Origin of the sequence: Rhodanobacter soli (genome assembly GCF_039523495.1) — a bacterium.
Taxonomy (GTDB): Bacteria; Pseudomonadota; Gammaproteobacteria; order Xanthomonadales; family Rhodanobacteraceae; genus Rhodanobacter; species Rhodanobacter soli.
Genome location: NZ_BAAAFK010000001.1, coordinates 862,313 through 1,027,698 on the forward strand (window position 1 = coordinate 862,313; position 165,386 = coordinate 1,027,698).

General features: G+C 66.1%; 159 protein-coding genes, 1 tRNA gene and 1 riboswitch. Of the genes, 92 read left to right on the forward strand and 68 right to left on the reverse strand.

What is annotated here, in order from left to right; translation table 11 throughout:
- The first annotated feature begins 94 nt into the window (after positions 1-94).
- The 3 genes from def (at position 95) to ABD024_RS03735 (ending at position 2,261) form a co-directional block, all read left to right on the forward strand.
- Entirely contained in the window at positions 95-631 is a 537-nt protein-coding gene (def, locus tag ABD024_RS03725; RefSeq protein ID WP_343849820.1) for a peptide deformylase, read from the forward strand.
- Positions 632-716: 85 nt separating this feature from the next.
- Entirely contained in the window at positions 717-1,895 is a 1,179-nt protein-coding gene (locus ABD024_RS03730; protein ID WP_343849822.1) for an acyltransferase family protein, read from the forward strand.
- Between the two features lie 132 nt (positions 1,896-2,027).
- Entirely contained in the window at positions 2,028-2,261 is a 234-nt protein-coding gene (locus tag ABD024_RS03735) for a hypothetical protein (protein WP_343854484.1), read from the forward strand.
- A gap of 32 nt (positions 2,262-2,293) precedes the next feature.
- On the opposite strand, the gene pyrF is transcribed toward ABD024_RS03735, so the two are convergent.
- Both pyrF and ettA read right to left on the reverse strand, forming a co-directional pair.
- Positions 2,294-3,112 carry an orotidine-5'-phosphate decarboxylase gene (pyrF, locus tag ABD024_RS03740; RefSeq protein ID WP_343849824.1) on the reverse strand — a complete coding sequence of 273 codons (819 nt, stop codon included), beginning with the start codon at positions 3,110-3,112 and terminating at the stop codon, positions 2,294-2,296.
- Between the two features lie 80 nt (positions 3,113-3,192).
- The gene (ettA, locus tag ABD024_RS03745) at positions 3,193-4,860 is read right to left on the reverse strand and encodes an energy-dependent translational throttle protein EttA (RefSeq protein WP_343849826.1); all 1,668 of its coding nucleotides are present in this window, start codon (positions 4,858-4,860) and stop codon (positions 3,193-3,195) included.
- A gap of 190 nt (positions 4,861-5,050) precedes the next feature.
- Between ettA and glyA the strand changes: the two genes are divergently transcribed.
- The 12 genes from glyA (at position 5,051) to ABD024_RS03805 (ending at position 14,794) form a co-directional block, all read left to right on the forward strand.
- Positions 5,051-6,304, forward strand: a complete 1,254-nt coding sequence (gene glyA / locus ABD024_RS03750; protein WP_343849828.1) for a serine hydroxymethyltransferase — start codon at positions 5,051-5,053, stop codon at positions 6,302-6,304.
- Between the two features lie 37 nt (positions 6,305-6,341).
- Positions 6,342-6,764 (forward strand): four helix bundle protein, encoded by a 423-nt coding sequence (locus ABD024_RS03755; RefSeq protein WP_343849830.1) that lies wholly within the window; start codon positions 6,342-6,344, stop codon positions 6,762-6,764.
- Positions 6,764-7,276: a transcriptional regulator NrdR gene (nrdR, locus tag ABD024_RS03760; RefSeq protein WP_343849832.1), complete on the forward strand. Its 513-nt coding sequence runs from the start codon at positions 6,764-6,766 to the stop codon at positions 7,274-7,276. Before ABD024_RS03755 ends, nrdR begins: the two co-directional genes overlap by 1 nt.
- Positions 7,277-7,404: 128 nt before the next feature.
- On the forward strand, positions 7,405-8,466 hold the full coding sequence (ribD, locus tag ABD024_RS03765; protein WP_343849834.1) for a bifunctional diaminohydroxyphosphoribosylaminopyrimidine deaminase/5-amino-6-(5-phosphoribosylamino)uracil reductase RibD: 1,062 nt from the start codon (positions 7,405-7,407) through the stop codon (positions 8,464-8,466).
- Positions 8,467-8,573: 107 nt separating this feature from the next.
- Positions 8,574-8,754: riboswitch (FMN riboswitch) on the forward strand.
- 128 nt (positions 8,755-8,882) lie between these two features.
- Positions 8,883-9,524 (forward strand): riboflavin synthase, encoded by a 642-nt coding sequence (locus tag ABD024_RS03770; protein WP_343849836.1) that lies wholly within the window; start codon positions 8,883-8,885, stop codon positions 9,522-9,524.
- A 76-nt stretch (positions 9,525-9,600) separates the two neighbouring features.
- On the forward strand, positions 9,601-10,692 hold the full coding sequence (gene ribBA / locus ABD024_RS03775) for a bifunctional 3,4-dihydroxy-2-butanone-4-phosphate synthase/GTP cyclohydrolase II (RefSeq protein ID WP_343849838.1): 1,092 nt from the start codon (positions 9,601-9,603) through the stop codon (positions 10,690-10,692).
- A 96-nt stretch (positions 10,693-10,788) separates the two neighbouring features.
- Positions 10,789-11,715, forward strand: a complete 927-nt coding sequence (gene ldcA, locus ABD024_RS03780) for a muramoyltetrapeptide carboxypeptidase (protein WP_343849840.1) — start codon at positions 10,789-10,791, stop codon at positions 11,713-11,715.
- A gap of 110 nt (positions 11,716-11,825) precedes the next feature.
- Positions 11,826-12,290, forward strand: a complete 465-nt coding sequence (gene ribH / locus ABD024_RS03785; RefSeq protein WP_343849842.1) for a 6,7-dimethyl-8-ribityllumazine synthase — start codon at positions 11,826-11,828, stop codon at positions 12,288-12,290.
- Positions 12,287-12,733, forward strand: a complete 447-nt coding sequence (gene nusB, locus ABD024_RS03790) for a transcription antitermination factor NusB (RefSeq protein WP_343849844.1) — start codon at positions 12,287-12,289, stop codon at positions 12,731-12,733. The genes ribH and nusB overlap by 4 nt, the downstream gene beginning before the upstream one ends.
- Complete coding sequence (locus tag ABD024_RS03795; RefSeq protein ID WP_343849846.1) at positions 12,733-13,278, forward strand: GNAT family N-acetyltransferase; 546 nt, start codon at positions 12,733-12,735, stop codon at positions 13,276-13,278. The genes nusB and ABD024_RS03795 overlap by 1 nt, the downstream gene beginning before the upstream one ends.
- A gap of 41 nt (positions 13,279-13,319) precedes the next feature.
- The gene (thiL, locus tag ABD024_RS03800) at positions 13,320-14,288 is read left to right on the forward strand and encodes a thiamine-phosphate kinase (protein WP_343849849.1); all 969 of its coding nucleotides are present in this window, start codon (positions 13,320-13,322) and stop codon (positions 14,286-14,288) included.
- Positions 14,285-14,794, forward strand: a complete 510-nt coding sequence (locus ABD024_RS03805; protein WP_343849851.1) for a phosphatidylglycerophosphatase A family protein — start codon at positions 14,285-14,287, stop codon at positions 14,792-14,794. Before thiL ends, ABD024_RS03805 begins: the two co-directional genes overlap by 4 nt.
- A gap of 3 nt (positions 14,795-14,797) precedes the next feature.
- Here ABD024_RS03805 and ahr read toward each other — a convergent pair whose 3' ends face one another.
- Positions 14,798-15,811, reverse strand: a complete 1,014-nt coding sequence (gene ahr, locus ABD024_RS03810; RefSeq protein WP_343849853.1) for an NADPH-dependent aldehyde reductase Ahr — start codon at positions 15,809-15,811, stop codon at positions 14,798-14,800.
- A gap of 97 nt (positions 15,812-15,908) precedes the next feature.
- Between ahr and ABD024_RS03815 the strand changes: the two genes are divergently transcribed.
- The 17 genes from ABD024_RS03815 to ABD024_RS03895 all read left to right on the forward strand — a co-directional run bounded on the left by ABD024_RS03815 (position 15,909) and on the right by ABD024_RS03895 (position 35,905).
- A complete protein-coding gene (locus ABD024_RS03815; RefSeq protein ID WP_343849855.1) occupies positions 15,909-16,883 on the forward strand; it encodes a potassium channel beta subunit family protein in 975 nt (324 codons plus the stop codon).
- Positions 16,884-17,165: 282 nt separating this feature from the next.
- Positions 17,166-18,437 (forward strand): efflux RND transporter periplasmic adaptor subunit, encoded by a 1,272-nt coding sequence (locus tag ABD024_RS03820; protein WP_343849857.1) that lies wholly within the window; start codon positions 17,166-17,168, stop codon positions 18,435-18,437.
- Positions 18,438-18,607: 170 nt separating this feature from the next.
- Entirely contained in the window at positions 18,608-19,324 is a 717-nt protein-coding gene (locus ABD024_RS03825; RefSeq protein WP_343849859.1) for an ABC transporter ATP-binding protein, read from the forward strand.
- Between the two features lie 119 nt (positions 19,325-19,443).
- On the forward strand, positions 19,444-20,754 hold the full coding sequence (locus ABD024_RS03830; protein WP_343849861.1) for an ABC transporter permease: 1,311 nt from the start codon (positions 19,444-19,446) through the stop codon (positions 20,752-20,754).
- A gap of 11 nt (positions 20,755-20,765) precedes the next feature.
- The gene (locus ABD024_RS03835) at positions 20,766-22,004 is read left to right on the forward strand and encodes an ABC transporter permease (RefSeq protein WP_343849863.1); all 1,239 of its coding nucleotides are present in this window, start codon (positions 20,766-20,768) and stop codon (positions 22,002-22,004) included.
- A 47-nt stretch (positions 22,005-22,051) separates the two neighbouring features.
- Positions 22,052-23,365 carry an ABC transporter permease gene (locus ABD024_RS03840; protein WP_343849865.1) on the forward strand — a complete coding sequence of 438 codons (1,314 nt, stop codon included), beginning with the start codon at positions 22,052-22,054 and terminating at the stop codon, positions 23,363-23,365.
- 11 nt (positions 23,366-23,376) lie between these two features.
- Complete coding sequence (locus ABD024_RS03845; RefSeq protein WP_343849867.1) at positions 23,377-24,633, forward strand: ABC transporter permease; 1,257 nt, start codon at positions 23,377-23,379, stop codon at positions 24,631-24,633.
- 65 nt (positions 24,634-24,698) lie between these two features.
- Positions 24,699-26,006, forward strand: coding sequence for an ABC transporter permease (locus tag ABD024_RS03850; RefSeq protein ID WP_343849869.1), 1,308 nt, complete (start codon positions 24,699-24,701; stop codon positions 26,004-26,006).
- Positions 26,007-26,013: 7 nt separating this feature from the next.
- Entirely contained in the window at positions 26,014-27,246 is a 1,233-nt protein-coding gene (locus ABD024_RS03855; protein WP_343849871.1) for an ABC transporter permease, read from the forward strand.
- A gap of 156 nt (positions 27,247-27,402) precedes the next feature.
- The gene (locus tag ABD024_RS03860; RefSeq protein WP_343849873.1) at positions 27,403-28,692 is read left to right on the forward strand and encodes an ABC transporter permease; all 1,290 of its coding nucleotides are present in this window, start codon (positions 27,403-27,405) and stop codon (positions 28,690-28,692) included.
- Positions 28,693-28,703: 11 nt separating this feature from the next.
- A complete protein-coding gene (locus tag ABD024_RS03865) occupies positions 28,704-29,915 on the forward strand; it encodes an ABC transporter permease (protein ID WP_343849875.1) in 1,212 nt (403 codons plus the stop codon).
- Positions 29,916-30,003: 88 nt separating this feature from the next.
- Positions 30,004-31,344, forward strand: a complete 1,341-nt coding sequence (locus ABD024_RS03870; protein ID WP_343849877.1) for a sigma-54-dependent transcriptional regulator — start codon at positions 30,004-30,006, stop codon at positions 31,342-31,344.
- A gap of 79 nt (positions 31,345-31,423) precedes the next feature.
- Complete coding sequence (locus ABD024_RS03875) at positions 31,424-31,750, forward strand: hypothetical protein (protein ID WP_343849879.1); 327 nt, start codon at positions 31,424-31,426, stop codon at positions 31,748-31,750.
- Between the two features lie 31 nt (positions 31,751-31,781).
- On the forward strand, positions 31,782-33,167 hold the full coding sequence (locus tag ABD024_RS03880) for a sensor histidine kinase (protein ID WP_343849881.1): 1,386 nt from the start codon (positions 31,782-31,784) through the stop codon (positions 33,165-33,167).
- A gap of 59 nt (positions 33,168-33,226) precedes the next feature.
- Entirely contained in the window at positions 33,227-34,171 is a 945-nt protein-coding gene (locus ABD024_RS03885) for an SPFH domain-containing protein (RefSeq protein WP_343849883.1), read from the forward strand.
- A 10-nt stretch (positions 34,172-34,181) separates the two neighbouring features.
- Complete coding sequence (locus ABD024_RS03890) at positions 34,182-34,628, forward strand: NfeD family protein (protein WP_343849885.1); 447 nt, start codon at positions 34,182-34,184, stop codon at positions 34,626-34,628.
- Positions 34,625-35,905: a threonine/serine exporter family protein gene (locus tag ABD024_RS03895; protein ID WP_343849887.1), complete on the forward strand. Its 1,281-nt coding sequence runs from the start codon at positions 34,625-34,627 to the stop codon at positions 35,903-35,905. The genes ABD024_RS03890 and ABD024_RS03895 overlap by 4 nt, the downstream gene beginning before the upstream one ends.
- A 162-nt stretch (positions 35,906-36,067) precedes the next feature.
- Here ABD024_RS03895 and ABD024_RS03900 read toward each other — a convergent pair whose 3' ends face one another.
- The 3 genes from ABD024_RS03900 to ABD024_RS03910 all read right to left on the reverse strand — a co-directional run bounded on the left by ABD024_RS03900 (position 36,068) and on the right by ABD024_RS03910 (position 38,908).
- Entirely contained in the window at positions 36,068-36,391 is a 324-nt protein-coding gene (locus ABD024_RS03900; RefSeq protein ID WP_343849889.1) for an H-NS histone family protein, read from the reverse strand.
- A 278-nt stretch (positions 36,392-36,669) separates the two neighbouring features.
- Positions 36,670-38,367: a proline--tRNA ligase gene (locus tag ABD024_RS03905; RefSeq protein ID WP_343849891.1), complete on the reverse strand. Its 1,698-nt coding sequence runs from the start codon at positions 38,365-38,367 to the stop codon at positions 36,670-36,672.
- A 118-nt stretch (positions 38,368-38,485) separates the two neighbouring features.
- Positions 38,486-38,908: a DUF4124 domain-containing protein gene (locus ABD024_RS03910; protein WP_343849893.1), complete on the reverse strand. Its 423-nt coding sequence runs from the start codon at positions 38,906-38,908 to the stop codon at positions 38,486-38,488.
- Between the two features lie 111 nt (positions 38,909-39,019).
- Here ABD024_RS03910 and ABD024_RS03915 point away from each other — a divergent pair, with 111 nt between their 5' ends.
- Genes ABD024_RS03915 through rimI form a run of 3 tightly spaced genes read left to right on the forward strand, consistent with a single transcriptional unit; the run spans position 39,020 to position 40,775 of the window.
- Positions 39,020-39,802 (forward strand): CDP-alcohol phosphatidyltransferase family protein, encoded by a 783-nt coding sequence (locus tag ABD024_RS03915; RefSeq protein ID WP_343849895.1) that lies wholly within the window; start codon positions 39,020-39,022, stop codon positions 39,800-39,802.
- Complete coding sequence (locus ABD024_RS03920; RefSeq protein ID WP_343849897.1) at positions 39,799-40,275, forward strand: hypothetical protein; 477 nt, start codon at positions 39,799-39,801, stop codon at positions 40,273-40,275. Before ABD024_RS03915 ends, ABD024_RS03920 begins: the two co-directional genes overlap by 4 nt.
- A 5-nt stretch (positions 40,276-40,280) precedes the next feature.
- Complete coding sequence (rimI, locus tag ABD024_RS03925) at positions 40,281-40,775, forward strand: ribosomal protein S18-alanine N-acetyltransferase (protein ID WP_343849899.1); 495 nt, start codon at positions 40,281-40,283, stop codon at positions 40,773-40,775.
- A gap of 76 nt (positions 40,776-40,851) precedes the next feature.
- On the opposite strand, the gene ABD024_RS03930 is transcribed toward rimI, so the two are convergent.
- From ABD024_RS03930 to ABD024_RS03955, 6 genes are all read right to left on the reverse strand, one after another.
- Positions 40,852-43,707, reverse strand: coding sequence for a valine--tRNA ligase (locus tag ABD024_RS03930; RefSeq protein WP_343849901.1), 2,856 nt, complete (start codon positions 43,705-43,707; stop codon positions 40,852-40,854).
- Between the two features lie 403 nt (positions 43,708-44,110).
- Entirely contained in the window at positions 44,111-44,461 is a 351-nt protein-coding gene (locus ABD024_RS03935; RefSeq protein ID WP_343849903.1) for a DUF3147 family protein, read from the reverse strand.
- Positions 44,462-44,484: 23 nt separating this feature from the next.
- Positions 44,485-45,555, reverse strand: a complete 1,071-nt coding sequence (gene hemE / locus ABD024_RS03940; RefSeq protein ID WP_343849905.1) for a uroporphyrinogen decarboxylase — start codon at positions 45,553-45,555, stop codon at positions 44,485-44,487.
- Positions 45,556-45,560: 5 nt separating this feature from the next.
- A complete protein-coding gene (locus ABD024_RS03945; protein ID WP_149363947.1) occupies positions 45,561-45,821 on the reverse strand; it encodes a WGR domain-containing protein in 261 nt (86 codons plus the stop codon).
- A gap of 109 nt (positions 45,822-45,930) precedes the next feature.
- A complete protein-coding gene (gene aroB, locus ABD024_RS03950; protein ID WP_343849910.1) occupies positions 45,931-47,022 on the reverse strand; it encodes a 3-dehydroquinate synthase in 1,092 nt (363 codons plus the stop codon).
- Positions 47,019-47,573, reverse strand: coding sequence for a shikimate kinase (locus tag ABD024_RS03955; RefSeq protein WP_343849912.1), 555 nt, complete (start codon positions 47,571-47,573; stop codon positions 47,019-47,021). Before ABD024_RS03955 ends, aroB begins: the two co-directional genes overlap by 4 nt.
- 53 nt (positions 47,574-47,626) lie before the next feature.
- Here ABD024_RS03955 and ABD024_RS03960 point away from each other — a divergent pair, with 53 nt between their 5' ends.
- From ABD024_RS03960 to ABD024_RS03970, 3 genes are all read left to right on the forward strand, one after another.
- On the forward strand, positions 47,627-48,460 hold the full coding sequence (locus ABD024_RS03960) for an NAD-dependent epimerase/dehydratase family protein (protein ID WP_343849914.1): 834 nt from the start codon (positions 47,627-47,629) through the stop codon (positions 48,458-48,460).
- A gap of 23 nt (positions 48,461-48,483) precedes the next feature.
- Positions 48,484-48,828 (forward strand): YbjQ family protein, encoded by a 345-nt coding sequence (locus ABD024_RS03965; protein ID WP_343849916.1) that lies wholly within the window; start codon positions 48,484-48,486, stop codon positions 48,826-48,828.
- Positions 48,829-48,938: 110 nt separating this feature from the next.
- Positions 48,939-49,142: a dodecin family protein gene (locus ABD024_RS03970; RefSeq protein ID WP_343849918.1), complete on the forward strand. Its 204-nt coding sequence runs from the start codon at positions 48,939-48,941 to the stop codon at positions 49,140-49,142.
- Between the two features lie 57 nt (positions 49,143-49,199).
- Here the strand turns inward: ABD024_RS03970 and ABD024_RS03975 are convergent, their stop codons facing one another.
- The gene (locus tag ABD024_RS03975) at positions 49,200-50,030 is read right to left on the reverse strand and encodes a kinase (protein ID WP_343849920.1); all 831 of its coding nucleotides are present in this window, start codon (positions 50,028-50,030) and stop codon (positions 49,200-49,202) included.
- A gap of 233 nt (positions 50,031-50,263) precedes the next feature.
- Between ABD024_RS03975 and pdxH the strand changes: the two genes are divergently transcribed.
- The 3 genes from pdxH to ABD024_RS03990 are packed head-to-tail and all read left to right on the forward strand — an operon-like array spanning position 50,264 to position 52,117.
- Complete coding sequence (gene pdxH / locus ABD024_RS03980) at positions 50,264-50,851, forward strand: pyridoxamine 5'-phosphate oxidase (RefSeq protein ID WP_343849922.1); 588 nt, start codon at positions 50,264-50,266, stop codon at positions 50,849-50,851.
- Positions 50,848-51,288, forward strand: a complete 441-nt coding sequence (locus ABD024_RS03985) for a secondary thiamine-phosphate synthase enzyme YjbQ (RefSeq protein WP_343849924.1) — start codon at positions 50,848-50,850, stop codon at positions 51,286-51,288. Before pdxH ends, ABD024_RS03985 begins: the two co-directional genes overlap by 4 nt.
- 4 nt (positions 51,289-51,292) lie before the next feature.
- Entirely contained in the window at positions 51,293-52,117 is an 825-nt protein-coding gene (locus ABD024_RS03990; RefSeq protein ID WP_343849926.1) for a cobalamin-binding protein, read from the forward strand.
- A gap of 753 nt (positions 52,118-52,870) precedes the next feature.
- On the opposite strand, the gene ABD024_RS03995 is transcribed toward ABD024_RS03990, so the two are convergent.
- Together ABD024_RS03995 and proC are read right to left on the reverse strand one after the other, a co-directional pair.
- Positions 52,871-53,446 carry a YggT family protein gene (locus tag ABD024_RS03995; protein ID WP_343849928.1) on the reverse strand — a complete coding sequence of 192 codons (576 nt, stop codon included), beginning with the start codon at positions 53,444-53,446 and terminating at the stop codon, positions 52,871-52,873.
- A complete protein-coding gene (gene proC, locus ABD024_RS04000) occupies positions 53,443-54,267 on the reverse strand; it encodes a pyrroline-5-carboxylate reductase (RefSeq protein WP_343849930.1) in 825 nt (274 codons plus the stop codon). Before proC ends, ABD024_RS03995 begins: the two co-directional genes overlap by 4 nt.
- Before the next feature lie 343 nt (positions 54,268-54,610).
- On the opposite strand from proC, the gene ABD024_RS04005 reads away from it, so the two are divergent.
- Complete coding sequence (locus ABD024_RS04005; protein ID WP_343849932.1) at positions 54,611-55,648, forward strand: type IV pilus twitching motility protein PilT; 1,038 nt, start codon at positions 54,611-54,613, stop codon at positions 55,646-55,648.
- 110 nt (positions 55,649-55,758) lie between these two features.
- A complete protein-coding gene (locus ABD024_RS04010) occupies positions 55,759-56,928 on the forward strand; it encodes a PilT/PilU family type 4a pilus ATPase (RefSeq protein ID WP_343849934.1) in 1,170 nt (389 codons plus the stop codon).
- Positions 56,929-56,997: 69 nt separating this feature from the next.
- On the opposite strand, the gene ABD024_RS04015 is transcribed toward ABD024_RS04010, so the two are convergent.
- The 7 genes from ABD024_RS04015 to gshB all read right to left on the reverse strand — a co-directional run bounded on the left by ABD024_RS04015 (position 56,998) and on the right by gshB (position 63,390).
- Entirely contained in the window at positions 56,998-57,375 is a 378-nt protein-coding gene (locus ABD024_RS04015) for a BON domain-containing protein (protein WP_343849936.1), read from the reverse strand.
- A gap of 233 nt (positions 57,376-57,608) precedes the next feature.
- Positions 57,609-59,390: a hypothetical protein gene (locus tag ABD024_RS04020; protein WP_343849938.1), complete on the reverse strand. Its 1,782-nt coding sequence runs from the start codon at positions 59,388-59,390 to the stop codon at positions 57,609-57,611.
- A gap of 121 nt (positions 59,391-59,511) precedes the next feature.
- Complete coding sequence (locus ABD024_RS04025) at positions 59,512-60,438, reverse strand: aspartate carbamoyltransferase catalytic subunit (protein ID WP_343849940.1); 927 nt, start codon at positions 60,436-60,438, stop codon at positions 59,512-59,514.
- Positions 60,439-60,475: 37 nt separating this feature from the next.
- Positions 60,476-60,928, reverse strand: a complete 453-nt coding sequence (gene ruvX, locus ABD024_RS04030) for a Holliday junction resolvase RuvX (RefSeq protein ID WP_343849942.1) — start codon at positions 60,926-60,928, stop codon at positions 60,476-60,478.
- A complete protein-coding gene (locus ABD024_RS04035) occupies positions 60,925-61,494 on the reverse strand; it encodes a YqgE/AlgH family protein (RefSeq protein WP_343849944.1) in 570 nt (189 codons plus the stop codon). The genes ruvX and ABD024_RS04035 overlap by 4 nt, the downstream gene beginning before the upstream one ends.
- A 52-nt stretch (positions 61,495-61,546) precedes the next feature.
- Entirely contained in the window at positions 61,547-62,416 is an 870-nt protein-coding gene (locus tag ABD024_RS04040) for an energy transducer TonB (protein ID WP_343849946.1), read from the reverse strand.
- Positions 62,413-63,390: a glutathione synthase gene (gshB, locus tag ABD024_RS04045; RefSeq protein WP_343854488.1), complete on the reverse strand. Its 978-nt coding sequence runs from the start codon at positions 63,388-63,390 to the stop codon at positions 62,413-62,415. Before gshB ends, ABD024_RS04040 begins: the two co-directional genes overlap by 4 nt.
- Positions 63,391-63,757: 367 nt before the next feature.
- Between gshB and pilG the strand changes: the two genes are divergently transcribed.
- The 7 genes from pilG (at position 63,758) to ABD024_RS04080 (ending at position 75,543) form a co-directional block, all read left to right on the forward strand.
- Positions 63,758-64,156 carry a twitching motility response regulator PilG gene (pilG, locus tag ABD024_RS04050; RefSeq protein WP_056389115.1) on the forward strand — a complete coding sequence of 133 codons (399 nt, stop codon included), beginning with the start codon at positions 63,758-63,760 and terminating at the stop codon, positions 64,154-64,156.
- 22 nt (positions 64,157-64,178) lie between these two features.
- The gene (locus ABD024_RS04055) at positions 64,179-64,550 is read left to right on the forward strand and encodes a response regulator (RefSeq protein ID WP_343849950.1); all 372 of its coding nucleotides are present in this window, start codon (positions 64,179-64,181) and stop codon (positions 64,548-64,550) included.
- Positions 64,547-65,086, forward strand: a complete 540-nt coding sequence (locus ABD024_RS04060; protein ID WP_343849952.1) for a chemotaxis protein CheW — start codon at positions 64,547-64,549, stop codon at positions 65,084-65,086. Before ABD024_RS04055 ends, ABD024_RS04060 begins: the two co-directional genes overlap by 4 nt.
- A 130-nt stretch (positions 65,087-65,216) precedes the next feature.
- Positions 65,217-67,247, forward strand: a complete 2,031-nt coding sequence (locus ABD024_RS04065) for a methyl-accepting chemotaxis protein (RefSeq protein WP_343849954.1) — start codon at positions 65,217-65,219, stop codon at positions 67,245-67,247.
- Positions 67,248-67,350: 103 nt separating this feature from the next.
- Positions 67,351-73,332: an Hpt domain-containing protein gene (locus ABD024_RS04070; RefSeq protein WP_343849957.1), complete on the forward strand. Its 5,982-nt coding sequence runs from the start codon at positions 67,351-67,353 to the stop codon at positions 73,330-73,332.
- Positions 73,325-75,037: a chemotaxis protein CheB gene (locus ABD024_RS04075; RefSeq protein ID WP_343849959.1), complete on the forward strand. Its 1,713-nt coding sequence runs from the start codon at positions 73,325-73,327 to the stop codon at positions 75,035-75,037. Before ABD024_RS04070 ends, ABD024_RS04075 begins: the two co-directional genes overlap by 8 nt.
- Complete coding sequence (locus tag ABD024_RS04080) at positions 75,034-75,543, forward strand: chemotaxis protein CheW (RefSeq protein ID WP_343849961.1); 510 nt, start codon at positions 75,034-75,036, stop codon at positions 75,541-75,543. Before ABD024_RS04075 ends, ABD024_RS04080 begins: the two co-directional genes overlap by 4 nt.
- A 25-nt stretch (positions 75,544-75,568) precedes the next feature.
- Here ABD024_RS04080 and ABD024_RS04085 read toward each other — a convergent pair whose 3' ends face one another.
- Positions 75,569-76,303, reverse strand: coding sequence for a 16S rRNA (uracil(1498)-N(3))-methyltransferase (locus ABD024_RS04085; RefSeq protein WP_343849963.1), 735 nt, complete (start codon positions 76,301-76,303; stop codon positions 75,569-75,571).
- Positions 76,304-76,473: 170 nt separating this feature from the next.
- Between ABD024_RS04085 and ABD024_RS04090 the strand changes: the two genes are divergently transcribed.
- On the forward strand, positions 76,474-76,788 hold the full coding sequence (locus tag ABD024_RS04090; protein ID WP_343849965.1) for a hypothetical protein: 315 nt from the start codon (positions 76,474-76,476) through the stop codon (positions 76,786-76,788).
- A gap of 12 nt (positions 76,789-76,800) precedes the next feature.
- On the opposite strand, the gene ABD024_RS04095 is transcribed toward ABD024_RS04090, so the two are convergent.
- Positions 76,801-78,213: an adenosylmethionine--8-amino-7-oxononanoate transaminase gene (locus ABD024_RS04095; RefSeq protein ID WP_343849967.1), complete on the reverse strand. Its 1,413-nt coding sequence runs from the start codon at positions 78,211-78,213 to the stop codon at positions 76,801-76,803.
- A 67-nt stretch (positions 78,214-78,280) separates the two neighbouring features.
- Between ABD024_RS04095 and ABD024_RS04100 the strand changes: the two genes are divergently transcribed.
- From ABD024_RS04100 to mazG, 5 genes are read left to right on the forward strand one after another with little or no spacing between them, the layout of a single operon-like run.
- A complete protein-coding gene (locus ABD024_RS04100; protein ID WP_343849969.1) occupies positions 78,281-79,066 on the forward strand; it encodes a type II secretion system protein N in 786 nt (261 codons plus the stop codon).
- Between the two features lie 16 nt (positions 79,067-79,082).
- The gene (locus ABD024_RS04105) at positions 79,083-79,859 is read left to right on the forward strand and encodes an inositol monophosphatase family protein (RefSeq protein WP_343849971.1); all 777 of its coding nucleotides are present in this window, start codon (positions 79,083-79,085) and stop codon (positions 79,857-79,859) included.
- Between the two features lie 23 nt (positions 79,860-79,882).
- A complete protein-coding gene (gene nudE / locus ABD024_RS04110; protein ID WP_343849973.1) occupies positions 79,883-80,440 on the forward strand; it encodes an ADP compounds hydrolase NudE in 558 nt (185 codons plus the stop codon).
- Positions 80,437-81,258 carry a 3'(2'),5'-bisphosphate nucleotidase CysQ gene (cysQ, locus tag ABD024_RS04115; RefSeq protein WP_343849975.1) on the forward strand — a complete coding sequence of 274 codons (822 nt, stop codon included), beginning with the start codon at positions 80,437-80,439 and terminating at the stop codon, positions 81,256-81,258. The genes nudE and cysQ overlap by 4 nt, the downstream gene beginning before the upstream one ends.
- Positions 81,255-82,067 (forward strand): nucleoside triphosphate pyrophosphohydrolase, encoded by an 813-nt coding sequence (gene mazG, locus ABD024_RS04120; protein ID WP_343849977.1) that lies wholly within the window; start codon positions 81,255-81,257, stop codon positions 82,065-82,067. The genes cysQ and mazG overlap by 4 nt, the downstream gene beginning before the upstream one ends.
- A gap of 55 nt (positions 82,068-82,122) precedes the next feature.
- On the opposite strand, the gene ABD024_RS04125 is transcribed toward mazG, so the two are convergent.
- Positions 82,123-82,626, reverse strand: a complete 504-nt coding sequence (locus ABD024_RS04125) for a YfgM family protein (RefSeq protein WP_343849979.1) — start codon at positions 82,624-82,626, stop codon at positions 82,123-82,125.
- A 153-nt stretch (positions 82,627-82,779) separates the two neighbouring features.
- Between ABD024_RS04125 and ABD024_RS04130 the strand changes: the two genes are divergently transcribed.
- Positions 82,780-83,556 (forward strand): DUF4097 family beta strand repeat-containing protein, encoded by a 777-nt coding sequence (locus ABD024_RS04130; protein WP_343849981.1) that lies wholly within the window; start codon positions 82,780-82,782, stop codon positions 83,554-83,556.
- A 2-nt stretch (positions 83,557-83,558) separates the two neighbouring features.
- Here ABD024_RS04130 and ABD024_RS04135 read toward each other — a convergent pair whose 3' ends face one another.
- From ABD024_RS04135 to ABD024_RS04145, 3 genes are read right to left on the reverse strand one after another with little or no spacing between them, the layout of a single operon-like run.
- Entirely contained in the window at positions 83,559-84,677 is a 1,119-nt protein-coding gene (locus ABD024_RS04135) for an SLC13 family permease (protein ID WP_343849983.1), read from the reverse strand.
- Between the two features lie 55 nt (positions 84,678-84,732).
- The gene (locus tag ABD024_RS04140; RefSeq protein WP_343849985.1) at positions 84,733-87,216 is read right to left on the reverse strand and encodes an ABC transporter permease; all 2,484 of its coding nucleotides are present in this window, start codon (positions 87,214-87,216) and stop codon (positions 84,733-84,735) included.
- Positions 87,213-87,914 carry an ABC transporter ATP-binding protein gene (locus ABD024_RS04145; RefSeq protein ID WP_343849987.1) on the reverse strand — a complete coding sequence of 234 codons (702 nt, stop codon included), beginning with the start codon at positions 87,912-87,914 and terminating at the stop codon, positions 87,213-87,215. Before ABD024_RS04145 ends, ABD024_RS04140 begins: the two co-directional genes overlap by 4 nt.
- Between ABD024_RS04145 and ABD024_RS04150 the strand changes: the two genes are divergently transcribed.
- The 3 genes from ABD024_RS04150 to ABD024_RS04160 all read left to right on the forward strand — a co-directional run bounded on the left by ABD024_RS04150 (position 87,913) and on the right by ABD024_RS04160 (position 90,448).
- Positions 87,913-88,524, forward strand: a complete 612-nt coding sequence (locus ABD024_RS04150; RefSeq protein ID WP_343849989.1) for an arylesterase — start codon at positions 87,913-87,915, stop codon at positions 88,522-88,524. The two genes, ABD024_RS04145 and ABD024_RS04150, sit on opposite strands and share 2 nt — an antisense overlap.
- Positions 88,525-88,634: 110 nt before the next feature.
- Positions 88,635-89,366 (forward strand): response regulator transcription factor, encoded by a 732-nt coding sequence (locus ABD024_RS04155; RefSeq protein WP_343849991.1) that lies wholly within the window; start codon positions 88,635-88,637, stop codon positions 89,364-89,366.
- A 38-nt stretch (positions 89,367-89,404) separates the two neighbouring features.
- A complete protein-coding gene (locus tag ABD024_RS04160; RefSeq protein ID WP_343849993.1) occupies positions 89,405-90,448 on the forward strand; it encodes a sensor histidine kinase in 1,044 nt (347 codons plus the stop codon).
- Positions 90,449-90,499: 51 nt separating this feature from the next.
- On the opposite strand, the gene ABD024_RS04165 is transcribed toward ABD024_RS04160, so the two are convergent.
- Positions 90,500-91,861 carry a 3-oxoacid CoA-transferase subunit B gene (locus tag ABD024_RS04165; RefSeq protein ID WP_343849995.1) on the reverse strand — a complete coding sequence of 454 codons (1,362 nt, stop codon included), beginning with the start codon at positions 91,859-91,861 and terminating at the stop codon, positions 90,500-90,502.
- Between the two features lie 224 nt (positions 91,862-92,085).
- Between ABD024_RS04165 and ABD024_RS04170 the strand changes: the two genes are divergently transcribed.
- Positions 92,086-93,081, forward strand: coding sequence for an isoaspartyl peptidase/L-asparaginase family protein (locus ABD024_RS04170; RefSeq protein WP_343849997.1), 996 nt, complete (start codon positions 92,086-92,088; stop codon positions 93,079-93,081).
- 6 nt (positions 93,082-93,087) lie between these two features.
- On the opposite strand, the gene ABD024_RS04175 is transcribed toward ABD024_RS04170, so the two are convergent.
- The 6 genes from ABD024_RS04175 to ABD024_RS04200 form a co-directional block, all read right to left on the reverse strand.
- A complete protein-coding gene (locus tag ABD024_RS04175; RefSeq protein ID WP_343849999.1) occupies positions 93,088-93,549 on the reverse strand; it encodes a hypothetical protein in 462 nt (153 codons plus the stop codon).
- Positions 93,546-94,715 carry a sialidase family protein gene (locus ABD024_RS04180; RefSeq protein WP_343850001.1) on the reverse strand — a complete coding sequence of 390 codons (1,170 nt, stop codon included), beginning with the start codon at positions 94,713-94,715 and terminating at the stop codon, positions 93,546-93,548. The genes ABD024_RS04175 and ABD024_RS04180 overlap by 4 nt, the downstream gene beginning before the upstream one ends.
- Before the next feature lie 9 nt (positions 94,716-94,724).
- Positions 94,725-96,983 (reverse strand): TonB-dependent receptor, encoded by a 2,259-nt coding sequence (locus ABD024_RS04185; protein WP_343850003.1) that lies wholly within the window; start codon positions 96,981-96,983, stop codon positions 94,725-94,727.
- A 174-nt stretch (positions 96,984-97,157) separates the two neighbouring features.
- Complete coding sequence (locus ABD024_RS04190) at positions 97,158-97,742, reverse strand: response regulator transcription factor (protein WP_343850005.1); 585 nt, start codon at positions 97,740-97,742, stop codon at positions 97,158-97,160.
- A 72-nt stretch (positions 97,743-97,814) separates the two neighbouring features.
- Positions 97,815-99,089, reverse strand: a complete 1,275-nt coding sequence (locus ABD024_RS04195; RefSeq protein WP_343850008.1) for an ATP-binding protein — start codon at positions 99,087-99,089, stop codon at positions 97,815-97,817.
- Between the two features lie 66 nt (positions 99,090-99,155).
- Complete coding sequence (locus tag ABD024_RS04200) at positions 99,156-100,706, reverse strand: peptide MFS transporter (RefSeq protein WP_343850010.1); 1,551 nt, start codon at positions 100,704-100,706, stop codon at positions 99,156-99,158.
- Between the two features lie 343 nt (positions 100,707-101,049).
- Between ABD024_RS04200 and ABD024_RS04205 the strand changes: the two genes are divergently transcribed.
- The 4 genes from ABD024_RS04205 (at position 101,050) to ABD024_RS04220 (ending at position 103,507) form a co-directional block, all read left to right on the forward strand.
- Positions 101,050-101,424, forward strand: a complete 375-nt coding sequence (locus ABD024_RS04205; RefSeq protein WP_343850012.1) for a diacylglycerol kinase — start codon at positions 101,050-101,052, stop codon at positions 101,422-101,424.
- 84 nt (positions 101,425-101,508) lie between these two features.
- Positions 101,509-102,126: a LemA family protein gene (locus ABD024_RS04210; RefSeq protein ID WP_343850014.1), complete on the forward strand. Its 618-nt coding sequence runs from the start codon at positions 101,509-101,511 to the stop codon at positions 102,124-102,126.
- On the forward strand, positions 102,126-103,004 hold the full coding sequence (locus ABD024_RS04215; RefSeq protein WP_343850017.1) for a TPM domain-containing protein: 879 nt from the start codon (positions 102,126-102,128) through the stop codon (positions 103,002-103,004). Before ABD024_RS04210 ends, ABD024_RS04215 begins: the two co-directional genes overlap by 1 nt.
- Positions 103,004-103,507 (forward strand): TPM domain-containing protein, encoded by a 504-nt coding sequence (locus tag ABD024_RS04220; protein ID WP_343850019.1) that lies wholly within the window; start codon positions 103,004-103,006, stop codon positions 103,505-103,507. Before ABD024_RS04215 ends, ABD024_RS04220 begins: the two co-directional genes overlap by 1 nt.
- Positions 103,508-103,619: 112 nt before the next feature.
- Here ABD024_RS04220 and ABD024_RS04225 read toward each other — a convergent pair whose 3' ends face one another.
- Positions 103,620-105,581, reverse strand: coding sequence for an alpha/beta hydrolase family protein (locus tag ABD024_RS04225; RefSeq protein ID WP_343850021.1), 1,962 nt, complete (start codon positions 105,579-105,581; stop codon positions 103,620-103,622).
- A 232-nt stretch (positions 105,582-105,813) separates the two neighbouring features.
- Between ABD024_RS04225 and lgt the strand changes: the two genes are divergently transcribed.
- On the forward strand, positions 105,814-106,632 hold the full coding sequence (lgt, locus tag ABD024_RS04230) for a prolipoprotein diacylglyceryl transferase (protein WP_343850023.1): 819 nt from the start codon (positions 105,814-105,816) through the stop codon (positions 106,630-106,632).
- Between the two features lie 90 nt (positions 106,633-106,722).
- Here lgt and ABD024_RS04235 read toward each other — a convergent pair whose 3' ends face one another.
- A complete protein-coding gene (locus tag ABD024_RS04235) occupies positions 106,723-107,736 on the reverse strand; it encodes a TIGR00266 family protein (protein ID WP_343850025.1) in 1,014 nt (337 codons plus the stop codon).
- 92 nt (positions 107,737-107,828) lie between these two features.
- Here ABD024_RS04235 and ABD024_RS04240 point away from each other — a divergent pair, with 92 nt between their 5' ends.
- The 3 genes from ABD024_RS04240 (at position 107,829) to ABD024_RS04250 (ending at position 109,669) form a co-directional block, all read left to right on the forward strand.
- Positions 107,829-108,623, forward strand: coding sequence for a thymidylate synthase (locus ABD024_RS04240; protein ID WP_343850027.1), 795 nt, complete (start codon positions 107,829-107,831; stop codon positions 108,621-108,623).
- 123 nt (positions 108,624-108,746) lie between these two features.
- On the forward strand, positions 108,747-109,235 hold the full coding sequence (locus ABD024_RS04245) for a dihydrofolate reductase (protein ID WP_343850029.1): 489 nt from the start codon (positions 108,747-108,749) through the stop codon (positions 109,233-109,235).
- A gap of 26 nt (positions 109,236-109,261) precedes the next feature.
- A complete protein-coding gene (locus ABD024_RS04250; RefSeq protein WP_343850031.1) occupies positions 109,262-109,669 on the forward strand; it encodes an NUDIX domain-containing protein in 408 nt (135 codons plus the stop codon).
- 92 nt (positions 109,670-109,761) lie between these two features.
- On the opposite strand, the gene coaE is transcribed toward ABD024_RS04250, so the two are convergent.
- The 4 genes from coaE to pilB form a co-directional block, all read right to left on the reverse strand.
- Positions 109,762-110,382 carry a dephospho-CoA kinase gene (gene coaE, locus ABD024_RS04255; RefSeq protein ID WP_343850033.1) on the reverse strand — a complete coding sequence of 207 codons (621 nt, stop codon included), beginning with the start codon at positions 110,380-110,382 and terminating at the stop codon, positions 109,762-109,764.
- Positions 110,379-111,236, reverse strand: a complete 858-nt coding sequence (locus ABD024_RS04260; protein WP_343850035.1) for a prepilin peptidase — start codon at positions 111,234-111,236, stop codon at positions 110,379-110,381. Before ABD024_RS04260 ends, coaE begins: the two co-directional genes overlap by 4 nt.
- A gap of 189 nt (positions 111,237-111,425) precedes the next feature.
- Positions 111,426-112,697, reverse strand: coding sequence for a type II secretion system F family protein (locus tag ABD024_RS04265; RefSeq protein ID WP_343850037.1), 1,272 nt, complete (start codon positions 112,695-112,697; stop codon positions 111,426-111,428).
- Between the two features lie 144 nt (positions 112,698-112,841).
- A complete protein-coding gene (gene pilB, locus ABD024_RS04270) occupies positions 112,842-114,563 on the reverse strand; it encodes a type IV-A pilus assembly ATPase PilB (protein ID WP_343850039.1) in 1,722 nt (573 codons plus the stop codon).
- A gap of 593 nt (positions 114,564-115,156) precedes the next feature.
- Here pilB and ABD024_RS04275 point away from each other — a divergent pair.
- The 4 genes from ABD024_RS04275 (at position 115,157) to ABD024_RS04290 (ending at position 119,180) form a co-directional block, all read left to right on the forward strand.
- Positions 115,157-116,011, forward strand: coding sequence for a glycosyltransferase family 2 protein (locus tag ABD024_RS04275; protein WP_343850041.1), 855 nt, complete (start codon positions 115,157-115,159; stop codon positions 116,009-116,011).
- Between the two features lie 173 nt (positions 116,012-116,184).
- Entirely contained in the window at positions 116,185-117,234 is a 1,050-nt protein-coding gene (locus ABD024_RS04280; RefSeq protein WP_343850043.1) for a glycosyltransferase family 4 protein, read from the forward strand.
- On the forward strand, positions 117,235-118,161 hold the full coding sequence (locus ABD024_RS04285) for an NAD-dependent epimerase/dehydratase family protein (RefSeq protein WP_343850045.1): 927 nt from the start codon (positions 117,235-117,237) through the stop codon (positions 118,159-118,161).
- Positions 118,131-119,180, forward strand: coding sequence for a glycosyltransferase family 2 protein (locus ABD024_RS04290; protein WP_343850047.1), 1,050 nt, complete (start codon positions 118,131-118,133; stop codon positions 119,178-119,180). Before ABD024_RS04285 ends, ABD024_RS04290 begins: the two co-directional genes overlap by 31 nt.
- A gap of 141 nt (positions 119,181-119,321) precedes the next feature.
- Here ABD024_RS04290 and ABD024_RS04295 read toward each other — a convergent pair whose 3' ends face one another.
- The 13 genes from ABD024_RS04295 to ABD024_RS04355 all read right to left on the reverse strand — a co-directional run bounded on the left by ABD024_RS04295 (position 119,322) and on the right by ABD024_RS04355 (position 134,000).
- Positions 119,322-120,530, reverse strand: coding sequence for a glycosyltransferase family 2 protein (locus ABD024_RS04295; protein WP_343850049.1), 1,209 nt, complete (start codon positions 120,528-120,530; stop codon positions 119,322-119,324).
- 303 nt (positions 120,531-120,833) lie between these two features.
- A complete protein-coding gene (locus ABD024_RS04300) occupies positions 120,834-122,348 on the reverse strand; it encodes a lipopolysaccharide biosynthesis protein (protein WP_343850052.1) in 1,515 nt (504 codons plus the stop codon).
- 10 nt (positions 122,349-122,358) lie between these two features.
- Complete coding sequence (locus ABD024_RS04305) at positions 122,359-123,171, reverse strand: cephalosporin hydroxylase family protein (RefSeq protein WP_343850054.1); 813 nt, start codon at positions 123,169-123,171, stop codon at positions 122,359-122,361.
- A gap of 52 nt (positions 123,172-123,223) precedes the next feature.
- The gene (locus ABD024_RS04310; RefSeq protein WP_343850056.1) at positions 123,224-123,859 is read right to left on the reverse strand and encodes an acetyltransferase; all 636 of its coding nucleotides are present in this window, start codon (positions 123,857-123,859) and stop codon (positions 123,224-123,226) included.
- Entirely contained in the window at positions 123,856-124,980 is a 1,125-nt protein-coding gene (locus ABD024_RS04315; RefSeq protein ID WP_343850058.1) for a DegT/DnrJ/EryC1/StrS family aminotransferase, read from the reverse strand. Before ABD024_RS04315 ends, ABD024_RS04310 begins: the two co-directional genes overlap by 4 nt.
- Positions 124,977-126,200, reverse strand: coding sequence for a methyltransferase domain-containing protein (locus tag ABD024_RS04320; protein ID WP_343850060.1), 1,224 nt, complete (start codon positions 126,198-126,200; stop codon positions 124,977-124,979). The genes ABD024_RS04315 and ABD024_RS04320 overlap by 4 nt, the downstream gene beginning before the upstream one ends.
- Positions 126,197-126,751, reverse strand: a complete 555-nt coding sequence (gene rfbC, locus ABD024_RS04325) for a dTDP-4-dehydrorhamnose 3,5-epimerase (RefSeq protein ID WP_343850063.1) — start codon at positions 126,749-126,751, stop codon at positions 126,197-126,199. Before rfbC ends, ABD024_RS04320 begins: the two co-directional genes overlap by 4 nt.
- Positions 126,748-127,824, reverse strand: a complete 1,077-nt coding sequence (gene rfbG / locus ABD024_RS04330) for a CDP-glucose 4,6-dehydratase (RefSeq protein WP_343850065.1) — start codon at positions 127,822-127,824, stop codon at positions 126,748-126,750. The genes rfbC and rfbG overlap by 4 nt, the downstream gene beginning before the upstream one ends.
- Complete coding sequence (rfbF, locus tag ABD024_RS04335) at positions 127,821-128,591, reverse strand: glucose-1-phosphate cytidylyltransferase (protein ID WP_343850067.1); 771 nt, start codon at positions 128,589-128,591, stop codon at positions 127,821-127,823. The genes rfbG and rfbF overlap by 4 nt, the downstream gene beginning before the upstream one ends.
- Before the next feature lie 97 nt (positions 128,592-128,688).
- Positions 128,689-130,704, reverse strand: coding sequence for a hypothetical protein (locus ABD024_RS04340; protein WP_343850069.1), 2,016 nt, complete (start codon positions 130,702-130,704; stop codon positions 128,689-128,691).
- The gene (locus ABD024_RS04345) at positions 130,704-132,704 is read right to left on the reverse strand and encodes a tetratricopeptide repeat protein (RefSeq protein WP_343850071.1); all 2,001 of its coding nucleotides are present in this window, start codon (positions 132,702-132,704) and stop codon (positions 130,704-130,706) included. The genes ABD024_RS04340 and ABD024_RS04345 overlap by 1 nt, the downstream gene beginning before the upstream one ends.
- Before the next feature lie 80 nt (positions 132,705-132,784).
- Positions 132,785-133,216 carry a pilin gene (locus ABD024_RS04350; RefSeq protein ID WP_343850073.1) on the reverse strand — a complete coding sequence of 144 codons (432 nt, stop codon included), beginning with the start codon at positions 133,214-133,216 and terminating at the stop codon, positions 132,785-132,787.
- Positions 133,217-133,559: 343 nt separating this feature from the next.
- A complete protein-coding gene (locus ABD024_RS04355) occupies positions 133,560-134,000 on the reverse strand; it encodes a pilin (RefSeq protein ID WP_343850075.1) in 441 nt (146 codons plus the stop codon).
- Between the two features lie 329 nt (positions 134,001-134,329).
- Between ABD024_RS04355 and ABD024_RS04360 the strand changes: the two genes are divergently transcribed.
- Both ABD024_RS04360 and ABD024_RS04365 read left to right on the forward strand, forming a co-directional pair.
- Positions 134,330-135,094: a polysaccharide deacetylase family protein gene (locus tag ABD024_RS04360; RefSeq protein ID WP_343850077.1), complete on the forward strand. Its 765-nt coding sequence runs from the start codon at positions 134,330-134,332 to the stop codon at positions 135,092-135,094.
- A gap of 164 nt (positions 135,095-135,258) precedes the next feature.
- Entirely contained in the window at positions 135,259-137,388 is a 2,130-nt protein-coding gene (locus ABD024_RS04365; protein WP_343850079.1) for a dipeptidyl-peptidase 5, read from the forward strand.
- 227 nt (positions 137,389-137,615) lie between these two features.
- Here ABD024_RS04365 and ABD024_RS04370 read toward each other — a convergent pair whose 3' ends face one another.
- The 3 genes from ABD024_RS04370 to cdd form a co-directional block, all read right to left on the reverse strand.
- Positions 137,616-138,530, reverse strand: a complete 915-nt coding sequence (locus tag ABD024_RS04370; RefSeq protein WP_343854492.1) for a 5'-3' exonuclease — start codon at positions 138,528-138,530, stop codon at positions 137,616-137,618.
- Positions 138,518-139,087 (reverse strand): nitroreductase family protein, encoded by a 570-nt coding sequence (locus ABD024_RS04375; protein WP_343850082.1) that lies wholly within the window; start codon positions 139,085-139,087, stop codon positions 138,518-138,520. Before ABD024_RS04375 ends, ABD024_RS04370 begins: the two co-directional genes overlap by 13 nt.
- Positions 139,088-139,149: 62 nt before the next feature.
- Positions 139,150-139,566 (reverse strand): cytidine deaminase, encoded by a 417-nt coding sequence (gene cdd, locus ABD024_RS04380; RefSeq protein WP_343850084.1) that lies wholly within the window; start codon positions 139,564-139,566, stop codon positions 139,150-139,152.
- A gap of 135 nt (positions 139,567-139,701) precedes the next feature.
- On the opposite strand from cdd, the gene ABD024_RS04385 reads away from it, so the two are divergent.
- Entirely contained in the window at positions 139,702-140,805 is a 1,104-nt protein-coding gene (locus ABD024_RS04385; protein WP_343850086.1) for an NAD(P) transhydrogenase subunit alpha, read from the forward strand.
- 159 nt (positions 140,806-140,964) lie between these two features.
- On the opposite strand, the gene ABD024_RS04390 is transcribed toward ABD024_RS04385, so the two are convergent.
- From ABD024_RS04390 to ABD024_RS04400, 3 genes are read right to left on the reverse strand one after another with little or no spacing between them, the layout of a single operon-like run.
- On the reverse strand, positions 140,965-141,516 hold the full coding sequence (locus ABD024_RS04390; RefSeq protein WP_343850088.1) for a DUF3106 domain-containing protein: 552 nt from the start codon (positions 141,514-141,516) through the stop codon (positions 140,965-140,967).
- 3 nt (positions 141,517-141,519) lie between these two features.
- The gene (locus ABD024_RS04395) at positions 141,520-141,900 is read right to left on the reverse strand and encodes a hypothetical protein (RefSeq protein WP_343850090.1); all 381 of its coding nucleotides are present in this window, start codon (positions 141,898-141,900) and stop codon (positions 141,520-141,522) included.
- A complete protein-coding gene (locus ABD024_RS04400; RefSeq protein WP_343850092.1) occupies positions 141,897-142,481 on the reverse strand; it encodes an RNA polymerase sigma factor in 585 nt (194 codons plus the stop codon). Before ABD024_RS04400 ends, ABD024_RS04395 begins: the two co-directional genes overlap by 4 nt.
- 150 nt (positions 142,482-142,631) lie before the next feature.
- Between ABD024_RS04400 and ABD024_RS04405 the strand changes: the two genes are divergently transcribed.
- Positions 142,632-142,937, forward strand: a complete 306-nt coding sequence (locus ABD024_RS04405; RefSeq protein WP_343850094.1) for an NAD(P) transhydrogenase subunit alpha part 2 — start codon at positions 142,632-142,634, stop codon at positions 142,935-142,937.
- Positions 142,937-144,394, forward strand: coding sequence for an NAD(P)(+) transhydrogenase (Re/Si-specific) subunit beta (locus ABD024_RS04410; RefSeq protein WP_343850096.1), 1,458 nt, complete (start codon positions 142,937-142,939; stop codon positions 144,392-144,394). The genes ABD024_RS04405 and ABD024_RS04410 overlap by 1 nt, the downstream gene beginning before the upstream one ends.
- 16 nt (positions 144,395-144,410) lie before the next feature.
- Here ABD024_RS04410 and ABD024_RS04415 read toward each other — a convergent pair whose 3' ends face one another.
- The gene (locus ABD024_RS04415; RefSeq protein WP_343850098.1) at positions 144,411-144,839 is read right to left on the reverse strand and encodes a hypothetical protein; all 429 of its coding nucleotides are present in this window, start codon (positions 144,837-144,839) and stop codon (positions 144,411-144,413) included.
- Positions 144,840-145,042: 203 nt separating this feature from the next.
- Here ABD024_RS04415 and sufT point away from each other — a divergent pair, with 203 nt between their 5' ends.
- Together sufT and ABD024_RS04425 are read left to right on the forward strand one after the other, a co-directional pair.
- Positions 145,043-145,600, forward strand: coding sequence for a putative Fe-S cluster assembly protein SufT (sufT, locus tag ABD024_RS04420; RefSeq protein WP_343850100.1), 558 nt, complete (start codon positions 145,043-145,045; stop codon positions 145,598-145,600).
- Positions 145,601-146,229: 629 nt separating this feature from the next.
- On the forward strand, positions 146,230-148,374 hold the full coding sequence (locus tag ABD024_RS04425; RefSeq protein WP_343850102.1) for a M4 family metallopeptidase: 2,145 nt from the start codon (positions 146,230-146,232) through the stop codon (positions 148,372-148,374).
- Positions 148,375-148,476: 102 nt separating this feature from the next.
- On the opposite strand, the gene ABD024_RS04430 is transcribed toward ABD024_RS04425, so the two are convergent.
- Both ABD024_RS04430 and ABD024_RS04435 read right to left on the reverse strand, forming a co-directional pair.
- A complete protein-coding gene (locus ABD024_RS04430) occupies positions 148,477-148,968 on the reverse strand; it encodes an asparaginase domain-containing protein (RefSeq protein WP_343850103.1) in 492 nt (163 codons plus the stop codon).
- 140 nt (positions 148,969-149,108) lie between these two features.
- Entirely contained in the window at positions 149,109-150,752 is a 1,644-nt protein-coding gene (locus ABD024_RS04435) for an acyl-CoA dehydrogenase family protein (RefSeq protein WP_343850104.1), read from the reverse strand.
- Positions 150,753-150,853: 101 nt separating this feature from the next.
- On the opposite strand from ABD024_RS04435, the gene ABD024_RS04440 reads away from it, so the two are divergent.
- From ABD024_RS04440 to ABD024_RS04450, 3 genes are all read left to right on the forward strand, one after another.
- Positions 150,854-151,639, forward strand: a complete 786-nt coding sequence (locus ABD024_RS04440) for an acyl-CoA thioesterase (RefSeq protein ID WP_343850106.1) — start codon at positions 150,854-150,856, stop codon at positions 151,637-151,639.
- 223 nt (positions 151,640-151,862) lie between these two features.
- Positions 151,863-152,390 carry a hypothetical protein gene (locus tag ABD024_RS04445; protein WP_343850108.1) on the forward strand — a complete coding sequence of 176 codons (528 nt, stop codon included), beginning with the start codon at positions 151,863-151,865 and terminating at the stop codon, positions 152,388-152,390.
- A gap of 291 nt (positions 152,391-152,681) precedes the next feature.
- Entirely contained in the window at positions 152,682-153,095 is a 414-nt protein-coding gene (locus ABD024_RS04450) for a hypothetical protein (protein WP_343850110.1), read from the forward strand.
- Positions 153,096-153,149: 54 nt separating this feature from the next.
- On the opposite strand, the gene ABD024_RS04455 is transcribed toward ABD024_RS04450, so the two are convergent.
- Positions 153,150-153,527, reverse strand: a complete 378-nt coding sequence (locus ABD024_RS04455) for a DUF2069 domain-containing protein (protein WP_343850112.1) — start codon at positions 153,525-153,527, stop codon at positions 153,150-153,152.
- Positions 153,524-154,126, reverse strand: coding sequence for an NAD(P)H:quinone oxidoreductase (wrbA, locus tag ABD024_RS04460; RefSeq protein WP_343850114.1), 603 nt, complete (start codon positions 154,124-154,126; stop codon positions 153,524-153,526). Before wrbA ends, ABD024_RS04455 begins: the two co-directional genes overlap by 4 nt.
- Positions 154,127-154,232: 106 nt before the next feature.
- On the opposite strand from wrbA, the gene ABD024_RS04465 reads away from it, so the two are divergent.
- From ABD024_RS04465 to ABD024_RS04475, 3 genes are read left to right on the forward strand one after another with little or no spacing between them, the layout of a single operon-like run.
- Positions 154,233-155,510 (forward strand): YihY family inner membrane protein, encoded by a 1,278-nt coding sequence (locus ABD024_RS04465; protein WP_343850116.1) that lies wholly within the window; start codon positions 154,233-154,235, stop codon positions 155,508-155,510.
- Positions 155,507-155,992 carry a TlpA family protein disulfide reductase gene (locus tag ABD024_RS04470; protein WP_343850118.1) on the forward strand — a complete coding sequence of 162 codons (486 nt, stop codon included), beginning with the start codon at positions 155,507-155,509 and terminating at the stop codon, positions 155,990-155,992. The genes ABD024_RS04465 and ABD024_RS04470 overlap by 4 nt, the downstream gene beginning before the upstream one ends.
- Complete coding sequence (locus ABD024_RS04475; RefSeq protein WP_343850120.1) at positions 155,992-156,258, forward strand: acylphosphatase; 267 nt, start codon at positions 155,992-155,994, stop codon at positions 156,256-156,258. The genes ABD024_RS04470 and ABD024_RS04475 overlap by 1 nt, the downstream gene beginning before the upstream one ends.
- Here the strand turns inward: ABD024_RS04475 and ppk2 are convergent.
- The 3 genes from ppk2 to hemA form a co-directional block, all read right to left on the reverse strand.
- Positions 156,255-157,019, reverse strand: coding sequence for a polyphosphate kinase 2 (gene ppk2 / locus ABD024_RS04480; RefSeq protein ID WP_343850121.1), 765 nt, complete (start codon positions 157,017-157,019; stop codon positions 156,255-156,257). The two genes, ABD024_RS04475 and ppk2, sit on opposite strands and share 4 nt — an antisense overlap.
- Before the next feature lie 192 nt (positions 157,020-157,211).
- The gene (prfA, locus tag ABD024_RS04485) at positions 157,212-158,291 is read right to left on the reverse strand and encodes a peptide chain release factor 1 (protein ID WP_343850122.1); all 1,080 of its coding nucleotides are present in this window, start codon (positions 158,289-158,291) and stop codon (positions 157,212-157,214) included.
- Positions 158,292-158,357: 66 nt separating this feature from the next.
- Positions 158,358-159,629: a glutamyl-tRNA reductase gene (hemA, locus tag ABD024_RS04490; RefSeq protein WP_343850124.1), complete on the reverse strand. Its 1,272-nt coding sequence runs from the start codon at positions 159,627-159,629 to the stop codon at positions 158,358-158,360.
- A gap of 90 nt (positions 159,630-159,719) precedes the next feature.
- Here hemA and ABD024_RS04495 point away from each other — a divergent pair, with 90 nt between their 5' ends.
- The 6 genes from ABD024_RS04495 to ABD024_RS04520 form a co-directional block, all read left to right on the forward strand.
- Positions 159,720-161,477 (forward strand): tetratricopeptide repeat protein, encoded by a 1,758-nt coding sequence (locus tag ABD024_RS04495; protein ID WP_343850126.1) that lies wholly within the window; start codon positions 159,720-159,722, stop codon positions 161,475-161,477.
- Positions 161,474-162,082: a lipoprotein insertase outer membrane protein LolB gene (gene lolB / locus ABD024_RS04500; protein WP_343850128.1), complete on the forward strand. Its 609-nt coding sequence runs from the start codon at positions 161,474-161,476 to the stop codon at positions 162,080-162,082. Before ABD024_RS04495 ends, lolB begins: the two co-directional genes overlap by 4 nt.
- Before the next feature lie 50 nt (positions 162,083-162,132).
- Complete coding sequence (ispE, locus tag ABD024_RS04505; RefSeq protein WP_343850130.1) at positions 162,133-163,515, forward strand: 4-(cytidine 5'-diphospho)-2-C-methyl-D-erythritol kinase; 1,383 nt, start codon at positions 162,133-162,135, stop codon at positions 163,513-163,515.
- Positions 163,516-163,563: 48 nt separating this feature from the next.
- Positions 163,564-163,640 (forward strand) — tRNA-Gln (locus ABD024_RS04510).
- 51 nt (positions 163,641-163,691) lie between these two features.
- Positions 163,692-164,633 (forward strand): ribose-phosphate diphosphokinase, encoded by a 942-nt coding sequence (locus ABD024_RS04515; protein ID WP_200935675.1) that lies wholly within the window; start codon positions 163,692-163,694, stop codon positions 164,631-164,633.
- A 114-nt stretch (positions 164,634-164,747) separates the two neighbouring features.
- Positions 164,748-165,386 (forward strand): 50S ribosomal protein L25/general stress protein Ctc (locus ABD024_RS04520; RefSeq protein ID WP_343850132.1); only part of this gene is annotated, 639 nt, incomplete at its 3' end.

Here is a 165,386-nt window from a genome sequence, read left to right on the forward strand (position 1 = left end):
GCTTTTTGCTGTTGAAGCATGGGGCATCGCCGCTTGTACCGGCATCGCATCGACCACAGATCATCCGGTAACAGTGTTCAAGGCGAGGCTCCGCATGATCCGCGAAATCCTGAAAATGGGCGACCCGCGCCTGCTGCGCATCGCGCCGCTGGTGCCCCCCGCGATGCTGGGCAGCGCGGAGCTCGATGCGCTGATCGCCGACATGTTCGAGACCATGCAGGCCGCCGATGGGGTTGGTTTGGCCGCACCGCAGATCGGCGTCGACCTGCAGCTGGTGATCTTCGGCTTCGAGCATTCCGAGCGTTACCCCGACGCCCCCGATGTGCCGCGCACGATCCTGCTCAACCCGGTGATCACGCCGCTGTCGCAGGACATGGAAGAGGGCTGGGAAGGCTGCCTGTCCGTGCCTGGCCTGCGCGGCGCAGTGAACCGCTACACGCTGATCCGCTACGAAGGCATTGACCCGCAGGGCACGCGCATCGAACGCACCGCCGAGGGCTTCCATGCCCGTGTGGTGCAGCACGAGTGCGACCACCTGATCGGCCGGTTGTATCCGTCGCGCATCACCGACTTCAGCAAGTTCGGCTATACCGACGTGCTGTTTCCGGGAATCGATGTAAAGGACGAGTGATGCATGCCGTATGGCAAGACCGGCAGGTTGCCCGTTGCGCGATACATCACGGATGATGCAGCACCCCAGCACGAGTGACCGAAGGATGCTGCCAGCGGAATCGACCCGGCCGGGTGCGCGTCATGACGCTCTTGCTCGCAATCCCGGCATCGACCTGCTGCGTGGGTTGGCGATCGTGCTGGTGGTGTTCAACCATCTCGGCCTGCGCATTCCGCTGAGGAAAACCGCGCTGGCCGACGTGCTGCCGACGTGGCTGCTGAGCCGGCTGAACTACAACGGCTACGAGGCGGTGTTCGTGTTTTTCGTGATCTCGGGATTCCTGATCGCGGGCAACGCGTTGCGCCGCTGGGGCAGCCTGGAACGGATCGACTTGCGCGCGTTCTACGCGCGGCGCTTCGCCCGCATCGTGCCGTGCCTGCTGGCGCTGGTGGCGGTGCTGAGCGTGCTGCACTTGGCCGGCGTGCGCGATTACACGATCGTCCACGCCAATCATTCGCTGCCGCGCGCGATCCTCGCCGCGCTCGGCCTGCACCTGAACTGGTACGAAGGACAGACTGGCTACCTGCCGGGCAGCTGGGACGTGCTGTGGTCGCTGTCGATCGAGGAGGTGTTCTACATCGGCTTTCCGCTGGTGTGCCTGCTGACGCGGCGGCGCTGGATCCTGCTGCCGGCGCTGGTGCTGCTTGCGTTGTCGCTGCCGTTCACGCGAGCCATGCTGGACGGCAACGAGATCTGGCAGGAGAAGGCTTACCTGCCGGGCATGGCGGCGATCGCTACCGGGGTGATCGGCGCGCTGCTGGCGGCGCGTTGGCCGACCCCGTCCGCAGGGCAGGTCGGGGCCCTCTACGCGTTCGGCGTGGTCGGCCTGCTGGCCTCGACGCTGGGCGGGCGCTGGCTGTGGCCGCTGCTGCACGACGGCGTGATGCTGTTGCTGACGGTGTCCGCGATGTCGTTGCTGCTCGCCTGCCAGGCGAGCCCGCCACGCCCGTGGCGTGGCTTCGGCTGGCTGCACTCGTGGGGGCGGCTGAGTTACGAGATCTACCTCAGCCATATGTTCGTGGTGTTTCCGCTGGTATGGCTGTATCGCGCCAGCGGCGGCGACGTGACCCTCGGCTTCCTGTGGTATCCGCCGGCGCTGCTGCTGTGCTGGGGACTCGGTGCACTGGTGGCGCACGGGTTGTCGCAACCGTGCGAACGCTGGTTGAGGCGGCGTCTGTCCAGGCCATCCGCGGTCGAGGCGACCGCCATCTGTCCGGCCGGCTGATGCTGCGTGCGCGCAGTCATGGCGGGTCCCTGCCGACGCCGGCAACAACCGTTGAACTCCCCGTAGCGTAAGCTGTGAGAGGGCGGCTGTCCGCCCGGGAGAAGTTCGGTGAAGAAAGAAGATGAAACGCACATGCAGATCGTTTCTGCGGATATCAGCTCGGAATCGCTCACCGGCATGGTGATTTTTCGGCCGCACTGCGTGTCGCGGTCGGGGCGCAACGTGGGTGAGACGAGCAAGACCGGAAACTGGTATGCCCTGCGCCCGGCCGAGGTACGCAGTTTTGCGCGTGCACTGCTGGACGCAGCCGACACGCTGGATCTGAAAGTGAAGACGCTGCAAGCATCGAAGGTGGCGGCCGGGTGACATGGCCGATGCCGCATCGTTGCGGCATGCGCTCAGTCGCGCCGGTACCGGTTGATCGTGTCGCGCAATTCGCTGGTCGCGGTGCGAGCGGCCGCGGCGAAGTCCTCGCCGTGACCCGCATACAGGATCGCGCGTGAGGAACTGACCAGCAACCCGGTGCCGTCGGCTGAGCGGCCGTGGTGCAGCACTGCTTTCACGTCGCCGCCCTGGGCACCGATACCCGGCACCAGCAACGGCATGTTCCCGACCACTGCACGCACTTTGCCCAGTTCCTCCGGCCAGGTGGCACCGGTGACCAGGGCGCAGTTGCCATGGCCGTTCCAGTCGCGGGCAATGGTCTCGGCCACGCGCAGATACAGCGGCTGGCCGCCGCAATCCAGCGCCTGGAAATCCGCGCCGCCAGGGTTGGAAGTGCGGCAGAGCAGGATCACGCCCTTGTCGGCACGATCGAGGAACGGCTGGATCGAGTCGCGGCCGAGGTACGGGTTCAGCGTCACCGCATCGGCCTGATAGCGCTCGAACGCCTCGCTGGCGTAGTGCTGCGCCGTGCTGCCGATGTCGCCACGCTTGGCGTCGAGGATCACCGGCACGCCGGGATGCTTCGCGTGGATGTGCGCGATCAGCCGCTCCAGCGCGTCTTCGGCGCGCAGTGCGGCGAAGTGCGCGATCTGCGGCTTGAACGCGCAGACCAGGCCGGCGGTGGCGTCGACGATGGCGGCGCAAAAGTCGAATACCGCGTCGGGCGTGCCGCGCAGGTGGGCGGGGAATTTCGCCGGCTCCGGGTCGAGCCCGACGCAGACCAGGGAGTCGTTGCGGGTCCAGGTCTGCTGCAGTGACTGCATGAAGTGCATCGAAAGTCTCCGTGCGTGCACCTCCCCCCTGCGCGTCCCCAAGGGACTTCCTTCGGTCGCAGGGGGAGGCTGGTAAAGCGTTACGCGAGCTTCTTGTATTTCACGCGGTGCGGCCGTGCGCCTTCCTCGCCGAGGCGGCGCTTCTTGTCGGCCTCGTACTCGTTGTAGTTGCCGGGGAAGAACTCCACGTGCGAGTCGCCCTCGAACGCGATGATGTGGGTGGCGATGCGGTCGAGGAACCAGCGGTCATGCGAGATCACGATCGCCGAGCCGGGGAATTCCAGCAGCGCATCTTCCAGCGCGCGCAGGGTTTCCACGTCCAGGTCGTTGGACGGTTCGTCAAGCAGCAGCACGTTGCCGCCCTGCAGCAGGGTCTTGGCCATGTGCAGGCGGCCACGCTCGCCGCCGGACAGGTTGCCGACGATCTTCTGCTGGTCGGTGCCCTTGAAGTTGAAGCGGCCGATGTAGGCGCGCGACTGGATCTCGAAGTTGCCGATGGTGATGATGTCCGAACCGCCGGAGACTTCCTGCCACACGTTGTTCTTCGGATCGAGCGCATCGCGCGACTGGTCGACATATGCCAGCTTGGTGGTGAGGCCGAGCTTCACCTCGCCCGAGTCCGGCGTTTCCTTGCCCATGATCATCTTCATCATGGTGGACTTGCCGGCGCCGTTCGGGCCGATCACGCCGATGATCGCGCCCGGCGGCACCTTGAACGACAGGTCATCGATCAGCACGCGGTCGCCGAACGACTTGGTGACGTTCTTGAACTCGATCACCTCTTGGCCCAGCCGCTCGCCCGGCGGGATGAAGATCTCATTGGTCTCGTTGCGGCGCTGGTAGTCGACCGAGTTCAGTTCCTCGAAGCGGGCCAGGCGGGCCTTGCCCTTGGACTGGCGGCCCTTGGCGGCCGAACGCACCCATTCCAGCTCCTTCGCGATCGCCTTCTGGCGCGACTTCTCCTGGTTCGCTTCCTGCTTCAGGCGGGCGTCCTTCTGCTCCAGCCATTCGGTGTAGTTGCCCTTCCACGGAATGCCGCGGCCGCGGTCGAGTTCGAGGATCCACTCGGCGGCGTTGTCGAGGAAGTAGCGGTCATGCGTGACCGCCACCACGGTGCCGGGATAGTCATGCAGGAATTTTTCCAGCCAATCCACCGACTCGGCATCCAGATGGTTGGTCGGCTCGTCCAGCAGCAGCATGTCCGGCTTGGACAGCAGTAGGCGGCACAGCGCCACGCGGCGCTTCTCACCACCGGACAGCGGGCCGATGATCGCGTCCCATGCCGGCAGGCGCAGCGCGTCGGCGGCTACCTCGAGTTGGCGTTCCAGCGCATGCGCATCGTTGGCGGCCAGCAGGTTCTCGAGCTTTTCCTGCTCCTTGGCGAGCTTGTCGAAATCGGCGCCGTCCTCGGCGTAGGCGGTGTAGACCTCTTCCAGCCGTTTCTGCGCGTCGAGGATTTCCGACACGCCTTCCTCGACCACTTCGCGTACGGTCTTTGCCGGATTCAGGTCGGGCTCCTGCGCCAGGTAGCCGATCTTGGTGCCCGGCTGCGCGCGCGCCTCGCCCTGGAAGTCCTTGTCGACGCCGGCCATGATGCGCAGCACGGTGGACTTGCCCGCGCCGTTGACGCCGAGCAGGCCGATCTTGGCGCCGGGGAAAAAGCTGAGCGAGATGTCCTTGATGATCTGGCGCTTCGGCGGGACGGTCTTGCTGACCCCGTTCATGGTGAAGATGTACTGCGAGCTCATGCAACCTCCGAAGGCGTGCGCCGCGCCGCCTGCTTAGGTCGGCACGGAAAGGGAATTCATCAAACCGCTTATTATAGCGGTTCGTGGCGTCGCACCGTCGCCGCCGCCCGGATCCGCCCGGCGGTGGCCGTAAACGCCCGGCAGCGCTACACTTTCCGGCTAAACCCGCTCCCTACCTGTTGAGGTCAGAATGTTCCCCAAGGACTGCACGATTGCCGGTTATGACGATGAACTGGCCAAGTCAATTGCTGAAGAAGGCCAGCGTCAGGAGGACCACGTCGAGCTGATCGCCTCGGAGAACTACGCCAGCCCGCGGGTGATGGAAGCGCAAGGTTCCAAGCTCACCAACAAGTACGCCGAGGGTTACCCGGGCAAGCGCTACTACGGCGGTTGCGAGTACGTGGACGTCGCCGAAAAGCTGGCGATCGAGCGGTTGAAGCAATTGTTCGACTGCGACTATGCCAACGTGCAGCCGCACTCCGGCTCGCAGGCGAACCAGGCGGTGTATCTGGCGCTGCTGCAGCCGGGCGACACCATCCTGGGCATGAGTCTCGCGCACGGCGGCCATCTCACCCACGGCGCCAAGGTCAACATCAGCGGCAAGCTGTTCAACGCGGTGCAGTACGGCGTCGACGAGAACGGCCTGATCGACTACGACGAGCTGCAGCGCCTGGCCACCGAGCACCAGCCGAAGATGCTGGTCGGCGGTTTCAGCGCCTACTCGCAGGTGGTCGACTGGGCGCGCATGCGCCAGATCGCCGATTCGGTCGGCGCGCTGTTCTTCGTCGACATGGCCCACGTCGCCGGCCTGGTGGCCGCGGGCGTGTACCCGAGCCCGCTGCCGCACGCGCACGTGGTCACCTCCACCACCCACAAGACCCTGCGCGGCCCGCGCGGCGGCATCATCGTCGCCAAGGGTGCGGGCGAAGAGATCGAGAAGAAGCTGCAGTCGATCGTGTTCCCCGGCATCCAGGGCGGCCCGCTGATGCACGTGATCGCGGCCAAGGCGGTGGCGTTCAAGGAGGCGCTGGAGCCTGCCTTCACCGTCTACCAGACCCAGGTGGTGAAGAACGCCAAGGCGATGGCGAAGACTTTCATGGCACGCGGCTACAAGATCGTTTCTGGCGGCACCGAGAACCACCTGATGCTGGTCGACATGATCGGCCGCGACGTCACCGGCAAGGCCGCAGAAGAGGCGCTCGGCAAGGCGCACATCACGGTGAACAAGAACGCCGTGCCGAACGACCCGCGCAAGCCCTTCGTCACCTCCGGCCTGCGCATCGGCACCCCGGCCGTCACCACCCGCGGCTACATGGAAGCGGACGTGACCGAACTGGCCAGCTGGATCTGCGACGTGCTGGATGCACCCGCCGACGAGGCGGTGATCGCCCGCGTGCGCGGGAACGTCACGGCACAATGCAAGAAGTTTCCGGTCTACGGTTGACGCGGGAACGGGGAACAGGGAACAGGGAACAGGGAACATGGAGGTTCCGGTGGCTCAGGATTTTCGGGAGTTGCGGGTTTGGCAGGATGCGATGGCGCTGGCTGAGGCGGTCCATACGGTGACGCGGAAGTTTCCTTCCGAAGAGCGGTTTGGATTGACGAGTCAGTTGCTTCGGGCTTCGGTTTCTATCGCGTCATGCATTGCCGAAGGCAATGCCCGCAGTTCCACACGTGACTATTTGAGGTTTTTGTCCATGTCTTGCGGCTCAGTTGCTGAAGTCGAAACACAGTTGCTGCTTGCGCAGCGCTTCGGCTATTTGTCTGACACCGACGTGTCCTCGCTGTTGACACCGCTGCACGGACTTGCAAGGCAGCTTCAAGCGCTGAAAAAGGCGCTGTCGTCCAGACTGGCTGCCAGCCATGCGTTCCCCGTTTCCCGTTTCCCGTTCCCCGCCCGCTGATGCACTGCCCCTTCTGCCAGCACGAAGACACCCGCGTGATCGACTCACGGCTCACCGAAGACGGCGCCAGCGTGCGTCGTCGGCGCGAGTGCGAGCAGTGCGGCGAGCGCTTCAATACGTACGAGACGGCCGAACTGAAGTTGCCGACGATCGTGAAGAGCGGCGAGCGGCGCGAGGTGTTCGACGAGCGCAAGCTGCGGGTGAGTTTCGAGCGCGCCTTGCAGAAGCGGCCGGTGGCCAGCAGTGACGTGGACAGCGCCGTGCGCACCATCATCAACGACCTGCGCCGCAGCGGCGAGCGCGAGGTGCCGTCGCGGCAGCTCGGCGAACTGGTGATGCGCGAGCTGAAGAACCTCGACCAGGTCGCCTACGTGCGTTTCGCCTCGGTCTACCGCAAGTTCGAGGACGTGCACGCGTTCCGCGAGGAGATCGAGAAGCTGGAGCGCGACCTGCCCGGACTGGCCGACTTGCAGTTGCCCTTGCTCGGCGGCGGCAAGCGTGAAGGCAAGTGACCTCACCGTAGGGGCGCACGCTGTGCGCGAAAAGCCCGCGTTGCGGTGACATCATTCGCGCACAAGGTGCGCTCCTACAAAGGCGCGGCGTCGTGACCGACTTTTTTTCGGCTTTTGATCACACTCACATGGCGCACGCTTTGCGCCTGGCCGAACGCGGTCTGTGCACCACCCAGCCGAATCCGCGCGTGGGTTGCGTGATCGTGCATGGCGACGAGGTGGTCGGCACGGGTTTCCACCAACGTGCCGGCGAGCCGCATGCCGAGGTATACGCGCTGCGCGAAGCCGGCGAACGGGCGCGTGGCGCCACCGCCTATGTGACGCTGGAGCCCTGCGCGCACCACGGCCGCACGCCGCCTTGCGCCGATGCGCTGGTTGCCGCCGGGGTGAAGCGGGTGGTGATCGCCGCCGAGGATCCGTTCCCGCAGGTTGCCGGCCGCGGCATCGGCACGTTGCGCGACGCCGGGGTCAGGGTCGATGTCGGCCTGATGCGCGAGGCGGCGCGTGAACTCAACGTCGGCTTCTTCAGCCGGATCGAGCGCGGCCGTCCGTGGGTGCGGGTAAAACTGGCGATGAGTCTGGACGGCCGCACCGCATTGGCCAACGGCGAGTCGAAGTGGATCACCGGCGAGGCCGCGCGTGCCGACGTGCAACGCTGGCGCGCGCGCAGCTCGGCGATCCTCAGCGGCAGCGGCACCGTGCTGGCCGACGACCCGCGGCTCACCGTGCGCCTGCCCGAAGGCGAGGCGTTCGCGCCGCCGTTGCGCGTGATCCTCGACCGCCAGCTGCGCACGCCGGCCGGTAGCCATGTGCTGGACGGATCGGTGCCCACCCTGCTGCTGCACGGCGCGGCGGCATCCGGCGCGGACGAGCGCTTCGCGCGGGTCGAGCGGATCGCGCTGCCCGCGCCTGGCGATGCCCTGGACCTGCGCGCCATGCTCGCCCTGCTGGCCGGCCGCGGTTGCAACGAGGTACATGTCGAGGCCGGCCCGACCCTGTGCGGCGCGCTGTTCGCCGCGGGCCTGGCCGACGAATTGCTGCTCTACGTCGCGCCCCTGCTGCTGGGCGATGCCGCGCGCCCGCTGCTGCAGCTGCCCTCGCTTGACGACATGGCCCGGCGCTGGCGGTTGCAGGTGATCGACCAGCGCATGCTGGGTGCAGACTGGCGGTTGCAGCTGCGCCCCGTCTGATCCGCGCGTGGCGCGCGCGGGCGAACGCTGCATTCGCCGCAGCGGCACCCGAGCCGGCGCGCGGCAGTGCTAGACTGCGCCGGCCGGTCATGCCGGTAAACATCACATAGCGTCTTCAGGGCGGGGTGAGATTCCCCACCGGCGGTAGGTTGAAGGGCCAGTCCCGACAACAAGCCCGCGAGCGCTCACGGCAACCGCCGTGAGGTCAGCAGATCCGGTCGAATGCCGGAGCCGACGGTTGGAAGCGGGTGACCGTTTCCTCACAGTCCGGATAAAGAGAAGACGGCAGGGCGGACGCTTCGCGGCGTGTGCCTGGCCTCATGCCTTGGGGCGTACTCGCTCGGATTCATGCGGATACGTTTCATGAAAGCCATCGCCATCATGCAGTCCATCGCCCTCCCGCCGGAGGTGCGTTGATGTTCACCGGCATCATCCAGTCCGTGGGCCGCATCGCGCGGCTCGAACCGCGTGGCGGCGACGTGCGGCTGGCCGTCGATACCGCCGACCTCGATCTCGCCGACGTGCAGCTGGGCGATTCGATCGCCGTGTCCGGCGTGTGCCTCACCGCGATCACGCTGGAACCACGCGGCTTCAGCGCCGATGTCTCCAACGAGACGCTGTCGCTGACTTCGCTGGGCCAGTTGAAGGCCGGCGACCCGGTGAACCTGGAAAAGGCGCTGCGCCTGGCCGACCGGCTGGGCGGGCACCTGGTCTCCGGCCATGTCGACGGTCTCGGCAAGGTGGTTTCGATCACCCCGGATGGGCGCTCGCAGCGCTGGACGTTCGAGGTGCCGGCGGCGATCTCGCGCTACATCGCGGCGAAAGGCTCGGTGTGCATCGATGGCACCAGCCTCACCGTCAACGAAGTCGCCGGGCATCGCTTCGGCGTCAATCTCATTCCGCACACGGTCGAACACACCGCGTTCCACGCGCGCCGCGTGGGCGACGCGGTGAACATCGAAGCGGACGTGGTGGCGCGCTACATCGAGCGGCTGCTGTCCAGCGGCGAGACGCCGCGGCTGGACGAGGCGTTCCTGAAACAGCACGGCTTCGCATAAACGCTCTCCATCTTTGCCGTCATTCCAGCGCAAGCCGGGATGACGATTCCTTCAGCTCCCCAGGGCAAGACTCATCATGGCTTTCAACACCATTCCCGAAATCCTCGAAGACATCCGCGCCGGCCGCATGGTCGTCATCCTCGACGACGAGGACCGCGAGAACGAGGGCGACCTGATCATGGCGGCGCAGATGGTGCGGCCGGAGGACGTCAACTTCATGGTGCGCGAGGCGCGCGGCCTGTTGTGCCTCACGCTCACCGAGCAGCGCACGCGCCAGCTCGGCCTGCGCCCGATGGTCAGCGACAACACTTCGGCCTACCACACCAACTTCACCGTCTCGATCGAAGCGGCCGAAGGCGTCACCACCGGCATCTCGGCGCACGACCGCGCGCGCACGATCCAGGTGGCGGTGAAGTCCGACGCAAAGCCGCAAGACCTGTCGCAGCCGGGCCATATCTTCCCGCTCACCGCGCAACCCGGCGGCGTGCTGACCCGCGCCGGTCACACCGAGGCCGGTTGCGACCTGGCCGCGCTGGCCGGACTGGAGCCTTCGGCGGTGCTGATCGAGATCCTGCACGAGGACGGCTCGATGGCGCGGCGGCCGGAGCTGGAGATCTTCGCGCAGAAGCACGGCCTGAAGATCGGCACCATCGCCGATTTGATCCGCTACCGCCTGGAGACCGAGAAGACCGTGCAGCGCGTGCACGAGGAAGACGTGGACACCGAGTTCGGCCCGTTCCGCCTGGTCGCCTACCGCGACGCGATCCGCCGTGGCCTGCATTACGCACTGGTACGCGGCAAGGTCGGCGACGGCGCGCCGGTGCTGACCCGCGTGCACGTGCGCAATACGCTGTCCGACGTGCTGCACCTGAAACGCGATGACCTCGGCCTCACCGTGACCTCGGCGCTGCGCCGCATCGCCGACGAAGATCGCGGCGTGCTGCTGGTGCTGTCCGGCGAGGACACCCCGGAGGCGTTGCTGGCCCGACTCAACCGCCAGCCCAGCAAGCAGGCGCCGCAAGAGGCGCAGCAGCAGGAGTGGCGCCAGCTCGGCCTGGGCGCACAGATCCTGGTCGACCTCGGCGTGCACCGCCTGCGCGTGCTGGGCACGCCGCGCAAGATGGTGGGGCTGGGCGGTTTCAGTCTGGAAGTCGTCGAGTACGTGTAGGAGCAGGGTGCGCTCCTGCACGGAATGCGCCTTGTTTTGCCATGCGGTTGCTGCTCCGTCGCCGCATAATCCGACTTTCCTCCACCGACCCGACCCATGCCCGACACCCGTATCCGCCTGATTGCCCCCTCCGGTTACCCGCACGATCGCGCCGCGATGGCGCGCGGCGTGGCACGGCTGCGCGAGGCCGGTTGCGAACTGGACGGGCTGGAGGTGCTCGATCGCAGCGAGCAGCGCTACGCCGGCAGCGACGCGGAGCGTGCGGCCGACCTCAATGCGCTGGCCACGCGGGACGAGTTGCCGGATGTCGTGCTGGCGATCCGCGGCGGCTACGGCGCCACGCGCCTGCTGACGCAACTGCATTACGACGCCTTGCGCGAACGGCTGGGTGGCAGCAGCACCGTGCTGGTCGGCCACAGCGATTTCACTGCCTTGCAGCTGGCGCTGCATGCGAAGAGCGGCCTGTGCACGTTCAGCGGGCCGATGCTGGGTGCCGACTTCGGCGCCGAAGCGCTCAGCGAATTCACCTGGCGGCATTTCTGGGACACCGTGCGCGCGCCGTCTGCGCAGGTCGCGTGGGCCACCACGTCCGAGCTCGAACTCGATGTCGAGGGACCGCTGTGGGGCGGCAACTTGGCCGTGCTGTGCAGCCTGGTCGGTACCCCGTATTTTCCGGCGATCGAGGGTGGCATCCTGTTCGTCGAGGACGTCGGCGAGCCGCCGTTCCGGATCGAGCGGCTGCTGTACCAGCTGCATCTGTCCGGCGTGCTGGGACGCCAGCGCGCACTGCTGCTGGGCAATTTCAGCCAGTGCCGACCCAGCGGCTACGACAACGGCTACGACCTGGGCGACAGTTTCGCGCAGATCCGTCGCGCCAGCGCGATGCCGGTGATCGACGGCCTGCCGATCGGCCACGAGCCGGACAAGTTCACCCTGCCATTCGGCGCGCCGGCACGGCTGCGGGTCGCGGGCGGCACGGCACAGCTGTCTTTCAGCGATTATCCGCATTTGCCGCCGCCCTGACGCCCCGCTCCCTCGGCGAGCCGGGGAGGGTGCCAAGCGAGCAGGCTGGCCGGCAAACCCGTAAAATGGCCGATCTGCATGGGCCGCGCGTCCAACCAAGGAAATCCGCAATGAAGATCATCGAAGGCGATTTCGCCACGCCGAAAGGCCGTTTTGCCATCGTCGCCGGCCGTTTCAACGGCTTCGTCGTGGAACCCCTCGTGGCCGGTGCGCGCGACGTGCTGGTGCGTCATGGCGTGAAGGACGACGCGATCGACCTGATCCGCGTGCCGGGTGCGTGGGAGATCGCGCTGGCCGCGCACAAGCTGGCCAACTCCGGCAAGTACGCCGCGGTGATCGCGCTGGGCGCGGTGATCCGCGGCGCCACCCCGCACTTCGACTACGTCGCCGGCGAATGCGCCAAGGGTCTGGCCCAGGCCGCCTACAGCTCCGGCGTGCCGGTGGCGTTCGGCGTGCTGACCACCGACAGCATCGAGCAAGCGATCGAGCGCGCCGGCACCAAGGCCGGCAACAAGGGTGCCGACGCCGCGGTCGCCGCGCTGGAAATGGTCAACCTGTACGGCAAACTGGCATGAGCCAGCATCCGCAGGGCCTCGACATGCAGGCGCGCTCGCGTGCCCGCCGCCGCGCACTGCAGGCGCTGTACGCGTGGCAGTTGAGCGGCAGCCACATGAATGCGGTGATCGAGCAGTTCCGCCACGAGCAGGACATGGAAGTGGCCGACCTCGAATATTTCGAGGACCTGCTGCACGGCGTGGAGAAGAACGTCGAGGCACTCGACGAAGCCCTGCGTCCGCACATCGACCGCGAAGTGGCGCAGATCGATCCGATCGAGCGCGCCGCGTTGCGGCTGGCCGCGTACGAGCTGAAGTTCCGTCCGGACGTGCCGTACCGCGTGGTCATCAACGAGGCGATCGAAGTCACCAAGCGCTTCGGCGCCGACCACGGCCACAGCTACGTCAACGGCGTGCTGGACAAGCTGGCCGGCGAGTTGCGCGCCATCGAAAAACGCGGCTGATGGAACGCGCCAGGGAAGCGCGGTACGAAGGCGCGGTGCCGGTGCTGGAAACGGCGCGGCTACGGCTACGCGCGCACCGGATCGAGGATCATGCTGCCCGCACGGCCATCTTGTCCGATCTGGAGGTCACCCGTTATCTCGGTGGCCGTCCGCTCACCGGCGAGGAAGTGTGGCGTCGCCTGCTGCAGTTCATCGGTCTGTGGAATCTGCTGGGCTACGGCTATTGGGCGGTCGAGGAAAAAGACACTGGCCTTTACGTCGGTGACATCGGTTTTGCCGACTTCCATCGCGACATGCAGCCCTCGCTGGTAGGCATGCTGGAGTTCGGCTGGGTGCTTGCGGCTCACTCGCACGGCAAGGGCTATGCGAGTGAAGCGGTTGCCGCCGCCACGGCCTGGGGCGCGCAGCATTTCGGCGCGCTGCGTGTGGTGTGCATTATCTCCCCGGAAAACCTGGCTTCGATTCGCGTGGCGGAGAAGGCCGGCTTCAGGCTGTGGCAGGAAACCACCTATCACGACGCTCCCACCCTGGTCTTCAGCCGTTAGTTTCACCGGCTGGGCCTTCTTGCCCGCGCAGGTCGTACGCCATGGAATTCCGCCTGATCGACCGTATCCGCGAACTCACCGCGCAAGCGCGTGACGACGTGCGCATCGGCATCGGCGACGACGCCGCGGTGCTGGCGCCGCCGCCGGGGAAAGAACTTGTGGTGGCGATCGACACCCTGGTCGAGGGCGTGCATTTCCCGCCCGGCACGGCGGCAGCCGACATCGGCTGGAAGGCGCTGGCGGTGAATTTGTCCGACCTTGCGGCGATGGGTGCGAGCCCGGCCTGGGCATTGCTGGCGTTGACCTTGCCCAGCGCGGACGCGGCCTTCGTCGAGGGTTTTGCCGAAGGCTTCGCGAAGCTGGCGCAGCCGCATCGGCTGGCCCTGGTCGGCGGCGACACTACCCGCGGGCCGCTGACGGTCAGCGTGGCCGTGCACGGCTTCGTGCCGCCGGGCCAGGCGCTCACCCGTGCCGGCGCACGGGTCGGCGACGCGGTGCTGGTGACCGGCACGCTGGGCGATGCGGCCGCCGGCCTGCATGCCTTGCAGCATCCGCCGCGCGACGACGACGGCCGCACTGGTCTGCGTGGCTTCCTGGTCGAGCGGCTCAACCGGCCGACGCCGCGACTGGCGGTCGGTACGGCGCTGCGCGGGCAGGCCACGGCCTGCGTCGACGTTTCCGACGGCCTGCTCGCCGATCTCGGCCACATCTGCGCCGCCAGCGGCGTCGCCGCGGAGATCGAGGCCACCTTGCTGCCGCGCTCGTCGGCGCTGCTCGAGTTGTACGACGACACCACCGCGCTGCACTTCGCGCTGAGCGGCGGCGACGACTACGAACTGTGCTTCACCGTGCCGGCCGCTCGCGTGGCCGAACTGCAGGCCGGCCTGGCCCGGCTTGGCTGTGGCGCCACGAAGATCGGCCGCATCGTGGAAGGCGACGGCGTGCGCGTGCGTGCGGCCGATGGCGCATGGCTGGCGACGGATCGACCGGGTTGGGAGCATTTCGCGTGAGCGCAAAGAAGACCCTCAGCGCAGAACAGCGGCATGCCCTGCTGGCCACGCCGGCCGGCTGGCTGGCCTGTGGTTTCGGCTCGGGCCTGGCGCCGGTGGCACAGGGCACGTTCGGTTCGCTGGCCGCGCTGCTGCCGTGGCTGCTGCTGCGCGAGTTGCCGCTGCCGATCTATCTGGCGGCGTTGCTGCTCGGTTTTGGCGCGGGCGTGTGGGCGTGCAACGTGGCCAGCCGCGCGCTGGGCGTGGCCGACCACCGCAGTCTCGTGTGGGACGAATTCATCGGCCAGTGGATCGCCCTGCTGCCGCTGCTGGTGCTGCCCGCGCCGTGGTGGACGATAGTCGTCGACTTCGCACTGTTCCGCCTGTTCGACGTGTGGAAGCCGTGGCCGATCCGCTGGCTGGACCGGCGCGTCAAGGGTGGCATGGGCGTGATGATCGACGACGTGGTCGCCGGTGTCTTCGCCGCGGTCGTGCTGACGCTGGGGCTGTGCTTCCTACCGGTGTGATCCTCAGCTGCCCGCCTGTAGCACGATGCGATAACGCGCCTTGCCGTCGGCGAGGTGCTGCAGCGCCTCGTTGACCTTCGCCATCGGGAACATCTCCACCTGTGGGCGGATGTCGTGGCGGGCAGCGAAGTCCAGCATGCAGGCAATGTCGACCGGCGAGCCGGTGGGCGAGCCGGAGACGTCGCGCTGCTTGCCGATCAGGCTGAACGCCGGCACCGGGATCGGTTCCAGCACCGCGCCGACCACGTGCATGCGACCCTTCGGTGCGAGGGTGTTGAGCAATGCATTCCAGTCCATCGTCACATTGACGGTGACCAGCAGCAGGTCGAGCGAGCCGGCGATCGCCTTGATCGCGGCGCTGTCGCGGCTGGCGACCACGTGATGCGCGCCGAAGCTGCGCGCCTCGTCCGCCTTGGCCGCCGTCGAGGTGAACGCGGTGACCTCGCAGCCCCACGCTGCGGCGAATTTCACCGCCATGTGGCCGAGCCCGCCGATGCCGACCACGCCGACGCGCGCGGTGGGCTTGATGTCGTATTCGAGGAACGGCTTCAGCACGGTGATGCCGCCGCACAGCAGCGGGCCGGCGCTGGCTAGGTCGATGCCTTCGGGCAGCGGGATCGTCCATGCCCAGTGCGCGCGCAGCTTGTCGGCGAAGCCGCCGTGATGGCCGCCGATGGTCGCCACCGATTGCGCGCACATGTTGTGGTCGCCGGACAGGCACTGGCGGCAGTGCATGCAGCTTTCGGCGGTCCAGCCGATGCCGACGCGCTGGTCCACGCTGAGTCCCTTGGCTTGCGCGCCCAGCGCGGTGACCCGGCCGATCACCTCGTGGCCGGGGATGAACGGGTAGCGCGCATTGCTCCATTCGTTGTTGATCATCGACAGGTCGGAGTGGCAGATGCCGCAGTAGTCGACCGCCACCTCGACTTCCTCGGGCCCCAATTCGCCCACGTCGAACGTGGCCAGCTTCAGCGGTTGACCGGCCGCGCTGGCGGCCCAGCCCGTGATCGAGGACATGGCGAACTCCTGTGGTGGGGAAAACACAAGATTACGCCGTTGTGTCGCGCGCGTGGATTGGACATGCTGGCGATCTTTCCATCACAGGAGCGTCCCCATGCTTTACCGTCGCCTCGGCACCTCCGGCCTGCAACTTTCCGCGCTGTCGTTCGGCGCCTGGGTCACCTTCGGCAGGCAGGTGGGGCGCGCGCAGGCGCGCGACATGCTGGCGTTGGCACACGACCGCGGGGTGAACTATTTCGACAACGCCGAGACCTACAACAACGGCGTCGCCGAGCAGGTGATGGGCGACGTGCTGGCGGACCTGCGTTTTCCGCGCGACAGCTACTGCGTCTCCAGCAAGGTGTTCTTCGGCGCGGTCGACGAACCGCTGCCGACCCAGCGCGGACTGTCGCGCAAGCACGTGATGGAAGCCTGTCACCAGGCGTTGCAGCGCCTGCGCGTGGATTACCTGGACCTGTACTTCTGCCATCGCCCCGACCCGGATACGCCGATCGCCGAAACCGTGGCGGCGATGGATACATTGGTGCGCCAGGGCAAGGTGCTGTATTGGGGCACCAGCGAATGGCCGGCCGAGGCGATCCACGAAACGCACAAGATCGCCCGCGAGAATCATCTGTACGCGCCAGTGATGGAGCAGCCGCAGTACAACCTGCTGCACCGCGAGCGCGTGGAGCTGGAGTACGCGCCGCTGTACGAGGCCTATGGCATGGGCACCACGATCTGGTCGCCGCTGGCGTCGGGTTTGCTGAGCGGCAAATACAACGACGGTGTGCCGGCCGATTCGCGGCTGGCCCAGCCCGGCTACGGGTGGCTGCGCGAGAGCGTGCTGGGCCACGGTGACGAACGCCTGGGCAAGGTGCGCGCGCTGCAGCCGATCGCCGATGAGCTGGGTACCAGCCTGGCGCAGCTGGCGATCGCCTGGTGTCTGCTCAATCCGCACGTCTCCACGGTGATGCTCGGCGCCAGCCGGGTGGAGCAGCTGGAGCAGAACCTGGACGCCCTGGAACTGCTGCCGCGGCTGGACGCGGCGATCGCGCAGCGGATCCGGCAGGTCGTCGAGACGGGCTGAGGAGGAGGGGCGTCGAAGCCACTGCCGTGGCATCACCGCTGAGCCCCGGCAGCCGGCCGGATTGCGCGTGTCGAGGCGGTGCCGTTCTAGCCAATGGGCGGCGGTTGAAGGCGTGTCCGCCGTTCGTCCGGTTGTCCGTGCAGTGTCCGCGGACACCGCGCTGGCCGAATACGGGCGCCTCAAGCCCTTGAAAGGCATGTGATTACCAAGTCGTTCCCAAGTGGCACATGGATTGCAATGACCCTTGTGCAACCGCGCTGTACGCGGTCAGGAACGGCATCGATGATCCGCGACACTTCCGCACAAGACCGCCTGGTCGAGGTCAAACCCAACCGCAAGCGCCAGCTGATCCTGCTTGGCGTCGGCGTGCTCGTGCTGGCGCTGCTGGCCTGGCTGGCGCCGGGCATCGGTCGGCTGTTTTCGGCGTCCGAGTCGGTCAGCAGTTCGCGGCTGGCCTTCGCCACCGTCGAGCGCGGCCCGTTCGTGCGCGACATCGCCGCCGAGGGCAAGGTGGTGGCGGCGGTCAGCCCGACCCTGTACGCCACTTCCGGTGGCGCGGTGACGCTGAAGGTGCATGCCGGCGACACGGTGAAGATCGGCCAGGTGCTGGCCACCATCGTCAGCCCGGAGCTGACCAACAAGCTGGCGCAGGAACAGAGCAACGCCGACGCGATGGAAGTGGAATACCGGCGTGCGCAGATCGACGCGCGCAAGCAGCGTTCCGCACTGCAGGAAACCTACGACAACGCCACCATCGACCAGACCACCGCCGAGCGCAACCTCGACCGTTACCAGAAGGCGTATGCCAAGGGCGCGGTGTCCAACATGGACGTGGACAAGGCCAAGGACGCGCTGGACAAGGCGAAAATCGCCACCACGCATGCCAAGGCCAACCTCGGCCTCGACAACGACAGCCTCAACTTCGACATCCAGTCGAAGAAGCTCGCGCACGAGCGCCAGCTGCTGCTGGTGAAGGACCTGCAGCGCCAGGTCGATGACCTCAACGTGAAGTCGCCGGTGGACGGCCAGGTCGGCCAGCTGTTCATCGCCGAGCGCGCCACCGTGGCCAAGGACGCGCAGCTGCTCAGCGTGATCGACCTGTCCGCGCTGCAGGTTGAGATGCAGGTGCCGGAAAGCTTCGCCCGCGACCTCGGCATCGGCATGGCCGGCGAAATCAGCGGCAACGGCCACACCTGGAAGGGCCTGGTCAGCGCGATCTCGCCGGAAGTGGTCAACGGCCAGGTTGCCGCACGGCTGCGCTTCGAGGGCGAGACGCCGAAGCAGTTGCGGCAGAACCAGCGCCTGTCGGTGCGCGTGCTGCTGGACAAGCGCGACAACGTGCTGACCGTGCAGCGCGGCTCGTTCGTCGACGAATCCGGTGGCAGCTATGCCTACCTGGCGCGCGACGGCATCGCCAAGAAAACCCCGATCCGCGTCGGCGCCTCCAGCATCGACAAGGTGGAGATCCTCGATGGCCTGAAGGAAGGCGACCGCATCGTGATCTCCGGCACCGACAGCTTCAAGGGCGCGGCCACGGTCGCGATCAGCAATTGATGAGGGCGGGGAACGGGGAACGGGGAATAGGGAACATGGAGGGTGAAGTGGTTTGGCAGGGCTCGAACCATGGCAGTGCCACAGCGCTCATCCCCTGGAAAACCTGACGGTCTCTGTTCCCCGTTCTTCGTTCCCGCCACTCCAAATCCAACCACCACCGAGGAAGCACCATGCTCAAGATGACCCACCTGTCCAAGGTCTACCGCACCGAAGTGGTGGAGACCTATGCGCTGCGCGATTTCAACATCGACGTGAAAGAGGGCGAGTTCGTCGCCGTCACCGGCCCGTCCGGTTCCGGCAAGACCACTTTCCTGACCATCGCCGGCCTACTGGAAACCTTCAGCGGCGGCGAGTACCACCTGGACGGCATCGAGGTGAGCAACCTCAACGACAACGCCCGCTCGAAGATCCGCAACGAGAAGATCGGCTTCATCTTCCAGGCGTTCAACCTGATTCCCGACCTCAACGTGTTCGACAACATCGAGGTGCCGCTGCGCTATCGCGGCATGAAGGCGGCCGAGCGCAAGCAGCGCATCATGGACTCGCTGGAGCGCGTTGGCCTGGCCTCGCGCGCCAAGCACTACCCCGCCGAACTCTCCGGCGGCCAGCAGCAGCGTGTGGCAATCGCCCGTGCACTGGCCGGCTCGCCGCGCCTGCTGCTGGCGGACGAACCGACCGGTAACCTGGACACCCAGATGGCGCGCAGCGTGCTCGAGTTGCTCGAGGACATCCATCGCGAAGGCGCCACCATCGTGATGGTCACGCATGACCCGGAACTGGCCGCGCGCGCCCAGCGCAACGTGCACATCATCGACGGCCAGGTGGTGGATCTGTCGGAAGACCCGCGCTTCCACACCGTGCATGTCGCTGACGAAGCCCTCGGCTGAGCCCATGCAGGAGCGCACCGTGTGCGCGATAGCTTTCGCCCCGGCCGAAATCAGAGCATCGCGCACAGGGTGCGCTCCTACACGGTCAGCACGGTTGCGCCACGCATTAGGAACCACGCATGTTCGCCTATTACTTCCAACTCGGTCTTCGCAGCCTGCGCCGCAATCCGGCGCTGACGGCGTTGATGGTGATGGCGATCGGTTTTGGCGTGGCCGCGTCGATGATCACCTGGTCGGTGTTCCGCGCGGTGTCGGGTAACCCGATCCCGGACAAGTCGGCGCAACTGTTCACGCCGCAGGTCGACAGCTGGGGGCCGCAGCAGAACCTGAAGGGCGAGCCGGTGGAAGCGCTGGGCTACGTGGACGCGATGGCGCTGCTGCATGCCAGCGAGGCGAAGCGCCAGACCATGCTGTACCCGGTGCAGCTTGCGGTGATGCCCGATGGCAGCCGCGACCTGCCATTGAATGCGGGTGGCTACGCCGTGGGCAGCGACTTCTTCCCGATGTTCGAGGTGCTGTTCCGCTACGGCAATGGCTGGAGCGCGCAAGACGATGAGGCGCGCGCCGCCGCCGTGGTCATCGGCAGCGAACTCAACCAGAAGCTGTTTGGCGGCGCGAACAGCGTGGGCCGCACGGTCAATCTCGGCGGTCACGACTACCGCGTGGTGGGCGTCACCAGCCACTGGAACCCGCGTCCGCGTTTCTACGACCTGTTCAGCACCAGTGGCTTCGCCGACGAGCCGGACTTCTACCTGCCGTTCACCCGCGCCCTGGATCTGAAGATGTACACCGGTGGTCGCAACAGTTGCCGTGGCCAGCTCAGTTTCACCAACTGGGCGGACTACGTGCAGAGCAACTGCGTGTGGATCACGCCCTGGGTGGAGTTGGACAGCCCGGCCGAAGTTGCGCGCTACCGCCGTTTCCTCACCAACTACGCCGTCGAGCAGCAACGCGCAGGCCGCTTCAACTGGGCACCCAACGTGCGCCTGCGCGACGTGGCGCAATGGCTGGATTGCCAGCGCGTGGTGCCGCCGGAAAGCCGCATCTCGCTCATCGTGGCGCTGGGGTTCTTCCTGATCTGCCTGGTCAACACCATCGGCCTGCTGCTGGCCAAGTTCATGCGCCGCGCCGGCGAGATCGGCGTGCGCCGCGCCTTGGGCGCAACGCGTGGCGCGATCTACGCGCAATACCTGATCGAAGCCGGCACGGCGGGCCTTGCCGGCGGGGTGCTGGGCCTGTTGTTCACCGCGCTGGGCGTGGCCGGCGTGGGCGTGCTGTTCCCGCCGCAGATCGCGAAGCTCGCGCAACTGGATCTCTCGCTGGTGGGGCTCACCCTGATCGTGGCCATCGTCGCCACCGTGCTCGCGGCCTTTTACCCGGCGTGGCGCGCGGCGCACGTGCAGCCGGCCTGGCAGCTGAAGTCGAACTGAGGAGAGGAGCCATGCATATCCAGATCAGGCCCATCTTCGTCGCGCTGCGCCGGCACAAGGCAGGTACCGTGCTGATCGCGGTGCAGATCGCGTTGACCCTGGCCATCGTGTGCAACGCGTTGTTCATCATCCACTCGCGGCTGGCCAACCTGTCCGAGGTCAGCGGCGTGGACGAGTCCAGCGTGTTCGTGATCCGCAACCAGTGGGCCGCCGACCGGCCGACGCCGCAGGTCGATGCGCAGGTGCAAGCCGACCTTCTGGCGTTGCGGCAGTTGCCCGCCGTGCGCGATGCCACGCCCGCCAGCGGTTACCCGCTGGCGGGTCGCGGCTGGGACAACTTCATCACGCTGACGCCCGACCAGATCAGGCCGGTCACCGATTCCGCGGTGTATACGGGCGACGAGCATTTCATCGACACGCTGGGATTGAAGCTGATTGCCGGGCGCGACTTCCGCCCCGATGACGTGCTCGTGATGGGCACCCAGCAGGTAGTTACCCCACCGACGGTGATCGTGACCAAAGTATTGGCCGACCGGCTATTCCCCGGCGGCGACGCGCTGGGCAAGAGCTTCTACGCGATGAGCACCACGCCCAGCACCATCATCGGCATCGTCGATCCGCTGCACCGGCAGGGCACGGACCAGTGGAACCGGTCCTATGCCGGACAGGCGCTGATCTGGCCGATGCGGGCATCCGATTCGCGCGGCATCTTCTACATTGTGCGCGCCAGGCCCGGCCAGCTCGCCGACGCGATGCGCGAAGCGCCGAAAGCGCTGTACGCACAGAGCCGCCTGCGCATCATCGATGCGAAGGACGGCATCCAGGATTACGCCGAGATCCGCCGCCGCGCGTACGACAGCGACCGCGGCATGGCGATCCTCATGGGCATCATCTGCACCGTGCTGCTGGCCATCACCGCCGCGGGCATCGTGGGTCTCACCAGTTTCTGGGTGGGCCAGCGTCGCAAGCAGATCGGCGTGCGCCGTGCGCTGGGTGCGCGGAAGCACGACATCCTCGCGTACTTCCTCACCGAAAACTTCCTTATCAGCGCGGCGGGCGTGGCGCTGGGCACCGTGCTGGCGATCGCCTTCAACCTGTGGACGGTGACCCGCTTCGAGATGGATCGCATGTCGATGGCCTATGTGGGCATCGGCGTGGTGGTGTTGCTCTTGCTTGGCCAGGGCGCGGTGCTCGCGCCGGCGCTGCGTGCTTCACGCGTGTCGCCGGTGGAGGCGACACGCTCGGTGTGACAAATACCGCCTTTCCCGCCGGGGAAAGGCCAACTCTGGAGATGCGCATGTTCAGCTACTACCTCGAATTGGCGTTGCGCAGCCTCAGGCGCAGTCCTGGCCTGACCGCGCTGATGGTGCTGGCGATCGGCTTCGGCGTGGCCGCGTCGATGACCACCTGGTCGGTGTTCCGCGCGGTGTCGGGCGACCCGATCCCGTGGAAGTCGTCGCAGCTGTTCGTGCCGCAGATCGACAACTGGGGTCCGAACGGCCGCAGCGACGACGGCGAGCCGCCGAACGCAATGGGTTACACCGATGCGATGGCGCTGATGCGCGACCATCGCGCGAAACGGCAGTCGGCGATGTACCAGATCTCGCCATCGGTGGTGCCGGCGGAGGCCGGCAAGCACCCGTTCAACGTCAGCGGCCATGCGGTATACGGCGAGTTTTTCCCGATGCTGGATGTGCCGTTCAAGTACGGCAGCGGCTGGAGCGCAAGCGATGACACCAATCGCGCGACGGTGGCGGTGATCAGCGGCAAGCTCAACCAGAAGCTGTTCGGCGGCGCCAGCAGCGTGGGCAAGACCGTCAACATCGAGGGCAAGGATTACCGCGTGGTCGGCGTGCTCGATGACTGGAACCCGCAGCCGCGCTTCTATGACGTGGTCAACACCGGCGGTTTCTCCACCACCGGCGACGACGTGTTCCTGCCGTTCCTCACCGCCATCCAGGCGGCCATGCCGAACGACGGCAACACGAATTGCAACGCGGTGCCCGAGGAATCGGGTTTCGTCGGCCTGCAGCATTCCGAGTGCGTGTGGATCGCCTACATGGCCGAGCTGGACAGTGCGGCGGCGACTGCCTACCGCAATTACCTCAACGACTATGCGCGCGAACAGCAGCAGGCGGGGCGTTTCCGCTGGACGCCGAACAGCCGCCTGCGCAACCTGCCAGAGTGGCTGGACAACCAGCATGTAGTGCCCAGCGATACCAAGGTGTCGCTGCTGGTGGCGCTGGGGTTGCTGCTGGTGTGCCTGGTGAACACGGTGGGCCTGCTGCTGGCGAAGTTCCTGCGCCGTAGCGGCGAGATCGGCGTGCGCCGCGCACTGGGCGCGCAGCGTGCCTCGATCTACGCGCAGTTCCTCACCGAGGCCGGCATCGTCGGCCTGGCCGGTGGTGTACTGGGCCTGTTGCTCACTGGCGCGGGCGTGGCCAGCGTGGGCTGGGTGCTGCCCAAGGACATCGCCGCGCTGGCGCGGGTGGACGTGTCGCTGCTGCTGCTCACCTTGCTGGTGGCCGTGGTCGCCACGCTGCTGGCCGGTCTGTATCCCACGTTCCGTGCCTCGCGGGTACAGCCCGCATGGCAATTGAAGAGCAATTGAGGAGCATGAGCATGAATCTGCATCCCATCCTCGCGGCACTGCGCAAGCACAAGGCCGGCACCGTACTGATCGCGCTGCAGATCGCGCTGACACTGGCGATCGTATGCAATGCGGTCTTCATCATCGGCCAGCGCATCGACCGGGTGAACCGGGTCACCGGTCTGGACGAGAGCAACCTGTTTCTGGTCAGCCAGCAGTGGGTGGGCGCACCCAACGCCGACAGCGCCGATGGCGTGGAAAAGCTGGACGCCATGCAGCGCGAGGATCTCGCTGCACTGCGCCAGCTGCCGGACGTGGCTTCGGTGGCGCCGATCAACTCGCTGCCGCTGCTCAACTCTTCCTGGACCGGTTCGGTTTCGCGCAAACCGGGCGCCCAGTTGGGCGGCAAGGGCAATACCCGGACGGCGTACTACTTCACCGACGAGCAGATGCTGTCCACGCTGGGGGTACGCCTGGTGGCCGGCCGCGCCTTCAATGCCGGCGACGTGCAGCATCAGGGTTCCCGCGACCAGCGCGATCGTCCGATCGCGATCGTCACCCAGCAACTGGCGGACAAGCTGTTCCCGCAGGGCAATGCGGTCGGCAAGGTGATGTACACCGACGGCAGCAACGCACCCACCACCATCGTCGGCGTGGTGGCGCGCCTGCAGATCCCCGCCACCGGCAGCTGGGGCAACGACTTTGCGTGGTACTCGACGCTGATACCGACCCGGCTGGACGCGAACTTCGCACGCTACGCCGTGCGCGCCAAGCCTGGCCGGCTGGACGCCGCGATGCGCGCGGTGGCGCTCACGCTGTACAAGGTGAACCCGATGCGCGTGCTCGACGACGACAGCGTCAAGCCGTTCTCCGAGATCCGCGCCAGGGCCTATCGGGCCGATGTGGGCATGGCGATCCTGATGGGCGTGATCTGCCTGATCCTGCTCTGCGTCACCGCCGCCGGCATCGTCGGCCTGACCAGCTTCTGGGTCGGCCAGCGCCATCGGCAGATCGGCGTGCGGCGTGCGCTGGGCGCCCGCAAGGTCGACATCCTGCGCTACTTCCAGATCGAGAACCTGCTGATCGCCGGCGTCGGCGTGGTGGTCGGGGTGTTGCTGGCGCTGGGCCTGAACCTGTGGCTGATGAGCCATTACGAGATGACCCGCATCCCGTTGCCGTACGTGCTGATCGGCGTGCTGGCGATGCTGGCGATCGGCCAGGCCGCGGTATTCGCGCCGGCGCGGCGCGCGTCCAACGTACCGCCGGTCGTGGCGACGCGGGCGGTGTGATGGCTTGAAGCCCTTTCCCTCGGCTCGGCCGGGGGGAGGGGTTTGGCACCTCTTGGAGCGATGCGATGTTCGGCTACTACCTCGACCTGGCGCTACGCAGTCTCCGGCGCAACAAGGCGCTCACCGCGCTGATGGTGCTGGCAATCGCGCTGGGCATCGGCGCCAGCATGACCACGCTGACGGTGCTGCACGTGCTGTCGGGCGACCCACTGCCTGGCAAGAGTGGGCAGCTGTACTACCCGCAAATCGATCCGCAGGACATCAGGGGCATGTACCCAAGCAAGGAGCCGCCGGAGCAGGTCACTCTGATCGACGGTCTGAATCTGCTGCGGGCTGGACGCGCGGATCATCAGGCGCTGATGACCGGTGGCTCGGTGCCGGTCCAGCCCGAGCAGTCTTCGCTCGATCCGTTCTATGTGGAGGCGCGTTACACCACGGCGGATTTTTTCGCGATGTTCGACGCGCCGTTCCTGTACGGGCGAGGCTGGCATGCGGTCGACGACGAGGCCAAGGCGCGTGAGGTGGTGATCGCGCGGTCGCTCAACGACAAGCTGTTTGCCGGGGCCAACAGCATGGGCCGCACGCTGCGCATGGCTGGCACTTCCTTCCGCATTGTGGGCGTGCTGGACAGCTGGCAGCCGAACCCGCATTTCTATGATCTCAACACGGGCTCCTACGCCTATGGCGAGCAGGTGTTCCTGCCGCTGCAGACCATGCTGGAGCTGCGGCTGGATCGCAACGGATCGTCCGATTGCTGGGGCAATGGCGGTGGCGGCGTCGGCAACATCTTGCCTTCGGACGATTGCGTGTGGCTGCAGTTCTGGGTGCAACTGGACAGCCCTGCGAAAGCAGCCGCGTACAAGGAGTTCCTGGTGCACTACTCGCAGGAGCAGAAGGCGCTGGGCCGCTTCCAGCGTGCGCCGAACGTACGCCTGCGCAACGTGATGCAGTGGCTCGACTACCAGATGGTGGTGCCCGGCGACGTGCGCTTGCAGACCGGATTGGCGTTCGGGTTTCTGCTGGTCTGCCTGGTCAACACGGTAGGGCTGATGCTGGCCAAGTTCATGCGTCGCGCCGCCGAGCTCGGCGTACGCCGTGCGCTGGGTGCGTCGCGTCGCGCGCTGTTCGCGCAGTTGTTGATCGAATCCGGCGTGATCGGTCTGGTCGGCGGCATCGGTGGCCTGCTGCTGGCGCTGTTCGGACTATGGCTGGTGCGACAGCGGCCTTCGGACTATGCCGCGCTGGCCCACCTGGACCTGAGCATGCTGTTCACCACTTTCGTGCTGGCGTTGTGCGCCACTCTGCTGGCCGGCCTGCTGCCCGCCTGGCGCGCCTGCCAGATCGCGCCGGCCTTGCAACTGAAGAGCAACTGAGGCGAGCATGGACATTCTGCCGATCCTTTCCACGCTGCGCCGGCACAAGCTCACGTCTTGGTTGCTGATCCTGGAAATCGCGCTGACCTGCGCGATCGTCTGCAACGCCGTGTTCCTGATCGGCCAGCGCCTGCAGCGCATGGACATGCCCAGCGGCGTGGCCGAGCACGAGCTGCTGCAGATCCAGGTGGCCGACGTGATGCCGCCGTCCAATCCGTATGCCCGCCTCGCGGAGGATCTCGCGGTGCTCAGGCAGGTGCCTGGCGTGCTCTCGGTGGCTTCCTCCAACCAGGTGCCGTTTGGCGGTTCGTCGTCGAACGGCAACATCATGCTCGACCCGACGCAGCGCGAACGCACGCTCAACGCCGGCACCTACTTCGGCGAAAACCTGCCGCAGACGCTGGGCACGCGGCTGGTGTCCGGGCGTGATCTGCAATCCGATGACTTCGTCGACGCGGATACGGCGATGAAAGCGCTCGGCACCGGCGACATCAAGAGCCTGCCACACGTGATGCTGATCACCCAAACCCTGGCCGAACGCCTGTGGCCGGGGCAGAACCCGCTGGGCCGCAGCATCTACCTCACGCCCGAAGTAGGCCTGCGCGTGGTCGGCGTGCTGGACAGCCTGGCGCGGGCGAATGCCTACGACGCGGCCAAAGCGCAATACACCGTGGTGGTGCCGCTGCGCATGGGCGCGAACAAGGATCAGAGCTACCTGATCCGCACCCGGCCGGAAGACCGCACGAGCGTCATGGCCGCCGCGCTGGCTGCACTGAAGAAGGCCGACCCGCAACGTGTGGTAACCACCCAGCGAAGCTTCGACGAAGTGCGCCGGAAGTTTTTCCAGGACGACCGTGCGATGGCCGGCATGCTGCTCGGCGTGATCGTCGCGCTGCTCGTCGTCACAGCGCTCGGCATCGTCGGCCTGGCCAGCTTCTGGGTTGCGCAGCGGCGCCGTACCATCGGCGTGCGCCGCGCGCTCGGCGCGACCCGCCGCAACATCCTCAACTACTTCCAGACCGAGAACTTCCTGCTTGCCACGATCGGCATCGCGCTGGGCATGGTGCTGGCCTACGGCATCAACCTGTTCCTGATGTTGCATTACGAGTTGCCGAGACTTCCGGCCGTCTATTTCCCGGTCGGCGCAATCGTGCTGTGGCTGATCGGGCAGGTCGCCGTGCTCGGTCCGGCGTTGCGCGCCGCGGCGGTACCGCCGGTCGTGGCGACGCGGAGCGTGTGATGGGGAGTGAAGCCATGAGGCTCCATTCGGCCGCAGGAGCCCGCTCGCGGGCGATGCTTTTGATTTGATCCGCATTGTGCATTGGAGCAGGAGCATCGCCCGCGAGCGGGCTCCTACGAGAAGCGCGGCGATTCCCGGGGCTGCAGGAGACACTTGATGTTCGCGTACTACCTCGATCTGGCCCTGCGCAGTCTGAAGCGCAACAAGGTGCTTACCGCGTTGATGGTGCTGGCCATCGCGGTGGGCATCGGCGCCAGCATGACCACGTTGACGGTGATGCACCTGCTCTCCGGCGACCCGCTGCCGGGGCGCAGCGGGCAGATTTTCTTTCCGCAGGTGAATCCGGATCCCACCAGGCCGCACGCCAAGGAACCATCGGTCGTGATGGACTACCACTCGGCCGTCGATCTGTGGAGTTCGCATCGCGCCGATCGGCAAGCTCTGATCGTGGACAGCATGATCAAGGTGGTTGCGCCGGATGCCGCTCTGCCGCCGCTGCGGCTGGACATGCTCTCGACCACCGCCGACTTCTTCTCGATGTTCCAGGTGCCATTTCGCTACGGCAGCAGTTGGAGCGCGGACGACGATGTAAAGCACTCGCGGGTGGCGGTTATCTCCGACGACCTCAACGACAAGTTGTTTGGCGGCACGGACAGCGTGGGGCGCACGTTGCGGCTGGGCGGCAGCGACGTGCGCATCGTCGGCGTGCTCAAGCCGTGGCGACCCGTACCGCTGTTCTACGAAGTCTGGGGCGCCTATACCAAACCGCAGGACGTGATGACACCGTTTTCCACCGGGTTGGAGATCAACGACGGTCATTTCCAGCAATACAATTGCTGGCATATTCCGGATACACCGGGTCACTTGCAGGATGCGCCCTGCAATTGGGTCACGTTGTGGGTGCAGCTCGACGATGCGGCCAAGGCGGATGCGTATCGACGTTTCGTCGCCGACTACGCCGCGCAACAAAAAGCGGCTGGCCGTTTCACCAGCACCGTCACGCGCTTGCGTGATCTGATGCAGTGGCTGGACTACGTGGGCGTGGTGCCGAGCGACGTGCGCTTGCAAATGTGGCTGGCCTTCGCCTTTCTCGCCATCTGCCTGTTCAACACCGTGGGCCTGCTGCTGGCGAAGTTCCTGCGCCGTAGCGGCGAGCTTGGCGTGCGTCGTGCACTGGGCGCCACGCGCGGCGCGGTGTTTGCGCAGTGCCTGGTGGAAGCTGGCTTGGTCGGCCTGCTCGGTGGCATCGGGGGCTGGCTTTTGACGCTTGCTGGCCTGTGGCTGATGCGCCGGCAGCCTACGGACTATGCCGACATCATCCATCTCGATCTGCCGATGTTCCTGACCACCTTCGTTCTTGCGATCGCCACCAGTCTGCTGGCCGGGCTGCTGCCGGCGGTGCGTGCAAGTCGCGTAGTGCCGGCGTTGCAGCTGAAAGTGCTTTGAGGAAACCCGCCATGCAAATGCGCCCGATACTTTCCGCGTTGCGCCACCATCGCCTCGCCACCCTGCTGATTGCGCTGGAGATCGCGCTGGCCTGCGCGGTACTGTGCAACGCCAGCTTCCTGATTGCTGCACGCGTGAGCGCGATGGACATCCACAGCGGAGTGGACGAAAAAGTGCTCGCGCAGATCAAGCTGGACTGCGGCGGCTGCAATGCGAGCGACCTCAATGCGCGCGTGTTGTCCGGTCTGGGAAAGCTGCCCGGCGTACAGTCGGTCAGCGTGATCAACGCGGTGCCGTTCGGCGATCACGCCGGCACGGCCGGCATCACGCTGGATGCGGCTGGCCAGCACCCCGGCGGGGTGGTGGACTTCTATGCCGCTGGGCCAGGTGCCTTCCAGGCGCTGGGCCTTCACCTGCTGGCCGGTCCGCCGCCCAAGCAGGATGATTTCCAGCCGATAGCCAACTTTCTTCCCGCGGATGCGTCGGTATGGGTGACGCAAGCGCTGGCCGAGCATCTATGGCCTGACGCCAATCCGCTGGGCAAGGAATTCTGGATGGACAAGTTCCACTTTCGCGTGGCGGGCGTGCTGGAGCATCTTGCGCGACCGGGCGGCGGCGAGGGCGGACCGCTTACCCGCGAATGGTCGGTCTACGTGCCGACGCAGCCGGGAGCGCAATTGTTCGGCAACTACTTGTTGCGTGCGGAGTCTGCGCAGTTGCAGCAGGTGTTGCGTGACGTACCGGCGGCACTCGCAAAAATTGCGCCGGATGCCGTTTTCGACAAGACGGCCAGCCGGAGCATCGATGAGCTGCGCGATGGCTACTTTCAGGCGGATCGCGCGATGGCCGGCATCCTGGTCGGCGTGATCTTGGCGCTGTTGCTGGTCACCGCGCTCGGCATCGTCGGCCTGGCCAGCTTCTGGGTGCAGCAGCGCCGCCGGCAGATCGGCATCCGCCGCGCGCTGGGTGCCACCCGCGGCGACATCCTGCGCTACTTCCAGACGGAGAATTTCCTGATCGTCAGTGGCGGCATCGCGCTGGGCACGGCGCTGGCGTTCGCGCTGAACCTGTTGCTGATGCAGCACTACGAACTGCCGCGTCTGCCGCTGTACTACCTGCCGATCGGCGCACTGGCGCTGTGGGGGCTTGGGCAGCTTGCCGTGCTGGGCCCCGCGCTGCGCGCGGCGGCGGTGCCGCCGGTGGTGGCGACGAGGTCGGTGTGAAAAGTGGACCTGCGGGTATACGCGTGACCATAGTCATGGCAACCTTTCAGGCCGGAGCGGCATCCATGTCCGCATGTGCAGAAGAAAGATGCGTACGGTCCTGATCATCGACGACAACCCGGCCGTGGGCGAGGCGCTGTCGCTGGCGCTGTCGCTCCACGAGATCCGCCCGCTCGCCGCGCTGACGCCGGACGAGGGGCTGGCGCTGCTGCAGCGCGAGGCGGTCGACGTGGTGATCCAGGACATGAATTTCACCGCCGACACCACCTCGGGCGAGGAGGGCGTGGCGCTGTTCCGGGCGATCCGCGAACGTCACCCGGACCTGCCGGTCATCCTGCTCACCGCGTGGACGCACCTGGAGACCGCGGTGGAACTGGTCAAAGCCGGGGCCGCCGATTACCTGGCGAAGCCGTGGGACGACAACAAGCTGCTGGCCACGGTGGAGAACCTGCTGGAACTGTCCGAATCCACCCGCGAGATCGCCCGCAACCGGCGCGAGCGGCGCCAGCGCCGCGAGTTGTTGCAGAGTAAATACGATCTGGACGGGCTGGTGTTCGCTTCCGAAGCGATGGGGCGCACGCTCAATCTGGCCTGCCAGATCGCCCGCTCGGAGGTGCCGGTGCTGATCACCGGCCCGAACGGCACCGGCAAGGAGCGCATCGCGGCGATCGTGCACGCAAACTCTGCCGTGAAGCGCGGCCCGTTCGTCGCAGTGAATTGCGGTGCGCTGCCGGGCGAGCTGATCGAGGCCGAGCTGTTTGGTGCCGAGGCCGGCGCCTACACCGGTGCGAACAAGGCGCGCGAAGGCCGCTTCGAGCTGGCAGACGGCGGCACGCTGTTTCTCGACGAGATCGGCAACCTGCCGCTGCCCGGCCAGATGAAACTGTTGCGGGTGCTGGAGACCGGCCAGTTCGAGCGGCTGGGCTCGGGCAAGACACGCCAGGCGAAGGTGCGCGTGCTGTCGGCGACGAATGCCGACCTCAAGGCGATGATCCAGGCCGGCACGTTCCGCGAGGATCTGTACTACCGGCTCAATGTGATCGAGGTAAACCTGCCGCCGCTGGCCGAGCGCATCGACGACATCATGCCGCTGGCCGAGTTCTTTCTGGACGGTCGTGCCGAACTGGGTGACGCGGCGCGCGAGGCCTTGCTGGGTTACCCGTGGCCGGGCAATGTGCGCGAGTTGAAGAATGCGATCGAGCGCGCCGCGCTGCTGGCCGGCGGCAATCCGATCACACCCGAGCTGCTCAACCTGCCGCAGCATGTTGCGGCGGCCGCGCGCAACCTCGACGAGCCCAGCCGCGAGACGGTGGAAGCTGCCCTGCACAAGGCCGGCGGCGTGGTCAGTCGTGCGGCGCAGAATCTGGGCCTGTCGCGCCAGGCGCTGTATCGGCGGATGGAACGCTACGGCCTGGCGACCACGGCTTGATCGATATGTGACGGCGATGCTTGTCCTTGACCCTGAAGGCGTAGAAAGATGACGGCATGTATCCAGCAGGGGAGGCGTCATGCGATATCGCCGGATCATGCTTGTTGCCGCCTGGCTGACGGCCGGTGCAGCCCTGGCACGGGGGCCATCGGGTTTCCACGAAGACTGGGCCTTGCGGCCCGCCGCCGCCAGCCCGATCGAGTATCGGCTCGGTTCGCCGACGATCCTCGCGGAGTCGAAGAAAAGCCCGTTCAGGTTCAGCGATGGCCGCGAGGGCGGCGTGCTGAACAAGCCGCCGCCGCGCCCGATGGACCGCGCCGCGGTGCTGGGTACCGAGCGTGCCTGGGTGGGCGGGCGGCCGCCGCTCGACTGCGCGATGACCCCGATGGACGCCAGGTGCCATTGAGTCGGCTTTCCCCCGTCGAGGAGAACAGCCGATGTGGCGTCGCCTGAATTCGCTGCAGGGGCGGCTGACCCTGCTGCTGGCCGTGGCTGGCCTGGCCGGTGCGCTGATCTACGCCGGCGTCACCCAGTGGCCGCTGCCGCAATTGCTGGTGTGGCTGCGCAAGGACTTGGCGCTGTCGATACGTACGCCAATGCAGCTGGGCATCTACGGCGGCCTGCTGGCCAGCGTGATCGTGCTGCTGCCGCTGTCGTTCTGGCTGGCCGGCCGGGTGATGGCGCCGGTGAGCCGGCTGCTGCGCGCGCTGGAAGGCGCAGTGGCCAGTTATCGCGACGGCGATTTCAGCTTCTCGATCGCGGTCGACCGGCGCGACGAGCTGGGCGAGCTGATCCGCATGCACAACGCGCTGGGGCACACCTTGCGCGAACAGCGCCAGCATCTGGTGCAGCGCGAGCTACTGCTGGACACGGTGGTGCAGAACACCCCGGTGGCGCTGGTGCTGACCGATGCGGTCGGCCGGGTCGCCTACGCGAACATCGCCTCGCGGCATTTGTTCAACGAAGGCCGCAGCCTGGTCGGGCTGGACTTCGCCGAGTTGCTGGCCGATGCGCCCGAGGCGCTGCGCAAGGCGGTGGACAGCGGCGAGGATGCCCTGCTCAGCGTGGAGATGGAGGGCAGCGAGGAAACCTTCCACCTGTCGCAGCGCGCGTTCCGCCTGCAGGGCCGGCCGCATCGGCTGCACCTGTTCCGGCGCATGACGCGCGAGCTGTCGCGGCAGGAGGTGGCGACCTGGAAGCGGGTGATCCGGGTGATCAGCCACGAGCTCAACAATTCGCTGGCGCCGATCACCTCGCTGGCGCACTCCGGCGCGGAGCTGGCCCGCCGCGGCCAGATCGAGCGGCTGCCCGGCGTGTTCGCCACCATCGGCGAACGCGCGCTGCATCTGCATCGCTTCATCGCCGGCTACGCCAGCTTCGCCAAGCTGCCCACGCCGCAGCCGGTGGACATCGAGTGGAAGCCGTTCCTCGACGGACTGGCACTGCATTGCCAGTACCGCCTGGCGGCACCGGTGCCGGCGCGGCCGGGGCGTTTCGATGCGGTGCAGATCGAGCAGGTGCTGATCAACCTGATCAAGAACGCGCACGAGTCGGGCGGGCCGGACGACGAAGTCACGCTGTCGATCCTGGATGTCGGCAACGAACTGCGCATCGAGGTGGCCGATCGCGGCCCCGGCATGAGCGAGACGGTGCTGGCCCAGGCGCTGCTGCCGTTCTATTCGACCAAGCGTTCCGGCACCGGGCTGGGCCTGGCACTGGCGCGCGAGATCACCGAGGCACACGGCGGCCGCGTGCTGCTGGCCAACCGCGAGGGCGGCGGCCTGCGGGTGAGCCTGCGCCTGCCGCAGGCAGCTGCCCGATAGCGCTCGAAGCGGCACCGCCTCGCCTATACTCGAGTCTTCTTCAGGACATGGGGTGGGCAATGGGACAGCTACTTGCGTTGGTTATCGTGTTCGTCGTCATCATCGGCGTGGCCAAGCTGGTGCGCATCGTGCCGCAGGGCTTCGAATGGACGGTGGAGACGTTCGGCAAGTACACCCGCACGCTGAGTCCGGGGCTGCATTTCCTGATCCCGATCTACCAGGCGGTGGGTCGCAAGATCAACATGATGGAGCAGGTGCTGGACGTGCCCAGCCAGGACGTGATCACCAAGGACAACGCGGTGGTGCGCGTCGACGGCGTGGTGTTCTACCAGGTGCTGGACGCGTCCAAGGCGGCGTATGAGGTGTCCAACCTGGAGCAGGCGTCGCTGGCGCTGATCATGACCAATATCCGCACCGTGCTCGGCTCGATGGATCTGGACGAGTCGTTGAGTCAGCGCGATGCGATCAACGCCAAGCTGCTCAAGGTGGTGGACGAGGCGACCCATCCATGGGGCGTCAAGGTCAACCGCATCGAGATCAAGGACATCGCGCCGCCGCGCGACCTGGTCGACGCAATGGCGCGGCAGATGAAGGCCGAGCGCGAGAAGCGCGCGAACATCCTCGACGCCGAGGGCTTCCGCCAGGCGGCGATTCTCAAGGCCGAGGGCGAGAAGCAGTCGGTGATCCTGGCCGCCGAAGGCGAGAAGGAGGCTGCGTTCCGCACGGCCGAGGCGCGCGAGCGTTCGGCCGAGGCCGAAGCGAAGGCGACCACGATGGTGTCCGACGCGATCGCCAACGGCAACGTCAACGCGCTGAACTACTTCGTCGCCAACAACTACGTCGAGGCGCTGAAGGAAATGGCCAAGTCGCCGAACCAGAAGATGCTGCTGCTGCCGATCGAGGCCACCGGCATTCTCGGCTCGCTGGCCGGCATCGCCGAACTGGCGAAGGAGTCGCTCGGCCAGCAGCAGAAGCCGGCCGCCATCCAGCCGCCGCTGCGCTGAGGGCACGACGATGTGGGAGCTCTCGACGCATTACCTGTGGTGGATCCTGGCGCTGCTGCTGATCGCCGGCGAGTTGCTGCTGCCCGGCTATTTCCTGCTGTGGATCGGCCTGGCCGCCGCTGCGATGGGCGTGGTGCTGTGGGTCGATCCGACGCTGGGCCTGCTGGTGCAGGCGGTGCTGTTCGGCCTGCTCGCGTTCGCCTTCTGCGTGAGCTACGCACGCTGGCTGCGGCCCCGGCTGGAGCGCCGCGCGCCCGGCGGTGAGCGGCTGAACCGCCGCGCCGAGCAGTTGATCGGCCAGCGCTACGAGCTGATCGAGCCGATCGTCAACGGTCGTGGCAAGGCCCGCGTGGGCGACGGCCAGTGGCTGGTCAGCGGGCCGGACCTGCCGCTGGGCACCACGGTGGAGGTGGTGGCCGTCGAGGGCACCACGTTGCAGGTCCGCGCGGCGGCATGAGCGCGGGCGAGACCATCACCCAGCAACAGTTCGCCACCACGGCGCTGAACACGCGCATCGCGTTCCTGCTGGAACTGGCGCGGCGGCTGCACCAGTACGGCACCTCGGCGCCGCGGCTGGAGATGGCGGTCGCCGGTGCGGCGCTGCGGCTGGGGCTGTCCGCCGACGTCTGGTCCAGCCCTACCGCGATCATCATTTCCTTCGCCGACACGGCCCAGGGCGAGGAAGGCGTGGCGCAGACCACCCAGGTGATGCGGCTGGCGCCGGGCGAGGTGAACCTGGAGCGGTTGTGCCAGGCCGACGACATCGCCGACCGCGCGATCGCGGGCGAACTCGGTCTGCGCGAGGGCTTCCGTCGGCTGCGCGAACTGGGCCGACCGGACACGCGGCGCGAGAAGATCGGCTCGATCGCCAGTTACGGTTTGTCCGCCGCCAGCATCGCGGCGTTATTCCTGCACAGCTCCTGGGTGGACCTGGTGGTGGCCGGCGCGATCGGTGCGATCATCGGTTGCATCACCCTGCTCGCAGCCAGCCGGCCGCGGCTGGCGGTGGCCAGCGATGCGATCTGCGCGCTGGTGGCGACCACGGTGACGATCGTGGTGAGCGCGTTCGTGGTGCCGCTGGCGATCAAGTCGGTGGTGCTGGCCAGCCTGATCATCCTGGTGCCCGGCATGTCGCTGACCAACGCCGTGCGCGAAATTTCCAGCCAGCACCTGGTTTCCGGCATGGCGCGCATGGGCGGCGCGATGTCGACCCTGCTCAAGCTCACTTTCGGCACCATTGCGGCGACCCAGCTGTGTGCCGCGGTGGGCATCACGGCCCGCGACTTCGCGCTGCCGGCACTGCCGACCTGGACCGATTACCCGGCCCTGCTGGTCGCGGCGATCGCGTTCGCGATCCTGTTCCGCGCGGCCCGGCGCGACTGGCCGGTGGTCATCGTGGCGGTGATGGTGGGCTACCTGGCCACGCGCTGGGGCGGGGCGATCTCCGGCTCGCTGCCGGGCGCGCCGGTGGGCGTGTTCCTGGGCGGGCTGCTGCTGGGCGCACTGGCGAACGTGTATGCGCGCTTCGCGCACCGCCCGGGTGCGGTCATCCGTGAGCCGGGCATCCTGCTGCTGGTGCCGGGCAGCGTGGGCTTTCGCAGCGTGTCGTTCCTGCTCGAACGCGATACCACGCTGAGTCTGGATACCGGCCTGCTGCTGATAACCCTGCTGGTTTCGCTGGTGGCGGGGTTGATGTTCGGCGACCTGCTGGTTTCCCCACGCCGCTCTCTGTAAAACAAAAGTAGGCGGAGACATATTCTTCCTGTCGCCTTGCCGTCAAGACGACGAACTCGCTGGGCACGTTTGCCCGCTCAAGCGAATTTGGCATTACCTTGGAATCAACATGAAAACGCCGGCACAAGGCCGGCGTTTTCATTGCAGCCGTGGAACGGGCGATCAGATCGCCAGATCCTTTTCCTTCTTGCCGGCTTTCAACGCATCGTTGAACCAGTGCGGACGCTTGCCGCGGCCGGACCAGGTTTGTGCGGGATTGGCCGGGTTGCGGTATTTCGGCGCGACGGTACCGGTGGTGCGCTTGGCCTTGCCGCGCACGCTGCCGAAGATGTCCTCGAAGGAATAGCCCTCGGCCTTGATCAACGCATGCACTTTTTCACGCAGCTTGACCACCTTTTCCTTGCGCAATTCGTTCTGGCGAACCTGTGCCTTGCTGATCAGGTCATTGAGCTGGTTGTGATTGAGGTTCTTGATATCGACGGCCATGATGGACTCCCGGGTGAGTATCGACAATCAGAGGGTCTGGCTATGGTCTGGCCATTATTGGGACAAAGCCGGACGCACTGGCATCTGTTGCAGAGCTGATTCTCGCTGATTTCCAGAATCCTTGTAAAGCGCAATGCACCGTGTGAAATGTATATTCACATTGAGATTGATTAATAATGTGACCGATTTTGAATTAACCAAGTTCGCCGATCTCGTCATGGCAAATGAAAAACGGCCGCACCGGGCGGCCGTTTCGGTTAATGCGGCGACTGACCGGGTCAGTCAAGCAAGGCAAACAATTCGTCTTCGCCGAGTGGCCGGCTTTCGCTGTCTTCGCGGGCGCGATATTCCAAGGTGCCCGCGGCCAGCCCGCGTTCGCTGACCACGACGCGGTGCGGAATGCCGATCAGTTCCATGTCGGCGAACATGCTGCCGGCACGTACGCCGCGATCGTCCAGCAAGGCCTCGATGCCGCGCTGGCCCAGCGCCTGGTACAGCGCCTCGGCCGCCGCACTGACGGCGGGCGAGTGCTTCGGATTGATCACGCACACCACCACCCGCCACGGTGCCATCGCTTCCGGCCAGAGGATGCCGGCTTCGTCGTGACGCTGCTCGATGGCGGCGGCGACGATGCGACTGACGCCGATGCCGTAGCAGCCCATGGTCATCACCTGCGGCTTGCCGGTTTCGTCCACCACGGTGGCGTCGAGCGCCTCGGCGTACTTGGTGCCCAGCTGGAACACGTGGCCGACCTCGATGCCGCGGGCGAGGTGCAGCACGCCGTTGCCGTCGGGGGAAAGGTCGCCCTCGACCACGTTGCGCAGGTCGGCAATGCGGGTGATGCGCGCATCACGGTCCCAGTTCGCGCCGGTGCAGTGCGTGCGATCGACGTTGCCGCCGCAGACGAAGTCGGCGAGCACCGCAGCGTCGCGGTCGACGATCACCGGGATCGACGCCGGCAGGCCGACCGGGCCGATGAAGCCGGGACGCGTGCCGGTGGCGGCGAGGATTTCCTCTTCGCTGGCGAGCACCGATTCGTCCGGCAGTTCGGCCAGCTTGCCGGCTTTGACCGCGTTGATCTCGTGGTCGCCGCGCAGGCACAGCGCGACCAGGCCGTCGCGACCACGTACCAGCAGGGTCTTCACGCACTGCTGCGGGCTGACCTGGAGGAAGCTGGCGATGTCGTCGATGGTCCTTTGGGTGGGCGTGTCGACCCGCTGCAAGGCGGCAGCAGGGGCAGGGCGTCCGGCGGCCGGCGCCAGCGCCTCGGCCTTTTCGATATTCGCGGCGTAATCGGAGCCGTCGGAAAACACGATGGCATCCTCACCGGAATCGGCCAGCACCTGGAATTCGTGGCTGGCATTGCCGCCAATGGCGCCGGTATCGGCCTGCACGGCGCGGAAGGTCAGGCCGAGCCGGGTGAAAATGCGCGAATAAGCCTGGTACATCACCGCGTAGGTCTCGGCCAGCGATTCCTGGGTCAGGTGAAATGAATAAGCGTCCTTCATCAGGAATTCGCGTGCACGCATCACGCCGAAGCGCGGGCGGATCTCGTCACGGAACTTGGTCTGGATCTGGTAGAAGTTGACTGGCAGCTGCTTGTAGCTTTTCAGCTCGTTGCGGGCAAAGTCGGTAACCACTTCTTCATGGGTCGGGCCATAGCAGAATTCCTGGCCCTTGCGATCCTTGATTTTCAGCAGCTGGCCACCGAATTTCTCCCAGCGGCCGGTTTCTTCCCACAGTTCCTTCGGCTGCACCGACGGCATCAGCATTTCGATCGCCCCGGCGCGGTCCATTTCCTCGCGCACGATGTTTTCCACCTTGCGCAGCACGCGCAGGCCCAGCGGGCTCCAGGTGTACAGGCCGGAGGCCAGCTTGCGGATCATGCCGGCGCGCAGCATCAGCCGATGGCTGGCGATTTCGGCGTCGGCAGGGACTTCCTTGACGGTGGCCAGGTGGAATTGGCTGAGGCGCATGCGGGCGGTTCCGGCGTGAATGAAGACGCCCATTGTAGCGGGCTGCCGTCACCGTCGCAGACCATGCTGCGGCACCGGCCGACCCGATGCCGCCGGGTGCTGCAGCATGGGTGATGACTTAGCGGGCCTGCAGGCAGAACTGATCGTATTGCGCCTGCGCCGAGGCGATCTGCTGCTTGCGCTGGGCGTCGTCGAGCGCGACGGTCTTGCCGTCCTGCTGCATCACCACCGGACCGCCGCCCTGCAGTGCGGTGAGGTTGGACTTCAGCGATGCGCACATCTTGCTGCGGTTTTCCGGCGTGTCGGCCACCGGTTTGGCGGGCTCGGCCGGGGCTTCCCTGCTTTCCGCCGCTTCGCTGGACGCCGGTGCGGCCAGCGGTTCCACCGTGCCGGTGGTGGTCACCTTCTCATACTTCGTGCCCTGTGCCGGCGGCGCTTCCGAGTAGTGCACGGTGCCGCTGGTGTCCGTCCATTTGTAGACCTGGGCAACAGCCAGCGGGGCCAGCAACAGCAGCGCCACGGCAATCAGCGAACGATGCATGGTGTTCTCCATGTTTGCGTGAAATATCAGGTTCACCTTGTTATCACTCCGGCGTGCCGGACTCAAGCAGCCGATGGTTTACACTGCGCGCATCCTGTCACGGATTGATTCATGAGCGAGCCATTGCCTGTCCGTCCGCCCCGTCATCGGGGGATCTACCTGCTGCCGAACCTGTTCACCACGGGGGCGATGTTTGCGGGTTTCTACGCGATCATCGCCAGCATCGGCGGCCGCTACACCGAGGCGGCGGTGGCGGTATTCATCGCGGCGGTGCTGGACGGCATGGACGGTCGGGTGGCACGGATGACCGGCACCCAGACTGAGTTCGGCGTGCAATACGACTCGCTGTCCGACCTGGTCAGTTTCGGGCTGGCGCCGGCGCTGGTGATGTATACGTGGTCGTTGTCGACGCTGCGCGATTTCGGCCCGCTGTGGGGCAAGCTGGGCTGGGCCGCCGCGTTTATCTACGCCGCCTGCGCCGCGTTGCGGTTGGCGCGCTTCAATACCCAGGTCGGCGTGGCCGACAAGCGTTATTTCCAGGGGCTGGCCAGCCCGGCTGCGGCGGCGGTGTGCATGTCGTTCGTGTGGAGCGTGGACAAGTTCGGCCTGGCCGGCAGCGATTTCTGCTTCATCACGCCGGTGATCGCGATCGTGGTCGGTCTGCTGATGGTCAGCCGTTTCCGCTATTTCAGTTTCAAGTCGCTGCCGATGGGCGATCGCCAACGGGTGCCGTTCGTGTGGATGGTGGTCGCGGTGCTGCTGCTGGCCTTGCTGATCCTGGACACGCCGCGCGTGCTGTTCGCCGGCTTCACGCTTTATCTGTTGTCCGGCCCGGTATGGACCATCTGGAGCCTGGCCACGCATCGGCGCCGGGCACGGCGCAGCGCGGCATGAGCGCCCTGCCGCGCCAGCGCGTCAGCGCCGACCGTCGCGCCCGCGTATTGCGTGCGCTGGGCGTGACGCCATGGCAACGGCGTGTGGCGCCTGCCGTTGTTGCGGCGGCCGCGTCGGAGATGGCGGCCAACGTCGCCTGCGTGGTGGTGTTGCCGCAGGATTGCGGCACGCGCGAACTCGACCTGGTCGGCCGTGCGCTAAATGCGTGCGGCGCCGCCCTGGCGCGCGCCGCACGAGTCACGGTGAGCGGCGGCCAGCTGGCCGCGGACGTGCCCGAGGCGCGAGCCTACCTGGTGTTCGGCGAAGCGCAGGCGCACGCGCTGGGTCGCGCGCTGCCGGCGGCGGTGATGCATCAGGCGCAGATCGTGCTGGCCGATGAGCCGGCGCTGGTGCTGAGCAGTGCCGGGGCCAAGCGACGGCTGTGGAACGCGCTGCGCAGTGTGCGCCGCGCGCTGGCCGTTGCGGATAGCTAAACGCCATGGTCGCCGTGATCAAGCCGGTGATCCAGGTGCGCGGCATGCGGGCCGAAGACCTGGATACGGTCAGCGCGCTGGAGAATGCCTCCTATGAATTCCCCTGGTCGGCGGGCATCTTCAGTGATTGCGTGAAGGCCGGGCACCCGTGCTGGGTGCTGTGCGTGGACGAGGCGATCGCCGGCTACGGCATCCTGTCGATGGGCGCCGGCGAAGCGCACGTGCTGAACTTGTGTATCGGACCGGACTGGCGCGGCCGCGGCCTGGGCCGGCACCTGCTGGGTCGCCTGCTCGACATCGCACGCTGGAACGGCGCCGAGCGGGTATTCCTCGAGGTGCGCCCGTCGAACCCGCTGGCGAAGACGCTGTACGAGTCGGTGGGGTTCCATGAGATCGGCCGCCGGCCGCGTTATTACCCGGCGCGCCATGGGCGCGAGGATGCGATCGTCATGGTGCTCGAGATTGCCGGCGATATGGCCGGGGGCCATATCGCGAAATAGGCGAGGGTGCTTTTGTCTGAAGCGCAAGGGGCGCAGTAGATCCCCTCGCCCAGCCTCTCTTCCAAGGGGGCGGCGCTTATCCGTTCAATTTCGCCGCCTGCTCGCGCAATGCGCCCAGCGTGGTATTCCAGTCGGCGATGCGCTGGCGCTCCTGGGTGACCACGTCGGCGGGTGCGTTGGCGACGAAGCTGGCATTGCCAAGCTTGCCTTCGCACCTTCTGATCTCGACTTCGATGCGGCCGATTTCCTTGGCCAGACGCGTCTTTTCGGCGCCGAGGTCGATCAGCCCGGCGAGCGGGATCAGCACGCGCAGCGTGCCGACCATGGCCGCGGCCGCGGCCGGCTCGTCGGCGCTGCTGTCGATCCACTGCGGCGCTTCGGTGCGGGCGAGGAAGGCGATCTGGGCGGCGAACTTCGCCACGCGGGCGCGATCGTTGGCATCACCATCGGCGAGCAGCAGCGGGATGGCCTTGGCGGGGGAGATGTTCATCTCGGAACGGATCTTGCGGACGCCGCTGAGCACGTTCTTGAACCACTCGATCTCGGCCGTCGCCGCGTCATCGGCAACGATGTCTTCGGCGCGCGGCCAAGGTCGCTGCATCAGGCTGTCTTCGGTCAGGCCAAGCTTCGGTGCCACCGACTGCCAGATTTCCTCGGTGATGAACGGAATCACCGGATGCAGCGCGCGCAGCACGCTTTCCAGCACGACCAGCAAGGTGTGCCGGGTCGATGCGGCAGCGACGGCGTCCTCACCGTTCAACGCCGGCCCTTCGGCCTTGCTCAGGGCAGGCTTGGCCAGTTCGAGGAACCAGTCGCACAGTTCGTTCCAGGTGAACTCGTACAGCGCCTGCGCGAGGTGATCGAAGCGATAGCTGGTGAAGTGCTGTTCGACGTCGCCCAGCGTCTGCTTGAGGCGGGTGAGGATCCAGCGCTCGGCCTCGGTCACTGGCGCGCCAGCGGGTGCAGCGATCTCGCCCTCCGGCAGATTCATCAACACGAATCGCGCCGCGTTCCACAGCTTGTTGCAGAACGCCTTGTAGCCTTCGGCGCGCTTGATGTCGAAGTTGATCGTACGGCTGTAGCTGGCCAGCGCGGCGAAGGTGAAGCGCAGCGCGTCGGTGCCGATCGCGGGGATGCCGTCGGGGTAATCCTTGCGGATGCGCTTCTCGACCTTGGCACGCACCTGCGGGATCAGCAGCGACTTGGTGGATTTCGCCACCAGCGGTTCCAGCGCGATGCCGTCGATCAGGTCCAGCGGGTCGAGCGTGTTGCCCTTGGACTTGGACATCTTCTGGCCTTCCGCATCACGCACGATGGCGTTGATGTAGACCTCGCGGAACGGGATCCGACCGGTGAAGTACTTGGTCGCCATCACCATGCGGGCGACCCAGAAGAAGATGATGTCGAAGCCGGTGACCAGCACCGCGCTGGGCAGGAAAATTTTGTCCTGCTCCCAGTTCGCGACGATCTCGCCGCGCTCGTTCTTCACCGGTCCGTTGGCGGGCCAGCCCAGCGTGGAGAAGGGCCACAACGCCGAACTGAACCAGGTATCGAGTACATCGTCGTCCTGGCGCAGCGTGCCGACCGGTTGGGTAGTGGCGTTGGCGCGCGCGTCGGCTTCGTCCTCGCCCACGAAGATGTTGCCGTTCTCGTCGTACCACGCCGGGATGCGATGGCCCCACCACAGCTGGCGGCTGATGCACCAGTCCTGGATGTTGTCCAGCCACTGGGTGTACGTGTTCGCCCAGTTCTCCGGCACGAACTTGATCTCGCCCGAACGCACCGCGTCCAGTGCCGGCTGGGTGATTGCCTCGCGCCCGCCCGGACGTCCGTCCTTCTGGACGTCCGAGGTCAGGTCGACGAACCACTGATCGGTCAGCATTGGCTCGATTACCGCATCCGAACGCTGGCTCACCGGCACCTGCAGCTTGTGCGGCTTGGTCTCGACCAGCAGATCGGCAGCGTCGAGCTCGGCGAGGATGAGTTTGCGCGCGTCGTAGCGGTCCATGCCGCGATATTTTTCCGGTGCGTTGTCGTTGACCTTCGCATCCAGCGTGAAGATGGTGATGGGAGCCAGCTTGTGGCGTTGCCCGATGGCGTAGTCGTTGAAATCGTGTGCCGGGGTGATCTTCACGCAACCGGTACCGAAATCACGGTCCACGTAGTCGTCTGCGATGACCGGGATCTGCCGGCCGGTCAGCGGCAGGGTCAGCATCTTGCCAACGAGGTGCGAGTAGCGCTCATCCTCCGGATGCACGGCCACGGCGACGTCGCCCAGCATCGTTTCCGGCCGGGTCGTGGCAACCACCAGGCTGTCATCGCTGCCGGTGACGGTATAGCGGATCGACCACATGTGGCCGTCGCGCTCGACGTTGTTCACTTCCAGATCGGACACCGCGGTACCCAGCACCGGGTCCCAGTTCACCAGCCGGTTGCCGCGATAGATCAGCCCCGCGCGATACCAGTCGATGAACACCTTGCGCACTGCGGCCGACAGACCTTCGTCCATGGTGAAGCGCTCGCGCGACCAGTCGGCGGCGGCACCGATGCGGCGCATCTGGTTGGTGATGGTGGAGCCGGACTCCTCCTTCCACTTCCACACCCGCTCGATAAATGCATCGCGGCCCAGGTCGTGCCGGCTCTTCTCCTCGACCGCGAGCTGGTTCTCCACGATCTTCTGCGTGGCGATGCCCGCATGGTCGGTACCGACCTGCCACAGCGTGTTCATGCCGCGCATGCGCTGGTAGCGCACCAGCATGTCCATCACCGTCTGCTGGAACGCATGCCCCATGTGCAGCGTGCCGGTGACGTTCGGCGGCGGCAGCAGGATGCAGTACGGCTCGCCCTTGCCCGACGGCTGGAACGCGCCGCTGGCTTCCCAGCGCTCGTACCACTTCGACTCGATCTGGGCGGGCTCGAAACTCTTTTCCATGGGGACTCGCGATGGCGCGCCGTCGGCGCGCGCGGTGGTTGGGGCGTGAAGGGGGAATTGTACGGGGCGGGGCCGCGTGGCCCAAGCGGCACGCGGCCTGCCGCACGGAAAGCCCCGTTCGCCGCGCAAAAAGACCCGATCGCGGGGCTTGGGTGTGCCAGGCGCCGCTCTTTTCGAGCCACGCTCGGGTCGAGCAGTCCCGGGCGTGGGTCTTTTTGCACGACGCGTGGGTCAGATAGTCCCGAGTGCGGGACTTTTTCGCTCGCGTTCGGGACTCCAGGGAGCCATGCGCGGGTCCTTCTGGCCGAAGCGTGGGTCCTTTGGGTCGGCGGCCGGGTCTTTTTGTTCCACGGTCGGGGCGCCGCGGGTGGATCGTGCGGTCATCCGCCTGCCGTGGTTCGGGCTAGAGCAGCTCGATGCCGAACCGCCGCACCAGCAGTGCAAACAGCCAGAAGCACGCCACGGTGATTACCACGCAAGCCAGCAAGGTCGGCCAGAAGCCGAGGCGCGGCAGCAGCAGGGGAAAGGCCAGGAACATCGGCAGCGTCGGCACCACGTACCAGAACGTGTACCAGGCATGGTTGGCGATCTTCACCTGCGGCTGGCGCTCGACGTATAGCCAGATCAGCGCCAGCACGGTGACCAGCGGCAGCGCGGCGAGCAGGCCGCCGAGGCGGTCGCTGCGTTTGGCGACTTCGGAGACGAGCACGACGACGGCTGCGGTGATCAGGTACTTGGTGACGAGCCATCCCATCGGTCGACTCCCTGGAACATTGCTCAGTTGCCGCGCAGGATGCGCCCGTAGGCGTGCACTTCGTCCACCAGCACTTTCACGTGTTCCGGATTCACTTCCGGGGTGATGCCGTGGCCGAGGTTGAAGACGTGGCCGGGGTGGTTGGCGTAGCTGTCCAGCACGGCGCGGGCCTCGCGGCGGATCACCTCGGGGCTGGCACGCATCACGGCGGGATCGAGGTTGCCTTGCAGCGCAACCTTGCCGGCGACGGCGCGGCGGGCGTCAGCCAGGTCCATGGTCCAGTCGACGCCGAGGGCGGCGCAGCCGGTGTCGGCCATCTCGGCCAGGTGCGCGCCGGCACCCTTGGAGAACAGGATCACCGGCAGTTCGCGCGCGTGGGTGTCGGCCTTCAGTGCGGCGACGATCTGCGCCATGTAGCGCAGCGAGAATTCGCGGAACGGGGCAGGGCCGAGCAGGCCGCCCCAGGTGTCGAAGATCATCAGCGCCTGGGCGCCGGCGGTGGCCTGGGCGATCAGGTAGGCGGCGACGGACTGCGCCAGCGTGTCGAGCAACTGGTGGGCGAGTTTCGGCTCGTTCCAGCACATCGTCTTCAAGGTGGCGAAGTCGCGTGAACCGGCGCCCTCGACCATGTAGCAGGCCAGCGTCCACGGACTGCCGGCGAAGCCGATCAGCGGCACGCGGCCGTGCAGTTCCTGACGGATCAGCCGCACGGCGTCCATCACGTAGCGCAGCTCGCCGTCCATGTCGGGCACGGCGAGTTTCGCGACGTCGGCGGCATTGCGCACGGGGCGCGCGAACTGCGGGCCTTCGCCGTGGGCGAACGACAGGCCCAGGCCCATCGCGTCGGGGATAGTGAGGATGTCGGAGAACAGGATCGCGGCGTCAAGCTCGAAGCGCTCGAGCGGCTGCAGGGTGACTTCGCAGGCGAACTCGGGATTCTGCGCCAGGCCCATGAAGCTGCCGGCGCGCGCGCGGGTGGCGCGGTATTCGGGCAGGTAGCGGCCGGCCTGGCGCATCACCCAGACCGGCGTGGTGTCGGTGGGTTCGCGGCGCAGTGCGCGCAGGAAGCGGTCGTTCTTCAACACGTCAGTCATTTCAGTCAACGTCCGTACGGGCCTTCCAGCCCTTGGGCAAACATCAGGCGAAAGCCGCGCTTGAGCTGAGCGTCGCGCGCTTTTTCGAAGGCGGCAACGGCCTCGTCGCGCTCCAGGAACTGCTCGCGCTTCATCGTGGCGCGGCCGCCCTGGGTACCGGATTCGCGGTACAGCGTCCAGCCGCCGAGCAGGTCCTGCTCCAGCGTGATCTGGACGTAGCGGGGTGCCTCGGTACTGCCGGGCACGGTTTGCAGATAGAGGCGCATGGGTTCCAGGGATGCAGCACGAACGGGCGCGTAGCCGGACGACACAGTTTATAGGATTTGCGCAGGTACACCCGCGGCCCGGCCCGGCCACGTCGTCACACCCGGCCGTTCATCCCGCAGCCTGCAGCACGGCCAGCACGCCGGCCTCGTCCACGTCGGCGACGATCTCGGCGCGGCCGATGCCGCGCCAGAGGATCAGCCGCAGCGTGCCGGCGGTGTTCTTCTTGTCCAGCCGCATCAGCGCCAGCAGCTGCTGCGCGTCCATGCCGGGCGGGATCGCCACGGGCAGGCCGAGGGTTTCCAGCAGGCGCTGCAGGCGCGCGGTGGCGGCCGGTTCGCTCATGCCGAGGCGCTCGGACAGCCGCGCGGCGAGCAGCATGCCGATCGCCACGCCTTCGCCATGCAGCAATGTGGTGTAGTGGCCGGCGGTCTCCAGCGCATGGCCGAACGTGTGGCCGAAGTTGAGCAGGGCGCGTTCGCCCTGCTCGGTTTCGTCGCGGGCAACCACGCCGGCCTTGTACCGAACCTTGCGCGCGATCGCCTCCAGTACGGTGGCGGGGTCGCGCACGGCGAGCGCGTCGGCGTGCTGTTCCAGCCAGGCGAAGAACGGCTCATCGCCGATCGCCGCGCCCTTGATCACCTCGGCCAGGCCGGCGCGGTATTCGCGCTCGGGCAGGGTGGCCAGGGTGTCGATGTCGGCGAGCACCGCGCGCGGCTGATGGAAGGCGCCGGCGAGGTTCTTGCCGACCGGCAGGTTGACCCCGGTCTTGCCGCCGACCGAAGAGTCGACCATCGCCAGCAAGGTGGTCGGCATCTGGATGAAGTCGATGCCGCGCATCCAGCACGCCGCGCTGAAACCGGCCAGGTCGCCGACCACGCCGCCGCCCAACGCGATCACGCAGGCGTCGCGGGTGGCGCCGAGCTGGCCCAGCGCTTCCAGTGCGCGGCCGACGTTGGCAAACGTCTTGTGTGCCTCGCCGTCGTCGAGCAGGAACGACGACCAGTGCAGCCCGGCCAACCCCGTCTCGATGCGCGGCAGGTACAGCGGCGCCACCGTGGTGTTGCTGACCACCAGCGCATGCCGGCCACGCAGCATCGCGCGCCAGCGCGCGTGATCGCCGAGCAGGCCGGCGCCGATCCAGACCGGATAGCTGCGCTGGCCGAGGGCAACGGTAATCGTCTGGATTGCGGGGTGGTTCATGCGGTCTGCCTGGGCGATGCGTCGGGGCGCTGCCAATGATGGTCGATCAGCGCGATGCAGCGTTCGCTGGCGGCGGCGACGCTGCCGTGTTCGCCGGGCACCGCAAGATCGGCGAGTTCGCGGTAGATCGGCTCGCGCACCTGTGCCATCGACTGCAGCCGTTCGTGGCGGTTGGGCACCGCCAGCAGCGGGCGTCGCTGGTCGCGTTCCAGCCGCTCCAGTTGCTGTTCGATCGTGGTCTGCAGCCATACCACGTAACCGCGTTCGCGCAAATGCTGGCGGTTGTGCGGCGCGAGCACCACGCCGGCGCCGGTGGCCAGCAGCACGCCGGGGCGGCGGCTGCATTCGTCCAACAGCGCGCTTTCGCGCTGGCGGAAACCGGCCTCGCCCTCGATCTCGAACACCGTGTTCACGTCCACGCCGCAATGACGCTCGATCTCCTGGTCGAGATCGACGAACGTCAGGCCATAATGCGCGGCAAGCCGTCGCCCGATCGAGGTCTTGCCGGCACCGGTGGGGCCGATGAGAAACAGGTTGTGCGACGGGTTCATGGGCAGATGCTAACAGGGCAGATGAACCTGGGCAGATCGACAGGAGGGTGGTGGTGAGCGAACGTATCCTGCTGGCCGGATGCGGCGATCTTGGCGAACGCGTGGCACAACGCCTGCACGCGCGCGGCGACGAGGTATGGGCGCTGCGGCGCCAGCCGCCGGCACGCGGCGGGCACGGCGTCCATTGGCTGCGCGGCGACCTGACCGATCCGGCCAGCCTGCACGAGCTGCCGGCCGGAATCACCCGGCTGGTCTACCTGCCGGCCCCGGCGACGCGCGACAAGGCGGCGTACCGCGCGATCTTCGTGGATGGCCTGCGCCACCTGCTCGACGCGCTCGATCGCCGCAAGCTGGCACGGGTGCTGTTCGTCTCGTCCAGCGCCGTGTACGGCGAGCACGACGGCGACTGGGTCGACGAGGCCACCCCGACCGGCCCGCCGGGATTCAACGGCGCGGTGCTGCTCGAGGCCGAGCAGTGGCTGGCGGAGCAATCGCTGCCGTCGACCGTGCTGCGGCTGGCCGGCTTGTACGGGCCGGGCCGGTTGCAGTTGATCGAACGCCTGCGGGCGGGGCAGTTGCGCGTGCCGCGCGAGACACCGCACTGGGCCAACCGGATCCACGTCGACGATGCCGCGGCGGCGGTCGCGCATCTGCTGCAGCTGAAGTCGCCGCAACCGCTGTACCTCGGCGTGGACGACACGCCGATGCCGCTCGACGAGCTGTACGATTTCCTGGCCGCCCTGATCGATGCGCCTTTGCCGGCCGAGGGCGCGGCGCCGGCCGGTGTGGGCAGCAAGCGGCTGCGCAATGCGCGGCTGCGCGCCAGCGGCTGGGCACCGCGATGGCTGGACGCGCGCGAAGGCTATGCCGCGCTGCTCGACGGCTGAACCATCCACCACGGAGAACCGCCATGACCAACAGCGTTCCGCAGCACCAGGTCAGCACCGCCAACGAGATTCCCGGCTGCCGCATCGTGCGTTCGTTCGGCATCGTGCGCGGCATCACCGTGCGTTCGCGCAGCGTGGTCGGCAATCTCGGCGCGGCGCTGCAGACCATCGTTGGCGGCAACATCTCGATCTACACCGAGCTGTGCGAGAAGGCGCGCGAGGAGGCGTTCGAACTGATGCTGCGGCACGCCGCCGCGATGGGTGCGAACGGCGTGGTGGCGATGCGTTACGACGCGAACGAAGTGGCCCAGGGCGTCACCGAAGTGTTGGCTTACGGCACGGCCGTGCAGGTCGAAGCGTCAACGTGAGGTGATTTTGCGGTGCGGCTTGTCCTTGCGCACGGCAGCGGGTCAGACTCGGACTTCAGGCGGGGGAAACGCAGCGTGCCGTTTGCACGATTCCACCGGAGAATATCGCCATGTCGGTAGCCAAGGTCATCGAGATCAATGCGTCGTCCAGCAAGAGCGTGGAAGATGCCGTGCAGCACGGATTGAAGAAGGCGGGGGAGTCGGTGAAGAACATCAAGGGCGCCTGGGTCAACGAGATCAAGGTCGTCACCAAGGACGACGGCACCATCACCGAGTGGCGCGTCAACCTGAAGATCAATTTCGTCGTCGACTGATCGACCAAGGTCGGAGAGCAGGATCGGGGTGGCGCCATGCTTCCCCGTTCCCCCGCTTCAGCCGTGGCTGAGCCCGGTCACGTGACGGTCGTCGTCATACTCCACGCAGGTGTCGGCCAGGGCCGGCAAGGTGGCCAGCGCGTGCCGGCTGAGCCGTTCGAAATGCGCCAGGAACCGCCCCATCGCGGTAGCGTCCATTGCCAGCGGAGCATGCCGCGCCAGCAGATCCTGTTCCTGCTCGCCGCGCCAGCGGCGCACGATCTCCCAGCTCGGCGCCTGCAGCACGATCAGCGCATCGAACTTGCGCCATAGCGGCTGATAGCCGCGCAACTGCTTGTTGACCCAGTGGCGCCAACTGCCGTCGGGGTCTTCAGTGCGCTCCAGTTCGTTGACCGGTCTGGCCAGCGCGACCTGCAACTGCGGCCGGATGCCCAGCGCCCAACCTTCCACGATCACCAGTCGCGGCGGGCGCGTGGTACGCGGCCAGCGCGACGGCGGGAAGCGGGTATCGCGGCCCTTGTCAAAGCGCGGGTGCGACACCGGCAGCTTGTCCGAGGCGTGCGGCAGGGCGGCCAGCACCGACATCATCAACTCGATCTCGTGCGTGCCCGGCACGCCGCGGGTGCGCAGCAGCGGGTGCACGTCGCGCGCCAGCGCCTCGCGGTCGCTGCGGGCGTAGTAGAAGTCGTCCAGCGCGAGCACCTCGGTGGGCCAGCCGCGCGCTTCGGCCTGTGCCTTCATCACCCGCGCCAGAGTGCTCTTGCCGCTGCCCTGCAGGCCGGACAGGCCGAGGATGTACGGGCGGCGCGAGCGGGCGATGCGCCCGGCGTACTGGTCGAGCAGGTGGCCGGCGAGGGCCTCGTTCTGCAGGTCGGCGTGGGACGTCATCCGCGGGACACCATGGTTCCAGGAGGGATTTCCGCCACCGGCAGGCAGCGGTGGCGGAGCATTCCGCAAACGGGCGTGTCGCTGCCGCCTTCACATTCCATGAGGGAAAATGGGGTCGCCATCCGGGGCGCCGTGGTACTGGATGAAGGGGGCATTGCACTATTATCGGTCAGGTTCATCCGCGCCATGATGGCGCGTGTCGGCCACGATGCAAAAGGAAAGTTTCAGACATCATGCTCAAATCCGAGATTCTCGACACCTTCCTGCGCCTGCTGGACGAAGCCAAGGCCAGTGGCGACCGCGAGCCGACGGCGATGAACCTGGCCACCGTGGACGGTTCCGGCCGGGTCGCCTCGCGCATCGTGCTGCTCAAGGGCGCCGACGAGCGCGGCTTCCGCTTCCACACCAATTACCAGAGCGACAAGGGCAGCCAGCTCGAAGCGCATCCGCAGGTGGCGTTGTGTTTCCACTGGAAGCAGCTGCGCGAGGGCGTGCAGGTGCGCGTGGAAGGTGCGGCGCGCAAGCTGCAGGCGGAGGAGTCGGACGCCTACTTCGCCAGCCGCCCGCGTGGCAGCCAGATCGGCGCGTGGGCCTCGCTGCAGTCGCAGACCCTGCCGGATCGCGACGCGTTCGAGCAGCGCGTGGCGCGCTACGAGCAGCAGTTCGAAGGCCGCGAGGTGACCCGGCCGCCGCACTGGGGCGGCTTCGTGGTCGAGCCGGACATGCTGGAGTTCTGGTACGGCGCCGAGTTCCGTCTGCACGAACGGGTGCGCTGGGATCGCCACGGCCAGACCTGGACCAGCCGGATGCTGTACCCATGACCCGCGCGCTGCCCGCGGAGCATGTGGCGCAGGGTGGCTTTGCCGTGCACACACGCGGCCGCGGTTTCAGCGAGATCACCGCACAGGTCGGCGACGCGGTGGCGGCCAGCCACGTGCAGACGGGCATCGCACAGGTGTTCACCGCGCATACCAGCTGTTCGCTGCTGATCAGCGAGAACGCGGACCCCGCCGTGCGCAACGATCTGGAGCGCTGGTTCGCGCGTGCCGTGCCGGATGGCGATGCAATCTTCCAGCACGATGCGGAGGGCCCGGACGACATGCCGGCGCACGTCCGTTCGATCCTTACCGGGGTCAGCCTCAGCGTGCCGGTACACGGCGGCAAGCTGATGCTGGGTACCTGGCAGGGCATCTATCTGTGGGAACACCGCATCGATCCGCACCAGCGCAAGGTCGTGGTGACCGTGCTGGGGAATTGAGCGCATGCATCACGCCGCAGCGGATTCCGGCTTGCCGGACCACTTCCCGCAACGCATCGTCTGCCTCACCGAGGAGCCGACCGAGGTGCTGTACGCGCTCGGCGAGGAGCGCCGCATCGTCGGCATTTCCGGCTTCACCGTGCGACCGCCGCGCGCACGCAAGGAGAAGCCGAAGGTCTCCGCGTTCACCAGCGCGAAGATCGGCGAGATCCTGAAACTGGAACCGGACCTGGCGATCGGCTTTTCCGACATCCAGGCCGACATCGCCCGCGAGCTGATCAAGGCCGGCGTCGAGGTGTGGATCAGCAACCACCGCAGCGTCGACGGCATCCTCGCCTACATCCGCCGGCTCGGCGCGATGATCGGCGCGCACGAAAAAGCCGAAGCCTACGCGCAGCGCGCCGAGCGGCATATCGCCGATATCCGCGCCGCCGTCGCCAAGCTGCCACGGCGGCCGAAGGTGTATTTCGAGGAGTGGGACGAGCCGATCATCACCGGCATCCGCTGGGTCGCCGAGATCATCGGCATCGCCGGCGGCGACGACTGCTTCCCCGAACTCGCCCGCGAACCGCTGGCGAAGCAGCGCATCCTGCCGAACGGCGACGAAGTGGTGCGGCGCGCACCGGACATCATCCTGGGCTCATGGTGCGGCAAGCGTTTTCGCCCTGAGAAAGTGGTGGCACGGCCGGGCTGGGACACTATCCCCGCCGTGCGTCACGGCGACCTGTACGAGATCAAGTCGCCGATCATCCTGCAGCCGGGGCCGGCGGCGTTGTTCGACGGGCTGGACGAGATCCATCGAATCATCGCGGAGTGGGCGCTGCGCTGAGCTTTCCGGCTTCCTCGCCGTCGTAGGAGCGCACCTTGTGCGCGATGCTCTTGCTCCATTCAAAGCCAAGAGCTTCAGGGCCAAGAGCTTTCGTGCGCCGTTGGCGCCCGAGTTACTTTCTCTTTGTGTGACCAAAGAGAAAGTAACCAAAGAGAAAGGCCACCCCGCTTGGCGCTTGCCGGGCATCGTGCCCGGCAAGTCCGTGAGCCGGGGCCGGGCTTTTCGAGCGGGCTCCTGCCCGCGCGAAAAGGAACCGACATCCCTGTCGGTTCCCGCTGCGCGGCCTGTCGACCCCGACTCACCGCCGCGCAAGGGACCCCGGGTAGAGCAGCGGGCCATCCTGGCCCGCACTCGGTGATGAAGCTGAAAAGCAACAGCCACAGCAAAGCGGCGCTTTACTATGGCTTCGCTCCTGCTCCTGATCTAGCTCTTCTGAAGAGTGCGCGCAGGATGCGCGCTGCTCTACCCGGGTCCCCTCTGAAGCGGCGGGCGGGTGGAGGAAAAGCCCGCAGGGTGGTTCGCATGGATGCGAGCCAGTTTGGCGTCAGGGCAGGATGCCCTGTCGACAAACCCCGTAACGCGACCGCGGACCTTGCGGGCAGGATGCCCGCAAGGCGCGTAAGCGGGGTGTCGTTTTCTCTTGGTTACTTCTCTTTTGGACAAGCAAAAGAGAAGTAACTCGGCCTCCGCAGGAGGGCGAAAGCCCTTGCTCCAAATAAGCAGCGGTTGTGGCCGCTATTGGCAAGAGAAAACTCAGCCAGCCATAGCCAGTTGGGCACCGAGGTCGAGCAGTGGTGCGGCGATCAGCAGGCGGGCGAGCAGCAGCACGAGCATCACCACCATCGGGGCGAAGTCGATCTGGCCGGCGATCAGCTTGCCGTGCAGCGGGCGTAGCAGCGGGGCGACGATGCTGCCGGCCAGTTGCAGCAGCGGTTGGCGGCGGTCCACCGAGAACATGCTCAGCAGTGACCAGCCGAAAATCAGGACCAGGTAGAACAGCAGCACGAAATCGAGCAGTTCGGCCAGCGACAGCACGACCAGTCCGAGCGGGTGCGGCATCACGCCGAGCATGGCGAACAGCAGCAGGCGCTTGACCAGCATGGCCAGCCACGCCAGCAGCAAGGCGGCCAGGTTGATCCGGTGCCAGTTCGGCAGCACGCGGCGGATCGGTGCCAGCGCCGGGTTGGTATAGCGGTAGACGAACTGGCTCAGCGGATTGTGGAAGTCCGCGCGGCAGGCCTCGGCGGCCACGCGCAGCAGCAGCAGGACGACGACGGCGTCGAACGCCAGATCGAGCAGCAGGGCCAGTGCATTCAGCAGATAGCTCACGGCAGTTTGTCCAGTTCGGCGGCGAGTTCCACGCCACGCCGGGTAGCGGCGGCGACGGCGCGGGCGACGATATGCGGCAGGCCGTCGGCGCTGAAGCTTTCCAGCGCGGCCTGGGTGGTGCCATGCGGCGAGGTGACGCGCCGGCGCAGCACGGCGGGGTCTTCGCCGCCGTCGGCCAGCATGCGACCGGCACCCAGGCAGGTCTGTGCGGCGAGCGCGCGTGCGGTGTCGCGGGGCAGGCCTTGCGTCACGGCGGCGGCTTCCAGTGCTTCGACCATGGCGAAGAAATACGCCGGGCCGGAACCGGACAGTGCGGTGACGGTGTCCATCAGCGCTTCGTCGTCGATCCAGCGGGTGATCCCGGCGGCGTCGAGGATGTGTTGTGCCTGCGCCTTCTGCGCCGGGCTGACCCGGCTGTTCGCGCACAGGCCGGTGGCGCCGGCGCCGATCAGCGCCGGTGTGTTCGGCATGCAGCGCACGATCGGCAGGGTGGTTCCGAACCAGCGTTCCAGCTGATCCAGCCGCACGCCGGCCGCGATCGAGATCAGCAACGGCCGGTTGCGCTGCAGAACGTCGCGCAGTTCAGTATGGATCGCCGGCATCACCTGCGGCTTGACCGCCAGCACGATGACTTCGGCTTCCGCCACGGCCAGCCGGTTCTCGGCATAGCAGGCAATGCCGAACTCGCGGCCGAGCGTCTGGCGCGATTCGGCCAGTGGCTCGGCCACGCTGAGCGTGGCTGGCGCCACGCCGGTTTTCAGCAGGCCGCCGATCAGGCTGCGCGCCATGTTGCCGCCGCCGATGAAGGCAAGTCGTGTCATGCGGGTTCCTCGGATTCGTTCAGACCGCGTACCTTACCCGAGCCGGCACGGCCGCGAAGACTTTTGCCCCCGACGTCGCTGCGTCAGGTCGGGCAAGCTTTTTTCGACAGGGTGCGCAAACCGGACGAACAGTTTGCGCCAAGCTACTGGAAAGACTGGCCGCCCAGCCGCTTGCGCGAGTAGTATCGACGCGGCTACAGGGGGATTCGGGTAGTTCATCAGGCGGTTCCGTGGCGCCAGCTCCATGCGCTGCGGTGCACCACGCCTGCGGACAGCATCCGGTCCTTGCGACATGGCACACGAATTCATGCCATCCAGACGATCGGTTGAGGGGAAACGACAGATGGACATTGCCGAACTGCTTGCTTTCTCGGTGAAGAACAAGGCCTCGGACTTGCACTTGTCCGCCGGATTGCCGCCGATGATCCGCGTTGACGGTGACGTTCGCCGGATCAACATTCCCGCGCTCGAGCACAAGCAGGTGCATTCGCTGATCTACGACATCATGTCGGACAAGCAGCGGCGCGATTACGAAGAGTTCTACGAAACCGACTTCTCGTTCGAGATTCCCGGGCTGGCGCGTTTCCGCGTCAACGCGTTCAACCAGAATCGCGGCGCCGGCGCGGTGTTCCGCACCATTCCGTCCGAGGTGCTGACGCTGGAAGACCTCGGCGCGCCGCGCATCTTCAAGGAACTGATCGAGCAGCCGCAGGGCCTGATCCTGGTGACCGGCCCGACCGGCTCGGGCAAGTCGACCACGCTGGCGGCGATGGTCGACCACATCAACAAGAACGAATACGGGCACATGCTCACGATCGAGGACCCGATCGAGTTCGTGCACACCTCGCAGAAGTGCCTGGTCAACCAGCGCGAGATCCACCGCGACACGCTGGGCTTCAACGAGGCACTGCGTTCGGCGCTGCGCGAGGATCCGGACTACATCCTGGTCGGCGAGTTGCGCGACCTGGAAACCATCCGCCTCGCGCTGACCGCGGCGGAAACCGGCCACCTGGTGTTCGCCACCGTGCATACCAGCTCGGCGGCGAAGACGATCGACCGCATCATCGACGTGTTCCCCGCCGGAGAGAAGCCGATGGTGCGCTCGATGCTGTCCGAATCGCTGCGCGCGGTGGTTTCGCAGTCTCTGCTGAAGAAGGTCGGCGGCGGGCGCATCGCGGCGCACGAGATCATGGTCGGCATTCCGGCGATCCGCAACCTGATCCGCGAGGACAAGGTGGCGCAGATGTATTCGTCGATCCAGACCGGTACGCAGTTCGGCATGCAGACACTGGACCAGTGCCTGCAGGATCTGGTCAAGCGCGGCCTGGTGACGCGCCAGCAGGCGTCCGCCTATGCCAAGAACAAGGACAGTTTCAAGTGAGACCGGGATTCGGGAATCCGGAGTCGGGATTGGCGAGCGCCAAGGCCCAGACTCCGGTGTCAGCGTTGACGAATCCCCAATTCCGAATCCCAAATCCCTGAGGTACCGCCATGAGCGACTTTGATTTCACCTCATTCCTGAAACTGATGGTGCACAAGAAGGCCTCCGACCTGTTCATCACGGCGGGCGTCGCCCCTTCGATGAAAGTGCAGGGCCGGATCGTGCCGATCACGCAGAGCCCGCTCAGCGTGCAGCAGTCGCGCGACATGGTGCTCAACGTGATGACGCCGGGTCAGCGCGAGGAATTCGAGAAGACCCACGAGTGCCAGTTCGCGATCTCCGCGCAGGGTGTCGGCCGCTTCCGCGTGTCGTGCTTCTACCAGCGCAACTGCGTCGGCATGGTGCTGCGCCGGATCGAGTCGAAGATCCCCACGATCGAGGAACTGACCCTGCCGCCGGTGATCAAGCAGCTGGCGATGACCAAGCGCGGCATCATCATCTTTGTGGGCGGTACCGGTACCGGCAAGTCCACCTCGCTGGCCTCGATGATCGGCTACCGCAACGCGAACTCGACCGGCCACATCATCACCATCGAGGACCCGATCGAGTACGTGCACAAGCACGAGGGCTGCATCATCACCCAGCGCGAGCTGGGCATCGACACCGACAGCTGGGACAACGCGCTGAAGAACACTCTGCGCCAGGCGCCGGACGTGATCATGATCGGCGAGGTGCGCACGCGCGAGACGATGGAGCACGCGATCAACTTCTCCGAGACCGGCCACCTGTGCCTGTGCACGCTGCATGCGAACAACGCGAACCAGGCGATGGACCGCATCCTGCACTTCTTCCCGGAAGATCGCCGCCAGCAACTGCTGATGGATCTGTCGCTGAACCTGAAGGGCATCGTGGCGCAGATGCTGATCCCCACCCCCGATGGCAAGGCGCGTCGGGTGGCGGTGGAAGTCTTGCTGGGCACGCCACTGGTACAGGACTACATCCGCCAGGGCGAGATCCACAAGCTGAAGGAAGTGATGAAGGAATCCACCCTGCTCGGCATGAAGACCTTCGATCAGAGCCTGGTCGAGCTGTACCACGCCGGCGAGATCAGCTACGAGGACGCGCTGCGCCACGCCGACAGCTCCAACGAGGTGCGCCTGCGCATCAAGCTGGCGCAGGGCGGCGACGCACACACCTTGTCGCAGGGCCTGGACGGCGTCGAGCTGGAAGAGACCCGCGACGCGCAGAACCTTGGTGGCGCCAACTTTCTCAATCGTTGAAGAGTTCCTGTCGCGACAAACAAAAAGGCGCCCGCGGGCGCCTTTTTGTTTGCCCGGCGTCCTCCGGGCCTACTTATCCGCCGGCGGTGTGCCGCTGACCGTCAGGGCGCTGCTGTCGACGCTCTTCACGCCCTTGACGCTCTGGGCCAGGCGTTCGGCACGGGCCTTCTCGGCTTGCGTGGCGACCGTGCCGCTCAAAGTGACCACCCCATCGCTGGTCGACACGGAAATGTCGGTGGCCGAGACGCCCTTGGTGGTGCCGAATTCGGATTTCACCTTGGTGGTGATCCAGGCATCGGCTGCCTTGTCCGGCACGGTCTGGTTCTCGGACGACTGCTGCATCCGGGCGCCGGCGTCCTGAGCCATAACCTGGCCGAACGGGATGGCCGCGAAGGCGAGCATCAAGGTGGTGGCGTACAAGCTGTTGCGGATCGTGGAATGGCGCATGGCGATCTCCTTTGGGGAATGAAGACGTCTGCAGGGAGGCAAGCGAGGCGTCGATCGCCATGGCAACAGCCACGTCGTGAATGTCGCGTGGCGGTGACCGATGCCGATTCAGCGGGGGATTACGGATGCGAAGAGCGGGTCACAGCGATGTTGGAATCGCGTTGTGTACCGTGCGTGGCGCATGAAAAAGCCGGGACGCCGCAGCGCCCCGGCTTTTCGTCGAGCGTTGACGCCTACTTCAGCACGGTCTGGCTGGTGATCACCATGCCGCCGTTGTCGACGTGCATCTCCGCATCGATGCTGTCCACGCGTTCGGCCTGGGACTTCATCGCGGCGAACTGGGCCTTGGAACGGGCCAGGTCGGCGGCGGCTTCGGTCGCATCGTCGCTGTCGTCGATCGACGGTTCGTCGCTTTTGCCGATCGTCGCGGTGGCGGCGGCCAGGCTGTCGATCTTCTGTTCCATCAGTTGCAGCCAGCTCAAGTACATCGCGCCGCTGATGTGCATGCGGCCCATTTGGCCGGCGTCGCCGACCGCGTCCTTCAAGGTGTCGCCGAGGCGGGCATCCGCGCCGGCACCGACGCCGAGCGCGAGCGCCTTCTCGCCCATGGCAACCCACGCCGGCTGACCCAGCATGCTGACCATGTCCTTCGGCAGCGGCAACGGCTTGCCGTCACGGGCGGGCTTCAGCTGGGCCAGTGCCGGCACCATCATCTGGCCCATCGCGAGCAGGCCTTCGGGATTGTTGGTACCCAGCACGAGACGCCCGCTGAATGTGGGCAGGCCGGCGTCCTTGCCCGGCGCCAGCGAGTCCAGCGCGATGCGCACGCCAAGCATGTCGCCGAACGGCGGGATCGCCGCCTTCTGCATGGCCGGGCCGAGCTTGGCGAAGCTGTCGTTGAGATCGGTCAGCGACGGGCAGCTGAACGGCTTGGCGGCCACGGCGTCGGCCTGGGCCAGCCAGAACGTGCGCATGTTGGAAACCGGCAGCGCCACGCTGACGTCGAACGGCGCGGTGCCGGCGCTGCCCAGGCCGGGCAGCGCTACCTTGAGGCCGGCAAACGCCTTGCTGATGTCATCGGCCAGCGCCACGTCGAAACGCGCGTCCTGGTGCTTCGCGTCCAGTTTGGTGTAGCCGAAGCTCACTGCCGGCATGCGCGCGGCGATGCGCGCGGCATCGGTGCTGCAACTCGGCGAAGTCTGCAACTGGGTGGCGACCGGCTCGCCGGTCTTGGCCGCGATGGCCTCGGCATGCGCTTTCTGGATCGCGCTGACCAGCGGGTCCTTGCCGCTGACCGCCAGCGGCAGCGCGCGGGTCAGGTCCAGCTCGCCGATCAGCCACTTCTGGTAGCCCTTGGCCTTGGCCAGCGTGGCAAGGCGGCCGTCGTCCTGCAGGCTTTTCTGCGGCCGGTCCAGGCCCAGCGCCTGGCGCAGCATGGCCGGCGAGGCGTCCGCCGGCAACAGCGCGGCCACCGCCTGCTTGTTGACCGTGGCCAGCACCACCTCGGTGCCGGAGGCGGGGAACGCATACTTGCGGTAACTCTGCTTGTCCACGTTGGCGGCGTCGAGCTTCTTGCCGTAGGCGGTTTCCAGCCGGCCGACGAAGCCCTCGAACGCGCCCGGATCGCTCAGCTCGAAGCGCAGCACCGGGGCCAGGCCCAGGCCGTAGAACGCGGAATAACCCTTGAGGTTCAGGCCGGCGCCCTGGGCGAAGGCCTCGATCGTCTTGCCGTTGAATTCGGTGCGCAGCGCACGCAGCAGGCGGGCGCCCTCGGGATCCTTCCTGGCCAGCCGCTCGGCGGTGGCGTCGAGTTGGGCCAGCTGGGACGGCAGCTGCGCATCGGCCTGGGCGAGCAGGGCGCCACGGGTGGCGTCGTCCATGATGTCGAGGTTGGCCACCACGTACGGCGTGTCCGCCGGCACGAAAGCCAGGGGTGCATCCTTGTCCTTGTGTCCGCAGGCCGCCAGCATGACGCCGGCGAAGCCCAGCGCGATGTACCGCGTCGTCGATCGCATGTTGATCCCCAGTGTGGTGAATGGTGCGCCGGTCATTATGCCCGCTTGCACAGGGCGGCGCAGTGGCGCGGCGCGGGCATTCTGCTGCGCGCCATGGCGGCCGGGCGAAGAGGTCGATGCCTCAGCGGGCCAGCACTTCGCTCAGCACGGCCATGCGCACGAACACGCCGTTGCCGACCTGTTCGAGGATGCGCGACTGCGCGCCGTCGGCCACGTCCGAGGCGATCTCGATGCCACGGTTGATCGGGCCCGGGTGCATCACCAGGCAGCCCGGGGCAGCCAGGGCCAGTCGCCGGCGGTCCAGCCCGTAGTGGGCGAAATACGCCGCCTCGTCCGGCAGCTCGATACTGGCCATGCGCTCTTTCTGCAGGCGCAGCATGATCACTGCGTCGACGCCGTCGATGGCCTGGTCGAAATTGTCGAAGCGGCGGCCCTGCGGCACCTCGTCCGCCGACGGCATCAGTTCGGCCGGCCCGCACAGGCGGATTTCCTTCAGCCCCAGCGCGGTGAACGCGCTGATGTCCGAACGGGCCACCCGCGAGTGCTTGATGTCGCCGCAGATGAGTACGCTGAGGTTCTCGAGATCCGGTCGGTGCTGGCGGATCGTCAGCGCGTCCAGCAGGCCCTGGGTGGGATGCGCGTGGTTGCCGTCGCCGGCGTTGATCACCGAGACACCGCTCATCGCGTGGCGCACCAGCTTGTCCGGCGTGCCCGATTGCTTGTGGCGCACGATGATGGCGTCCAGGTGCATCGCTTCGAGCGTGTGCAGGGTGTCGAACAGCTCCTCGCCCTTGCTGGTGGAGGACAGCCCGATGTCGAAGTTGATCACGTCGGCGCCCAGTCGCCGCGCGGCCAGCTCGAACGAGGTGCGCGTGCGCGTGGACGGCTCGAAGAACAGGTTCAGCACGGTGCGTCCGGCCAGCACGTCGAGCTTGCGGGTGCCGTGCGCGCAGGCGTCGCGCAAGGACTCGGCGCGATCGAGCAAACGCTCGATCGTCTCGCGCGGCAGGTTTTCCAGGGTGGTCAGGTGGCGCAGGCGAGGGCTCATGGCGGCGGGTCTGGAGGTGGGAAGGGGGAGAGTCTGTTCAGTGGCCGGAATTTTCGGCCGCTGGCGCGTCGGCGCCGCCGAGCCAGCGCTCGAGGATGACCGCGGCCGCCTCGGCATCGATGTCGGCGGCATCGCGGCGGCGTTTGAGCCCCACCGCGCGCGCGGCGGCGAACCGCTGCGCGGCTTCCTGCGAGCTGTGGCGTTCGTCGACCAGCACGACCGGCAGGCTGTAGCGCTGCTGCAACTGGGCGGCAAACTGGCGGGCACGGCGGCTGGCGGGTTGCTCGGCGCCGTCCAGGGTCAGCGGCAGGCCGACCACCAGGGTGTCGGGCTGCCATTCCTGACGCAGCGCGTCGAGCCGCTGCCAGTCCGGCGTGCCGTCGTCGCGCACCGTGACGGTGGTCAGCGCGCGCGCGCTGGCGGTGAAGGTATTGCCGATCGCCACACCGGTGAGCCGGCTGCCGACATCGAAGCCGAACGCACAGCTCATGCATGCCCCGCATAGCCGGACAACTGGCGCGGGTCGACCCCGACCAGTCCGGCGGCGGCGCTCCAGCGTTCCTCTAGCGGAGTGTCGAACACGACCCGACTGCAGGCCTCGGCGGTGAGCCACGCGTTCGCCATCAGTTCCTGTTCCAGCTGGCCGGCGTCCCAGCCGGCGTAGCCGAGCACCATGATCGCCTGGCGCGGGCCTTCGCCGGCGGCCATCGCGATCAGGATGTCGCGTGAGGTGGTGACCGACCAGTGGTCGTTGATGCGATAGCTGGAATCCCAGTCGCCGGGCTCGCGGTGCAGCACGAAGCCGCGCTCCTGTTGCACCGGGCCGCCAATCAGCACGGGTGCGTCGGCCAGTTCGCTGTCCACGCACTCCAGTTTCATCTGCGCCAGCACGTCGCCGAAGCGGTACTCGGACAGCTGGTTCACCAGCAGGCCGACCGCGCCGTCTTCATCGTGCTGGCACAGCAACGCCACGCCGCGCGAGAACGGCGGATCGGCCAGGTTCGGCATGGCGATCAGGAAATGCCCGGTGAGGGTCGAGGGCTGCACGGCGGTCATGCGCACATTGTAAGCGCAGCACGCGCCGTGCGCAGAAGGTCGACGCCCCCGTTCAGCGAGTCTGCAGCACGTTGTTCGGCTGGAAGCGCCAGGTGCGGGTGATGTTGAGCTCGTCGATGCGTTCCGTGCTTCTGGGCGCCGGCGGGAACGGTGCGGCCAGGCGCACGATGCGCTCGGCAGCGGCATCCAGCACCTTCTGCCCGGAGCTCTGGATCACGTTGATGCTCTTGATGCTGCCGTCGAGGTCGAGCACCACCGTGAGCAGCACGTCGCCATGCAGGCCGTGGCGGCGCGCTTCTTCCGGGTAGTTGAGGTTGCCGACCCGCTCCACGCGGTCGGACCAGCCGCGCATATAGGCGGCGTACGCGTATTCCCGGGTGCTGGCGGTGAGGTATTTGACCTTCGGCCGCTTGGCATAGTCCACCTTCTTCTGGCGCAGTTCGGCGGCGAGCTGGGCGATCGCCTGCTGGCGCTTCAGTTCTTCGGCGGTGGGCGCTTGCTCCTGCGGATCGACCTGGGTACGTGCGGTGTCGCTGGTCACGCGAAAATCGGTGGCGCCGCGGGTGGTGACCATGCGGGTCGGGGTGGCCTCGCGCGGCCGCGGCATGGTGGCTTCGACCGGTTGCGCCGCGATGCCGGGGTCGGGCTTCGGAATCGCACCGGAGAACAGCTCCGACGGCCGCGCGACGCGATCGCTCCGGCCGCCGCCGGTGTTGTTGGCCTGGGCCAGGAAATCCGCCTTGTCCGGCGCCTGCTGGTTGGCCACGTTGACCAGGGTCACGTCCAGCGTGGGCAGACTGGGCGTGGGCTTCACGAAGTGGAACGTGATGCCCAGCAGCAGCACGCCATGCAGCAGCAGCGAGAACAGCAGGGTGGCGCCGATCGGGTCGGGTGGAGAACTGACGGTTAGGGTGGCGCTCACTCTTTGCGGTTTCCGGTGACGTGCTGCTCGATGACGTCGAACAGCTGGCCGGCAATGTTAAGCCCGAACTGCGCGTCGAGTTCACGTGCGCAGGTCGGGGATGTGACGTTGATCTCGGTCAGGTAGTCGCCGATCACGTCCAGGCCCACGAACAGCAGGCCGCGCCGGCGAAGTTCGGGCGCCACCTGGCTGACGATCCAGCGGTCGCGCTCGGACAGCGGCACGCCGACGCCGCGACCGCCGGCCGCGAGGTTGCCGCGGAAATCGTCGCCCTGCGGGATGCGCGCGAGCGCATACGGCACGGGATCGCCATCGACCACCAGGATGCGCTTGTCGCCGGCGCTGATCTCCGGAATGTATTTCTGCACGACCACCAATTGCCGCCCCTCGCCGTGAGCACCGCCGCCAAGCAGGGTCTCCAGCATCGAATTGAGGTTGCTGTCGCCGGCCTGGACCCGGAAGATGCCGCGTCCGCCCATGCCGTCCAGCGGTTTCAGCACCACCTCGCCGTGTTCGGCGGTGAATCGACGCAGCTCGCTCACATCACGCGCGACCAGGGCCGGTGCGGTGCATTGCGGGAATTCCAACGAGAACAGTTTCTCGTTGCAGTCGCGCAGCGAGCGCGGGTCGTTGACCACCGTGACGCCGCCGCGCTGGGCCGCTTCCAGCACCATCGTGTCGTAGATGAACTGGGCGTCGACCGGCGGGTCCTTGCGCATCAGCACCACGTCGAGCTCGCGCAGGTCGCGCCACTGCGCCGGGCCCAGCGTGTGCCACTGCTGCGGGTCGTCGCACACGTCGAGCGGGGCGATCCGCCCCCATGGCTCGCCGTCGCGCAGCGCCAGGTCGCCCTGTTCGAAGTAGTGCAGCGAGTGGCCGCGGCGCCGGGCCTCCAGCAGCATCGCGAGGCTGGTGTCCTTGGCCATCTTGATCGCGCCGATGGGATCCATCAGCACGCCGACCGAAAGGGTCATCATGGTTCTCCGTGGGTGGTGGCTCGTGGGGCGGGCAGGCATCGTCAGGCCGCTATATTAAAGGCGGATGGTCGTCGAGCCGTCGAATTGCGACGAGCCTGACGTCTCGGCCGCTGTCACCGGTAGCCAGATGGTGCCAATATGGGTCACCTTGTGCGACCGGCAGGCAGCACGGGTGATTATCGCTTGACAGTCTCGGCGGGCAGGCAGTAAACAGCAAAGCCATCGGATTCGCCGCCACAGAGCGGTTGCCGGTGGCTCGTTTTTCGACATTTTTACATGCGCACCATCCGGCATGGCTGTTGCATGTCTTTGGTGCCTTTCCTGAGCTCGGGGCGGGCCGCAGGGGGAGTAAGTGGATTTGAACATGAGTGCTAATGACTTGGCTGGTCTCAAGGTCATGGTGATCGATGACTCGAAGACCATCCGCCGTACGGCGGAGACCCTGCTGAAAAAAGAGGGTTGCGAGGTGTTGACCGCCGTCGACGGTTTCGAGGCATTGGCCAAGATCTCCGACCAGAAGCCAGCCATCATCTTCGTCGACATCATGATGCCGCGGCTGGATGGCTATCAGACCTGCGCGCTGATCAAGAACAATCCGCAGTTCCGCGCCACGCCGGTGATCATGCTGTCTTCCAAGGATGGCCTGTTCGACAAGGCGCGTGGCCGCATCGTCGGTGCCGAGCAGTATCTGACCAAGCCGTTCACGCGGGACGAACTGCTTGGTGCCATCCATCGCCACGTCAGTACGGTATCGAGCCACTGACTGCAGATTCTGAGGGGGACCTGTGGCCACTATTCTTATCATCGACGACTCGCCGACCGACGTGCGCGTGTTCACCACGCTGCTTGAACGGGCCGGACACCAGGTCGCCGCCGTCAGCACCGCCGAGGAAGGCATCGAGCGCGTGCGCACCGATCTTCCCGATCTGGTCATCATGGACGTGATCATGCCCGGCATGAACGGGTTCCAGGCCACGCGCACGCTCACGCGCGACCCGAAGACCCAGAACGTGCCGATCGTGATGATCACCACCAAGTCGATGGAAACCGACCGTGTGTGGGGGTTGCGCCAGGGCGCCCGTGCGTTCATCACCAAGCCGGTGAACGAAAAAGAGCTGCTGGCCTGCATCAACGAATTGCTGCCGAGCGAGAAATGAACCAGCCCGTCAACCGCACTCCCTTCGAGATCCTGGCCCGTTACGAGCGGCTGTCGTTGGGACATGCGTCGGATACCCAGGACAAGTTCGAGGCGCCCGGGTTGTGGCGCGGGATCGGTTTCCGGGTAGGTTCGCGCCTGCTGGTCAGCGGTATCGACGAGATCAACGAGTTGCTGGCGGTGCCGGTGCTGACCCCGGTGCCGGGCACCCAGCCGTGGTTGCTCGGCGTGGCCAACGTGCGAGGCAACCTGGTGCCGGTCATCGATTTCGGCCGTTTCCTGTTCGGCGAGCGCACGCAGCACACCGATCGCGCCCGCCTGTTGGTGGTGCGCCAGGGCGGTGGCAACGTGGCGCTGCTGGTGGACGAGGTGTTCGGCCAGCGCACGGTGGACGAGGAACAACGGCGCGGGGCGGGGCATGAAGACGATCCGCGACTCGCACGTTTCGTCGACAGCCGGGTGGGTGAGCAGCAGTTGGCGATTTTCAGCATGAGCCGGCTGGTGCGCGCACCGGATTTCCGGCAGGCCGCGGCCTGACGCCGGGGCAGGCCGCAGTGACATGAAGGGCCGGTGCCCGCGTGGGCCGGAAATTTGGGACAAGCATTCCCTGGCCAGTGCTCGCTTCGGCGGGGCTGGCGGCGTAATCAGTTAGACGGATGAGGTGAACATGAGCACTACAGGGGGCGTCAGCAGGGAACGCGGTTACACCGCACTCATTGTCCTGCTGCTGATTGCGATCGGCTTCGCGGCGCTGGACTTCTTCCTGCTCAACCAGAAGAACGGTGAGGATCGTCAGGCGATCGCGTTGACCACGCAGATCCAGGTGCTGTCACAGCAGACGGCGAAATTCGCGCTGGAATCGGCGGACGGCAACACCGACTCCTTCAAGGAGCTCGAATCCACCCGCAACGCCATCGACTCCGCCGTGCAGCGGCTGATCAAGGGCGATCCCGCGAGCGGCATGCAGCCGTACTCGGACAGCAACGTCACGCCCGCCGGCCGTGCCGTGAGCGCGCTCGACGCCTCCTGGAAACAGCTCGATGCCGACATCGGCAAGATCCTCTCCAACAGGGCGGTGGTACTCGATTCCGGACAGCGCGCCGGCACCCTTTCGCAGCAGATGCCCCTGCTCAACTCGAGCATGGAGCAGGTGGTCAACATCCTGCAGCAGCGCAACGGCAGCTCCGAACAGATGCTGGGCACCTCGCGCCAGATGCTGTCCGCTGACCGCATCATCCGCCGCGTGCAGGAAGTGTTGCAGGGTGGCGACAGCGCCCAGTCGGCAGCCGACGGCCTGTCCCGCGATGCGCAGTTGTACGGCAACGTGTTGAAGGGGCTGATCGAGGGCAACCCCGACAGCGGCGTGCGGCCGATCAATGACGCCAATGCGCGCAAGATCCTCACCGACATGGACACCAGCTGGGCCCAGCTGGCCGACCCGGTGGCCAAGCTGGTCGCCGCCGCCGGCAACATTGCCGATGTGAAGCGCGCGGGCAACCAGGCGTCGCTGGATTCGCAGACCGTGCTGTTGCGCGCGAACGACCTGTCTGAGCAGATCGGCAAGCTGCCGCTGCGCCGGCTGTTCCCGAACGTGTGGTGGGGCCTGCTCGGTGCGATTGCCGCGGTGGCGTTCGCCCTCTTGCTGGTCATCACCCTGGTGCGCGACCAGCGTCGCCGGTTCGCCCAGAGTACCGAGCTGAACCAGCGCAACCAGGAGGCGATCATGCGTCTGCTGGACGAGATGGGCTCGCTGGCGGAAGGCGACCTGACTGTGAAGACCACGGTGTCGGAGGACATCACCGGCGCGATCGCCGACTCGGTGAACTACGCCATCGACGAGCTGCGATCCCTGGTGACCACCATCAACGAAACCTCCGAGCAGGTGTCGTCCTCGGCGCAGGAAAGCCAGACCACCGCCCGCCACCTGGCCAATGCGGCCGAGCAGCAGGCGCAGCAGATCAGCACCGCGACCTCGGCGATCAACCAGATCGCCAGTTCGATGGATGACGTGTCGAAGAACTCCGCCGAGTCGGCCGACGTGGCCGAGCGCTCGGTGAAGATCGCCTCGCACGGCGCCGAGGTGGTGCGCGAGACGATCTCGGGCATGGACTCGATCCGCGACCAGATCCAGGAGACTTCCAAGCGCATCAAGCGGCTGGGCGAATCCTCGCAGGAGATCGGCTCGATCGTGGAACTGATCAACGACATCGCGGAGCAGACCAACATCCTGGCGTTGAACGCGGCGATCCAGGCGGCTTCGGCCGGCGAGGCGGGCCGCGGCTTCGCGGTGGTGGCGGACGAAGTGCAGCGACTGGCGGAACGCTCGACCAGCGCGACCAAACGCATCGAGACGCTGGTGCAGACGATTCAGTCCGATACCAACGAAGCGGTGAACTCGATGGAGCAGACCACCGCCGAGGTGGTCGCCGGTGCGCGCCTGGCGGAGGACGCCGGCAGCGCGCTGGGCGATATCGAGCGCGTCTCGCACGATCTGTCCGCGCTGATTCAGAACATCTCTACCGCGGCGCGTGAGCAGTCGGCGGCGGCGACCGATATTTCGGTGTCAATGAACGCGATTCAGGAGATCACCTCGCAGACCTCGCAGGGCGCGAGCCAGACGGCCGACTCGATCGGTACGCTGGCGCAGTTGGCGAGCGACCTGCGGCGCTCGGTGGCGCATTTCAAGTTACCGGGTTGACATCGGCCGGGCTGATTCCTGGCCCGATTGAGAAAAGCACAAGACAGGGGGCAGTCTCGCTGGTTGCAGGATGCTTGCGTGGTGCAACCGTTGAGAGAGGCGCATGAGACTTCAAGACCACATCGATTTCACCACGCTGCAGTGGGTCAAGCCGGAGCTCGACGACACCTTGTCGATCGCCCGCGAGGCACTGGAGTCGTACGTCGACAATCCGGGCAAGCGTGACTACATGCGCACCTGCGCGGATCACCTGCATCAGGTGCAAGGCACCTTGCAGATGGTCGAGCTGTACGGCGCGGCGATGGTGACCGCGGAGATGGAGACGCTCGCCCTCGCCCTGCTCGAGGATCACGTCGCCTATCGCGAGGAAGCCTACGCCGCGCTGATGCGCGGCCTGATGCAGCTGCCCGACTACCTGGAACGGCTGTCCAGCGGCCACCGCGACGTGCCGGTGGTGCTGCTGCCGCTGCTCAACGACCTGCGTGCAAGCCGCGAACAGGAACCGTTGCCCGAATCGGCGATGTTCCATCCCAACCTCGACGCGTTCCTGCCGGAGCAGGCACCCGCGGCGATGAGCGAGGCGTACGCCGAGGCGCACCGCGGCGAGCTGGTGGACCTGCGCTTGCGCTTCCAGCAGCAGTTGCTCGGCTGGTTCCGCGGGCAGAATGCCGCGCAGCAGCTGGTCAACATGCGCAAGACCCTGCTGGCGATCACCGCGCGTTGCCATCACGTGCATGGCCGGCGCCTGTGGTGGATCGCCGCCGGCGTGCTGGAAGGCCTGGAACAGGGTGTACTGAAAGGCTATGCCGGTGAGATCCGCCAGCTGATCGGCAAGGTCGACCGCAACATCCGCCTGCTGATCGAGCAGGGCGAGGACAGCCTGCGCGGGGGCGATGCGGACGACGTGGCCTGCAAGCTGCTCTACATCGTGGCCCAGGCCAAGCAGCGCAGCCCGCAGATGGAGTTGTTGCGCAGCACCTACGCGCTGGACGGCCTGCTGCCCGATGCCGGCGAACTGGAACACGCCCGCGGCTCGATGGCCGGGCACAATCGCGCGCTGCTCGACTCGGTGTCGCGCGCACTGAAGGATGATCTGCTGCGCGTCAAGGAGGCGCTGGACCTGTTCCTGCGCCAGCAGAACGGTGATCCCGCACAGCTGGCCGCGCAGGGCGAAGTGCTCGAGCGCGTTGGCGATACGCTGGGCATGCTGGCGCTGGCGGTGCCGCGCCGTGTGGTCACCGAGCAGCGACGGGTGCTCGATGAGATCGCCAACCGCATGCGTGCGGCCGACGAGGAAACCCTGCTCGACGTGGCCGGTGCCCTGCTCTACGTCGAGGCGTCGCTGGACGATCACATCGAGAGCCTGGGTTCCGAGGACGAGGCAGGTACCGGCGAAACGATGCACGCCCTCCCACGCAGCGAGGCGCTGGGCGTCGTCACCACGCTGATGCAGGAAGCGATTGCCAATACCGGCAGGGTCAAGGACGCGATCGTCGCGTTCGTCGAATCCGGCTGGGAACACGATCGACTGGCCGGCGCACCGGGCCTGATGGACGAGGTCGCCGGTGCCATGCGCATGCTGTCGTCGCCGCGACCGGCCGAGCTGGCCCAGGGCGTGGGCCGCTTCATCGGCTACGAACTGCTGGAAGACCGGCGCGTGCCGAACGGTGCGCAGATGGACCACCTGGCGGATGCGCTGGCGGCGCTGGAGTATTACCTGGAGGCCGCACGCGAGCATCGCGGTGGCCTGGAACACATCCTCGACGTGGCCGAACACAGCCTCGGCCTGCTCGGCTACTGGCCGGTGCCGTCGGCACGCGCGACATCCGCGGCGGCCTTCGTGTTCGAAGCGGCAACGCCTGCCGAGCTCGCGAGCGGAGACGAGGAGCATCCGGAGCTGTCCGAGTCCGTCAGCCTGATGCCGGGCGACGATCTGGCCCACCTCTTCGTCGGCGACAGCGGGGCGCCCGTCGCGTCCGCCCACGATCTGGATGGACTGCGCCTGACGCCGACCGAGGCGACCGCGCCGCCGACCGAGCTGGAGCACACTGGGTTCGACGAGCAGGACGACGGCGACTGGATCGAAGTCGAGGAAGAGGTGATCGAACAGGTGCCGGTGCGCGATGCGCTGGCGACGAACACCAGTTTCAACGTCAACGCGGAGGGTATCGACGACGATATCCGCGAGATCTTCCTGGAGGAGATGCAGGAAGAGATCGACAACCTGCGCAGCGCCGAGAAGGTCTGGCTGGCCGATCCCACGCAGACATCGTCGCTGGTCGGCATCCGCCGCTCGTTCCACACGCTGAAGGGCTCGGGTCGCCTGGTCGGCGCCGGCGCGCTGGGTGAATTCGCGTGGAAAGTGGAGGACATGCTCAACCGCGTGCTGGACAACACCATCGAGCCGAACGCGAACGTGCAGGCGTTGGTGCGGCACGCGATCGATGCGTTGCCGCAGCTGCTGGCCGCGCTCAAGGGCGAGGGTGCCCCGAACGTACCGCTCAGCGCGATCATGCACACTGCCGAGCAGCTCGCTGCCGGCAATCAGGCTCGCCTGGAAGACCATGCACCACAGGCCATGGAAACGGTGCGCCGCATCGTGCGTCGGCGCGTGCCGCGCCTCGACGCGGCGGCGGCAGCCGTGCCGGTGGCAGCCGTGACCGATGCGGGTAGCGCCGCTGCCGCGTATGAGCCGGCCGAAGCCATGCACGGCATGGCGATGCCGGTGATGCCGCCGGTGGACCCGGTGCTGCTGGAGATCCTGCGCAGCGAGGTGGCGCAGTACCTGCAGACCATCCGTGCCGCGATCCAGCGCAGTGACGACGAATTGCCGATCGGCGAAGAATTGCTGCGCGCCGTGCACACACTGCACGGTGCGATCGCGATGGTCGATATCCCGTTGCTGACGCAGCTGCTGTCGCCGCTGGAAGGCCTGTTCAAGCGTCTGCGCGCCGCCAACCTGCCGCTGTCGTCCGATGGCGTGCGGCTGCTGGGCCAGTCGGTCGACGTGGTCGATCACGTGATGGGCCAGTTCGACGTGGCCGAGCCGCAACTGCCGAACGTCGACGCGCTCACCGCGCAGATCACCAGCATGCGCGACCACTACCCCGAGTCGAAGGTGGCGCACGTCGTGTTCGAACCGCAGGCCGATGAGGCTGAGCCGGTGGAGACCGTCACCGCGGCAGATCACGCCGGCGTCGATCAGGCGATCATGGCCGCCTCGCTGGAGGCCGGTATGGTCGAGGCCACGGCGGCGCAGGCCGAGGCGACCTCCGCCGGGATTCCGGCTGATGCCGGCGAAGCAGTGAATGTCCACCCGGACGAAGCACATCACGCCAAGGTGACCGCCGAGCTGGTGGCGGCACTCGGCGCCTTTGAACCCGAACAAGCGGCTGCCGAGCTGGCAGCTGCCGAAAAGCTGGTGGCCGAGCAGGCTGCAGCAGCGCAAGCTGCGGCGGAGAAGCTGGCCGCCGAGCAGGCGGCGGCAGCACAGGCCGCGGCCGAACAATTGGCAATCGAGCGGGCTGCAGCAGAACAAGCGGCCACCGAAAAGCTGGCGGCGGAGCGCGCTGCAGCCGAGCAGGTCGCCGCCGAAAAGCTGGCAGCCGAGCAACAGGCAGCGGCCGAACGGGCCGCAGCAAGTCGTGCGGCGGAAGAAGCATCCGGTACCGTGGTGCAGGAGCCTGCCTACGCCTTGGCCGGGTCCGGCCAGATCGACGCCGACCTGCTGGAAGTCTTCATCGACGAGGCACGCGAGATCCTCGACCACGCCGACGACGTACTGGCGCAGTGGCACGCCGAACCGACCGAGCTGGCGCATGTGTCGGAACTGCAACGCGACCTGCATACGCTCAAGGGCGGTGCGCGTATCGCCGGCCTGGTGCCGGTGGGCGATCTCACTCACGCGACCGAGACCCTGCTCGAGAAGCCGATCCGCGATGCGTCGAAGGTCGGTCCGCTGATCGCCGCGCTGGAGGCCAGCTTCGACCAGTTGCACGCCTTGGTGCAGCAAGTGGCGCAAGGCCATGCGACCGATTACCCGCAAGCCATGATCGACCATCTGCTGGCGCTGGCCGGCGAAACCGCGCTGGCCGACGACATGGTGCAGGAGGCGTCCCCGATGCCGGCGCCCATGCCGGTTCCGGCCGCACCGTCGCCGACGGTTTCCGTGGCGGGCGATCTCGAGCTGCCCGAGCTGATGCCGGAAATGGAGGAGGAAGTACGCTCCTCGCAGGAACAGATCCGTGTCCGCGCCGACCTGCTCGACAGCCTGGTCAACCACGCCGGCGAAGTGGCGATCTACCGTTCGCGACTGGAGCAGCAGGTCGCCGGCTACCGTTTCAACCTGGTCGAGCTGGAACAGACCGTCGCACGTTTGCGCAGCCAGCTGCGCATGCTGGAAATCGAGACCGAGGCGCAGATCATCGCGCGCTTCCAGCGCGAGCATCGCGAAGCGGGCCTGACCGCGTTCGATCCGCTCGAGCTCGATCGCTACTCGCAGCTGCAGCAGTATTCGCGTGCGCTGGCCGAGTCGGTCTCCGATCTGGTGTCGATCCAGAACATGCTGGACGAGCTGACCCGTCAGGCCGAGACCCTGCTGATCCAGCAGTCACGAGTCAGTACCGAGCTGCAGGACGGTCTGCTGCGCACGCGCATGCTGCCGTTCGACACGATGGTGCCGAACCTGCGCCGCACGCTGCGCCAGGCCGCACAGGAGCAGGGCAAGCAGGCCCAGCTCCACGTGGACGGCGCCCACGGCGAAATGGACCGCAACCTGCTCGACCGCATCAAGGCGCCGTTCGAGCACATGCTGCGCAACGCGATCGCGCACGGCATCGAAACCCCGGCCGAACGCCGCAAGGCCGGCAAGCCGGCCGAAGGCGCGGTGCACATCACGGTCGCGCGTGAGGCCACCGAGGTGGTGGTGCGGGTCAGCGACGATGGCCGCGGGCTGAATCGCGAGGCGATCCGCAAGCGCGGCATCGAACGCGGGCTGCTGCGTGCGGAGACGAAGCCGACCGACAACCAGCTGCTCTCGCTGATCACCCAGACCGGCTTCTCCACCGCCAGCCAGGTCACCCAGCTGGCCGGTCGTGGCGTCGGCATGGACGTGGTGGCGAACGAGATCAAGCAACTCGGCGGTTCGCTGTCGATCGAGTCCGAGGAAGGCAAGGGCACTACCTTCATCCTGCGCCTGCCGTTCACTCTGGCAGTGACCCAGGCGATCCTGGTGCGCATCGGCGAGGCCACGTTCGCAATCCCGATGACCTCGGTGCAGGGCGTGGCGCGGGTCAATCCGGACGACCTGGTCGAGTTGATGGCCGAAGACGAGCCGTCGTTCGAGTACGGCAACGAGGCGTACGGCATTCATGACCTGGCCGAATTGCTGGGCCTGCCGCCGGGCCTGCCGACCGAGGACGAGCAGCAGCCGCTGCTGTTGACCCGTGCGGGCGACCTGCGCGCGGCGATCCGCATCGACGCGGTGCTCGGTTCACGCGAAATCGTGGTGAAGTCGGTCGGCCCGCAGATCAGCTCGGTGCCGGGTCTGCTCGGCGCGACCATCATGGGTGACGGCTCGGTGCTGATCATTCTGGATCTGGCGCCGCTGGTGCGTCATGGCATGATCCGCCGCGAGCAGCGCCTGGCCGAAGGCCTCAGCGCGGTCCAGGCGCCGGTGATCGAGGAAGTGCAGGTGCGCCCGCTGGTGATGGTGGTGGACGACTCGATCACCATGCGCAAGGTCACCAGCCGCGTACTGGAGCGTCACGAATACGAAGTCAGCACGGCGAAGGACGGCGTCGATGCGCTGGAGAAACTGCACGAGCGCGTGCCGGACCTGATGCTGCTGGACATCGAGATGCCGCGCATGGACGGCTACGAGCTGGCTACCCACATGAAGGCGGATCCGCGACTGCGCGACGTGCCGATCATCATGATCACCTCGCGTAGCGGCGACAAGCATCGTCAGCGTGCGTTCGACATCGGGGTGGACCGCTACCTCGGCAAGCCGTACCAGGAGGCCGAGTTGCTGGTGCAGATCGGGGAGGTGCTGGAGCAGCGTGCGGTGGAGCCGATTCATGACTGACATGGCTCCTGCGGTTGCCTTGCTGTTTGACGACACCGAGCTGGGCGGCCAACTACGCGAAGCGCTGTGCGAACGTGGCGCGCGGATCGTGCACGAAGGCGGGGTATCCAGTCTCAGTCGCGAATTGCTGCAGCGGGTGGGCGCCGACGTGCTGGTGGTCAACCTGGACGACAGCGCCGACGACGCACTCGACCGCCTGTACGAGGTGATCGACGACGATCGTCCGCGGGTGGTCTTCAACGATGCGCAGGCCAGCCGCGCGCTGGTCGGCTGGGATCGCGCGCGTTGGGCGCGCCATCTGGCGGTCAAGGTGATGGCGGAGGGCGACATCGACCCGCCGCGGCCAAACAATGCCCCTGCCGTCGCGGCGCCGACGGATGCATTGCCGGAGACGACAGCGGTCGCGGTTGCAGCAGTTGTACGGCCGATGGTTGCCGAGGCAGCGGCGGAGCCGTTCGCCGAACCCGTCGCGGCGGCAGCTGCCGGGCCGGTGGCGGATTCCGACCTGGAGCCCGATTTTCTGGTACACGATGACCTCGATGGCCAGCACAAGGAGATCGCGGCGGCGGAATCGGAGAACCTGGCCGCCGAACTGGAAGCCTTGCTGGCTTCCGGCGAACTGCCGGCAGATGACGACGCGGAGTCCGGTCCCGGCCTGCGTTTTGTCGGCGGCGAGGAGCCGCCACCCCTGCACGATGGAAACTTCGGCGCGCCGGCAGCGGCGCCGCCGCTACCGGCGGTTTCCGCAGGATCGGCCCCGGCCCTGTCGGGCGTGACGCCAGCGGCGTTCCAGATTGATCACCTGCACTTGTCATCGCTGACGGACGCTTCGATTGCCGCGATACCGGCTTCGGCAGCGTCGCCGGTGATGGCCGACGGCGCGTTGCCCGTGCGTGCACCCGAAGGCTGGGCGTTGGTGGACGAGGATGCTTCGCAGATTGCATCCGAGGCTGACGAAAGGCTGGACGCTGCGGTGTTCGGGATCCAGAAGTTGAGTGCTGCCGATTTCCTCGCGCCCGACGTCGAGGCGGTTGCCGCCGACCTCGAACCGAGGATGAGCCTTGAGCTGGTGTCGATGGAAGAGGCCATTGCGCCGCAGGCGTACGTGCACGAGCACGAGATGGTGCTCGACGAACTTGGCGGCGCGTTGAGCCGGGTCGTGTTGCTGGGCGCCGCCATCGACGGCATCGATGCGGTATGTACGTTCCTGGCGGCGCTGCCGGCATCGACGCGGTTGACCTTCCTGCTTACCCAGCACCTGGGTGGGCAGTCGGATGCGTCGCTGGTGGCGGAATTTGCCGCGAACTGCACGCTGCCGGTACGGCTGGCCAGGGGCGGTCGCGCCGGGCCCGGTGAGGTACTGCTGGTGCCGGCCGGGCAGCAGGTGCGGCTGCGCCGTGACGGCAGCATCGACTTGCAGGCGAGCGGCGCCGACGGGGAACAGGAACCGTCGATCGATGCCAGCCTGACCATGGCCGCCAACGCGTTCGGCCGCGATGCGCTGGCCATCGTGTTTGCCGGGCGTGGCAACGATGCCGTGGCTGGTGCGCAGGCGATCCATGATCGCGGCGGCCAGGTCTGGGTAGAGTCGTCGTCCGGCGATCATTTCGCCGACATGGTCAGCGGAATCTTCGCCGAACGACTGGTCAGTTTTTCCGGTACGCCGCCCGAGTTGGCGGCGCACCTGATCGAGGTGTTTCCATGAGTGATCCGCTGCCGCGTGAAATCCGCTGCGTCCTGGTGCCGGTCGGCAACCTGCGCCTGCTGCTGCCCAATGCCACCATCGCCGAGGTGATCATCCAGAGCGCACCCGAACCGGTGGCCGGCGCACCCGACTGGCTGCTCGGCCGGATCGCCTGGCGCGGCTGGCGCGTACCGCTGGTGTCGTTCACCAAGCTGGCCGGCACCGAAGAGGGCGACGCCGAGCTGAGTGTGCGCGTGGCCGTGCTGAAGGCGCTCGGCGGCGATCCGAAACTGCCGTTCATCGCCGTGCTGACCCAGGGTTTCCCGCGTCTGACCACGCTGAACGCGGAGCTGATCATTCCCACCCACGACGGCAAGCCGCTGCCGTCGGGCGTGCGCGCGCACGTGCTGGTGCGCGATGACGTGGCGATGATCCCCGACCTGGAATGGATCGAAGCCACCTTGCTGGACCTGCTCGACGATGCCGAACCGGCGGAATCCACGGAGTCGTCCGACTTGGAGGGCTGAAACCCGGCGGCCGGCAGACGGCGGACTAGCCGTCGCCGTGCAAGGCCTGCAGTGCCGCCAGCGCGGCCAGTCCGGCGGTTTCCGTGCGCAGGATGCGTGGTCCCAGCCGCAGGCCATCGAAACCGGCGGCCGTCAATGCACCGATATCGCGCTCGCCCAAGCCGCCTTCCGGGCCGACCACCAGCAGGCCGCCGGCCGCGGTGAATCGCAGCTCGCGGGATGAGCGGCCGGCTTCCGGCAGCAGGGCCAGGCGCAGCGCGCCATCATCGGCAAGGCCGTCCAGCCACGTCGGCAGCGGCAGCGCCGGGGCGATCTCGGGCAGGCGCGCACGGCCACTCTGCTCGCAGGCGCTGGCCACCACCGCCCGCCAGTGTGCCAGCCGCTTTTCCGCGCGGGCGGCATCCAGCTTCACTTCCGAGCGTTCGGTCAGCAGCGGCACGATGCGCGCCACGCCCAGCTCGGTCGCCTTCTGCACGATCAGGTCCATCTTTTCGCCGCGAGCCACGCCCTGGGCCAGGGTCAGCGGCAGCGGCGACTCGTTCTGCAAGGCCTGCTTCGATTCGATCCGTACGGTCACCTCGCGCTTGCCTGTCGCGACGATGACCGCGGCGTAGTCGTGGCTGTCGCCGTTGAACACGGTGAGCGGGTCGCCGGGACTCATGCGCAGCACGCGAGCCACGTGTTCGGCGGCCTGCGTCGGCAGGTTCAGTTCGTCGGAGACGGCAAGTGGCTGGTCGACGTAGATACGGATCGTGCGCATCGGAACATGCTGGGCGGGAGCGGCCGCCCAGCATAGCGCGACGCGCACCCGGCATGAACGCGTGAGCAACGACCGGACGCTGCCGCTTGCGCCAATTGACACGCCGTATCAGCATGGGCCGCACTCCCCATGCGCGCTCGCCGCATCCGCCACCTGCGAGCGGAGGTCACATGTCCCGGTTTGTTTTCGTTTCCGCCATGCTGCTGGCAGGCTGCGGCGCAAGCACCATGCTGCTGGCACAGGATTTCCCGGCTTCACCACCGTCCGCCGAACCGTCCAGCCAGCAGCCGACGCAGCAGGCCGCGCGGCCGGATGAGCGCCACTGCATCCGTGAAACCGGCAGCCACATTCCGGCGAAGAAGGGACACTGCCTGCCGGTGGCCGGGCGCAGCTACAGTCAGCAGGACTTGCAGCGCACGGGCGAACCCGATCTGGGCCGGGCACTGCAGAAACTCGACCCCCGCATCACCGCCCGCGGGCACTGAACCGGCTGCGCTTCAGCTTGCCACGGCGCGCTCGATCCCACTGATCGCGGTATCGACCAGCAGGTCGATCTCCGATGCGTCGACCACGTAGGGCGGCATTAAATACACCACGTTGCCGAGCGGGCGCAGCAGCACACCGTGCTGCAGACCATGCAGGTAGACACGCAGACCGCGCCGTTCCTCCGCGGGATACGGTCGCCGGCTGGTCTTGTCGGCGACCAGCTCGATCGCCGCGATCATGCCGGTCTGGCGCACGTCGGCGACGTGCGGATGCGCGCGCAGCGGCGCCAGCCGGCGGGCCAGGTGTGCGGCCAGCTGGCGGTTGCGCTCCAGTACCGGCTCGTCGCGGAAGATCGCCAGCGTCTCCAGCGCGACCCGGCAGGCCAGCGGGTTGCCGGTGTAGCTGTGCGAATGCAGGAACGCCTTGCCGGCGCTGTACTCGGCGTAGAACGCCTGGTAGATCCGCTCGCTGGTGAGCACCGCCGACAGCGGCAGGAAGCCGCCGGTGAGGCCTTTCGACAGGCACATGAAATCGGGTGTCACGCCGGCCCTTCGACCCGGCTCGGGACAGGCCCCTCGACCGGGCTCAGGGCTGGCCTGTTCGCAGGCGAACAGCGTGCCGGTGCGGCCGAAGCCCACCGCGATCTCGTCGGCGATGAAGTGCACCGCAAATTCGTCGCACAGCGCACGCAGGCCGCTGAGGTAACTCGGGTGATACATGCGCATGCCGCCGGCGCACTGCACCAGCGGCTCGACGATCACCGCGCAGGTCTCGTGTGCGTGGCGTTCCAGCAACGTGCGCAACTCACCCAGGCGGCGTTTGGCCGTCTGTTCCGGTGACTCGCCGGGCTCGCCTTCATAGGCGTCCGGCGACGGCGCCAGGAACGGCGTCAGCAGCAGCGGTGCGTAGGTCTTGCGATACAGCGCCACGTCGCTCACCGACAGTGCGCCCAGCGTCTCGCCGTGATAGCTGCCGGTCAGTGCGATGAAGCGGGTCTTCTCGCCATGGCCCTGGTTGAGCCAGTAGTGGAAGCTCATCTTCAGCGCCACCTCGATCGCCGCCGAACCGTTGTCGGCGTAGAACACCCGATCCAGCCCGGGCGGCGTGATCCGCACCAGTTCCTCGGCCAGTTCGATCGCCGGTTCGTGGGTGAAGCCGGCGAAGATCACGTGTTCCAGCGTGCGCGCCTGCTCGGCCAGCGCGGCGGCGAGGCGCGGGTTGGCGTGGCCGAACAGGTTGGTCCACCACGAACTGATGCCGTCCAGGTAGCGCCGGCCGTCGGCGTCGATCAGCCAGGCGCCTTCGCCGCGCACGATCGGCACCATCGGTACGCTCTCGTGATCGTGCATCTGCGTGCAGGGGTGCCAGACGTGTCGCAGGTCGCGCGCGGCGAGCGCGGCGTTGCCGCTTGCGGGGTTGTTCATCCGGCTATCATCGACCCTGCGCCACGGGCGCTCAAGTCCGCACATCGCTCCTCCCGGGAATCGACGCTTGAAGTCACTGCGAAAATGCCTGATCGGCCTCGGCACGCTGGCGCTGGCCGCGGCCGTGCTGCTGTGGTTCCTGCCGGCACGCTGGGCGATGCCGTGGATCGGGCCGCAACTGCACGGGCTGCGTCTGCAGCAGGTGCAAGGCACGGTGTGGCATGGTCGGGCCGGCGAGGTGGTGGCCGCCGACGGGCAGATGCTGGGGCAACTGCAGTGGCAGTTGTCGCGACGAGCGTTGCTCGGCCAGGTACGACTGCAGTTGCAGTTCGAGGGACCTCGACTCGCGTTTTCCGGCGGAGCCCAGCGGCTGCCGGACGGCCAGATCGAAGTGAGCGGCGCGAGTGTGCGTGCAGAACTCTCGGCATGGGTTCATGGCCCGATGTCGTCATGGGGGCAGCCACGCGGCGAACTGCAAGTGACGATCGACCACGCCCTGCTGCAGGGCGGCTGGCCCATGCAACTGCAGGCGCAGGCGCAATGGCCGCAAGCGCTCATGCACACACACGACGGCGACGTGGCGCTGGGTGCGCTGCAGGCACAGGCGAGCGCGCAGGGTGGGGTGATCCGGGCACAACTACACGACGACGGGCACGGCCCGCTGCACGTCGATGGCAAACTGCAACTGAGCCCGCTTGGCTGGCGACTGGACGCGACGCTGCGCGCCCGACAGACTGGCCCGGCATTGCGCCGCTGGTTGGCCACGCTGGGTCCGCCGGCGGCCGACGGCAGTGTGCACATCCAGCGCCGCGGCGGACTGGCTGGCAGCGCGCCCGCTCCATCCACGAAATGAAGGACACGAGACGAGCATGAACCCGGATATCGCCGCAACGGCCCTGGCAGCCGCACGCGAGGCCGCCGCAGCCGCGGCCGAGGTGATCACGCACTACTGGCGGCGCGGCGTCGAGGTGGAGCTGAAATCCGACGCGACCCCGGTCACGATCGCCGACCGCGAGGCCGAGCAGGCGATCCGGCGAGTGCTGCAGGCGGCGCTGCCGCAGGCGTCGATCTATGGCGAGGAGTTCGGCCTGGACGGCGAACGCGGGGGCCTGTTGTGGCTGGTCGATCCGCTCGACGGCACCAAGAGCTTCGTGCGGCGCACGCCGTTCTTCTCCACCCAGATCGCGCTGATGGACGGCGACGAGCTCGTGCTCGGCGTGTCCAGCGCGCCGGTCTACGGCGAGACGATGTGGGCCAGCGCCGGCGACGGTGCGTGGCTCGATGGCGAGCGCGTGCGCGTGGCGGACACGGCGCAAATGGCACAGGCCTCGGTCTCCACCGGCAACGTCAAGACGCTCACTGGCGACGCACGCTGGGCCGCGCTGGGCGCGCTGATCCGCGACAGCAACCGGATTCGCGGCTACGGCGATTTCTGCCACTACCACCTACTGGCGCGTGGCAGCCTGGATCTGGTGATCGAGTCGGACGTGAACATCCTCGACATCGCCGCGCTGGCGGTGATCGTGCGCGAAGCCGGCGGCGTGTTCACCGACCTGGACGGCGTGCCGCTGACGCTGGACACGCGCAGCGTGCTGGCCGGCACGCCGGCGATCCACGCGCAGGCCCTGCAGCGCCTGCGGCGCTGAGCGGTGCGAGCTAGAATGTCCCGATGCGCAAATTACCGATCATCCACGCCACGCGCGACGTCAGCGACAGCCACTTCCTGCACGTCGAACAGCTCGACCTGGAGTTTGCCAACGGCGAACGGCGCACCTACGAGCGACTGAAGGGCAGCGGCCTGGGCGCGGTGATCATCGTGCCGATGCTGGACGATGAAACCGTCCTGCTGGTGCGCGAGTACGCCGGCGGACTCGGTCGCTACGAACTGGGCCTGCCGAAGGGCCGGCTGGACCAGGACGAGACCGCCGAGCAGGGCGCCGAGCGCGAGTTGAAGGAAGAGGTCGGCTACGGCGCGCACAAGCTCAAGATCCTACACAACCTGTCGCTGTCGCCGTCGTACATGACGCACATGGCGCACGTGGTGCTGGCGCAGGACCTGTATCCCGAGAAGCTGGTCGGCGACGAGCCGGAAGAACTCGAAGTGGTGCCGTGGAAGATGTCCGAACTGCACACCTTGCTTGGCCGCGACGACGTGACCGAGGGGCGTTCGATCGCCGCGCTGTTCATGGCCCGCGAGTATCTCGCCGGGCGCTTCACGCGCACATGAGCACGCCGCCCGGAAACACTCCACCCGAACTGGCCCGGCAGGTCGGCGTGATCGCCCGTGCCGCCGGCGCGGCCATTCTCGATGTCTACCACAGCGATTTCGCGGTGCAGACCAAGGCGGACGCGTCGCCACTGACCGCCGCCGACCTGGCTGCCCAGCAGGTCATCATGGCCGGCCTGGCCCGGCTCGACCCGCCGCTGCCGATACTCTCGGAAGAGGCCAAGGCGCTGCCGTGGTCCGAGCGCCGGCACTGGTCGCGCTACTGGCTGGTCGATCCGCTCGATGGCACCCGCGAGTTCGTCAAGCGCAACGGCGAATTCACCGTCAACATCGCCTTGATCGACGATCACCGCAGCGTGCTCGGCGTGGTGCTGGCGCCGGTGACCGGCGAGCTGTACGCCGCCGAACACGGTCAGGGTGCGTGGCTGCAGACGCAGGCCGGCGGCGATTGGCAACGCCTGCGCACGCGTCCACTGGCGCAGCCACCGGTGGTGGCTGGCAGCCGTTCGCATGGCGGCGCGCAGGGCAGCGTGTTGCAGCAGTTGATCGGCAGCGATTACCAGCTGGTGCCGCTGGGCTCGTCGCTGAAGTTCTGCCTGATCGCGCGCGGCGAGGCGGACGTCTATCTGCGCCTCGGCCTCACCAGTGAATGGGATACCGCCGCCGCGCAGTGCGTGCTCGATGAGGCTGGCGGCGCGGTGCTCGACCTCGTGGGTCTACCGTTCCGCTACAACCGTGGTGAGTCGCTGCTCAACCCCGAATTCATCGCCGTCGGCGACGGCAGCATCGACTGGCCGGCACGGCTGCAGGCGCCATGAGCGAGCCGGTCCGGCACAGCCTCGACGACTTGCTTGCGATCATGGCGCGGCTGCGCGATCCCGAGCGCGGTTGCCCGTGGGACGTGCAGCAGGATTTCGCCTCGATCGCGGCGTACACGATCGAGGAAGCCTACGAGGTCGCCGATGCGATCGACCGTCGCGATTGGTCCGACCTGCGCGACGAGTTGGGCGACCTGCTGCTGCAGGTAGTGTTCCATGCGCAGATGGCGACCGAGCAAGGCCTGTTCGATTTTGCCGACGTCGCCCACGCGATCAGCACCAAGATGCTGCGGCGCCATCCGCATGTTTTCGGCGACGTGCGCTATGCCGACCTGGCGGCGCAGATGCAGGCTTGGGAAGAGATCAAGACGGCCGAACGCGCGGACAAGGGCGAGCCGGCCGACGCCAGCGCGCTGGCGGGCATCTCGGCCGGGCTGCCGGAATGGAAGCGCGCGCAGAAGCTGCAGCAGCGCGCCGCGGCCAGCGGCTTCGCATGGCCCGATCCCGCGCCGGTGCTGGCCAAGCTGGCCGAGGAAGTGGACGAGGTGCGCGCGGAGTTCGCCAACGGCGCCGACCCGGCGCGGTTGCAGGACGAGATCGGCGACGTGCTGTTCGTGATGGTGAACCTGGCGCGCCACGCTGGCGTCGACTTCTCGCAGGCATTGCGGCATGCGAATGCGAAATTCGAACGGCGCTTCCGGCAGATGGAGCAGCTGGCGGCGGCCGACGGCACGGCGTTTGGCGAACGCACGCTGGGCGAACAGGAACAGCTGTGGCAGCGCGCCAAGCGGACGGAACGCAAACCCTGAGCCTGCGCGATGGCGCCAGGCCATCGCGCAGGGTCGTGGCGGACTTTCGTGGAAGTTACTTGGCTACTGGTGCCGTCTTGTCGGCATGGTGTTGCTGCCAGGTAGCGCGCATCTTCTCGTGCTCGGCACGCATCTTCGCCTCGTTGGCCAGGTTTTCGTCCAGGCCCTTGCGCAGCGTGGCGATCGCCTGGTCGACGTTGGCCGGCTGCGCCTGCAGACGGGCCAGGCGTTTGTAGACGTAGTCGCGCACGCGCGGATCCTGCGACTTGGCCAGCACGTCGTTGTAGACCGACGCCATCTCCTTGCTGCGGCCGGCCTGCATGTACAACTTCTCCAGGCCGCGCAGATCGCCGATCACGCCGTTGCGCTGATGGTCGAAGCCGTGCATGCGCATGCCGTGGTCACGGTCGCGGTCGCCGCGAATCACGCGGACTTCCTTGTTGACCACCGCATGAGGCGCTGACGACGGCGGGGGCGGCGTATTCTGGGCCATCACGAACGAGGTCGATCCGGCGATCAGCACGGCCAGCGCGGAAGCAAGCATGGTTTTGCGGTGCATGGTGTGTCTCCTTGGTAGGTAGACTGGAGAACGCGGCCGGCCTCGGCACGTTGACCGGCGCGTTCATGCTCCCGTCATGCGTGCAACCCTCTTGCAACCCTTTGGCCGCCGGCCGCATCTCAGGCAGGTCGACAACAACCCCAGGAGAGTTCCATGCGCCGTCTTCTCACCGCAGCCCTGCTGCTCGCTCCGATCGCCGCCTTCGCTGCCAGCCCGTGCAAGTACGAAGCACCGCGCAACCTGCAGCTCGACCTGGCCGGCGTGCGCAGCGTGCAGATCGACGTGAACAGCCAGGACTTGCACCTGACCGGCAGCGACAACGCCAAGGGGCTCACTCTCACCGGCCGCGCCTGCGCCTCCGAACAGGCGATGCTGGATAAACTGCAGGTCACCCAGCGGCGCGAAGGCGACCAGTTGCTGATCGATATCGGCAACACCGGCAGTTTCAGTTTCAGCCTGTTCGGTGGCAATTCCTATTCGAGCCTCGACGTCACCGTGCAACTGCCGGCGAACTTGCCGGTCACCGTGCGGGTGGGCTCCGGCGACGCCGACATCAACGGCGTGCAGCAGCTGCAAACCAATGTGGGCTCGGGCGACCTGCACGTGCGCCAGGTTTCCGGCAAATTCGCCACCAGCGTGGGTTCGGGCGACGTCGACGCCACCGACATCGGCAGCCTGGACCTGGGTTCGGTGGGCTCCGGCGACTTCAAGGCCGAAGGCATCAAGGGTGACGCCCGCATCGGCAGCATCGGTTCGGGCGACGTCACCCTGCGCAACGTCGGCGGCAGCGTGCATGCCGATACGCTGGGTTCCGGCGACCTTGACGTAAGCGATGTCGGCGGCGATTTCAGCCTCGGCGCCAAGGGCAGCGGCGACGTCAATCACTCCGGTGTGAAGGGCAAGGTCAGCGTGCCGCACGACGACGATTGACGTCAGCCGAGCCAGCGCCAGACCAGGTACACCAGCGGCGCGCATACCAGCAGGAACGGAATCGACACCAGGTGCAGCAGCCGCAGGCCATGCGGCTGCTTCGCCAGGCGCAGCGCGATCAGGTTCGCCAGCGAACCGATCGCCACGCCGAAGCCACCCACGTTCACCGCCACCGCCAGCGCGATCGCGTCGGGCGTGCGTTCGAGCAGCAGCACCGTCGCCGGCACGTTGCTGATCAGCTGCGAGGCGACGATGCCGCTGGCGTACAGCGTCAGCGGCTGGCCGAAGTCGAGCCGGTCCAGCGCTTGGTGCACCAGGGGCAGGTTCGCGAAATGGCCCAGGCCCAGGAAGATCGCGGCGAACGTGAGCAGCAGCAACCAGTCGATCCGCGCCAGGCTCGACCGCGCCAGCAGCGCGAACAGCGTCAGCAACAGCAGGGCACCCAGCGGCGCCTGGCCGTATTCCATCAGCAGCACCATGCCGAGCAGTGCGACGATCGAACACGCGCCGAGGCGGCTTGAGGCCACCATGCCGTCGATCCGTTCCGGGCTCAACGCCACGCGGTCGCGCGGCAGCCACAACCAGGTGAACGCCGCCACCAGCACGAACATCGCCGCCGCCGCCGGCAGCATGGCCGCCGCGAAATGCAGGAACGGCAGTTGCGAGTGCTGCCACAGCAGCAGGTTCTGCGGGTTGCCGATCGGGCTCAGGGTGGAGCCCGCGTTCACCGCCAGCGCCTCCAGCACCACCATGCGCAGCACCGGCAGGTTGGAGACGTTGCCGATCGCCAGGGTCAGCGGCACGATCAGGAACAGGCTCACGTCGTTGGTCAGCACCATCGACAGCAGCGCCGTCGCGGACACCAGCAGCAGGCCCAGGCTGCGCAGCGAATGCGCCCGTGCCACCACGACCACGGCCGCGTGCTGCACCAGGCCGCTGTCGCGGATGCCCTGGATCGCGATCAACAGGCCCATCAGGCCGGCCAACGTAGGCAGCTGCAGCCAGCGCCGGTAGCTCGCCAGCGGTTGCGGATCGAGCACCGCCAGCACGATCGCCAGTGCCGCGAACAGCCACAGCAGCCACTCTTCCTTGAGGCGCTGTCGTGTGCGGCTTGCAATCATCGGGAGGTCCGGTGGGGCGTCGACGTACTTTATCAGCCCGTCCTTCGATGCCGGCTCAGCCCTCGCGCAACAACCGCATCGGCGGCGTGCGGCTGACCTTGCGGGTGCCGGCCAGGCCCAGCAGCATCACGACCAGCGCGGCGCCGACCGCACCACCGACCAGTGGCCACAGCGGCGGCACGAAGTTCTCGATGTGGAATACCGCCTGGCCCAGCCACACGCCGGCGCCGGCGGCGCCGAGTGCGGCGGTAAGGCCGGCGACCAGGCCGAGCAGGGCGAACTCGCAGGCGGCAGCCACGCGCAGCTGCGCACGGCGTGCGCCCAGCGTGCGCAGCAGGGCGGCTTCGTGGCGGCGTTCGGCGGCGCTGGCGGCGAGCGCGGCGGCCAGCACCAGCGCGCCGGCGAGCAGGCTGAAGCCGAGGATCCAGCGCACCGCATTGCCCACGCGATCGACGATCTCGCGCACGCGGTCGAGCAGCGAGTCGACGTCGACCAGGCTGAGGTTGCTGTAATCGCGCGACAGCTGCGCCAGTTCGGTCGCATGACCGCGCGGCAGGTGGAAGCTGGCCAGCCAGGTGTGCGGCAGCTCGCTGGCGTGGGCGGGATCGAGCAGCAGGAAGAAGTTGACGCGGAACGAACTCCAGTCGACCTTGCGCACGCTGCTGACCGTCGCATCGATGCTGCCTTCGCCGACGTCGAAGCGCAGCGTGTCACCGATCTTCAGCGCGAACATGTCGCGCCACATGGTGTCGATCGAGACCTCGGCCTGCACCGGTTGTGCGCCTTGCCAACGGCCGGCGATCACTTCGTTCGCGGGCGGCAGCTCGGCGGACCAGGACAGCCGCAGCTGGCGGTCGGTCCAGTCCTTTGCGCGCTCGTCCGCGAAGGCGAGTTGGTCGATCGGGCGGCCGTTGATCGCGGTGAGTTTGCCCACCGCCAGCGGCAGCATGTTGAGCTGGTCGCCGCCGGTCCTGGCCAGTGCCTGCTCGAAGCCAGCGCGCTGGTCGTCCTGCAGGTTCAGCGCGAACCAGTTCGGCGTATCCGCCGGCAGCTCCTGGCGCCAGCCTTGCAGCAGCGCCGGCGCCACGATCGCCAGCAACAGCAGCGCGCACAGGCCCAGGCTGAGCGCGGTGGCCTGGATCACGCTCAGCGCGGGTCGCCGCGCCAGTGCGGCCAGGCCCAGCCGCAATGCCGGGTGCGCGCCCGGTGCAATGCGCCGGGCCAGCCACAGCAGCAAGCCGGCCAGCAACGCCGCGATCAGCGCCACACCGAGCAGGCTGGCGGCGAGGATGCCGGCAAGGGTGAGCGAGCTGCTCTGGCTCCAGATCAGGCCCAGTGCCACCAGCGCGGGGATCAGGTACAGCGCATCGAAGCGGCGTACCCGCCGTTGCATGCTCTGGCGAAATACGGCAACAGGAGCGACGTCGGCCAGCCGCGCCAGCGGCGGCAGCGCGAAGCCGACCAGCACCGCGATACCCATCGCGGCGGCGGCGAACGACGGCGCCAGCGGCAGCACGGTCGGCACGTTGCCGAACAACTGGCTGGCCAGCAGCCAGGCCAGTTGTGCCAGTCCCAGCGCAAGCAGCACGCCGAGTGCGGTGGCCGGTACGGCGAGCGCGCCCAGCGTGCCCAGCAACAGACCCAGCACGCGCCGGCGTGGCGTGCCCAGCGCACGCAGCAGCGCCACTTCGGCGGTCTTGCGGCGCGCGTAGCGCTGCGCAGACAACGCGATCGCGATGCCGGCCAGCAGCGCCGAGAGCAGGGCGGTCAGGCGCAGGAACGCACCGGCGCGGTCGAACGACGTGCGCATGCGTTCCTGGGTCTGTTCCGGCGTGATCAGCTGGGCGCCTTGCGGCAGCGCGGTCGCCTGCGCCCAGTCGCGCCAGGCCTGCACCGACGTCGGCGTGCCGGCCAGCAGCAAGCGGTGGCGGGCACGACTGCCGGTGCCGAGCAGGCCGGCCTGTTCGGCGTCGGCCAGATTCATCAGCGCGCGCGGCGCCAGCGCCAGCAGCTCGCCGCCGTCGGGCTGGCGCAACAGTTCGGCGGCGATGGTCAGGTCGCGCCCGCCGAGTTGCAGCGGCTGGCCGACCCGCAAGCCCAGCGCCACCAGGGCGCGATGGTCGAGATAGACCTCGCCCGCGGCCGGGGCATGGCCGTTGCGCGTGCGGCCGGCGGCATCGCGCAGCTCCAGCTTGCCGCGCAGCGGATAGCGCGCGTCGACCGCCTGCACGTCGAGCAACTGGGTTTGATCATGCGCGAACGCCACGCTGGGAAAGCCGGCGGTTCGGGCGAGTTGCAAGCCGTCCTGGCGTGCCTTGTCGGCGAACGCTTCCGGCAGGATTTGCGGCGACGACACGCCGATGTCGCCGCCGATCAGTTCAGCGGCACTGGCCAGCATGCCGCGCTCGATCCGCGTCGCCAGCGTGGCGACCACGCCCAGCGCCACCACCGCCAGCACCAGCGAGGCGGCCAGCGTGCGCAGTTCCGGCAGGTGCCATTCGCGACGCAGGCTGCGCAAGGCGAGCAGCAGTATCTTCATGCCTGCATATCCGTGCCGGACGTCACGATGCGGCCTTCCTCCAGCTCGATCCGGCGATCGCAGCGCGCGGCCAGAGTCGCGTCGTGGGTGACCAGCACCAGGGTGGTGCGGTGGTCGCGGTTCAACGCGAACAGCAGGTCGCAGATGTGATGGCCGGTGCGCTGGTCGAGGTTGCCGGTAGGCTCGTCGGCGAACAGCACGCGCGGGCCGTGCACGAACGCGCGCGCGATCGCCACGCGCTGCTGCTCGCCGCCGGAAAGCTGGGCCGGGTAATGCCGCCGCCGCGCAGTCAGCCCCACCGCTTCGAGTGCTTCGCGTGCGCGGGAGCGCGCCGCGCTGCTGCCTTCCAGCTCCAGCGGCAACATCACGTTTTCCTCGGCGGTGAGCGCGGGCAGCAGGTGGAACGACTGGAACACGAAGCCGACCAGCTTCCTGCGCAGGTCGGCGCGCGCTTCCTCGTCCAGCAGTTGCAGGGCGTGGCCGTCCAGTGTGAGGCTGCCGCTGTCGGGCGTGTCCAGCCCGGCCAGCAGGCCGAGCAGGGTGGTCTTGCCGGAGCCGGACGCACCGACGATGGCGAAGCTCTCGCCCGGCTGCACCTGCAGGCTGACCTGACTGAGGATCTCCAGCCTGCCCTCGGGGCCATTGACCGACTTGCTAACATCACAGGCTTCAAGAAGCGGCCGGGAAGAATCACTCATGCGTCGATGCCTGTGGTTGCTGGTTTTTCTGTGCGGCATCGGCAGCGCGCAGGCGGCGGCGCCGAAAACCGTGCTGGTACTGGGTGATTCGCTGTCCGCCGCGCACAACATCCCGGTCGAGGCCGGCTGGGTGCATCTGCTGGATGCGCGTCTCAATCAGATGGTACCGAAGTGGACCGTGATCAATGCCAGCATCAGCGGCGAGACCTCGCTGAGCGGGCGCAACCGTTTGCCCGCGCTGCTGGCGAAGTATCGCCCGGGCGTGCTGGTGCTGGAGCTGGGCGCCAACGACGGCCTGCGCGGCCTGCCATTGCCGGCCTTGCGCGCGAACCTGGATGCGATGATCGCGGCGGCGCAAAAAGCGAAGGTGCGCGTGCTGCTGGTCGGCATCGAGCTGCCGGTGAACTACGGGCCGCAATACCGCGACGGCCTGCGCGCGGTCTATGCCGACCTGGCGCGGACCCGCCGTACCGCACTGGTGCCGTTCCTGCTCGAGGGAATTGCGCTCGACCCCGCGCTGATGCAGGACGATGGCCTGCATCCGGTTGCCAGCGCGCAGCCGCGGGTGCTGGACACCGTCTGGAAGCCGCTGCAGCCGCTGCTGCATTGAACGGCAAACCGAACCTGCTCTGAACCCCCGTCCTCCCTTTCACACTACCCTCACGGGTTCACCGCTTAGATCTTCACATATGTGAAATCATCGCAGGCAAGGAGGACAATATGACCGTACATGACGAGCAAGCGGGTTTGATACTGCTGGTCGAGGACAACCGTCAGATCGCCGAGATGGTGGGCGAATTCCTGGAGCGGCGCGGTTATTCGGTGGATTACGCCGCCGACGGGGTCAGCGGCCTGCACCTGGCGGTGTCCAACAGCTACGACGTGCTGGTGCTGGACCTGATGCTGCCGGGGCTGGACGGGCTGGAGGTCTGCCGCAAGCTGCGCAAGGAGGCCAAGAAGTCCACTCCGGTGCTGATGCTGACCGCCCGCGACACGCTGGAGGACAAGCTGTGCGGTCTCGAGGCCGGCGCCGACGATTATCTGGTGAAGCCGTTCGAGGTGCGTGAGCTGGAGGCGCGGCTGCGTGCGCTGATCCGCCGCGACCGCCGCCAGGTGTCCACCGAGGTACTCAGCGTCGGCGACATGACCCTGGATACCGCCACGCTGCGCCTCACCCGCGACGGCCAGGAACTGACCGTGTCGCCGATCGGCCTGAAGCTGCTGGCGATCCTGATGCGCGAGTCGCCGCGGGTGGTCAGCCGGCGCGACATCGAGCGCGAGATCTGGGGTGATACGCTACCCGACTCGGACACCTTGCGCTCGCACTTGTACAATTTGCGCCGGGTCATCGACAAACCTTTCGCGAGGCCCCTGCTACACACGATCCACTCGGCCGGTTATCGGCTCGCGGATCTGGAATCGGAAGTGGCCTCTTCACCCCAGACGGCCTGACATCGATCACGGCGCATACAGGTAGGCGCACACAGGTAATGGATAGCAGGGTCAACGCAGTCACGTTTCGTGTGGGTGCCTTCCGCCGACGTATTGCGTGGGTGTTCGCGCTGCAGTTCCTGATCGTTGCCGGCATCTGCATCCTGGGCATCTACAACGTCGTCTCCACGATCATCGTGATTGCGGTGATCGTGGTCACCACCGCGCTGGCGTGGCTGGCTACCCGGCGCGAGTGGCGGCCGGTGCGTGCGCTGGCCCGGCTGGTGAACCGCTGGGACGGCCAGTCGCTGGATCCGGAATCGCTGAACCTGGAGCAGCTGGCCTCCCATGCGGATGCCGACGTGGCCTTGCTGGCGCACGGGCTGCACGGTTTCGCCAAGCGCCTGGCCAGTTACAACCAGCGCGAGCGCAGCTTCACCCGCGATGCCAGTCACGAGTTGCGCAGCCCGCTCACCGTGATCAAGATGTCGGTCGACATGCTGGGCGAGGAGGACGGCCTCAGCGATTTCGGCGTGCGCTCGGTGCGCCGGATCAAGCGTGCCGCCCGTGAGATGGAAGTGCTGGTGGAGGCGCTGCTGATTCTCGCGCGCGAGACGGACAGCTCGACCGACGACCAGTGTTTCATCGTCAACGATGTGCTGCGTCAGGAAGTGGAGTCCGCCCGCGAACTGCTGGCCGGCCGGCCGATCGTGTTGTTGCTGGAGGAGCCCGCCCGCTTTGCGCTGCAGGGCTCGCCGCAGGCGTTGTCGGTACTGTGCTGGCAGCTGATCCGCAATGCCTGCCAGCAGACCGAACAGGGCAGCGTGGTGATCAGCGTGTTGCCCGGCGTGGTAAGCGTACGCAACCAGACGGCGCCGCAGGTAGCTGGCAACGACGGCCGCCCGCTGCGCGTTCGTGGCGCCGACCGGCACGGTTTCGAGCTGGCCATTGCCCGGCGGATCAGTGACCGCTTCGCGTGGCCGCTGGAATTACAGACGGGCCAGGGACAGGAGAACATCGCCCGCATCCGCTTTCCGCACCCGCTGCCGGCCGACGTGCCGGCAACATCCGCCTTGCAGGGCGGGCACTGCCCGCCGCCCTAGTCGCGATGGGCATCGCCGATGGGCGCTGCCCGCCTTGCGCAAGGCTTCGCCTCAGCCAGCTTGCAGCGCCGGGGCCACCGCGAATGTACAGCCGGTCTTCGCCTTCACCTCGTCGAGGCTGACGCCTTCGTTGAGTTCGATCAGGGTCAGGCCCTTGCCTTTCTCCACCGAGAACACGCACAGATCGGTGATGATCAGGTCGACCACCTGCTTGCCGGTCAGCGGCAGGTCGCACTGGTCCTTGATTTTCGGCGAGCCGTCCTTCGCGTTGTGCTCCATCAGCACCACCACGCGCTTGACGCCGCTGACCAGATCCATCGCGCCGCCCGGGCCCTTGACCATCTTGCCCGGAACCATCCAGTTCGCCAGGTCGCCGTGCGCGGAAACTTCCAGGCCGCCGAGGATCGACAGGTCGATATGGCCGCCGCGGATCATCGCGAACGACTCGGCGCTGGAGAAGAACGCCGAGCCGGGCAGGGTGGTGATGGTCTGCTTGCCGGCGTTGATCAGGTCGGGGTCGAGCTGATCCTCGGTCGGGAACGGGCCGATGCCGAGCAGGCCGTTCTCCGACTGCAGCGTGACGCTGACGTCTTCGGGGATGTAATTCGCCACCATGGTGGGAATACCAATGCCGAGGTTTACGTAGAAGCCGTCCTGCAGCTCCCGCGCGGCACGTTTGGCCATGGCTACGCGGGTCGGATTTTCCTTGCCGGCAGCGACGCCGGCAATCGTACGGAACTCGATCCGCTTCTCGTACTTTGCGCCCTGCACGATGCGGTCGACGTAGATGCCCGGCACGTGGATGTTGTTTGGATCCAACTCGCCGACCGGCACCAGATGTTCCACCTCGGCTACGCAGACCTTGCCGCAGGTGGCGATCATCGGGTTGAAATTGCGAGCGGTCTCGCGGAACACCAGGTTGCCGTGGGCATCGCCCTTCCATGCCTTGACGATCGACAGATCGGAATGGATCGCCTCTTCCAGCACGTACTCCTTGTCGCCGAAGCGCTTGGTTTCCTTGCCTTCGGCCAGCTTGGTGCCAAACGCGGTGCGCGTGTAGAAGCCGGGGATGCCCGCGCCGCCGGCACGCAGCTTTTCGGCCAGCGTGCCTTGCGGAGTCAGATGCAGTTCCAGCTCGCCGGCCAGCACCTGGCGCTCGAATTCCTTGTTCTCGCCCACGTAGGAGGCGTACACGCGCTTGACTTGGTGCGTCTTCAGCAGCGGACCCATGCCGAAATCGTCCACGCCGGCATTGTTGCCGACGATGGTCAGGCCCTTGGTGCCGGCTTCCAGCAGCGCGCCGATCAGGTTTTCGGGGATGCCGCACAGGCCGAAGCCGCCGGCCGCGATCGTCATGCCGTCGAACAACAGGCCATCAAGGGCTTGCGCGGCGCTCGGGTAAACCTTGTCCATTGCTGTGCCTTTCTCGTGGAGAGTCAGCTGGCAAGGATACGACGGTTTGGCCGCGGCCGGCCTGGTACCAAGGTCGCAGATAGCTTTCGACAAACGGATGCGGGCTGCCGACGTACGGCTGAGCACGGCAAGATAGCTGGATATACTTGCTCCGTCGCCTCCGGGAGAGTCATGTGAAGCCGCGCCACCTGTTTGTTGCCCTCGCCACCCTCGGAATCACTGCCATGAGCCACGCCGCCGTCTCTCCCGTGCTGGTGATTCACGGCGGCGCCGGGGTGGTCAAGCGCGACATGACGCCGGCGAAGGAGCAGGCGGCGCGCGCGGCGATGACCCAGGCGCTGCAGAACGGCTACGCGCAGCTCAAGGCGGGCAACAGCGCGCTGGATGCGGTAGCTGCCGCGATCACCGTGCTGGAAGATTCCCCGCAGTTCAACGCCGGCAAGGGTGCAGTGTTCACCCATGACGGCAGGAACGAGCTGGATGCGGCCATCATGGACGGCGACACGCTGCGCGCTGGCGCCGTGGCCGGAGTGCAGCGGGTAAAGAATCCGATCCTGCTGGCGCGCGCGGTGATGGAGCACTCGCCATACGTGATGCTGTCCGGCGATGGTGCCGAGGCATTCGCGAAAGAGCAGGGCATCGCCCTGGTCGACCCGGCGTACTTCCGCACCGAGGAGCGCTGGCAGCAGCTGCAGAAAGCGCTGAAGGAGGATGCCGCGAAGCAGCCGCATGCGGACGTCGAGACGGCCAAACACTTCGGCACGGTCGGCGCGGTGGCGCTGGACGTGCAGGGCCGCCTCGCCGCCGGCACCTCCACCGGCGGGATGACCGACAAGCGCTGGGGCCGCATCGGCGATTCACCGATCATCGGCGCCGGAACCTACGCCAACAGCGGCTGCGCGGTCTCCGGCACCGGCTGGGGCGAGTTCTACATCCGCACCGTGGCCGCGCACCAGATCTGCATGAAGGTCACCCAGATGCGCGTGCCGCTGAAGCGCGCCGCCGCCGAGGTGATCAACCAGGAAATCCCCTCGATGGGGGGCAACGGCGGCGCGATCGCACTGGACGCGGAAGGCCACATCTCGATCCCGTTCAACACCGACGGCATGTACCGCGGCTGGATCGGCGCCGACGGCGTGCCGCACGTGGCGATCTACGGCGACGAGGACGACGGCACCGCCGAGCTGCCGGCGCCGGCCGATAGCGTCGCGCAGCCCTGAGGCGGGTCAGGGCAGGGGTTTGTGCAGCTGCGCGGGCGTCAGCGCGCCGCTGATGCCGCGGCGGCTGCCGTCGGCACGGATCACCAGCACGCGCGGGGTCTCGCCGCCCCAGTTCGGGTCGAGCAGGAAGTTGATGCGTTCGGGCGAGGCTTCGGCGTAGGCACGCGCAGGATAGCCGTCCATCTTCATGCTGCGCAGGCGTGCCTCGATCGCCTGGTGCAGTTCGATGCTGTCCGTCGTCACGGTGACCAGTTCGATGTTGCCCGGATCGGCGCGTTGAGCCCTGGCCAGCGCTTCGAGGTTCGGTTCGCAGTAGGCGCAGTCGAGCGACCACAGCGCGATGATGCGCGTGCCGTGCGCCGGCGGCTGCAGCAGGGCGGGGACGTCGGCGGCGGCCAGCGGCTGCGGCGAGCCGGCGCTGGCCAGCGTCGGCAACCACAGGGCGAAAGCGAGCAGCAGATGTTTCATCGCGGCACCTCGATCAGGCGGAAGCCGGCGGCGGTGTTCCAGGCCACGAACGCGCGACCCTGTTTCAGCAGCAGCTGCGGCGAGCCCACTGCGCCGCTGCTGCGGGCGATTTCGCGTGGGGCATCGAAGCGCGCGCCGTTGTCGGTCGAGCGGCGCAGCATCAGCTTGTAGCCATCGGCACCGACCTGGTTCCAGGCCACCCACACGGTCCGCTCGTGCACGGCCACGTCGGCGTGGCTGGCACCGGCACCGGCGACCGCCAACGGATGCTTCGGCGCGTGGCCGGGATCGAGTTGGCCGTACCAGATCGTGGGCTGGCCCTTGGCCTCGTACCACACGGCGTGGCTGGCGTCGTCAGTGCCGATCGCCAGGCCGGGGCCGTGGTGCGGGCAGCCGGCGATCTGCCAGTCGCTGAAGGTGGCACGTGCGACCTGGCTGGTCTGGCCATCCGTACGCAACACGGCGAACGCGTGGTCGCGGATGTTGTCGCCGTAGATGCCGCGGAAGAATGCGGCGACCTCGCCATCGGGCGTGCGGGCCAGCGCGATGCGACAGCACTCGCAGCTCTGGTCGACCAGCTTGCGTTCGGGCGCGAAGCTGGTGCCGCCGTCGTCTGACCAGCTGTAGTAGATCGCGGCGCCAAGATACGGCTTGCCGGCGGCGCTGGCCGCGATCACGTCGCGCTTGTCGATCCACGCGATCACGATGCGGCCGCGGCCATCCACCGCCAGCGCATCGAAGCGATGGGTAATTTCGGCGAGGTCGTGGTGCACGGTCAGCGGGTTGCTGAAGTGTTCGCCGCGATCCAGCGAGCGGGCGAAGCGCACGAAGCCGGTCCACGGTTTGGCGCGCGGCTGCGACCAGCTCACGTAGATTGCGTCATGCGCGCCGAACGCGATCTTCGGACGGTTCTCGCCTTCGGCGTAGATCCGCTCGGCGGTGGCGTTCACCTCGACCGGTGCGCTCAGTGTGCGGCCGTCGTCATCGGAATGGCGCAGCCGTACGTGGCCGTCGGCGGCGTCCACCAGCCACAGTCGGCCGTGGCTGTCGAAGGCCGCGCTGGCGCCCAGCTCGGGGCCGTTCTTCGGCATCTCCATGCGCATGCCATCGTGCGCGAGCAGCGCGGGCGAGAGCAGGCAGAGCAGGATGATCAGCAGGTGGCGCATGGTGGTTCCTCACAACTCCCAGCGCAGCTCGCCAAACCAGGTGCGGCCGGCGTAGGGATGGTAGACCCAGTAGTGTTCATCGGTGAGGTTGTCGACGCCGAGCGCGGCGGTCCAGCCCGGCGCGAATTTCCAGCGCAGTTTCGCGTCGGCCACGGTGAAGCGGCTCACCGCGCCGTAACTGTCCACGTAGTCGCTGTTGTCCAGCGTGCCGTACTGGCGGCCGGAGTGGCGGATGCCGAGCGAGGCATCCCACTGCGGCGCGAAGCGGTAGTCGGCGAACACGCTGGCGCGGACTTTCGGGATGCGCGGGAAGGCCTTGCCGTTGGCCAGTGGATACTGGCGGTCCTGCAGCGTCTTCGCATGGTTGTAGGCAAGGCTGGCCTGCAGGTCGAGGCCATCGAGCCACAGATCGGTGAGGCTGAGCTCGGCTTCGGCGCCGCGGCTGCGCATCTTGTCGATGTTCTGCACGCTGGTGACGGTGGGGGTGACGGTGATGTCGGTCTGCGAGTACAGCGAATCGGCGATGCGGTCCTGGTACAGCGAGATACGCCAGTGACCGTGGTCGAGGTGGCGGGTCAGGGTGAGGTCGGTGGATTCGTCGGTCTCGGGCTTGAGCGCGGGATTGTTGTTGACGATCGCGTTGGCCGACAGGCTGCCCTGGAACAGTTCGGTCACCGTCGGGTAGCGCACCGCCTTGCCGTGGGCCAGACGCAGTTCCCAGCCGTCGGCGAGGTCCCAGTTCAGCGCTGCCTTGGGCGAGAAGTCGGTGCGCTGGCGGTCGGCGTAGTGCAGTGTGTCGACCGCATTCGCGCGCAGGCCGCCGTAGGCACGCCACTGCTCCAGCCGGCCGCCCAGGGTCAGCGCCCAGGCGTCGGCGAAGCTCCACACGTCCTGCAGGTACAGCGCGCGGGTCTGCGTGCGGCCGGCGAACGCGCTGACCTGCGCGCCGTCGGCATCGCCGCGCCAGTCGCCGGCGTTGCGCACGCGGCTGTCCAGCACGTAGCGGTCGCCGTGCGCGCCGGCGTACAGCATGTGGCGATCGCCGAGCGGGCCGGAACTGCGCAGGTCGAAGGTGTCCCAGCCGGAGCCGGCCTTGTCGGCGATCGTGCCGGGGCCGCCGCTGGGCGCGCCGGGTTCGGCCAGGTTGGCCGTGGCAGCCTGCGAACGCAGGAAGTCGTAGTGACTGGCTACCGCGGTCCAGCGCCAGCCGTTGTCGAGGCGGCCGTTCAATTCGATGCCGTACAGCAGGTGGGTATCGCTGGCCGAGGAGGGTGCCAGGCCACTGGCCGGCAAGGTCCAGGTCTGTCCGGCCGCGCTGATCACGCCGCCGGCGACTGGTCGTCCATCAGCGTCGCGGATCAGGCTGCGGGTGCGGTCCTCGGCGCGGTTGTGCCACCAGCCGACAGTGAACAGCGCGGCAACTTGTTCGGTGATATCCACACCGACCTTCAGCTTGGCCTGGTCCTGCACCGTATGTTCGATGCTGTTGGCGCCATACACCAGCCGCGGCGAGCCGTTCGGGTTGCGATCCAGCACGGCACCGCTGACCGGCACCGCCGCGGCTGCAGCGCCGCCGGCCTTCGCCGTGGCGTACTGCATCGGCTGGCCGTCGTTGTCGAGCCGGCTGAATTCCAGCAGCCAGCTCCAGCGGCCCTGTTTGTCGCCCAGCGTGGCGGCGGCTTGGTGACCGTTGTAGTGGCCGCCGGCACCGTACGCGTCGCGATAGTCCTGGCTGAAGAACTGGGTGCTCACGCTGGCCGTCAGCTGCTGCGGCAGCACGGTGTGGATCAGCACGGTGTTGCCCAGCGAGTTGCCCGGATACAGCGCGGAGTAGGGCCCGTACAGGATGTCGACGGCGCCGATTTCCTCGGGTGCCGCCATGCCCCAGCGCGGTGCGCCGTCCCAGCCGTTGGTCATCAGGTTGGAGAGCAGCAGGCCGTCGGCGTAGACCAGGCTGCGTGCGCTCTGCAGGGTGCCGGCGTTGCGGCCGCTGATCACCGCGTTCGGATCGCCGATGTAGCGCTTGCGCACCTGCATGTTCGGCGCGTATTTCAGCGCGTCGGCGCTCTCGGTGAGGTTCTGCTGCTGCAGTTTCTGGCGCGTGACGCGCACCTGCACGCTGGGCGTTTCCATCACCATGGTGTCGCTGGCATGCACCGAGACCGGGGCGAGCGTGGTGGTGGCGGGGGCGGGTTCATCGGCGGCCAGCAGCGGGCCGGCGGATACAGCGAGTGCGACTGCGCAAAGGCCGAGCGGGAGGGCGTTCAAGCGACACTCTGGATGGGGGTCTAGGGTTGCAAGGATAGTCCGCTGTCGTGCGCGCGACAGATGGCGCGTTGTCGCAGCGGGGGTCGGCGATGGGATGCGCGGGGGCGCCGAAAGGTGCCCGGCCCGGGGTGCGTGCAGGAGCGCACAGGGGGCGCTCCTGCACGTGGCACCTGGTCAGTCTTCGCGGTCGGGGCGTTCGCGTACCGGGTGCTTGCTCAGCTTGCGTTGCAGGGTGCGGCGGTGCATGCCAAGGCGGCGGGCGGTCTCGGAGATGTTGCCGTCGCATTCGGTGAGTACGCGCTGGATGTGCTCCCATTCCAGCCGGCGCAAGGCCAGCGGTTGTTCGGGGGCGTCGGGCGGATCGCTGTCGTCGCTGTCGTTGTCGCCGTCGAGCAGGGCGCGCACCACGGCGTCGGCATCGACCGGTTTGGCCAGGTAATCGTGGGCGCCGCGCTTGATCGCTTCCACTGCGGTGGCGATCGAGGCGTAGCCGGTCAGCAGCAGCACGCGCAGGTCCGGCACCAGGGTATGCAGTTCGGGGATCAGGCGCAGGCCGTTTTCCTCGCCCAGCTTGAGGTCGAGCACGCAGTAGCGTGGATTGTGCCGACGCGTCAGCGCGCGGGCTTCGTCGAAGTTGGTGGCCGTGATGACCTCGAAACCGCGCGAGCCGAGCGCACGCGCCAGTACGCGCAGGAAGGTGGCGTCGTCGTCGACCAGCAGCAGCGGGCGCGCCGTGACGGCATGGGGCAACTCGGTCATCGGTGGTGTTTCCTGAGTGTGGATCAGTGGCTCATTCTTGCCGGAAGCGGCGGGACTTGCACGTTCGGTGAGCTATTTTTCCGCGATGACCGCCAGCGGCAGGCGCAGGCACACCTCGGCGCCGCGTTCGGCATTGCGGGCGATCAATTCGCCGTTGAGCCGTTCGGCGGTGGCTTCGGCCAGGGCCAGGCCGATGCCCAGCCCGGTCTGCTTCTGCGAGTAGCCGAGCAGGGTGAGTTCGCCGTCGGTGTCGAAACCGGGGCCGTGGTCACGCACGCTCAGCTGCAGCCAGTCGCCGTCGCGCGAAACCTGCAGTGCTACCGCATGCGAGTGGTTGACGGCCGAGGCGTCGGCGGCGTTGTTGAGCAGGTTGAGCAGCGCGTGGCGCAGGCCCGGCGGGGTGCGCAACACGGTTTGCGCAATGTCCTCATCCAGCGTAAGGATCAATTCCGCCTCGGGCCGCAGCAGCTGGAAGCGCTCCAGGCAGCCGCGGATGAACGCGCTCATCGTGAGCCGTTCCGGTTCCTGCGACAGCTGCGCCTTGCCGAACGCGACCATCTCGCGAAGGATCGTGCGGCAGCGGTCGACCTGGCCTTCCAGCAGCTCCAGATCCTCGGCCAGCGAGGTGTCGCCGGCGTGCTCGCGGCGCAGCTCGGGCAGCAGGGTGCGCATGGTCGACAGCGGTGTGTTGAGCTCGTGCGCGGCGCCGGCGGCCTGGGTGGCGATGGCCAGGATGCCTTCGTCGCGCAGCGCTCGTTCGCGCACGCGTTGCACTTCGAGTTGTTGCAGGCGCAGCACGTGGGCCAGGCGGCTGATGAAGAAACTCAGCAGCGCCGCCATGATCACGAAGTTCACGCCCATCCCGGCCACGTGCAGCGAGAAGCGGCTGGGCGAGTTCTCGTGCAGCGGCGTCGGTAGCGGCACGTGCGAGTACAGCAGGATCACGTAGGCCACGCCGGCCAGCGCCGCCACCGCCAGTACCGACCGTGCCGACAGCGCCGCTGCACTGAGCGCGATCGGCACCAGCAGCAGGGTGATGAACGGGTTGCTGGCGCCGCCGGTGAAGTACAGCAGGTAACCCAGCACCAGCGTATCGAAGGCGATGTGGCCGACGGCTTCCCACTCGCGCGGCGGCCACGGCTGGGTCAGTCGCCACGCGGCAAACACCGAGAACACCGCGAGCAGGCCAATGCCGAGCAGCAACGGCAGCAGCGGGATGTTCAGGCGCATCCACCAGGCGCAAACCAGCACAGCGGTGCTCTGGCCGGCGATGGCACAGATCCGCAGCCAGGCCAGCGTGCGTATCAGTGCGAATGGGCCGATGCGTTGGGTGGGGCGGTGCGGCATGGCGATCATCCAGGCGTGCTGAAAACCCGTGGGACCCGCCGCGCATCGCACGACGGGTCCGGCGGATCACGCCGGCGTGTTGAATTCCTCGCTGCGCACGGGCGGCAGGGGGTTGTTGGCGACGGAGTCGGAGTGGCTGCTCGACAGCTTCTTCATCAGCGGCAGCATCGCCAGCGCGATCACCGTGCAGGCGATGCCGGCGAAGCCGAGCTTGTTGAACAGCGCGGTGTAGATCGGCAGCGACACCAGCGGATCCTTGATGTCGGTCGGGATGCTGGCGAAGTTCGCCACCACGCTGCCCAGGTACTGCGAAATGCCCGAGGCCACGTAGTAGGCGCCCATCATGAAGCCGCCCATCCGCGCCGGCACGTAGCGCGCGATCATCGCCAGGCCGAGGCCCGACACCAGCAGCTCGCCCAGCGAATACAGGCCGTAGCCCCACACCATGATCCACGACGAGACCTGGCCGTTCACCGCGAAGCGGGCGCCGACGCCGTAGATGAAGAAGCCGATCGCCACTGCGGCGAAGCCCCAGGCGAATTTGGCCGCCACCGACGGATTCTTGCCAACCTTGCCCATGGTGTTGTAGGCGAGCACCAGCACCGGGCTCAGCAGCACGATCCAGATTGCATTGAGCGACTGGAACTGCTCGGGGATCCAGTTGAACAGGTGCAGGCCGAACAGGTCGAACGAGAGGTCGACGTTGCGCTGCGCGAACAGGTTCAGCGAGGTCGACATCTGCTGGTAGAAGATGAAGAAGAAGATCGTCTGCGCGGTCAGCACCAGCGCCGCGATCAGGCCGGCGCGCTCATGCTGCTCGCTGCTGCGGATCAGGTGCACGAAGATGCCCAGGATCACCACGCCGGCGGCGTACACGCACCACTGGGCGACCGTCTGGTTCTGCAGGATGAAGGCAGAGACGAACACCATGCCGATCGCGGCCAGCAGCACCACGCCGAGGCGCTTGACGTCCACCGGCTTGTCGTCGGCCGGCGAGCCGATGTGCGCCAGCGTGCGATACATCAGCGTGTAGTTGACCAGGCCGAGGATCAGGCCGATCGCGCAGACGCCGAACGCGGTGTGCCAGCCCCAGGCGTCGCCGTACTTGGCGCCCACGTAATCGCGGATCCACGGCGTCAGCAGCATCGAGAAGGTCGAGCCGATGTTCACCGCCATGTAGTAGATGGTGAACGCGCTGTCGATCTTGGTGTCGTCGCCCTCGTAGATCTTGCGCACCAGGTTGCCGGCGTTCGGCTTGAAGAAACCGTTGCCGACGATGATCACGCCGAGCGCGATGTACAGGAAGTAGGCGTTGTTGGTGGGAATCCACAGCATCGCGTAACCCAGCGTCAGCACCACGGCACCGAGCAGCATGGTGCGGCGGGTGCCGATCAGCTTGTCGCCGACCCAGCCGCCGATCGCCGGCGTGGCGTAGATCAGCGCCGCGGCGGCGCCCCAGATCAGGTTGGCCTTGCTGTCGACGAAGCCGAGCTTCTTCACCATGTAGGTGACCATCAACACCTGCATGCCGTAGAAGCCGAAGCGCTCCCACATTTCGATCAGGAAGACGGTGCTGAATGACCACGTCTTGGAGACGGGCGGGTTCTGGGTTGCCATAGGTTTTCCGTACGAGATTCAAACCGTGGCGACGTGCTGACACGCGCCAGTGCCATGCGGCCTCTGGATGGGCCACAACCGACGAAGCGTAACCTATTCGTCAGCGGGATGTAGCTGCATTGCGGCACGGCAAAAAATTGCGCCAGTGCTACTTGGCCCGGCTGGGCCGCCTGCGGGGGCGGCGCTTGTGGCATCATCGGCGGCCTGCGTCGGCCCGCCCTTGGGGAGTTTCACCAGCCATGTCCCGTATCGAGTTTTCGCTCCCGGGTTGCCTGCGGGCGGCCCGTGCCCCGTTGATTTCCGGGGCGCCGTCGCCGGCGGCCGGCTGAGCGGGCGCGTCGGAATGGCAGCCGAAGGTTTCCGCGGTCCGAAACAGGTCTGGAATGCATTCGTGTGGTCGATGAAGGGGCTTCGGGCCGGCTGGCGGCACGAGGCCTCGTTCCGGCTGGAAGCCTGCCTGGCGGTGGTGCTGATCCCGCTCGGATTGTGGCTGGGCCACGGCGGGGTGGAGAAATTTCTGCTGACCCTGGCGCCGATGCTGGTGCTGTCGGCCGAGCTGCTGAATTCGGCGATCGAGGCGGTGGTCGACAAGGTCAGCCCGGAATTCAACGAACTGGCCGGGCGCGCCAAGGACATGGGCTCGGCCGCGGTATTCGTGCTGCTGGTGCTGGTGGTGCTGAGCTGGGCGTTGATCCTCGGGCCGCGCCTGCTGGGCTAGGGCGCGCGTTCACCCCGTGCTGACACGATTGCGGCAGGTGGCGTGGGATGATGGAATGGCTATCCACCGGATCGGAGCGACCCCATGAAACTTCTGCGCAATCTCGTGCTGTTGCTGCTCGCCTTCGGCCTGAGCGGCTGCGGCTACAACGCCATCCAGAAGCAGGACGAGGCGGTCAAGGCGGCCTGGTCCGAAGTGCTGAACCAGTACCAGCGTCGCGCCGACCTGGTGCCGAACCTGGTCAACACGGTCAAGGGCTACGCCCAGCACGAAGAGAAGGTCTTCGTCGAGGTGACCGAAGCCCGCGCCAAGGTCGGCAGCCTGCAAATCAACGCCGATTCGCTGAACGATCCGCAGAAGCTGCAGCAGTTCCAGGCCGCGCAAGGTGAGCTGGGCAACGCGCTGTCGCGGCTGATGGTGGTCAGCGAGAACTATCCGCAGCTCAAGGCCGATGGCCTGTTCCAGAACCTGCAGGCGCAGCTGGAAGGCACCGAGAACCGGGTCACCGTGGCGCGCAACCGCTACGTGCAAGCGGTGCAGGAATACAACGGGATGATCCGCACCTTCCCGAACAACATGACCGCGAAGATCTTCGGCTACAAGGTGAAGCCGAACTTCACCGTGGACAACGAGAAGGCGATCTCCACCGCGCCGAAGGTGGACTTCGGCACCGCCGCGCCGGCACCTGCCGCGACGCATTGATGATGCCCCGGCGCTTCCCGCGCCGCTGGCTGCTGCTGGCGCTGCTGCTGCCGGTGCTGCTGCACGCGGCCGCTGCCGTGCCGAAACTGGCGCGTCACGTCACCGACCTCACCGGCACGCTGACCACGCAGCAGATCGACCAGCTGGACGCGCAGCTGACGGCGCTGGAACGGGCCAAGGGCGCGCAACTGGTGGTGCTGATGGTCGGCAGCACCGGCGAGCAGGACATCGAGAGCTATTCGCTGGCGGTGGCCGAGGCGAACAAGGTGGGCCGCAAGGGCGTCGACGACGGCCTGCTGCTGCTGATCGCGAAGGACGATCGGCGCGTGCGCATCGAGGTGGGTTACGGCCTGGAAGGTGCCATCCCCGACGCCGCCACCGCACGCATCACCCGCGAGTACATTGCGCCGAAATTCCGCAGCAACGATTACTTCGGCGGCATCAGCGACGCGGTCGGTGCGCTGACCCAGCTGATCAACGGCGAGCCGTTGCCGCAGCCGGTGCGGGGCTCGCCCGGCGACGAGCGTTCCGGCCTCGGGCTGGAGCAGGGCCTGATGATCGCCGTGTTCGTGGCGCTGTTCCTGCGCGGCATCTTCGGCCGGGCCAGGGCATGGCTGCGCGCGCCGCTGGGTGCCGTGGCGGTCGGCGGGTTGTTGTGGCTGCTGATCTCGATGGGCGCCGGCATCCTCGGTGCGTTGATCGGCGGCGTGTTGATGCTGATGCCCGGCGGCGCCGGCCGCTCGATCGGCGGCGGTGGCTGGGGCGGCTTCGGTGGCGGCGGTTGGGGTGGCGGCAGCGGCGGCGGAAGTTTTGGCGGCGGCGGCTTCAGCGGTGGCGGCGGCAGCTTCGGCGGCGGCGGTTCCTCGGGGAGCTGGTGATGGCGCGCATGCAGCGACTGTGGGCAAACCTTTTCGGCGGCTGGTTCCAGCTGTCGCGGCGCTTTCCGGCCACGCTGCTGGACGAGATGGCCGCGACGATCGCCGCGGGCGAACGCCATCACCTGGGCGAGATTCGCTTCGCGGTCGAGTCACGACTGCCGCTGCTGACCGTGCTGGATGGCTTCGACGCCACGACCCGCGCGCATCAGGTATTTGCCCAATTGCGGGTGTGGGACACCGAACGCAACAGCGGCGTGCTGTTCTACGTGCTGATGGCCGAACACCGCATCGAGATCGTCGCCGATCGCGGCATCGCGGCGAAGGTGACGACGGACGAATGGGATGCGATCTGCGCGCGCATGCGCGAGTGCTATGCACGCGGAGCGTGGCGCGAGGGCAGCCTCGCCGGCATCGCCGCCGCGAACGCGTTGCTGGCGCGGCATTTTCCCGGTGGCGGCAAGGCCAATCCCGACGAGCTGGCGGACCGGCCGGTGCTGCTCTGAGCAAGGGCGTTTCGCAAGTAACCTGTTGCCGGGTATCCCGAGCAGGACCGGCACGTGCCCGAAAACAAGGAAGGCGCCGAAGCGCCTTCCCCATCCAGCCTGCCTTGAATGATCAGGGAGCGGATGCGCCGGGACCGATGTTCTTTTCCAGGAATGCCTGCAGCCGGGTATAGAACTCGATGTTGTTCTTCTCGTCGTAAAAGCCGTGGCCCTCGCCGGGCTTGCTCAGCCATTCGTATGGCTTGTGCGCGGCGTCGAGTGCGGCCCGCATCGCCTTGGCCTGCGCGAACGGTGCGCGTTTGTCGTCTTCGCCATGGATCAGCAGCACCGGCACGTCGATCTTGTCGGCCAGCCGGGTGGGCGAGTTCGCGTCCAGGTCGGCATCGTTCTTGCCGATGACCGTATTCAGGTAGTTGCGGCCGGATTTGTTCTCGCGGATGTCGCCCTTCTTGTACATCATCTTCAGGTCGTAGATGCCGGCGTAACCGACCGCGCACTTGAACATGCCCGGCGCGCGAATCGTGGTCATCATCGCCGAGTAGCCGCCGAAGCTGCCGCCGTAGACGCAGACCCGTTTCGGGTCGGCATAGTTTTCCGCAATCGCCCACTTCACGCCGTCGATCAGGTCCTGCTGGATGCGGGTGCCCCACTTCAGGTAGCCGGCTTCCTTGAAATCCTCGCCACGGCCACCGGAGCCGCGATAGTTCACTTGCAGCACGAGATAGCCGCGGCTGGCGAGGAACTGCGCATCGTCGTCGTAGTACCAGGTGTCCTGCACGCCGATCGGACCGCCGTGCGGCAGCAGCACCATGGGCAGGTTGCTCTCGGCAACGCCCTTGGGAATCGTGAGGATCGCTTCCAGTTCCATGCCGTCGCTGGTCCTGAAGCGCATGGGGCGCCGCTCGGCCATCTTCGCCGGATCGATCCAGGGCGCCACGGCGAACAGCTTGCTCACCTTGTAGTTGTGCGTGTCGATCAGGTAGTAGGTGCCCGGGTCGCGGTCGCTGCTGACCCAGAACATCAGCTTGCTGCCATCTTCACTGAAGTCGACGAACTGGACACGGCCGGCAAACTTCTGGCTCAGTGCGCGGTGCAGTTTTGCCGTTGGCGTGGTGGCGTCGATATAGCTTGTCTGCGGTACGCCCGTAGCCAGCACCGTGGCAAATGGCTGATACGGCAATGCTGTCCATTCGATGTCGCCGATGCTGCTGAAGCCGTCGCTGGCGAGCACCTTGCGGTTGCCACCGTTCTCGTCCTGTTCGACCAGGGCGGTCGGGCCGCCACCTGCGTTGTAGCTGGCGTAGACGCGCTGCCGATCCGGTGTGAAGAAGATGGGATTGAAACTGCCGCCGATCTGGGCAGTAGCCATCTGCGCCCAGCTGCCGGCTTGCTGGTGGTAGACCACGTAGTCCCAGTTGTCGTTGCGGCCGTAGGCGTAGTGGGCCTTGCCGTCCGCGCCGACCATGAAGTTCAGTCCGCCCACCTTGATCTGGCCGATCAGACGGCGTGTGTTCTTGACGGCGTCGACATCGTACAAGGTGCTGTAGTCCTGGCTTTCCCAGCTGTAGGTGGTCATGTAGAAGCGGCCGTCGGTCGGTGTCGGCAGCCCGGCCAGGAAGCCCCAGCCGCGGTCGGTGCCGCGTGTGCCTGCGCGCTTGCCGAACTTGCTTTCGAAACCGAAGAGATAGTCCTGATTCTTGCCGTCGAAATCGGTGGCGATCACTTCACCGGTTGCGGCGGGTTTGTCGATCGAGCCCAGCTGCTTGCCTTTTTCCACCACCAGACGAGTGTTGCTGACCCAGGTGATGCCCACGGCCAACTCGTATTTGGGCAGACGTAGCAGGCTGACCGGCTTGCTCATGTCGGCCACGTCGTAGACGGCCAGCGCATGCGAGTCGCCGCTGGAGTCATTCATGTTGACGGCGAGGTGTCTGCCGTCCGGCGAAAGCCGCGGCATGGTGAGCTGTGCGTGACGCGCGAAATCCGCCACCGGCACCAGATCGGCGGCCAAGGCGGCGGCGGGCAACAGCAGGCAGGCGGCGGACAGCACGGTCCGCGCAAGACGGCAAGACATCGGTTTTCTCCCCTGAAGCTCCGTGCGATAAATCCGACCGCCTGGAGCAAGACGGTTCGGCTGGATGCGGACATCCCTGACTAAAGTGGCAGTGCGGCCATCGCCCAAACTCCCCGTGCGGACGGCATCGGGGTGATTCTAGTTCTTGCGAAAGCCCGGGCGGAAGAGGCCGGAACCGCCGCCCGCTCCGGCGTCCCGCTACACTTGGTTTTTGTCCCCCAGCCTGGTCGCCATGTCCCAGCCTTACCTCGTCGATTTCGATCCCGTCGCCTTCCACCTCGGCCCGGTCCAGGTGCACTGGTACGGCCTGATGTACCTGCTCGGATTTTTCTTCGTGGCGGTGCTGGGCGAATACCGTCGTCGGCGCGGGCGCCTGCCGGTCAGCCGCGATGCGCTGGGCGACCTGCTGTTCTACGGCATGCTCGGGGTGATTGCCGGCGGACGCATCTGGTACATGCTGTTCTACGCCGATATCGACTGGATCTGGACCGCGCCGCAGACTCTGTTCAAGGTGTGGGACGGCGGCATGAGCTTCCACGGCGGCCTGCTCGGCGTGCTGGCCGCGGGCTGGTGGTGGTCGCGCAAGCAGAAGCTGCACTTCTTCGACACCATCGACTTCGTGGCGCCGCTGGTGCCGCTCGGGCTGGGGCTGGGCCGGCTCGGCAACTTCATCAATGGCGAGCTGTGGGGCAAGCCCAGCGACGTGTCGTGGGCGATGATCTTCCCGCAGGCGCCAGACCGGCTGCCGCGACATCCCTCGCAGCTGTACGAGATGCTGCTGGAAGGCGTGGTGATGTTCGTGGTGCTGTGGCTGGTCTCGCTGAAGCCGCGCCCGCGCTACCTGGTATCCGGCCTGTTCGCGTTGCTGTACGGCTGCTTCCGTTTCGCGGTGGAGTTCGTGCGCGTGCCCGATCCGCAGCTCGGTTACCTGTTCGGCACGCAGTGGGTGACGATGGGACAGATGCAGTCGTTGCCACTGATCGCGATCGGGCTGGTGCTGTTGGCGATGTCGCGGCGCGCGCCCACTTTGCCGCTGGCCGCGCCCGGCTGAGTCCTTCGTAGGAGCCCGCTTGCGGGCGATGATCTTCTCGCGAGACGTCAAAAGCATCGCCCGCAAGCGGGCTCCTACCGCGTCGGCTGTTCAGAAATTGCGGTCGCCGCCGAGGATGTCGCCCAGCCCACCGAGGATCGAGCCCTCGCCACGACGCTGCCCGCCACCTTGTGGTGCCGCCGCCAGCATGCGCCCGGCCATGCGCGAGAACGGCAGCGACTGCAGCCACACCGTGCCCGGCCCGGTCAGCGTGGCGAGGAACACGCCTTCGCCGCCGAACAGCATGCTCTTGATGCCGCCGACGGGCTTGACGTCCATGCTCACCGTGTCGTGAAACGCGACCACGCAGCCGGTGTCCACGTCGAGCCGCTCGCCGGCCTTCAGCTCACGCTGCACCACGGTGCCGCCGGCGTGCACGAACACCCAGCCGTCGCCTTCGAGCTTCTGCATGATGAAACCCTCGCCGCCGAACAGGCCGGTGAGGATCTTGCGCTGGAAGAAGATGCCCAGCTGCACGCCGCGCGCGCCGGCCAGGAACGCATCCTTCTGGCAGATCAGCCGGCCGCCGTGGTCGGACAGCTTCATCGCCATCACCGTGCCGGGGTAGGGCGCGGCGAACGCCACCTTCGCCTTGCCCTGGCCCGTGTGCGTGAACACCGTGGTGAACAGGCTCTCGCCGGTGATCACGCGCTTGCCGGCGGACATCAGCTTGTCCATCAGGCCGCCGGCGCTCTGGCCGCCGCTGGAGCCGTCGCCGAACACCGTATCCATCTGCACCGCGGATTCCTTGTACATCAGCGCGCCCGCCTCGGCGATCGCGCTTTCGCCGGGGTCCAGCTCGATCTCGACGAACTGCATGTCGGTGCCGACGATGCGGTAGTCGATCTCGTCGGTGCGGCTGCCGCCCATCGACGCCGGCATCGGCGGCGGGGCCAGCGGCGTGCCGCCGAACTCGGCCACACTGCGGATCGGTTTCCACTCGGTGAATCCCTCGCACCAGCAATAGCCGTCCGGCTGGCGCTGCGCCTGTGCCCGCGCCTCGGCGTCGTCGAGCGGGCCGATCCGGTCGGTGTTCTTGCCGTAACTGAAAAACCACTGCGCCATGGTCCATCTCCTGGTGGAAAGGCCCGAGTCTAGGCCGGGGAGATGCGTTGCGGGAGTGACCGTTGTCATGGCCCACGGGCTAGAATTCGACGATGCACGCTTACCTCGACCTGCTCCGCCACGTCCTCGACCACGGCACCGAAAAGACCGACCGCACCGGTACCGGCACGCGCAGCGTGTTCGGCTGGCAGATGCGCTTCGATCTCAACGAAGGCTTCCCGCTGGTCACCACCAAGAAGCTGCACCTGAAGTCGATCGTGCACGAATTGATCTGGTTCCTGCGCGGCGACACCAACATCGCCTACCTGAAAGAACACGGCGTGCGCATCTGGGACGAATGGGCCGATGCGAACGGCGACCTGGGTCCGGTCTACGGCCAGCAATGGCGCGCCTGGCCCACCGCCGACGGCGGCGTCGTCGACCAGATCGCCTGGGTGGTCGACGAGATCCGGCGCAACCCGGACTCGCGGCGGCTGATCGTCAGTGCCTGGAACGTGGGCGAGCTGCCGAAGATGGCGCTGCTGCCGTGCCACACGATGTTCCAGTTCTACGTGGCGGACGGAAAACTCAGTTGCCAGTTGTACCAACGTTCCGGCGACATCTTCCTCGGTGTGCCGTTCAACATCGCCAGCTACGCGCTGCTCACCCACATGGTGGCGCAGGTCTGCGGGCTGGGCGTGGGCGACTTCGTGCACACGCTGGGCGACGCCCACCTGTACAACAATCACCTGGAGCAGGCGCGGCTGCAGTTGGCCCGCGAGACCCTGCCGCTGCCGCAGTTGAAGCTCAATCCTGCGGTGCGCTCGATCTTCGATTTTCGCTACGAGGACATCGCGATCGAGGGCTACCGGTCGCATCCGGCGATCAAGGCCACCGTCGCGGTATAACGGTCGCGCAGGAGCATGCGGAACCGGTGCGAGGTCGCCGCAGCCTGTTAAGATCTGGCGCTATCGGCGGCGTCATCCGCGGGCGCAGGCCATCCCGTTGACCCATCCTTTCAAGGACTCGCCATGGCTATTTCGCTGATTGCCGCACTCGACGAAAACTTCGCGATCGGCCGCAAGGGTCAGTTGCCCTGGCACCTGCCCGACGACCTGCGCTGGTTCAAGCAGCTGACCACCGGCAAGAACGTGCTGATGGGCTACCACACCGCCATATCGATCGGCCGCGCGCTGCCGGACCGGGTCAACCTGGTGTTGACGCGGCGTCACGAGGCGCCGTACCCGGGCCAGATCACCGTGCGCTCGATCGAGGAGGCGCAGGCGCGTTGCGGCAACACCGGCCTGATGGTGATCGGCGGCGGCATGGTGTTCGCCGAGGCGCTGCCGCGCGCCAGTCGCATGTACCTCACCTGGGTCAGCGCCGCGATCGACGGCGCCGACGCGTTCTTCCCCGGCATCCATTTCAGCGACTGGACCGAAGTCTCCCGCGTGCACCACAAGGCCGACGCCCAGCACGCCTACGACTTCGACATGGTCGAATACTTGCGCAGCAGCTGATGCCCGCATCCGTGTCGTGTGCAGTCATGCACGTGATGGCAGGGTTGCTGCTGGACGCCGACGGTCGCGTGCTGTTGGCGCAGCGTCCGCCCGGCAAGCATCTGGCCGGGTTGTGGGAGTTCCCCGGCGGCAAGCGCGAGCCCGGCGAGACGCCGGCGGCGGCGCTGGCGCGCGAACTGCGCGAGGAGTTGGGCGTCACGCTGCAACACGCCGAACCGCTGATCGCGCTGCCATGGAATTACGGAGGGCGCGGACTGTTACTCGATGCCTGGCGGGTCGATGCGTGGATCGGCGAGCCGTGCCCGCTGGAAGGGCAGGCGCTGCAATGGCAGTTTCCCACCCTGGTGGACATCGCGATCCTCACCCCGGCGGACTGCCCGGTCCTGCAAGCCCTGATCGAGGCGCGCGGCCCCCCTGCGACGCCTGACCGGTAGGAGCCCGCTCGCGGGCTGCTGTTTGCCGGGATCACCAGACGTTCGTCTGTTGAGATCCGGGATTTGCAAGTGCATCGCCCGCGAGCGGGCTCCTACCGGTTGGGCGTCAGGGTCAGATAGCGTCGGTGCAGTTCGGCGACGGCGGCGTCGAGGGCGGCTTCGTCGCCGCTGTTCTCGATCACGTCGTCGGCCAGCGCCAGGCGTTCGGCGCGGTTGGCCTGGTGGGCCAGCATGCGGCGGGCGAGGGTTTCGTCGATGCCATCGCGGGCGACCAGGCGCTCGATCTGCACCGGCTCGGGGGCGTCGATCAGCAGCACGCGGTCGACCCAACGGTAGTGTTCGATATTCTCGGCCAGCAGCGGAATCGCCAGCAGGCAATACGGCCCGCGTTCGGCCCGCGCGCGCTCGTGCAGCCACTGGCGCACGCGCGGGTGGATGATCGCTTCCAGCGTCCTGCGCGCAGCGGGGTCGGCGAACACGCGCTGGCGCATGGCCGCGCGATCCAGCCGGCCCGAATCATCCAGCACCGCCGCGCCGAATGCAGCGACCACCTCGGCCAGCCCGGACGTGCCCGGTTCGATCACTTCGCGGGCGGCCACATCGGCATCGTGCACATGCACGCCCAGCGCCTCGAAGCGCCGCGTTACTGCCGTCTTGCCGGCGGCGACGCCACCGGTCAGGGCGACCACCATGGCGTGTTGGCGCTGGCTCATCGCAGGCCGGTCAGTTGCATGTAGCCCTGCAGCAGGTCGGATCCGGCGACGAACCAGACCCAGCCGGCGGCGGCGATGAACGGGCCGAATGGCATCGGGATCTCGCGCTCATGCTTGCGCAGCGCGATCAGGGTGCCGCCGACCAGCGCGCCGATCAGCGACGACAGCAGGATGATCGGCAGCAGCGCCACCGGTCCCATCCACGCGCCCAGCGCGGCGAGTAGCTTGAAATCGCCGTGGCCCATGCCCTCCTTGCCGGTGAGCAGCTTGAACGCCCAGTACACGCTCCACAGACTCAGGTAACCGATCGCCGCGGCCAGGATCGACGCCGGCGCGGTGACGAACATCGGCAGCAGCGCCAGCAGCAGGCCCAGCCACAGCAGCGGCAGGGTGAGCTGGTCGGGCAACAGCTGGGTGCGGAAGTCGATGCCGGACAGCGCGATCAGGGTCCAGGTCAGCGTCAGCCCGGCCAGCGCGGCCCACGACGGCCCGAACTTCCACATGATCACCGCGCTCAGCACGCCGCTGAGCAGTTCCACCAGCGGGTACTGGATCGAGATCTTCGCCTGGCAGTAGCGACAGCGCCCGCGCAGCAGCAGCCAGCTGAACAGCGGGATGTTGTCCAGCGCCGACAACGGGTGTTTGCAGTGCGGGCAATGCGACGGTTCGCGCACGATGCCCGGCGGCAGCGGCGTGGTGTCGGCCTGGAGTTCCAGCACGTCGCGCGCCTCCTGCCGCCATGCCGCCGCCATGCGCGCGGGCAATCGCAGGATCACCACATTGAGAAAGCTGCCCACCAGCAGGCCGAGCACGCCGGCCAGGGCGATCCACAGGGCAAAGGGAAGTTCGGGCATGCGTCAGCCTTGTGTTTTGGGCCCCTCGGCAAAGGGGGAGCCGGTAGGGTACGGCGCTTCGTGTAGGAGCGCACCCTGTGCGCGATGCTCTGATGTTTGATTGCCGCGAAAAGCATCGCGCACAGGGTGCGCTCCTGCAACGAGAACGGCGGGCAATGCCCGCCGTTCTCGTGAGGTGTCTCGGGAAATCTAGAACGTGCCGGCGAGCTTGAAGATCGGCAGGTACAGGGCGACCACCATGCCGCCGACCAGGGTGCCCAGCACGACCATGATGATCGGTTCGAGCAGGGTGGACAGGGTGTCGACCGCATTGCTGACTTCTTCCTCGTAGAACTCGGCGACCTTGAACAGCATGTTGTCCAGCGCACCGGACTCTTCGCCGATCGCGGTCATCTGCACCACCATGTTCGGGAACAAGCCGGTCTGTTTCATTGCCAGCTGCAGCTGATGGCCGACCGAGATGTCGTCGCGCATCTGCTTCACGGCGTCGCCGTAGACCACGCTGCCGGTGGCGCCGGCCACCGCGTCCAGCGCCTCGACCAGCGGCACGCCCGCGCGGAACGTCACGCCCAGGGTGCGGGCGAAGCGGGCTATCGCGGAGTTACGCACGATATTGCCCATCACCGGCATCTTCAGCGCCATGCGGTCGAGGAAGTGGGCGAACTTCACCGAGCGCTTCTTGGCGATGATCAGCGCGGCGATGCTGCCCACGATCACGCCGATCACCACCCACCAGTAGCTCTGCATGAACTCCGAGGCACTGACCAGCAACTGGGTCGGGGCCGGCAGCTGCGCGCCGGCGTCCTGGAAGGTCTTGGCGAACACCGGTACCACGAACAGCAGCATGATCAGGCAGACCATGAATACCACGGCCAGCACCATCATCGGGTAGAACAGCGCCTTCTTGATCTTCTTCTTGATCGCTTCCGTGCGCTCCTTGTAGGTCGCCACGGTATCCAGCACGGTGTCCAGCACGCCGGATGTCTCGCCGGCATGTACCAGGTTGCAGTACAGCTCGTCGAACTGCACCGGGTAGCGTGCCAGCGCCTCGTGCAGCGCCGCGCCGCCTTCGATGTTCTGCTTCACGTCGAGCAGGATGTTCTTGAAGCGGACGTTCTTCTGGCCGTCGGCGATGATGTCGAAGGACTGCACCATCGGCACGCCGGACGCCATCATGGTGGCGATCTGGCGGCTGAACACGGCGACGTCGCCCGGCTTGACCGTACTGCCGCTGGCACCGAACAACGGCTTGGCACGCTCGCGCACGGTCTGCGGGTTCATGCCCTGGCGGCGCAATTCGGCCTTGACCAGCGAGGCGTTCTTCGCCGGCATGTCGCCTTTCATGCGCTTGCCGCGCTTGTCCAGCGCGACCCACTCGTAGGTGGTCAGCTTGCTGACTTCGGCGCGTTGCGCGCCGAGCGCGCGTGCCTTGTTGATATTCGTTGCGGTAGCCGTGGCCATGCGCATCTTCCCCCAGTGGTCCAGTCCCGGAGCCGTCCTTTGCGGGCGGCTGACAGGATATTGATACAGCTTATGCCATTTTTACGGCGCCAAACCGTGGCGCCGGACGCAAGTTCGATGCAACGGAGGTCCCAGATCCGTCGCTTATTCCTTGGTGACGCGATCGATCTCGGTCAAGCTGGTCAGCCCCTGCTTCACCTTGAGCAGGGCCGACGCGCGCAGGTCGTTGATGCCGGCCGCCTTGGCCACCTCGGCGATCTGCAGCGCATTGCCGCCTTGCAGGATGATCTTCTGGATATCTTCCAGCATCGGCATCACCTGGTAGATGCCCAAGCGGCCCTTGTAGCCTTCGTTGCAGCCGTCGCAACCGACCGCTTCATAGATGGTCAGGCCGGCGTCGATGTCGGCCTGGGTGAAGCCGGCTGCCAGCAGCACCTTGGGCGGCAGCTCGATCGGCTTCTTGCACTCGTGCAGGCGTCGCGCCAGGCGCTGGGCGATGATCAGGGTCACCGACGAGGTGATGTTGTACGGCGCGATGCCCATGTTCATCAGGCGCGAAATGGTCTGCGCGGCGTCGTTGGTGTGCAGCGTGGACAGCACCATGTGGCCGGTCTGCGCCGCCTTGATCGCGATCTCGGCGGTTTCCAGGTCGCGGATCTCGCCGACCATGATCACGTCCGGATCCTGGCGCAGGAACGAACGCAGCGCGCTGGCGAAGGTCATGCCGCGCTTCACGTTCTGCTGCACCTGGTTGATGCCTTCGACGCGGATTTCCACCGGGTCTTCCACCGTCGAGATATTGCGCTCGGCGGTGTTGAGCATGTTCAGGCCGGTGTACAGCGACACCGTCTTGCCCGAGCCGGTGGGGCCGGTGACCAGCACCATGCCGTACGGCTTGTGGATCGCGTCGACGTAGAGCTTCTGCTGCTCCGGCTCGTAGCCGAGTTTCTCGATGCCGATCCTGGCCGACGAGCCGTCCAGGATACGCAGCACGATCTTCTCGCCGAACAGGGTCGGCAGGGTGCTTACGCGAAAGTCGATCGCGCGAGTCTTGGACAGGTTGAGCTTGATGCGGCCATCCTGTGGCACGCGCTTTTCGGCGATGTCCAGTTGCGCCATCACCTTGATACGCGAGGAAATGCGATTGGCCATCTTCATCGGTGGGCTGGCTACCGCCTTCAGCATGCCGTCCATGCGCAGGCGTACCCGATACTGGGTCTCGAACGGCTCGAAATGGATGTCCGAGGCGCCGCGGCGGATCGCGTCGACCAGGATCTTGTTGACGAACTTCACCACCGGCGCATCGTCGGTGGCGTTGGCGTCGATGCCAGTCGATTCGGCTTCGTCGTCGCCGACTTCGAGATCCAGCTCGTCCAACTCGCCACCGCCCATGTCGGGCATGGTGTTGCGCATGTTGTTCAGCAGGCTCTCGATCACCCGCTGTAACGAGCCACGTTCCACCAGGATCGGTTCCACCATGCAGTTGGAGTGGAACTTGATCTCGTCCAGCGCATGCGACTGCATCGGATCGGCGATGCCCACGTACAGCCGCTTGCCGCGGCGGAACAGCGGCAACGCCTGGTGCTTGGTGATCAGTGCCTCGCTGATCAGGTCCAGCGGCATCGTTGCCGGATTCAGCACGGCCACGTCCATCATCGGCATGCCGAACTCGGCCGAGGCGATCCGCGTCAATTCGGCGCCGTCGACCAGGTTGTGATCCAGCAGCCAGGCCCCCAGCGTGGCCTTCTGCTGGCCGCTGTCGGCCATCGCCTTGCGTACCGCATCCTCCGGCATCACCCCTTCGGACACCAGCCGACGCGCCATGCCGGACAAACCCGTGAGCGACGGTTGCAATTGAGATGACATAAATGACTCGACCTTGCCCCTGTATGTGGTTGAATCTACCGCAGTCCGGCCCGCAGGTCACCCACTCTCTGCAACCCCGATCCAGCACGGTGATGCAGTGCACAAGCCTGCTCCCGCGGGCCAGGCTCCTTCTGCCGCATGCAAGGCTGTCCGGCTCTCTTCCCCAGCGCAGAGGGCTGCCCGGTTTGGTTCCTGCGTGCCGGCCTGGTTTTGCACTTTCCCCCTGTACGAACGGGGAGGGAGCAATGCGCGGTTGGGCAGGCACTGCCCGCCGCTCTCGCCGGAATCGTGTTGCCGATGGGGCAGTCATCGGGCCCGATTCCTGGGCGGCGCATGCACTTCGCGGGGTGAGCCACCGCCATGCCCACCGGCTGCATGATGCTGCCGGTATGAGCCGATCGACTGAACTCGGTGCTGGTTGCAGGAGCGCACCCTTGTGGACAGGGTGCGCTCCTGCAAAAAATCGAGAGCTACCCGAAGTGCCCCGATGTCCCCGGCTGCGGGGCAGAGCGAACCCCAAAGCCCCAACCCCGTCCACAACCCGCGCCCGGCCTTCACGCTATGATCCCCTCTCCACCCGGGGGAGCCCTCTGTTGAATCGCCTGAGCATCATCCTGCCCGCCAAGAACGAGGCGCCGGCGCTGACCGCACTGCTGCCGCGCCTGCGCGCCGCCCATCCCGAGGCCGAGATCATCGTCGTCGACGACGGCTCCATCGACGACACCCGCAGCGTCTGCAAGAGCAGCGGCGTCGAATGCCTGTCCTCGCCATACTCGATGGGCAACGGCGCGGCGATCAAGCGCGGCGCCCGCGCCGCCACCGGCGACGTCCTGGTGTTCATGGACGGTGACGGCCAGCACGATCCGGCGGACATCAAGCGCCTGCTCGACCAATTGAACCGTGGCTACGACATGGTGGTCGGTGCGCGCGACTGGGGCAGCCAGGCCGGCGTGGGCCGCGGCCTGGCCAACACCGTGTACAACTGGCTGGCCAGCCGCATGACCGGCCACCAGATCGCCGACCTCACCTCCGGCTTCCGCGCCGTGCGCGCGGACAAGTTCCGCGAATTCCTGCACCTGCTGCCGAACGGCTTCAGCTACCCCACCACCAGCACCATGGCGTTCTTCCGCAGCGCCTACCCGGTCGCCTATATCCCGATCAAGGCTGCCCAGCGGGTCGGCAAGAGCCATATCAAGCCCCTGCGCGACGGGGTGCGGTTTCTGCTGATCATCTTCAAGATCGCCACGCTGTATTCGCCATTGAAGCTGTTTGTGCCGGCCAGCGCGGTGTTTTTCCTGCTCGGCTGCGCCAACTATGCCTACACCTTGATGGCGTACCACCGGCTCACCAACATGAGTACGCTGTTGTGGAGCGCTGCAGTGATCGTTTTTCTGATCGGGTTGATCTCCGAGCAGATCACAGGATTGACCTATCGTCGCGACAAGTAGATGCAAGGGAGCCGCTCGAACGAGTTTCGGGGTCGGAAGGTTTTATAGCGTGTTTCCCCAGTTGCGATTCTGTTGCGTTTGACAACGCCAATGAGGTTTTGCATCAAGTGATGCGCGTACTCCTGATAAGCACCTCATACCCGCGTGACATTTCCGATTGGCGTGGAATATTCATGAGGCATCTGGTGGCTGCGCTTGCGCGCGTATCCTCCATCAAACTCAGTGTATGGGCCCCGCCAGGAGACCTACCCGAGCAGGCAACGGCCGTTGTTTCGCCCGCTGACGCGCGATGGCTGGCGCAGCTGATGGCCGCCGGTGGCATATCGCACATGATGCGCAGTGGGGGATGGGGTTCGTGGTTTGCACCGGTCCGTCTTTTGCACATGATTGCCGCGAGCTATCGCGATCACCCTGAGGTGGACATTTACCATATCAACTGGTTGCAGTGCGCTTTGCCTCTTCCGAACAATCGCAAGCCTGCACTCATCACGGTACTAGGCAATGATCTGAAACTTCTGAAGTTGCCGTTCATGCGGTATCTGCTGCGTCGCGTCATGAGGCAACGCAAGGTGGCCATTTGCCCCAACGCTGATTGGATGCACGATTCCCTGCAAGCGGCATTCGGAGACGTTGCGGAGGTACGCCCCGTTTCATTCGGCATCGACCCGCGTTGGTACGCGATCAAGCGCGAGTTTGACGAAGTGCAGCCTCATCGCTGGCTTGCTGTCACCCGACTTACCGCGAACAAACTAGGGCCTTTATTCGACTGGTCGGAAGATTTTTTTCACCAAGGTTCACGCGAATTGCATCTGTTTGGGCCGATGCAGGAAGGTATCGAAGTCCCGGAATGGGTTCATTACCATGGAGCAGCTACGCCCGAGCAGCTTGCAAACGAGTGGTTCCCGAAAGCGTGTGGCTTGATAACCCTCAGTCGTCACGCCGAAGGCCGGCCGCAAGTCATGCTGGAGGCCATGGCTGCGGGGTTGCCCATCGTCGCCTCAAGCATGCCGGCGCACGCCGGTGTCGTATTTGATGGAGAAACCGGAAGGCTATGCGACTCCATCGACCACTACGGCACTGCGTTGTGCGAATTGGAGGACGCGGTGACTAATCGCCGCTTGGGAGATGCCGCGAGGCGCTGGGTGACCCGCGAAATCGGCACTTGGGACGACTGTGCCGACCGCTACGCGCAGATCTATCGCCGGCTACTTGGAAGCACGTAAATGAGCGATCGGATTCTTGTCATCGGTGCAGGTGGGTTCATCGGGCAACACTTGGTACGGGCGTTGGCACGACAGGGCGAGTTGGTGATCGCAGCCAGTCGGAGCGAGATCGATTTTGGCCTGCCGAACGTCGAGACGGTGATTGCCGAGCTGCGTGAGCCGAAGGATTTCGCCCCTTTGATCGCTCGCAGTCGTGCAGCGGTCTACCTCGCGTCTACGTCCACTCCTGGGATATCCGCCGCTCGCCCGCTGCATGAGTTGGTCGACAACCTGCAGCCAATGGCTGGCTTGCTGCAGGTCCTTCAGGATCATTCCGGTGTGGATCTGCTTTATCTGTCTTCGGGCGGTTCGCTATACGCGTCGACGGGCGACATCGCGGCGGATGAGGCGACGCGCGCGCAGCCACGGTCGTATCACGGCGCGGGCAAGATAGCCGCGGAATACTTCATTTCGGCCTGGTGCAATCAGTATTCGGGCAGGGCGACAATTCTGCGTCCATCAAACGTCTATGGCCCAGGTCAGCTCGAGCGCGCGGGGTTCGGCATCGTACCTACGGCCCTTGGCAAGATTAAGCGGGATGAAGTCCTGCATATATGGGGCGATGGTTCCGCTGTTCGTGACTATCTGTATATTGATGACTTGGTGGAACTGATCACCACGATTCTGGCTCGGCAAATGTCCGTAGGCGCGCGTATCGTTAACGCCTGCAGCGGCACAGGGGTCAGTCTCAATGAACTGTTCGCCGCCATGGAGGCCGTGACCGGTCGACCCTTGCGACGCAGCTATGAAATGGGTCGTGCAGTGGATGCTACACGCGTGGTGATGGACCCCACTCTGGCCAATCGTGAGTACGGGTGTTCGCCTGCCACGCCATTGCATGAAGGATTGGAGCGGACATGGGCCTGGTTGAACAGTACAGCGCACTGAATCGACCGGAACATCCGGTGTGCTCTGTCTGCATCGCCAACTACAATGGCGCAGCGTTGCTGGATGACTGCCTGATGTCCGTTCTTGCCCAGCATGGCGATATCAGCATCGAGATCATCGTTCACGACGATGCATCCACCGATGACTCGATAGCGCTGTTACGTGAACAGTATCCGCAGATCGAGTTGCTTGCGAGCAGAGAGAACGTTGGCTTCTGTGTCAGCAATAACCGCATGGTGGCGTACGCACGCGGTGAGTTCGTACTGCTGTTGAACAACGATGCGGTGCTGTATCCGGATGCACTGGTCACCTTATTGGATGCTGCGCAATCGTTACTTCTACCGGGAATCCTTAGTCTGCCCCAGTACGACTGGGAAACGGGTGCACTGGTTGATCGAGGTTGTCTGCTCGACCCGTTCTACAACCCGGTGCCGAATCTCGATCCCGAGCGTCGTGATGTGGCGATGGTGATCGGGGCATGCCTGTGGGTGGCTCGCGATGTATGGAATGAGCTCGGCGGCTTCCCAGAGTGGCTTGAGTCAATCGGCGAAGATATGTATCTGTGCTGCGTGGCCCGATTGCGTGGTAGGCCAGTGCAAGTCACCAAGGCCAGCGGATATCGCCATCGTCAGGGGGTCAGCTTTGGCGGCAACCGTGCGACTGCACAGGGGTTGCAGACCACCTTTCGACGACGCTATCTGAGTGAACGCAACAAGACAGAGGTTATGCTGGTCTGCACGCCAACAATGCTGATTATTCCGTTGTTGGCGCTGCATTTAGTGCTGTTGGTCGCCGAAGGCATCATCTTGACGGCGGTGCGTCGGGATGCGCGCATTTGGCGGGAAGTCTACGGCAAGGCCGGTATGCAATTGGTACGTGGTTTTTCAAAGCTGTGGGCCATGCGCCGTCAGGAGCAGCGGCAACGTGTCGCATCACTGCGTGGCTTTCTACGCAATTTTGCGTGGGCGCATAGAAAGCTCGGATTGCTGCGTCGCTATGGCATACCTCGGATCCGTTAGTGCAGCCGCTAATAGCAGATTGATCGGCCAATGCGTCGCGTTGTGAACTCTGTAAGGCGCGTGCTCGCGTCGCCTCGAGTTACGCCCAATCAGGTGCGGTAGATGTAGGCACAGTCACAGTGGATACTGCTATAAATGCCGCTACTCAGCTTGCCGTTTGAAACGGTTACTCAACTCGCGGCCCAGAAAACGCACTGTACCTTTCTTGCCCGGGCGGCCGCGGATGGTGCCAGCGGCAATGCAAGCCTCATGGATGTTCCGGATCGGCAAGTTCTCTGCGAACACCGTATGCATGGCGTTGATGATCTTGTGCGATGTCGAGAGGGGTTGCAGGTAGGCGCGTTTGATGGCAGCCGATCGTCTGGCTGATGCGAAGTCGATGCCGTGCTGCATGGCAAACAGACGGCCCCACTTTTCGATGGATCCGCGGTGAGCCCCGGCAGTGGCAAGGATGACCTCGAGCTGTTGTCGGTGTCCAAATTCCTTTGATGTGTCGCGAAGAGGGGCAGACTGCAGATAAGCTTCGTAGACCATCGCTTGAAAAGAAATGGGCAGACTACCGTCTTCGTGCAACGGCATCGCCTCATGAAACGGTATGTTGCTTTCCGAATAAAAAGTCGAAACGGGCGTTGTGTTCTTGTTTTTTTTGATGGAAAAAGACGAGTTCCCGGTACTGTGCCTGGAGACGCCACTGACTGCCATGGGGGCATGCATGAAAACATACCGATCAATCACGCTGGCGACGGCAACCGCCGAATAGAGGTCGGGATTACAGGACGCAAAGAATGCTCCCGTCTTGCTCTTCACCTTGTTTAAGGTCGCAATATTGATGAAACCGCCATCATAAATGACTGGTAGCTGGGGATATTTAGCAACGCCACGCATGACTTTCCCCAGCCAGAGCGACGCCTCGCGCATTTCGGTACCGGAACCCATCGGTACGATCAACTGACCGTTTTCGTTGCCCATGATGGCTGGCCAGTGATAGGTGCAGAAGGTCGAACGGATGGCTTCGACACCCGATGTTTCGATGATGTTGGAAACGGTCTTGATAGAGTCCGGCAGTAGCCCGTCGTCATCGCCGATGAAACCCACCCATCCCTCGCGAACATGCGAAAGGGCGAACTCCCAGTTATGCGACATATTCAGACGCTTTCCCGTTTTCACATAGCGGATGCGCTGATCGTTGGCTCGACGTACGACGCCCGCAGTGTCATCTGTGCTGCAGTTGTCGCTGACGATTATTTCGAGGTTATCGTAGTCTTGCGACGTCACTGTTCGCAATGACGATTCCAGCACATCGCAACGCTCGCGCGTGGGAATGATGATGGTAATTTTCTGTGCAGGCATAGATGAAAGGCCGGAAACTGAATCAGAATACGAGTCGCAGTCTAGCCCGAATCGCTCCGTGGATTGCTTTGATGTGTCAGTGCGCTGGTGACTAGGGCGCCAAGCTAACGAGTCCGATTATCGCGACGCTTGGAGGTGCGCGTGGCAGCAATGGCAACATCAACTTCAGCACCGCCGTAGTCGTGCATGGGGTGGTGGCCGGCGGCAAGTGTCAGTAGGTTCAGTGCGCGAGATCTCTGCGGAACAGAGATCAATGCAGTGGCATGTGCCTACCGCCACAGAAGGGAAGTCGGTCGAGCCGAGTCAGCGCCGGGAGGCAAACCATTCGGCCAGTTGTTGTCGTGCCAGATCTCGCACCAGTGGCGCTGCCACGGCCGCCGACAACAGCGTTGCGCCACTCACTACGGCTAGTTGAAAGAGCCCTTCAAGGCTGCGGGGCAATGCCGGAAACAGCCGGCTTGCAAGCAGTGTTACCACGGTAGCGGCGATTGCGGGGGGGAGTATGTCTTGAACGTACCAGCGAACCATTTCGCCGTGCAAAAGACGCCGATGCATAAGCGGAATGCCGACTGCGACGAAGGCGAGATTGATAGCGAACCACAGCCAGGCGGCGCCGACGATGCCGTGGTGTCCGACTGCCCAGATGCAGAAGGGAATGCCGAGAGCGAGGGCTACCAGATTTGTACCCGCGGTAAGCCGGGTCCAGCCGTGAGCCAGCTGCAGCGCGTAGGGAAGGTTCATCAATCCATTGAACGCTGTGCCGGCCACGAGGATCGACAGCGGCAGTGCCAGCCTCGTTGCCGTGGCGGCATCGCCGGTCCACAGGTAGAGCACGTCGCGGCCGAAGATCATCAGCACAGACGCCACGGCGGCCACGACCACCGCGAGGCATTGATTGCTCAGATGGTAGAGATGGGTCAGTGAATCCTGCTGGTCAAGTGACACCAGTCGGCTGTAGCGCGGGTACAGTGCATTGAACATAGGCTGGATCATGCGACCCATACCAGCGGCGACGCTCATCGCCAAGCTGAAGTAACCAAGTTCTGCCAGCGGAAGCATGGCCGATATTACGATGCGATCGAGCTGGGTGAGCATGATCGACAGAGCCATGATGGCGACCAGGCCGCCAGCGAAGCGTCCAGCGGCACGGAGTTCCGTGGCGCGAAAAGCCGATCGTTGCTGTGGGCCAGTCGGCAACAAGCGCCACAGGGCGGCGGCCGATACCAGCGACTGACACGCGCCCATGGCGGCGTACCACCACATGAAGGCGCTGATGGTGGGGGAAACCCAGTACAGCACCGCTAGCACACCCGCGCCGCGCAGCGTAGCAAACCCGGCATTGATCATGTTCAGTGCCGGCTGCCGTTCGAGTCCGGACAGCCCATTGGCGTAGAAGCTGCTCGGCCACTGCAGCGCCACCGCCAGCCCCATGATCGCGATCGCGTGCGCTGTGGCGGCACGGCTGAGGTGTTCAGGGTGCAGCCAGTGATTCGCCAGTGGACCGCTGGCGAGCCAGACTACGGCGACGATCATCAGTGCGATGGGCCAGACCAACCACTCGAACGTGCGTACCAGATCGCCGAGGGTATGTGCGGCGCTGGCATTGTGCACGCGTCGTGCCAGTTCGCGGTTCAGTACGCCGCCCATGCCCAGATCGAACAGCATGGACAGCGCCTGGATACTCAACATCAGGCCCACCAGACCAAACGCCTCCATGCCGAGCAGCTTGATGTACAGGGGGATGAACACCACGCCCATCAGCGCCATCCATACCTGCCCAGCATAATTCGCCAGAATATTTGTGCGTAATACCGGCATGGGCAAGGCGCTAGACGCGCCTCAAGTAACCATCCGGGGCAACCGTGATGAGCAGTTTGCTCTCCAGTGCACTGTCGATTTCAAAAGCCAGTGGGGCACCGTCGGCAGCCATACGAGCTTCCTCCTTCAGGCGACGTAGATATTCCCATGTCGCGGTCTTGGGGTTGTTGCCTTTGCCCCAAGGGCGGTCAGGGAACATGGCGTCGGGCAGATCCTCGATCACGGTATCGAACACGATGCAATAGCAGCCAGGAGAAGTCAGCGGTGCGTAGGCTTCGAGCTCGGCCAACACATGATCGTGCGTATGGTTGGAATCGAGGATCACCAGGATCCGCTGATGCGTCTGCGCGACCTGATGCACCTGCGCAATGACATCGGTCGCGATCGAGGAGCCCTGGATCATGTCGATCCGGTGCGACATCGGATGCGCTTCGATGGCGGCACGATTGTGGGCGCGGATGTCGATGTCGATACCGAGCACGCGGCGCCGGGTGGCTTTGGGGTCGAGCACTTCCCCGCGCTCGGCCGCCTCGCAATAGTCGAGCAGAGCCAGCATGGACGCACTGAGGATCAGCGAACCACCGTGGGCGATGCCCGTTTCGATGATGAGGTCAGGCTTGATCCGCCAGACTAGTTCCTGCATCGCCACCATGTCCTGCGGGTACTGGATGATGGGGCGACCAAGCGAAGAAAAATTATACGAATACTTGTACTGGAGCGAATGCTGGAACCACTGAAATGCAAGATTTTTCAACAGTTGATCATTTCCCATACCGGAAATGTTTTCACGGCATTCGCGTTCGAACTGTTCTCTGGCGTCCATTTGATCTTCCACTGATTCGTGTTGCTGGATGGGTACTTGATGCATGTCAGCGTCAAAGCCCTGTTGCGGGATTGCCCACCACGACCTCATCAGCCGCGACGTCGCGAATCACCACGGCGCCCGCACCGACGATTGCCGAGCGGCCAATTTTAAGTCGTGGCAAGACAACGGCTCCGGCACCGATAAACGCATACTCGTCAACGCGAACTTCGCCTGCCAGATTCGCCCCGGGGCCAACATGGACGCCATCGCCGATCACACAATCATGATCGATCGAAGCGGACGTGTTGACGATGACCGCGCAACCAAGGGTTGCATTGGAGCAAACGGCCGACATCGCCAGAATTTGAGCACCCTTGCCAATTTTGGCGTCGCTTGCGACGAAAGCGCGAGGATGTATCACGGTCAGTGGCTGCATGCCTTGCTGCTGAAGCCACTCCAAAAGGAACAGGCGATCACTTCCCCTGCTACCTCCGATCGCCACGCAGACGTGAACCTGGCCAGCTCCGGTTCGGCTTGCCTGCCATGAGTGGAATCCCTCCTGGCCGAGGTAAATCGGAACATCGGGAAACGGGGAAGGGATTGGCCGGTTGTCAAAAACGGCAATCACCTGGAAATCGGAGGGTGGCAAGGCCTCGCGGAGCACGCGCGCATGACCCGCCCCACCCCAAATGATCACATCCTTCATGACCCCGGCACCAGCAGCCTACCCACACAGGCGATGACGCGATCCTGCTCCTCATCCGTCATGTCGTGATAGCTGGGCAAGTTCATTGCCCTGTCTGACAGTGAATAACTCACGGCATGCTCTGGATGTGGCTTGAACGAGGGCAGCGACGACAGCGGCCAGAAGAACACGCGGCCGTCGATGTGGTCTGCCTTGAAGGCATCCAGCAGCGCTGCACGGTCAAACGGCACGTTGTCATCGACAACGATGGTTGGCATCCAGTAGCCATTAACAGTGCCTGCGGCCTCGGGGTTCATGCGCAGGGGCAGATTATGCAATGCGTTTTGGTAGTACTCGAAGACCCTGCGCTTGCCTGCGATCAGTTCCTCAATGCGCTCCATCTGGCCGCAGCCGATTGCTGCCTGCAGGTTCGACATCTTGTACTTGAAGCCGATCGTCTCGGGCCAGAACTGCCGCGTCTCCCCGCGTGCACGACCATGGTTGGATAAGGTCAGTGCCTTTTCGTACAGCGCATCGTCGTTGGTGACAAAGATGCCTCCTTCGCCGGTGGTCACGGTCTTGGTGCCGTGGAAGGAGAACGCGCCGAAGATGCCCATGGAGCCGGCGCGATGTCCATGCCAGACTGAGCCGATCGCCTCCGCGGCGTCCTCGATGACGGGAACGCCGTGACGCCGACCTATTTCCCGCAACGCATCCAGCTCGCACAGGTTTCCGTATAGATGCACCGCGAGGATGGCCTTGGTTTTTGGCGTGATCGCCGCCTCCACCGCCGCCGGATCGAGGCACCAGCTGTCGGCTAGTACGTCGACCAGTACGGGCTTTGCGCCAAGATGGATGATGGGTGCCGCCGAGGCGATCCAGTTGATATCGCCGAGCACCACCTCGTCACCTGCGCCGATACCCATCGCAGCCATGCCGATATGCAGCGCACCGGTGGCGCTCGAGGTGGCGATGGCGTGCTTCACATCCAGGTGTTGACGAAACATCGCTTCGAAGCGGTGGATGTAGTCGTAGCAGCGTTCACCCCAGCCATTGCTTGCGGCATCGGTGGCATAGCCGATTTCCAGCGTGGTGATCGATGGCTTGGTGTAGTAGATCCGAGAGGTTGCGGCGTCGTTCATAGAATGGCCAATTGTGGGACGGCGACAACAAACTGGCCACCCCATTCCCGGATGTAGCTGAGCTGGGCCGTGATTTCCTCGCGCAGGTTCCACGGCAGGATCAGCACGAAATCAGGCCGTTCTTCGCGCAGGCGCGACTCGGCGACGACGGGTATTCGTGACCCCGGCAGCCAGTGCCCCTGCTTGTGCGGCGAGGCGTCGATCACGTAGGGCAGCAGATCCGGGCGCACCCCGGCGTAGTTAAGCAACGTATTTCCCTTGGCGGCCGCGCCGTAGCCGGCGACGCGGCGCCCGGCGCGTCGCTGCTCCAGCAGGAAGCCCAGGCAATCGTTCTTGACCGCATCGGCCTGCGCCTGGAAGCCTTGATAATAGGCGCTGTCCTGCATGCCTGCGTCAGCCTCGATGCGCAGCAGTGCCGACACGGCTGGTGTTTCGGTATGCCGGCTGTTGGCATGCGCTGCCCAGAGGCGCAGCGAGCCACCATGCGTTGGAAGTTGTTCCACATTCCATATCTTCAAACCTTGCGCCGCGAAGATCCGGCGCGCCGTGTGAAAGGAAAAGTAGGAAAAGTGCTCGTGATAGACGGTGTCGAACTGGTGCTTCGCGACCAACTCCATCAGGTGCGGAAACTCGACCGTGATCGAACCCTCGGCAGCCAACGCCAGCGCCAACCCGGCGACAAAGTCGTTGATGTCGGGCACGTGGGCCAGCACATTGTTTGCCACGATCAGATCGGCGGTCCGTCGTTCGCGCACGAACTCCGCGGCAAAGTCACGGCCAAAGAAGCGCTCCAGCGTCTCGATCCCCCTTTGCCGCGCAACGTTTGCCGTACCGGTGGTGGGCTCGATGCCGATACAGGGGATACCGCGCGCGGCTACGTATTGCAGCAGATAGCCGTCGTTGGACGCGATCTCCATCACCAGGCTGTCGCGACCCAGCTTCAGTCGGGCAGCCGCGTGTTCGACATAGCGTTCGGCATGCGCGAGCCAGGAGCGCGAGAACGATGAGTGGTAAACGTAGTCCGGGGCGAATAGTTTGGCGTGCGATTGCACCTCATCCACCTGCACCAGCAGACAGTTACGGCAGGTGAACAATTTCAGCGGAAACCAGGCTTCCGGCGCGCCGAGCGTGTCCGCGGTCAGGAACGCATTGGAGGGCGGCGCACTGCCGAGGTCGAGGAAGATATCTTGCAACGGCGTAGCGCAGTGGCGACATTTCATGGTTGGATTCCCGCGAACCTACTCTCTTTTACCAATGGCCATTGCCGATCCTTGGTCGAGATCCGTGTCACCGGCAGCGGCCAGGTAATGGCTATAGCGGGATCATCATGGCGCAGTCCGCCTTCCTGTTCACGGTTCCACGCCGCGGTATGCAGGTAGAGCAGTTGCGCGTCGTCGGTCAGCGCCTGAAAACCATGCGCAAAGCCTTCCGGAATGAAGAACTGTGTCGCCCCGTCTTCGTCCAGCTCGATGCCATGCCAGCACAGATAGGTGGGTGATTCGACACGCAGGTCGACCGCTACGTCGAACACGCGACCGCGCAGACAGCGGATCAATTTGGCCTCGGTGGCCGGTGGATACTGGAAATGCATACCGCGGACGGTGCCCTTGTCATAGGTCCGAGAGAGGTTGATCTGGCTCCAGTGCAGGCCAGGTCGAATCGTGGCGCACTCGGCCTCGCAGAACAATCGCGAGAACTGGCCACGTTCGTCCTCGACGCGTGTCGTTTCGATCAGGCTGAGACCGGCCAGGGGTGTCGAGTGGAACTTCATGCGGCCCACTCCAGCCCCGCCATGCGGGCGGCCTCGATGTAGGTCTGCAGGTTCTCACGGCTGCACAGGTGGCCGCGCTCGTAATAGTCGCGATACCACTGGATGGTCGACTGCAGTGTGGTCTGTGCGTTCCACACTGGGCGCCACCCCAGTTGCTGTGCCGCCTTGGAAGCATCCAGCCGCAAGAGCCCAGCCTCGTGCAGGTGTGGCCCCTGCTGATGTTCGCTGCGCAGTTGCGGCCAGTGCGACTGCATCAGCGCAACCAGCGCCTGCACCGGCAGCGTGGCGTCGGCGGCAGGACCGAAGTTCCATGGTCCCTCGACTGGTTTTCCCGCGAGCAACTGCTGACCCAGCCGCAGATAACCTGACAGCGGTTCAAGTACGTGCTGCCATGGCCGGATGGCCTCAGGATTTCGAATCTGCAGCGTTGAACCGCTGGAGGCGGCGCGCACCAGATCCGGCACCAGCCGGTCCTGCGACCAATCGCCACCGCCGATGACATTGCCTGCGCGTGCCGTGGCGACACGTGGTCCGGAGCCGTTGAAGAAGCTCTTGCGGTAGCACTCCGTCACCAGTTCGGCGCAGGCCTTGGAGGTGCTGTAGGGATCATGCCCACCCAGTGGGTGATCTTCTCGATAACCGGCTACGGTGGCCTGCTCCAAGTAGACCTTGTCGGTGGTGGCGTTGACGAGAGCGCGCACCGACGGCGTGGCGCGCACAGCCTCAAGCAGGTTGACCAAGCCGAGTACGTTGGTGTCAAAGGTGCTGACCGGCTCGCGATAGCTGCGCCGAACCAGCGGCTGCGCTGCCAGATGGAAGATGATTTCCGGCGCGGTCAGCTCCAGGGTTTGTCGTACCGCAGAGGCGTCGCGCAGATCCACCTGCAGGTCGCGCACGTTGTGCAGTCCAAGCAACTTCCAGTGCGCCGGCTCTGTGTCCGGCGCGAGTGCCAGACCGGTAACGCGTGCGCCCAGTGCGGTCAGCCACAGGCAAAGCCACGAACCTTTGAAACCGGTGTGCCCAGTGACCAGTACCCGGCGACCGGCGTAGACACCTCCAAATAGATTGTTCAAGGCCAGACTTTCCATGGGGCACGGCCGCTTTGCCAGAGTTCCTCAAGTTTCAGCTTGTCACGTAGCGTATCCATTGGCTGCCAGAAGCCGGCGTGCATGTACGCGGAAAGCTGGCCATCGCGCGCAAGCGCCTCCAGCGGGTCGCGTTCCCATATCGTGGCGTCACTCTTGATGTAGTCGAATACACCGGGCTCAAGAATGAAAAAGCCGCCATTAATCCACGAGCCATCGCCGGAAGGCTTTTCCTCGAAGCGGGTGATCCGGTTGTCCTGGATGTCGATGGCGCCGAAGCGGCCCGGTGGCTGCACCGCGCACATGGTGGCCAGGCCGGCCCTGGTCTTGTGGAAGGCCAGCTGTGCCGTGATGTCGATGTCAGCGAGACCGTCGCCGTAGGTGAAGCAGAACGTCTCGCCATCCAGATAGTTTTCGACCCGCTTCAGACGTCCACCGGTCTGTGTCTGGTCGCCGGTATCAACCAGCGTGACCCGCCACGGCTCGGCATGCTGCTGGTGCACGTCCATGCGGTTGTTGGCCAAGTCAAAGGTGACGTCCGACGTGTGTAGGAAATAATTGGCGAAGTACTCCTTGACCATGTAGCCCTTGTAGCCCAGGCAGATGATGAAGTCGTTGATGCCGTGCTGCGAGTAGATCTTCAGAATGTGCCAGAGCACCGGCTTGCCACCGATGTCGATCATCGGCTTGGGGCGCACGGTGGTTTCTTCGCTGATCCGCGTGCCCAGACCTCCGGCGAGGATGACTGCTTTCATGAGAACCTAGCTTAGCCGATGGCCTGATGGTCAAAGCTCAAGGATAAATGGTCTGCGAGGGAATGAAATCCCTCTGCCGGCCCGGAACGGGTAGCGATCAACGCAGCCCTGGCAATGCGCGCAATGTGGACAGATCTTGATCCAGTCTTCCGCCTATGTTCAAGGCAGTCAGTTTCTTCAGCGCCAACTCGGCTTCCGCGTCGCGGCCTTGTACGGCCAGCATGCGAATCAGAGTGATCTGGTAAGCAGGTTCGTTCGGGCTGATTTTGACAGCCTCCTTAGTCATGCGTTCGCCCAGCTCATGGTCATCCAGCACGTTCCATGCGTAATCGCCGTATGTGGCGAGTAAACGGGCGCTGGGGCTGGGGTGAGAGAGAGCTGCTCCGAATGACTCGATCATCCGATCCGCCGGGAGGTCGCAGTGTTGTTCGCGCACACATTGAGTCAGCGCACCCAGTGAACTCTCGTCCTGTACGCCTGGTTTGTGTGCTTTCAGCTTGGCAATCATGCTGTCCCACCAATCATCCTTCAGTGGCAGATGCATGCGTGAGTTCATGAAGATCAGCGCCTGCTCCGGCAGGATCGACGAATAGGGGAGTGCCGCGGATTTTTCCAGTGGCGCATAAGCCAGCTTGGTGAAGGGTGAGAGAGGGTCGTAGTGCGAATAGATGATGTAGGTACGGCCGAGTTCGTACTGGGCTCGGGGTGATTGTGGAGCGCGGATCGCCAGATCTTCCGCCAGTCGCAGCGGGTTGCTCCAGGCGTAGGCGGTGAATGCCGTGAGTGCCGTCCAGCAAAGCATCAATCCGACCAACAGCGCATGATGGGGCAGAGCGAAAGGCCGACCACGCGGAACAGCGAGCAGCGGCACGATAGCCAACAGCAGGCCGAAGCTGGCGAAGTAGTTGCGATGTTCGTAGATCAGTTCCAGCGGAAGGATGGTGCCGGTTGGCAGCTGGCAGCCAAGAAACAAGGCGACACCAAGTGCAGCCAGCGGGCGACGCGGGCGTAGCCACCAGGCCAGCGCAATCAGGGCGGCAAGAACTGCAATGCTGGCAAGCGTAGTCCACGGGGCCAGCAGTCCAGTCGATATGCGGAAATCATCGTGATAGAACGACAACGCACCTGGTGTTGGCAGCAGTGTCCAGACAATGTAGTCGACCACGATGCGCGCTTCGCTGAGCAAGCGGGTGCTCAGGGTGAAGTCGCGGGTGGCCCAAGTTTCCGCTTTCAGAATGCCAGGGAGCAGCCGTGCCAAGCCGAGGACCATGGGCACGACCAGAACCAACAGGAACATGCCGACGATGCGGAAGTCACGACGCCGAGTTTTTGTGCCGCCTTCTTCGGGAGGCGCTGACAATTCCTGCGGTTTGCGAAAGTGGAATAGCGCCCATTCGATCAGCAGCGCGTATAGCGGCAGCATCACGGCGGTTTCCTTTGCCAGGATGCCGATAGCGGTGGGGACGCTGATGCTGATGAGGCAGAGGATGAAGCCGCGGGTGCTTGGCGAAAAGTGACTCAGCCTCCGCAGCCATTCCCTGCGAGCAATGGATGAGGTGGTGGGCGCGGTAGATGTCAGTCCAAGCATGCGGCGACGACCGATGACGTAGCCTAGGAGGCCGAGCAAGACGAACAGGTTGGCTAGACTCTCCATGCGCTGCACCACGTACAGCACGCCAGTGACGTTGATCGGAAGCAACATCCATCCGCCGGCAATCAACGCGGCAACAATGCTGCCGCTGTTTTTTTGATTTATGGGAATCGACCGGAGAAGGGTATTTGCCAGCAAAAACGTCAACAGTCCGTTCAACAGATGAATGATCAGGTTGGTCAGTTTCATCCAGTACGGATCAAGGCCTGTGACGAGATAGTTGGCTGCGAAGCTTAACGATGCCAACGGCCGCTTGAACTCGCTGGATGGCGAGGACAGCGCGGCGGCGAACAATGATGGCAGGCTGGCATCGACTGGCTGCACGGCCTTGTTGTCGACGATATTAGGGTAGTCGTCGAACAGGAATCCGCCGGAGAGTCCGGGCCAGTAGATGGCCAGGGTGACGGCACAGGCGATAATCAGTACCAGAAGGCGCCATTGGGGTCGGCGAGAAAAGAGCATCAATCTGGCATACCCGATTGGGAGGAATGTTTGGGAGTATTCCCCGAGCCCGCCTTCGCGTCGAGGGTGAGCTGGGTTCGCAGGTGATCCAGTTCATGTCGCCAGTAGTGCTGACGCTCGAGCACCCATGCGTGCAGCCATGGCATGCCGAAGCCGGTTTCCATGGCGCTCCCGCTGACAGCCTTGTAGTGGTCGAGCAGGCGCAAGCCGTATGTCGGATAGCCGGCGCGACCGAGGGTCGCGGCAGCCTCGAGAGCCATGCCGGGTCGTACCTGGAGGTCGAGTGCATGGGTGAAGTCGGTCAACGCCGTGTCCGGCTGGCCCTCCGCCAAGGCAATCTTGCCTCGCAGATAGGTTAGATCCTGTTGGGGTCCTGCAGCAGACAGTTTCGGATTCTTCAATCCGGTATCGATCAGCTCCTGCAGGTCTCCCGCGGTCAGCCCTGGGCATTCGCCTGAAAGCGCCACGGGCATCGTGCGCTCGAACCAGTTAGCGAACAAGGTGCCGGTGTTCGGCGTGCCCTGCATGGCAACCTGCGCCGCAGCGAGATCGGTCGTCGTGATGCCGCCGGTCATGCAGCGCGCGCCGATCAGGTTGAAGGCGAGTTGCACTTGGTTTGGCTGATGCGCAAGCAGTTTTTCCAGGCGCAAGATGGCCGCTTGCGGTCGCTCCGCCTGCATCTCGATCTGGGCAGCATTGGTCTGGGCGCGCGCCGAAGCAGGGTTGATTTTGGCCCACAGCAACGCCTGGCTGTGCTCGTTACCCCACAGCTCAGCCCGGGCGTGGGTCATCCAGGCCAGGCCCAGTGGCAGCACCAGCATCAGGGCGTACTTGAGCGGGCGCAGTTCGCGTACATCGGCCAGCCACAGGCCGAGCGGCCAGAACATCAGCAAGGCAGGCAGGTAGTTGCGATGCTCGAAATAAAGCTCCAGCGGTATCGAGGTGGATTCCAGCAGTTGGCCCGCGAAGTAGAACAGTGTTGCCAGGGCGAGCGCGGAGTGCCGCTGGCGTTGCCACCAGGCAAGCCCGATCAGGGCGAGCACGGCCAGCAGTGCGGGCAGCGTCGTGGCGGGCTGCAGCCACGAGGTCGAGGCGACGTACTGGTCATTGAACAGTCCGCTGGAGAACGGGCGTGGCAGCCACAACAACTGCAGGTAGTCCAGCAGCACGCGCGGCTCGGTGAGCAGGCGCTGACCCATGCTCCATGGACGGATTCCGATCGGGCTTCCGGCAAGCACGCCATGGAGACCCGTCCAGAACAGGTAACCGAGGATGGCAGCCGCGGGAATGACGCCAAGTGCGAGGAGGGCTAGACGGTGCGCTTGGCGCGCGTCGCCGCGCTGCATGGGATGCCGTGGTGATAGCACGACGGCTTCGATCAACAGGGCGAATATCGGCAGCAAGACGCCGTTGGCCTTGGCCAGCATTCCCAGCACAGTGAAGCCGCCCAGGCCCAGCACGCTCCAGGCCAGGCCGGCCACGGTTCTGCCTTGGGTCAACAGGTTGCGGCCATGCAGCCAGAGCAACAGGCCGACGAGAGTGCAGGTGGCGGGGAGCATGGCCTCGCGCTGCACGATGTATAGCGTGGTGGAAACCAGCAGAGGATGCAGCAGCCAGAGGGCGGTTCCCAGCAGGCCGGCTATACGGCCTTGGCGATCACCGTGGCCCAGCAAGCGACCCAACCGGGCCAGCAAGGTGTAGAGCAGGATCCCGTTGATCAAGTGCAGGATCAAGTTGGTGCGCTTGAACGGGAACGGGTCTGCCGGCCAGTCGTGTGCGTCGAGCAGGAACGTCAGCAGTGTTAGTGGGCGTCCGGTGGGGTCGGCAGTGCCGGAGGTGATGTAACGCCAGAATGCCGGCCAATTGTCGATTGGGCCGGTTGTACCTAGCGCAGGCAGATTGGCGAAATCGTCAAACAGAAAGCTCCCGCGGAGACCTGGAGAGTAAATCGCCACGGTAAGCATGACGAGCATCAATCCAGTCAGCAGTGGTCCCCACATGGAGCGAACGTGCATCGTGATGATCCGAAAAGAAAGGCCGCCATGCGGCGGCCCTTCGGTGTAACGATGATGTCGAGAAATTACGGCTTGCGGCAAGAAGTGGGCAGGTACTTCGCATCCACCGTGGACGGGGTGCACGACCAAGCGATCGAGCCATCATTGATGACCGGCGAAAGTACAAACGTCTTGTTAGCAATCTTGGTGTTCGCTTCATTGCCGAAGGTAGCCGTGATAACGCTGGCTGCCACGGCAACGTCGGAGACGTACTTGCCGGTGATCGACGTGGCCGAGGCCAGTCCGGCAGAGGCGTTCGAGGTGGGCATGGATCCCTTGTTGCTGTAGAACTCCGCGAAGGCGGTCTTGGCGCCGTCGGTCAGCACTGCACCTTCCGACACCTGCGTGCGGATCAGGTAATCCTGGTACGCCGGGATGGCGATGGCGGCGAGAATCGCGATGATCGCGACCACGATCATCAGTTCGATCAGGGTAAAGCCTTTCTGCATGTTCTTCATGGTGGTTCCTCTGTCTTTAGGTTAGCTAACCGTGTGACGCCCCCTGAGTCCCAGTCCCGTGTCCCCCTAGGCGGGATTGGACCCCATTCGCATGGTCGGAACGACCAGGAAGCTCGCGGCAAAGTCAAGCAGGTTGTATGCCACGTTTGCCGCAGGTGTATTCCCTCACAACTGTGGGCCTTTGGATTGTGCCCGTGGTCACGAAAGCCCGCAACCCTTGACGAAATAACCCATGGGATTATGGAAGTGTGATCGAGGCGGCATGGTGGTGCACTGTCTGTAACGGGCACTTAGTGACGTTTGTTGTCACTTTATGCGACGACAATGGCAGGTGGCGGTGAAATTATTTGCGACAGGTCGCGGGCAGATACTTGTCCGCTACCGTTCCACCATTACAACTCCAGGTAATGCTGCCGGCCTGGGTGACGGCGGAAATCACCAGCGTACTGTTCTTGATGCTGCTGTTTGCCCTGGGCCCGTGGAATGCGACCGTAATCTTGCCGGCAGGGGCCAGGTCCACGCTGGAAACGTAGTCGCCGGTAATCGAGGTGTTTTTCGCAAGGCCCGCGGATTGGTTCGTAGTGGGGAGCCGCCCGGTGTTGGAGACGAAATCCCACACTGCCGCTTTGGCTCCGCTCGACAGGCTCAAGCCTTCGGTGACTTGCGCCCGGATCAGGTAGTCCTGATACGCCGGGATGGCGATAGCGGCAAGGACCGCGATGATCGCCACGACGATCATCAGCTCGATCAAGGTGAAACCGGCGGAAATTCGCTGGCGCAACATGGTGGACTCCCCTGTGAGTACGTGAGGGGCAGGCACGTTTTGTACCAAACTCGTCCGGAAATGCTCTATTTGTGGGTTGAGCTGACACAATATGCCCATGGAAGATCTGTAGTGAGATGGATGTCACGGAATCATAGGGCGCGAGGCGATTCCCGTGTTCGCATACCTCAAGTCCGGTGGATGAAAGCAGTGAAGTTGGCAATCTCATCAGGTCGAGGCCCACGTCGAGGCGTGGCTGGATCCACGAGGGTCCGCCCAACAGATCCCGGACCGGACAGCATCCTTTTGAATCCCATGAGTCGCCACAATGAAACCGGCGGTGCTATTCAATGAGCTTGCCAAAAATACTCTTCGCGCCGATCCGGATACCTGTCCGCCTGCTTACGATGGTGATAGGGATCCTGCTAGTGATTCCGGCCCTTTTGGCTTTTGCGGGAAGTGGATTGCCGCCACCGTCCTTCAAGGTGAGCAGGAGCCAAGAGGACATCATGCCGTTCAACTATCCCGTGTGGCGTACGGCGGGCGACTGGCTGACGGGGCGCAAGTATGCTGTTTTGACTTTCGATGACGGCCCGTACGGCGGTGGTGTGGACGAGCAGATACTGAGCATTCTGCAGCGACATCACGCCCCAGCGATATTTTTCGTAGTCTGCAATCGCCTTGATGGCCGAACGGATCACGTGCTGAGTGAGATCATGAAAGCTGGTGACCTCGTCGGTAACCACAGCTACGATCATCCACGTCTCCCACTATTGAATCTTTCCGCATTGCAGCGCCAGGTCGATGGATGCAGTGAGCGGATTGCGAGTGTGACTGGTCGTCGACCGCGTTACTTTCGACCACCGTTTGGTCAAACCTCACCCGGAGTGGAGAGAATTGTGCAATCGGCTGGCATGGGTCAGGTTTTGTGGGATGCCAACAGTCAAGACAGTTGGTTGACGAAGCCGAGCCAGATTCTTTATTGGAGCATGGAGCAGACCGGGAACGACTCGATCTTGCTGATGCATAGCAGGCCAACCACGGTTGCAGTGCTGGACCGTGTGCTGACGGAGCTTGAGGGGCGCGGATTTCAGTTCGTGTTGCCGGCAGCGTAGGCGTCGTGGAAGATGACTCTGCATGGAGCAAGCCGACAGGACTGGGCTTCCACGATCTCTAGTCGTCGCGATAGCGTTCGTCGCACGTGCCGATCACGGCAGAACTTGCTTGCGACGGATTTGGCGCTTACCGTCACCGCTTTCACCACCCAAGGACCCACCCCATGAAACCTCTGATTGCCGCGCTGCTGCTCGCGCTGGTGGCGGTGCCCGCGATGGCGGGCGACGTCGTGGATACCACCTTCGTCAAGGCCAAAGGCGCGCATGCGTTCAATGTGCGCGATCTGGTGATGATGGATCGGGTCAGCGATCCGCAGCTGTCGCCGGATGGGCACCATGCGGCGTTCGGCGTGCGCAGCACCGACTACGACGCGAACAAGGGCGTCGGCGCGATCTATGTGCTGGACCTGGACAAGGGTGGCCAGCCGGTAAAGGTGGTTGAGAAGGGCAGCTCGGCGCGCTGGTCGGCGGATGGGCGCAGCCTGTATTTCGTGGCACCGGTCAAGGGCGTGGCGCAGTTGTGGCGGGTGGATCTGGGCGCCAAGGGTGGCCTGAACCTGGCCAAGCATGCTCCCGCCGTGCAGGTCAGCCACGGGGTGCTGGACGTTGGTGGCTACAAGCTGTCGCCGGATGGCAAGCAGGTGCTGTTGTCGTACGAGGTGTTCACCGATTGCGCCACGCTGGCGTGCACCCAGCAACGCGTCGATGCGCGCGCGACGGATAAGGCCAGCGGCACGCTCTACGACAAGCTGTTCGTGCGGCACTGGGATACCTGGGCCGATGGTCGGCGCAACCAGCTGTTCGTGGCCCGCTTCGATGGCAAGGGCCAGCTGGCGCGTGAGCCCAGGCTGCTGAGCCGCGGCATCGACGGCGATGTGCCGAGCAAGCCGTTTGGCGACGAGAGCGAGTTCAATTTCGCGCCGGATGGCAAGACCGTGTACTTCAACGCGCGCGTCGCCGGCACTACTGAGTCGTGGTCGACCAATTTCGACGTGTACAGCGTGCCGGCGGATGGCTCGGCCGCACCGAAGAACCTCACCGCCGAAAACAAGGCGTGGGACGCCTACCCGGTGGCCTCGCCGGACGGCAAGACGCTGTACTACCTGGCGATGAAGACCCCGGGCTTCGAGGCCGACCGTTTCGCGATCATGGCGCTGGACCTGGCCAGCGGCGCGAAGCACGAGGTGGATCCGAATTGGGATCGCTCGCCCGGCGGCTTGACGCTTTCCGCCGACGGCAAGACGCTGTACGCCACCGCCGACGACAACGGCCAGCATCCGCTGTTCGCGATCGACGCGGCCAGCGGCAAGGTCAGCCAGCTGGTCGGTGATGGCACGGTGGGCGGCTTCTCGCTGGCTGCCGGCAAACTGCTGCTGACCCGCGACGATCTGAAGCGGCCGGCCGATGTCTATCTCGCCGCCGCCGACGGCAGCGGGCTGAAGCAGGTCACCCATTTCAATGCGGCGGACCTGAAGAACGCGAAGGTAGGCGACGCCGAGTTCTTCACCTTCAAGGGCTGGAACAACGAGACCGTGCAGGGTTACGTGGTGAAGCCGGTCGACTACCAGCCGGGCAAGACCTACCCGGTCGCCTTCATCATCCACGGCGGTCCGCAGGGCGCGATGAGTAACGGCTGGAGCTACCGCTGGAACCCGCAAACCTACGCCGGCCAGGGCTTCGCGGTGGTGACGGTGAACTTCCACGGCTCCACCGGCTATGGCCAGGCGTTCACTGACTCGATCTCCGGCGACTGGGGCGGCAAGCCGCTGGAAGACCTGAAGCTGGGCTGGAAGGCCGCGCTGGACAAGTACAGCTTCCTCGACGGCGACCGCGCCTGCGCGCTCGGCGCCAGCTACGGCGGCTACATGGTGTACTGGATGGCTGGCGTGTGGAACCAGCCGTGGAAGTGCCTGGTCGACCACGACGGCGTGTTCGACGCCCGCGCGATGTACTACGACACCGAGGAGCTGTGGTTCGAGGAGCGCGAGAACGGCGGCACGCAGTACGAGCACCCGGAGAACTACGAGAAGTTCAACCCGCTCAACCACGTCAAGGACTGGCGCGTGCCGATGCTGGTGATCCATTCGGCCAAGGATTTCCGCATCCCCGACACCCAGGGCCTAGGCGCGTTCACCGCGCTGCAGCGCCGCGGCATCCCCAGCCAGCTGCTGCACTTCCCCGACGAAAATCATTGGGTACTGAAGCCGCACAACAGCGTGCAGTGGCATGACTCGGTGAACGCCTGGTTGAAACAGTGGACCGCCAAGGACGCCCCGAAAGCCGCCACGCGTTGAGCGGTTTTGCATGATGAAAACGGCGGCCTCCGGGCCGCCGTTTTTTTGTACCTCCCTGCAAGGCAAGGGAGGTGAAGCTGCCCCTCACGATTCCCTTCCGTTCGTCCTGAGCTTGTCGAAGGATGGGCGGAAGGGCGCGGCAGGCTGGTATCCCGCGAGCGCCCTTCGACAGGCTCAGGGCGAACGGGACTATGACTTCAGCGCGAACGAGGTGTGGGCAAGCTTGGTCAGCGCAGCAGGGCGCGCAGGCGGCTGCGGGTGAAGGCGCCGAGGCGGAGTTGTTCGCACAGGGTTTCGAGCTGGTCGGTCTGGCGGGGGCGGCGTAGCAAGGCGTCGATGGTGCTGGCGCCGGGGGCGTCGAGGGCGATGCGGGTGAGGCGGCGGTAGAGTCGCGCCTGTTCGGCGTGTTCGCGCAGTCTGGCGGCGCAGGCCACGGCGCCGCGCAGGCGCAGGAAGGCGACTTCGTCGATGCGGTCGAGCAGGGTGTCGAGGCTGCCGAAGTGGCTGAGCAGGGCGGCGGCGGTCTTGGCGCCGACACCGGGTACGCCGGGGATGTTGTCCACGCTGTCGCCGCACAGGGCCAGGTAGTCGGCGACCTGGTGCGGGTGCACGCCGAGTTTTTCGTGCACGCCGGCGGGCCCCCAGCGCAGGCCGCGGGCGTAGTCCCACTGCTCGTCGTGCTCGCCCAGCAGCTGGCCGAAGTCCTTGTCGGCGGAGACGATCACGCTGTGCCAGCCTTGCGCGCGCAGGTTCCACACCGTGCTGCCGATCAGGTCGTCGGCCTCGAAGCTGTGGTCGATCATCAGGTGCACGCCGAGCGCTTCGGTGATCGCGCGACACTGCACGAACTGCCGTTCCAGGTCGGGTGGCGGCAGCTCGCGGTTGGCCTTGTATGGGGGGTAGATCGCGTTGCGGAACGAGCTGGTCAGCGAGGCGTCGAACGCCACCGCGATGTGTTCGGGCTGCACGCGTTCGAGCAGTTCGCACAGGAAACGTGTGTAGCCGTGCACCGCGTTGACCGGGTGGCCGTCGGCGTCGAAGAACTCGTTCGGCATCGAGTGCCAGGCGCGGAAAACATACATGCTGCCGTCGACCAGATGGACGGCTGGACGTCCGTTCACTGGCGTGTTCACGGCGCCCAGGTGCTCAGCAGGTCGGCCAGCGCCGGGCGGTCGCGGTCAGGCACCTCGATCTGCGGCGTGCCGAGGTGGACGAAGCTGACCACGTGTTCGTGTTCCGCCAGGCCGAGGATGCCCGCCACTTCGCGGTCGTAGGCGGCCCAGCCGGTCAGCCATTGCCCGCCGTAGCCCAGCGCGTAGGCGCCGAGCAGGAGGTTGTAGGCCACGTTGCCGGCGCACAGCTTCTGTTCGATCTCCGGCACCTTGCTGTCGGCATGCAGGCGGGCGACCACGGCGATCACCAGCGGCGCGAAGGTGTAGCGCGTGCGCTCCTTCTCCAGCTTGGCGTCGGACATTTCCGGATGGCTGCGGGCCGCGATCGTCGCCAGCCGCTCGCCGAACGCCAGCTTCGCCTCGCCCTGCAGGCGAATCAGCCGGAACGGCACCAGCTTGCCGTGGTCGGGCACGCGGATCGCCGCCTCCAGCAGTTCATGCAAGGTCGCCTCGTCCGGCGCCGGCTCGCCGAGCTGGCGCGAGGGGACGGAATGGCGTTGCTGGAGCAGGGACAGGGCAGCGGGCATGGAGCGGTTCTTTCGATGGAGGGATGCCCATGCTAGCGGGCGAGTCGATGACACGCGAACCGTCACGCCGATAGCGGCAGCTTGAACGAGCCGGGCAGCAGGGCGCTCACCGTGGTCTGCTGGGTGTCGCCGTGCAGGTTCGCCAGCAGCACCGGCATGGCGTCGTCGCACAGTTCGGACATCACCTGGCGGCAGGCGCCGCAGGGGCTGACCGGGTTGTCGGTGTCGGCGATCACCGCCAGCGCGGCGAAGTCGCCGGGCCGGCAGCCGGCGGCGACGGCGTTGAACAGGGCGGTCCGTTCGGCGCAGTTGCACAGGCCGTAGGAGGCGTTTTCCACGTTGCAGCCGCTGAAGCGGCGGCCGTCGCGGGTCAGCAGCGCGGCGCCGACCAGGAAGTTCGAATACGGCGCATAGGCCTGTTCGCGCGCGGCGCGTGCCAGGGCCAGCAGGTCGTCGAAAGCATCGGAAATGGCGGGCATCGGGATCTCCTGCGATGGCCCCGGCGCGGCGTAGGCCGCGTGTGCCGGCGGGCCAGCTTACTCTTTTGCGCCGGGCCGGATCAAAGCCCGCGAGTGCCGCTAAGATGACCGGACCAATGTCGAGGGGACTGCACCATGCCGATCACCGTAGCCGCTTTGCGCGAGACTGCCGCCGGGGAGCGGCGCGTGGCGATCACGCCCGAGATGGCGAAGAAGCTGCGCGGCAAGGGCCTGCGCGTGCTGCTGGAACATGATGCGGGGCGTGCCGCCGGTTTTCCCGACAGCAGCTACGCCGAGGCCGAGTTTGCCGATGCGGCCGGGGTGCTGGCGCAGGCCGACGTACTGGCCTGCGTGCTGCCGCCGGATGACGCGGTATTTGCCGGTTTGCGCGCAGGCAGCGTGGTGGTCGGCCAGTTGCGTCCCTACGGCGCAGCCGAACGCATCGCCGCGCTGACCGCGCACAAGCTCACCGCGTTCTCGCTGGAGCTGTTGCCGCGCACCACCCGCGCCCAGGCGATGGACGTGCTGAGCTCGCAGGCGGCGGTGGCCGGTTACCGCGCCATGCTGATCGCGGCCGAGGCTTCGCCGAAGTTCTTCCCGATGCTGACCACCGCCGCCGGCACGATCCGGCCGTCGAAGGTGCTGGTAATCGGCGCTGGCGTGGCCGGCCTGCAGGCGATCGCCACCGCGCGCCGGCTCGGCGCGCAGATCGAGGGTTACGACGTGCGCCCGGAAACGCGCGAGCAAGTCGAGTCGTTGGGCGCGAAGTTTCTCGACCTCGGCGTCAGCGCGGCCGGCAGCGGCGGCTACGCGCGCGAGTTGTCGGCGGAGGAGCGCGCCGCGCAGCAGCAGGCGCTGGCCGATCACCTGAAATCGTTCGACGTGGTGGTCAGCACTGCCGCGGTGCCGGGGCGGCCGGCGCCGAAGATCCTCAGCGCGGCGATGGTCGCGGGCATGAAGCCGGGCGCGCTGATCGTCGACCTGGCCGCCGAGAGCGGCGGCAACTGCGAACTGACCCGGCCGGGCGAGCGGGTCGAGCATGGCGGCGTGGTGATCCTGGGGCCGCTGAACCTGCCGGCCGGCGCGCCGCTGCATGCGTCGGAGATGTATGCGCGCAACGTGTTCAACTTCGTCGAGCTGCTGGTGCGCGATGGCGAATTGAAGCCGGATTTCGACGACGAGCTGGTGGCGAAGAGCTGCCTGAGCCACGCCGGCGAGACGCGCTTCACCGCGTCGTAGAGCGGCGCCGGAATTCTTGTAGAAGCCCGCTTGCGGGCGATGCTTTGGCTTTTGCCAATCCCGAATCCCAAATCCCGGCCTTCAAGGCATCGCCCGCGAGCGGGCTCCTACAGGTTCGGGAAGGCTAAGCGCCCCGTACAAGGCGGGGCGTTTGGTCGATCAGGGTTGACCGGGGCTGCCTGGTGGTGGTGGCGGACGGTCGTGGCCGCGGCGCTCGTCCCAGTGCAGGCGTTCGGCGGGCGGCAGCGCGTGCCATTCGCGGATCAGCTGCTCGCGTTGTGCCGGCGGCAGTTGCTGGAAGCGCTCGAAGGTGGCGTGCAGCTGTTCGCGCTGCTGCGGCGAAAGCTCGTTGAATTTTCGCCGGTTCTCGCGCGCCTGTCGACGTTCGTCCGGCGTCATCTGCTGCCAGCGGGCAATGTGCTGGCGGACTTCCTCGCGCCTTTCCGGCGACAGCGTGACCCAGTGCTCGGCCCGCTGCAGCATGCGCGACTGCTTGCGCGGCGACATGCTGTCCCAGGTTTTCTGCAGCGGCGCCAGTACGTCGCGCTGGGCCGGGTCGAGGCTGCTCCACGGGCGCGGCGGCGGTGACGGCATGTCGCCATGGGACGCCGGTGGCGGCGGTGCGTCCTGCGCGTGCAGCGATGTCACGGCAACGCTGCCGAGCAGGGCGGCCAGCAGCAGGGGCAGGATCGGGCGAAGGATTTTGATCATGGCTCAGCGGGTTGCCGTGCGGCTGTTGGTGGAAGCCAGCCAGCCGTAGAAGTCGAGGTTCTGGTAAAGGTTCGGATCGGTCTTGTCGGCATCCGGCGGCAGCTCGTTGTCCAGCTCGTCGGCGGGGCTGGCGGCGTGCATCGCGCTGGTGGCGTGGTGCTGCGGCAACGGCTGCCACATCATCATCGCGGCCAGCGCGATCGCGGCGAAGGCGCCGGAGGGGATCAGCCAGCGGACGGCGCGGTGCGTGGGCGCCTGGGCTGTCTCCAGTGCCTGCCGTCGGGCCGCACGCAGGCGTCCGGCGGTGGCCGGGTCGATGCGCTGGGCAGCCTCGCGCCAAAGTTCACGGGCGCGCTGTTCGAAATGTTCGTCGGGCGAAGTCATCGCCAGTCCTCCAGTTGGTCGCGCAGATGGTGCATCGCGCGCGACAGATGGGTTTTCACGCTGCCTTCGGAGCAGCCCATGGCGCGGGCAGTTTCCGCCACGTCCAGTCCTTCCAGCATGCGCAGCATGAAGGCCTCGCGCTGGCGTGTCGGCAGCTGTCTGACCGCGGCAGCCATGTCCGCGTACGACTGCACGTCGTGCAGGCGGCCCAGCGGATCCTGGCCGGGATCGGCCGGCTCCCATGCGGGCAGTTCGTCGCCGTCGTCGTCGCGGCCACCGCCGAGCCAGCCCACCACGATCGAACGCACCTTGCGGCGGCGCTGCAGGTCGACCACGCGCCGGCGCAGGATGCCCCAGAACAGCGGCGCCCACTCCGCGGCGGGTTTGTCGCGGTAGTGCCTGACCAGCCGCAGCATGGCGTCCTGCACGGCGTCCATGGCGTCCTCGCGGTGGCGCAGCTGCAGCTCGGCCATGCGGAACGCGCGCCGCTCGACCTGCGCCAGGAACGCATCCAGCGTGGCGGGCGTTTCGCGGGCGTCGCTCAGCAGGTCCGTGGCGAGCGTGCCGGCTACGCTGTTCATGGACTCGTCGGCCGCGGCGTCGGGTGCAGCATCCTCGGACTCCCTCGGTGGGTTCCCGGTATTCAACGCGGCAGGCTCGCACGGGTTGACGCGCACCCGTATGATGCGAACTCGACGTCCTGACGGGCGGCACTCACGGGGGATGGGGTCATGATCGACGGTTTCCTGGCGCTGTACATCTTCATGCTGGCCGCATTTACCGGCTATGAAATCATCGCGCGGGTGCCGGTGATCCTGCACACGCCGCTGATGTCCGGCTCCAACTTCGTGCACGGCATTGTGCTGGTTGGCGCGATGATCGCACTAGGCCACGCGCAGACGCCATTCGAGATGACGATCGGCTTCGTCGGCGTGCTGCTGGGCGCGGGCAACGCCGCCGGCGGCTACGTGGTGACCGAGCGGATGCTGGAGATGTTCAAGTCCAGCAAGCCGGACACCGGCAAGGGAGCCAAGTGATGGCCTGGTTGCCGGTGTTGATCAAGGCCTGTTATTTCCTCGCCGCGCTGCTGTTCATCCTGGGTCTCAAACGCATGAGTTCGCCGCGCACCGCGCGCGGCGGCATCGTCTGGGCCGGCTTCGGTATGCTGCTGGCGGTGCTGGCCACGTTCTTCCTGCCGGACATGCACAACCGCGGGCTGATCGTCGCCGCGGTGCTGATCGGCGTGGCCGCCGCCTGGTGGAGCGGCCGCCGCGTGGCGATGACCGCGATGCCGCAGATGGTGGCGCTGTACAACGGCATGGGCGGCGGCGCGGCGGCGGCGATTGGCGCGGTCGAGCTGATCGGCTACGCGCGCGGACTGGGTCTGCTGCATGCGGTGCCGGATACCTCGCCGCTGCGGCCGGAAGCCTGGGCGGTGAACGGCCTGCCGCCCGCGCTGTCGCCGACCGAACTGGCGCTGGGCGTGCTCGGCGCGTTGATCGGCGCGGTGAGTTTCTCCGGCTCGCTGATTGCGTTCGCCAAGCTGCAGGGCTGGCTGGACAAGCGCTTCGTGTTTTCCGGCCAGCGCGTGGTCAACCTGCTGCTGCTGGCAGCGGCGGTGGTCGTGGGCGTGCTGCTGGCGACGAGTCACGCCAGCATGCCGTTGATCGCACTGTTCTTCGCGCTGGCGCTGCTGTTCGGCCTGATGATGACGCTGCCGATCGGCGGCGCCGACATGCCGGTGGTGATCTCGCTGTACAACGCGTTCACCGGCCTGGCGGTGGCGTTCGAGGGCTTTGTACTGGGCAACGAGGCGATGATCATCGCCGGCACCGTGGTCGGTGCGGCAGGTACGTTGCTGACTCAATTGATGGCCAAGGCGATGAACCGCTCGATCGGCAACGTGCTGTTCGGCAGCTTCGGCGCCGCCGGCGGCGAGGCACAGGCGATCGAGGGCGCGCAGAAGCCGGTCGACGCGGCCGACGCGGCGGTGATGATGGCCTACGCCGAGCGCGTGGTGATCGTGCCCGGCTACGGCCTGGCAGTGGCGCAGGCGCAGCACAAGGTGTGGGAGTTTGCCCAGCTGCTGATCAAGCGCGGGGTGAAGGTGAAGTTCGCGATTCATCCGGTGGCCGGCCGCATGCCCGGGCACATGAACGTGCTGCTGGCCGAGGCCGGCGTGCCGTACGACCTGATCGCCGACATGGACGACATCAACCCGGAGTTTCCGGCCACCGACGTGGCGCTGGTGATCGGCGCGAACGACGTGGTGAACCCGCTGGCGAAGACTGATCCGGCCTCGCCGATCTATGGCATGCCGATCCTCGACGTGGGCAACGCGAAACACGTGATCGTGATCAAGCGCGGCAAGGGCACCGGTTTTGCCGGCATCGAGAACGCGCTGTTCTACGCCGACAACACGCGCATGCTGTACGGCGACGGCCAGGCGGCGGTGGGCGAGCTGGTGACGTCGCTGAAGGAGATCGACGCCTGATCGGCGCCGGGTCGCCTCAACGCCGGCGCGGCTTGCGCCAGGCCAGCCACGCTGCCAGCAGCATGCCCAGCGCGGCGTAGCCGAGATCCGCCGGCGACAGCGCCATCCGCGCCAGATGCCACAGCATGCCGAGGCCGGCGGTGCGCATCGCCTCGATCAGGCCCATGCCCATGTTGCCGGCGATCAGCACGCCGGCAATCAGCATGTTGACGTAGAACGCAGCCAGCAAGGTGGCGCCTGCCGCCAGCAGCGCCGCGCTGGTACCGGCCGGGCGCACGCCGGCGCGAATGGCCCAGGCCAGCAGCGCGCCGATGGGCAACGCCAGCCACGGCAGCGGGTGCCGTAGATACAGCGCCATCACCATCCATACGGCGCCGGCGGCCAGTCCCAGCATGGCGGCGCTGAACAGCACGAACACCAGCAGCGATACGGTGCGCACGCTCATCGGCGACGACACGTCAGGAGGGCTGGGCGCATGCGTTTTTCCGTCGGATAAAGCGGCCATCATAACGTGTCGCCGGCGGGCGTCCCTTGAGTTCCGATGATTCCGGCCTGATCTGGGACAAGCGGTCGCGCGCGACGGGCGGCATAATAGACAACCAGGGTTCGACGCATGGCCGTGCCCGCAGATACAGGATTGGCGTTGGCATGAGTGGTTTCAGTCTGAGCAGCGAACCCTTCACCCTGGTGCGTGATTGCAGCGCCGTGATGGTGCCGCAAGGCGACGTGGTGACCCTGCCGGCCGGACAGATCGGCTATATCACCCAGGCGCTGGGCGGCAGCTTTACCGTCTACGTGGAAGGCAACCTGTTCCGCATCGCCGGCGACGACGCCGACGCACTGGGCAAGGAACGGCCGGTGCCGATCGAGGTGCCGGCGGACGCCACCAACGCGGACGTGGAAAAACTGGCGTGGGACCAGTTGCGCACCGTGTTCGATCCCGAGATCCCGGTGAACGTGGTCGAGCTGGGGCTGGTCTACGACCTCAGCCTGGAGCAGACCGAATCCGGCGAGCGCAAGGTCTACGTGAAGCTCACCCTGACCGCGCCCGGTTGCGGCATGGGCGACATCCTGGTCGACGACGCACGCACCAAGCTGGAGATGATCCCCACGGTGGTCGAGGCGGATGTGGACCTGGTGTTCGACCCGCCGTGGACCCATTCGATGATGTCCGACGCGGCGAAACTCGAAACCGGCATGCTCTGAGCCTGACGAGCGCCGAAGTTCAGCCGCCGCTACCGTTCGCCCTGAGCGTAGGCGCGCAGCGCCGGAGTCGAAGGGCATCGCCAGCACGGCGCTTCGGCTTCCTCGCTCCTCAGAGCCACGGCCATCCATGGCCGTTCCCCGCGTGCGCTTGCTGACGCAAGCTACGCCTGTCCTGAGCCTGTCGAAGGGCTCAGCACGAACGGCAGCGGGCGGCTGAACTTCGGCGCTCATCAGGTGCTCTGAACCGCCGTCGTACCGGCGTGCGCCGGCATGACTTTCGCGAAAGCTGTCGGTGGCGCCGCAGAACCCGCGTCCTGTGACTGCTGTCACCTCGCGTAGGAAAAAGTCAGATTGTTGCGGCGGTTCGCAAGGAATAACGTAATCGGATTCGTCATCGGGGAGGTTGACGGATGATCCTTTGGCGGCGTGATCGCCGTCTTGCAGTTACGCGTCCACGCGCTGCCCATGCAATGGAATGCCAGGGGGGAGCAGCCGATCCGGACGTAGTTTGGGATCGCTAGACAGCACACGAAAAAAAGGGGCCGTGCCGCGCACGGCAATTCTTGCATGGGGTCTACGTGGCCGCATCGGGCCCGTTTGTCCCGAAAAATAGTGTCTAGGAGTTTTCAATGCCCAATCATTACCGTCTGAAACTGCTGGTTGCCGCGATTGGCATGGCTACTGCGTCCGTAGCCACCGCTGCCAACACGAAGACCTTGCACGCACAGAATCTCGGTGCGGTGCCGGCCAGTTCGCTGGCTGCCCAACTGAACCTTGGCCAGAACATGTCGCTGGCGCCGCGCAGTGCGGTGGCCATCCCCGGCGGGCACAAGGTCGTGCGTCAGCAGCAGATGTTCCGCGGCGTACCGGTTTACGGTCGCAGCATTGCCGTGGTGCAGGATGCCAATGGCAACGCACTGCGTGCTTCCGGTGAACTGATGCAGGACGCCCAGCTCGGTCTGGCCTCGGTCGCGCCGAAGCTGGATGCTGCCCGTGCCATCTCGGCGCTGCAGGCGCACGCGCACACCACCCTGATCGGTGGCGCCGCCGTCAGCAACCCGATGACCGACCTGTTCGTGTACCCGCAAGACAACGGCGCGGCACGCCTGGTCTACCGCGTGTCCTACTTCGTCGGCGGCGCGAATCCGTCGCGCCCGACCGCGATCGTCGACGCCAACACCGGCGAGGTGATCAAGAGCTGGAACGGCCTGACCGATGCCTCCGCCACCGGCCCCGGCGGCAACACCAAGACCGGCAAGTACCTCTACGGCACCGACTACGCGGCGCTCGACGTGACCCAGTCCGGCAGCACCTGCACGCTGGTCAACACCAACGTCAAGACCTACAACCTCAACCACGGCACCAGCGGTGGTTCGGTGGTCAGCTTCACCTGCCCGAACAGCGACACCGACGCCACCAATGGTGCGTATTCGCCGGTCAACGACGCGCACCATTTCGGTGGCGTGGTGCACGACATGTACACCGCCTACACCGGCGCACCGCCGCTGAGCATCCAGCTGGTGATGAAGGTGCATTACAAGTCGAACTACGAGAACGCGTTCTGGGACGGCAGCGCGATGTACTTCGGCGACGGTGCCAGCACGTTCTACCCGCTGGTGTCGCTGGACGTGACCAGCCACGAGATCAGCCACGGCTATACCGAACAGAACTCGGGCCTGGAGTACAGCGGCCAGTCCGGCGGCATGAACGAGGCGTATTCGGACATCGCCGGCGAAGCGGCCGAGTTCTACGATCGCGGTGCGGCGGATTTCCTGGTCGGGCGCGATATCGTCAAGACCAGCGCCGGCATCGGCGACGCGCTGCGCTACATGTGCAACCCGCCGCAGGATGGCGGCTCGATCGACAACGCGGCGAACTACACCTCCAGCCTCGACGTACATTATTCGAGCGGCGTGTACAACAAGGCGTTCTGCCTGCTGGCCAAGACCTCGGGCTGGGACGTGAAGAAGGCGTTCCAGGCGTTCGCGCTCGCCAACAAGTCGTACTGGACGACCACCGCCACCTTCAACTCCGGCGCCTGCGGCGTGGAGTCGGCGGCGACCGACCTGGGCTACAACGCGAACGACGTGATCGCCGCCTTCACCGGCGTGGGCGTGAGCTGCGCGGGCGGCGGCGGTGGCGGCACCACCACCGAGCTGCAGAACAACGTGGGCGTCACCGGCGCGGCCGCGGCCACGGGCGGCGACAACGACTACTTCATCACCGTGCCGGCCGGCGCCAGCAACCTGGTGATGTCGATCTCCGGCGGTACCGGCGATGCCGACCTGTACACCAAGGCCGGCAGCGCGCCGACCACCAGCAGCTACGACTGCCGCCCGTACAAGGCCGGCAATGCGGAAAGCTGCACGGTGGCCGCGCCGGTCGCCGGCAAGTACTACCTCAAGGTGCACGCTTATGCGGCGTATTCCGGCGTCACGGTCAAGGCGTCGTACAGCACCGGCGGCGGTGGCAGCGGCGGCCTGCAGGATGGCGTGCCGGTGACCGGCCTGGCCGGCGCGAAGAGCCAGGAGCTGAGCTACACGGTGACGGTGCCGTCGGGCAGCAATCTGGCCATCGCGATCTCCGGCGGCACCGGCGATGCGGACCTGTACGTGAAGAAGGGTTCCGCCCCGACCACCAGCAGCTACGACTGCCGTCCGTACAAGGCCGGCAATGCGGAAACCTGCTCATTCAGTGCGGCTTCGGGCACCTACTACATCAAGGTGCGCGGCTATACGTCGTTCTCAGGCGTGTCGCTGGTAGCCAACTGGTAAGCCCCCTGACGGGTCAGGGATGACCCGCCGTTTTTCCCAAGGAGCAGTGGCTGCAACGCGGGCCCGGTCGGATCGACCGGGCCCGTTTTTCATGCGTGAAAGTCAGCCGGCGACTTCCTCGAAACGGTTGGCGTCGCGGTTCTTGCGCACCTTGGCCGGGTCCCACACGCGGCCGTTCATGGTGATGTAGACGCCGTCGGGCAGGGTCTGCACCGCGGCCACCGCGCAGCCGATGTTGAACACCGCGTCGGAGCCCTGGAAGCGCGCCGGGTTCAGCGCGCCGGTCAGCACGATCACCTTGCCCTTGATGCTGGCCAGCTCGCGCGCGGTCTCGACCATGGTGTCGGTGCCGTGGGTGACCAGCACGTGGCGGTGCGGCTGCGCCTCGATCGTCGAGCGCACCAGCGCGCGGTCCTCGGCGCCCATGTGCAGGCTGTCCTTGCGCAGGATCGGGATCACGTCGAACTGGAACGCCACGCCGAGCTGGCCGAGGATCTCGCCGATCTGCGGCGCACCGATCTTGTAGTCCGACTTGTCATCGAAGTAGATCTTGTCGATGGTGCCGCCGGTGGTGACGATGGTCAGGTGCTGCATGTCGGTGGGCCGTGGAGGGGGTTCCGGCATTTTAGCCCGTGCCGACACATGCGTGCCCGTAGGAGTCCGCTTGCGGGCGATGCTCTTCCGATGTGTGACAAAAGCATCGCCCGCAAGCGGGCTCCTACGCCAAGAGCCGTTTACCCCAGCAGCAGGGCGGTGTTGTCCGCGTCCGGCGCGATCAGCCGGTCGAGGCCCAGCGCGACGAAGCGCTGCCGCGCCGCGGCCGGGCGTCGGTCGCCGTGGCGATCCGACCAGGTGGCCTGGCGTGCCAGCAGCGCCGCCGCGGCGCAGCGCGCCAGGGTGAAGGCGAGACCGCGCGCGCCGGCTTCCAGCGTGTCGCGCGCGGCCGCATGCTGGTCGAGCCAGCGCGCAGCGGCGTCCAGTGTCTGCCGGATCGCACTGGCCGCATGCATGTCGTCGTTGCCGTCCAGCCAGCTCGCGCAGGCCGTGCGCAAGGCGCCGAGGCTGTCGCCGGCCAGCGCGCGCAGGCTGTCCAGCGACAGCACGTTGGTGGTGCCTTCCCAGATCGCATACACCTGCGCGTCGCGCAGCAGCTGCGGCAGGCCGGTGTCTTCGATGTAGCCGGCGCCGCCGAAGCACTCCAGCGCCTCCGAGCACATCTGCACCGCCAGCTTGCCGGTCCACAGCTTGGCCAGCGGCGTGAGCAGGCGCAGCAACTCGGCCTCGTGCGGCGCCGCCGTGCCGTGTTCGACCCGGCCCAGCAGGTGCGCGACTTCGAACGCCAGCGCGAACGCACCTTCGAACTCGGCCTGCATGTCGGCCAGCGTCTGCGCGTGCAGCGGTTGCTCGATCAATGGACGGCCAAACGCGCGCCGGCGCTCGGCGAAGTCGCGCGCCAGGCTGAGCGCGCGCGCCATGCTGGCGACCGCGCAGATCGCGTTCCACGTGCGCGTGATGTTGAGCATCGGCGCCACCTGGCGCACGCCGTTGGCAAGCTCGCCCAGCGGCCAGGCGGGCAGGCCGTCCAGATGGATTTCCGCGGTGGGCAATTCCTGCGTGCCGAGCTTGTCCTTCAAGCGGTCGATCACCAGTTCGCGCTTGCGTCGCGGGCCGTCCATCGTCTCGACATAGAACAACGCCAGCGCCGCGGTGCCCGCGGCCGCCGCGCCTTCGGGCCGCGCCAGCGCCAGCGCCGCCTCGCCGACCACCGCCGAGCTGAACCACTTGCGCCCGTACAGCCGCCACTGGCCGCTGGCATCCTGCCGCGCGACGGTTTCGGTGTGGCCGACATCGGAACCGCCGGCGGTCTCGGTCATCCACTGGCCGCTGAGCCAGAACGTGGCCGGATCGCGGCTGAGGAAATGCGGCAACACGCGCTCGATCAGTTCGCGGTTGCCGGAGGCCTTGAGCGCGGTGGCGGCGCCATCGGTCATCGCCAGCGGGCAGGTGTAGAACTCGCTGGCGAGGTGATACAGGTAGACGCGGGCGAATTCCTCCAGCCGCCCGTGCGCGCTGTCGCCGTGACCGGCGGCCAGCACCGCATGCCGCGTCGTCATCGCCGCGCCTTCCTGCCACGCCGGGGTCAACTCGATACGGTCCACCCGCCGGCCCCACGCGTCCCATTGCGTCAGCACCGGCTTGCGCCGCGTCGTGGTGCATGCGCGCTGCCACGCCATCTGCGCGTAGTCGCCGAGCGCGTCGAGGTCGGCATTCAGCGCCGCGCGGCGCTCGGCCGGCAGCGCCCTATCGAGCAAGGCCCGCAGCGAGCGGTCGCTGCGATACGGGTGCGGCAGTTGCGGTGAATCCTGCAGGAAGGCCATGGCGCGCTCCATCCAGAGTCGAGGTGTCGAGTATAGGCATGCGCGCATTCGGCGCGTTGCGCTGGCATCATCGAAAGCCACTCCCAGCGCAGGCGCTACCCATGCGATTTTCCGAAGCGATGCAGACAGTCACGCGTCACGGCGACGGCTGGCAGGCCACGGTGAGCGAGGACTGGCTGCAGGGGCGCAGCGCCTTCGGTGGCCTGCAGGCGGCACTGGCCCTGCGCGCCATGCGTGAGCTGGTGCCGGCGGACATGCCGCTGCGCACCCTGCAGGTGACGTTCATCGCGCCGGTGCCGGCCGGCAGCGTGGCCATCCGCGCGCGGCTGCTGCGCGCAGGGCGCAGCGTCATCCAGGTCGAGGCCAGCCTGTGCGACGGCGAGCAGACGCTGTGCCGGCTGCTCGGCGTATTCGGCAGCGCACGCCCCTCGGTGCTGGACTTCCAGCCCGAACAACCGTCCGTCGTGGCGGCGGCGTCGCAGGAACTGCATTACGTCGAAGGCCGCATGCCCGCCTTCACCCAGCACTTTCGCGCCAACTGGCTGCGCGGCGACCTGCCATTCAGCGGCGGCCGCCAGCGCGACAGCGTGCTGCAGCTTTCCCTGCGCGACGACGGTCCGCCGGACGAAACCCATGTGCTCGCCTTCGCCGACTTCATCCCGCCGATCGCCCTGTCGATGTTCGCCGTGCCCACCCCCGGCAGCTCGCTCACCTGGATGCTCGAACTGCTGCGCGACCGCTACGACGACTTGGGCATGAACGACTGGCGCGTCGATGCGGAACTGATCGCCGCCCGCGACGGCTACACCAACCAGAGCGTGATGCTGTGGGGGCCACGTGGTGAGGCGGTAGCCTTGAGTCGGCAGAGTATGGTGGTGTTTGGGTGAGGCTGGTTGGGGTGTCTTGTGTACGTCGTTGCGTTGTAATCAGGCGCGCAGAAACACTGCGGATTAGATGGCGGGACCAGACTGCAGCAAGGTGATCAAGTCGTCGATTCATCTTGATTGCCGTTGCAGTGTCCGACGTAGTGGTACGGGATGGGTTGCGGGATTAGACTGAATTTTGAAATCTACATAGCGTTGGGCGGCAACCCACCACAAGGAGGACGTCATGGGAATCAGGCACGAGAATCTAGATGCTATTACGCGCGGTCACATGCTCGAGGAAATACAGATCGGTGACCATTACATGAGCCCAAGACTCACCGCAGAAGGACTCGCTGCTTGGCCCGGCCTCATGCAAGAAGCAGCGCAGCATCACAATGATGATTGGCTGGCGCAACAACTGATCAATCGCAATCTCCTTCGCAGCGAGGAGTCGTACACGCGTGACGGAGTCACAAGGACTCGGCGTATCAATCAGCCACACGCAGCGCAGCAACTGGGTGAGGGCGAGTTCAATCGGTACTACATTCGCGGCTTATGCCAAAGAGCCGAGCAAGAAGGTAAGAACGAGCTAGTGATCTATCGCGGCAAAGACGTAAACACTCCGCGTCCGGAATCTGAGGTAAAGATCGGGACAGGCGTTTCGACTCAAACGCTGTTAACTACGTTGAGAAGGAACGACTTTGTGACAATCGAAGATGCCATTGGCGTTCCGGGCGGCCCAAATTCTGGGCTTACTTGCAGGCTCCCGTAGGCCGAGCGGGCAATGCTCACTGCAATGCCGCCTAACAATTTGTTCAAGCCGAAGCCGCTTCGCGGCTCGGCTTAACTCAGGCGTTATGCACCACAGGGGAAAACTGCATGTCAAAGGATCAAAAGCCATCGAAGCCAGCTTCTAAGCCTGCTTCCAACCCCGCACCTTCACCTTCACCTTCGAACAGGGGAGTTGGTCAGCGCCCGACTTACACCGGAGACTCAGTGAAGGGAAGCGTAGTTCCAACTGGTAGCACTGGGCCTCGGGGGCCATCCAGCAAGAAGGGTTAGAGTGAAACTTTCACACGCTAGAGAGTCATATTACTCAAACTCCGGAACTGCAAGCGCGGTTGCGCGGCAGGCAGCCTTTGCTGGTATTGCTGTGATCTGGATTTTCAACACTCCCACAAAACACGTAACAATCGCCATACCTTCGCAGCTTCAGTTAGTTGCACTTTTTTTGGTCATTTGCCTTGCACTTGACCTTCTTCAATACGTGTTCGCCTCTATCGTGTGGGGCGCATTTTCCAGAATCCTCGAGCGCAAATACCCGCATCGTCTGAGCGAAGACCCCGAAATGGATGCATCTCCCTTTCTAAACTGGCCTTGTTTGGTGTGCTTTTGGGGCAAACTATTAGCCCTTGTGGCAGCTTACGCGTGCTTGGCGACATTTATCATCACGAAACTCGCAGCTGCTGGTCCATGAAGTAGCACCGAACGGGGCCAGGTTCACCTATCAATGGTCAGGTGTGATGCCGCGTCAATCGCGCGTTGCCGGCGAAGCCGGCGGCCGCCGCTTCACCCCGGCGCCCAGCGCTGCGATCAGCAGCACGGTCAGCACGATCTCCGCGATCGCCAGCCAGCGCTGGCCCGCCGAGCTCCATGCCTCGGATACGCCGTGGCTGAAGTAGAACAGGCTGAGGATGCCGACCCAGAGCAGGGCGCGGCGCACGTCGCGGATCGCCAGCAGCGGCAGCAACAGGGGCATTACGGTGATCGCCAGTACCAGCCAGGCCGGCAGGCTTTGCGGCGGCACCAGCCACGCATGCCAGGCGAGTTGCAGCACGACGAGCAAGGCCCAGGCGACCAGGCCGACGCGATAGACGGGCAGGATGGGGGCGCGCGTAGCGACCGTCATGGCGTATCCGCCAGGCGGCGGGCCACGTCGGCCAGGCGCCGGCCCAGCGCGCGGGCCAGTTCGCGTTCGTGATCGCTGATCGGGTTGTCGCCCTTGGCGCCGGCGACGTGGCTGGCGCCGTACGGGGTGCCGCCGCTTTGCGTGGCGGTCAGCGCCGGCTCGGTATACGGCACGCCGAGCAGCAGCATGCCGTGATGCAGCAGCGGCAGCGCCATCGAGAGCAGGGTGGATTCCTGGCCGCCGTGCATGGTGCTGGTGGAGGTGAACAGCGCCGCCGGCTTGCCGACCAGCGCGCCGCTGGCCCACTCGGCGCCGGTGGTGTCGAGGAAATATTTCAGCGGCGCGGCCATGTTGCCGAAGCGGGTGGGGCTGCCCATGGCGAGTGCGACGCAATCGAGCAGGTCCTGCTTCTGCACGTACGGTGCGCCGTCCTCGGGCTCCGGCGGCTGCGCGATTTCGGTCACCGGCGCCACCGGCGGCACCTGGCGCAGGCGCGCGCGCATGCCGGGCACTTCCTCGATGCCGCGGGCGAGCAGGCGCGCCAGCTGGGCGGTGTGGCCGCTGCGGCTGTAGTACAGGACCAGGATCTCGTGATTCATGTGGCGTCGACTCGTGCGTTTGAGGCATTCACAGCCAATACGCTAGTGTACCGGCCGGTACCCACGATGTTGGTGGTCCGCCCGGGCCGCCAGCGAAAGGACAACGATGATCCGGCGCTTCAACCGCGAACGCACGAAGAGCTTCAGCCGCTTCATCTGGCAGCGCTTCGTCGACGACAAGTGCTTCGAGACGGCGGGTGCGTTGTCGTACACCACCCTGGTCTCGCTGGTGCCGCTGACGGTGGCGGTGTTCGCGATGTTCTCGGCGTTCCCGGTGTTCCAGCCGGCGCGCGACACGCTGATCAATTTCGTGTTCAACAATTTCGTGCCGTCGACCGGCGAGGCGGTGCAGGCGACCATGCTGGGGTTTGCGGCGAATGCCAGCAAGCTCACCGGCATCAGCATCCTGGTGATGCTGTTCAGCGCGCTGGCGATGATGATCAGCATCGAGGACCGGCTGAACCGGATCTGGCGCGTGCACCAGCCGCGCAGCTGGGGTTCGCGATTGCTGCTGTACTGGGCGGCGCTGACGCTGGGGCCGATCCTGGTGGTCGGCGGCATCGCGGTGACCTCGTACGTGACCGCGGCGCCGCTGCTGCACAGCGCCGCCGACCAGCTCAGCGGGGTCACCCAGAGCCTGCTGGGCACGCTGCCGTTCCTGGTGACGTTCTTCACGCTGTGGCTGATGTATTCGGTGATCCCGAACTGCAAGGTGTCGCGCCGCGACGCGGCGATCGGCGCGCTGCTCGGCGCGGTGCTGTTCGAGATCGCGCGCTGGGGTTTCGGCCAGTTCGTGCAGCAGGCGCAGACCTACCAGCAGATCTACGGCGTGCTGGCGGCGATCCCGATCTTCCTGCTGTGGATCTACCTCGCGTGGGTGATCGTGATCCTGGCCGCGTCGATCGCCGCCTCGGCGTCCGCGTTCGAATACCACGCACCGATGCAGACGCTGCCCGAAGGCGCCGAGTTCCTCGGGCTGCTGGTGGTGCTGCGGCATTTCGTCGAGGCGCAGCGCAGCGGCGACTGCGTGGACCCGGCCGACCTGCGCGTGCGCGAGCCGTACCTGCGCAGCGCGCTGATCGCCGCCTACATCGACGACCTGCAGCAGGCCGAACTGATCCAGCGCGGCGAAGCCGGCGGCTGGCTGCTGTGCCGCAGCCTGGACAGCACCGACCTGCTGCGCGTGTACCGGCGTACCAGCTATCGTCTGCCGCTGCGGCCGGTGGAAGAGGCGCAGGCGCTGGGTATCGCGCTGCCGCCGGAGCTGCTGGCGATGCTGGCCGAACTGGCCGCGGCGCTGCAGGCGAAGCTGGGCGCCCGGCTCGACCAGATCTATCCCCCGACCGCCGACCCGGCGGCTGATACCGAGGAACTCCCCGCATGACCTTGTTCTCATCCTTCACCGCTCCGGTTGCCGCGCTGGCTGTGGCACTGGCGTTCGCTACCCCGGCGCACGCTGCGATGCCCGTGCAGCCCACGCTGAAAGTCACCACGCTGGACGGCAAGACGTTCGACCTGTCCGCGCAGCGCGGCAAGTGGGTGATCGTCAACTACTGGGCGACCTGGTGCGTGCCGTGCATCAAGGAGATGCCGGACATCTCGCGCTTCGTCGCCGCGCACACGAACGTGGTGGCGATCGGCCTGGCCTACGAGGACAGCGAACCGGCCGACATCAAGGCGTTCCTGGCCAAGCACCCGGTGGTGTACCCGATCGCCCAGGTCACCCTGGACCAGCCGCTGAAGGATTTCGACGAGCCGCGCGGCCTGCCCACCACCTACCTGATCAGCCCCGATGGCAAGGTGGCCAAACACATCGTGGGACCGGTGACCGAGGCGTCGCTGGAAGGCCTGATCGGAGGCAAGTGATGCCGACGGCGCGGTTCATCGTCAGCGGGCGGGTGCAGGGCGTGTGCTATCGCGCCAATGCCCGCGAGCAGGCGCTGGCTCTTGGCCTTGCCGGCCATGCGAAGAACCGGCGCGACGGCAGCGTCGAGGTGCTGGCCGGCGGCACGGCGCGGGCGCTCGAAGCGCTGGAGCGCTGGCTGTGGCGCGGACCACCCGCGGCCAGCGTCGAGACGGTCAGCCGCGAGGACTTGCCGGAGCAGGATCTGCACGGTTTCCACACCGGCTAGAACGTATCGGGCACCCACGATGCCTGTTCGGTAACGTGCTCGGTTTTCGGCTTGCCCTTGAGCTTCGGCAGTTTCACCGGAGGCACGGCTTCCTCGTGCAGCGGCAGCTGTTGCAGCAGGTGGCGGATCAGGTTGATCCGGCCGCGCTTCTGGTCGTTGAAATCGACCACGAACCACGGCGCATGGTCGGCATGCGTGCGCTCGATCATCACGTCGCGCAGCCGGCCCATCTCGGCGTACTTCTGCCGTGCGACCAGATCCACCGGCGAGAGCTTCCAGCGTTTCAGCGGATCGTCGGCACGCTCGGCGAAGCGCTGTTCCTGCTCGGCCTGATCCACCGCCAGCCAGTACTTGATGAGGATGATGCCGTCGTCGGCGAGCAGTTTCTCGAATGCCGGCACGGCGTCGAGGAAGGCCGCGTACTGGTCGCTGCTGCAGAAGCCCATCGCCGGTTCCACCACCGCGCGGTTGTACCAGCTGCGGTCGAACAGCACGAATTCGCCGGCGCCGGGCAGGTGGGCGACGTAGCGCTGGAAGTACCACTGGCTGGCTTCGACCTCGCCCGGTTTGGGCAGGGCCACGATGCGGTAGCCGCGGGTGTCCAGACTCTCGGTGATGGCCTTGATGGTGCCGCCCTTGCCGGCGGCATCGCGGCCTTCGAAGATCACCAGCAGCCGCTTGCCGCTGCTGCGCAGGCCGTGCTGCAGCCGGATCAGATCGAGCTGCAGTTCCTTCATCGCGTTGCGGTAGCGCTTGCCCATGTCGATCTCCAAACCTCCAGACCTCCAGCTCTCCAGCCCTCCAGCCTCGAAACCCCTCAACTCGTCATTCCGGCGAAGGCCGGAATCGCACTTGCGATGTGCGAAAGTCGAAGTGCGATTCCGGCCTGCGCCGGAATGACGACACGGGGGAGGGGTGGCTGCAGGGTAATCCAGCCTGCCGTGACGGTGTTGTCAGGCGGTGCCGAGCGCCTGCAGCAGGTCGGCCTGGTGTTCGCGGGTCAGCGTGTCGATCAGTTCGCCCAGGTCGCCCTGCATGATCTCGGGCAGACGGTACAGGGTGAGGTTGATGCGATGGTCGGTGATCCGGCCCTGCGGGTAGTTGTAGGTGCGGATGCGCTGGCTGCGATCGCCCGAACCCACCTGCAACCGGCGCGCCTCGGCCTGCACCGCATGCTGCTTGCTCTGTGCCTCGTCGAGCAGGCGCGCCTTCAGCAGGCTCATCGCGCGGGCGCGGTTCTTGTGCTGGCTGCGCTCTTCCTGGCACTCCACCACGGTGCCGGTGGGCAGGTGGGTGATGCGGATCGCCGAGTCGGTCTTGTTGACGTGCTGGCCGCCGGCACCGGAGGCGCGGAAGGTGTCGACCTTGAGGTCGGCCGGGTTGATCTCGACGTCGTCGATCTCGTCGAGTTCGGGCAGGATCGCCACGGTCGCCGCCGAAGTGTGGATGCGCCCCTGCGATTCGGTCTCCGGCACGCGCTGCACGCGATGCGTGCCGGATTCGAACTTCAGCCGCGAGTACGCGCCCTTGCCCTCGATGCGCGCCACGACCTCCTTGTAGCCGCCGTGTTCGCCGGCGTGCTCGCTGAGGATCTCGACGTGCCAGCGGCGGTTCTCGGCGTAGCGCAGGTACATGCGCAGCAGGTCGCCGGCGAAGATCGCCGCCTCGTCGCCGCCGGTGCCGGCGCGCACTTCGAGGTACAGGTTGGCCTCGTCGCGCGGGTCCTTCGGCAGCAGCAGGAGCTGCAGTTCGCCGTCGAGGTCGAGCAGGCGCTGCTCCAGCCGGCGCACGTCGTCGACCGCCATCTCGCGCAGCTCGGCGTCGTCCAGCATCGCGCGGGTTGCGGCCAGTTCGCGCTCGGCCTGGTCGTGCTCGCGCAGCGAGGCGGCGACCGGTTCGAGCTGGGCGTATTCCTGCGACAGCTCGCGGAAGCGCGTGTTGTCGGCGAGCACCTCCGGCTGAGACAGCAGCAGGCCGATTTCCTCATGGCGCTCGGCCAGTGCCTCGAGCTTGCGGCGGATCGATGGGGTCATGGGCGAGCAGTGAGTGACGAGGAGTGGGAACAGAGTAAAGGCAGCAACGGTGCTTTCTCTAATTTCTCACTTCTCTTCACCCACTTCCGAATCGAGCCCGTACAGCCGGCCGGCGGCGTGCAGCAGGTCGAGATCGCCGGAGAGCGCGGCTTCGCGCAGGCGCGCGCTGGGGTGGTGCAGCAGCTTGTTCGTCAGCGTGTTGGCGAGGAAGGCCAGCGCCTCGTCGGGCGACTTGCCGTGAGCCAGCATCGCGCGGGCCTTGACCAGCACCTCGTCGCGGTAGACCTCGGCATGCTGGCGCATGTCGACGGCCGGGTTCTTCAGGGTCAGCGCGCGGCGCCAGGCCATGTAGCGTTCCACCTGCAGGTCGATGATCGCTTCGGCCTCCTGCGCGGCGGCGGCGCGCGAGCGCAGGTTGTCGTCGATCACCTGGCGCAGGTCGTCGATGCCGTAGAGGTACACGTCGGGCAGCTCGCCCACGCTGGCTTCGATGTCGCGCGGCACCGCGATGTCGACCATGAACATCGGCCGGCGTTTGCGCGCCGCCATGGCCTGCTCGACACAGGTTCGGGTTACGATCGGCTGCCGCGCGGCGGTGGAGGAAATCACGATGTCGGCTTCGGCCAGGTGCTGCGGCAAGTCGGTCAGCGCGATCGCGTAGCCGCCGTGGCGGCCGGCCAGTTCCTGCGCGGTTTCCGGCGTGCGGTTGGCGACGATCAGCCGGCGCACCTGCTTCTCGGCCAGGTGCCGCGCGGCCAGTTCGATGGTGTCGCCGGCACCGATCAGCAGCACGCAGGCGTGTTTCAGGTCGGTGAACACCTGCTCGGCCAGGCGCACCGCGGTGAACGCGACCGACACCGTGTGCGCGCCGATGCGGGTGTCCGTGCGCACCCGCTTGGCCACCGCGAAGGTGTGCTGCAGCAGGCGGTCCATCGGCGCCTTCAGCGACTGCGCCTCGCGCGCCAGCTGGTAGGCGTCCTTCACCTGGCCGAGGATCTGCGGCTCGCCCAGCACCATCGAGTCCAGCCCGGTGGCGACGCGGAACATGTGGCGCACGGCGTCGTCCTCGTCGTGCCGGTACAGGAACTCATCCAGCTTGCCGGGGGTCAGATGATGATGACGATTCAACCATGCCTGCGGGATGTCCTCCGCGCCTGCCGCGACGCCGACGTACAGCTCGGTGCGATTGCAGGTGGACAGGATCATCGCCTCCTCCACGCCGGGTTCGCGGGCCAGCTCGTGCAGGGCTTCGCCCGCGGCGTCCGCATCGAACGCCACCTGCTCGCGCAGGCTGACCGGCGCGGTGAGGTGATTGAGCCCGAGGGCGATCAGCGGCATGGTGGTGGGGACATCTCGGCGGCAGGGATCCGGCGTAGGCTAAGCTTGGCGCGACGTCGCCAGACGGTGGCTCGAACGACCAGAACAGGCATGTGGATGGAGAGTAGTGTGCGGAGCGGGGCGAGCAAGTTCAAGCAACTGCGGCATTTTACGGCAGTAACCGCGCTGGCGCTGGGCCTGGCCGCCTGCGCCGGCACGCCTCTGCGTTCCGCCCCGAAAGCGGCCGCCACGCCGCAACCGCTGGCGCGGCTGACGGTGGCCACGCCGGATACCGATCACGACGTGCTGGCGCAGCTGCTGGCCGGCGAGATGGCGCTGACCCGCACCGATCTGAAGGTGGCGTCCGGCCATTACGACAAGGCGATGGCCTTGAGCAACGACCCGCAGGTGGCCGAGCGCGCGGCCGGGCTGGCGATTGCCGTGCATGACGCCGCCGCCGCCCAGCGTGCGCTGGACCGCTGGCAGGCGCTGGGCGCCAAGCCTGCCGCGATGGCCCAGGCGCGGGCCCAGCTGGCGCTGGACCGCGGCGATACCGACGAAGCACGACGCCAGTTGGAGCTGTTGATCGGCAGCGGCGACCCGGACGCGTGGCGCCAGTTCGGCCGCGTGCTCGTCGGTGCCCGCGACCAGGCCCAGGCCGCCCGCCTGCTGGAAGCGTTGGCCACGCCGGCGCGTCTGCCTGGCGATGCCCACGCATGGCTGGCGATGAGCGAGCTGGGCGACCAGTTCGGCCGGCACGCCTACGCCGTGCAGATTGCCGATGCGGCGATCCAGCGGTTCCAGAGTGCCGAAACCTACGCCTGGGCGGCGCAGATGAAGTTCAAGGACGGCGATCGCGACGGTGCGCGCGCGCTGCTGCAGAAGGCCTTGGCGAAGGAGCCGAAGAATACCCAGCTGCGCCTGGCCTATGCCGGCATGCTCAGCCAGGCCGGCGACTTTGCAGGTGCCAGCAAGCTGCTGGCGCATGGTCCGCAGAACGCCGACATCTATGCGATGCGTGCCGGGTTGGCCGCGCACGATCGGAACGACAAGGCGCTGGCCTCGCTGTACCAGGAATTGCAGAAGGCGCCGCCCGAGGTTCGCGAAAGCAGCGCCTACTTGCTCGGCCAGCTGGCCGAAATGCAGCATCGCGAGGCCGAGGCGTTGGCCTGGTACGACCAGGTGGGCGACACCGACGAGCACGCGTTCGACGCCGACCTGCGCAGCGCGATGATCCTGCACGCGCAAGGCAAGCGCACCGACGCGCATGAATTGCTGGGACAACTGCAGCTCGCCTATCTCGACCAGCCCGCGCAGTTGCGCCAGGCCTGGCAGGCCGATGCCGAGCTGTATCTGCGTGAACAGAACTACGCGAAGGCCGAAGTCGCGTTCAGCCGCGCGCTGCAGGTGGTGCCGGACGATCCGGGGCTGCTGTACGGTCGTGGCCTGGCCTACGCCGAGGCCGGCCAGATCGACCAGGCGGTGCAGGATTTCCAGCATCTGCTGAAGATCAAGCCGGGCGACGTCGATGCCAGCAATGCGCTGGGCTACACCCTGGCCGACGCGAACCGCGATCTGGCCGAGGCCGAACGGCTGATTCGCGCGGCCCGTAGCGCGAAGCCGGATGACCCGGCGATCGCCGACTCCTGGGGCTGGCTGCAATACCGCATGGGCAACCTGGACCAGGCCGCGCAGACCCTGCGCCGCGCGTGGCTGGCGCGCAAGGACGCCGACGTCGGCGTGCACCTGGGCGAGGTGCTGTGGAAGCAGGGCCACAAGCAGGATGCGCAGCGGATCTTCGACGAAGTGCGCAAACTCGATCCGCACAACGGCACCCTGCAGGAAACCCTGAAGCGGTTGCATCCATGAGGCGGTGGCTGGGTCTCCTCGCCGTCGCCGTGTCATTGCTGCTGGCCGCCTGCGTGCCGCAGGCGGTACGCGTGAAGGGCGACGCCGGCCTGCTCGATGCGCAACTCGCGCGCGAACGGGCGCTGGCGCAGGCCGACCACTGGGTGCTGCAGGGCCGGCTCGGCGTCTCCAACGGCAAGGACGGCGGCAGCGGCAGTTTCAGCTGGACCCAGGACGGCGAGCAGTACGAGTTCGTGCTGCGCGGGCCGGCGATCAGCGGCATGAATTTCCGCCTCAGCGGCGGCCCGGACGGCGCCCTGCTGGAAGGTCTGGAACACGGTCCGTTGCACGGCCCCGATGCCGAGGCGCTGATGCACAAGGCGCTGGGCTGGGAGGTGCCGCTGCACGACCTGCGCGCCTGGGTACTCGGCTTGCGCGCGGACAGCGGCCCGGCCGAACTGAGCTTCGGCGAGAACCGGCTGCCCTCACTGCTGCAGCAGGATGGCTGGGCGGTCGACTACCGCGAATGGGACGCCGCGCGCCAGCCGCCGCTGCCGACGAAGGTGTTCGCCGCGAAGCCGCCGTACAAGGTGAAGCTGTCGATCGAGTCCTGGCAGTTCCGCTGATGGGTTAGGCTTGGCGCCCCGTTGACCGTCGCAGCCGCATCAGAACCCGCATGTCCTTCCCGATCGAACGTGCCGGCCCCAGCCAGGTCGAGACCTTGTGCGCGATCGAGCGCAAGGCCGTACAGCTGTTCCGCGGCCATCCGGCGTGGCCCAGTTATGCGGCCATGTCGATCCCGCCGGAGCTGCTGCACCAGGCGATCGACCGCGGCCTGGTCTGGGCGGCGCTGGACGGGGCGGGCGAACCGGTCGGCTTCGTCTGGCTGGATGCCGACCTGGCCGATGGCGCGATCGGCGTTGCCGAGATCGACGTGCTGCCGGAGTACGGCCGGCGTGGCATCGGCGCGGCCCTGCTCGAGCACGCCTGCGCGTGGGCGCGTGCGGCCGGCTACCGGCGGATGGATCTGGGCACGCTGGCCGATGTGCCGTGGAACGCGCCGTTCTACGCGAAACACGGTTTTGCCACGGTCGCCAAGGACGATCCGTCGTTTGCGTTTGCGCGTCAGCGCGATCGCGAGAACGGCTTTCCCGACTCTCTGCGCGTGTTCATGAGCCGGGCATTGCCGCCGCCTGCGTTTGGCGAGTGGACGGTATGGCCGGCGCCGGCCAAGCTGAATCTGTTCCTGCGCATCGTCGGGCGACGTGCTGACGGCTACCACGAGTTGCAGACGGTGTTCCGCCTGCTCGACTGGGGCGACGAGGTGCGCCTGCGGGTGCGCGACGACGGACTGATCCGACGCACGCGCGACGTGCCGGACGTGCCTGAGTCAGCCGACCTGGTGGTGCGCGCGGCGCGGCTGCTGCAGGAGCGCACGGGCACGCCGCTGGGCGTCGATGTCGAGGTGGACAAGCGCATTCCGGTGGGCGGGGGGCTGGGCGGCGGCAGTTCCGACGCGGCGACCGTGCTGGTGGCGCTGAATCAGCTGTGGCAGCTGGGCCTGGACCAGGATGCGCTGGCGGAACTGGGACGTCGGCTCGGTGCCGACGTGCCGGTGTTCGTGCGCGGCCGTTCGGCCTGGGCCGAGGGCATCGGCGAGCAGCTCACCCCGCTGGCCCTGCCGCCGCGCCATTACGTGGTGCTCGACCCGCGCGAGCCGGTGTCGACTGCCGCGCTTTTTCAAGCGCCTGAATTGACACGAAATGCCTCGCGGGCGACAATTTCATCCTTTGCTTCCGGCGAAACGACGGAAAACGCCTTTGCGCCGGTGGTGCGCGCGCGGCACCCGCGGGTGGCTGCGGCGCTGGACTGGCTGGGCGGCTTCGGTCAGGCGCGGCTTTCCGGCAGCGGCGGTTGCGTATTCCTGGAGCTGCGTTCGCTCGAGCGGGCGCAGGCGGTGGCCCGGCAATGTCCGGCGGCGTTCACGGCGCATGTCGCCACAGGTGTCGACGTGTCACCCTTGCATGAGGCATCGGCGCGCCACCGGGGTGCGACGTGATGGCTGGCGGTAGAAACGGATCAGGCACGGGCAATACACAAATATCACTGGGGCGTCGCCAAGCTGGTTAAGGCACGGGATTTTGATTCCCGCATTCGCAGGTTCGAATCCTGCCGCCCCAGCCATTTCATGATGGCTTTTGTTTCGAGGTAACCACTGTGGACACGTCCACCCCGATGATGCTGTTTACCGGTAACGCACATCGTGCATTGGCCGAGGATGTCGCCCATCGACTGGGCGTGCCGCTGGGCAAGGCGCTGGTCGGCACGTTCAGCGACGGCGAGGTGCAGATCGAGATCGAGGAGAACGTCCGCAAGCAGGAAGTGTTCGTGCTGCAGCCGACCGGCGCGCCGAGCGCGGTCAACCTGTTCGAGCTGCTGGCGCTGACCGACGCGCTGAAACGCGCCTCGGCGGCCAGCGTCACCGCGGTGATTCCGTACTTCGGTTATGCCCGGCAGGATCGCCGGCCGCGCTCGGCGCGGGTGCCGATCACCGCCAAGCTGGCGGCCAGGATGATCGGCGCCGCCGGCATCGACCAGGTGCTGACGGTGGACCTGCATGCCGACCAGATCCAGGGCTTCTTCGATATTCCGGTCGACAACGTGTACGCCTCGCCGGTGCTGCTGGCCGACATCTGGCGCAGCTACAGCATGGAAGACCTGATCGTGGTCAGCCCGGACGTCGGTGGCGTGGTGCGTGCACGGGCCATCGCCAAGCGGCTGGACGATGCCGATCTGGCCATCATCGACAAGCGTCGTCCGCGCGCGAACGTGTCCACCGTGATGAACATCATCGGTGACGTGGACGGCAAGACCTGCGTGATGGTCGACGACATCGTCGACACGGCCGGCACGCTGTGTGCGGCGGCTGCGGCTCTGAAGGAGCGCGGCGCCCGCAAGGTGGTTGCCTACTGCGTGCATCCGGTGCTGTCGGGTGCGGCGATCAGCAATATCGAAGGCTCCCAGCTCGATCAGCTGGTGGTCACCAACACCTTGCCGCTGCGCCCGGAAGTGCAGGCCTGCGCCAAAATCCGCCAGCTCTCGGTCGCCGAGCTGCTGGCCGAAACCATTCGCCGCATCGCCTTTGGCGAGTCGGTGAGTTCGCTGTACGTGGATTGATCCACGGATTTTCGCCGTGGCGGCTCGGCCGTCCGGCACCATCGGCTTTTCTGGTCGCGGAAAAGTCACGCAACTGCCGCGAGGCGGTTCTTAAAAAACCAAGGTAGCAACGAAATGTCCAAGACTCATGAAATCAAGGCGCAAAGCCGCAAGGACGAGGGGAAAGGTGCGAGCCGCCGCCTGCGTCATGCGAGCTTCGTGCCGGCCGTCGTGTACGGCGCCGGGCAGGCCCCGGAGAGCATCCAGATCGAGCACAACACCATCCTGCTCGCCGCCAAGAACGAGTGGTTCTTCTCCTCGGTGCTCGACCTGAACGTCGACGGCACGGTGCAGAAGGTGCTGGTGCGTGACTGGCAGAAGCATCCGTTCAAGCAGCTGATGATGCACATGGACTTCCTGCGCGTGAACGAGAAAGAAGCGATCCGTGTCAGCGTGCCGCTGCACTTCCTGAACAAGGAAAAGTCCGCGGCGGCGAAGACCTCCGGCGTGGTGATCTCGCACAACCTGACCGAAGTGGAAATCACCTGCCTGCCGAAGGACCTGCCCGAGTCCATCGAACTGGACCTGGTCGACCTGAAGCCCGGCGACATCATCCATCTGTCGCAGCTGAAACTGCCGGAGAACGTCGAGTTGGTCGCGCTGCATGGCGGCGAAGGCCACGACACCGCGGTGGTCACGGCCAACACCGTGCAGGAAGAAGCCGAGGAAGCCCCGGCCGCCGAGGCTGTTGCGCCGGCAGCGGCTCCTGCCGCC

Excerpts from the sequence above, each read along its gene's own strand:
- ABD024_RS04005 (WP_343849932.1), top strand. The coding sequence starts at position 54,611 with ATGGACATTGCCGAACTGCTTGCTTTCTCGGTGAAGAACAAGGCCTCG.
- ABD024_RS04435 (WP_343850104.1), bottom strand. The coding sequence starts at position 150,752 with ATGGCCTTCCTGCAGGATTCACCGCAACTGCCGCACCCGTATCGCAGC.
- ppk2 (WP_343850121.1), bottom strand. The coding sequence starts at position 157,019 with ATGGGCAAGCGCTACCGCAACGCGATGAAGGAACTGCAGCTCGATCTG.
- ahr (WP_343849853.1), bottom strand. The coding sequence starts at position 15,811 with ATGTCCTCGATCACGGGCTGGGCCGCCAGCGCGGCCGGTCAACCGCTG.
- ABD024_RS03860 (WP_343849873.1), top strand. The coding sequence starts at position 27,403 with ATGTTCGCGTACTACCTCGATCTGGCCCTGCGCAGTCTGAAGCGCAAC.
- ABD024_RS04095 (WP_343849967.1), bottom strand. The coding sequence starts at position 78,213 with ATGAACAACCCCGCAAGCGGCAACGCCGCGCTCGCCGCGCGCGACCTG.
- ABD024_RS03795 (WP_343849846.1), top strand. The coding sequence starts at position 12,733 with ATGGAACGCGCCAGGGAAGCGCGGTACGAAGGCGCGGTGCCGGTGCTG.
- rfbC (WP_343850063.1), bottom strand. The coding sequence starts at position 126,751 with ATGAAGTTCCACTCGACACCCCTGGCCGGTCTCAGCCTGATCGAAACG.
- ABD024_RS03890 (WP_343849885.1), top strand. The coding sequence starts at position 34,182 with ATGTGGGAGCTCTCGACGCATTACCTGTGGTGGATCCTGGCGCTGCTG.
- pyrF (WP_343849824.1), bottom strand. The coding sequence starts at position 3,112 with ATGCACTTCATGCAGTCACTGCAGCAGACCTGGACCCGCAACGACTCC.
- ABD024_RS04210 (WP_343850014.1), top strand. The coding sequence starts at position 101,509 with ATGAAACTTCTGCGCAATCTCGTGCTGTTGCTGCTCGCCTTCGGCCTG.
- ABD024_RS04135 (WP_343849983.1), bottom strand. The coding sequence starts at position 84,677 with ATGATTGCAAGCCGCACACGACAGCGCCTCAAGGAAGAGTGGCTGCTG.
- ABD024_RS04215 (WP_343850017.1), top strand. The coding sequence starts at position 102,126 with ATGATGCCCCGGCGCTTCCCGCGCCGCTGGCTGCTGCTGGCGCTGCTG.
- ABD024_RS04080 (WP_343849961.1), top strand. The coding sequence starts at position 75,034 with ATGAGTGATCCGCTGCCGCGTGAAATCCGCTGCGTCCTGGTGCCGGTC.
- rfbF (WP_343850067.1), bottom strand. The coding sequence starts at position 128,591 with ATGAAAGCAGTCATCCTCGCCGGAGGTCTGGGCACGCGGATCAGCGAA.
- ABD024_RS04355 (WP_343850075.1), bottom strand. The coding sequence starts at position 134,000 with ATGTTGCGCCAGCGAATTTCCGCCGGTTTCACCTTGATCGAGCTGATG.
- rimI (WP_343849899.1), top strand. The coding sequence starts at position 40,281 with ATGGTCGCCGTGATCAAGCCGGTGATCCAGGTGCGCGGCATGCGGGCC.
- def (WP_343849820.1), top strand. The coding sequence starts at position 95 with ATGATCCGCGAAATCCTGAAAATGGGCGACCCGCGCCTGCTGCGCATC.
- ABD024_RS03975 (WP_343849920.1), bottom strand. The coding sequence starts at position 50,030 with ATGACGTCCCACGCCGACCTGCAGAACGAGGCCCTCGCCGGCCACCTG.
- ABD024_RS04165 (WP_343849995.1), bottom strand. The coding sequence starts at position 91,861 with ATGGACAAGGTTTACCCGAGCGCCGCGCAAGCCCTTGATGGCCTGTTG.
- mazG (WP_343849977.1), top strand. The coding sequence starts at position 81,255 with ATGAGCGAGCCGGTCCGGCACAGCCTCGACGACTTGCTTGCGATCATG.
- ABD024_RS03915 (WP_343849895.1), top strand. The coding sequence starts at position 39,020 with ATGAGCGAGCCATTGCCTGTCCGTCCGCCCCGTCATCGGGGGATCTAC.
- hemE (WP_343849905.1), bottom strand. The coding sequence starts at position 45,555 with ATGACTGACGTGTTGAAGAACGACCGCTTCCTGCGCGCACTGCGCCGC.
- ABD024_RS03970 (WP_343849918.1), top strand. The coding sequence starts at position 48,939 with ATGTCGGTAGCCAAGGTCATCGAGATCAATGCGTCGTCCAGCAAGAGC.
- ABD024_RS03735 (WP_343854484.1), top strand. The coding sequence starts at position 2,028 with ATGCAGATCGTTTCTGCGGATATCAGCTCGGAATCGCTCACCGGCATG.
- ABD024_RS04415 (WP_343850098.1), bottom strand. The coding sequence starts at position 144,839 with ATGAGCGTGCGCACCGTATCGCTGCTGGTGTTCGTGCTGTTCAGCGCC.
- ABD024_RS04225 (WP_343850021.1), bottom strand. The coding sequence starts at position 105,581 with ATGTCTTGCCGTCTTGCGCGGACCGTGCTGTCCGCCGCCTGCCTGCTG.
- ABD024_RS03905 (WP_343849891.1), bottom strand. The coding sequence starts at position 38,367 with ATGCGCCTCAGCCAATTCCACCTGGCCACCGTCAAGGAAGTCCCTGCC.
- ABD024_RS03830 (WP_343849861.1), top strand. The coding sequence starts at position 19,444 with ATGTTCGCCTATTACTTCCAACTCGGTCTTCGCAGCCTGCGCCGCAAT.
- ABD024_RS03840 (WP_343849865.1), top strand. The coding sequence starts at position 22,052 with ATGTTCAGCTACTACCTCGAATTGGCGTTGCGCAGCCTCAGGCGCAGT.
- ABD024_RS04140 (WP_343849985.1), bottom strand. The coding sequence starts at position 87,216 with ATGAAGATACTGCTGCTCGCCTTGCGCAGCCTGCGTCGCGAATGGCAC.
- ABD024_RS04515 (WP_200935675.1), top strand. The coding sequence starts at position 163,692 with ATGATGCTGTTTACCGGTAACGCACATCGTGCATTGGCCGAGGATGTC.
- ABD024_RS03835 (WP_343849863.1), top strand. The coding sequence starts at position 20,766 with ATGCATATCCAGATCAGGCCCATCTTCGTCGCGCTGCGCCGGCACAAG.
- ldcA (WP_343849840.1), top strand. The coding sequence starts at position 10,789 with ATGCCCGACACCCGTATCCGCCTGATTGCCCCCTCCGGTTACCCGCAC.
- thiL (WP_343849849.1), top strand. The coding sequence starts at position 13,320 with ATGGAATTCCGCCTGATCGACCGTATCCGCGAACTCACCGCGCAAGCG.
- ABD024_RS04150 (WP_343849989.1), top strand. The coding sequence starts at position 87,913 with ATGCGTCGATGCCTGTGGTTGCTGGTTTTTCTGTGCGGCATCGGCAGC.
- lolB (WP_343850128.1), top strand. The coding sequence starts at position 161,474 with ATGAGGCGGTGGCTGGGTCTCCTCGCCGTCGCCGTGTCATTGCTGCTG.
- ABD024_RS04425 (WP_343850102.1), top strand. The coding sequence starts at position 146,230 with ATGCCCAATCATTACCGTCTGAAACTGCTGGTTGCCGCGATTGGCATG.
- ABD024_RS04350 (WP_343850073.1), bottom strand. The coding sequence starts at position 133,216 with ATGAAGAACATGCAGAAAGGCTTTACCCTGATCGAACTGATGATCGTG.
- ABD024_RS04290 (WP_343850047.1), top strand. The coding sequence starts at position 118,131 with ATGGGCCTGGTTGAACAGTACAGCGCACTGAATCGACCGGAACATCCG.
- cdd (WP_343850084.1), bottom strand. The coding sequence starts at position 139,566 with ATGCCCGCCATTTCCGATGCTTTCGACGACCTGCTGGCCCTGGCACGC.
- ABD024_RS04160 (WP_343849993.1), top strand. The coding sequence starts at position 89,405 with ATGGATAGCAGGGTCAACGCAGTCACGTTTCGTGTGGGTGCCTTCCGC.
- ABD024_RS04285 (WP_343850045.1), top strand. The coding sequence starts at position 117,235 with ATGAGCGATCGGATTCTTGTCATCGGTGCAGGTGGGTTCATCGGGCAA.
- ABD024_RS04205 (WP_343850012.1), top strand. The coding sequence starts at position 101,050 with ATGGCAGCCGAAGGTTTCCGCGGTCCGAAACAGGTCTGGAATGCATTC.
- hemA (WP_343850124.1), bottom strand. The coding sequence starts at position 159,629 with ATGCCGCTGATCGCCCTCGGGCTCAATCACCTCACCGCGCCGGTCAGC.
- ABD024_RS03930 (WP_343849901.1), bottom strand. The coding sequence starts at position 43,707 with ATGGAAAAGAGTTTCGAGCCCGCCCAGATCGAGTCGAAGTGGTACGAG.
- ABD024_RS03730 (WP_343849822.1), top strand. The coding sequence starts at position 717 with ATGCTGCCAGCGGAATCGACCCGGCCGGGTGCGCGTCATGACGCTCTT.
- ABD024_RS04360 (WP_343850077.1), top strand. The coding sequence starts at position 134,330 with ATGAGCTTGCCAAAAATACTCTTCGCGCCGATCCGGATACCTGTCCGC.
- ABD024_RS04070 (WP_343849957.1), top strand. The coding sequence starts at position 67,351 with ATGAGACTTCAAGACCACATCGATTTCACCACGCTGCAGTGGGTCAAG.
- ABD024_RS04105 (WP_343849971.1), top strand. The coding sequence starts at position 79,083 with ATGAACCCGGATATCGCCGCAACGGCCCTGGCAGCCGCACGCGAGGCC.
- ABD024_RS04385 (WP_343850086.1), top strand. The coding sequence starts at position 139,702 with ATGCCGATCACCGTAGCCGCTTTGCGCGAGACTGCCGCCGGGGAGCGG.
- ABD024_RS04130 (WP_343849981.1), top strand. The coding sequence starts at position 82,780 with ATGCGCCGTCTTCTCACCGCAGCCCTGCTGCTCGCTCCGATCGCCGCC.
- wrbA (WP_343850114.1), bottom strand. The coding sequence starts at position 154,126 with ATGAATCACGAGATCCTGGTCCTGTACTACAGCCGCAGCGGCCACACC.
- ABD024_RS04475 (WP_343850120.1), top strand. The coding sequence starts at position 155,992 with ATGCCGACGGCGCGGTTCATCGTCAGCGGGCGGGTGCAGGGCGTGTGC.
- ABD024_RS04345 (WP_343850071.1), bottom strand. The coding sequence starts at position 132,704 with ATGTGGGGACCACTGCTGACTGGATTGATGCTCGTCATGCTTACCGTG.
- nudE (WP_343849973.1), top strand. The coding sequence starts at position 79,883 with ATGCGCAAATTACCGATCATCCACGCCACGCGCGACGTCAGCGACAGC.
- ABD024_RS03815 (WP_343849855.1), top strand. The coding sequence starts at position 15,909 with ATGCTTTACCGTCGCCTCGGCACCTCCGGCCTGCAACTTTCCGCGCTG.
- ABD024_RS04465 (WP_343850116.1), top strand. The coding sequence starts at position 154,233 with ATGATCCGGCGCTTCAACCGCGAACGCACGAAGAGCTTCAGCCGCTTC.
- ABD024_RS04065 (WP_343849954.1), top strand. The coding sequence starts at position 65,217 with ATGAGCACTACAGGGGGCGTCAGCAGGGAACGCGGTTACACCGCACTC.
- ABD024_RS04010 (WP_343849934.1), top strand. The coding sequence starts at position 55,759 with ATGAGCGACTTTGATTTCACCTCATTCCTGAAACTGATGGTGCACAAG.
- ABD024_RS04340 (WP_343850069.1), bottom strand. The coding sequence starts at position 130,704 with ATGCTCTTTTCTCGCCGACCCCAATGGCGCCTTCTGGTACTGATTATC.
- ABD024_RS04315 (WP_343850058.1), bottom strand. The coding sequence starts at position 124,980 with ATGAACGACGCCGCAACCTCTCGGATCTACTACACCAAGCCATCGATC.
- coaE (WP_343850033.1), bottom strand. The coding sequence starts at position 110,382 with ATGAGCCAGCGCCAACACGCCATGGTGGTCGCCCTGACCGGTGGCGTC.
- ABD024_RS03865 (WP_343849875.1), top strand. The coding sequence starts at position 28,704 with ATGCAAATGCGCCCGATACTTTCCGCGTTGCGCCACCATCGCCTCGCC.
- ABD024_RS04470 (WP_343850118.1), top strand. The coding sequence starts at position 155,507 with ATGACCTTGTTCTCATCCTTCACCGCTCCGGTTGCCGCGCTGGCTGTG.
- ABD024_RS04495 (WP_343850126.1), top strand. The coding sequence starts at position 159,720 with ATGTGGATGGAGAGTAGTGTGCGGAGCGGGGCGAGCAAGTTCAAGCAA.
- pilB (WP_343850039.1), bottom strand. The coding sequence starts at position 114,563 with ATGTCATCTCAATTGCAACCGTCGCTCACGGGTTTGTCCGGCATGGCG.
- ABD024_RS04200 (WP_343850010.1), bottom strand. The coding sequence starts at position 100,706 with ATGGCAACCCAGAACCCGCCCGTCTCCAAGACGTGGTCATTCAGCACC.
- ABD024_RS04455 (WP_343850112.1), bottom strand. The coding sequence starts at position 153,527 with ATGACGGTCGCTACGCGCGCCCCCATCCTGCCCGTCTATCGCGTCGGC.
- ABD024_RS04440 (WP_343850106.1), top strand. The coding sequence starts at position 150,854 with ATGCGATTTTCCGAAGCGATGCAGACAGTCACGCGTCACGGCGACGGC.
- ispE (WP_343850130.1), top strand. The coding sequence starts at position 162,133 with ATGTCCTTCCCGATCGAACGTGCCGGCCCCAGCCAGGTCGAGACCTTG.
- ABD024_RS03855 (WP_343849871.1), top strand. The coding sequence starts at position 26,014 with ATGGACATTCTGCCGATCCTTTCCACGCTGCGCCGGCACAAGCTCACG.
- ABD024_RS03875 (WP_343849879.1), top strand. The coding sequence starts at position 31,424 with ATGCGATATCGCCGGATCATGCTTGTTGCCGCCTGGCTGACGGCCGGT.
- ABD024_RS03935 (WP_343849903.1), bottom strand. The coding sequence starts at position 44,461 with ATGGGATGGCTCGTCACCAAGTACCTGATCACCGCAGCCGTCGTCGTG.
- ABD024_RS04125 (WP_343849979.1), bottom strand. The coding sequence starts at position 82,626 with ATGCACCGCAAAACCATGCTTGCTTCCGCGCTGGCCGTGCTGATCGCC.
- ABD024_RS04020 (WP_343849938.1), bottom strand. The coding sequence starts at position 59,390 with ATGCGATCGACGACGCGGTACATCGCGCTGGGCTTCGCCGGCGTCATG.
- ribH (WP_343849842.1), top strand. The coding sequence starts at position 11,826 with ATGAAGATCATCGAAGGCGATTTCGCCACGCCGAAAGGCCGTTTTGCC.
- ABD024_RS04400 (WP_343850092.1), bottom strand. The coding sequence starts at position 142,481 with ATGAACAGCGTAGCCGGCACGCTCGCCACGGACCTGCTGAGCGACGCC.
- ettA (WP_343849826.1), bottom strand. The coding sequence starts at position 4,860 with ATGAGCTCGCAGTACATCTTCACCATGAACGGGGTCAGCAAGACCGTC.
- ABD024_RS03850 (WP_343849869.1), top strand. The coding sequence starts at position 24,699 with ATGTTCGGCTACTACCTCGACCTGGCGCTACGCAGTCTCCGGCGCAAC.
- ABD024_RS03845 (WP_343849867.1), top strand. The coding sequence starts at position 23,377 with ATGAATCTGCATCCCATCCTCGCGGCACTGCGCAAGCACAAGGCCGGC.
- ABD024_RS03920 (WP_343849897.1), top strand. The coding sequence starts at position 39,799 with ATGAGCGCCCTGCCGCGCCAGCGCGTCAGCGCCGACCGTCGCGCCCGC.
- ABD024_RS04245 (WP_343850029.1), top strand. The coding sequence starts at position 108,747 with ATGGCTATTTCGCTGATTGCCGCACTCGACGAAAACTTCGCGATCGGC.
- ABD024_RS04395 (WP_343850090.1), bottom strand. The coding sequence starts at position 141,900 with ATGACTTCGCCCGACGAACATTTCGAACAGCGCGCCCGTGAACTTTGG.
- ABD024_RS03755 (WP_343849830.1), top strand. The coding sequence starts at position 6,342 with ATGGAGGTTCCGGTGGCTCAGGATTTTCGGGAGTTGCGGGTTTGGCAG.
- ABD024_RS03770 (WP_343849836.1), top strand. The coding sequence starts at position 8,883 with ATGTTCACCGGCATCATCCAGTCCGTGGGCCGCATCGCGCGGCTCGAA.
- ABD024_RS04305 (WP_343850054.1), bottom strand. The coding sequence starts at position 123,171 with ATGGACGCCAGAGAACAGTTCGAACGCGAATGCCGTGAAAACATTTCC.
- ABD024_RS04445 (WP_343850108.1), top strand. The coding sequence starts at position 151,863 with ATGGGAATCAGGCACGAGAATCTAGATGCTATTACGCGCGGTCACATG.
- ABD024_RS04220 (WP_343850019.1), top strand. The coding sequence starts at position 103,004 with ATGGCGCGCATGCAGCGACTGTGGGCAAACCTTTTCGGCGGCTGGTTC.
- ABD024_RS04260 (WP_343850035.1), bottom strand. The coding sequence starts at position 111,236 with ATGCCCGAACTTCCCTTTGCCCTGTGGATCGCCCTGGCCGGCGTGCTC.
- ABD024_RS04430 (WP_343850103.1), bottom strand. The coding sequence starts at position 148,968 with ATGCAGCACCTGACCATCGTCACCACCGGCGGCACCATCGACAAGATC.
- ABD024_RS04405 (WP_343850094.1), top strand. The coding sequence starts at position 142,632 with ATGATCGACGGTTTCCTGGCGCTGTACATCTTCATGCTGGCCGCATTT.
- ABD024_RS04155 (WP_343849991.1), top strand. The coding sequence starts at position 88,635 with ATGACCGTACATGACGAGCAAGCGGGTTTGATACTGCTGGTCGAGGAC.
- ABD024_RS04090 (WP_343849965.1), top strand. The coding sequence starts at position 76,474 with ATGTCCCGGTTTGTTTTCGTTTCCGCCATGCTGCTGGCAGGCTGCGGC.
- ABD024_RS04365 (WP_343850079.1), top strand. The coding sequence starts at position 135,259 with ATGAAACCTCTGATTGCCGCGCTGCTGCTCGCGCTGGTGGCGGTGCCC.
- sufT (WP_343850100.1), top strand. The coding sequence starts at position 145,043 with ATGAGTGGTTTCAGTCTGAGCAGCGAACCCTTCACCCTGGTGCGTGAT.
- ruvX (WP_343849942.1), bottom strand. The coding sequence starts at position 60,928 with ATGAGCTGTGCGTTCGGCTTCGATGTCGGCAGCCGGCTCACCGGTGTG.
- ABD024_RS04190 (WP_343850005.1), bottom strand. The coding sequence starts at position 97,742 with ATGACCGAGTTGCCCCATGCCGTCACGGCGCGCCCGCTGCTGCTGGTC.
- nusB (WP_343849844.1), top strand. The coding sequence starts at position 12,287 with ATGAGCCAGCATCCGCAGGGCCTCGACATGCAGGCGCGCTCGCGTGCC.
- pilG (WP_056389115.1), top strand. The coding sequence starts at position 63,758 with ATGAGTGCTAATGACTTGGCTGGTCTCAAGGTCATGGTGATCGATGAC.
- ABD024_RS04295 (WP_343850049.1), bottom strand. The coding sequence starts at position 120,530 with ATGCCTGCACAGAAAATTACCATCATCATTCCCACGCGCGAGCGTTGC.
- ABD024_RS03825 (WP_343849859.1), top strand. The coding sequence starts at position 18,608 with ATGCTCAAGATGACCCACCTGTCCAAGGTCTACCGCACCGAAGTGGTG.
- pdxH (WP_343849922.1), top strand. The coding sequence starts at position 50,264 with ATGCTCAAATCCGAGATTCTCGACACCTTCCTGCGCCTGCTGGACGAA.
- ABD024_RS04175 (WP_343849999.1), bottom strand. The coding sequence starts at position 93,549 with ATGAAACATCTGCTGCTCGCTTTCGCCCTGTGGTTGCCGACGCTGGCC.
- glyA (WP_343849828.1), top strand. The coding sequence starts at position 5,051 with ATGTTCCCCAAGGACTGCACGATTGCCGGTTATGACGATGAACTGGCC.
- proC (WP_343849930.1), bottom strand. The coding sequence starts at position 54,267 with ATGACACGACTTGCCTTCATCGGCGGCGGCAACATGGCGCGCAGCCTG.
- lgt (WP_343850023.1), top strand. The coding sequence starts at position 105,814 with ATGTCCCAGCCTTACCTCGTCGATTTCGATCCCGTCGCCTTCCACCTC.
- ABD024_RS04375 (WP_343850082.1), bottom strand. The coding sequence starts at position 139,087 with ATGCCCGCTGCCCTGTCCCTGCTCCAGCAACGCCATTCCGTCCCCTCG.
- ABD024_RS04145 (WP_343849987.1), bottom strand. The coding sequence starts at position 87,914 with ATGAGTGATTCTTCCCGGCCGCTTCTTGAAGCCTGTGATGTTAGCAAG.
- cysQ (WP_343849975.1), top strand. The coding sequence starts at position 80,437 with ATGAGCACGCCGCCCGGAAACACTCCACCCGAACTGGCCCGGCAGGTC.
- ABD024_RS04240 (WP_343850027.1), top strand. The coding sequence starts at position 107,829 with ATGCACGCTTACCTCGACCTGCTCCGCCACGTCCTCGACCACGGCACC.
- ABD024_RS04250 (WP_343850031.1), top strand. The coding sequence starts at position 109,262 with ATGCACGTGATGGCAGGGTTGCTGCTGGACGCCGACGGTCGCGTGCTG.
- ribBA (WP_343849838.1), top strand. The coding sequence starts at position 9,601 with ATGGCTTTCAACACCATTCCCGAAATCCTCGAAGACATCCGCGCCGGC.
- ABD024_RS03880 (WP_343849881.1), top strand. The coding sequence starts at position 31,782 with ATGTGGCGTCGCCTGAATTCGCTGCAGGGGCGGCTGACCCTGCTGCTG.
- ABD024_RS03870 (WP_343849877.1), top strand. The coding sequence starts at position 30,004 with ATGCGTACGGTCCTGATCATCGACGACAACCCGGCCGTGGGCGAGGCG.
- ABD024_RS03910 (WP_343849893.1), bottom strand. The coding sequence starts at position 38,908 with ATGCATCGTTCGCTGATTGCCGTGGCGCTGCTGTTGCTGGCCCCGCTG.
- gshB (WP_343854488.1), bottom strand. The coding sequence starts at position 63,390 with ATGACCCTTTCGGTCGGCGTGCTGATGGATCCCATCGGCGCGATCAAG.
- ABD024_RS04390 (WP_343850088.1), bottom strand. The coding sequence starts at position 141,516 with ATGATCAAAATCCTTCGCCCGATCCTGCCCCTGCTGCTGGCCGCCCTG.
- ABD024_RS03895 (WP_343849887.1), top strand. The coding sequence starts at position 34,625 with ATGAGCGCGGGCGAGACCATCACCCAGCAACAGTTCGCCACCACGGCG.
- ABD024_RS04085 (WP_343849963.1), bottom strand. The coding sequence starts at position 76,303 with ATGCGCACGATCCGTATCTACGTCGACCAGCCACTTGCCGTCTCCGAC.
- ABD024_RS04235 (WP_343850025.1), bottom strand. The coding sequence starts at position 107,736 with ATGGCGCAGTGGTTTTTCAGTTACGGCAAGAACACCGACCGGATCGGC.
- ribD (WP_343849834.1), top strand. The coding sequence starts at position 7,405 with ATGGCGCACGCTTTGCGCCTGGCCGAACGCGGTCTGTGCACCACCCAG.
- ABD024_RS04265 (WP_343850037.1), bottom strand. The coding sequence starts at position 112,697 with ATGGCCACGGCTACCGCAACGAATATCAACAAGGCACGCGCGCTCGGC.
- aroB (WP_343849910.1), bottom strand. The coding sequence starts at position 47,022 with ATGAACCACCCCGCAATCCAGACGATTACCGTTGCCCTCGGCCAGCGC.
- ABD024_RS04410 (WP_343850096.1), top strand. The coding sequence starts at position 142,937 with ATGGCCTGGTTGCCGGTGTTGATCAAGGCCTGTTATTTCCTCGCCGCG.
- ABD024_RS03885 (WP_343849883.1), top strand. The coding sequence starts at position 33,227 with ATGGGACAGCTACTTGCGTTGGTTATCGTGTTCGTCGTCATCATCGGC.
- ABD024_RS04170 (WP_343849997.1), top strand. The coding sequence starts at position 92,086 with ATGAGCCACGCCGCCGTCTCTCCCGTGCTGGTGATTCACGGCGGCGCC.
- ABD024_RS04015 (WP_343849936.1), bottom strand. The coding sequence starts at position 57,375 with ATGCGCCATTCCACGATCCGCAACAGCTTGTACGCCACCACCTTGATG.
- ABD024_RS03965 (WP_343849916.1), top strand. The coding sequence starts at position 48,484 with ATGACCAACAGCGTTCCGCAGCACCAGGTCAGCACCGCCAACGAGATT.
- ABD024_RS03945 (WP_149363947.1), bottom strand. The coding sequence starts at position 45,821 with ATGCGCCTCTATCTGCAAACCGTGCCCGGCAGTACCGAGGCACCCCGC.
- ABD024_RS04180 (WP_343850001.1), bottom strand. The coding sequence starts at position 94,715 with ATGCGCCACCTGCTGATCATCCTGCTCTGCCTGCTCTCGCCCGCGCTG.
- ABD024_RS03820 (WP_343849857.1), top strand. The coding sequence starts at position 17,166 with ATGATCCGCGACACTTCCGCACAAGACCGCCTGGTCGAGGTCAAACCC.
- ABD024_RS04280 (WP_343850043.1), top strand. The coding sequence starts at position 116,185 with ATGAGGCATCTGGTGGCTGCGCTTGCGCGCGTATCCTCCATCAAACTC.
- ABD024_RS04025 (WP_343849940.1), bottom strand. The coding sequence starts at position 60,438 with ATGAGCCCTCGCCTGCGCCACCTGACCACCCTGGAAAACCTGCCGCGC.
- ABD024_RS04300 (WP_343850052.1), bottom strand. The coding sequence starts at position 122,348 with ATGCCGGTATTACGCACAAATATTCTGGCGAATTATGCTGGGCAGGTA.
- ABD024_RS04195 (WP_343850008.1), bottom strand. The coding sequence starts at position 99,089 with ATGCCGCACCGCCCCACCCAACGCATCGGCCCATTCGCACTGATACGC.
- ABD024_RS04320 (WP_343850060.1), bottom strand. The coding sequence starts at position 126,200 with ATGAAATGTCGCCACTGCGCTACGCCGTTGCAAGATATCTTCCTCGAC.
- ABD024_RS04075 (WP_343849959.1), top strand. The coding sequence starts at position 73,325 with ATGACTGACATGGCTCCTGCGGTTGCCTTGCTGTTTGACGACACCGAG.
- ABD024_RS04035 (WP_343849944.1), bottom strand. The coding sequence starts at position 61,494 with ATGACCGCCGTGCAGCCCTCGACCCTCACCGGGCATTTCCTGATCGCC.
- ABD024_RS04060 (WP_343849952.1), top strand. The coding sequence starts at position 64,547 with ATGAACCAGCCCGTCAACCGCACTCCCTTCGAGATCCTGGCCCGTTAC.
- ABD024_RS04310 (WP_343850056.1), bottom strand. The coding sequence starts at position 123,859 with ATGAAGGATGTGATCATTTGGGGTGGGGCGGGTCATGCGCGCGTGCTC.
- ABD024_RS03985 (WP_343849924.1), top strand. The coding sequence starts at position 50,848 with ATGACCCGCGCGCTGCCCGCGGAGCATGTGGCGCAGGGTGGCTTTGCC.
- prfA (WP_343850122.1), bottom strand. The coding sequence starts at position 158,291 with ATGACCCCATCGATCCGCCGCAAGCTCGAGGCACTGGCCGAGCGCCAT.
- nrdR (WP_343849832.1), top strand. The coding sequence starts at position 6,764 with ATGCACTGCCCCTTCTGCCAGCACGAAGACACCCGCGTGATCGACTCA.
- ABD024_RS03955 (WP_343849912.1), bottom strand. The coding sequence starts at position 47,573 with ATGAACCCGTCGCACAACCTGTTTCTCATCGGCCCCACCGGTGCCGGC.
- ABD024_RS03900 (WP_343849889.1), bottom strand. The coding sequence starts at position 36,391 with ATGGCCGTCGATATCAAGAACCTCAATCACAACCAGCTCAATGACCTG.
- ABD024_RS03990 (WP_343849926.1), top strand. The coding sequence starts at position 51,293 with ATGCATCACGCCGCAGCGGATTCCGGCTTGCCGGACCACTTCCCGCAA.